Annotated in this window: 211 protein-coding genes and 5 tRNA genes (2 of these 216 running past the window's edge); 122 read left to right on the top strand and 94 right to left on the bottom strand. The window is 64.7% G+C overall.

All coding sequences use genetic code 11. The features are described 5' to 3' along the window. The 13 genes from cysS to D0T21_RS10650 form a co-directional block, all read left to right on the top strand. A protein-coding gene (cysS, locus tag D0T21_RS10710; protein WP_116989852.1) for a cysteine--tRNA ligase crosses the window boundary here: on the top strand, positions 1 to 527 show its final stretch. Its footprint begins 865 nt before the window's first position; 527 of the gene's 1,392 nt are visible here — the last part of the coding sequence; its start codon lies off the left edge, out of view; it ends in the stop codon at positions 525 to 527. Then, the gene (locus D0T21_RS10705) at positions 527 to 1,186 is read left to right on the top strand and encodes a DNA-3-methyladenine glycosylase (protein WP_116989853.1); all 660 of its coding nucleotides are present in this window, start codon (positions 527 to 529) and stop codon (positions 1,184 to 1,186) included. Before cysS ends, D0T21_RS10705 begins: the two co-directional genes overlap by 1 nt. Positions 1,187 to 1,250: 64 nt before the next feature. Next, entirely contained in the window at positions 1,251 to 2,225 is a 975-nt protein-coding gene (locus D0T21_RS10700) for an acetyl-CoA carboxylase carboxyltransferase subunit alpha (RefSeq protein WP_008447525.1), read from the top strand. A 63-nt stretch (positions 2,226 to 2,288) separates the two neighbouring features. After that, positions 2,289 to 3,698, top strand: a complete 1,410-nt coding sequence (tilS, locus tag D0T21_RS10695) for a tRNA lysidine(34) synthetase TilS (protein ID WP_116989854.1) — start codon at positions 2,289 to 2,291, stop codon at positions 3,696 to 3,698. Between the two features lie 143 nt (positions 3,699 to 3,841). Further along, a complete protein-coding gene (locus D0T21_RS10690) occupies positions 3,842 to 5,089 on the top strand; it encodes an aspartate kinase (RefSeq protein WP_116989855.1) in 1,248 nt (415 codons plus the stop codon). A gap of 114 nt (positions 5,090 to 5,203) precedes the next feature. Beyond that, positions 5,204 to 5,296: transfer RNA gene (locus D0T21_RS10685), tRNA-Ser, on the top strand. Between the two features lie 134 nt (positions 5,297 to 5,430). Then, on the top strand, positions 5,431 to 5,778 hold the full coding sequence (locus D0T21_RS10680; RefSeq protein WP_116989856.1) for a FlxA-like family protein: 348 nt from the start codon (positions 5,431 to 5,433) through the stop codon (positions 5,776 to 5,778). 241 nt (positions 5,779 to 6,019) lie between these two features. After that, entirely contained in the window at positions 6,020 to 6,850 is an 831-nt protein-coding gene (locus D0T21_RS10675) for a carboxylesterase (RefSeq protein ID WP_116989857.1), read from the top strand. A 25-nt stretch (positions 6,851 to 6,875) separates the two neighbouring features. Next, positions 6,876 to 7,121, top strand: coding sequence for a phosphopantetheine-binding protein (locus D0T21_RS10670; RefSeq protein WP_116989858.1), 246 nt, complete (start codon positions 6,876 to 6,878; stop codon positions 7,119 to 7,121). Further along, positions 7,118 to 8,353 (top strand): beta-ketoacyl synthase, encoded by a 1,236-nt coding sequence (locus tag D0T21_RS10665; RefSeq protein WP_116989859.1) that lies wholly within the window; start codon positions 7,118 to 7,120, stop codon positions 8,351 to 8,353. The genes D0T21_RS10670 and D0T21_RS10665 overlap by 4 nt, the downstream gene beginning before the upstream one ends. Then, positions 8,350 to 9,042, top strand: coding sequence for a MipA/OmpV family protein (locus D0T21_RS10660; RefSeq protein WP_116989860.1), 693 nt, complete (start codon positions 8,350 to 8,352; stop codon positions 9,040 to 9,042). The genes D0T21_RS10665 and D0T21_RS10660 overlap by 4 nt, the downstream gene beginning before the upstream one ends. 5 nt (positions 9,043 to 9,047) lie before the next feature. Next, positions 9,048 to 9,356, top strand: coding sequence for a hypothetical protein (locus D0T21_RS10655; RefSeq protein WP_147328089.1), 309 nt, complete (start codon positions 9,048 to 9,050; stop codon positions 9,354 to 9,356). Between the two features lie 75 nt (positions 9,357 to 9,431). Continuing rightward, complete coding sequence (locus D0T21_RS10650; RefSeq protein WP_116990064.1) at positions 9,432 to 10,340, top strand: sulfurtransferase; 909 nt, start codon at positions 9,432 to 9,434, stop codon at positions 10,338 to 10,340. On the opposite strand, the gene D0T21_RS10645 is transcribed toward D0T21_RS10650, so the two are convergent. From D0T21_RS10645 to D0T21_RS10635, 3 genes are read right to left on the bottom strand one after another with little or no spacing between them, the layout of a single operon-like run. Continuing rightward, positions 10,341 to 13,379 (bottom strand): efflux RND transporter permease subunit, encoded by a 3,039-nt coding sequence (locus tag D0T21_RS10645; protein WP_116989862.1) that lies wholly within the window; start codon positions 13,377 to 13,379, stop codon positions 10,341 to 10,343. Next, a complete protein-coding gene (locus D0T21_RS10640; protein ID WP_116989863.1) occupies positions 13,376 to 14,551 on the bottom strand; it encodes an efflux RND transporter periplasmic adaptor subunit in 1,176 nt (391 codons plus the stop codon). Before D0T21_RS10640 ends, D0T21_RS10645 begins: the two co-directional genes overlap by 4 nt. Positions 14,552 to 14,564: 13 nt before the next feature. Then, a complete protein-coding gene (locus tag D0T21_RS10635) occupies positions 14,565 to 15,980 on the bottom strand; it encodes an efflux transporter outer membrane subunit (protein ID WP_158567993.1) in 1,416 nt (471 codons plus the stop codon). An 87-nt stretch (positions 15,981 to 16,067) separates the two neighbouring features. On the opposite strand from D0T21_RS10635, the gene D0T21_RS10630 reads away from it, so the two are divergent. The 7 genes from D0T21_RS10630 to D0T21_RS10600 all read left to right on the top strand — a co-directional run bounded on the left by D0T21_RS10630 (position 16,068) and on the right by D0T21_RS10600 (position 24,909). Further along, positions 16,068 to 16,724 (top strand): response regulator transcription factor, encoded by a 657-nt coding sequence (locus tag D0T21_RS10630; RefSeq protein WP_116989865.1) that lies wholly within the window; start codon positions 16,068 to 16,070, stop codon positions 16,722 to 16,724. Beyond that, positions 16,721 to 18,109: a HAMP domain-containing sensor histidine kinase gene (locus D0T21_RS10625; protein ID WP_147328088.1), complete on the top strand. Its 1,389-nt coding sequence runs from the start codon at positions 16,721 to 16,723 to the stop codon at positions 18,107 to 18,109. Before D0T21_RS10630 ends, D0T21_RS10625 begins: the two co-directional genes overlap by 4 nt. Then, complete coding sequence (locus D0T21_RS10620; RefSeq protein WP_116989867.1) at positions 18,097 to 19,152, top strand: DUF5694 domain-containing protein; 1,056 nt, start codon at positions 18,097 to 18,099, stop codon at positions 19,150 to 19,152. The genes D0T21_RS10625 and D0T21_RS10620 overlap by 13 nt, the downstream gene beginning before the upstream one ends. A gap of 227 nt (positions 19,153 to 19,379) precedes the next feature. Then, complete coding sequence (locus D0T21_RS10615) at positions 19,380 to 20,651, top strand: dicarboxylate/amino acid:cation symporter (protein ID WP_116989868.1); 1,272 nt, start codon at positions 19,380 to 19,382, stop codon at positions 20,649 to 20,651. A 24-nt stretch (positions 20,652 to 20,675) separates the two neighbouring features. Next, positions 20,676 to 21,668, top strand: a complete 993-nt coding sequence (locus D0T21_RS10610; RefSeq protein ID WP_116989869.1) for a porin — start codon at positions 20,676 to 20,678, stop codon at positions 21,666 to 21,668. A 38-nt stretch (positions 21,669 to 21,706) separates the two neighbouring features. Beyond that, the gene (locus D0T21_RS10605; RefSeq protein ID WP_116989870.1) at positions 21,707 to 23,581 is read left to right on the top strand and encodes an ATP-binding protein; all 1,875 of its coding nucleotides are present in this window, start codon (positions 21,707 to 21,709) and stop codon (positions 23,579 to 23,581) included. Then, a complete protein-coding gene (locus tag D0T21_RS10600; RefSeq protein WP_116989871.1) occupies positions 23,578 to 24,909 on the top strand; it encodes a sigma-54 dependent transcriptional regulator in 1,332 nt (443 codons plus the stop codon). The genes D0T21_RS10605 and D0T21_RS10600 overlap by 4 nt, the downstream gene beginning before the upstream one ends. Before the next feature lie 3 nt (positions 24,910 to 24,912). On the opposite strand, the gene map is transcribed toward D0T21_RS10600, so the two are convergent. Then, the gene (gene map / locus D0T21_RS10595) at positions 24,913 to 25,680 is read right to left on the bottom strand and encodes a type I methionyl aminopeptidase (protein ID WP_116989872.1); all 768 of its coding nucleotides are present in this window, start codon (positions 25,678 to 25,680) and stop codon (positions 24,913 to 24,915) included. Then, positions 25,677 to 25,889: a ParD-like family protein gene (locus tag D0T21_RS10590; RefSeq protein WP_116989873.1), complete on the bottom strand. Its 213-nt coding sequence runs from the start codon at positions 25,887 to 25,889 to the stop codon at positions 25,677 to 25,679. Before D0T21_RS10590 ends, map begins: the two co-directional genes overlap by 4 nt. A gap of 159 nt (positions 25,890 to 26,048) precedes the next feature. Here D0T21_RS10590 and D0T21_RS10585 point away from each other — a divergent pair, with 159 nt between their 5' ends. Next, positions 26,049 to 26,996, top strand: coding sequence for a PD40 domain-containing protein (locus D0T21_RS10585; RefSeq protein ID WP_116994398.1), 948 nt, complete (start codon positions 26,049 to 26,051; stop codon positions 26,994 to 26,996). Positions 26,997 to 27,028: 32 nt separating this feature from the next. Here D0T21_RS10585 and D0T21_RS10580 read toward each other — a convergent pair whose 3' ends face one another. The 3 genes from D0T21_RS10580 to D0T21_RS10570 all read right to left on the bottom strand — a co-directional run bounded on the left by D0T21_RS10580 (position 27,029) and on the right by D0T21_RS10570 (position 33,532). Further along, the gene (locus D0T21_RS10580; protein ID WP_116989875.1) at positions 27,029 to 27,595 is read right to left on the bottom strand and encodes a carboxymuconolactone decarboxylase family protein; all 567 of its coding nucleotides are present in this window, start codon (positions 27,593 to 27,595) and stop codon (positions 27,029 to 27,031) included. Positions 27,596 to 27,662: 67 nt separating this feature from the next. Further along, the gene (locus D0T21_RS10575) at positions 27,663 to 29,075 is read right to left on the bottom strand and encodes an MFS transporter (RefSeq protein WP_116989876.1); all 1,413 of its coding nucleotides are present in this window, start codon (positions 29,073 to 29,075) and stop codon (positions 27,663 to 27,665) included. Next, positions 29,072 to 33,532 (bottom strand): DEAD/DEAH box helicase, encoded by a 4,461-nt coding sequence (locus tag D0T21_RS10570; protein WP_116989877.1) that lies wholly within the window; start codon positions 33,530 to 33,532, stop codon positions 29,072 to 29,074. Before D0T21_RS10570 ends, D0T21_RS10575 begins: the two co-directional genes overlap by 4 nt. 142 nt (positions 33,533 to 33,674) lie before the next feature. On the opposite strand from D0T21_RS10570, the gene D0T21_RS10565 reads away from it, so the two are divergent. Both D0T21_RS10565 and D0T21_RS10560 read left to right on the top strand, forming a co-directional pair. Continuing rightward, positions 33,675 to 36,026 carry an FdhF/YdeP family oxidoreductase gene (locus D0T21_RS10565; protein ID WP_116989878.1) on the top strand — a complete coding sequence of 784 codons (2,352 nt, stop codon included), beginning with the start codon at positions 33,675 to 33,677 and terminating at the stop codon, positions 36,024 to 36,026. A gap of 4 nt (positions 36,027 to 36,030) precedes the next feature. After that, complete coding sequence (locus tag D0T21_RS10560) at positions 36,031 to 36,951, top strand: bestrophin family protein (RefSeq protein ID WP_116989879.1); 921 nt, start codon at positions 36,031 to 36,033, stop codon at positions 36,949 to 36,951. Here D0T21_RS10560 and D0T21_RS10555 read toward each other — a convergent pair. The 4 genes from D0T21_RS10555 to D0T21_RS10540 form a co-directional block, all read right to left on the bottom strand. After that, positions 36,944 to 38,392 (bottom strand): PLP-dependent aminotransferase family protein, encoded by a 1,449-nt coding sequence (locus tag D0T21_RS10555; RefSeq protein WP_116989880.1) that lies wholly within the window; start codon positions 38,390 to 38,392, stop codon positions 36,944 to 36,946. The genes D0T21_RS10560 and D0T21_RS10555 overlap by 8 nt on opposite strands. A 68-nt stretch (positions 38,393 to 38,460) precedes the next feature. Beyond that, positions 38,461 to 39,558, bottom strand: coding sequence for a Gfo/Idh/MocA family protein (locus tag D0T21_RS10550; RefSeq protein ID WP_116989881.1), 1,098 nt, complete (start codon positions 39,556 to 39,558; stop codon positions 38,461 to 38,463). A 26-nt stretch (positions 39,559 to 39,584) separates the two neighbouring features. Beyond that, a complete protein-coding gene (locus D0T21_RS10545) occupies positions 39,585 to 40,802 on the bottom strand; it encodes an MFS transporter (RefSeq protein WP_116989882.1) in 1,218 nt (405 codons plus the stop codon). A 112-nt stretch (positions 40,803 to 40,914) separates the two neighbouring features. Continuing rightward, a complete protein-coding gene (locus D0T21_RS10540; protein ID WP_116989883.1) occupies positions 40,915 to 41,799 on the bottom strand; it encodes a LysR family transcriptional regulator in 885 nt (294 codons plus the stop codon). A 124-nt stretch (positions 41,800 to 41,923) separates the two neighbouring features. Between D0T21_RS10540 and D0T21_RS10535 the strand changes: the two genes are divergently transcribed. Both D0T21_RS10535 and D0T21_RS10530 read left to right on the top strand, forming a co-directional pair. Next, positions 41,924 to 43,033, top strand: a complete 1,110-nt coding sequence (locus tag D0T21_RS10535; RefSeq protein WP_116989884.1) for an alkene reductase — start codon at positions 41,924 to 41,926, stop codon at positions 43,031 to 43,033. Between the two features lie 48 nt (positions 43,034 to 43,081). Next, entirely contained in the window at positions 43,082 to 43,753 is a 672-nt protein-coding gene (locus D0T21_RS10530) for a FecR domain-containing protein (RefSeq protein ID WP_116989885.1), read from the top strand. Here D0T21_RS10530 and D0T21_RS10525 read toward each other — a convergent pair. Further along, positions 43,750 to 44,754, bottom strand: a complete 1,005-nt coding sequence (locus tag D0T21_RS10525; RefSeq protein ID WP_116989886.1) for a zinc-dependent alcohol dehydrogenase family protein — start codon at positions 44,752 to 44,754, stop codon at positions 43,750 to 43,752. The genes D0T21_RS10530 and D0T21_RS10525 overlap by 4 nt on opposite strands. A 125-nt stretch (positions 44,755 to 44,879) precedes the next feature. On the opposite strand from D0T21_RS10525, the gene D0T21_RS10520 reads away from it, so the two are divergent. Next, positions 44,880 to 45,797 carry a LysR family transcriptional regulator gene (locus D0T21_RS10520; RefSeq protein WP_116989887.1) on the top strand — a complete coding sequence of 306 codons (918 nt, stop codon included), beginning with the start codon at positions 44,880 to 44,882 and terminating at the stop codon, positions 45,795 to 45,797. Here D0T21_RS10520 and fur read toward each other — a convergent pair. Beyond that, complete coding sequence (gene fur, locus D0T21_RS10515; RefSeq protein WP_116989888.1) at positions 45,760 to 46,212, bottom strand: ferric iron uptake transcriptional regulator; 453 nt, start codon at positions 46,210 to 46,212, stop codon at positions 45,760 to 45,762. The genes D0T21_RS10520 and fur overlap by 38 nt on opposite strands. A gap of 416 nt (positions 46,213 to 46,628) precedes the next feature. On the opposite strand from fur, the gene D0T21_RS10510 reads away from it, so the two are divergent. Genes D0T21_RS10510 through D0T21_RS10500 form a run of 3 tightly spaced genes read left to right on the top strand, consistent with a single transcriptional unit; the run spans position 46,629 to position 50,960 of the window. Beyond that, positions 46,629 to 47,867, top strand: a complete 1,239-nt coding sequence (locus D0T21_RS10510) for a porin (RefSeq protein WP_116989889.1) — start codon at positions 46,629 to 46,631, stop codon at positions 47,865 to 47,867. A gap of 10 nt (positions 47,868 to 47,877) precedes the next feature. Further along, the gene (locus D0T21_RS10505; protein WP_116989890.1) at positions 47,878 to 48,303 is read left to right on the top strand and encodes a phosphate ABC transporter substrate-binding protein; all 426 of its coding nucleotides are present in this window, start codon (positions 47,878 to 47,880) and stop codon (positions 48,301 to 48,303) included. After that, positions 48,300 to 50,960 carry an EAL domain-containing protein gene (locus D0T21_RS10500; RefSeq protein WP_116989891.1) on the top strand — a complete coding sequence of 887 codons (2,661 nt, stop codon included), beginning with the start codon at positions 48,300 to 48,302 and terminating at the stop codon, positions 50,958 to 50,960. Before D0T21_RS10505 ends, D0T21_RS10500 begins: the two co-directional genes overlap by 4 nt. On the opposite strand, the gene D0T21_RS10495 is transcribed toward D0T21_RS10500, so the two are convergent. From D0T21_RS10495 to motA, 4 genes are all read right to left on the bottom strand, one after another. Beyond that, positions 50,947 to 51,567 (bottom strand): metalloregulator ArsR/SmtB family transcription factor, encoded by a 621-nt coding sequence (locus D0T21_RS10495; RefSeq protein ID WP_116989892.1) that lies wholly within the window; start codon positions 51,565 to 51,567, stop codon positions 50,947 to 50,949. The two genes, D0T21_RS10500 and D0T21_RS10495, sit on opposite strands and share 14 nt — an antisense overlap. Beyond that, entirely contained in the window at positions 51,564 to 52,790 is a 1,227-nt protein-coding gene (locus D0T21_RS10490; protein WP_116989893.1) for an MFS transporter, read from the bottom strand. Before D0T21_RS10490 ends, D0T21_RS10495 begins: the two co-directional genes overlap by 4 nt. 76 nt (positions 52,791 to 52,866) lie before the next feature. Further along, positions 52,867 to 53,085, bottom strand: coding sequence for a DUF6500 family protein (locus tag D0T21_RS10485; protein WP_116989894.1), 219 nt, complete (start codon positions 53,083 to 53,085; stop codon positions 52,867 to 52,869). Continuing rightward, positions 53,082 to 53,945 (bottom strand): flagellar motor stator protein MotA, encoded by an 864-nt coding sequence (motA, locus tag D0T21_RS10480; RefSeq protein WP_116989895.1) that lies wholly within the window; start codon positions 53,943 to 53,945, stop codon positions 53,082 to 53,084. Before motA ends, D0T21_RS10485 begins: the two co-directional genes overlap by 4 nt. Positions 53,946 to 54,075: 130 nt before the next feature. On the opposite strand from motA, the gene D0T21_RS10475 reads away from it, so the two are divergent. Next, positions 54,076 to 54,597 (top strand): hypothetical protein, encoded by a 522-nt coding sequence (locus D0T21_RS10475; RefSeq protein WP_116989896.1) that lies wholly within the window; start codon positions 54,076 to 54,078, stop codon positions 54,595 to 54,597. Here the strand turns inward: D0T21_RS10475 and D0T21_RS10470 are convergent. The 3 genes from D0T21_RS10470 to D0T21_RS10465 are packed head-to-tail and all read right to left on the bottom strand — an operon-like array spanning position 54,545 to position 57,061. Further along, positions 54,545 to 55,186 (bottom strand): Vat family streptogramin A O-acetyltransferase, encoded by a 642-nt coding sequence (locus D0T21_RS10470; RefSeq protein WP_116989897.1) that lies wholly within the window; start codon positions 55,184 to 55,186, stop codon positions 54,545 to 54,547. The genes D0T21_RS10475 and D0T21_RS10470 overlap by 53 nt on opposite strands. Next, complete coding sequence (locus D0T21_RS31675) at positions 55,164 to 56,036, bottom strand: hypothetical protein (RefSeq protein WP_147328087.1); 873 nt, start codon at positions 56,034 to 56,036, stop codon at positions 55,164 to 55,166. Before D0T21_RS31675 ends, D0T21_RS10470 begins: the two co-directional genes overlap by 23 nt. Further along, positions 56,036 to 57,061, bottom strand: a complete 1,026-nt coding sequence (locus D0T21_RS10465; RefSeq protein ID WP_116989898.1) for a transporter — start codon at positions 57,059 to 57,061, stop codon at positions 56,036 to 56,038. The genes D0T21_RS31675 and D0T21_RS10465 overlap by 1 nt, the downstream gene beginning before the upstream one ends. Positions 57,062 to 57,142: 81 nt before the next feature. Here D0T21_RS10465 and D0T21_RS10460 point away from each other — a divergent pair, with 81 nt between their 5' ends. Continuing rightward, complete coding sequence (locus tag D0T21_RS10460) at positions 57,143 to 57,706, top strand: cysteine dioxygenase (protein WP_199538455.1); 564 nt, start codon at positions 57,143 to 57,145, stop codon at positions 57,704 to 57,706. Positions 57,707 to 57,714: 8 nt separating this feature from the next. Here D0T21_RS10460 and D0T21_RS10455 read toward each other — a convergent pair whose 3' ends face one another. Next, positions 57,715 to 58,554: an HDOD domain-containing protein gene (locus D0T21_RS10455; RefSeq protein WP_116990065.1), complete on the bottom strand. Its 840-nt coding sequence runs from the start codon at positions 58,552 to 58,554 to the stop codon at positions 57,715 to 57,717. A 172-nt stretch (positions 58,555 to 58,726) separates the two neighbouring features. Next, the gene (locus D0T21_RS10450) at positions 58,727 to 60,010 is read right to left on the bottom strand and encodes a D-amino acid dehydrogenase (RefSeq protein ID WP_116989900.1); all 1,284 of its coding nucleotides are present in this window, start codon (positions 60,008 to 60,010) and stop codon (positions 58,727 to 58,729) included. A 101-nt stretch (positions 60,011 to 60,111) separates the two neighbouring features. On the opposite strand from D0T21_RS10450, the gene D0T21_RS10445 reads away from it, so the two are divergent. The 3 genes from D0T21_RS10445 to D0T21_RS10435 all read left to right on the top strand — a co-directional run bounded on the left by D0T21_RS10445 (position 60,112) and on the right by D0T21_RS10435 (position 62,551). Further along, the gene (locus tag D0T21_RS10445; protein ID WP_026335331.1) at positions 60,112 to 60,609 is read left to right on the top strand and encodes an Lrp/AsnC ligand binding domain-containing protein; all 498 of its coding nucleotides are present in this window, start codon (positions 60,112 to 60,114) and stop codon (positions 60,607 to 60,609) included. A gap of 54 nt (positions 60,610 to 60,663) precedes the next feature. Further along, complete coding sequence (locus D0T21_RS10440; RefSeq protein WP_116989901.1) at positions 60,664 to 60,912, top strand: hypothetical protein; 249 nt, start codon at positions 60,664 to 60,666, stop codon at positions 60,910 to 60,912. Positions 60,913 to 60,991: 79 nt separating this feature from the next. Next, entirely contained in the window at positions 60,992 to 62,551 is a 1,560-nt protein-coding gene (locus D0T21_RS10435) for a hypothetical protein (RefSeq protein WP_229211434.1), read from the top strand. On the opposite strand, the gene D0T21_RS10430 is transcribed toward D0T21_RS10435, so the two are convergent. Genes D0T21_RS10430 through D0T21_RS10415 form a run of 4 tightly spaced genes read right to left on the bottom strand, consistent with a single transcriptional unit; the run spans position 62,552 to position 67,118 of the window. Then, complete coding sequence (locus tag D0T21_RS10430; RefSeq protein ID WP_116989903.1) at positions 62,552 to 63,700, bottom strand: efflux RND transporter periplasmic adaptor subunit; 1,149 nt, start codon at positions 63,698 to 63,700, stop codon at positions 62,552 to 62,554. 15 nt (positions 63,701 to 63,715) lie between these two features. Then, entirely contained in the window at positions 63,716 to 65,143 is a 1,428-nt protein-coding gene (locus D0T21_RS10425) for an efflux transporter outer membrane subunit (protein WP_116990066.1), read from the bottom strand. Positions 65,144 to 65,169: 26 nt separating this feature from the next. After that, positions 65,170 to 66,687 (bottom strand): MDR family MFS transporter, encoded by a 1,518-nt coding sequence (locus tag D0T21_RS10420; RefSeq protein ID WP_116989904.1) that lies wholly within the window; start codon positions 66,685 to 66,687, stop codon positions 65,170 to 65,172. Beyond that, positions 66,684 to 67,118, bottom strand: coding sequence for a MarR family winged helix-turn-helix transcriptional regulator (locus D0T21_RS10415; protein ID WP_116989905.1), 435 nt, complete (start codon positions 67,116 to 67,118; stop codon positions 66,684 to 66,686). The genes D0T21_RS10420 and D0T21_RS10415 overlap by 4 nt, the downstream gene beginning before the upstream one ends. A 108-nt stretch (positions 67,119 to 67,226) precedes the next feature. Between D0T21_RS10415 and D0T21_RS10410 the strand changes: the two genes are divergently transcribed. From D0T21_RS10410 to D0T21_RS10400, 3 genes are all read left to right on the top strand, one after another. Continuing rightward, complete coding sequence (locus tag D0T21_RS10410) at positions 67,227 to 67,982, top strand: transporter (protein ID WP_116989906.1); 756 nt, start codon at positions 67,227 to 67,229, stop codon at positions 67,980 to 67,982. 110 nt (positions 67,983 to 68,092) lie between these two features. Beyond that, a complete protein-coding gene (locus D0T21_RS10405) occupies positions 68,093 to 68,560 on the top strand; it encodes a hypothetical protein (protein WP_116989907.1) in 468 nt (155 codons plus the stop codon). 36 nt (positions 68,561 to 68,596) lie between these two features. Next, positions 68,597 to 69,901, top strand: coding sequence for an NAD(P)/FAD-dependent oxidoreductase (locus D0T21_RS10400; RefSeq protein WP_116989908.1), 1,305 nt, complete (start codon positions 68,597 to 68,599; stop codon positions 69,899 to 69,901). On the opposite strand, the gene D0T21_RS10395 is transcribed toward D0T21_RS10400, so the two are convergent. Both D0T21_RS10395 and D0T21_RS10390 read right to left on the bottom strand, forming a co-directional pair. Next, a complete protein-coding gene (locus D0T21_RS10395; RefSeq protein WP_116989909.1) occupies positions 69,888 to 70,619 on the bottom strand; it encodes a sensor histidine kinase in 732 nt (243 codons plus the stop codon). The two genes, D0T21_RS10400 and D0T21_RS10395, sit on opposite strands and share 14 nt — an antisense overlap. Positions 70,620 to 70,696: 77 nt before the next feature. Continuing rightward, entirely contained in the window at positions 70,697 to 72,319 is a 1,623-nt protein-coding gene (locus D0T21_RS10390; RefSeq protein ID WP_116989910.1) for a response regulator, read from the bottom strand. A gap of 228 nt (positions 72,320 to 72,547) precedes the next feature. Between D0T21_RS10390 and D0T21_RS10385 the strand changes: the two genes are divergently transcribed. Beyond that, positions 72,548 to 72,946, top strand: coding sequence for a hypothetical protein (locus tag D0T21_RS10385; RefSeq protein ID WP_116989911.1), 399 nt, complete (start codon positions 72,548 to 72,550; stop codon positions 72,944 to 72,946). Positions 72,947 to 72,966: 20 nt separating this feature from the next. On the opposite strand, the gene D0T21_RS10380 is transcribed toward D0T21_RS10385, so the two are convergent. The 3 genes from D0T21_RS10380 to D0T21_RS10370 all read right to left on the bottom strand — a co-directional run bounded on the left by D0T21_RS10380 (position 72,967) and on the right by D0T21_RS10370 (position 77,345). Beyond that, complete coding sequence (locus D0T21_RS10380; protein ID WP_116989912.1) at positions 72,967 to 73,941, bottom strand: diguanylate cyclase domain-containing protein; 975 nt, start codon at positions 73,939 to 73,941, stop codon at positions 72,967 to 72,969. Between the two features lie 210 nt (positions 73,942 to 74,151). Next, the gene (locus D0T21_RS10375) at positions 74,152 to 76,383 is read right to left on the bottom strand and encodes an ATP-binding protein (RefSeq protein ID WP_116989913.1); all 2,232 of its coding nucleotides are present in this window, start codon (positions 76,381 to 76,383) and stop codon (positions 74,152 to 74,154) included. Positions 76,384 to 76,517: 134 nt separating this feature from the next. Next, on the bottom strand, positions 76,518 to 77,345 hold the full coding sequence (locus D0T21_RS10370) for a response regulator (protein WP_116989914.1): 828 nt from the start codon (positions 77,343 to 77,345) through the stop codon (positions 76,518 to 76,520). A gap of 317 nt (positions 77,346 to 77,662) precedes the next feature. Here D0T21_RS10370 and D0T21_RS10365 point away from each other — a divergent pair, with 317 nt between their 5' ends. The 3 genes from D0T21_RS10365 to D0T21_RS10355 all read left to right on the top strand — a co-directional run bounded on the left by D0T21_RS10365 (position 77,663) and on the right by D0T21_RS10355 (position 78,370). Continuing rightward, the gene (locus D0T21_RS10365) at positions 77,663 to 77,890 is read left to right on the top strand and encodes a hypothetical protein (protein WP_116989915.1); all 228 of its coding nucleotides are present in this window, start codon (positions 77,663 to 77,665) and stop codon (positions 77,888 to 77,890) included. 190 nt (positions 77,891 to 78,080) lie between these two features. Then, positions 78,081 to 78,157 (top strand) — tRNA-Arg (locus D0T21_RS10360). Between the two features lie 136 nt (positions 78,158 to 78,293). Next, a tRNA-Arg gene (locus D0T21_RS10355) sits at positions 78,294 to 78,370 on the top strand. Positions 78,371 to 78,545: 175 nt separating this feature from the next. Here the strand turns inward: D0T21_RS10355 and D0T21_RS31670 are convergent. Together D0T21_RS31670 and D0T21_RS31665 are read right to left on the bottom strand one after the other, a co-directional pair. Continuing rightward, a complete protein-coding gene (locus D0T21_RS31670) occupies positions 78,546 to 79,142 on the bottom strand; it encodes a hypothetical protein (protein WP_147328086.1) in 597 nt (198 codons plus the stop codon). Continuing rightward, entirely contained in the window at positions 79,129 to 79,848 is a 720-nt protein-coding gene (locus D0T21_RS31665; protein WP_147328085.1) for a hypothetical protein, read from the bottom strand. Before D0T21_RS31665 ends, D0T21_RS31670 begins: the two co-directional genes overlap by 14 nt. A gap of 341 nt (positions 79,849 to 80,189) precedes the next feature. On the opposite strand from D0T21_RS31665, the gene D0T21_RS10350 reads away from it, so the two are divergent. Then, positions 80,190 to 80,266: transfer RNA gene (locus D0T21_RS10350), tRNA-Arg, on the top strand. Between the two features lie 48 nt (positions 80,267 to 80,314). Here D0T21_RS10350 and D0T21_RS10345 read toward each other — a convergent pair. After that, a complete protein-coding gene (locus tag D0T21_RS10345; protein WP_116989916.1) occupies positions 80,315 to 80,515 on the bottom strand; it encodes an entry exclusion lipoprotein TrbK in 201 nt (66 codons plus the stop codon). A gap of 83 nt (positions 80,516 to 80,598) precedes the next feature. Between D0T21_RS10345 and D0T21_RS10340 the strand changes: the two genes are divergently transcribed. The 13 genes from D0T21_RS10340 (at position 80,599) to D0T21_RS10285 (ending at position 94,077) form a co-directional block, all read left to right on the top strand. After that, complete coding sequence (locus tag D0T21_RS10340) at positions 80,599 to 81,747, top strand: alpha-hydroxy acid oxidase (RefSeq protein WP_116989917.1); 1,149 nt, start codon at positions 80,599 to 80,601, stop codon at positions 81,745 to 81,747. Further along, the gene (locus tag D0T21_RS10335) at positions 81,744 to 82,622 is read left to right on the top strand and encodes a class I SAM-dependent methyltransferase (RefSeq protein ID WP_116989918.1); all 879 of its coding nucleotides are present in this window, start codon (positions 81,744 to 81,746) and stop codon (positions 82,620 to 82,622) included. Before D0T21_RS10340 ends, D0T21_RS10335 begins: the two co-directional genes overlap by 4 nt. Before the next feature lie 156 nt (positions 82,623 to 82,778). Beyond that, on the top strand, positions 82,779 to 82,916 hold the full coding sequence (locus D0T21_RS32045) for a hypothetical protein (RefSeq protein WP_158567992.1): 138 nt from the start codon (positions 82,779 to 82,781) through the stop codon (positions 82,914 to 82,916). 92 nt (positions 82,917 to 83,008) lie between these two features. Beyond that, complete coding sequence (locus tag D0T21_RS10330) at positions 83,009 to 83,992, top strand: TOMM precursor leader peptide-binding protein (RefSeq protein WP_116989919.1); 984 nt, start codon at positions 83,009 to 83,011, stop codon at positions 83,990 to 83,992. Between the two features lie 3 nt (positions 83,993 to 83,995). Further along, positions 83,996 to 85,327 carry a YcaO-like family protein gene (locus D0T21_RS10325; protein WP_116989920.1) on the top strand — a complete coding sequence of 444 codons (1,332 nt, stop codon included), beginning with the start codon at positions 83,996 to 83,998 and terminating at the stop codon, positions 85,325 to 85,327. 12 nt (positions 85,328 to 85,339) lie between these two features. Then, positions 85,340 to 86,188, top strand: coding sequence for a SagB/ThcOx family dehydrogenase (locus D0T21_RS10320; protein ID WP_116989921.1), 849 nt, complete (start codon positions 85,340 to 85,342; stop codon positions 86,186 to 86,188). Further along, a complete protein-coding gene (locus D0T21_RS10315; protein ID WP_116989922.1) occupies positions 86,185 to 88,545 on the top strand; it encodes an ATP-binding cassette domain-containing protein in 2,361 nt (786 codons plus the stop codon). Before D0T21_RS10320 ends, D0T21_RS10315 begins: the two co-directional genes overlap by 4 nt. Then, complete coding sequence (locus D0T21_RS10310) at positions 88,542 to 89,654, top strand: ABC transporter permease (RefSeq protein WP_116989923.1); 1,113 nt, start codon at positions 88,542 to 88,544, stop codon at positions 89,652 to 89,654. Before D0T21_RS10315 ends, D0T21_RS10310 begins: the two co-directional genes overlap by 4 nt. A 16-nt stretch (positions 89,655 to 89,670) precedes the next feature. Next, entirely contained in the window at positions 89,671 to 90,198 is a 528-nt protein-coding gene (locus D0T21_RS10305) for a DUF2141 domain-containing protein (protein WP_116989924.1), read from the top strand. Then, positions 90,198 to 90,872, top strand: a complete 675-nt coding sequence (locus tag D0T21_RS10300; protein WP_116989925.1) for an ABC transporter ATP-binding protein — start codon at positions 90,198 to 90,200, stop codon at positions 90,870 to 90,872. Before D0T21_RS10305 ends, D0T21_RS10300 begins: the two co-directional genes overlap by 1 nt. Beyond that, a complete protein-coding gene (locus D0T21_RS10295) occupies positions 90,869 to 92,101 on the top strand; it encodes an ABC transporter permease (RefSeq protein WP_116989926.1) in 1,233 nt (410 codons plus the stop codon). Before D0T21_RS10300 ends, D0T21_RS10295 begins: the two co-directional genes overlap by 4 nt. Positions 92,102 to 92,110: 9 nt before the next feature. Continuing rightward, positions 92,111 to 92,845 (top strand): outer membrane lipoprotein-sorting protein, encoded by a 735-nt coding sequence (locus tag D0T21_RS10290; RefSeq protein ID WP_116989927.1) that lies wholly within the window; start codon positions 92,111 to 92,113, stop codon positions 92,843 to 92,845. Continuing rightward, entirely contained in the window at positions 92,842 to 94,077 is a 1,236-nt protein-coding gene (locus D0T21_RS10285; protein WP_116989928.1) for a hypothetical protein, read from the top strand. The genes D0T21_RS10290 and D0T21_RS10285 overlap by 4 nt, the downstream gene beginning before the upstream one ends. 4 nt (positions 94,078 to 94,081) lie before the next feature. On the opposite strand, the gene D0T21_RS10280 is transcribed toward D0T21_RS10285, so the two are convergent. Beyond that, positions 94,082 to 94,669 carry a DUF4240 domain-containing protein gene (locus D0T21_RS10280; RefSeq protein WP_199538456.1) on the bottom strand — a complete coding sequence of 196 codons (588 nt, stop codon included), beginning with the start codon at positions 94,667 to 94,669 and terminating at the stop codon, positions 94,082 to 94,084. A gap of 102 nt (positions 94,670 to 94,771) precedes the next feature. Between D0T21_RS10280 and D0T21_RS10275 the strand changes: the two genes are divergently transcribed. Next, on the top strand, positions 94,772 to 95,458 hold the full coding sequence (locus D0T21_RS10275) for an SDR family NAD(P)-dependent oxidoreductase (RefSeq protein ID WP_116989930.1): 687 nt from the start codon (positions 94,772 to 94,774) through the stop codon (positions 95,456 to 95,458). Positions 95,459 to 95,480: 22 nt separating this feature from the next. Here the strand turns inward: D0T21_RS10275 and D0T21_RS10270 are convergent, their stop codons facing one another. After that, positions 95,481 to 96,452 (bottom strand): D-2-hydroxyacid dehydrogenase, encoded by a 972-nt coding sequence (locus D0T21_RS10270; protein WP_116989931.1) that lies wholly within the window; start codon positions 96,450 to 96,452, stop codon positions 95,481 to 95,483. Then, positions 96,449 to 97,405 carry a LysR family transcriptional regulator gene (locus D0T21_RS10265; RefSeq protein WP_116989932.1) on the bottom strand — a complete coding sequence of 319 codons (957 nt, stop codon included), beginning with the start codon at positions 97,403 to 97,405 and terminating at the stop codon, positions 96,449 to 96,451. The genes D0T21_RS10270 and D0T21_RS10265 overlap by 4 nt, the downstream gene beginning before the upstream one ends. Before the next feature lie 125 nt (positions 97,406 to 97,530). Here D0T21_RS10265 and D0T21_RS10260 point away from each other — a divergent pair, with 125 nt between their 5' ends. From D0T21_RS10260 to D0T21_RS10240, 5 genes are all read left to right on the top strand, one after another. After that, positions 97,531 to 97,740, top strand: a complete 210-nt coding sequence (locus D0T21_RS10260; RefSeq protein ID WP_116989933.1) for a hypothetical protein — start codon at positions 97,531 to 97,533, stop codon at positions 97,738 to 97,740. Continuing rightward, positions 97,737 to 98,603 (top strand): alpha/beta hydrolase, encoded by an 867-nt coding sequence (locus tag D0T21_RS10255; protein WP_116989934.1) that lies wholly within the window; start codon positions 97,737 to 97,739, stop codon positions 98,601 to 98,603. Before D0T21_RS10260 ends, D0T21_RS10255 begins: the two co-directional genes overlap by 4 nt. A gap of 144 nt (positions 98,604 to 98,747) precedes the next feature. After that, positions 98,748 to 99,992 (top strand): efflux RND transporter periplasmic adaptor subunit, encoded by a 1,245-nt coding sequence (locus tag D0T21_RS10250; RefSeq protein ID WP_116989935.1) that lies wholly within the window; start codon positions 98,748 to 98,750, stop codon positions 99,990 to 99,992. A 5-nt stretch (positions 99,993 to 99,997) separates the two neighbouring features. Beyond that, positions 99,998 to 103,186 carry an efflux RND transporter permease subunit gene (locus tag D0T21_RS10245; RefSeq protein WP_116989936.1) on the top strand — a complete coding sequence of 1,063 codons (3,189 nt, stop codon included), beginning with the start codon at positions 99,998 to 100,000 and terminating at the stop codon, positions 103,184 to 103,186. Between the two features lies 1 nt (position 103,187). Then, a complete protein-coding gene (locus tag D0T21_RS10240) occupies positions 103,188 to 104,681 on the top strand; it encodes an efflux transporter outer membrane subunit (RefSeq protein WP_116989937.1) in 1,494 nt (497 codons plus the stop codon). 111 nt (positions 104,682 to 104,792) lie between these two features. Here D0T21_RS10240 and D0T21_RS10235 read toward each other — a convergent pair whose 3' ends face one another. After that, positions 104,793 to 105,140, bottom strand: a complete 348-nt coding sequence (locus D0T21_RS10235) for a hypothetical protein (RefSeq protein ID WP_116989938.1) — start codon at positions 105,138 to 105,140, stop codon at positions 104,793 to 104,795. Between the two features lie 177 nt (positions 105,141 to 105,317). On the opposite strand from D0T21_RS10235, the gene ligD reads away from it, so the two are divergent. After that, on the top strand, positions 105,318 to 107,765 hold the full coding sequence (gene ligD / locus D0T21_RS10230) for a DNA ligase D (RefSeq protein WP_116989939.1): 2,448 nt from the start codon (positions 105,318 to 105,320) through the stop codon (positions 107,763 to 107,765). A 91-nt stretch (positions 107,766 to 107,856) separates the two neighbouring features. After that, a complete protein-coding gene (locus D0T21_RS10225) occupies positions 107,857 to 108,552 on the top strand; it encodes a PEP-CTERM sorting domain-containing protein (RefSeq protein ID WP_229211433.1) in 696 nt (231 codons plus the stop codon). On the opposite strand, the gene D0T21_RS10220 is transcribed toward D0T21_RS10225, so the two are convergent. After that, the gene (locus D0T21_RS10220; RefSeq protein WP_116989941.1) at positions 108,553 to 109,422 is read right to left on the bottom strand and encodes a Ku protein; all 870 of its coding nucleotides are present in this window, start codon (positions 109,420 to 109,422) and stop codon (positions 108,553 to 108,555) included. Between the two features lie 3 nt (positions 109,423 to 109,425). Then, on the bottom strand, positions 109,426 to 110,430 hold the full coding sequence (locus tag D0T21_RS10215) for an SDR family oxidoreductase (RefSeq protein WP_116990067.1): 1,005 nt from the start codon (positions 110,428 to 110,430) through the stop codon (positions 109,426 to 109,428). Positions 110,431 to 110,639: 209 nt separating this feature from the next. On the opposite strand from D0T21_RS10215, the gene D0T21_RS10210 reads away from it, so the two are divergent. After that, positions 110,640 to 112,109, top strand: coding sequence for a GGDEF domain-containing protein (locus D0T21_RS10210; protein ID WP_229211432.1), 1,470 nt, complete (start codon positions 110,640 to 110,642; stop codon positions 112,107 to 112,109). A 2-nt stretch (positions 112,110 to 112,111) separates the two neighbouring features. Here D0T21_RS10210 and D0T21_RS10205 read toward each other — a convergent pair whose 3' ends face one another. Both D0T21_RS10205 and D0T21_RS10200 read right to left on the bottom strand, forming a co-directional pair. After that, the gene (locus D0T21_RS10205) at positions 112,112 to 113,596 is read right to left on the bottom strand and encodes an FAD-dependent monooxygenase (protein WP_116989942.1); all 1,485 of its coding nucleotides are present in this window, start codon (positions 113,594 to 113,596) and stop codon (positions 112,112 to 112,114) included. Positions 113,597 to 113,819: 223 nt separating this feature from the next. Continuing rightward, positions 113,820 to 114,968, bottom strand: coding sequence for a thiolase family protein (locus D0T21_RS10200; protein ID WP_116989943.1), 1,149 nt, complete (start codon positions 114,966 to 114,968; stop codon positions 113,820 to 113,822). An 85-nt stretch (positions 114,969 to 115,053) separates the two neighbouring features. On the opposite strand from D0T21_RS10200, the gene D0T21_RS10195 reads away from it, so the two are divergent. Further along, positions 115,054 to 115,626 (top strand): TetR/AcrR family transcriptional regulator, encoded by a 573-nt coding sequence (locus D0T21_RS10195; protein ID WP_116989944.1) that lies wholly within the window; start codon positions 115,054 to 115,056, stop codon positions 115,624 to 115,626. 27 nt (positions 115,627 to 115,653) lie between these two features. On the opposite strand, the gene D0T21_RS10190 is transcribed toward D0T21_RS10195, so the two are convergent. Beyond that, on the bottom strand, positions 115,654 to 116,949 hold the full coding sequence (locus D0T21_RS10190) for a porin (RefSeq protein ID WP_229211431.1): 1,296 nt from the start codon (positions 116,947 to 116,949) through the stop codon (positions 115,654 to 115,656). Positions 116,950 to 117,227: 278 nt separating this feature from the next. On the opposite strand from D0T21_RS10190, the gene D0T21_RS10185 reads away from it, so the two are divergent. From D0T21_RS10185 to D0T21_RS10165, 5 genes are all read left to right on the top strand, one after another. Beyond that, positions 117,228 to 118,874 (top strand): SulP family inorganic anion transporter, encoded by a 1,647-nt coding sequence (locus D0T21_RS10185; RefSeq protein WP_116989946.1) that lies wholly within the window; start codon positions 117,228 to 117,230, stop codon positions 118,872 to 118,874. Between the two features lie 172 nt (positions 118,875 to 119,046). Further along, a complete protein-coding gene (locus D0T21_RS10180) occupies positions 119,047 to 121,581 on the top strand; it encodes an ATP-binding protein (RefSeq protein ID WP_229211430.1) in 2,535 nt (844 codons plus the stop codon). Between the two features lie 68 nt (positions 121,582 to 121,649). Further along, a complete protein-coding gene (locus D0T21_RS10175) occupies positions 121,650 to 123,854 on the top strand; it encodes an EAL domain-containing protein (protein ID WP_116989948.1) in 2,205 nt (734 codons plus the stop codon). 22 nt (positions 123,855 to 123,876) lie between these two features. Beyond that, positions 123,877 to 125,661 carry a DUF885 family protein gene (locus D0T21_RS10170; RefSeq protein ID WP_116989949.1) on the top strand — a complete coding sequence of 595 codons (1,785 nt, stop codon included), beginning with the start codon at positions 123,877 to 123,879 and terminating at the stop codon, positions 125,659 to 125,661. A gap of 93 nt (positions 125,662 to 125,754) precedes the next feature. Further along, on the top strand, positions 125,755 to 126,045 hold the full coding sequence (locus D0T21_RS10165) for a nucleotidyltransferase family protein (protein ID WP_116990069.1): 291 nt from the start codon (positions 125,755 to 125,757) through the stop codon (positions 126,043 to 126,045). 115 nt (positions 126,046 to 126,160) lie between these two features. On the opposite strand, the gene D0T21_RS10160 is transcribed toward D0T21_RS10165, so the two are convergent. Continuing rightward, complete coding sequence (locus D0T21_RS10160) at positions 126,161 to 127,531, bottom strand: reverse transcriptase family protein (protein ID WP_116989950.1); 1,371 nt, start codon at positions 127,529 to 127,531, stop codon at positions 126,161 to 126,163. Between the two features lie 326 nt (positions 127,532 to 127,857). Between D0T21_RS10160 and D0T21_RS10155 the strand changes: the two genes are divergently transcribed. Then, positions 127,858 to 129,219, top strand: coding sequence for a DUF945 family protein (locus D0T21_RS10155; protein ID WP_147328084.1), 1,362 nt, complete (start codon positions 127,858 to 127,860; stop codon positions 129,217 to 129,219). 3 nt (positions 129,220 to 129,222) lie between these two features. Here D0T21_RS10155 and D0T21_RS10150 read toward each other — a convergent pair whose 3' ends face one another. Both D0T21_RS10150 and D0T21_RS10145 read right to left on the bottom strand, forming a co-directional pair. After that, the gene (locus tag D0T21_RS10150) at positions 129,223 to 130,119 is read right to left on the bottom strand and encodes an NAD-dependent epimerase/dehydratase family protein (RefSeq protein ID WP_116989952.1); all 897 of its coding nucleotides are present in this window, start codon (positions 130,117 to 130,119) and stop codon (positions 129,223 to 129,225) included. Positions 130,120 to 130,221: 102 nt separating this feature from the next. After that, a complete protein-coding gene (locus D0T21_RS10145; protein ID WP_116989953.1) occupies positions 130,222 to 130,917 on the bottom strand; it encodes a PEP-CTERM sorting domain-containing protein in 696 nt (231 codons plus the stop codon). Between the two features lie 184 nt (positions 130,918 to 131,101). Here D0T21_RS10145 and D0T21_RS10140 point away from each other — a divergent pair, with 184 nt between their 5' ends. The 8 genes from D0T21_RS10140 to D0T21_RS10105 are packed head-to-tail and all read left to right on the top strand — an operon-like array spanning position 131,102 to position 136,721. After that, on the top strand, positions 131,102 to 131,959 hold the full coding sequence (locus D0T21_RS10140; protein ID WP_116989954.1) for an urease accessory protein UreD: 858 nt from the start codon (positions 131,102 to 131,104) through the stop codon (positions 131,957 to 131,959). A 20-nt stretch (positions 131,960 to 131,979) separates the two neighbouring features. Continuing rightward, positions 131,980 to 132,282 (top strand): urease subunit gamma, encoded by a 303-nt coding sequence (locus D0T21_RS10135; protein ID WP_116989955.1) that lies wholly within the window; start codon positions 131,980 to 131,982, stop codon positions 132,280 to 132,282. 11 nt (positions 132,283 to 132,293) lie between these two features. Continuing rightward, positions 132,294 to 132,620, top strand: a complete 327-nt coding sequence (locus D0T21_RS10130; RefSeq protein ID WP_116989956.1) for an urease subunit beta — start codon at positions 132,294 to 132,296, stop codon at positions 132,618 to 132,620. 1 nt (position 132,621) lies between these two features. Then, positions 132,622 to 134,322 carry an urease subunit alpha gene (gene ureC, locus D0T21_RS10125; protein WP_116989957.1) on the top strand — a complete coding sequence of 567 codons (1,701 nt, stop codon included), beginning with the start codon at positions 132,622 to 132,624 and terminating at the stop codon, positions 134,320 to 134,322. Between the two features lie 6 nt (positions 134,323 to 134,328). Next, positions 134,329 to 134,829: an urease accessory protein UreE gene (gene ureE / locus D0T21_RS10120; RefSeq protein WP_116989958.1), complete on the top strand. Its 501-nt coding sequence runs from the start codon at positions 134,329 to 134,331 to the stop codon at positions 134,827 to 134,829. Continuing rightward, entirely contained in the window at positions 134,829 to 135,509 is a 681-nt protein-coding gene (locus tag D0T21_RS10115; RefSeq protein WP_116990071.1) for an urease accessory protein UreF, read from the top strand. Before ureE ends, D0T21_RS10115 begins: the two co-directional genes overlap by 1 nt. Before the next feature lie 10 nt (positions 135,510 to 135,519). After that, a complete protein-coding gene (gene ureG / locus D0T21_RS10110; RefSeq protein ID WP_116990070.1) occupies positions 135,520 to 136,167 on the top strand; it encodes an urease accessory protein UreG in 648 nt (215 codons plus the stop codon). Beyond that, complete coding sequence (locus D0T21_RS10105) at positions 136,164 to 136,721, top strand: HupE/UreJ family protein (protein ID WP_116989959.1); 558 nt, start codon at positions 136,164 to 136,166, stop codon at positions 136,719 to 136,721. The genes ureG and D0T21_RS10105 overlap by 4 nt, the downstream gene beginning before the upstream one ends. A gap of 2 nt (positions 136,722 to 136,723) precedes the next feature. Here D0T21_RS10105 and D0T21_RS10100 read toward each other — a convergent pair whose 3' ends face one another. Beyond that, positions 136,724 to 137,344 carry a 1-acyl-sn-glycerol-3-phosphate acyltransferase gene (locus tag D0T21_RS10100; RefSeq protein WP_116989960.1) on the bottom strand — a complete coding sequence of 207 codons (621 nt, stop codon included), beginning with the start codon at positions 137,342 to 137,344 and terminating at the stop codon, positions 136,724 to 136,726. A 172-nt stretch (positions 137,345 to 137,516) separates the two neighbouring features. Between D0T21_RS10100 and D0T21_RS10095 the strand changes: the two genes are divergently transcribed. From D0T21_RS10095 to D0T21_RS10065, 7 genes are all read left to right on the top strand, one after another. Continuing rightward, the gene (locus tag D0T21_RS10095; protein ID WP_199538457.1) at positions 137,517 to 138,890 is read left to right on the top strand and encodes a sigma-54 dependent transcriptional regulator; all 1,374 of its coding nucleotides are present in this window, start codon (positions 137,517 to 137,519) and stop codon (positions 138,888 to 138,890) included. Positions 138,891 to 139,139: 249 nt separating this feature from the next. After that, the gene (locus tag D0T21_RS10090) at positions 139,140 to 140,858 is read left to right on the top strand and encodes a hypothetical protein (protein WP_116989962.1); all 1,719 of its coding nucleotides are present in this window, start codon (positions 139,140 to 139,142) and stop codon (positions 140,856 to 140,858) included. A gap of 64 nt (positions 140,859 to 140,922) precedes the next feature. Beyond that, complete coding sequence (locus D0T21_RS10085; RefSeq protein ID WP_116989963.1) at positions 140,923 to 141,324, top strand: hypothetical protein; 402 nt, start codon at positions 140,923 to 140,925, stop codon at positions 141,322 to 141,324. Then, a complete protein-coding gene (locus D0T21_RS10080; protein WP_116989964.1) occupies positions 141,321 to 141,998 on the top strand; it encodes a C39 family peptidase in 678 nt (225 codons plus the stop codon). Before D0T21_RS10085 ends, D0T21_RS10080 begins: the two co-directional genes overlap by 4 nt. 12 nt (positions 141,999 to 142,010) lie before the next feature. After that, positions 142,011 to 142,502 (top strand): hypothetical protein, encoded by a 492-nt coding sequence (locus D0T21_RS10075; protein WP_116989965.1) that lies wholly within the window; start codon positions 142,011 to 142,013, stop codon positions 142,500 to 142,502. A gap of 21 nt (positions 142,503 to 142,523) precedes the next feature. Beyond that, complete coding sequence (locus D0T21_RS10070) at positions 142,524 to 143,591, top strand: acetate kinase (RefSeq protein WP_116989966.1); 1,068 nt, start codon at positions 142,524 to 142,526, stop codon at positions 143,589 to 143,591. 68 nt (positions 143,592 to 143,659) lie between these two features. Further along, complete coding sequence (locus D0T21_RS10065; RefSeq protein WP_116989967.1) at positions 143,660 to 144,613, top strand: MBL fold metallo-hydrolase; 954 nt, start codon at positions 143,660 to 143,662, stop codon at positions 144,611 to 144,613. Between the two features lie 30 nt (positions 144,614 to 144,643). Here the strand turns inward: D0T21_RS10065 and D0T21_RS10060 are convergent, their stop codons facing one another. Together D0T21_RS10060 and D0T21_RS10055 are read right to left on the bottom strand one after the other, a co-directional pair. Beyond that, complete coding sequence (locus D0T21_RS10060) at positions 144,644 to 145,699, bottom strand: alkene reductase (protein ID WP_116989968.1); 1,056 nt, start codon at positions 145,697 to 145,699, stop codon at positions 144,644 to 144,646. A gap of 10 nt (positions 145,700 to 145,709) precedes the next feature. Continuing rightward, positions 145,710 to 146,006, bottom strand: coding sequence for a helix-turn-helix transcriptional regulator (locus tag D0T21_RS10055; RefSeq protein ID WP_116989969.1), 297 nt, complete (start codon positions 146,004 to 146,006; stop codon positions 145,710 to 145,712). A gap of 128 nt (positions 146,007 to 146,134) precedes the next feature. Between D0T21_RS10055 and D0T21_RS10050 the strand changes: the two genes are divergently transcribed. Next, positions 146,135 to 147,193, top strand: coding sequence for a hypothetical protein (locus D0T21_RS10050; RefSeq protein WP_116989970.1), 1,059 nt, complete (start codon positions 146,135 to 146,137; stop codon positions 147,191 to 147,193). A 4-nt stretch (positions 147,194 to 147,197) separates the two neighbouring features. Here D0T21_RS10050 and D0T21_RS10045 read toward each other — a convergent pair whose 3' ends face one another. After that, positions 147,198 to 147,554 carry a DUF1304 domain-containing protein gene (locus tag D0T21_RS10045; RefSeq protein ID WP_116989971.1) on the bottom strand — a complete coding sequence of 119 codons (357 nt, stop codon included), beginning with the start codon at positions 147,552 to 147,554 and terminating at the stop codon, positions 147,198 to 147,200. 115 nt (positions 147,555 to 147,669) lie between these two features. On the opposite strand from D0T21_RS10045, the gene sugE reads away from it, so the two are divergent. Next, on the top strand, positions 147,670 to 147,987 hold the full coding sequence (gene sugE, locus D0T21_RS10040) for a quaternary ammonium compound efflux SMR transporter SugE (protein WP_116989972.1): 318 nt from the start codon (positions 147,670 to 147,672) through the stop codon (positions 147,985 to 147,987). Here sugE and D0T21_RS10035 read toward each other — a convergent pair whose 3' ends face one another. From D0T21_RS10035 to D0T21_RS10025, 3 genes are all read right to left on the bottom strand, one after another. Continuing rightward, positions 147,988 to 148,947, bottom strand: coding sequence for a succinylglutamate desuccinylase/aspartoacylase family protein (locus D0T21_RS10035; RefSeq protein WP_116989973.1), 960 nt, complete (start codon positions 148,945 to 148,947; stop codon positions 147,988 to 147,990). A gap of 85 nt (positions 148,948 to 149,032) precedes the next feature. Further along, positions 149,033 to 149,398, bottom strand: a complete 366-nt coding sequence (locus D0T21_RS10030; RefSeq protein ID WP_147328083.1) for a hypothetical protein — start codon at positions 149,396 to 149,398, stop codon at positions 149,033 to 149,035. Further along, a complete protein-coding gene (locus tag D0T21_RS10025) occupies positions 149,395 to 152,670 on the bottom strand; it encodes a winged helix-turn-helix domain-containing protein (protein ID WP_116989975.1) in 3,276 nt (1,091 codons plus the stop codon). Before D0T21_RS10025 ends, D0T21_RS10030 begins: the two co-directional genes overlap by 4 nt. Before the next feature lie 171 nt (positions 152,671 to 152,841). Between D0T21_RS10025 and D0T21_RS10020 the strand changes: the two genes are divergently transcribed. From D0T21_RS10020 to D0T21_RS10010, 3 genes are read left to right on the top strand one after another with little or no spacing between them, the layout of a single operon-like run. Next, on the top strand, positions 152,842 to 153,480 hold the full coding sequence (locus D0T21_RS10020) for a DUF1906 domain-containing protein (RefSeq protein ID WP_116989976.1): 639 nt from the start codon (positions 152,842 to 152,844) through the stop codon (positions 153,478 to 153,480). Further along, a complete protein-coding gene (locus tag D0T21_RS10015; RefSeq protein ID WP_116989977.1) occupies positions 153,480 to 153,770 on the top strand; it encodes a hypothetical protein in 291 nt (96 codons plus the stop codon). The genes D0T21_RS10020 and D0T21_RS10015 overlap by 1 nt, the downstream gene beginning before the upstream one ends. Before the next feature lie 17 nt (positions 153,771 to 153,787). Then, entirely contained in the window at positions 153,788 to 154,951 is a 1,164-nt protein-coding gene (locus tag D0T21_RS10010; protein WP_116989978.1) for an acyltransferase, read from the top strand. A 48-nt stretch (positions 154,952 to 154,999) separates the two neighbouring features. Here D0T21_RS10010 and D0T21_RS31660 read toward each other — a convergent pair whose 3' ends face one another. The 3 genes from D0T21_RS31660 to D0T21_RS10005 form a co-directional block, all read right to left on the bottom strand. Beyond that, complete coding sequence (locus tag D0T21_RS31660; RefSeq protein WP_147328082.1) at positions 155,000 to 155,575, bottom strand: hypothetical protein; 576 nt, start codon at positions 155,573 to 155,575, stop codon at positions 155,000 to 155,002. 162 nt (positions 155,576 to 155,737) lie between these two features. Further along, positions 155,738 to 156,232, bottom strand: coding sequence for a hypothetical protein (locus tag D0T21_RS31655; protein WP_147328081.1), 495 nt, complete (start codon positions 156,230 to 156,232; stop codon positions 155,738 to 155,740). 257 nt (positions 156,233 to 156,489) lie between these two features. After that, positions 156,490 to 156,954, bottom strand: a complete 465-nt coding sequence (locus D0T21_RS10005) for a hypothetical protein (RefSeq protein ID WP_116989979.1) — start codon at positions 156,952 to 156,954, stop codon at positions 156,490 to 156,492. An 83-nt stretch (positions 156,955 to 157,037) separates the two neighbouring features. Here D0T21_RS10005 and D0T21_RS10000 point away from each other — a divergent pair, with 83 nt between their 5' ends. Continuing rightward, positions 157,038 to 157,298 carry a hypothetical protein gene (locus D0T21_RS10000; protein WP_116989980.1) on the top strand — a complete coding sequence of 87 codons (261 nt, stop codon included), beginning with the start codon at positions 157,038 to 157,040 and terminating at the stop codon, positions 157,296 to 157,298. Between the two features lie 55 nt (positions 157,299 to 157,353). Here D0T21_RS10000 and D0T21_RS09995 read toward each other — a convergent pair whose 3' ends face one another. Both D0T21_RS09995 and D0T21_RS09990 read right to left on the bottom strand, forming a co-directional pair. After that, positions 157,354 to 158,223, bottom strand: coding sequence for a pirin family protein (locus D0T21_RS09995; RefSeq protein ID WP_116989981.1), 870 nt, complete (start codon positions 158,221 to 158,223; stop codon positions 157,354 to 157,356). A gap of 29 nt (positions 158,224 to 158,252) precedes the next feature. Then, positions 158,253 to 158,852, bottom strand: coding sequence for an FMN-dependent NADH-azoreductase (locus D0T21_RS09990; protein WP_116989982.1), 600 nt, complete (start codon positions 158,850 to 158,852; stop codon positions 158,253 to 158,255). 123 nt (positions 158,853 to 158,975) lie between these two features. Between D0T21_RS09990 and D0T21_RS09985 the strand changes: the two genes are divergently transcribed. Continuing rightward, a complete protein-coding gene (locus D0T21_RS09985) occupies positions 158,976 to 159,887 on the top strand; it encodes a LysR family transcriptional regulator (RefSeq protein WP_116989983.1) in 912 nt (303 codons plus the stop codon). A gap of 3 nt (positions 159,888 to 159,890) precedes the next feature. On the opposite strand, the gene asd is transcribed toward D0T21_RS09985, so the two are convergent. Next, a complete protein-coding gene (asd, locus tag D0T21_RS09980; RefSeq protein ID WP_116989984.1) occupies positions 159,891 to 160,769 on the bottom strand; it encodes an archaetidylserine decarboxylase in 879 nt (292 codons plus the stop codon). Positions 160,770 to 160,894: 125 nt separating this feature from the next. Between asd and D0T21_RS09975 the strand changes: the two genes are divergently transcribed. From D0T21_RS09975 to D0T21_RS09935, 9 genes are all read left to right on the top strand, one after another. Further along, on the top strand, positions 160,895 to 163,150 hold the full coding sequence (locus D0T21_RS09975; RefSeq protein WP_116989985.1) for a TonB-dependent siderophore receptor: 2,256 nt from the start codon (positions 160,895 to 160,897) through the stop codon (positions 163,148 to 163,150). A gap of 20 nt (positions 163,151 to 163,170) precedes the next feature. Further along, positions 163,171 to 163,551: a hypothetical protein gene (locus tag D0T21_RS09970; protein ID WP_229211429.1), complete on the top strand. Its 381-nt coding sequence runs from the start codon at positions 163,171 to 163,173 to the stop codon at positions 163,549 to 163,551. Then, positions 163,548 to 165,887 carry a GAF domain-containing protein gene (locus D0T21_RS09965; protein WP_116989986.1) on the top strand — a complete coding sequence of 780 codons (2,340 nt, stop codon included), beginning with the start codon at positions 163,548 to 163,550 and terminating at the stop codon, positions 165,885 to 165,887. Before D0T21_RS09970 ends, D0T21_RS09965 begins: the two co-directional genes overlap by 4 nt. After that, positions 165,884 to 166,798, top strand: coding sequence for a LysR family transcriptional regulator (locus tag D0T21_RS09960; protein WP_116989987.1), 915 nt, complete (start codon positions 165,884 to 165,886; stop codon positions 166,796 to 166,798). Before D0T21_RS09965 ends, D0T21_RS09960 begins: the two co-directional genes overlap by 4 nt. 63 nt (positions 166,799 to 166,861) lie before the next feature. Beyond that, positions 166,862 to 168,043 carry a PepSY domain-containing protein gene (locus tag D0T21_RS09955; protein ID WP_229211428.1) on the top strand — a complete coding sequence of 394 codons (1,182 nt, stop codon included), beginning with the start codon at positions 166,862 to 166,864 and terminating at the stop codon, positions 168,041 to 168,043. A gap of 180 nt (positions 168,044 to 168,223) precedes the next feature. Continuing rightward, on the top strand, positions 168,224 to 168,514 hold the full coding sequence (locus D0T21_RS09950; protein WP_008447725.1) for an H-NS family nucleoid-associated regulatory protein: 291 nt from the start codon (positions 168,224 to 168,226) through the stop codon (positions 168,512 to 168,514). 93 nt (positions 168,515 to 168,607) lie between these two features. Beyond that, on the top strand, positions 168,608 to 169,885 hold the full coding sequence (locus D0T21_RS09945; protein ID WP_116989989.1) for an amidohydrolase family protein: 1,278 nt from the start codon (positions 168,608 to 168,610) through the stop codon (positions 169,883 to 169,885). Between the two features lie 65 nt (positions 169,886 to 169,950). Further along, the gene (locus D0T21_RS09940; protein ID WP_116989990.1) at positions 169,951 to 170,565 is read left to right on the top strand and encodes an LON peptidase substrate-binding domain-containing protein; all 615 of its coding nucleotides are present in this window, start codon (positions 169,951 to 169,953) and stop codon (positions 170,563 to 170,565) included. A gap of 2 nt (positions 170,566 to 170,567) precedes the next feature. Further along, entirely contained in the window at positions 170,568 to 171,287 is a 720-nt protein-coding gene (locus tag D0T21_RS09935) for an FMN-binding negative transcriptional regulator (RefSeq protein ID WP_307720712.1), read from the top strand. Between the two features lie 18 nt (positions 171,288 to 171,305). Here D0T21_RS09935 and D0T21_RS09930 read toward each other — a convergent pair whose 3' ends face one another. The 3 genes from D0T21_RS09930 to trpS are packed head-to-tail and all read right to left on the bottom strand — an operon-like array spanning position 171,306 to position 173,643. Further along, positions 171,306 to 172,265 (bottom strand): DMT family transporter, encoded by a 960-nt coding sequence (locus D0T21_RS09930; protein WP_116989992.1) that lies wholly within the window; start codon positions 172,263 to 172,265, stop codon positions 171,306 to 171,308. Between the two features lie 11 nt (positions 172,266 to 172,276). After that, the gene (locus tag D0T21_RS09925) at positions 172,277 to 172,585 is read right to left on the bottom strand and encodes a DUF1294 domain-containing protein (RefSeq protein WP_116989993.1); all 309 of its coding nucleotides are present in this window, start codon (positions 172,583 to 172,585) and stop codon (positions 172,277 to 172,279) included. A gap of 5 nt (positions 172,586 to 172,590) precedes the next feature. Further along, positions 172,591 to 173,643: a tryptophan--tRNA ligase gene (gene trpS, locus D0T21_RS09920; RefSeq protein WP_116989994.1), complete on the bottom strand. Its 1,053-nt coding sequence runs from the start codon at positions 173,641 to 173,643 to the stop codon at positions 172,591 to 172,593. A gap of 332 nt (positions 173,644 to 173,975) precedes the next feature. On the opposite strand from trpS, the gene D0T21_RS09915 reads away from it, so the two are divergent. Both D0T21_RS09915 and D0T21_RS09910 read left to right on the top strand, forming a co-directional pair. Continuing rightward, entirely contained in the window at positions 173,976 to 174,161 is a 186-nt protein-coding gene (locus tag D0T21_RS09915) for a hypothetical protein (RefSeq protein WP_147328080.1), read from the top strand. Positions 174,162 to 174,217: 56 nt separating this feature from the next. Further along, positions 174,218 to 176,131: a CocE/NonD family hydrolase gene (locus tag D0T21_RS09910; RefSeq protein WP_116989996.1), complete on the top strand. Its 1,914-nt coding sequence runs from the start codon at positions 174,218 to 174,220 to the stop codon at positions 176,129 to 176,131. 24 nt (positions 176,132 to 176,155) lie between these two features. Here D0T21_RS09910 and D0T21_RS09905 read toward each other — a convergent pair whose 3' ends face one another. From D0T21_RS09905 to D0T21_RS09895, 3 genes are read right to left on the bottom strand one after another with little or no spacing between them, the layout of a single operon-like run. Then, entirely contained in the window at positions 176,156 to 176,959 is an 804-nt protein-coding gene (locus tag D0T21_RS09905; protein ID WP_116989997.1) for an ABC transporter substrate-binding protein, read from the bottom strand. Beyond that, positions 176,956 to 178,215, bottom strand: a complete 1,260-nt coding sequence (locus tag D0T21_RS09900; protein WP_116989998.1) for a TCR/Tet family MFS transporter — start codon at positions 178,213 to 178,215, stop codon at positions 176,956 to 176,958. Before D0T21_RS09900 ends, D0T21_RS09905 begins: the two co-directional genes overlap by 4 nt. Positions 178,216 to 178,234: 19 nt before the next feature. Continuing rightward, positions 178,235 to 178,894 carry an HD domain-containing protein gene (locus D0T21_RS09895; RefSeq protein WP_116990073.1) on the bottom strand — a complete coding sequence of 220 codons (660 nt, stop codon included), beginning with the start codon at positions 178,892 to 178,894 and terminating at the stop codon, positions 178,235 to 178,237. Between the two features lie 158 nt (positions 178,895 to 179,052). On the opposite strand from D0T21_RS09895, the gene D0T21_RS09890 reads away from it, so the two are divergent. The 3 genes from D0T21_RS09890 to D0T21_RS09880 all read left to right on the top strand — a co-directional run bounded on the left by D0T21_RS09890 (position 179,053) and on the right by D0T21_RS09880 (position 181,575). Continuing rightward, on the top strand, positions 179,053 to 179,355 hold the full coding sequence (locus tag D0T21_RS09890) for a hypothetical protein (protein ID WP_147328079.1): 303 nt from the start codon (positions 179,053 to 179,055) through the stop codon (positions 179,353 to 179,355). Between the two features lie 94 nt (positions 179,356 to 179,449). Further along, a complete protein-coding gene (locus tag D0T21_RS09885; protein ID WP_116990000.1) occupies positions 179,450 to 179,944 on the top strand; it encodes a chemotaxis protein CheW in 495 nt (164 codons plus the stop codon). After that, on the top strand, positions 179,944 to 181,575 hold the full coding sequence (locus D0T21_RS09880) for a methyl-accepting chemotaxis protein (protein ID WP_116990001.1): 1,632 nt from the start codon (positions 179,944 to 179,946) through the stop codon (positions 181,573 to 181,575). Before D0T21_RS09885 ends, D0T21_RS09880 begins: the two co-directional genes overlap by 1 nt. Here D0T21_RS09880 and D0T21_RS09875 read toward each other — a convergent pair. The 3 genes from D0T21_RS09875 to D0T21_RS09860 all read right to left on the bottom strand — a co-directional run bounded on the left by D0T21_RS09875 (position 181,572) and on the right by D0T21_RS09860 (position 183,504). Then, a complete protein-coding gene (locus D0T21_RS09875; protein WP_116990002.1) occupies positions 181,572 to 182,270 on the bottom strand; it encodes a ribonuclease HI family protein in 699 nt (232 codons plus the stop codon). The two genes, D0T21_RS09880 and D0T21_RS09875, sit on opposite strands and share 4 nt — an antisense overlap. Next, positions 182,270 to 183,019 carry a hypothetical protein gene (locus D0T21_RS32850; RefSeq protein ID WP_373886667.1) on the bottom strand — a complete coding sequence of 250 codons (750 nt, stop codon included), beginning with the start codon at positions 183,017 to 183,019 and terminating at the stop codon, positions 182,270 to 182,272. The genes D0T21_RS09875 and D0T21_RS32850 overlap by 1 nt, the downstream gene beginning before the upstream one ends. A gap of 227 nt (positions 183,020 to 183,246) precedes the next feature. Then, entirely contained in the window at positions 183,247 to 183,504 is a 258-nt protein-coding gene (locus D0T21_RS09860) for a hypothetical protein (protein ID WP_116990003.1), read from the bottom strand. Between the two features lie 213 nt (positions 183,505 to 183,717). Here D0T21_RS09860 and D0T21_RS09855 point away from each other — a divergent pair, with 213 nt between their 5' ends. The 8 genes from D0T21_RS09855 to D0T21_RS09820 all read left to right on the top strand — a co-directional run bounded on the left by D0T21_RS09855 (position 183,718) and on the right by D0T21_RS09820 (position 196,422). After that, complete coding sequence (locus D0T21_RS09855; RefSeq protein ID WP_116990004.1) at positions 183,718 to 187,071, top strand: penicillin-binding transpeptidase domain-containing protein; 3,354 nt, start codon at positions 183,718 to 183,720, stop codon at positions 187,069 to 187,071. Positions 187,072 to 187,171: 100 nt separating this feature from the next. Then, complete coding sequence (locus D0T21_RS09850) at positions 187,172 to 188,500, top strand: hypothetical protein (RefSeq protein ID WP_116990005.1); 1,329 nt, start codon at positions 187,172 to 187,174, stop codon at positions 188,498 to 188,500. 11 nt (positions 188,501 to 188,511) lie between these two features. After that, a complete protein-coding gene (locus D0T21_RS09845) occupies positions 188,512 to 189,099 on the top strand; it encodes a hypothetical protein (RefSeq protein ID WP_307720711.1) in 588 nt (195 codons plus the stop codon). Between the two features lie 3 nt (positions 189,100 to 189,102). Continuing rightward, positions 189,103 to 190,260: a hypothetical protein gene (locus tag D0T21_RS09840; RefSeq protein ID WP_116990007.1), complete on the top strand. Its 1,158-nt coding sequence runs from the start codon at positions 189,103 to 189,105 to the stop codon at positions 190,258 to 190,260. After that, positions 190,257 to 191,378, top strand: a complete 1,122-nt coding sequence (locus tag D0T21_RS09835; RefSeq protein WP_116990008.1) for a hypothetical protein — start codon at positions 190,257 to 190,259, stop codon at positions 191,376 to 191,378. The genes D0T21_RS09840 and D0T21_RS09835 overlap by 4 nt, the downstream gene beginning before the upstream one ends. A 100-nt stretch (positions 191,379 to 191,478) precedes the next feature. Then, on the top strand, positions 191,479 to 193,698 hold the full coding sequence (locus tag D0T21_RS09830) for a hypothetical protein (RefSeq protein WP_116990009.1): 2,220 nt from the start codon (positions 191,479 to 191,481) through the stop codon (positions 193,696 to 193,698). Between the two features lie 34 nt (positions 193,699 to 193,732). Beyond that, positions 193,733 to 196,039 carry an SUMF1/EgtB/PvdO family nonheme iron enzyme gene (locus tag D0T21_RS09825; RefSeq protein WP_116990010.1) on the top strand — a complete coding sequence of 769 codons (2,307 nt, stop codon included), beginning with the start codon at positions 193,733 to 193,735 and terminating at the stop codon, positions 196,037 to 196,039. A gap of 38 nt (positions 196,040 to 196,077) precedes the next feature. Then, the gene (locus D0T21_RS09820) at positions 196,078 to 196,422 is read left to right on the top strand and encodes a zinc ribbon domain-containing protein YjdM (RefSeq protein ID WP_116990011.1); all 345 of its coding nucleotides are present in this window, start codon (positions 196,078 to 196,080) and stop codon (positions 196,420 to 196,422) included. On the opposite strand, the gene D0T21_RS09815 is transcribed toward D0T21_RS09820, so the two are convergent. Further along, positions 196,423 to 197,307 (bottom strand): LysR substrate-binding domain-containing protein, encoded by an 885-nt coding sequence (locus D0T21_RS09815; protein ID WP_116990012.1) that lies wholly within the window; start codon positions 197,305 to 197,307, stop codon positions 196,423 to 196,425. A gap of 100 nt (positions 197,308 to 197,407) precedes the next feature. Here D0T21_RS09815 and D0T21_RS09810 point away from each other — a divergent pair, with 100 nt between their 5' ends. The 3 genes from D0T21_RS09810 (at position 197,408) to D0T21_RS09800 (ending at position 199,056) form a co-directional block, all read left to right on the top strand. Then, positions 197,408 to 197,695, top strand: coding sequence for a DUF1330 domain-containing protein (locus D0T21_RS09810; protein WP_116990013.1), 288 nt, complete (start codon positions 197,408 to 197,410; stop codon positions 197,693 to 197,695). 76 nt (positions 197,696 to 197,771) lie between these two features. Further along, complete coding sequence (locus D0T21_RS09805) at positions 197,772 to 198,170, top strand: OsmC family protein (RefSeq protein ID WP_116990014.1); 399 nt, start codon at positions 197,772 to 197,774, stop codon at positions 198,168 to 198,170. A 4-nt stretch (positions 198,171 to 198,174) separates the two neighbouring features. Further along, positions 198,175 to 199,056: a pirin family protein gene (locus D0T21_RS09800; protein ID WP_116990015.1), complete on the top strand. Its 882-nt coding sequence runs from the start codon at positions 198,175 to 198,177 to the stop codon at positions 199,054 to 199,056. Positions 199,057 to 199,065: 9 nt separating this feature from the next. On the opposite strand, the gene D0T21_RS09795 is transcribed toward D0T21_RS09800, so the two are convergent. From D0T21_RS09795 to D0T21_RS09755, 9 genes are all read right to left on the bottom strand, one after another. Next, positions 199,066 to 200,640 carry an adenylate/guanylate cyclase domain-containing protein gene (locus D0T21_RS09795; protein WP_199538458.1) on the bottom strand — a complete coding sequence of 525 codons (1,575 nt, stop codon included), beginning with the start codon at positions 200,638 to 200,640 and terminating at the stop codon, positions 199,066 to 199,068. A 20-nt stretch (positions 200,641 to 200,660) separates the two neighbouring features. Next, the gene (locus D0T21_RS09790; RefSeq protein WP_116990016.1) at positions 200,661 to 202,196 is read right to left on the bottom strand and encodes an FHA domain-containing protein; all 1,536 of its coding nucleotides are present in this window, start codon (positions 202,194 to 202,196) and stop codon (positions 200,661 to 200,663) included. A gap of 116 nt (positions 202,197 to 202,312) precedes the next feature. Continuing rightward, the gene (locus D0T21_RS09785) at positions 202,313 to 203,323 is read right to left on the bottom strand and encodes a PP2C family serine/threonine-protein phosphatase (RefSeq protein WP_116990017.1); all 1,011 of its coding nucleotides are present in this window, start codon (positions 203,321 to 203,323) and stop codon (positions 202,313 to 202,315) included. Between the two features lie 89 nt (positions 203,324 to 203,412). Beyond that, the gene (locus tag D0T21_RS09780; RefSeq protein ID WP_116990018.1) at positions 203,413 to 203,958 is read right to left on the bottom strand and encodes an SH3 domain-containing protein; all 546 of its coding nucleotides are present in this window, start codon (positions 203,956 to 203,958) and stop codon (positions 203,413 to 203,415) included. 17 nt (positions 203,959 to 203,975) lie between these two features. Beyond that, on the bottom strand, positions 203,976 to 205,547 hold the full coding sequence (locus tag D0T21_RS09775; RefSeq protein WP_116990019.1) for a hypothetical protein: 1,572 nt from the start codon (positions 205,545 to 205,547) through the stop codon (positions 203,976 to 203,978). A gap of 3 nt (positions 205,548 to 205,550) precedes the next feature. Further along, a complete protein-coding gene (locus D0T21_RS09770) occupies positions 205,551 to 207,956 on the bottom strand; it encodes an FtsW/RodA/SpoVE family cell cycle protein (protein WP_116990020.1) in 2,406 nt (801 codons plus the stop codon). After that, complete coding sequence (locus D0T21_RS09765; protein WP_116990021.1) at positions 207,953 to 208,990, bottom strand: protein kinase; 1,038 nt, start codon at positions 208,988 to 208,990, stop codon at positions 207,953 to 207,955. The genes D0T21_RS09770 and D0T21_RS09765 overlap by 4 nt, the downstream gene beginning before the upstream one ends. A gap of 120 nt (positions 208,991 to 209,110) precedes the next feature. After that, positions 209,111 to 209,524: a glycine zipper 2TM domain-containing protein gene (locus D0T21_RS09760; RefSeq protein ID WP_373886668.1), complete on the bottom strand. Its 414-nt coding sequence runs from the start codon at positions 209,522 to 209,524 to the stop codon at positions 209,111 to 209,113. A 152-nt stretch (positions 209,525 to 209,676) separates the two neighbouring features. Beyond that, a complete protein-coding gene (locus D0T21_RS09755) occupies positions 209,677 to 210,207 on the bottom strand; it encodes a GNAT family N-acetyltransferase (protein WP_116990023.1) in 531 nt (176 codons plus the stop codon). A 135-nt stretch (positions 210,208 to 210,342) separates the two neighbouring features. Here D0T21_RS09755 and D0T21_RS09750 point away from each other — a divergent pair, with 135 nt between their 5' ends. Both D0T21_RS09750 and D0T21_RS09745 read left to right on the top strand, forming a co-directional pair. Beyond that, entirely contained in the window at positions 210,343 to 211,782 is a 1,440-nt protein-coding gene (locus D0T21_RS09750) for a M20/M25/M40 family metallo-hydrolase (RefSeq protein ID WP_116990024.1), read from the top strand. Positions 211,783 to 211,861: 79 nt separating this feature from the next. Further along, positions 211,862 to 212,101: a DUF6566 family protein gene (locus tag D0T21_RS09745; protein ID WP_008447763.1), complete on the top strand. Its 240-nt coding sequence runs from the start codon at positions 211,862 to 211,864 to the stop codon at positions 212,099 to 212,101. 8 nt (positions 212,102 to 212,109) lie between these two features. On the opposite strand, the gene D0T21_RS09740 is transcribed toward D0T21_RS09745, so the two are convergent. Next, positions 212,110 to 212,361, bottom strand: coding sequence for a hypothetical protein (locus D0T21_RS09740; RefSeq protein WP_116990025.1), 252 nt, complete (start codon positions 212,359 to 212,361; stop codon positions 212,110 to 212,112). A gap of 86 nt (positions 212,362 to 212,447) precedes the next feature. Here D0T21_RS09740 and D0T21_RS09735 point away from each other — a divergent pair, with 86 nt between their 5' ends. Then, positions 212,448 to 213,707 (top strand): voltage-gated chloride channel family protein, encoded by a 1,260-nt coding sequence (locus tag D0T21_RS09735; RefSeq protein WP_116990026.1) that lies wholly within the window; start codon positions 212,448 to 212,450, stop codon positions 213,705 to 213,707. Positions 213,708 to 213,714: 7 nt separating this feature from the next. On the opposite strand, the gene D0T21_RS09730 is transcribed toward D0T21_RS09735, so the two are convergent. After that, entirely contained in the window at positions 213,715 to 215,367 is a 1,653-nt protein-coding gene (locus D0T21_RS09730) for a mechanosensitive ion channel family protein (RefSeq protein WP_116990027.1), read from the bottom strand. 106 nt (positions 215,368 to 215,473) lie between these two features. Between D0T21_RS09730 and D0T21_RS09725 the strand changes: the two genes are divergently transcribed. Beyond that, a tRNA-Leu gene (locus D0T21_RS09725) sits at positions 215,474 to 215,558 on the top strand. A 110-nt stretch (positions 215,559 to 215,668) separates the two neighbouring features. Here D0T21_RS09725 and D0T21_RS09720 read toward each other — a convergent pair. The 13 genes from D0T21_RS09720 to D0T21_RS09665 all read right to left on the bottom strand — a co-directional run. Continuing rightward, entirely contained in the window at positions 215,669 to 216,778 is a 1,110-nt protein-coding gene (locus D0T21_RS09720) for a tyrosine-type recombinase/integrase (RefSeq protein WP_116994392.1), read from the bottom strand. Positions 216,779 to 216,781: 3 nt separating this feature from the next. Beyond that, positions 216,782 to 217,069: a DUF4224 domain-containing protein gene (locus D0T21_RS09715; protein ID WP_229211427.1), complete on the bottom strand. Its 288-nt coding sequence runs from the start codon at positions 217,067 to 217,069 to the stop codon at positions 216,782 to 216,784. Further along, positions 217,066 to 217,308 (bottom strand): hypothetical protein, encoded by a 243-nt coding sequence (locus D0T21_RS09710; RefSeq protein ID WP_147328078.1) that lies wholly within the window; start codon positions 217,306 to 217,308, stop codon positions 217,066 to 217,068. Before D0T21_RS09710 ends, D0T21_RS09715 begins: the two co-directional genes overlap by 4 nt. Next, a complete protein-coding gene (locus tag D0T21_RS09705) occupies positions 217,305 to 217,673 on the bottom strand; it encodes a hypothetical protein (protein ID WP_116994390.1) in 369 nt (122 codons plus the stop codon). The genes D0T21_RS09710 and D0T21_RS09705 overlap by 4 nt, the downstream gene beginning before the upstream one ends. Beyond that, positions 217,670 to 218,230, bottom strand: coding sequence for a hypothetical protein (locus D0T21_RS09700; RefSeq protein ID WP_116994389.1), 561 nt, complete (start codon positions 218,228 to 218,230; stop codon positions 217,670 to 217,672). Before D0T21_RS09700 ends, D0T21_RS09705 begins: the two co-directional genes overlap by 4 nt. Next, positions 218,227 to 219,504 carry a hypothetical protein gene (locus tag D0T21_RS09695; protein ID WP_147328077.1) on the bottom strand — a complete coding sequence of 426 codons (1,278 nt, stop codon included), beginning with the start codon at positions 219,502 to 219,504 and terminating at the stop codon, positions 218,227 to 218,229. Before D0T21_RS09695 ends, D0T21_RS09700 begins: the two co-directional genes overlap by 4 nt. Then, the gene (locus tag D0T21_RS09690; protein WP_116994387.1) at positions 219,501 to 219,746 is read right to left on the bottom strand and encodes a hypothetical protein; all 246 of its coding nucleotides are present in this window, start codon (positions 219,744 to 219,746) and stop codon (positions 219,501 to 219,503) included. The genes D0T21_RS09695 and D0T21_RS09690 overlap by 4 nt, the downstream gene beginning before the upstream one ends. Further along, positions 219,743 to 219,868, bottom strand: coding sequence for a hypothetical protein (locus D0T21_RS32725; RefSeq protein ID WP_301546333.1), 126 nt, complete (start codon positions 219,866 to 219,868; stop codon positions 219,743 to 219,745). Before D0T21_RS32725 ends, D0T21_RS09690 begins: the two co-directional genes overlap by 4 nt. Then, positions 219,865 to 220,767 (bottom strand): hypothetical protein, encoded by a 903-nt coding sequence (locus D0T21_RS09685; RefSeq protein ID WP_199539637.1) that lies wholly within the window; start codon positions 220,765 to 220,767, stop codon positions 219,865 to 219,867. The genes D0T21_RS32725 and D0T21_RS09685 overlap by 4 nt, the downstream gene beginning before the upstream one ends. Further along, entirely contained in the window at positions 220,764 to 221,750 is a 987-nt protein-coding gene (locus tag D0T21_RS09680) for a phage Gp37/Gp68 family protein (protein ID WP_116994386.1), read from the bottom strand. Before D0T21_RS09680 ends, D0T21_RS09685 begins: the two co-directional genes overlap by 4 nt. After that, positions 221,747 to 222,781, bottom strand: coding sequence for an RNA-directed DNA polymerase (locus D0T21_RS09675; protein ID WP_199539636.1), 1,035 nt, complete (start codon positions 222,779 to 222,781; stop codon positions 221,747 to 221,749). The genes D0T21_RS09680 and D0T21_RS09675 overlap by 4 nt, the downstream gene beginning before the upstream one ends. A gap of 260 nt (positions 222,782 to 223,041) precedes the next feature. Next, positions 223,042 to 223,896: a hypothetical protein gene (locus D0T21_RS09670; protein WP_116994384.1), complete on the bottom strand. Its 855-nt coding sequence runs from the start codon at positions 223,894 to 223,896 to the stop codon at positions 223,042 to 223,044. A 74-nt stretch (positions 223,897 to 223,970) separates the two neighbouring features. Then, positions 223,971 to 224,426, bottom strand: the 3' portion of a protein-coding gene (locus D0T21_RS09665; protein WP_116994383.1) for an SUMF1/EgtB/PvdO family nonheme iron enzyme. The gene runs 279 nt beyond the window's last position; 456 of the gene's 735 nt are visible here — the last part of the coding sequence; its start codon lies beyond the right edge, outside the window; it ends in the stop codon at positions 223,971 to 223,973.

Genomic DNA, 224,426 nt, shown 5'->3' with positions numbered 1-224,426 from the left:
ACGACGCCGAAGTGGTGCGCTTCTTCATCCTGCGCGCCCACTACCGCAGCCCGCTGAACTACTCGGACATGCACCTGGACGACGCCCGCGTCGCGCTGACCCGCCTGTACACCGCGCTGGACGGCGTGGAAGGCGACGGCCTGGCGCTGGACTGGAAAGAGGCACACGCGGTGCGCTTCGCCGAAGCGATGGACGACGACTTCAACACGCCGGTCGCATTGGCCGTGCTGTTCGACCTGGCGAGCGAGCTGAACAAGTCGAAATCGCCCGCCGTGGCGCGCCAGCTCAAGGCCCTGGCCGGCGTCATCGGCCTGCTGGCCCGCACGCCGCAGGAATTCCGCCAGGCGGCGGTCGGCGAGGCCGACGCCTCCGGCGACGCCGCCATCGCGGAACAGATCGCCAAACGCATCGAAGCCAAAAAGGCGCGCAACTTCGCCGAATCGGACAAGATCCGCGCCGATCTGCTGGCGGCCGGCGTCATCCTCGAAGACAAGCCTGACGGCACGACCAACTGGCGCCGCGCATAATGGTCACCGCCAAGGATAACGAGGGCGCAGCCGGCCCGGTATCGGCCGTGCCGCCGTACTGGGAAGAGGCCAAGATCGAGCTCATGAAGCGGGACCGCATCATGAAAAAGCTGATCCCGCAATTTGGCGACCTGCACCTGGTCGGCCACGACGACCCGTTTACCACCTTGGCGCGCTCCATCGTCGGCCAGCAAGTGACCACCAAGGCGGCCGACACCGCCTGGAAGAAGCTGCTGCTGGTCAGCCCGAAATGCACGCCGGCGCAGATCATCAAGGCCGGCGCCGAGCAATTGGCGGCCTGCGGCCTGTCCAAGCGCAAGACCGAATACATCCTCGACCTGGCCGACCACTTCAAGAACAAGCGCGTCCATACCAGCCAGTGGGACCAGATGGATGACGAGGCCGTCATTGCCGAACTGGTGCAGATCCGCGGCATCGGCCGCTGGACAGCCGAGATGTTTTTGATATTTAATCTGCTCCGGCCGAATGTTCTGCCGCTCGATGACCCCGGTTTGATCCAGGGCATCAGCCAGAACTATTTTTCCGGCGAACCTGTGTCCCGTAGCGATGCGCGCGAGGTTTCGGCCAACTGGGAGCCGTGGCGCACAGTGGCGACCTGGTACTTATGGCGTAGCCTGGACCCGGTTGCTGTAGAATAGATGCTCTAATCGCTGAGCGAGGCTTTTTTGTGCCCGCTTGGCTGAGAATAATCACGGAGGTACAATGACCAAAACGACTTTCCTCAACTTTGAGCAACCGATCGCCGAACTCGATGGCAAAATCGAAGAGCTGCGTTTCGTCCAGGACGATTCGGCTGTCGACATCTCTGAGGAGATCGACCGTCTGGCCAAAAAGAGCCAGCAACTGACCAAAGACATCTACGCCAAGCTGACCCCTTGGCAGGTTGCGCAGATCGCGCGCCATCCACAACGTCCATACACCATGGACTACGTGAACGAAATCTTCACCGACTTCCACGAACTGCACGGCGATCGCAGCTATGCGGACGACCTGTCCGTGGTGGGCGGCCTGGCGCGCTTCAACGGCCAGGCTTGCATGGTCATCGGCCATCAAAAGGGCCGCGACACCAAAGAACGCGCAATGCGCAACTTCGGCATGCCGAAGCCGGAAGGCTATCGCAAGGCCATGCGCCTGATGAAGCTGGCTGAGAAATTCGGCATTCCTATTTTCACCTTCGTCGACACGCCGGGCGCGTTCCCGGGCATCGACGCGGAAGAGCGCGGCCAGTCGGAAGCGATCGGCCACAACCTGTACGTGATGGCGGAACTGAAAGTGCCGCTGATCGCCACCATCATCGGCGAAGGCGGCTCCGGCGGCGCGCTGGCGATCGCGGTGGGCGACGCGGTGCTGATGCTGCAATACGCGACCTACTCGGTGATCTCGCCGGAAGGCTGCGCCTCGATCCTGTGGAAAACGTCCGAGCGCGCCGCCGATGCGGCCGAAGCGCTGGGCCTGACCGCACACCGCCTGAAGGCCATGGGCCTGATCGACAAGATCGTGACCGAGCCGCTGGGCGGCGCGCACCGCGATCCGAAGCAGATGGCCACGCTGCTGAAGCGCGCGCTGGCTGATTCGCTGCGCCAGTTCCACGGCATGAAGACCAAGGACCTGCTGGAAGCCCGTCACGAAAAGCTGATGAGCTACGGTAAGTTCAAAGAAACCACGCCGCAAGAGTAATCGCGCGCGGCATGACACAACGACCGGGGGCGCATGCCCCCGGTTTGCATTTTGGAGCAGCAATTGAAGAAGCAACAGATCCCGACCTTGTCCTCAACCTTCGAACAAGCCGTCGCCGCCGCGCTGGCGCAGCAAGGCGCCGCGCCGCGCATGGCGGTGGCCCTCAGCGGCGGCCTCGACTCGTCGGCGCTGCTCCACCTCGCGCATGCCTACGCGCAGGCGCATGGCGTGGCCTTGTACGCCTTCCACGTCCATCACGGCCTCAGCGCCAATGCGGACGCCTGGCTGGCGCACTGCGAGCAAGCCTGCGCCGCGCTGGGCGTCACCTTCGAAGCGCGCCGCGTGCAGTTGGCGAACCAGCAAAAGAGCGGCACCGAAGCCGCCGCCCGCAAAGTGCGCTACGCCGCGCTGGGCGCGCTGTGCGCCGAGTACAACGTCAAGCTGCTGCTGACCGCGCACCATCTGGACGACCAGGCCGAGACCGTGCTGCTGCAACTGCTGCGCGGCTCCGGCCCCGCCGGACTGTCCGGCATGGACGCCGCCAACGCCGCGCCCGAACTGCTGGCCAATCCCGACCTGGTGATGGCGCGTCCGCTGCTGCCGGCCTCGCGCAAGCAACTGGCTGCTTACGTGGCCGGGCACGGCATCACCTACATCAATGACGAATCCAACGACGACCCGCGCTTCGCCCGCAACGCGTTGCGCCACAAGGTGATGCCGGCGCTGGACGAAGCCTTCCCGGGCTTCCAGGAGCGCTTCGCGCGCAGCGCCCAGCACGCACAGTCGGCCCAGCGCCTGCTGACCGAGCTGGCGGAGCAGGACCTGGTCCTGTGCCTGGTCGACGACTGCATCGATATCGCCAAGCTGCGCCTGCTGAGCCTGGACCGCAGCTACAACATGCTGCGCCACTGGTTCGCCACCCGCAACCTGCGCATGCCGAGCGCGGCCTGGCTGTCCGAAATGCTGGCGCAACTGCTGGAAGCGCGCGACGGCGCGCAACCGCTGGTAACCCACCCCGATTGTCACGTAAGACGCCATCGCGACCGCCTCCACATCACGCCGAAACTGGAAGACCTGGAAGGCACGCGCGAAGATGAGTTCGATAAAACGCCGGGCGCCTCGTTCAGCTGGAACGGCGAAACCGAAATGGCGTTCCCGGCCTACGGCGGCGTGCTGCACTTCGAGCCGGCAGGCGAGGGCGAAGGCGGGCTGGATGCCGATTGGTTGCGCGCCCAGCCATTGCTGATTGAATTCCGCAAGGGAGGTGAACGCCTCAAGCCGGCCCACAACCGTCCGACGCGCGGACTCAAGTATCATTATCAGGCGTTGAACATCCCGGCCTGGGAGCGCTCGCGGCTGCCGGTGGTGAGTACCGGCCGGCAGGTGCTGTTCGCGGCCGGAGTCGGCATGGACTGCAATCACCTGGTGGGTGAGGGCATTTCACGCTGGCGCCTGCGTTGGCAGGCTGTATAGACAATAGGCCCTATCTGCCGAATTTTGTATGTAGATATGTCTATACGGTATGACTTTATGAGTTTTTTGACTTGTTATTTTGCAGTGCGGCATGTAGAGTTAAGGGTTCCATTTACCTTTATTTGAGCGGAAAACTCTCTGTTATGGCTTTAATCGTGCACAAATATGGCGGTACGTCGATGGGTTCGACGGACCGTATCAAGAACGTGGCGCGGCGTGTCGCCAAGTGGCATGACGCCGGGCACCGCATCGTCGTCGTCCCATCGGCCATGTCCGGCGAGACCAATCGCCTGATCGCCCTGGCCAAGGAAATTCAGGCCCAGCCCGACCCGCGCGAACTCGACATGATCGCCTCCACCGGCGAGCAAGTGTCGGTTGGCCTGCTGTCGATGGCGCTGCTGGCGATCGGCAAGAAAGCCGTGTCCTACGCCGGCTGGCAAGTCGCGATTAAAACCGATTCCGCTTTCACCAAGGCCCGCATCCAGTCGATCGACAATGAAAAAGTGAACCGCGACCTCGATGACGGCAAGATCGTCATCATCACCGGCTTCCAGGGCGTGGACGACGGCGGCAACATCTCGACGCTCGGCCGCGGCGGTTCGGACACTTCCGCCGTGGCGATCGCCGCCGCGATGAAGGCCGACGAATGCCTGATCTTCACCGACGTAGACGGCGTGTACACGACCGATCCACGCGTGGTGTCGGAAGCGCGCCGGCTCAAGGCGATCACGTTTGAAGAAATGCTGGAACTGGCGTCGCTGGGCTCGAAAGTGCTGCAAACCCGCTCGGTGGAATTTGCCGGCAACTATCGCGTGCCGACCCGCGTTCTGTCGTCGCTGACCGACCCGATGCTGGACCTGGAAGTAGAAGCCAACTCGGGCACCCTGATTTCGTTTGAGGAAGATACACACATGGAACAAGCAGTCATCTCCGGTATCGCGTTTAACCGCGATGAGGCCAAAATCACCGTGCTGGGCGTACCTGATCGTCCTGGCGTGGCGTACCACATCCTGGGCCCGGTGGCCGATGCCAACATCGAAGTCGACATGATCATCCAGAATCAGTCGGTGGACGGCAAGACGGACTTCACCTTCACCGTCTCGCGCAACGACTACCAGCGCGCCGTGGACGTGCTGAACGGCACCAAGGAAGAGCTGGGCGCTGCCAGCATCACCGGCGACGCCAAAGTGTCGAAGATCTCGGTGGTCGGCGTCGGCATGCGTTCGCATGTGGGCGTGGCGTCGCAGATGTTCCGCACGCTGTCGGAAGAGGGCATCAACATCATGATGATCTCGACCTCGGAAATTAAAATCTCCGTGCTGATCGACGAAAAATACATGGAACTGGCCGTTCGCGCGCTGCACAAAGCGTTCGAGTTGGAGAAGGCATAAAATTTTCAAAAAATATCGTCAGCTAGCCTTGACCAATCTGGTCTCGCTCTATACTATGACGGTCGTCTGCTCTAGCGCAGTTTGGTAGAAAAGACATAGTTGAGTAATCGACTAGGAGACGTGGCCGAGTGGCCGAAGGCACATCCCTGCTAAGGATGCATACGGCTTATACCTGTATCGTGGGTTCGAATCCCACCGTCTCCGCCAGTATTTTTAAAAACCCGCTTCGGCGGGTTTTTTCATTTCTGCGCTCCATATCGAACATCCGGTCGGATTGGTTATAATTACAATATTTAATTTGTAACAATGCTAAAGAGCCATGTGCCTCTCACCGATAATGGATGATATGGCATGAGGGGACGGCGATGATCAAGGCGGTGGGATCGAGTACCAGCACCGGTGGCGCTTCAAGCAGCAACAGCGCGATTGAAGTGCTGCAAGCGAAAGTGGGCGACCTGATGAAGAAGCTGCGGGAGGCGACCCAGGATACTTCCCCTGGCGCGAAAGAGCGCCTGAAGTTGTTGCAGATCCAAATACAGGCGCTGCAGACGCAGATCCAACAGCTGCAATCGGCCGCCGCGCAGAAGGTCGCGCTGGAACAGCTGAAGCACCAGCAAGAACTCGCCGCCACTGAAAAAAAGAAATCGCATGACGCCACCGTGGGCAGCATAGTCGATACGGTCGCCTGAGCACGCGCGCTGTGCCCGCTACGCTGCGGCATTTCCTATCCTATCTGTAATGTGGCGCTCATCCTCTGGTTAGACCAGACTCGCTAAAATGCCTGCCGCAAGTTGGCCCGTGGGCGCAGCCTGCACTGGAAATTCCTAGCGATTCGGGGTTATGATGTCCCCCTATTCTCATCTTCGCGCAACCGCGAATATAGATCGCACTGACGGTCAACAATAATAAGATTTTCTTGAACAGGGTAGTATGAAGACTATTGAATTGGCAGGCGGTCCGCATGCCGTGCTGGCATTGCACGGCCTGCTGGGCAACCCGCTGGAAATGCAGTATGTGGGCAAGCGCCTGCAACGTGCAGGCTACACCGTAGTCATCCCGCTGATCCCGGGTTATGGCTATTCGTCCGGCCAGGCCGACTCTTATCGCACCACGCGCAGCGAGCGCTGGTTCGAGGAAGTGTCGCGCCTGTTCGACCAGCTCAAGCAAACCCATGCCAGCGTATCGGTGGTGGGCCTGTGCATCGGCGCGGTGCTGGCCTTGCGCCTGGCGATCGAGCGCGGCGACCAGATCGCCTCCCTCGGCCTGCTGGCCACCACCCTGGCCTACGACGGCTGGAGCATCCCGAAATACCGCTTCCTGTTGCCGCTGGCGTACTACACCCCGGCGCGCCATTGGTACTCCTACCAGGAGCGTTATCCCTACGGCCTGAAAAACGAAAACCTGCGCCGCTGGATCGCCCGCGAAATGAAGGTCAGCGATTCGTCGGCGGCCGGCGCTTCGCGCTTGTCGGCCGAGGGCATCTTCCAGGCGCACCGCCTGATCAAGCAGGTACGCAGCCAGTTGTCCAAGGTGATCGCGCCGGCGCTGATCATCCACGCCGAGGAAGACGACGTCGCCAGCACCAAGAGTGCCGACCTGGTCGAGCGCAGCATCAGCTCGCCGAGCCGCCGCAAGATCATCTTGCACGACAGCTACCATATCATCACCCTCGACAATGAGAAGGAACTCGTTGCCGACGAAACGATCGCGTTTTTCAATCAGCACCTGCCGTCCGAGGACGCCGTGCTGAACCGCGCTTAACACATACCATACCGAGACTATTTTTATGAATTCCTTCCCAACCGTCGCCAAACTGCTCGCCAAAAGCCTTGATGTAGCCGAAGACACTATCCAGCCGCAAACCGAACTCGAAGCGCTGGGCGCCGATTCGCTGACCGTGATTGAACTGATTTTTGATCTGGAAGAGGAGTTCGGCATCGAGGTGGGCGATGAGCGTCCCAAGCTGGTCGTGGTGCAGGACATCGCCGACCAGATCGATACCTATCTGGCCGGCAAGGCCGCCAACGCATGACCGCGCAGCGCGTGGTGATCACCGGCCTGGGGGCGATTTCTTCCCTGGGCGTCGGCGCCGACCATAATTTCGAGCAAGCCCTGGCCGGTCACAGCGGCATCGGCCTGTTGCAGCTGGCCGGTGATCGCCAGCGGCCGGGCACGCCCGCCGCGCAGATCCGCGGGCCCTTGCCCGAGCTGGTCAAGACCTCGGAATTGCCGATCTTCGATCGCTTCGCGTTGCTGGGCTGGGCCGCAGCCAGCGAAGCGCTGGTCCAATCGGGCCTGGACGCCACCGTCGCTCCCGAGCGCAGCGGCGTGTTCTGGGGCAGCGGCATGGGCGGTGCGCTCACCGTCGAATCCGGCTATGTCGATTTGTTCGTCGATGGCAAGACCCGGGTACGGCCGATGTCGGTCGTGGCCGGCATGACCAATGCGGCGGCCGCGCAGATCGCGCTGCGCTGCGGCTTCAAGGGCAGCGTCAACAACTACAGCAGCGCCTGCGTATCGTCGGCGCAGGCCATCGGCGAAGCTTACCGTCACATCCGCCACGGTTACGCCGACCGCGTGCTGGCCGGCGGTTCCGAGGCCTTGCTGAGCTACGGCGTGGTCAGTGCCTGGGACGCGCTGCGCGTGCTGGCGCCGCTCGACGCCGAACACCCCGAGCGTTCGTGCCGGCCGTTTTCGGCCGGGCGTGGCGGCCTGGTGCTGGGCGAGGCGGGCGCTGCCGTCATGCTGGAATCGCTGGAGTCGGCACAGGCGCGCGGCGCCACCATCCTGGCCGAGCTGGTCGCCTACGGCACCAGCAACGACGCCACCCACATCACCAAACCCGACGCAGACGGCCAGGAACGGGCGATGCGGCAGGCGCTGGAGCAGTCCGGCTTGCCGCCATCGGCGATCGGCTACATCAACGCCCACGGCGCCGGCACGCCGGCCGGCGACGTGGCCGAGGCCACCTCGATCAAGCAAGCCTTCGGTCCGGCGGCGCGCGAGCTGCTGGTCAGCTCCACCAAGTCCATGCACGGCCATACGCTGGGCGCGGCCGGCGCGCTGGAATTCGTGCTGACCACCCAGGCCTTGCGCCATGGCGCGGTGCCGCCGACCGCCTTCCTGGACCGGCCCGACCCTGAATGCGATCTGGACTTCGTGCCGCGCGAGTGCCGGCGTGGATTGACGCTGCAAGCGGCGATGTCGAACTCGTTCGCCTTCGGCGGCAGCAATGTCGCGCTGATCGTCAGCGCGTTCCGATGAGCGCTACTTACCGGCAGTGGACCTTGCTGGCGCTGCTGTGCGCCGGCGGCGCGCAGGCGCAGGAGACGCATCTGGTGGGCGATATCGGCGTGGGCGTCAGCGTGGCGCCGACCGCAGTGCCGGCGCAGTCGCGCAACGGCAGCGCGGTCCCGTATGCCAACTTCGACTACGGCCCGGCGTTTGCGCGCATCGATACTTTCGGCGTCAAGCTGGCGCCGGTGGGCTACGGCAGTGTCGAACTGCTGACGCGCGTGCTGGAAGACGGCTATCGCAGCAGCGCGTCGCCGCAAACGCAGCAGCGCTCGTCGATACCGCTGGGCCTGGGCACTTTGCAGGTGACGCCGGTCGGCGCCTTCATGGCCAATCTGTATCGCGACCTCGGCAAATCGCACGGCGCGATGCTGGACCTGATGTACGCGGCGGAAATCGAGCATGGCCGCTTCGCCTTCTACCCGCAAGCTGGTATCGAGTACCGCTCGGCCAACTACGTCCGCTACTATGACGGCGTGGCGCGCTCGGCCAGCAATCCGTTTGCAGCGCTGCTGGTGGAGGCGCAGCTGAGCGGACACTGGTACCTGGTCGCCAACCTGCGCCGCACCTGGCTGGACGATTCCATCCGCAGCAATCCCGCCGTGCGCCGCCGTTCGCTCGATTCCGGGCTGGTGGCGGTCAGCTACCGTTTCGATTGAAACCTATGAAATCAACTTTTTTTGTGCCGCTATTGGCCGTGTTGTTGTCCGCGCCATGCTACGCAAGTAGTTCCAGCGAAAGTAACTCGTCGTCGATCAACGTCAGCGATGAACAAAGCGTGGCGACGATCAAAGGGCGCGCAGGCATTGCCGTCATTCAGGGCGACAAGGTGGAGCTGGATCGGCGTACCGTGTATGTGAACGGGCTATCCTACGGCAAGGTTCCCGACCTTTGCGAGATCCAATACATCGTCACCAAAACCGCGCGCACGCTCTACGTGGACGGCAAGCCGCGCAGCCCAGCGGCGAAGTGATCCGGCCTGATCGCCGGCCCCCGCCTGCGATCACGTAAAATAGCGGCCCCTACATACTTGCAGCGCCGCTCCGCCATGATTGCCTCCGATATCGCCACCGACTTCCGCCCGGACCTGGTCCGCTGGCGTCAGCTCGTCTCGCCGGCATGGCTGGCGGCGCTGACGGCCGGCGCCCAGGTTGACGCGGCGCCGTCGGCCGACTGGCGACTGTTCGACGTCGGCTGCGGCGGCGCCGCGCTGTTCGAGCAAGCCCATATTCCGGGCGCCGCCTACCTCGACACCTGCGACATCGAGCAGGAACCTCTATGGAACAAGGTCTCCGACCAGGCGCTGCTGACGTTGCTGCTGGCGCGCGGCGTGCGTCACGACACCACCGTCATCCTTTACGGCCGCAACAACCTGGCCGCCGCGCGGCTGGCGCATCTGCTGCTGTACGCCGGCGTCGCCGACGTGCGCCTGCTCGACGGCGGCTACGCGCGCTGGCTGGCCGGCGGCCACCCTTGCGCGCGCGGACCTGCGATGGCGTGTGTGGCCGCGCCTGACTTCGGCATTACCTTGCCCGCGCATCCCGAGTACCTGGCCTGCACCGCCCAGGTACAGGGCCTGCTGGCACGTGGCGACGGCGTGCTGGCCAGCATCCGCACCAGGGCCGAGTTCATGGGCCAGGTATCCGGCTACAGCTACATCGCCGCCGGCGACATCCCCGGCGCGCGCTGGGGCAGGGCCGGCGAGGATGGCGACGTCAACAGCATGAGCGCCTACCACCAGGCCGACGGCAGCATGAAGCCGGCGGCCGACATCGTCGCGCCGTGGGCCGAACACGGCATAGCGCACGGCACGCCGACCATCTTCTACTGCGGCACCGGCTGGCGCGCCTCGATGGCCTTCTTCTACGCCTGGCTGATGGGCTGGCCCGAGATCAGCGTCTACGACGGCGGCTGGTTCGAGTACTCGCAGACGAGCCCCGCAGCGCCGGCCGCCTGACTAGGCCGCGATCTCGGCCACCACGGTAGCGCGACGTCCGCCAGCAAAGCGGCGGCCACACCACTGCAGCAAATCGTCGACATAAGTGAACACCACCGGTATCACCAGCAGACTCAGGAAGGTCGAGGTGATCAGGCCGCCGATCACGGCGATCGCCATCGGCCCCCGGAAGCTGGCGTCGCCGCCCAGGCCCAGCGCGATCGGCAGCATGCCGGCGCCCATGGCGATGGTCGTCATGACGATCGGCCGGGCGCGCTTGTGGCAGGCATCCATCAACGCCGCGCCCCGTTCCATGCCATGGTCGCGCCGGGCGACGATGGCGTACTCCACCAGCAGGATGGAGTTCTTGACCGCGACGCCCATCAGCATCAACAAGCCGATCAGCGATGGCATCGAGAACGCGCTACGAGTCAGCAGCAGCGCCAGGAAGGCGCCGCCCACCGATAGCGGCAGCGCCGCCAGGATGGTAACGGGCTGCAAAAATCCATGGAACAGCAACACCAGCACCACGTAGACGCACAGCACGCCCGTCAGGATGGCCAGCCCGAAGCCGGTGAACAAATCCTGCATCGCCTCGGCATCGTCCAGTTGTCCGCGCGTGACGCCGGGCGGCAGTTTCTGCAGGCTGGGCAGCGCGTTGACGCGATCCAGTATCGCGCCCATCGGCTGACCGTTCAATTCCACGTGCACGATCACGCGGCGGTTGCGGTCCAGCCGGTCGATCCGGGCCGGACCGCTGCCCACTTGCAGCGTGGCCACGGAACCCAGCTGGACGTTGCCGTTCTTGCCCGGCACCGGCAGGCGCGCCAGCAGCTCCAGGTCCTGGCGCGCGCTGGCGGGAAAGCGGGTGCGGATGGCGATCTGGCGTTCGGGCAGATTGAGCTTGGCCAGCGCCTGGTCATAGTCGCCGGCCGTGGCGATCCGCATGGTTTCGCCGATGGCCGTGGTGGTCACTCCCAGGTCGGCCGCGCGCGCCACGTCCGGCGTGACGATCACTTCCGGCCGCACCAGGTTGATGCTGGAGCTGATGCCCCCCAGGCCGGGGATGGCGCGGATTTCACGCTGCAGTTGCTGCGTCAACGCGCCCAGCACGGCGGTGTCGTCGCCCGACAGCAGCAGCGCCAGTTCCGAACCGTTGCCGCCGCCACCTATCTTGACGCGCGCGCCGGGCAGCGCGCCCAGCGTCTCCCGCAAGCTCGCCTCGATCTCTCCCTGCTTGCGGCTGCGCGCGGCGCGCGGCGTCAGGGTGACGTTGAGGGTGGCGACGTTGCGTTCGATGTTGCTCATCACCTCGCGGGTATCGGGGTCGCGCCGCAGCAGCTGGCGGGCCTGCTCGGCCAGCGCGCGGGTGTCGGCCAGGGTGCTGCCGGGCGGCAGTTCCAGCGTGACCTGGGTGCGGGCACCGTTGGCGGCGGGGATGAAGTCCGTTTCCAGCAGCGGGATCAGCGCCAGCGACAGCAGGAAGAAGGCGCCCGACAAGCCACAGGTCAGCCGGCGATGGCGCAGGCACCAGGATGCCGCCGCCAGATAGCGGGTCATCATGCGGCTGTCCCGTGGCTGGGCGGCGATGGGTTTGAGAAGATAGGCCGCCATCATCGGCGTCAGCAGGCGCGCCACCATCAGCGACGCCAGCACGGCGACGGCCGCGGTCCAGCCGAACTGGCGGAAGAATTTGCCGACGATGCCGCGCATGAAGGCGGTCGGCAGGAATACCGCCACCAGTGTCAGCGTGGTGGCCACCACGGCCAGGCCGATTTCATTGGCCGCTTCCATCGCCGCCTGGTAGGGCGTCTTGCCCATGCGCAGATGGCGCACGATGTTTTCAATTTCGACGATGGCGTCGTCCACCAGGATGCCGATCACCAGCGTCAGCGACAGCAGCGTGATGCCGTTGAGCGTGAAGCCCAGCAGCCACATGACCAGGAAGGTGGGTATCACCGACAGCGGCAGCGCGGTGGCCGAGATCACGGTGGCGCGCCAGTCGCGCAGGAACAGCCAGACCACCAGCACGGCCAGCACCGCGCCCTCGTACAGCATGTCCATCGAGCTGGCGTAGTTTTCCTCGACTACGTCGACCGAGTTGCGCACCTCCTTGATGTCCACCTGGGTATCCCGTTCCCGCAGCGCGCGCACGGCCTGACGCACCGCCGCGGCCACTTCGACCTCGCCGGCGCCCTTGCTGCGGGTGATCTCGAAGCCCACCACTGGTTTTCCGTCCAGCAGGGAGATGGTTTCGCGTTCGGCGATGCCGTCGCTCACGCGCGCGAGCTGGTCGAGCCGGATCGCATGGCCGTTCGGCAGCGGCAGTTCCAGCGCGGCGATGCCGGCCGCGTTGGCGACCGTGCCGACGATGCGCACCGACTGCTGCGCGCCGCTGACGTCGGTGCGCCCGCCGGCCGCCTCGCGCTGCACCCGCTGCAACTGGCGCGAGACGTCGGCCGCCGAGACGTTCAGCGCCGACAGGCGGGCCGGATCCAGCTCCACCAGCACTTCGCGCGTGACGCCGCCCAGCCGTTCGACCTTGCCCACGCCTTTCACCGCCAGCAGTGCCTTCGACACCACGCTGTCGACATACCAGGACAGCGCTTCCTCGTCCAGCCGGGACGAGCTCAGTGCGTAGCCCAGGATGGCGCCGCCGGAGGTGCTGGCCTTGGTAAAGACCGGATCGCGCACTTCGGCCGGCAAGTCGCTGCGGACGCGGTTGACCGCGTCGCGCGCCTCGCTCATGGCCTGTTCGAGGTTTTTTTCAAGCCGGAATACGATGGTGATGTTGACGTTGCCGTCACTGACCGTGGTGTAGATGTGGCGCACGTCCTGGATGCCGGCGACCGCGCCTTCGACCTTGCGCGCCACCTCCGTTTCGAGCTGCGACGGCGAGGCGCCCGGCAGCCCGAGGTCGATGGCCACGAAGGGGAGTTCGATGTCCGGTCTATCCTGCACGGTCATGTTGTGAAAGCCGAACAGGCCGGCGATCGACAGCAGGATGAACAGCATGATGGCCGGCAGCGGGTGCTTGATCGAGAGGGTGGAAAAATTCATCGCGCCGCCTCCGCCTGGACCAGCAGTGCGGCGCCCGGCTTGGCCGCGACGGCCCGGCCAGAGGTGGCGGCCACCACGACGCGCACGGTGTCGCCGTCGCCCAGGAAATCGGCGCCGCCTTCCACCACCGTCATGCCGGCCTGGATGCCGTCCACCGCTTCGACGCGGGCGCCGACGCGGCGTCCCAGCGTGACGCGGGTCTGCACCACTTTGCCGCCGCCGGCGATCCGGTAGACGTAGCTATAGCCGTCGCGCATGACGACCGCGCTTTGCGGCAGCGTCAGCGCCTGGGCATGGCCCAACTCAAACTGGCCGGTGGCGAACATGCCGGCCCGCGCTTCGCCGCCGCCGGGCAGATCGACGTACACCATGGCGTTGCGGGTGGCCGCGTCCACCGTGGGGGCGGCGATGCGCACTTTGCCGTCCAGCGTCGCGCCGCTGGCAAGCCGCAGCCGCACGGGCTGGCCCGGCCGGATGCGGCGCAATTCGGCGGAGCCGACTTCGGCGCGCCATTCGAGCCGGTTATCGCGGATCAGGCGGAACATCTCCTGCCCCTGGCCGATGACGCCGCCGGCCGTGGCGCTGCGGGATGAAATGACGCCTTCGTCGGTGGCGACGATCTGGGTGTGGCGCAGACGAATCTGTTCCTGCAGCAGGCGCGCTTGCGCCAGCTGCACCCGCGCCGCCGTGCTGCGTTCGGCCGTCATGTATTGCGCCGTTTGTTGGGCGCTCAGCGCGCCGCTGTTGGCCAGCGTCCGTGCACGGTCGGCGTTGCCCTTGGCTTCGGCCTGCGCGGCGCTGGCTTCCTCCAGCTGCGCCTGCTGCTGCGCCAGATCGGCGCGCACGCTGTCGTCGGCGAAGCGGGCCAGCAACTGGCCGCGATGCACCACATCGCCGACGTTGACCTTGACTTCTTCCAGCCGCAGTCCACCCACTTCGGCGCCGACGATGGTTTCCTGCCAGGCGCTGATGCTGCCGTTGGCCGACAGGCCTTGCGGCCAGTCGGCGGTTTCCGGCCGCGTCGCCGTCACGGTCAGTGCGGGCTGGATGGCGTGGGCCGGTTTCTTGTCGGCGGGGGCGCGGGTCGAATACAGCCAGCCTCCCGCCAATGCCAGCAGCGCGGCGGCGACGGCGGCGGCAAGGCCGGCTTGTTTCAGGGTTGGTTTTTTCATGATGGGATCTGCTTCAGGTAGAGGAGGGGGACGTGGTGGCGGCATCGCTCCAGCCGCCACCGACCGCTTTGTAGAGCGCGATCCAGGCGGCCAGGCGTTCGCGCCGCAATGCGATCACGGTCTGGCGCGACGCCAGCGCGGTACGGCGCGCGTCTTCCAGTTCAAACAGGTCGCCGCTGCCGGCGTTGAATTTGTCGGCGCTCACGTGCAGATAGCGCTCGTAGCCGCGCGCGGCCGCATCGGCATCGGTTTCGCGACGGTCGGCTGCGTCGAGCCGCACCAAGGCTTCCTCGATTTCGCGCACGGCGCCGCGTACCTTGCTCCGATAGGTGGCGTCGGCCTCGTCAAAGCGCGCCCGCGCCTGCTCGACGCCAGCGCGGCGGCGGCCGCCGTCGAACAGAGGCAGACTGAGAGACGGGCCGAACGACCAGCCGACGGTCGTGCCGCTCACGCCATTCAGAGCCGTCGCGCCGATGTTGCCGGACAGGCTAAGGCGCGGATAGCGGTTGGCCTGGGCGACGTTGATGTCCGCGCTGGCGGCCGCCAGCTCACGTTCGGCGGCGGCGATGTCCGGACGCTGGGTCAGGGCGTTGGCCGGTACAGTGAAGGCGGCCGGCTTCGGCAAGGCGTGGCCAAGATGATCCGCGCCGGCGGCCAGGCGGCTGCGCAGCGGCGCCTCCGCGATACCGGTCAACGCCACCAGCGCCTTGATATTCAGGTCGCATTCGGCCCGCTGCGCCACCAGGCGCTGACGGCCATCCGCGCTGGAGGCGTCAATCAGCATGCCGTCGGCCTGCGAGCCCAGGCCAGCCTGGATTTTCTGCGCCGTCAGTCGCGCCGTCTGCTCACGCGATGCCGAATCCTGCGCCAGCACCAGTACAGTGGCCTCGCAGGCGCGTTGTCCGATGTAGGCGTTGGCCACCTCTGCCGCCAGCGACGCCTGTGCGCCATGCCAGTCGGCCACGCGCGCATCGAGCCGCGCCTGCGCCGCGTCTGCGCTCTTGCGCAATCCGCCGTACAGATCGATTTCCCAGCTGGCGTCCAAGCCCGCACTGCTGCTGGTGCTGAGCACGCTGATGCCCGGCGCCACGCCAGCCTTGCCGCGCAAGCTGCTGGCGTCCAGCGCCAACGACGGCATGGCGCCACCGCGCGCCGATGCCACCAGCGCGCGCGCCTGGGCGATGCGGGCCAGGGCCTGATCCAGTTCGGGGCTGCCGCGCCGGGCCTCGGCTATCAGCTCGGCCAGCAGCGGATCGTCGAAGCTGGCCCACCAGCCCATGTCGGCTGCGACGCCGGAGGACGCCAGGGGGAGCGGAGCGGCGTAGCGCTCTGGCGCGGCCGGCGACGGCGTCTGGTAGACCGGTCCCACCGTACAAGCGGTGAGGCCGCAGGCCAGGCAAAACGGCCGGAAAACAGCTGGTAGTCGCATACGTGTGAACATTCCTTAAAATAAAGAAACATTCTATGAAAGCTCACCTTTGGCTTAGCTTAAGATTTGTTTTGTTAAAATCAACACATGCACATACTCATCATTGAAGACGACCTGGACCTGGGCTTTTCGCTGCAGCAGGCACTCAAAGCGGACGGCATCAGCAGCCAATGGCTGCGCCGGGTGGCCGACGCGCCGCAAACGGCGGCCGACCTGGCTTACGACTGCGCGCTGCTCGATATCACCCTGCCGGACGGCTGCGGCCTGGATCTGCTGGCGCGCTGGCGCGCAGCCGGCGTGACGCTGCCGATTATCATGATCACGGCCCGCTCCGCGCTGGACGACCGCCTGGCGGGACTCGACGGCGGCGCCGACGACTTCATCATCAAGCCGTTCGCCATGGCCGAACTGGTATCGCGTCTGCGCGCCGTGTTGCGCCGCTATGCGAAGCAGGCCAGCCAGGTGTGGCAAATCGGCGAATTGCGCATCGAACCACGCAGCTATCAGGCATGGCTGGGTGGCGAGGCGCTGGAGCTGTCGCCGCGCGAATATCATTTGATGCTGGAACTGGCGCGCGAACCGGGTGTGGTGGTCCCCAAGGGCACGCTGGCGCAGCGGCTCGAACCGCTGGGCGATGCGGTCGATTTTGGCGCCATCGAAGTGCATGTCTCTAATTTGCGGCGCAAGATCGGCGCCGATCGCATCCGCACCGTGCGCGGCATCGGCTACATGATGGCGCCGTGATAGGGCGCTTGCGTGCGCTGCTGCGCCCCACCTTGATGCGGCGGGTGAGCCTGACCGTGCTGGCGGCTTTCGCCCTGGTCTGGCTGGTGCTGCTGGCGTTCCTGTATCGGGAGTCGACCAAGAATAGCGAGGTCGACGGATTCCAGCGCAACCGCGGCGAGATTCTGCTTTCGGTGATGGCGAAGATAGCCGACGCCGAACAGGCGCGTTTTGCCATCTCGCTGTATTCCGACCTGATACAGGAGAGCTACAAGCGAACCGGCGTGCCGGACCAGTTCTTCGTGCAGCTGAACGACAGACAAGGCCGCCGCCTGTATATCTCGCCCAATGCCGGCGACGCGAACCTGCGTGGCGATCCCAACCAACTGATCGATATCCCCTGGCATGGCGGCTTGTTGCATGTCTACCGAGGCGATACGCCACGCTGGACGGTGCTGATCGGCGAAAAGCAAAGGGAAAAGGCCATGATGCTGTCCCGTATCAGCGGCGAAATGGCGATCTACATCCTGATCGCCTGTCCATTGGTGCTGGTCCCGGTCTGGTTCGCCGTCACGCGGGGGCTGCGTCCCTTGCGCCATCTTTCGAACACCATCGCGGCGCGCGGCCCGGACGACCTGGAACCGCTGAATGTCGACGCCAAATACGGCGAACTGATACCGGTCACTACCGCCATCGACCGCTTGCTGATACAGCTGCGCACCAAGATGCAGCGGGAGCGCGCCTTCGTGCAGGATGCGGCGCACGAGATGCGCACGCCGATGGCCGTCATCGCGGCGCAGGCCCACGTGCTGGTGATGGCCGAAGGTCCGGAGCAGCAGCGCGCCGCCGGCGAACGGCTCGAACATGCGATCGCGCGCGCCTCGCATTTGGTGCAACAGCTGCTGGACCTGGCGCATATCGACAACGCCGCCCCGGCCGAAGAAAAGGTGCAGGACCTGGCGCAATTGCTGCGCAAGGAGTTGGCCGGTGTGGCGCCGGCGGCGATGGCACGCAATATCGAACTGTCGCTGGAGGCGCCGGACGCCTTGCCTCGCGCGCTGGATACGCATGCCTTCCAGTCCGTGGTGCAGAATCTGGTGTCCAACGCGCTGCGCTATGTGCACGAGGGCGGGGCGGTGGTGGTGGAGCTGTCGGCGCCTGCTGGTGCGCTGCTGCTGTCGGTTACGGACAACGGCCCCGGCATCGCCGAGGCGGAACGCGCGCTGGTGTTTGAACGTTTTTACCGCGTCGCCGGCAGCGACACCGTCGGCACGGGATTAGGACTGGCTATCGTCGCACGCGCCGTCGAACGGCTGCACGGCACGATACGGCTGGACGTGGGACTGGCTGGACGCGGCTGCCGCTTCACGGTCGCACTACCGCAGGGGAAAACGTGGGCAAATTGAAAACCTGGATCTGCGGCCTGGCTGCGGCGTTGCCCGTATTGGCGCAAGCGCAGATCGACTTGAAGGCACTTGATCGTGACATGGCAGGGCCACGGGCGCAGGTGCTCGTGCTGGGCACGGTGCATCTGCGTTTTATGCCGGATGATTTCAATCCGGCTTCATTGAACAGCTTGCTGGATCGGCTGGCGGCCTTCAAGCCGCAGATCATCACGATCGAGCAGGAATCGGGCCTCGCGTGCGATTTGATGGCACGCCACCCTGACAAACTCGGTTCTCCTTATAACTGCGACCCGACGGACAAGGCGAAAGCCGCCAACGGACTCGATCTGCCCACGGCCATCGCGCGAGTGGACCAGACGCTCAAGACCTGGCCAGCGCAACCGACAGCGGCGCAAAGGCGGCAACTGGCGGCCCTGTACCTGGCCGCTGGCAACCACGTCTCGGCCTATGTGCAATGGTTGCAGTTGCCAGATGCCGAGCGTCGCGCGGACGAGCACTTGAATGCTGCGCTGGTCGATATACTGCGACCGTTGGCTGCCCGCAAAGAAGAGAGTTTTCAAGTGGCCGCCCGCCTGGCCGCACGACTGGGATTGCCCGGAGTGGTTGCCATCGACGATCACACGGGCGACAACATTGATGTGGCGGATGGAAAAGCGTACGCCGGGTCTCTCAAGGCGGCCTGGGCGCAAAGGGGGCCGCAGTGGACAGCGTGGGAAAAGCAGGTGCAGGCGTTGAAGAAGGAACCGGACCTTTTGCCGCTGTATCGATACATCAACGACCCCCAACAGCTGCGTCTGGATGCCGACGCCAATGTGGGCATGCAATTGCGCGCCAGATCGCCGGAAGGCTACTCGCAAATGTGGGCGGCCGGCTGGGAAATCCGCAACTTGCGCATGATTGCCAACATCCGGGAGGCGTTCCGTGAGCGTCCTGGCGCCCGCGTGCTCGCCATCGTAGGGGAGTCGCACAAGCCCTGGTTCGACACCTGGCTGGGGCAACTGGCTGGCGTGGACATCGTCGATACGATCGGCGTGCTGAAGTAAACGGACGGGACCGCCGTCCAACTTTCCATACAAGCCCCTCTCGAAGCGTCTGGATTTCGGGATGTTTGCCGCGCCCCGTCAAATGTTTCCAAAATGAATTATATTTAGAATCAAGGACTTGCTTCCGAATTTTTGTTTGTTAAAGGCTGGCACAGCCATTGCTAAGTAGCCCACACCCGCCGGCGCATGCTCTGAGCGGTGATGACAACAAAAACTGGAGAAGCCAAGTGAAAAAGAAACGTCCATTAACACTCTACATCCTGATCGCCATGGTACTCGGCGTGCTGGTCGGCTATGCCTGCCACTACACCTTCCCCGACAAGGCGCTCAGTGCCGACATCGCCAGCCACATCTCGATCGTCACCGACGTGTTCCTCCGTCTGATCAAGATGATCATTTCGCTGCTGGTGTTCTCCACGCTGGCGGTCGGCATTGCCCACATGGGCGACGCCAAGGCGGCCGGCCGGGTCGGCATCAAGGCCATGGGCTGGTTCGTGATCGCTTCGCTGGTGTCGCTGACGCTGGGCATGGTGCTGTCGAACTTCATGCAGCTGGGTTCCCACCTGGGCCTGCCGTTGCCGGCGATCGACGCCGCCACCGGCCTGAAAACCTCGGCCTTCACGCTGAAGGACTTCGTCAGCCACATGGTGCCGAAGTCGCCGATCGAGGCGATGGCCAATAACGAGATCCTGCAAGTGCTGGTGTTCGCCATCTTCTTCGGCAGCGCGCTGAGCGCCATGGGCGAAGCCGGCGCCAAGCTGACCGCCGTGATCGACCAGCTGGCGCAGGTGATGTTGCGCATCACCGGCGCCATCATGAACCTGGCCCCGCTGGCCGTGTTCGCCGCGATGGCCTCGGTCATCACCACCAACGGCCTGGGCATCCTGGCCACCTTCGCCAAATTCATGGGCGGCTTCTATCTCGGCCTGGTATGCCTGTGGGCGCTGCTGATCCTGGGCGGCTTCGCCTTCATCGGCAAGCGCGTGTTCCGCCTGATGGCCCTGATCCGCGAACCTTTCCTGCTGGCTTTCTCGACCGCCAGTTCGGAAGCGGCGTATCCAAAACTGCTGGTGGCGCTGGACCAGTTCGGTGTGCAACGCAAGATTTCCAGTTTCGTGCTGCCGATGGGCTATTCCTTCAACCTGGACGGCTCGATGATGTACTGCACCTTCGCCGTGCTGTTCATCACCCAGGCTTACGGCATCGATCTGTCGCTGGGCACCCAGATCACCATGCTGCTGTTGCTGATGGTGACGTCCAAGGGCATCGCCGGCGTGCCGCGCGCCTCGCTGGTGGTGATCGCCGCCACGCTGAACCAGTTCCATATTCCGGAAGCGGGCCTGCTGCTGTTGATGGGCATCGACCAGTTCCTGGACATGGGCCGCTCCGCCACCAATGCGGTCGGCAACGCTGTCGCGACCGCCGTGGTCGCCAAGTGGGAAGGTGCTTTGGAAGAAGAAGTGGAACAACCTGTCGTCGCCACGATGCGCGCGGCTTGAAGAATAATTAGAGGAGATTGAAAGATGCAAAAGTATGTCATGAGCGCGCTGGCGCTGGGTTTGGTGTCGGCCGTCGCGCAAGCGCAATCGAGTGTGACCGTGTACGGCGTTGCTGACGCCGGCCTGGTGCTGGAACGCGGCGGCGCCGCCGGCAACACGCAGAACGTCAGCAGCGGCGTCGGCTCCGGCTCGCGCATCGGCTTCAAGGGCAAGGAAGACCTGGGCGGCGGCATGGCCGCCGGCTTCGTGCTGGAAAACGGCTACACCATCGACACCGGCGCCGCCGCGCAGGGCGGCCTGCTGTTCGGCCGCCAGGCTTATGTGTGCCTGTCCGGCAAGGCCGGCGCGGTCAGCATGGGACGCCAGTACATGCCGTACTACAAAGCCCTGCGCGATGTGGCCGATCCCTTCGTGACCGGCTTCGCGGGCAATGCGCAGAACGTGTTCTTCCCGAGCACCCGGGTCGACAACTCGGTCGAGTACATCACGCCGCGCTACAAAGGCTTCTCGGCCGACGTGATGTACGGCTTCGGCGAGACGGCCGGCGACAGCGCCAAGAACCGCAGCATCGGCGGCTCCGCCAGCTACGACGACGGCCCGCTGAGCCTGGTACTGGCGCACCATCAGCGCGACAACGCGCTGGCCACCGCCCACACCCGCTACACCATGCTGGCCGGACGCTACCGCGTCGACCACGTGACCGGCCACGCGGCCTACTCGCGCAACCAGGACCTGCTCGGCGTCACCAGCCGCGATGCGCTGCTGGGCGTGAGCGTGGCGGCGGGGGCGGGCAAGTTCCTGGCTTCCTACATCGATCATCGCGACGATTCGGCCGCGCACCAGCGCTCGCGCCAGGCGGCGATCGGCTATCTGCATCCGCTGTCGGTGCGTACCGACCTGTACACTGCGTATGGCCACATCATCAACCGCAACGGCGCCAATTTCCACGTCGGCACGGCGACCGACACCGGCACCGGCACAACCGGATTCAACCTCGGCGTGCGCCATGTGTTTTAATGTGAGCGGATGAAACTACAATAACAACAGGGGAGTTTATGGCAGCAGCAGCGCAGACCGACTTGCCGTCGCGGCCGGGCCGCCGGTTGCTGCGCCGGGTCGCGCCGTGGGTGCTGGTGCTGCTGTGCTGCCTCGCGGTGGCGGTGCTGGCCTGGCGCTGGACCGAAAACGCCGCCACCGAAAAACTGCGCCTGGCCGGTGCGCAGCGGCTCGACAGCTATGCCGTCAGCCTGGAGAACCTGCTGTCCAAATATGACTTCCTGCCCGGCACGCTGGAACTCAACAAGGACGTCATCGCCCTGCTGCAACGGCCGGGCGATGAAGCCGTGCGCGCCGAGGTCAACGCCTACCTGGAGCAGGTCAACCGCCTGTCCCGTTCCACCACCATCTACATCGTCAACCTGCAAGGCCTGACCCAGGCGTCCAGCAACTGGCGCGAGCCGGACAGCTTCGTCGGCGACAACGTGGCCTTCCGTCCCTACGTGCGCGATGCGTTGCGGCGCACGCCGGGCGGTTTCTACGGCGTCGGCACCACGCGCGGCGAGCCGGGTTATTTCTTCGCGCACGGCATTTACCACAACGGCCGCATGCTGGGCGTGGCCACCGTCAAGGTCAACATCGAGACGCTGGAAAACGGCTGGGTGCAGGGCGCCGACAAGGTGATGCTGACCGACGCGCACGGGGTCGTCTTCCTCAGCTCGGTGCAGGACTGGAAGTACCGCACGCTGGCGCCGCTGGCGCCGGAGGTGTTGCAGGAGCTGGAAGTATCGCGCCAGTATTTCTCGCACGCCTTGCTGCCGTTGGGCATGCGCGAACTGCGCAAGCTCGACAGCGGTGCCACCATCGTCGCCACGCCGTCGCCGGCCGAGCATGCGCGCATGCTGAGCCAGACCCGTTCGCTGGCCCCGCGCAAGTGGCAATTCGTCTACCTGTCCGACCTGGCGCCGGCCGAGGCCAGCGCCCGCAACGCCTTCATCTTCACCTGGCTGTCGGAAGCGCTGCTGCTGATGCTGGTGCTGTATGCCCGCCAGCGGCGCCGGCTGGGACGGCAACGCCAGCGTGCGCGCGTGGACTTGCAGCGCGCCTACGACCACCTGGAAACCATGGTGGCCGAGCGCACCGCCAGCCTGCAGCAGATGACGCACAACCTGAGCGAGGAAAACGTCGTGCGTCGCCAGGCCGAGCAGAAGCTGCGGCAGGCGCAGAGCGAGCTGGTCCAGGCGGGCAAGATGGCGGTGCTGGGGCAGATGTCGGCCGGCATCACGCACGAACTGAACCAGCCGCTGACGGCGCTGCGCACCATGTCCGACAACGCCCGCGTGCTGATCGAGCGCGGCCGCCTGGACGAAGCCAAGGACAACCTGACCACCATCTCGCAACTGGTCGGCCGCATGGGCGCGCTGACCGGGCAGCTGCGCCAGTTCGCCCGCAAGGCCGACGCCAGCCTCAAGCCGGTGCCGGTGGCGGCCGCGATCACCGCCGCGCTGTTTTTGGTGGAGCGGCGGGTGGAGCAGGAGCGGGTCAACTTCCGCATGTCGATGCTGAGCCAGGACGTGTACGCGCTGTGCGACAGCAACCGGCTGGAGCAGGTGCTGGTCAACCTGTTCACCAACGCGCTCGACGCGATGGCCGGCTGCGACGTGCGCCAGCTGGCCGTCAGCGTGACCCGCAGTTTCAACAAAGCGATGATCGCCGTCTCGGACACGGGGCCGGGCATACCGGAATCGGTCCGCAGTCATTTATTCGAACCATTTTTCACAACAAAACCGCAAGGGCAGGGCCTCGGCCTTGGACTGGCGATATCCGAGCAGATCATCCGCGAGTTTGGCGGCCAGCTACTGGCCGAATCCACTACCGCGGGCGGCGCCCGGTTTATCATTGAGTTGCCCATTGCGGAGCGGGAGACAGCATGAAAGTATTATTGATCGAAGACGACGCCACCGTGCGCGCCGGCAGCGCCCAGGCGCTGGACCTGGCGGGCATCGAGGTGCAAGCCTTCCACACCGCCGAACAGGCGCTGGCCCTGATCACGCCCGGCTTCGACGGCGTGGTGGTGAGCGACGTGCGCCTGCCCGGCATGAGCGGCCTGGAATTCATGGCCGCCGTCAAAGCCATCGACGCGCAGCTGCCAGTGGTGCTGGTGACGGGCCATGGCGACATCACCATGGCCGTCGGCGCCATGCGCGACGGCGCCTACGACTTCATCGCCAAGCCGTATTCGTCGGAGCAGCTGACCGACGTGGTGCAGCGCGCGATGGAAACCAGGCGGCTGGTGCTGGAAGTGGCCGCGCTGCGCCACCGCATCGCCCACGGCGAGGGCATCGAGGCGACGCTGCTGGGCGATTCGGCCGCGATGCGCGACCTGCGCCGCCTGATCCTGGACCTGGCCGACGAACCGGCCGATGTGCTGATCTACGGCGAGACCGGCACCGGCAAAGAGATGGTGGCGCGCTGCCTGCACCAGTTCAGCCGCCGCCACCAGCGCAATTTCGTCGCGCTCAATTGCGGCGCGATCCCCGAGACCATCTTCGAGAGTGAAGTGTTCGGCCACGAGTCGGGCTCCTTCACCGGCGCGGGCAAGCGCCAGATCGGCAAGATCGAGCACGCGGACGGCGGCTCGCTGTTCCTCGACGAGATCGAAAGCCTGCCGATGGCGCTGCAGGTGAAGATGCTGCGCGTGCTGCAGGAGCGTTATGTGGAGCGCCTGGGTTCCAACAGCCCGGTGCCGGTGGACGTGCGGGTGATCGCGGCGGCCAAGGTCGACCTGAAGGAATGGTCGGACCAGCAGAAGTTCCGCAGCGATTTGTACTACCGCCTGAACCTGATCGTGCTGAACCTGCCGCCGCTGCGCGAGCGGCGCGAGGACATCCCGCTGTTGTTCGAGCACTTCCTGCTGGGCGCAGCCGCGCGCTACAAGCGCAGCGCGCCGCCGGTGCCGGGGCCGCTGATGCAGGCGCTGATGGCGCACGACTGGCCGGGCAATGTGCGCGAACTGCGCAACATCGCCGAGCGCTTCGTGCTGGGATTGTCGAGCGGCGCCGACGGCCTGCTGTCGGCGCGCAGCATGGCGCCGCTGCCGCTGGCGGAACAGGTGGGCTGCTTCGAGCGCGCCGTCATCGAGCAGGAATTGCGCCGGGCCAGCGGCAGCGTCACCGAAGTGAGCACCGCGCTGGGCGTGCCGAAGCAAACGCTGTACTACAAAATGCAGAAGTACACGCTGACGCCGGACGATTACAAGTAGGCTTTAGTTCAACGATCTTTCGCCGGGGCGCAGCGTCAAGACCTGGACACCGTTACGTATCACGGCTACCGTATGTTCGAATTGCGCGGACAATTTTCCGTCCGTCGTAACGACTGTCCAGCCATCGTCTTCGGTATGCACGGCGCGGCCACCCTGGTTAAGCATAGGCTCGATGGTGAACACCATGCCTTCCTGTAGCACCAGGCCGGTTTTTGGTTTTCCCCAATGGAGCACTTGCGGAGGTTCGTGCATCTCGCGGCCTATGCCGTGCCCGCAGTATTCCCTGACGACCGAATAGCCGCTGCGCCGGGCATGCCGCTGGATCGCATGGCCGACATCACCCAGCCTGGCGCCGGGACGGACAGCGTTGATTCCCATCCACATGGCTTCATACGTCACTTGCACCAGCCGCTTGGCCTGGGACGACACATCGCCGACCAGATACGTTTTGCTGGAATCGGCGATGAAGCCGTTCTTCTCCAACGTGATATCGAAGTTCACGATATCTCCGCTCTGCAAGATATCGCCCTGGGATGGAACGCCGTGGCACACCACGCTGTTGGGGGAGGAGTTCAGCGCATAGGCGTAGCCATACTGCCCCTTGCTTGCAGGGCGCGCGTTCAGTTCATTGACGATGAAACGGTCGACAAGATCGTTGACCTGCATGGTGGACATGCCGATCAGGTTCAACTGATCCAACTGGCCGAATACGCTGGCCAGCAGCTTGCCCGATTCCGCCATCAGCGCGATTTCCTCCGGGCGTTTGGTCATGTCGCCACACTACGGCCAACCTGGGTCTCGACGCCTGCGGCCCGGAGTTCCCGCGCAATGATCTCGTTGAAAGTCAGCGTAGGATTCATTTCGCTCAACATGCCCATCTTGATCCAGAAGGCCGCCTGCGCGTTGATGGACCTGCACACGACCGCACTCGCTTTGCGGATCTGGTCGTGCAGGTCTTCGTCGATGTTCACAATGCCCATTTTTTCACCTTATATACGAAACGTATACGAAGTATATATTCATTTCGGCACGATGGTCAATTGGATAAATGAAGTCAGGTCGATCACGCCGAAGCAAACGCTGTACTATAAAATGCAAAAAGTACACGCTGACTCCGGACAACTACAAATAAGGCTTTGATGAAGACCTTGATGTACCTATCGCTGCTCGTCTTGCTCGGAGCAACAGGCGCTGCCGCGAATGCCGCCGCCGTTGCGGTCAAGCCCGGCGTGTTCGCGCCGGGCGTCATCTCGCGCGATGCGCACGAGACAGCGCCCGCCTTTAGCGTCGATGGCACGACCGTCTGGTTTAGCAGCAGTGACGGCACGAGTTCCACGATTCTGGTTTCTCACCTGGTTGAAGGCCGATGGACGACGCCGCAGGTGGCGCAGTTTTCCGGACGCTGGCGGGATATGGAGCCGAGTATCTCGCCTGCAGGCGATTTCCTGATCTTCGTCTCCAACCGCCCGCTTGAACACGGTGGCAAGCCCCTTGACGGTCTTTTCAACAACAAGGTGGCAGTCGAAGGGGGCGGCAATTTGTGGCGGGTTGCGCTCCACGGCGCCGAGTCCGGCGAAGCCGTGCGTCTGGAGGGCGATGTCAACGCCAGCGCCTCGACGTTCGCGCCCAGCATAGTCGCCGATGGCAGTCTCTACTTCATGCGCCCGTCCCGTGAGACTGGCCGCTTCCAGCTGTTCCGCTCTCAATTCAATGCTGGGCGCTACGAGGCGCCGCAAGCGCTTTCGTTTAGCAACGGGGAAGCCACCGACGTCGATCCGGCTGTCGCACCCGATGAATCGTTTATTGTTTTTGGGTCCGGCCGAGCTCCCGCGCGAGGTATCGACCTGTTCATCGCTTACCGCAATTGCGGGCAATGGAGCGCGCCACTGAACCTGGGCACAGACATCAACAGCGCCGGCTCGGACGCCGAACCGCGCCTGAGCCGCGATCATCGAACGCTATTTTTCTCGAGCGAGCGTCGCGCGGGCGTGGCTGGAGCCTCGTGGGACAACGGAAAATACAATATCTGGGAAGTGCCATTCGAGCGGTTTTTGCCGGCAACTCCTTCGACGCTTTGTGATCGATGAGCCGTGCCGGGTCGACAGCAGTCTTTTGCTTGTTACTCGCGTTCTGGCACCGGCACGTTGAAGCCGTTCAGCGTGACCGATACCAGCGCATACAGGCCGACCAGATAGATCAGCTCATTGGCGCCGTGCTGGCCGAAGGTGCTGACCGCCAGGCGGTACAAGGGTTCCGGCAGCGTGCCGCCGCGGCTCAGTGCATAGGCCATGTCATAGGCCACGCTTTCTTCCTTGCTCAGATCGACCGGCTTGACGTCGGCCACCAGCGTGGCCAGGCGTTCGGCCGACATGCCTTCGCGCTCGGCGACGGCGATGTGGGCGTAGATTTCGTAAGCCGCGTTGTAGCTGGCGCCCACCACCAGGATGGCGATCTGCCGCGCGTTGTCGGGTAGCGTGGCGTTGGCGGTCATGGCCAGCGTCAGGTCCCAGATCGCCTTGCCGATGCCCGGCTCGTGCAGCCACGGATTCCAGGGGCCCATCAAAGCGCCGTCTTCGCGCACGGCGATGAAGTCGTTGAAATTGCTGGTGATACCCTTGCGCATATTGTCGTACAGGGTTTTTTGTTCGGGAGTCAGGTCTTGCGGGGCAATCAGGGGCAGGCGCATGGCGGTTCTTTCGTTGGTTGAACGGTCAATCAAGAGAGTAGAAGGGAATCGTCGCGCGCTCTGTACGCTAACGCACCATGAGAAAGGCGCAAGCGGCGCTGGCCAGGGCCGTCATGGCGCACGCCAGTGCGGCAATGTGGAAGGACGCCAGTAACGCCGCGCCGTGCGAACCAAGCACCATGCCCAGCAGCGCGGTGGTGAACAGGCCGCCCGCGCGCGCCACCGCGCTGTTGAAGCCGGAGGCGACGCCGCTGTGGCCCGCGTCCACCGACGACAGCACTGCGGTGGTCAGCGGCGCCACCGCGATCGACATGCCGATGGCGATGACCAGCATCGCCGGCAGCGTGGTAGTCCAGTAGCTGCCGCCGCCGATGCGCATGGACAGCAGAAAACCGGCGGCGACGACGATGGGACCAACCGTCAGCGGCAGCCGCGCGCCGATCTTGCCGGCGATGCGGCCCATCGTCGACGAGGCCAGTGCGATCACCACCGGCAGCGGCAGCAGCGCGGCGCCGGCCATGCTGGCGGAATAGTGGTCGAATTCGATCAGCACGAACGGCACCAGCAACAGCAGGGCTCCCAGCGCGCCGTACAGCAGGAAGGTCATCAGATTGAGGCCGCTGAAACTGTGCGAGGAGAACAGCGACAGCGGCAGCATCGCCTGATCGCCGGCGCGCTGCTCGACCCGCAGGAACACGACCAAGGCCAGCACGCCGCCGGCGATGGTGAGCAGCGGCTGCCAGTCCAGGCTTTTGGCGCCGGAGGCCACCGTCAAACCCCACGTCAGGCCTGCAAGCCCCAGGCTGGCCAGCGCGGCTCCGGGCAGGTCCAGCGCGACCGGCGCCGCACCGTTTTCGTCGCGCAGGTAGCGCAGGCCCAGGTACAGCGCCGCCGCAGCCAGCGGCAGGTTGATGAAGAAGATCGCGCGCCAGCCGATGATGTCGATCAGCCAGCCGCCCAGCAGAGGGCCGAGCGCACCGGCCGCCGCGCCCACCGCCGCCCAGATGCCGATCGCCCGTCCGCGCGCCTCGCCTTCAAAGTGGGTGCCGAGGATGGCAAGGCTGTTGGGCATCAGCAGCGCCGCGCCCACGCCTTGCAGGATGCGCCCCGCCACCAGCAGCGGCAGCGACGGCGCAAAGGCGCACAGCAGTGACGCCAGCGCGAACACGGCCACGCCGATCAGGAGCAGCAGGCGCTTGCCGAATCGGTCGCCGGCCGCGCCGCCCAACAGCAGCAGGGCACTGAGCGGCAGCAGGTAACCGTTCACTACCCACGACAGCCCGGAGCCGTCCGTGCCCAGGCTGCGGCCGATGGCGGGCAGCCCGACATTGACCACCGAACCATCGATGAAGGCCAGGCTGGAGGCGAGGATGGTGGTGGCCAGCACCATGCGCGGATGGTCGACGGTTCGCGTTTGCGGGCATGGCGGGGCCGCCAGCGCGATGGCTTTGTCGCAGCCTGTCTGCGCGCTGGTGTTCATGTGTGCACCAGCGCGCTGTGCAGCGCTTCCCGCTCGCCGGCGGAAGGTTGGTACAGATAGTTGAATTTCCCGGCCACCATGGTCGCCACCGGCAGTCCGTCGCGGAACAGCAGGCGATTGCCGGCCAGCGCGGGTACTTTGTCGCCGGGCAGCAGTGTGCCGCACAGGTTGAGCGGGTCGATGCCTGAGACGCATACCAGGCCGCCATCGTGCTTGCGGCGACGCACGTCGCGCAGCAGCGGGATGGCTTCGGGCAGGGCGAACTGCTCGCCCGACAGGCCGGCGATGAAGCGGCCGCCGCGTATCTCGCCGCGCGCTTCGAGACGGTGGTAGACCGGCAGCAGCTCGCGCCATGAAGGCATCCATGCAGCCTCGCGTTCCAACAGTCGCCAGAACATCACGCCATAGCGGCGCAGCAGCGTCATGGCGATGTGCTCCAGCGTGTCGGGATCGGTGCGCGGTTTGCGAGCCGGCGGCGCGGCTCGGGTGGCGACGGCCTTGCCGATGGTTTTGTCGTCGGCGGGCGAGGGCGCGCTTGGCGTAGCGCGGTCGCCGCCGTTGATTCCTTCGATAGCTGCGGCGATCTCGCTGGCGCGCTCGCGGATCGTCACGCCGTCGCCGCGCCGCACCAGCGCCCAGCGTCCCGCTTCCTCCATGGACGGTGCGGCGCCTGCGCCACGGTGGCGGCGCTTGTCGTTGCTGGCGCGCTTGTTCGCGGGCAGCAGCATGGCGCGCAGGCCGGCAAAGCTGTCGGCGTTGACCAGCCCCGTCGCCACCAGTTCACCCAGCGTGTTTTCCAGTTCCACCGGCAGCAGGCGCGCATCGTGTGACAACTCGTCGAAGAACATGGCGCCGTCGCGCCGCAACGCTTCGAGTACACGGGCGGCGCGCGGCGATACTTCGATCTCGCCGGCCACTGCCGGCAGCGCGTGCCATAAGCCCAGTTGACGGCGCGGCAGCAGCACCAGCGGCGTGTTGCGCACCGGCCCTCCGGCGGCGCTGGGCGGTGCGCCGATGCGCGTCCAAACCAGTTTGCCGTTGCGGCACAGGTCATCGAGCCAGGATTTCGAGTAGTCCTGCATGCGCAGCGACAGCAGGTCGCTTTCCCACGCACCGGCGCCGGCTTCGTAGCCTTCCAGCTGGGCCAGCAGCAGCGGCAGCGATTCCTCGCCTTGCAGCTGGGTGTCCGGCGACAGGTGCTGCCAGTCGAACAGGAAGCGCATGAAGTCCTGGCGCTCCACCGGTTCGATCTCGCGCCGCAGGCTCTTGATGGTGTAGCGGTGGATGCGCGCCAGCAGATGCCGTTCGCACCATTCTTCCGTTTTGGCGCCGGGAGTGAAGCGGCCGCGCATCACATAGCCTTCGCCTTCCAGTTGGGTGAGGGCGATGGTGGCGCTGCTGACCGTCAGGCCCAGCGTGCCGGCGATGGCGGCCACCGGCTGCGGGCCGAAGCCGCTCAGCCGCGCGCGCAGGATTTCGACCAGCGCGGTGTCGGCGGTCCATTCGTTGTCGCTGTCTGCGGGCGGCGCGGACAACGGCGGCGTAGACAGGGCCTGCGGATAGGCCGCCTGCACGCAGGCCAGGCGTTCCAGCGGTACCCAGAAGTCGATGCCGCTTGCCGTCGTTGCATCGCCGCGCAGGCGCGTCGCGCGTCCGCCGGCGGCCAGCGCGTCCAGCCATCCTGTCCAGCCATCGTTGGAAGACGCCTCCGTTTGCGTGATGCAGGCCAGCGACATCAAGGCCTCGTGCATCTCGTCGGCATTGCGCACGCTCGGCCAGGCTTCTTCCGCCACGCTGGCGATGGCGCCGGAATCGAGCGCGCCCAGGTCGTCGGTGGAGGCGGGATCAGTCCAGCGCCGGTTGATGACGGCCTGCGTGCGGCGCTCCTCCAGCGGCGCGTCGTCGAGGAAGGTGTAGGGGCGGGCGTTGAGGATCTCCATCGCCAGCGGCGAAGGCGCCGGCAGGTCGCGCGCGATTAGCGTCACTTCGCCTGCTTCCATGCGGCGCAGCAGGGCCAGCCAACCTTCGCAGTCCATGGCCTCGTGCAGGCAGTCGTCCAGCGTCTGGTCGACCAGGGGATGGCTGGGCAGCTCACGTTCGCCGACGATGTTTTCCAGGCACGCCGCCTGGTCGGGGAAGACGGAGGCCAGCAGGTCATCGCTCTTCATGCGCTGCAGTTGCGGCGCGACTTTACGGCCGCCGGCATAGCGCGGCAGGGCCAGCGCGGTGGTGGCGTTCCAGCGCCACCGCACGTTGAATAGCGGCGCGTCGAGCAGCGCCTGGATTAGTATGTGCTCGGCGGTGGCCGAGCGCAGGTAGCGCCACACCTCGTCCAGCGGGAAGCTGTGCGCGGTCGACAGCGACAGCACGATGGCGTCCTCGGTGGCCGCTGCCTGCAATTCGAAGTTGAAGCTGCGGCAGAAGCGCTTGCGTAGCGCCAGCCCCCAGGCGCGGTTGATGCGGCTGCCGTAGGGCGAGTGCAGCACCAGCTGCATGCCGCCCGATTCGTCGAAGAAGCGCTCCATCACCAGCGTGTCGCGGGTGGGCAGGGCGCCCAGCGCGGCGCGCGAACGGGCCAGGTATTCGACGATCTGGCGCGCGGCGTCTTCGGCCAGGCCGAGATGCTCGAACAGCCAGTCGATGGCGCGTTCGATGGCGGCCGCGCCGTCCGGGGCCGCTGCCAGCTGCCGTTCGACCTCGCCGCGCAGGCGCGCCACGCCCATCGACAGCTCGTCGCTGCGGCCCGGCGCCTCGCCCAGCCAGAAGGGGATGTTGGGCGCCGCGCCATGCGCATCCTCGACCCGCACCTTGCCCGCTTCGACGCGCTGGATGCGGTACGACGTATTCCCGAGTTGGAAGACGTCGCCGGCCAGGCTTTCGACGGCGAAGTCTTCGTGCACCGTGCCGACCATCTGGCCCTGCGGTTCCAGCACCACCGTGTAGTCGGCGTTATCCGGTATGGTGCCGCCGGAGGTGACGGCGGTCAGCTTGCCGCCACGCCGTCCGCGCAGCGCGCCGGCCACCATGTCGCGGTGCAGGTAGGCGCCGCGCACGCCGTTACGGCCGGTGTAGCCTTCGGACAGCATGCGGATCACGGCGTCGTAGCTGCCGCGTTCCAGTTGAGCATATGGCGAGGCGCGGCGCACCATGTCGAACAACTCGTCCTCGCGCCATTCGCGGCAGGCCACTTCGGCGACGATCTGCTGCGCCAGCACGTCCAGCGGCGCGGATGGAATATGCAGCAGGTCCAGCTCATCGCGGCGCACGCAGTCCAGCAGCGCCGCGCATTCGATCAGGTCATCGCGCGAGTTGGGGAATAATCGGCCCTTGGGCAGGCCCCCTACCTGGTGGCCCGAGCGACCGACCCGTTGCAGCAACGAGGCGATATTCCTCGGTGAGCCGATCTGGCACACCAGATCGACGTCGCCGATATCGATGCCCAGCTCCAGCGAGGCGGTGGCGATCAGTATGCGCAGCTCGCCGCGCTTGAGGCGCTGTTCGGCATCGAGTCGGTATTCCTTGGCCAGGCTGCCGTGGTGCGCCGCCACCAGTTCCGCGCCGAGCCGCTCGCCCAGGTGGCGCGCCATGCGCTCGGCCATGCGCCGCGTGTTGACGAACACCAGCGTGGTCTTGTGCAGCACCGACAGCTCCGCCAGTCGGTCGTAGACGCGCTCCCATACCTCGTTGGCCATGACCGCCTCCAGCGGCACCGGCGGCAGTTCCAGGCCCAGGTCGCGCGCGCGCACGTGGCCGACATCGACTACCGCACAATCGCCGCCGGCGCCGACCAGGAACTGCGCCACCAGCGACAGTGGTTTCTGCGTGGCTGACAGGCCTACCCGCACCGGCGGCTGCGCGCACAAGGCGTCGAGTCGCTCCAGGCTTAGGGCCAGGTGGCTGCCACGCTTGCTGCCGGCCACCGCATGGATCTCATCGACGATCACCGTGCGCACGGTCGACAGCATGGCGCGGCCGCTGTCTGAACCGAGCAGCACGTACAGCGATTCAGGCGTCGACACCAGGATGTGCGGCGCGCGGCGGCGCATGGCGTTGCGTTCGGTCTGGGTCGTGTCGCCGGTGCGCACGGCGCTGCGGATGCCGTGGTCGGCCAGTCCCATGGCGGCCAGCTCGCGGCTGATGCCTTCCAGCGGTGCCAGCAAATTGAGGCGGATATCGTTGGACAGCGCCTTCAATGGCGACACGTACAGCACCCGCAGTTCGTCGGGCAGCGGAGCGCCGGCGCTTTCGGCCACCAGCGCGTCGATGGCGGCCAGGAAGGCGGTCAGGGTCTTGCCAGAGCCGGTGGGCGCGGCGACCAGCGTCGGCCGACCGCTCCGGATCAGCGGCCAGGCGCGCCGCTGCGCCTCCGTCTCAGAGGCGAAGGCCGAGCGAAACCATGCCGCCACGGCGGGGTGGAAGTCTTGCCACAGGTCGGCGGCGGTGGGCGGTTTGCGCATCCCGCTATAGTTGGGGATGTCGCGTTGGAAGTCAATCGCCGCCGGCGATGACTGTACTTCCCGGCGACGATGCGATCTGTACTCATATGGAAGGGGCGGCGGCAATTATGCTCTACCTGACGACTTTAGGAGCACCATCGCCATGGATGACAACAAACCAGCCGCCCCCGCGGGCAAGATCGAACCCTACACCCATCCGGCCGCCGGCTGGGGCGCCTTGAAGTATGTGGCGCTCAACCTGCTCAAGGAGCGCGTCAGCGGCGTCAATTACAAGTCGCTGTTCGCGCAGAACCAGCCGGACGGCTTCGATTGTCCGGGCTGCGCCTGGCCGGATCGCGAGCACGGATCCACCTTCGAGTTCTGCGAAAACGGCGTCAAGGCGGTGGCGGCGGAATCGACCAGCAAGCGTGTGACCGACGACTTCTTCGCCCGCCACGCCGTCGCCGAGCTGCTGGAACAATCCGACTATGAACTGGAGCAGCACGGCCGCCTCACCGCGCCGATGCGCTACGACGCGCCCAGCGACCGCTACGTGCCGGTATCGTGGCCGGAGGCGTTCGCGCTGGTGGCGCGCGAGCTCAATGCGCTGGATCACCCGGACCAGGCGGCGTTCTACACCTCGGGCCGGGCCAGCAACGAGGCGGCCTTCCTGTATCAGCTGTTCGCGCGCGCCTACGGCACCAACAACTTCCCCGATTGCTCCAATATGTGCCACGAGGCGACCAGTCGCGGCCTGCCAGGCACCGTCGGCATCGGCAAGGGCACGGTGACGCTGGACGATTTCGAACACGCGGATACGCTGCTGATCTTCGGCCAGAACCCCGCCACCAATCATCCGCGCATGCTGGGCGAGCTGCGCGAATGCGCGCGGCGCGGCGCCACCATCGTGTCGATCAATCCGCTGCGTGAACGGGGATTGGAACGCTTCACCAGTCCGCAGCACCCGGTCGAGATGCTGACCATGTCCAGTACCCCCATCAGTTCGATGTTCATCCAGCCGCGCCTGGGCGGCGACTTCGCGCTGATCAAGGCATTGGCCAAGCGCCTGCTGGAGTTGGATGACCACGCGCTGCTGCATGGCGCCAGGCGTTTGCTGGACGTGGACTTCATCGCCCAGCACACCGCAGGCTTCGACGAGTTCGCGCGGGATTTGCGCAAGGAGAGCTGGCCGCTGCTGATCGAGGAATCCGGCGTGCCGCGCGCGGAGATCGAAAAGCTGGCCCAGGTCTACATCCAAGGCGAACGGGTGATCGCCACTTGGGGCATGGGCCTGACGCAGCATAAGAACTCGGTGCCGACGATACAGATGCTGTCCAATCTGATGCTCATGCGCGGCAATATCGGCCGCCCTGGCGCCGGTCTATGCCCGGTGCGCGGCCACTCCAACGTACAGGGCGACCGCACGGTGGGCATCGAGGAACGGCCGACCGAGGCTTTCCTGGACCGCATGCGCGAGGTTTTCGACTTCGAGCCACCGCGTCATCACGGTTACGACGTGGTAGCCACCATCGCGGCGATGGCGGAAGGGAAGGTCAAGGTCTTCGTCGGCCTGGGTGGTAATTTCGCCGTCGCCACGCCGGATACGCCGCTGACCTTCAAGGCCCTGCGGTCCTGCGAGTTGACGGTGCATGTCGCCACCAAGCTCAATCGCAGTCACCTGATCCATGGCCGCCAGGCGTTGATCCTGCCGACGCTGGGCCGCACGGAGATCGACGTGCAGAACGGCGTGCCGCAAGGCGTCACTGTGGAGGATTCGATGAGCATGGTGCATATCTCGTATGGCATCAACAAGCCGGCGTCGGAGGCGTTGCTGTCGGAGATCGCCATTGTCTCGCATATGGCGGAGGCCACGCTGGGCAGCGGTGCGGGGCGTGGACGGCATGCGCTGGCATGGCCGGCCTACCGTGACGACTACGCGCGCATCCGCGACGATATCGAGCTGGTGTTCGACGATTTCTACGATTACAATGCGCGGATTGCGGTGCCGGGCGGCTTCCACCTGAAGGTGGCCTCGCGCGAGCGCGAATGGAACACCGCCAGCGGCAAGGCGCAGTTTGTGCCGCACCAGGTCGAGCGCGATACGCCGATCGCGCGCGCCCGCATCCGCCAAGGCCAGCGCCTGCTGGTGATGATGACCACCCGTTCGCACGACCAGTACAACACCACCATCTACGCGCTGGACGACCGTTATCGCGGCGTGTTCGGCATGCGCCGGGTGATCTTCATCAACCAGGCCGATATCGATATGCTGGGCATGAAGGCCGGCGACTGGGTCGACGTGCAGAGCGTGTGGGACGACGATGTCGAGCGTCGCGCCGACGGTTTCATGCTGGTGGCCTACGACATCCCGCGCGGCTGCATCGGCGCCTACTATCCGGAGACCAATCCGTTGGTGCCGCTGTCCAGCGTGGCCGACGGCGCCGGCACGCCGACCTCGAAATCGATCCCGGTGCTGCTGTCGCCGGGCGCCATGCCGGCCAACGGCGGGAGGTGAGGTCATGATCGTTCGTCCAACCGGTAGCTGGCTGCGCATGCTGTTCGTCTGGGATGGCTCGGTGCTCAAGTCCATCATCCCGCAGTTGCTGCTGATGCTGGCGATCAGCTCATTGGCGGTGGCGACCGGCGGCCGCATCGACGGCGTCAAGATTCCGCTGGATACGGCGCCGTTTCCGCTGGTCGGCGTCAGCCTGGCGATCTTCCTCGGCTTTCGCAATAACGCCGCCTACGCGCGCTTTGTCGAGGCGCGGCAGATCTGGGGTCACATCCTGATCGCGGCGCGTTCGTTGACATCGCAGGCGCTCAGCTACCTTCCGCAAGAGGACGAGGGCTTCGCCCGCGAGCTGTTCGTGCGGCGCCTGATCGCCTTCGTCTACGCGTTGACGCATCAGCTGCGCGGCACCGATCCCAAGCCGGACCTGGCGCGCTATCTGAACGAGGAGGATATGGTGCAGCTGGGCGGCTTGGACTACATCCCCGTGGCGCTGCTGGACCGCCTGCGCCTGATGCTGGCGAGCGCCGCCCGCCGGGGGCAGGGGCCGGAACAGATGCTGTGGATGCTGGACGCGCAAGTTGGCGAACTGGCGGCGGCAGTCGGCGGCTGCGAACGTATCCGCAATACGCCGATACCCTATCCCTACGGCGTGCTGGTGCACCGCACCGTCTACCTGTACTGCTTCCTGCTGCCTTTCGGCCTGGTGGACGCCATCGGCCTCGCCACGCCGCTGATTTCCGTGTTTGTCGCCTACACGCTGTTCGCGCTGGAGGCGATCGCCCAGGAGATTTCCGAACCCTTCGGCACGGCCCCGAACTGTCTGGCGCTGCACGCGATGACGCGCAATATCGAACGATCGTTGCTGGAGCAGTGCGGCCTGGCCAAGCCCGAGCAGTTGGCGCCCTGCGCGCGCTACAACATCAACTGAGGCGCGGTGCGGTCAGTTCGGCGGCCAGTTGGCCCAGCATCCGTACCGCCGCCTCCACCTCGGCATTCCAGGGATAGCTGTAGTTCAGGCGGATGCAATGCTGGTAGGCGTCGCCGGTGGCGAACATATTACCGGCGCCGACGCTGATGCCGCGCTCCTGCGCCCTGGCATACAGCTCCAGCGCGCGTACCGCGGGCGGCATGGTCACCCACAGCAGATAGCCGCCGGCTGGTTGCGATACGCTGGTCTCCGGCGGGAAAAAACGCAGCACGGCGGCGGACATGATGCTGGCCTGCTGCGCGTAGGCCTTGCGCAGTTTGCGCAGATGGTAGTCGTAGCCGTCGTTCTTCAGGTATTCGGCGATGGCCAGTTGCGGCAGCGCGGCGGTGTTGAGCGAGTTGAGGAACTTGAGCTTTTCGACCTGCGCGCGGTAGCGGCCGGGCAGCGTCCAGCCGATGCGGTGGCCGGTGTCCAGGCTCTTGGAGAACGAATTGCAGTGCAGGACCAGGCCGCGCGTGTCGTACTGCTTCAGGGAGCTGGGATGGCTGTCGCCGTAATACAGCTCGTGATAGACATCGTTCTCGATCGCCGGCACGTTGTGCCGCGCCAGCATCTCCACCAGCGCGCGCTTGCGCTCATCGTTCATCAGGAAGCCCAGCGGGTTCTGGAAGTTCGGCATCAGGATGCAGGCCTTGACGCCTTGCTCGACGATGGCGCGTTCCAGCGCCTCGACGTCGATGCCGTGTACAGCATCGGTGACGATCTCCAGCACCCGCATGCCCATGCGTTCCAGCGCCTGCAGCAGCGCGTAGTAGGTCGGCGACTCCACCGCCACCAGGTCGCCCGGCTGGGCCACCGCTTGCAGGCACAGGTTGATCGCCTCGGTAGCGCCGGTGGTGATGATGATTTCGGCCGCGTCCACGGTCAGGCCGTTCTCGAGATGGCGGCGGGCGATCTGGCGTATCAGTTCGGGATTCCCGGGCGGCAGGTCGGACAGCAGTTGATTCTGGCCGCCGCGCCGGGAGATGACGCCGGCGTGGTAGTTCAGCCGCGCCCACGGGAAGGGTGTCGGGTCGGGGAAGGGCGAGCCGAGCGGAATGCTGCCTTGGTCGATGGAGCGCAGCGTCGTCAGCACCAGCGTGCTGGTATCGAGCGCCGGCGCGCGCGCCAGGTCGGACGGCGACAAGGGACCTGGCGAGGCGTTGACCCGCGCGGCGCCATCGGGCCGGCGGCGCACAAAATAGCCGGACTGCGGCCGCGCTTCAATGACGCCACGGCTCTCCAGCAGCAGGAAGGCGCGGATCACCGTTGAGATGCTCAACTGGTGGTGCTGGGCGGTCTGGCGCACCGACGGTATGCGTTCGCCTTCGCGCAGCACGCCTTGTGCGACCTGGCCGGCGATGGCGTCGGCCAGCGTTTCGTAGAGTTTCGCGGTTTTCATAGGTGGCAGCGTAACGGAATCCGCGCGCGGCTGCCACTTTACCTCGACCTGACGGTGCGCGGGTGTGGCTATTTGAGCTGTACCCGTTGGCCGCTGCTGCTGGATGCTTCGATCTTGTCGATCAGGTCGTGCATCACCAGCGCATCGGCAAAGGTGGGCGCCAGCCGGGTGCCGTCCTGCACGTCGCGCGCGTAGGCCGCGTACAGATTGGTCAGTTCCAGCTGGCTGCCGCCCAGCTCATTGGCAGGCAGCCAGTTGTACAGGTCGGGGATCGGCAGCACGCGCAGCGGCTGGGCATCGCCTTGCGCGCCTTCGATAACGTTGAAGGCGTTGCCGAAGCTGGTGTGGTTGGAGATTTTCAGGTCACCTGTGGAGCCGGTCAGGTCCAGCTGCCAGCCGAAATTATTGCGCTTGCCCGCTTCCAGATGGGCCGTCAGCACGGCGCCGTTGGCGAAGCTGCCGCTCACCACCACCTGGTCGGCCAGCGTGTGCGGCAGGATTTCGCCGGATTCGATCAGCGTCACTTCCTTGAACTGGTTGACGGCCAGCGCGTGGATGCTGTCCGGATGGCCCGTCATGGCGAAGACGGCGTCGAAGAAGTGGCCGCCGTAGATCGACAACAGACTGGAAAAATTCTCGCCCGGGACGGTGAAGTACAGCGATTGCAGGCGCTGCTTCTGGAAGTACTCGACGCTGACGTGCAGCCGCACCGAGCGCAGCTCGCCGATGTAGCCGTCGCGCAGCAGGTCGCGTACGTAGCGGTAGTCCGGGCCGAGGCGGCGTTGCAGGCCGACGATGTGACGCACGCCCGCGCGCTCGGCCAGCGCCATCAATTCCTGCGACACCGCCTTGCTCGGCGTGAGCGGCCATTCGCTGTAGACGTCCTTGCCGGCGGCGATGGCGGCACGTATCGCCTGCTCGTGGCTCGGTGCTGGATTGAGCACCAGTACCAGGTCGACTTCGGGATGAGTGACCAGCGCCTCCAGCGAGTTCACAGCGTACTTGATGCCGTGCTGCGCGGCGACCGCGTCGGCCTTTTCCTGGCTGCGGCTGAAGATCGCGCTGATCTCGTACTGCGGCAGCAGCTTGAGCGACGGGATATGGCCATACTCGGCCCAGGTGCCGGCACCGACGATGCCGACGCGGATTTTTTGAGTGCTGTTCACTGTGACTCCTTTGATGATGGCCCGAATCAGGCCGGGTTGAGTTTTGAGTTAAGGGCGCGGCGACCGTTGGCCATGGTTAGCGCCAGTGCCGCCAGCATGCTCAAGGCGCTGACGTAACCCAGGTCGGCGACGCCGCTGCAGGTGATCGTCAACGAGCCCAGGCCGGCGCCCAGCGAGAAGCCCAGGTACATAAAGGAGGCGTTCAACGACAGCACGACAGGCGCGGACTTCACGCCGGCCAGGCCGACCAGCGTGGTTTGCTGGGCGGGGTAGTAAGCCCAGTGCGCGATGCCCCAGGCGATGACCGCGACCACCACCGGCACAATCTCCCAACTGCGCGGCAGCAGGTGGGCGCTGGCCGAGAGCAGGGCGAAGCTGATCGCCGCCGCCGTCAACGCCGGCAGGATCACGGCGCGCGGGCCGTGGCGGTCGATCGCCTTGCCGCTGATCGCCAGTCCCAGCGCTGCGGACACGCCCCAGGCGAACAGGATGTAGCCGATCTGCGCGCCGTGCAGCGTGGTGGCGCTGGCGACGAACAGCGCCAGATAGGTATAAGTCGTGTAGCTGGCCATGGCCCACAGCGTGGTGGCCATCAGCGTCAGGAGGATTGCCGGTTGGGCGGCAGTCTGTACGCGCTCCTTCAACGTGGCCGTGGCGAGGCCCGCGCCTATGCCGCGTGGAAGGCCGAACGCCAGGCCGGCCGTCGCCAACGCGGACAAGGCGGCGACCGCGCCGAAGGTGATGCGCCAGCCCATGCCGTCTCCGATCATCGCGCCCAGCGGCACGCCGAAGGCGATGGCCAGCGACAGGCCGCCGTTGACGATGGCAATGGCGGTGCCGCGCCGCTCCGGCGCGACCACGGCGCTGGCCAGCGCGTTGGCGCCGGGGACGTACAGTCCGGCGGCAAACGCCAGCAGTACCCGTGCCGTCATCAGCTGCCAGTAGTCCTGTGCGGACCAGGCGGCGACGTTGGCGAGTGCGAAGGCGCCCATCGCGACGATCAGCAGGGTGCGCCGGCTGACATAGCTGGTCAGCGCGGTGAGGATGGGGGAACTGAGGGCGTAGGCGAGGGCGAACACGGTGACCAGTTGGCCGGCTGTGGCGACGCTGACCGCCAGGTCGGCCGCCATGCCCGGCAGCAGGCCGGCGATCATGAAGCTTTCAGTGCCGACGGCAAAGGTGCCCAATGCCAGCCAGATGAGAGGGCCGTTGCCGGCTATGTGCTGCGGTGATTGCGGTGCCATGATGTACTCCGAATAGTGCGATGAACCCAGTGTGGGGCCATACCATTCAGAGATAAACAGGCTGAAGTTCCTAAGATATCGGACAAATTGTTCCGATATCGGGCGTGCGTCGCTAGATGCGCATGTTCTGCACTACGTAATCGATGAACACCCGCAGCTTGGGCGAGGCGTAGCGGCTGGCCGGCCACAGCATCGAAAACGTCACCGTCTGCTCCATGTAGTCGGCCAGGATGATCTGCAGGCGGCCGTCCTTCAGTTCATCCTCGACGATGAAGGTGGGCAGGAAGGCGATGCCTTCGCCCTGTAGCAGCGCGTAGGTGATCGCTTCGATGGTGCTGCACGTCATGCGCTCCTTCAGCTGCGGTTCCTGCTCGTCCGCCGCCAGCTTGAACGGCCAGCGTTCGATGCGGCCGGTGGCGGGGAACTTGTGCAGCAGGCAGTGGTGTTGCGCCAGTTCGCGCGGATGCGACGGTGTTCCGTGCCGGGCCAGATAGGAGGGCGAGGCCACCACCACCTGCGGGCAGGCGCCGATGCGGCGCGAGGCCAGGCGCGAATCGTGATGGGTGCCGGTGCGGATCACGGCGTCGTAGCCTTCTTCTATGATGTCGACCATGCGCTCGGATAGGTCGATTTCCAGCGCGATGTCGGGATAGCGGCGCATAAAGCCGGTCAGCGTCGGCATCACCAGGCCGGTGAGCTGCGGGGTGCTGACGCGCAGGCGGCCGCTGGGCGTGCCGGACAACTCGGACAGTTCGGCCTCCGCCGCCTCCACTTCGCTGAGGATGCGCCGGCAGCGTTCCAGGAACAACGTGCCCTCGGCGGTCAGCGTGATGCTGCGGGTGCTGCGATGGAACAGCCGCACCGCCAGCCGCTCCTCCATGCGTGCGATGCCCTTGCCGACGGCCGAGGAGGACACGCCCAGCTGCGCGCCGGCCTTGGTGAAGCTGCGCGTCTCGGCGACGGTGACGAACATCGAAATGCCGCTCAGGCTGTCCATAGGGGGACTCTCGTTGAATAGGCTATTGCGGAAGTATCTGTCCGATATCTTGGGAATTGCAAGCTATTTTTCTTTCGATGGCCATCCCTTACATTGGCTGTATTCCTAACCAAGTGAGCGAATCATGAAAAACCTGATGTCCCCTGTAGCAGTTGGCCCTTACACCTTCAACCACCGCGTGGTGCTGGCGCCGCTGACCCGCATGCGTGCCGAAGCCGGCGCAAAACCCGGCCCGCTGATGGCGCAATACTATGCGCAGCGTGCCTCGCAAGGCGGCCTGCTGATCGGCGAGGCCACCATCGCCGCTGAAAACGGCAACGGCTATCTCGGTGCCCCCGGCCTGTACGACGACAGCCAGATCGCCGGCTGGAAGCAGGTCACGGACGCCGTGCACGCCAAGGGCGGCAAGATCTTCCTCCAGCTTTATCACGCAGGCCGTCAGTCCAACAAGGACGTGCAGCCGGCCGGCAGCATTCCGGTCGGACCATCAGAAGTGCCGCACGGCGGCGTGGCCTACACCACCGAAGGCTGGGTGCCGAACACGCCCAATCGCGCCTTGACGATCGCTGAAATCGAAGGCCTGGTCGAGAGCTTCCGCCTGGCCGCCATCCGTGGCCGGGAAGCTGGCTTCGACGGCGTCGAGCTGCATGCCGCCAACGGCTACCTGTTCGACCAGTTCCTGCAAGATGGCAGCAACAAGCGCACCGACATCTACGGCGGCTCGTTTGAAAACCGCGCCCGCTTCCTGATCGACGCCACCAAGGCGGTGATCTCGGTATGGGGCAGCGACAAGGTGGCCGTGCGCATCGGCCCAAGCGGCAGCTGGGGAGATATGTCGGACACGGATCCAGAAGGCTTGTTCACCTACGTGGCGGAACAGCTGTCGACACTGAAGCTGGCTTACCTGCACCTGATCGAGCCCCGCATCGCCGGCAATATCGAGGACGAGACCCGCAGCCAGGCGCCGCTGGCCGCGCAGCTGATCCGCAAGCACTACGCCGGCACCATCATCGCCGCCGGTGGCTTCGACCGCCAATCGGCCGACGCCATCCTCGCCGCAGGCGACGCCGACCTGGTAGCCTTCGGCCGTCACTTCATCGCCAATCCGGATTTGCCGGAACGCTTCCGCAACGGCTGGCCGCTGAACGACTACGACCGTCCGAGCTTCTTCGGTGGCACCGAAGCAGGCTACATCGACTATCCGTTCTATCAGGGGCAGGCGCTGGCGGCCTGAGTTCCGGGCATGGTATAAAGACCTGTTCAAATTCTGGATGGGTGATTCATGTCGATCAAGGGTGCATTGGCGGCGTTGCTGTTGTGGAGTTGCGCGGCGCTGGCTGTTGCGGCGCAGGTGGCGGGTGTCGTGGTGCAGGCCAGCGGCCCGATGACGGCGCGATCGCCTTCAGGTGCGGTCAAGCCGCTCAAGGCGCAATCGGAAGTGGAGAGCGGCGACACGCTGTCCACCGCCGCCGGCGCCTGGGCCATGGTGCGCTTCATCGACAACAGCGAATTGACCCTGAAGCCCGGCACCACCGTCGTCGTCGACCAATTCACGTTCGACGGCGACAAGCCGGAAGGCGACCGTGCCGCCTTCATGCTGGTTAAAGGCGGGCTGCGTTCGCTAACCGGCATCCTCGGCAAGCGTAACAAGGACAGGTTCGCGATGAAGACGCCCAGCGCCACCATCGGCATACGCGGCACCACCTTCTTTCTCGAATACCTGACCGGCAAAGGCGATGCCGACCCTTCGCCAGGACTGGAGCCGGGCCTGCATGTACACGTCAGCGACGGCGGCATCTCCGTCGTCAACGAAGCAGGGCAGTTCCAGTATGACCCCGGCCAGTTCGGCTTCATCAAGAACAACAGCACCCGGCCTGTGAAAATGTTCGTCAATCCGGGCATGCAGTTCGCACCGCCGGCCTCGTTTGGCGAGGCCGACACGCTCAAGCCTTAAATGTCGGCGACCTGCACCACCACCTTGCCGCGCGCCGTGCCTTCGGCCAGCGCGGTGTGGGCGGCGGTGACGCTGGCCGCGTCCAGCGTGTAGACGCCGGCATCCAGCGCCACTTTCAATTTTCCGGCTGCGACCAGCGAGCCGGCTTCCTTCATGATCGCACCGTGATTGGCGCGGCCCTTGCCGGACAACAGCGGCAGCAGCGTGAACACGCCGGAATAGGTCGCGGCGCGGAACGACAGCGGCGCCAGCGCATGCGTGCCCCAGCCCAGGCAGCTCACCACATGGCCGCCGTACTGGCGCGCTGCGCGGAACGAGGCGTCCAGCGTGGCGCCCCCCACGGTGTCGTAGACCACGTCGAAACCTTCGCCGTCGGTGTACTGCTGGACGTATTGTTCGACGCTGGTGCTTCGATAGTCGATGAAGGTCGCGCCCATTTTTTCGATGGCCTCGCGCTGGTCGGCGCTGCCTGTGGCGTAGACCTGCGCACCGCGCGCCGCCGCCAGCTGCACCGCCATGTGGCCGACGCCGCCGGCGCCGCCGTGCACCAGCACTGTCATTCCCTCGCCGACGCGCGCTCGGTCGACCAGGCCTTCCCATGCCGTGATGAAGATCAGCGGCAGGGCGGCCGCTTCGCGCATCGTCAACTGCGGCGGCATGTGCGCCAGCAGCCGGGCATCCACCGCCGCGTACTGCGCCAGCGAGCCTTGCACCTTGCCTATGCCGCCCGTCATGCCGAAGACGCGGTCGCCGGCGGCAAAGCCCTGCACGTCGGCGCCGACGCTGTCGACCACGCCGGCGATGTCGATGCCCAGCACGGCGGGCAGCTGGATCTGGGCGTGGTCTGCCTTGCCGGCGGCGATCTTGGTGTCGAGCGGATTGACGCCGCTGGCGATCACGCGCACCAGCACCTGGCCAGCGGCGGGCACGGGGCGGGCGATCCGCTGGTCCGACAAGGGGGTATCAAAGGCGTTCAGTACGACGGCTTGCATGGTGTTCATGGTGCTGCTCCTTGGTGATGGGTTGATGGAGCTATTCTGCGGCCGGGCGACGGCGGGAAAAAGTGGGCCGCGCCGCATTCAGTATCCCGGAATCGTGGATAATCAGGCTAGAACAAGGAGAAAACGTGGACCGTCTGGATGCCCTCAAGGTTTTTTGCGCCGTCGTCGATGCCGGAGGCTTCAGCCGGGCGGCCGCCAAGCTGGGGATTTCGACATCGTCGGTGACCCACCAGATCGGCGTGCTGGAGACGCATTTCGGCGTCAAGCTGCTGAACCGCACCACGCGCAGCATGTCGCTGACCGACGAAGGCCGCCGCTGCGTCGAGCAGGCGCGCCGGCTGCTGGAGGAAATGGAGGAACTGGAAAGCAGCATGAACGACGCTCACCAGGCGCCGCGCGGCAGCCTGCGGGTCGACATGCCGGGCATCCTGGCGCGCCAGTTCGTGGCGCCGGCGCTGCCGGGCTTCCTGGCTGCGTATCCCGAGCTGAGTGTGCGCCTGACCGCCAACGACCGCCTGATCGACATGGTGGACGAGGGCGTGGACGTGATGCTCCGCATCGGCGAGCTGCCCGATTCCGGCCTGGTGGCGCGCAGCGTTTTCAAGAACCGCTACATCTGCTGCGCCTCGCCGGAGTTCATCGCGCGCCACGGCCGGCCGCAGCATCCCGATGACCTGAACGACATCCCCTGCCTGAACTTCGTCTATCCCAAGGCCCGCCAGCTGCGGCCGTGGACCTTCCAGCAGGACGGCCAGCCCTTCACCAGCACCCCGCGCGGCGCGGTGGCGATGGACCATGTGGAATCGCTGATCGAGATGGCGGTGAGCGGCGGGGGCGTGGTGCAGCATCTGTCGGTATCGCTGATCGAGCCGCTGCGCAGCGGCGCGCTGGTGCCGCTGCTGGCGCAATGGCAGGCGCCGGGGCCTGATGTATCGGTGCTGTATCCGCAGCGGCACCAGCGCGCCGCCCGTATCAAGGTGTTCGTCGACTTTGTCGACGCCTTGTTCAAGAACGCCGCAGCTTCCTGCCCGCCAGCGGGTTGATGGTGCTGGCGCATTCGCCGCAGAATCCGTACAGCGACAGCGAATGCTCGTGCAGCACGAAGTTGCGTTCGCGCGCGACGACTTCCTGGCGCTGTTCGATTTCGGCGTCGAGGAATTCTTCCATGCGGCCGCAGTTGGTGCAGATCAGGTGGTCGTGGTGGCCGCCTTCATTCAGCTCGAACACCGAGGCCACGCCTTCGAAGTGGCGGCGTATCAAAATGCGCGCATCGGCAAACTGCATCAGCACCCGGTAGACCGTGGCCAGGCCCATGTCGATATGCTCTTCATGCAGCAGGCGGTAGACGTCGTCGGCGTTCAGGTGTTTGCTTTTCGATTCCTGGAACAGCTGCAAAATGCGCAGGCGGGGCAGGGTGGCTTTCAGTCCGAGCTTGCGCAGCTCCTGGGGGATATCCATGTGGCTCCGTGATGATAATGATTCTTATTATCATGGTAACCGCATTTTATTTTATTGGCAATGTCCGTTCGCAAGCGCGCGTGGTCGCATCTGCAAGGTGGTTGGCGATGCAAGATATTCGGTAGTTAAATGCTATTTCTATTGGTGTTTAATTATCCAAATACGTGGTATTTCGATAGATTTTTTGGTGTTGTACTCTAATGCATCGACAGTTGCCACACGGCAGTATAAAGTGCTTACATCCGAATCAGTTCTTCGGAACGGCGCCCTAGCCAGGCGCCACGCGCCTTAGTTGCGACCTTCCCACCCTGTTGAGCATGACCGCCCGCGCTTGCGGACGGCGTCCGCGTCTTCGCGCGTCCTGAACACGGTGCACTTGGCAGAACGCCGTATGTAACGATAGACAGGAACCACGAATGACCGTTGATTTTTCACCGCTGGCCTTTACTTTGACGATGCTCGCTTGCGCTGCGGCGCAGGCCGACGATGGTGTCGCCGCGCCGCGCTGGACCTTTGGCGGCTACGGCACGCTGGGTTTTGTGCATAGTAACGACAGCCAGTCCGACTTCACCGCCAACGTCCTCAATCCCGGCAACGCCGGCGCCAGCCACGAATGGAGCGCCACGGTGGACAGCCGCGTGGGCATGCAACTGGGCGTGAACCTGGACAGCCGCTGGTCGGCGGTGCTGCAAGTGGTGTCCGAGCGCACGCTGCAAAGCGGTTATGCGCCGATGGTCGAATGGGCCAACGTCAAATACCAGGCCACGCCGGACCTGAGCCTGCGCGTGGGACGCATCGCGCTGCCGCTGTTCCTGGCCGGCGACTATCGCAAGGCCGGCTATGCCTTGCCGTGGGTGCGGCCGCCGGTCGAGGTGTACGGCGCCATCCCGATCAGCAATAGCGACGGCGTCGATACCAGCTATCGCTGGAGCGCGGCCGGCATCAACAACGTCACCCAGGTCTTCTTCGGCCACACCGATGTCACCGTCACGCCGCAGGCGCATGCCACGGCGCGCGCGATGACGGGCTTGTCCAATACCACCACCAGCGGCGCGCTGACCGTGCGCGCCAGCGCGATGAGCACCGAGTTGACGCTCAAGCTGGCGCGCGAACTGTTTGCCGGCTTGAGCCAGTTCGGGCCGCAGGGCGCGGCGCTGGTGGCGCGCTACGACGTCGACGCCAAACGGGCCGACGTGGTCTCGCTGGGCGCCAGCTACGATCCGGGCGCCTGGTTCCTGATGGGCGAAGTGGGGCGCATGAACGCCCGCTCCTACCTGGGCGACAAGACCGCCGCCTACATCAGCGGCGGCTATCGCTACGGCGACCTGACGCCGTATGTCTCTTACGCCGTCTCGCGCGCCAATATGCCGACCCGCATTGCAGGCCTGGACCTGGGTGGACTGCCGCCGCAACTGGCCGCCGCCGGCGCTCAATTGAACCTCGGCTTGAACCAGATGCTGGACACGATACCGCAGCAGCGCAGCATCACCGCCGGTGTCCGCTGGGACCTGCGCGCCAACTACGCGCTCAAGCTGCAATACGATCGCCTGACGCCGCAGCGCGGCTCGAACGGCACCTTCATCAATGTGCAGCCGGGCTTCCAGTCCGGCCACCCGATCGGCGTGATGAGCGCTTCGGTCGATTTTGTGTTCTGAAGGGGATGACATGTCTATCCTCCGCTTGATCTCCCTGGTGCTGCTGGTGCTGGCATGCACCGGCGCCGGCGCGGCCGAACTGGTTGTCATCGTCTCGGCCCGCAATCCCCTGGCGGCGCTGAGGCCCGACCAAGTGGCCGACATCTTCCTGGCGCAGACCGGCCGCTTCCCCGGCGGCGACGAAGCCATGGCGCTGGACCTGCCGCTCGGCAGCCCGCTGCGCGATGAGTTCTACAGCAAAGTGGCGGCCAAGTCGCCGGCGCTGATGAAGGCTTACTGGACCAAGATGGTGTTCACCGGCCGCGGCCAACCGCCGCGCGAGCTGGCCAACAGCATCGCCGTGCGCAAGATGGTGGCCGAGAATCCATCGTTGATCGGCTATATCGACCGCGCGTCGCTGGATGCCAGCGTCAAGGCCGTGCTGGTGACGCGATGACAGCGCGCACCCGTGCCGACACCTTGCGCAAGCGCTGGCTGCGGCGCGGGCTGGACACGCACTTCTCGCTGCCCCTGTTCGCGTTGCTGCTGCTGGTGGCGATCTGGGTGGTGACTTTTCACGAGGTCGACGCCGAGCGAGCGCACGCTCGCGAAGCCGCCACCGATTCGCTGCGCGAGTTGATGGGGACCTACGAGGCGCAGGTGGCGCGTAGCTTGGACGGCATCGACCAGACGCTGCGCGTGCTCAAATATGCGGTCGAACGCAAGGGCGCGCTGGGCGCGCTGCCGGAGCTGGGCCGCGAAGGCCTGCTGCCGCCGGGCGTGGTGTTCGCGGTCAGCATCGTCGACCGCAACGGCCTCACCGTCGACAGCAACCCCAAGGCGTTGCCGATTTCGGTGGCCGATCAAAACTACTTCAAATTCCACCAGGAGCGCGACAGCGGCGTCACCTTCGTCAGCCACGCCACGCGCGACGCCGCCAACACCGAATGGCATTTGCATTTCACGCGCCGGCTGGACGACGACATGGGCAACTTCGCCGGCATCGTCATCGTCGAAACCGATCCCGCCTACTTCACCAGCAGCTATGAGCGCAGCCGGCTCGGCGAGCACGGCATGCTGGGCCTGGTGGGCAGCGACGGCGTGGTGCGCTCGCTGCGCATCGGCGAAAAGCTGTCCTTCGGCCAGCACATGGAACAATCGGCGGAGCAGATCAGCACCGTGGACGGCGTGCGCCGCTACAGCGGCATGCGCGAGCTGCACGGCATCGCGCTGAACGTGGTGGTCGGCCTGTCGGAGCGCGAGCAGATGGCTGGCTTCGAACGCCAGCGCCGCGAGAAAACCTGGGCGGCGTCGGTCGCCAGCGTGGTGCTGGTACTGAGCACCGCCTTGCTGTGGTTGTGGTCCTGGCAGGGCGCGCGCAACCGCGCCCGCGTGCGCCGCGCGCAGGAGACCTATGCGGCGGCATCGGCGGCCAGCCTGGATGCCTTCTTCGTCCTGCGCGAAGTGCGCAACATCGGCGGCGAGATCATCGACTTCGTCTTCGTCGACGCCAACTCGCGGGCCGAGAAGATGACCGGTTACAGCAAGGAAAAACTGCGGCTGATGACGCTGTGCGGCCTGATGCCGCAAGCACGCAGCAACGGCATGTTCGACCACCTGGTGCACGTGACGCAGGTGGGCGGCGTGCATGAACAGGAATGGGAGAGCAATATCCCGCAACTGCGGGCGCGCTGGCTGCATCAGCAGGTGGTGCCGGTGGAAGGCGGGCTGGTGGCCATCGTGCGCGACATCAGCGAACGCAAACTGGCCGAGGAGCGCATGCTGCACCTGGCGCATCACGATACGCTGACCGGGCTGCCGAACCGCAGCCTGATCGCCAGCCGGCTTGACCTGACCATCGCCCAGGCCAGCCGCAACGGCGGCTCGGTGCTGGTGGCCTTCATCGATCTTGACGGCTTCAAGCTGGTCAACGACGGACTGGGACACAACGCCGGCGACGAGCTGTTGAAAGTGGTGGCCGCGCGCATGAGCGCCTGCCTGCGCGCGGGCGATACGGTCGGGCGTTTCGGCGGCGACGAATTCGTGCTGGTGCTGAACGAGCCGCGTCACAGCGAGCTCGCCGCGCCGGTGCTGGAACGGGTGCGCGAGGCGGTGCTCAAGTCGATCACGCTGAGCGGACAGGAAGTCCAGGTCAGTTGCAGCATCGGCGTGGCGGTCTACCCCAGCGATGGCGCCGACGCCGAAACGCTGCTGATGCACGCCGACGCCGCCATGTACCGCGCCAAGGACCTGGGCAAGAACAACTGCCAGTTCTACACCCGTGAAATGAACGCCTGCATCGAAGAGAAGCTGGTGCTGCTGGAAGGCTTGCGCGGCGCGCTGGACGACGGCCAGTTCCGCCTGGTGTACCAGCCCAAGGTGGACCTGCATACGGGCCGCATCTTCGGCGTGGAGGCGCTGGTGCGCTGGGAGCATCCGGAGCAGGGCTGCATCGGGCCGGACCGCTTCATCCCGCTGGCCGAGGAAAGCGGCATGATCATCGCGTTGGGCGAGTGGGTGTTGCAGACCGCCTGCCGCCAGAACCGCGCCTGGCAGGACGCCGGCCTGCCGCCGCTGCGGGTCGCCGTCAACGTCTCGCCGCGCCAGTTCGAGGAGCAGGGCCTGGTGCAGCGGGTGGCGCTGGCGCTGGCCGACAGCGGCCTGGCCGCAGAATGGCTGGAGCTGGAAGTGACCGAAGGCGTCATCATGCGCGACTTGCAGCAGGCCGTGGACAAGATGGCGGAGGTGCGGGCGATGGGCGTGTCGCTGGCGATCGACGATTTCGGTACCGGCTACTCAAGCTTGTCGGCGCTGAAGTCGTTCCCGATCAGCACCCTGAAAATTGACAAATCGTTTGTTCGCGACCTGGGCGTGAGCGAGGGCGACGAAGCCATCGCCAGCTCCATCATCGACCTGGCGCACCGCCTGCACCTGCGCGTGATCGCCGAGGGCGTGGAGACCGAGCAGCAGCAAGCCTTCCTGCGCCGGAACGGCTGCGACGAGATGCAGGGCTATCTGTTCAGCCGTCCGCTACCGCCGGAGCAGTTGCGACAACTGTTGCTGAACCATGCTCCAGCGCGACACGTGGCCGCGCTGGAGACTACAGCGGCTTGATCACGTAGACGCAGCGCCGCGCGCCGTTGAGCATGTGCTCGACGCGGCCCACCGAACACTCGGGGCCCAGCACACGCTGGAACACCTCCAGCTCCGAGCGGCAGAACTTCTGGCACTGGCGCGCGGCCGCGCAGATCGGACAGTGGTTCTCGATCAGCAGCATGCTGCCGTCGTCGTGGGTTTCGACTTCGGCCATATAGCCCTCGGCGCTGCGCGCCTGCACCAGCGCTTCCACCCGTTGCGGCAATGTGCTCGATGCTTGCAGATGCTGGCGATACTGCTGCTCGCTGGCCGCCTCGCGCGCGCCGATCAGCTTATCGAGGCCGGCTTCGCCGAACAGGCCGCGTACCTGGTCGATCAGTTGCAGCGTCAGGTCGGCGTGGCGGTCGGGGAAGCGCGCGTGGCCGGCCTCGGTCAGCAGCCAGCGGCGCGACGGACGGCCCGGCTTGTCGGCCACTTCTTCATACGTCACCATGCCTTTTTCCTGCCACGATTCGAGTTGCTTGCGCGCGCCCATCGAGGTCAGATTGAGCAGGCCGCCCAGTTGCTGCGCGGTTTGCGGGCCGCGCGTCTTCAGCAGGAACAGCGTGTGTTCGGAGGTGTTCATGGCAGCGCGCCTTCCAGCTTGTCGCGGTCATTGCGCGCCATGCTGGCGTGCCAGGTTTGCATGCGCCAGGCCGACCACGCCGTCAGCGCGGCGCCCAGCACCAGGATCAGGCGCGTGTCGATCAGCGTCAGCACCGCGCCGATCAAGGCCATGATGATATTGGCCAGGCAGAAGGTGGTGGAGATCAGGCCCATGACGGCGCCTTGTCCGTGCGCGCCGAAGCGCTCGGCGCACCAGTTGGGGACGATGGCGTTGTAGATCGAATGCGGTATGCCGTACAGGATGATGGCGGCGATGCCGATCCACGCGTTACTGGCCGCGAGCAGTGCGATCAGCGAGGCCGTGACCAGCGCGAAGCGGCGCGCCCGCAGCAGCGGCTCGCCCTTGAACGGACGGCCGGCGAACATGGTGGTGGTGGTCATCACCGCGCACATGGCGGCGGTGGTCCAGGCGATGCCGCGCGCGCCGAAGCCGGGCACTTCGACCAGCCACAATGGATAGAATTCGTAGAACGCGGTCACGCCGCAGGTGTAGGCCAGCGTGACGATGAACAGGTTGCGCAGGTCCGGTTCGCGCAGCAGGTTGAGCGAGTGGCGGTCGCGCGCCACCTGCCACCACGAGGTGGTCGCCAGCGACGGCGTCTCTTGCGGCAGCACCACGGCCACCAGCAGCGCCACCAGCAGCAGCGCCGCCACGGCGATCCAGAACGGCACCGTGATGCCCCACACCAGCGTCATGCCGGCCAGCAGCGGCCCGGCCAGCCAGCCCATGTAGAAGGCGCCGTTCAGCCACGACAGGGCTTTGCGGCGCAGGTCGCCGTCGAGGCGGTCGGCCAGCATGGCGCGCGCCACGGAGCCGTTACCTTCGAGCAGGCCGGTGACGAAGCGGGCGACGATGAACAGCGGGTAGGATTCCAGCAGCAGCGCGCAGGCGGTGGCGGCGTGGCCGATGGCGGCGCCGACGGCGGTGATCAGCAGCACCGGGCGGCGGCCGTAGCGGTCGGACATCGGCCCCAGCAGCGCGGAGCCGATCAGCAGGCCGAGAGGATTGATGGTCAGCGCCAGGCCGAACAGCAGCTTGGGCGGCAGGCCCAGGAATTGGTTCAAGCCGTTGCTGACGCCGGCGGCGAACAGCGGCGGCAGGATGGGATAGGGCAGCGATGCGCCTATCGTCGAGAGCAGGGCCAGCAGGCAGGCGGCGCCTATCAGCAGAGGTGTTTTCATCAGCGGCAGTCAAAGGTAGCGAGTACCGACACTGTAAGCGGCCTCTACTAATAAGTAAACAAAAATGTTTATAAACTTATTGCCGTTGCTCGACCATTGTGCGGATCTTGACGGCCTTCTCGAAGTGATCGAGTTCGTGGGTGCGTATCCACCATTCGGCCGCTTCCATCAGCAGCGCCGGGTCGTCGTTCTTGTTGGCGAAGAAGGCGTAGAAGGACAGGCCGACGGTCTCGCCCTTTTGCGCGATCTTGTCGTTACAGACGCGGATGATTTTTTCTCTCAGTTGATCTCTCATGCCCTGGCTTTGTTTTGCTTGAAGTGCGCTTCAAGTTCGTTGAACGACGGCCGCTCGGTGGCGGAAATGACCTTGCGGCCGAATTCTACCGCCAACACCGGCGAATAGCCGTTCATGCTGGCGATCAGCGTGACCTTGATGCATTGGTACATCTTGGACGACTCGTTCAATTTGCGTTGCAGCAGCGCGGCCAGCGGGCCGACCACGCCATACGACAGCAGGATGCCGAGGAAGGTGCCGACCAGCGCGGCGGCGATCAGCTTGCCCAGTTCCGCCGGCGGCAGTCCGACCGACCCCATGGTATGCACCACGCCCATCACGGCGGCGATGATGCCGAATGCCGGCATGCCATCCGCCAGTTTGGTGATGGCGTGGATCGGCAGGTCGCCGTCCTGGTGATGGGTTTCGATTTCGTTGTCCATCAGGTTCTCGATCTGGAACGGATCCATATTCCCGGAGACCATCAGGCGCAGATAGTCGGTGATGAATTCCACCAGGTGATGGTCGCCGAGGATGTTGGGGAACTTGGCGAACAGCGCGCTTTGATGCGGGGCGTCGATGTCCGCCTCCAGCGCCATCAAGCCTTCCTTGCGTACCTTGGCGAGAATCTCGTACAGCAGCGACATCAGCTCCAGGTACAGCTCGCGCGTGTATTTGGATGTGTGGAACAGCGTCGGCAGCGCCTTGAGCGTGGCCTTGATGGACTTCCTGTCATTGGCGATGACGAAGGCGCCTAGTGCGCCGCCGCCGATCATCAGCAGTTCGTAGGGCTGGTACAGCGCGGCCAGGTGGCCGTCATCCAGCGCGAAACCTCCGAAGACCGCGCCCAGCACGATCAGGAATCCAAGTATCACCAGCATCGCCACTCCTCGCATGAAAAACAGTTGCTTACTATACAGCGTTGCTCCATGAAAATATACGTGGATTGTCACTGTCACGGCGGCGGGCCGCGCATGTATGATGGCGGCATTGCATCTACCGTGAAACACGATGAAGAATTGGTTTGCCAGCCAGCGCGGCGCGTACTTTTTTCTGCTGCTCGGCATCGGCCTGATGCTGGTGTTCGTGGCGCTGGAGCGCAACTTCCCCAATGCCGATCAGCTGGAAGCGGCGAGCGGCCGTGTGGCCTCGTCGCAGGCGGCACAGGGCGGCCTGTATTTCACGCTGGACGGCGAGCAGCGCCAGTTCGTGTTGTTCGACAAAGGCGACTCGGACCAGCGCCTGCGCGCGGCGATCCGTGACGCCGAGGCCTATCCGATCAAGGTGCGCTTTCATCCGGGGCAGGTCAGCAGTCCGAGTTTTTTGCCGGGCCGATTCTACGCGGTCTATGGCGTGACGGTCGGCGGCAAGGAGGTCTCCAGCCTGGCCACGGTGCGGGGCAGCTACCGCCGCGACAACCTGATCGCGCTGGCGATGGGCGTGCTGTTCGCGGCCTACGGCGGGACCCGCGTCTGGAACTTCAGGAGCGTGGCTGTAGACGCGCCAGCAGTTCGACATCGCCGGCCACGATAAAGGGCAGGTTGGCGGTGATATGTTCGACCGGCCAGTCCCACCAAGCGATCGCCTGCAAGCGCGCCGCCACTTCGGGCGCAAAGCGCTCCTTTATTTGCCTGGCTGGATTGCCGCCGACTACCGCGTATGGTGCGACGTCGCTCGTCACCACCGAGCGCGATGAGATGATGGCGCCATCGCCGATGGTCACGCCGGGCATGATCAGCACGTCGTAGCCTATCCACACATCGTTGCCAATCACCGTGTCGCCCTTGTACGGCAGCTCGCCCGGCGCCGGCATCACTTGCTCCCAGCCGTTGCCGAAGATCTGGAACGGGTAGGTCGAGATGCCGGACAGCTTGTGGTTGGCGCCGTTCATGATGAACTTGACGCCGCGCGCCAGCGCGCAGAATTTGCCGATCACCAGTTTGTCGCCGATGAAGGGGAAGTGATACAGCACGTTGCGCTCGAAGTTTTCCGAGTCGTCGGGATCGTCGTAGTAGGTGTAGTCGCCGATGACGATGTTCGGATTGTCGACCGTGTTCTTGATGTAGCAGATTTGCGGGAAGCCTGCCATTGGATGCGGGTTATTGGGGGATGGTCCGTTCATTCACTCTCCTGAGATATTGAGAAAACTCTTTACGCAGGACATCAATATTTTTTCCATATGAGACTTCCAGTGCTTGGGAAAATTCAGCTCCGGATAGCAGCAGCTGCGTCAGCTTTTCGAAGTGTTCAGGTTGAGAGTCGTGCATGTAATGTACAAACGATGCACCAATTCTGTATATAAGCCAGTTTGCGACCCCATTCTTTGTAACGGCATCAGCGGGATTTTTACTTGCGAACCAAAAATCAACATTTCCAGACAAGTAGGCTTCTTTTTCCGCAATGCTCATTAATTCCGAAACAGCTTTTTCTTTGGTGTAGTCCGGGCCACCGTCTGCGACAAAAACAGCGATTCCTTCTCTGAACCAAATAGGAATATTCTTAATATGTGCTTCTTCTCCAAGATGCGTATTGAAAAGATAGTGCGTGAGCTCATGCGTAGTTAGCTCGACGAGAGATTCTTCACCACGGTCGAAAGCGCCTGGAGATAAAAATAATTTCCCCCAATACACAGCACCTCTGACGTTTTTTGATAAGAATACATATTCATTGAACGAGTCCTGAGACGCGCAAACATAAGTTTCTATCGGCTTTACAAAGCGTGAATTCAGAGTGACTTCCACCTTGCGCTGACTGGCATCCAGGATTTCCTTCAATGAAAGTGCATTTCCCTTCGCGTTTTTTTCGTATCTTATCCGCGGATCTTCCGCCAGCGTTATAAAGTTGTCTGTCGACTTGTACTTGGCTATTAATGCCTTTAAAAATAGAGGCTTATTTAAAAAAATGCCAATGGCAAGCAAGAATATGACGGAGCCTATTGGAATTATAAATTTCCAACGATTTGATTTAATCATTACGACACGTCGCGTTGGCGGCGGAAGGCCAGCCAGCCGGCGATCACCGTGAAGCTGGCGACGATCACCACCACCAGCCAGAAGCCTTCCGGGTCCTGCGCCAGCGGGATGCCGCCGACGTTCATGCCCAGCAGGCCGGCGATGATGTTGATCGGCAGGGCCAGCACCGTGACGATGGTCAGCACGAACAGGCTGTGGTTATTGCCTTCGTTGACCAGCGCCGCAATCTCCTCCTGTATCAGCTTGATGCGCTCCTGCAGCGAGGCCATGTCCGCCAGCACCATCGAGAATTCCTCGGTCGACTCGCGCAGTTCCTGGGCATCGAGTTCGGCCACCCAGGCCGGCGGCCGTTGCAGCAACCGGAACAGCGCCGCCGGTTCCGGCGCCAGCAGGCGCTGCAAGCGCACCAGCACGCGTCGCAGCGCGCCCAGGCTGGCGCGCTTGGTCTTCAGTTTACCGGCCAGCAGATTGTCCTCGATCTCGTCGACGGTGCTGATGGCGTTGCGGACGATCTTGATCAGCGCGTCGGCCTGGTCGCGCAGCAGGTGGATCAACAGCTCCACCGACGAGCGTATCGGCTCGCCGTTGCGCACCGCGTTGCGCAAGCCGTCGACCGCCTTCAACGGCTTGCGCCGCGCGCTGATGACGATCTGCTGGTCGACGCTCAGCCACAGCGTCGAGATGTCGGACGGCTCGAACGAAAAATCGTGCAGCACATCGTTGACCACGGCGATCAGCGTGTTGTCGGCCATCTCGATGCGGGTCGAGCGCGGGCCTTCGTGCAGGCTTTCGTAGAATTCCTCCGGCAGCGCGGTGTGCTCGTGCAGCCATTTTTCGCTGGCGGTGTTGGCCAGGTTGTAGTGCAGCCAGATGAATTCCTGCGGATGCTGTTCGCGCGCGGCCAGCCAGCGGCAGGCGGCGTCGGCGTCCAGCGGCAGGCCCTTGCTGTCCGGGGCGCGGCCGAACAGGTAGCCGCAGACCAGACCCGATGAGTCGGAACCGTAGGACAGTGGCGCATTCTGCATTCAAATTCTCCGTGATGGTCGCGGGCATCAGGATAGCAAATTACGCTAAGATGAGGTGATATATCCTCGGTGGGAGAGAGCATGCAGCAACCGGATCTGCCGCCGCGACTGCGGCGCTTTGTCGATGGCATGGACGCGCTGCTGGCGCGCGGTGCGGCCGAAGCCGACATCGTCGCGCACGGCGGCACGCTGCTGCGCGCCTTGCTGGCGCACGACGACTGGCTGCCCGACGCGCTGGCGCAGCCGCATCCGCAGTTCTACCGACAGTACCTGCTGTATCTCGATCCCGCGTCGCGTTATTCGGTGGCCAGCTTTGTATGGGGACCGGGCCAGCGCACGCCGCTGCACGATCACACGGTGTGGGGACTGGTCGGCATATTGCGCGGCGCGGAAGTGGCGCAGCCATGGCGCTACCACGACAGCGGGGCGCTGGTGGTGGACGGCGAGCCCTTGCTGTTGCGGGCGGGAGAGGTGAGTGCGGTGTCGCCCACCTTGGGCGACATCCATGAAGTGCGCAACGCTTATGACGACCGGGTATCGGTCGGCGTGCATGTGTATGGCGCGGATATCGGCGCCGTCGACCGCTTTGTGTACGCGCCCGACGGCAGCCGCAAGCCGTTCCGCTCCGGCTACGCGAATCGATGAGCTGAAGGTCAGACCAGCAGCGCGTTGTTCATCTCGATGGCGTCGATCTTGGCTTCGGCCAGCATGGCTTCCAGTTTCTGCTCGTCGATGAACAGGTCGATGGCCGAATCGGAGTGCGGCGGCAGGTCGCGCTGGGCTTCCTGCAACGGCGACTTCACCGGCGTCAGGTGGTTGGCCAGCAGCAGGGTGTCGAGCAGCGTGTCCGGCGGGATTGACATGAAGCTGTCGCGCAGGCCTTCGATGGCTTCGGCCACCGGCTCCGGGATGCACAGCTTGCGCATCACTTCGCGGGTGATGATTTCCTCGCTGGCCGAGTGCCAGTTCTCGGGGTCTTCCTCCAGCAGGCCGGGGAATTCGTCGGCGCGCGACAGCAGGTAGAAGCCGCCCACTTCGTGCACGATGGCGGCGAACAGCGCGGTGTCCGGATTGACGCCGGTGACCTGGCGCGCGATGATGCGCGACAGTGCCGCCACGGCGATGGTGTGGTCCCACAGCTTTTCCGCCTTGTAGCGCAGGTCGGGGTCGGCGATCTTGGCGCCGAACTGGCGCACCACCATGGCGGCGGCCAGCGCGAACAGGTTCTGGTAGCCGATGCGCATGATGGCGCCGCGCACGTTGGTGATCACCGGCGCACCGGAGCGGTTGAACATCGCGGAATTGGCGATGGCCACGGTGCGCGCGGCGAGGATAGGCTCCGCCAGCACCAGGCTGATGGCCTTGTCGACCGGGCATTCCGGATCGTCGAGCGCAAGTTGAACGCGGAGTGCCGCATTGACACTGGTCGGGAAGACCAGTTCACCACGGATGGCCAACGCCGCGATATGGCCGAATGCTTCTAGTTTATTCATGATCAAAATTATACGCATGCGCGGCCCCAATCTCAACGCCATCGTGGCTTGAGGATGGCTTCTTGGTGCTGGAGGAGGCGTCGATGCGACAGTATGGCCGGCGTGGAGCGGCAGGGGAGCCGTGCGCGGCGCCGTTGCAGGCGCCGCGCACGGGGTAAAGCTGAAATCAGTTTCAGGCGTTGGCGAACTGCGGACGGCGGGTGGCGCTGTCGCGATTGTAGCGGCTGACCGACAGGTCGTCCGACAGGATGGCCGGGCGGCGGGCCGAGATCAGGTCGGACAACAGCTGAGCCGAGCCGCAGGACATGGTCCAGCCCAGCGTGCCGTGGCCGGTGTTGATGAACAGGTTGCGCAGGCCGGTGCGGCCGACCACCGGCGTGCCGTCCGGCGTCATCGGACGCAGGCCGGTCCAGAACGTGGCCGAGGCGGTGTCGCCGGCGCCGGGGAACAGGTCGTTGACCACCATCTCCAGCGTTTCGCGGCGGCGCGGGTTCAGCGCCAGGTTGAAGCCGGCGAGCTCTGCCATACCGCCGACGCGGATGCGGTCGTCGAAGCGGGTCACGGCGATCTTGTAGGTTTCGTCCAGGATGGTCGAGACCGGCGCGGAGGCGGCGTTCACGATCGGCACGGTGATCGAATAGCCCTTCATCGGATAGACCGGAATCTTGACCAGGTCCTTCAGCAGCGTGGTCGAGTAGGCGCCCAGCGCGACCACGTAGGAGTCGGCCGTCACCAGCTCGGCGCCGCACTGCACGCCTTTGATTTCTTCGCCGGCCGTGACCAGGCCGGTGATGTCGACGCCGTAGCGGAACTTCACGCCCAGCTGTTCGGCCATCGCGGTCAGGCGGGTGGTGAACAGTTGGCAGTCGCCGGTTTCATCGTTGGGCAGGCGCAGGCCGCCGACCAGCTTGTTCTGGTCCAGGCCGGGTTCGGCGGCGACCAGTTGTTCGCGGCTCAGCAGCTCGTAGGGTACGCCGGTTTCCTGCAATACCTGGATATCCTTGGCGGCGTCGTCCAGCTGTTTCTGGGTGCGGAACAGCTGGGTCGTACCTTGCTGACGGCCTTCGTATTCGATGCCGGTGGCGGCGCGCAGGGCTTTGAAGCAGTCGCGGCTGTATTCGGCCAGGCGCACCATGCGTTCCTTGTTGACGGCGTAGCGCTCGGCATTGCAGTTCTGCAGCATCTGCCACATCCATTGCAGCTGGAACAGCGTGCCGTCCGGGGTGATCGACAGCGGGGCGTGGCGTTGCAGCATCCACTTCATCGCCTTGAGCGGGATGCCGGGCGCGGCCCACGGGGAGGCGTAGCCGGGGGAGATCTGGCCGGCGTTGGCGAAGCTGGTTTCCAGCGCGGGACCGGGCTGACGGTCGAGCACGGTCACGTCGTGGCCGGCTTGCGCCAGATAGTAGGCGCTGGTGACGCCGATAACACCGCTACCCAAGATCACAACCCGCATTTCAGTCTCCCGATTATTTAGCTATACCAGATATTCCGCTATAGTATGCTTGTATCACTAGTATTTGTTACTGTATAACTTCACATATTCAGTGGATTTTCATGCGAATTCAAAAAGAATCGGTCCGTAGCCTCGACAAACTGGACAGAAAGATATTGCGCATCCTGCAGGAGGATGGGCGGATCTCGATGAAGGACTTGAGCGAGCAGGTCGGCCTGTCGATCACGCCGGCCATCGAGCGGGTCAAGCGCATGGAGCGGGACGGGGTGATCACCGGCTACCACGCACGCATCGATCCGCCGGCGCTGGGGGCGAAGTTGCTGGTGTTCGTGGAGATCACGCTGAACCAGAAGTCGGGGCCGGTGTTCGAGCAATTCCGGCGCGAGGTGCTGCGCATACCGGAGGTGCAGGAGTGCCATCTGGTGTCGGGCGATTTCGATTACCTGATCAAGGCGCGCATTCATGAAATGGCCGAGTACCGCAAGCTGCTGGGCGACATGCTGCTCAGCTTGCCTGGCGCGGCGCAGTCGAAGAGTTATGTCGTGATGGAGGAGATCAAGGAGACGTTGATCTTGTCGACCGAGGTGGTGCCGGGTTGAGCCGGATCAAAGTGTGGTGCTTGCGTGGCGCGGGCAGAGGCGCACAATGTGGAGATGAACGGTACATTCGACACCCTCAGTTATACCCTGCGCCTGGAAGTGGCTGGCGTACCCCCGGAGCAAGCCGAGGCGCACGCGGCTGCGCTCAGCGCGGTGCTGCGTACGCAGTCGATCAAAGAGCAAAACGATCGTATTCACGACGCCTTCCTGCAGTTGACGAACGACTTGAAGGTCTGGACCCTGGCGCTCAGTATTTCGCAGGCTGCCATTATGGTCGCCGCGCTGGCCTACTTCCGTACCTAGCCGTTCGCCAGCTAACGCAGTGATCGCGCCGCTTCAGTTAAAATGCAATAACAGCATTATTTAACGAAGCGGAGCAAGTGTGAACAATCAGCACGGTACTCCCGGCGATACCCATGTGGTCAGCGTGCGCTCGCTGGACGAGCACATGTCCACCGACCAGAGTTTCAGTTCGGCCTACGCGCGCGCCGTGGGCGCCATCGCGGGCAACGAGGGCAGCCTGACGCTGGCGCAGTTCGCCGCCGTCACCGACATCGCCGGCGACGGCAAATCCTCCGCCGTCTTCACCGCACTGGTATTGAACGCCATCGAATCGGGCGTCGACGTCGACTGGGCGTTCAATGCCCTGAGCCGCAGCAGCGCCGGCATCGACCAGGCCGCCCGCGAAAACGCCCTCAGCATGACCATCCCGCTGCTGGCGCTGCACGGCGCCGACGCCCGCGTACTGGCGCAGCGCCTGGCCAAAGCCTTGTCGGCCCGGCTCTCGCCCGAAGACCTGAACCGCCTGCCACAGGCCGAAGAACGCGGCATCCTCGCCAACCTGGGCGAACAGGCGCGCCGGCTGGTGCGCGGCCGCTCGCTGGCCGACGCCGTGGCCGATTTCGGCCGCCATGCTGGGCAGCCGGTGCTGGTCGAACATGCGCGCAATTTCCAATCCGGCGACATCGATCATGGTCAACTGCGGGAGCTGGTGGGCAGCACCACCGCCGCCATCGCGCAGGACATCAGCGTCTACCTGGAGCAGGCGCGCATGCTGTCGGTGGGCGAGGCGATGGCCGCCACGCTGGTCAGCGCCGCCAACGACCTGAAAAACCAGGTGCTGCAACGCCTGACGCTGGTGGACCAGCGTATCGCCTACGAACGCCGCCTGCTGCTGGAGGAAATCGACGACGCCGTGCACGATGCCGGCAACGCCATCGAACTGGCGATCACCGACCGCCTCAACACCGATCAGTGGAAAGACGAGGACGTGTGGGCCAGCATGGGACGCCAGCAGTTCGGCCAGGAGATGGAGCGGCGGCTGGACCGCATCGTGCGCCGCAAGGAGCAGTCGCTGCACCTGTTGCAGGAAGACTTGCGGCTGTTCCAGCAGGCGATGCGGTTGAATCAATCGTCGGTGTTCCAGCGTCAGCACCACTCGACGCTGGCCAAGCTGATGCCGCGGCTGCGGGTTGGCACGCGCATCGTCAACAGCGTCGACACGGCGGCCAATGTCACCTTGATGAGCGGGGCGGTGGTGGCGGCCGGCACCGGCACGGCGGCTTATCTGATCGGCGCGGCGGTGGTGTTGCCGGTGGTGGCGCCGGCGGCGCCGTTTGTCGGCGGCGCGGTGCTGCTGGCGGGCGCGTTCAAATGGTTCACCGACGGCGGCAAACGCAAACGCACCGAAATCCGCGACAAGCGCGCCGCCTTCGAGGCGGAACTGCGCAAGCAGTTGCAAGCGGCTGAGCTGAGCTTCAACACCCAGCTGGACCTGGTGGCCCAGGGCTTCCACGACTCCGCGCTGCAACTGCTGACGCCTTTGCTGCTCGAGGCCGAAGCGGCCGGCCGCGTGCCCGGCATGCGCCAGCGCATTGCCGACCGCGTGATCACCCAGGCCCAGACGGCGATCCGCCAGCTCGACGCCGAACTGCGCAAATAATCAGAGGTTGCGGGCGATGATGGCGTCGGCGGCGGTGGCGGCTTGCTGCAGCGGCTGCGCCAGCGTCTGCGTGCTGTAGACCGGCGTTTGCGGCATCGCCGCGCCCAGCACCGGACCGTCGGTCTTGCTGATGTCCACCGTCACCGTGGTCGACAAACCGATGCGCAGCGGATGTTCGGCCAGTTCCTTCGGATCCAGCGCGATGCGCACCGGCAGCCGCTGCACCACCTTGATCCAGTTGCCGCTGGCGTTCTGCGCCGGCAGCAGCGAGAACGCGCTGCCCGTGCCGGCCGACAGTCCCACCACCTTGCCGTGGAATTCCACTTTGCCGCCATACATATCGGCTTCGATCTTCGCGCTCTGGCCGACGCGGATATTGCGCAATTCCGATTCCTTGAAGTTGGCGTCCACCCACAGCTGGTCGAGCGGCACGATCGCCATCAGCGAGGTGCCCGGCGCGGCGCGCGCGCCGATCTGCACGCTGCGCTTGGCCACATAGCCCGACACCGGCGCGACGATGGTGTTACGGCGCGCCGCCAGCCAGGCCTGCACGTAGTCCGCCTTGGCCGCCTGCACCGCCGGATGCTGGGCCACCGAAACGCCGGCCACGCCGGCCTGCGCGGCCTCGGCCTGCCGGCTCGCCACGGCGATCGCGGCACGCGCGTTGTCGACCGCCTGGCGCGCGTGGTCGACTTCTTCTCCCGATACCGTGTGATCGGCCGCCAGCGGCTTGCGGCGCGCCAGGTCGTCTTCGGCGGTTTTCAGTTGCAGCTTGCGCAGCGCGACGGTGGCGTCGTACTGGGCGACGTCGGCGTAGCGCTGGCGTTGCTGGCGCACGGCGGCGCCGAGGCGGGCGTCGGCCTGGCTCAGCGCGATGTCGGCATCGGCCGTATCGAGTTTGATCAGTGTGGCGCCGGCTTGCACCATCTGCGTTTCGTCGGCGCGGATTTCGGTGACGTTGCCGGTCACCTGCGACGACAGGTTGACCAGGTTGCCGCCCACGTAGGCGTTGTCGGTTTCCTGCTCCTTCGACAGCACGGCCTTGTAGTAGACCGCGTAGGCCACGCCGGCGGCGATGAACAGCAGCGTGATCGCGGCCAGCACGGTCTTGCGCTTGTTGTCGTTGGGTTTGGTGATGTCAGTGCTCATGATAGGGTTCCCGTTTTATTTGGAGGCGGTGGCGGTGGGCGCTTCTTCGCGATAGCCGCCACCCAGCGCGTTCGTCAAAGCCACTTCGGCCAGTCGCTGGACTTGTTGCAGATAGAGGTCGGCGTCCTGCTGCTTGAACAGCGCCAGTTGCGCGGACAGCACGCTGGCGCGGTCGGCGAGGCCGCGCTCCAGCCGCGCCTGCGCCGACGCCATCTGCGCGCGCGCCGAAGCGGTGGCGGCCGACTGCTGTACGATCTGCTGCTCGATGCCTTGCAGCTGCACGCCGTCCTGCGCGACGTCGCGCACTGCGGCTATCACTGCCTGGTTGTATTCGGCGATGCGTTCGTTGCGGCCGGTGCGGGCGCTGTCCAGTTGCGCGTCGAGGCGGCGGCTGTCGAACAGCGGCAGCGTCAGCGTCGGCCCGATGTAGAGCGTGCGGCTGGCCGTTTGCAGCAGGTTCTCCAGCTTGACCGTGTCCAGGCCGATGGAGCCGGTCAGGTTCACGTCGGGATAGAACGCCGCCTTGGCCGCGTCGATCTTGCTGAGCGAGGCTTCCAGCTTCCAGCGCGCCGCCTGCAGGTCCGGGCGCCGCGCCAGCAGTTCCATGCCGAGACGGGCGGGCAGGGCGTGCGCCGCGTTGCCCGGCGCCTGCGGCCTGAGGTCGGCCAGCGCGCCGCCGTCGGCGCCGATCAGGGCGCGCAGGGCTTCGCGTTCGCGGCCGATGTCGGCGTTGAGTTGCGCCTGTTGCTTGCGGATCAGGCTCAGCTCCGATTCGGCGGTGCGCTGCTCGTCGCCGACGGCCAGGCCGCCGGCGATGCGCTTGGCCTTGTCCTGCACCAGCGCCGTTTGCGCGGCCGCCAGTTGTTCGGTGTTGGCCAGGCGTGCCCACGCGCCTTGCAAACGGAAGTAGCTTTGCGCGATGGCGGCGGCCAGCGCGCGCTCCGCTTCGGCGTAGGCGGCGCGGCCGGCGTTCAGCTCACCGACGGCGGCAGCGACCTGCGCGCGGTTCTTGCCCCACCAGTCGAAGTTGTAGCGGGCGTCGAGGCGCAGCGTCTCGGCGCTGAACCAGGCGCCGCCGATCGGCGCCGGGAACAGGCCGGTGCCGGAGTAGCGCTGGCGGTTGGCGCCGGCGTAGCCGTCGACATCCAGCCCCAGGTCGGCCGCGCTGCGCGACAGCGCCGAACGCGCGCTGCCGATCTGCGCCGCCGCCACTTCCAGCGTCGGGCCGGCGGCCAGCGCCTGTTTGATCAGCGCATTCAGTTGTTCGTCATGGTAGGCGGTCCACCATTGCGCGTCCGGCCAGCCTTCCTTGGCCAGCTTGATGCTGGACGAGAGCTCCGCGTTGGCGACGTCGCGCCGGGCCAGCGGATGCAGGTCCGGCGTGATGTGGGCGCAGCCGGCCAGCGCCAGGGCCGCAGCCAGTAGCACAGCAGTTTTTTTCACTTGAGGTTCCAATCGTTTCATCATCATCACTCCATGGCGGCGTGGTCGATCGCCGGCGCGGCCTGTTTGGCGGGCGGACGTATCAACAGCAGCAGCGGTATCACGCACAAGGTCAGGATCATCATCAGCCAGAAGTCGTCCACGTACGAGATCATCGAGGCCTGGCGGGTGATCTCGCCATTCAGCGCGGCCGCTGCTTCCGGCGTGGCCAGGTTGTCCAGCAGCGACGGATTGACGGTGGTGATTTTCTCGGTCAGCGTGGCGTGCATGGCTTGCGTGTTCCGCACCAGCAGCGTCTGCACCATCGCGATGCCGATCGAGCTGCCGATATTGCGTATCAGGCTGTAGATGGCCGTACCCTCGGCGCGCATCTCAGGCGACAGCGTGGCGAAGGTCGCGGCGCTCAGCGGCACGAACACCAGGCCCAGGCCCAGGCCCTGGATCACGCCCGGCCAGACGATGTCGCTGCGCGACAGCACCAGCGTGTAGCCCGTCATCTGCCACAGCGAGAAGGCGGTGATGGCGAAGCCCAATCCCAGCAGCAGGCGCAGGTCGAACTTGCCCACCAGCCGGCCCACCACCATCATCGCGACCATGGTGCCGATGCCGCTTGGTGCGGTCACCAGGCCGGCGACGGCGGCCGGATAGCCCATCAGGCTTTGCAGCATCGACGGCGTCAGCGCGCGCGAGGCGTACAGCACCAGGCCGACGATGAAGATGAACAGCAGGCCGCTGACGTAGTTCGCATTCTTCAGCAGCCGGTAGTCGAAGAACGATTTGCCGGCCGGCCGCAGCGCGGTGTGCGCCACGAAATAGGCGAAGCTGAGCGCCAGCACGATGGCCTCCACCCAGGTCTCCCTGGCGGCGAACCAGTCATTCTGTTCGCCGCGGTCGAGCAGCATCTGCAGCGCGCCGATCGACAGGCTGAGGGTGGCGAAGCCGAAGGCGTCGAACGTCATCTTGCGCGCGCCGGGCACCGGGCGGATGTAGCGCCAGATGCCGTAGAACGCCAGCGCGCCGACCGGCACGTTGATGAAGAACACCCAGCGCCAGTTGTAGCTGTCGGTCAGCCAGCCGCCCAGGGTGGGGCCGAGGATGGGGCCTATCATCACGCCCATGCCCCACACGGCCATGGCCGAGCCGTGCTTTTCGCGCGGATTGATGTCGAGCAGCGTGGCCTGCGACAGCGGCACCAGCGCCGCGCCGAACACGCCTTGCAGCAGGCGCGCGGCGACGATTTCAGCCAGCGAGCCGGATAGCCCACACAGCACCGAGGCCACCGTGAAGCCGGCCACCGCCGTCAGGAAGATGTTCTTCTGGCCGAACCGGTCGCACAGCCAGCCGGTGAGCGGCGTGGCGATGGCGGCGGCCACGATGAAGGAAGTCAGCACCCAGGTGATCTGGTCCTGCGAGGCCGACAGGCTGCCCTGCATGTGCGGCAGCGCGACGTTGGCGATGGTGCCGTCCAGCGCCTGGATGATGGTCGCCAGCATGATCGAGATGGTGATCATGCGGCGGTTGATTGCGCCTGCGGCCGGGGTCATATGCGGGTTTCGAGATCGGCCTGCATCGTCTCCAGGAACTCGGTGACGATGCGCAGCAGCGCCGGATCGGCGCTGCCCAGCAGTTCCAGCCGCACGGTCGAGGCTTCGGCCCAGACGGTTTGATAGATTTGCTTGCCGGCCTCGGTCAGGCTGACCAGCTTGACGCGGCGGTCGGTCTCCGACGGCGTGCGCAGCATGTAGCCGGCTTTGACCAGGCGGTCGATGGTGGCGACCATGGTCGGGTCCTCGACGCCGACACGCGCGGCCAGCCGGGTCTGCGACGGCGGTTCTGTTTCCTTGGCGGTGTAGGCGATCGCCATCCAGCTGGCCTGGCTGATGCCCAGGTGCTTGAGGCGGCGGTCGATGGCCAGGCGCCAGGCGCGGGCGGTGCCGTGCAGCGCGGCGGAGAAGCGCTCTTCGATAGAAGACATACAATTCACCCACTAATGGTTAGTACTCGAACTATTATTCTAGCATGGGTGTTTTCTCTTCAGCAAGCTACGTGCTACGCTGGCGCTATAGTCCAACAAGGAAATGCCATGAAAATACCTCTCGCCGCCGCGCTCTGCCTGCTGCCGCTGCTTTGCCTGGCCGAAGATGGGCCGCCGATCACGCCTTATCGCCCGTCCGTTTCCAGTCCGGCGCAGCTACCGGCCGCCGGCCAGCTGGAGCTGGAGCTGGGCGGTCTGAGCAGCAAGTCCGATGATGGCCGCCGCAACAGCCTGCCGTACGCCCTCAAGCTGGGCTTCAACGAGCAGTGGGGCGTGGTGCTCGGCGGCGAAGCCTATGTGTCGGCGCCGGATGGCGACGGCGGCCGCGCGCGCGGCATCGGCGATACGCTGTTCGTGCTGAAGCGCGCCTTCGTGCTGGACGAGGGCAGTGCGCTGGGCCTGGAGCTGGGCGCGAAAGCGCCGACCGCCAAGGACAGCATCGGCAGCGGCCGCGCCGACTACAGCCTGAACGGCATCTACAGCAAGGACATCGGCAGCGTCCACATGGACGCCAACCTCAACGCCACCCGCCTGGGCGCCTACGACGCCGGCACGGGCCGGGTCCAGACCGGCTTGTCGGCCTCGTTCTCGACTCCGGTGAACGAGCAGTGGGGCGTGACCGGCGAATGGTCCGGCACCCGCCGCAGCGGGGCGGCCAGTACCGCGCAGGTGCTGGTGGCGTTCAGCTACAGTCCGACAAAGCGGTTGACCATGGACTTCGGCGCGGCGCATGGCTTGAATAGCGCCACGCCGAACTGGGCTTTCTTCAGCGGGGTGGTGTTGCCGCTGGCGCAACTTTGGTAAGGTATTGTGGTTTTTTGTGTACGCTAGCGTACGGATAGGCAGGCCTGCCTTTGCTACTATTCCAGTTGAGCAAGTTCGCTCAGCCACGATTACAAGAAAAGAAGGCCATCATGAAAGCCAAGATCCTTGCCGCCAGCCTGCTGGCGTTGTCCTCCGCAGCCTTCGCCAGCGACGTCGGTGTATCCATCAATATCGGCCAGCCTGGTTTTTATGGCCGCATCGACATCGGCGATTATCCGCAGCCTCAGGTGATCTACCGTGAGCCGATGATCGTCCAGCGTCCGGTACGTTATGTGGAGAGCGCACCGATCTACCTGCGCGTGCCGCCTGGCCATGCCAAGCATTGGGACAAGCATTGCGGCGCCTACAACGCCTGCGGCCAGCGCGTGTATTTCGTGCAGGATGGCTGGTACCAGAATCAATACGTGCCGCGTTACCGCGACCGTCATGGCGACGGCCGCCACGAAGAGCGCCACGACGACCGCCACGATGACCGACGTGATGACCGCCATGACGACCGCCGCGATGACGACCACGGCAAGGGCCATGGCCACGGCAACGGTCACAACAAGGACTGATCACGCGGCGCCGGCCGCCGCCCACAGGAGAAACGTTTGCACAGTCAAATCTTGATCGTAGGTGGCGGGGCAGGCGGGCTGGAGCTCGCTTGCAAACTGGGCCGCAAACTGGGGCCGCAGGCGGTGACGCTGGTCGACAGCCGCCTGTTTCATATCTGGAAGCCGTCGCTGCATGAGGTGGCGGCCGGCACGCTGGATGTGCATCAGGAAGGCCTGTCCTACCAGATGCTGGCGCACGACAACGGCTTCACCTTTGTCTACGGACCGATGCAGGCGCTGGACGCCGCGCAATGGCAACTGACCGTCGGCGCCATCTACAGCGGCGACGACGGCCAGCACGAAGAAGTGCTGCCGCAACGCCGCATCGGCTACGATTCGCTGGTGCTGGCGATCGGCAGCACCTCCAATTATTTCGGCGTGCCCGGCGCGGCCGAACACACCATCTCCCTGAACGCCACCGAAGACGCCGAACGCTTCCGCCTGACCCTGCTCAAGCTGCTGACCCGGGCCGAGCTGCAGAAAAGCACCCGGCCCGAGGCCGGCGTCGACATCGTCATCATCGGCGGCGGCGCCACCGGCGTCGAGCTGGCGGCCGAACTGCGCGAGGCCAGCGGCGTGTATGCCGTCTACGGCTTCCGCCAATTGCTCGCCGAGCGCGACGTGCGCATCACGCTGCTCGAAGGCGCGCCGCGCATCCTCGAACCCTTGCCGGAAAAAGTATCGGCGGCCGCGCTGGCGCTGTTGCAGCAACGCGCCATTCAGGTCGTGACCGACACCCGCGTGACCGCCATCGCCGCCGATGCCGTGACGGCCGGCGACGTGGTCTACCCGGCGCAGCTGGTGGTGTGGGCGGCCGGCATCAAGGCGCCGGACATCCTAAGCCAGCTGGGCCTGCCGACCACCAAGTCGGGGCAGATCGAAGTCGACGCCCACCTGGCCGTTCAAGGCCATGCGGGCATTTATGCGTTGGGCGATTGCGCCGCCTGCGCCGGGCCGGACGGCAAGCTGGTACCGCCGCGCGCGCAGGCCGCGCACCAGCAGGCCGACTACCTGGTCGAGACCTTCATGCGGCGGCAGCGCGGCAAGCCGCCGCAGCTGCAGCCGTATGTGTATCGCGATTATGGTTCGCTGGTGTCGGTCGGCCAGAGCACGTCGGTGGGTAGTTTGATGGGATCGCTGAAGGGCTTAAGCTGGTTTGTCGACGGCTTGGTGGCGCGGCTGATGTATGTCAGCCTGCACCTGATGCATCACCGCGCCGTGCTCGGTACGCTGCGTACCGCCGTGCTGGCGCTGGCGCGCTTCCTGATCAAGCGCAGCACGCCGCTGGTCAAGCTGCATTGACCGGCTTGGGCAGGATCATGGTCAGCGTCACGCCGCGCTCGGCGCCGCTCGACAGGGTCAGCGTGCCGCCCAGGTAGGCGGCCCGTTCGCGTGCGGTGCGCAGGCCGAACTTGCCGCCGACCTGGCCCAGCAGCGCAGTCACCGGCCGGTCCAGGCCGACACCGTTATCCTTCACCGTCAACATCACTTCGTCCTCATTGTCGTCGACGATGACGTCCACCTCGGACGCCCGCGCATGGGCGACGATGTTGCGCAACGCTTCCTCCAGCGTGTGCAGCAGCACGATGCCGTGGCTGCGCGGGCAATCCAGTTCCTCCTCCGGCAGGCTGCAGCGCGCGGTCAGCTGTTGCTGCTGGCCGAACTGCTCGACCGCCTCGCCCAGCGCCACCCGCACGCCGAGGAATTCCAGCTTGTCGTTCCACAGCTTGATCTGCATCTGGCGGTTGGTTTCGACGATCTGCATCAGCAGCTGCTTCATGTGGGTGGCGCGGTCTTGCAGCGCCGGTTCCTGCGGCATCTTCTGCATCAGCAGGCCCAGGTGCATGGTCAGCGCCGTCAGCGATGAACCGAGGCTGTCGTGCAGCTGGCGCGACAGCGAGCGGCGCTCGTTGTCCCAGCAGGTGTGGACGTGGCCGAGCAGGTCGCTCAGGTCGGCGCTGCGCAGGGCGTCTGGCTGGCCGGGCGTTTGTTGCTGTTGTTGTGGTGCCGGGACGGACATGGTTTTCTCTGTTAGGACGTACTTTGTGGGGCGATCATACCCGAGCTTTACAAGTCGTGGCGCACTCTGGCTAATGCTCACTGTTTGACGGCCAGCGGCACGCAGCCGCCGATCACGTCGGCCAGTTGGTCGATGTCCACCGGCTTGACCAGATGGCGGTCGAAACCGGCGTCCAGCACGCGCCGCAGGTCTTCGGCCAGGCCGTAGCCGGTTAGCGCGATCAGGCGGATGGCGCGGGTGGCCGGATCGGCGCGCAGGCGGCGCGCCACCTCGTAGCCGTCGATGCCGGGCAGGCCGATGTCGATCAGCGCCACGTCCGGCTGCCGGCTGGCGGCGGCCGCCACGCCTTCGTTGCCGTCGGCCGCCGCGTGCACTTCATAGCCGTAGCAGCTGAGCATCATGGTCATCATTTCGCGGCCGTCGTCGTTGTCCTCGATCAGCAGGATGCTGGGCATGCCGTGCTCGCTGATGGGCTCGGCCGGCGCCGGCGCCGCCACTGGCTGGTGTTCGATGCGCGGCAGGCGCAGCGTGAAGGTGCTGCCGCCGCCCGGCCCCTTGCTCTCGGCGGCGACGGCGCCGCCGTGCAGGTCGGCCAGCCGCCGCACCAGCGACAGGCCGATGCCCAGGCCGCCCTGCGAGCGGTCCAGCGTGCTCGAGCCCTGCACGAACACGTCGAACACATGCGGCAGCAGGTCGGCGGCGATGCCGACGCCGGTGTCGCGCACGCTGAGCACGACGTCGTCGTTCTCGGTCCAGGTGCGCACTTCGATGCGGCCGCCGGCCGGCGTGTACTTGAGGGCGTTGTCGATCAGGTTGCTAGTGATCTGTTCCAGCCGGGTGGCGTCGCCGTCGACCCAGCCCTGGTCGAGGTCATGGAGCAGCTGGTAGTCGGCGCTGCGGCCGGTGGCGCGATAGGTTTCCAGCGATGCCGCCACCAGCGCCGCCAGGTCCAGCGGCGCGCGGTTGAGCAGGATCTTGCCCGACATCGCGCGCGACAGGTCGAGCAGGTCGTCGACGATGCGGCCCAGGTGCTGGCTCTGGCGCTGGATGATTTTCTTGGCGCGCGTCACGCCCTCGGCCGACACGCCGGGCAGGCCGATCAGCGAAGCGGCGCTGCTGATGGCCGACAGCGGATTGCGCAGCTCGTGGCCCAGCATGGCGAGGAACTCGTCCTTGGCGTGGTTTTGCCGTTCCGCCGATTGCCGCTCCTCGATCTCGCGCGTCAGCCGCAGGTTGGTGGCGGTCAGCTCGGTGGTGCGCTGGCTCAGCTGGCGCGCCTGCTGCTTCAATTCCTCGTTCTTGGTGGCCAGCGCGACAAACACCGACACCTTGGCGTGCAGGATTTGCGGGATCACCGGCGTGAACAGGAAGTCGACCGCGCCGCGCTGGTAAGCCTTCAAACGGTCGAGCTCGTCCGCGAGGAAGGCGGTGATGAAGATGATGGGAATGTCGGCAGAGCGGGTGCGCTGGTGGATCGCTTCGGCCGTTTCAAAGCCGTCCATGCCGGGCATGTTCACGTCGAGCAGGATCACGGCGAAGTCGTGCATCAGCACCTGGCGCAGCGCCTCCTGGCCCGAGCGTGCCGCCAGTACCTCGTAGGACTCCTGTTCCGCCCACTGGGTGAGCAGGCTGGTCAACGCGAACAGGCTGTTGGCATCGTCGTTGACAACCAGGATTTTAGGTTTTTCTGTTTTAGGCACGGGGTCTCTGCACACTGCTGGAACTGCGAAATCTTCGCGGCCTTGAAGCTGCCAGAGAAGCAAGAAATACACGCTAAATCATCATATCAATTGCATATATGAATGTCAAAAACGCCCGGTCAATCGAACGCGGCAGAGGGAGCGCTGGCCACAGTGTTCGATTCCGTACAGACTCCGCCAGCCCGGACTGGGACAGTGGGGGCCTACCTCCAACCGAAAGGATGCATCATGAATATCGACACTATCGTGGATAAAGAGTACCTGGGCCTGAGCTTCCGCGCGCTGGCCGACGCGCCCACCAGCGCGCTGCGCGGCATCAGCGCCAAGGACGCCAAGGCGCTGGCGCAGGCCTTCAATGTGCACACGGTGCGCGAGCTGGCCAGCCTGGAGTTCGTCAAATGGGCGGCCGCGATCACCACGCTGGCCGAACATGAGCAGGCCACGCCGGAAGAGCAGGCCAAGGAAACCCTGCTGGACGGCGGCCTGGAGATGACTTTCCCGGCCAGCGATCCGGTGTCGGTCGACGCCGGCATCACCCGCATCGAAGTGGCGCCGGAAAAGGTCGATGCGCATGACGATCACCAGCACGCCGGCAAGATGGAAGAAGACGCCGCACACCCGGTGTGAGGCCAGCCGACCTTGGCCGCTCAGGCCGGGGTCGGCGACATGATGTGTTGCGGCGCCGGCGTGCGCATGGTTTGCGCGGTGCAGCAGCGGTTCTTGCCGGAGCGCTTGGCCTGGTACAGCGCGCTGTCGGCCGCGGCGATCACCGAGGCCACCTGGTCGGCGTCGTCGGGATAGATGCCGATGCCGATGCTGGTCGACAGCTGCAGGGTCAGGCCGCCGACGATGTAGGGCTCGGAGACCGCCTCGATCAGTTTGCTGGCCGGCTCATGGGTATCGCCCAGCTGCGCGATATTGCCCATGACGATGACGAACTCGTCGCCGCCGACGCGGGCCACGGTGTCTTCCTTGCGGGCGCAGCCGACCAGCCGCTGCGCCACCATCTTCAGGATCTCGTCGCCGGCCGCGTGGCCGTGGGTGTCGTTGATCGCCTTGAAGCCGTCCAGGTCCAGGTACATCACGGCCGCCTTGTTTTGCTGGCGGGTGGCGTGTTGCAGCACGGTGGAGATGCGGTCTTCCAGCAGGCGGCGGTTGGGCAGGCCGGTCAGCGGATCGTGCAGCGCCAGTTCCTGCTGCTGGCGGCTGTACTGGGCCAGCTCCTTGTACAGCAGGCGCACTTCCAGCATGTTGTGGATGCGCTTGTGCACTTCCAGCAGGTCGAACGGTTTGCTGATGAAGTCGCGCGCGCCCGCTTCCAGCGCGGCGATCTTGAAGCTCGGCTGGGCGGTCAGCGCCAGCACCGGCAGGTAGCCGCCTTGCTCGATTTCCTTCAGGCCCTTCATGACCTGGAAGCCGTTCAGGCCCGGCATCTGCAAGTCCAGCAGGATCAGGTCGTAGCAGTGCTGGCGGTGCAGCGGGCAGACCTGCTCCGGCAGCATGGTGGAGGCGACATCGGTATAGCCAGCTTCGCGCAGGATCTCCAACATCAATTCGACGTTGTCGGCGCTGTCATCCACCACCAGGATCTTGGCGTTCAGGATTTCGTCTCGGCTCGGCATAATAGTCTCTGTCTGTCTCAAGTTGGCCATTCTGGCCGGAAAATTTATAGTCTCACGATCTTAGCGCATGCATCTGTGCTGCGGCGCACACCTGCGCGTTGTATTTCCGCACGGCAATTAATTGTACCTGCTTTTTAGAATTTTTGTAGTTTATCAACTGAACTTCAGATTGCTTGTAGGACATTGCCGCGTCTGCAAGTAGGTCGCCGGTCAGGCGTGGCGGTGGGCCGCCCCCATCGCCGCCACCTTGGCGATCAGTTCGTTGGGCTCAACCGGCTTGGAAATATGCGCCAGGAAGCCGCTCGACAGCGCCCGGATGCGGTCCTCGGAACGGGCGAAGGCGGTCAGCGCGATGGCCGGCAGGTCGCCGCCGCGCGCCGGCCCCAGCGCCCGGATCCGGTCCAGCAGGCCGTAGCCGTCCACCTCCGGCATGCCGAGGTCGCTGAGCATCAGGTCCGGCCGCGCGTGTTGCAGCAGCGTCAGCGCCTCGCCGGCGGTGGCGGCGGTCAGCACGTCGGCGTTGCAATCGTTGAGGATGCGCTTGATCAGTTCGCGGGCGTCGTCCTCGTCGTCGACCACCAGCACCTGCAGGCCGGACAAGTCGTGGGCGGTGGCGCGGTGCGGCGCGCCGTCGCTGCCGGCGCCCAGCGGTTCGTTGCCGCCGTGGCGGCGCGGCAGGCGCACGGTGAAGCAGGCGCCGCGACCTTCGCCCTCGCTGGCGGCGCTGACGGTGCCGCCGTGCTGCTCCACCAGGTGCTTGACGATCGCCAGTCCCAGCCCCAGCCCGCCGTGCTTGCGGGTGGTGGTGGCGTCGGCCTGGCGGAAGCGCTCGAACACATGCCCGATGAAGGCGGGGGCGATGCCGACGCCGTTGTCGCGCACATCGACGGCGATCTGGTCGCCCTCGCGGTGGATGCCGACCTGGATGCGGCCGCCGGCCGGCGTGAACTTGAGGGCGTTGGTCAGCAGGTTCCAGACGATTTGCTGCAGGCGGTTGGCGTCGCCGGCCACCATGCCCGGCGCGGCCTCGAAGTCGCGGTCGATGCGGATCTGCTTGGCCTCGGCGGCCGGGCGCACGGTGTCGATGGCGGCGGCGACGATGGCGGCCGGCGACAGCGACAGCATCTCCAGCCGCACCTTGCCGGAGGCGATGCTGCTCATGTCGAGCAAGTCCTCGATCAGCTGGGCCTGGGCGCGGGCGTTGCGCTCGATGGTTTGCAGGCCGCGGTGCAGGTCGGCCTGGTCGCGGCTGCCGCGCCGCAGCACCTGGGCCCAGCCGAGGATGGCCGTCAGCGGCGTGCGCAGCTCGTGCGACAGCGTGGCCAGGAATTCATCCTTCATCTGGCTGGTGCGTTCGACGTCGGCGCGCGCCTGGCGTTCGCTGTCGAGCAGGATCTTGCGCTCCTCGGCGGCCTGCTGCGAGGCTTCGTACAGGCGCGCGTTGTCGATCGCGACGGCGGCCTGGGCGGCGATGCCGCCGATGATGCGCTCGGTGCGCTCGCTGAACATGAACGGTTCCGGGTGGCCGAAGAACAGGCAGCCGATCACCACGCCCGAGCGCAGCGCCACCGGCACCGCCAGGTAGCTGCGCACCGGCGGCTGGCCGGGCGGCAGCCGGTGGCAGGGCGAGTCGCGGCCGTAGCGGGCGTCGGCCGGCCAGTCGTTGCTGCGCACCGTGCCGTGCGTGCACAGTTCGGCGCTGGACAGGGCGCCGTCGCGCGGGCGGCCGAAGTCGGCGCAGCTGGCCGGGGCGCCGCTCGAGACCATGTGCAGCTCGCGCGCGCGGCCGTGGCCGTCGGCGCCGCGGTAGAAGAAGGCGCCGAAGCGGGCGCCGCTGATGCTGGTGGCGGCGTCGGTCACTTCCTGCAGCAGCGGATGCAGGTCGCGGGTCGAGGCCAGCGCGTTGCCGGTGCGGTTGACCAGCTCCAGCACGGCGGTCTCGTCGCGCAGCGCTTCCTGCACCCGCTTGACCTGGTCGACGTCGGTGCTGGTGCCGAACCAGCGCAGCACGCGGCCGGCGGCGTCGTGCACCGGATTGGCGCGCGTCAGGAACCAGCGGAATTCGCCGTTGGCGCTGCGGATCGGCACTTCCAGTTCATACGGCAGGCCGGTGGCGCGCGAATGCTGCCAGCGCTCCAGCATCGGGGCGATGCAGTCGGGCGCGTAGACCTGGCGCCAGCCATCGCCGCTCATTTGTTCGGGGGTGGTGCCGGTGTAGGCGTACCACGGCTGGTTGTACCAGATCATGGTGCCGTCCTGCTCGGCGATCCAGGCCAGCTGCGGCATGGAATCGGCCAGTGCGCGCAGTTCCAGTTGGCTCTGGCGCAGCGCTTCCCGGGCGCTCAGCAAATCCTGCTGGGCGTTGCTCGATGCAGGGAGCGCGGCGTCGTCCGTCGGGGGCTCGGGCGTTACGGCGTCGGTGGGCTCGTGAGGAAGAATCATGTGGGGCTTCGGGCTGCCGCGATGCCTGCGGCCGCCGGACGGCGACCGTCTGCTCGCCAGGCTAACGCTCGACGTTTACGGTGACTTCATTGTAGCCCGATCTCCCCCCGTGGCTCCGCACGGTTGGCAGCGGTTCAGGCCGGGCGGGCGGCCATGCGCTGGGCGATCTGGTCCAGCGCGGCTTGCAGCTGTTCGATGTCGTAGGGCTTTTGCAGCGACTGGGCGGGGAATTCCAGGTGGCGGGTCAGTTCGTCGCCGTAGCCGGAGGCGAACAGCAATTGCAGCGCGGGCGCCTGCTTGAGCGCCTGGCGCGCCAGCTCGACGCCGGACATGCCGGGCAGGCTGACGTCGGTGAACAGGACGTCGAAGGACAGTCGCGCCAGCTCGGGCAGGGCGTCCTCGCCGGTGGCGGCGGCGTGCACCTCGTGGCCGAGCGCGCGCAGGGTTTCGCAGACCAGGTAGCGGGCGTCGGCGTTGTCCTCGACCACCAGCAGATGCAGCGGGCGCGCGACCTCGGCCGGCGGCGCGGCCTGGGCCGGCGCCAGCGCGCACAGCACGCCGCCGACCTGGCCGGCGTCGTTGCGCACCGGGGTGTAATACAGGTCCAGCGGCAACTGGGCGGCGCCGTTGTTGCGCCACGCCGGCAGGCTGACGCCGCGATAACTGGCGCTGTCGCCGGCCCAGGCCTGGCGCACCGCGGCGCTGTTCCAGCTCCATGCTGCAGGCTGGATCGACGGCACGCTGCCGCCGGGCGCGCGCAGGCTCGACAAGCCGATCAGCGCCGCGTAGGCGTCGTTGTAGACCATGATTTGTTCGTGCCCCCACATCAGCAGCATGGCGGTGGGGGAATTGAGCAGGATGTCCACCGTCAGCCGCAGCGGCAGCGGCCAGCCGGCCGGTTCGCCGAGGGCGGTGCGCGACCAGTCAGGGGAGGGCGGCGCGACGGCGGTGGGTGGTGTCATGCTGGGGCAACCTGTCTGTATTTGTCTTGGAAGGCAAAGCTGACCGCATCGTACACTAAAAAAAAAGCCCGCTACAGGAGCGGGCTAAATCTATTTCCTTGGAGGAGAATAGAGGAGACAGGTGAATGATGCTGCAACGCGGAAACGAAAGCAAATTTTTTCTGATGATGAGCGAGATCACTGGCATGAATGAAGCTGCCCGCAAGCCTTGAAAAGCCTGGGTTTGTGAGCGGAATGACCATGTTTTTTCCCGCATTCCGGCGCGCTGCATATACACTGCTGGTTGAGGCGGCGCAGTGCCGCAATTTGGAGGCGCTATGGCGACTGTGGTGAAGCACAGAAAGATCAACATCGTTGTATTGGAGCAAAACGAACAGATAGCGGACCAGTGCCGGCAGGGCGACATCGCCATCGTCGCCGACCCTGCGGGCTGGTGGATCAAGTTTGTCGGCGAGGGCGGCCATGTCGATTGCTACGGCGTGCCCTATGCCTCCTACAATGAAGCATTGTGGTCGGCCAAGGCGGCGGCCGAATTCGGCACCTGACAGAGAGTGCTGGACAAGCCGGGGGAGTGTCCCTATAATGCTGCTTCTTTCGAACGGCATGCCGGTTGAAGGAGATGCAGCAAAGCAGTTTGTGGAGTGGTTGATTCGGTGTTTCGTACGCCTGACCAACTAAACGATAGAAAATATCGAACTTTGCAAAACGAAATTAATGCTTTATAATGTTGCTTAAGCGGCTGTAGCTCAGCTGGATAGAGTACTTGGCTACGAACCAAGGGGTCGTGGGTTCGATTCCTGCCAGCCGCACCAAAATTCGTAAGTAGAGGGGCCTGAAGAGCAATCTTCGGGCCCTTTTGCTATTAGTGTAAGACCTTGAAACGGATTGCAAAATTTCTTCAAGGAATTCTTCGCAAAACAAGAAAACGCTGTTATACTCTTGTTTTTCGCGGCTGTAGCTCAGCTGGATAGAGTACTTGGCTACGAACCAAGGGGTCGTGGGTTCGATTCCTGCCAGCCGCACCAAAATTCGTAAGACGAAAGGCCTGAAGAGCAATCTTCAGGCCTTTTTTCTTTGTGCGCTCATTTATTCTGATGCCCCGGACCGTCAGCTCTACCATACTTCTCATCGCCAGCGGCGATGTGACCGATAATCTTGGGGGGAGCGCCTATTTTGTTTTTTCGTATAGCTGATAACAGTTTAGTCTTGGATTGCTTGGGCCTGAACGGCTTCGATGAATGAATTGAGCTTTCCTGCTACTCCCGTTACGCTGCGATCAAACGCGAAAATTTGTCTACCTCTGGAGTTTGATGCAAAGAACCATTGGCCAGATCCTCGGGTAGGTTCTATAAAATAGAGTACATCGGCGTTCTTTGCTGGCGCCAAGTTTCCGTTCATGGAGTCGAGCTCGATTAGTTGCACACTTGAATAAATTCCTCGCTTTACCACCGCGTCATAAAAAGCCACTCCGCCACGATGATTTGCTTTGTTGAGGTTGTCCAGAATTTCTTTTCCGATCCCTATTGGGGCGTGACCTTGTTGCTCAGTGAAGATTTTTAGGCTAGCCGCGTTCATTGCGCTAAGTGAAGGAAATCCGATTAAGAGACTCTTCTGTGAGGCTGGTGTGGGAAGTACTCCGATGTTTCGAATAGATGACGTATAGGTATTCTCTACCGCTGTTTGGAAGGATTCCTGCGAGTTGTACTTCGCGCCTTCAAAGGTATAGTTTGCGGCGCAGCCAGCGAGTGATAAGGCCGCGGTAATAATTGCGACTACGCGCAAGTTACTTATTTTCATGGTCTGGGGTTCCTCCTATCAATAGACATTTACTCTCGGACGCGTAAACGGCAGGCAAATTCTTCAGGGTGCATTTCACTTTCATTATCGGTTTGTCTGTCGGGCCTTCTTGCCCTGTTGCCGCCAATGTCGGAGGTTTTGTATTTTTCATTTCGTCCCAACGGGCAGTTCCGATATACCTTGACCGAACGGATTCGGTGGTTTGGGTGCAAATAGACTGTTCGATAATATGAATATTTGGAACTGATACGCATACTCCAATGGGATGTCGAAATGCATCATTTTGAATAATGTCAAAATACTTTATTTCGCCATTTGAATGGCGCACCGCATATCGAAAGTGAAATTTGGAATTTGCTTGACGATCCAAGGTTGAGCCCAAAATGGCGCCAATCAAAGTGGCGCCCAACTGATTCCTCGCAGAGTAGTTGCCATTCTTTATCGCGCGATCCACATATGTTGCATTTCCAACTGCGCCGCCTAGTGCGGAGCCAGCGGTTGTGCCTGGTGTCGATTCGTCGATTCCTTGATTGTCAATTATTATTCCGAACGACAAGGTAGGGAGTAAATTGACGATATGGAGTTCTTGAATGGAGTCCTGTTCCGACTGGTTCAGGCCAATCCAGGCTAATTCGTGCACGACGATCTGCTGCTGCGCCTGTGCGTAGCCGGATATAAAACAGGCAATTGCAACGACCTTCCGCATATCTATTCCTAGCGAATTAAGTTACGAGTGTATTACTTATTGTTGACTGGAAATCTATTCAATTGTTGCACTGTGCTCCGCAGCAGCGAAGTTCATACCCGCGCGCGATGATCTTGGAATGCCGTAAGCATCCCGTCTCAAGTAGCCAAGGGATCACACAACAACCAGCTTTCGCCTTCATGAAAAGCCAGATCGCAACCTCCATCCACGGCACGCGGCGGTGGCGGTTGTTCGGAGGCTACATGCTGACGTCCCCCTGCGTGCCGCACTGAAAAAATACGTAAAAAATCTCTTTTCGCCACTTCTTGATTTGAGTTTCCCCTGCTATAATGTTGTCTTTCGCGGCTGTAGCTCAGCTGGATAGAGTACTTGGCTACGAACCAAGGGGTCGTGGGTTCGATTCCTGCCAGCCGCACCAAAATTCGTAAGACGAAAGGCCTGAAGAGTGATCTTCAGGCCTTTTTTCTTATTTGCGCGCGGCTTTAGCGCACTGGGCGGCGAGGATAGCGCGCTCCATCGCATCGCCGACGCCGCGGATATATTCCGGCGTGCAGGTCGCGGCGCTGACCGCCACCGGCTGCACCTGCCGCGTGAAGCCGCGATAGCCGAACACGCCGAGCAGAGTGGCGGCGGCCAGCGTGACGAGGACGTTGGTTTTGGATTTCAAAAATCATTCCTTATTTGATAGTACTTCCATGATACACGGGCCCCGTGCGATGATTGTCGGATCATCGTCCCTGAGGAGCGTGCATGACCATCATCACCACTGTCGAAGACCTGCGTGTCTTGGCCCAGAAGCGCGTGCCGCGCATGTTCTACGATTATGCTGATGCCGGTTCGTGGACCGAATCGACCTACCGCGCCAACGTCGACGATTTCCAGACCATCAAATTCCGCCAGCGCGTGGCCGTCAACCTGGAAAACCGCACGCTGAAAAGCACCATGGTCGGCCAGGAAGTGGCGATGCCGGTGGCGCTGGCGCCGACCGGCCTGACCGGCATGCAGCACGCCGACGGCGAGATCCTCGCCGCCAAGGCCGCGGAAAAGTTCGGCGTGCCGTTCACCTTGTCCACCATGAGCATCTGCTCGATCGAAGACATCGCCGCCAACACCAGCAAGCCGTTCTGGTTCCAGCTGTATGTGATGAAGGACCGCGAATTCATCAACCGCCTGATCGACCGCGCCAAGGCCGCGCGCTGCTCGGCGCTGGTGCTGACGCTGGACTTGCAGGTGCTGGGCCAGCGCCACAAGGACTTGCGCAACGGCCTGTCGGCGCCGCCCAAGCTGACCATCGCCAACATGATCGACATGGCGACCAAGCCGCGCTGGGTGCTGGGCATGCTGGGCACCAGGCGCCGCAGCTTCGGCAACATCGTCGGCCATGCGTCGTCGGTGTCGGACATGTCGTCGCTGTCGGCGTGGACCAGCCAGCAGTTCGACCTGAGCCTGTCGTGGAAAGACGTCGAGTGGATCAAGCAGCGCTGGGGCGGCAAGCTGATTATCAAGGGCATCATGGACGCGGAAGATGCGCGGCTGGCGGTGGAGAGCGGCGCCGATGCGCTGATCGTCTCCAACCACGGCGGCCGCCAACTGGACGGCGCGCAGTCGTCGATCGGCGCGCTGCCGGCCATCGTCGACGCGGTCGGCCAGCAGATCGAGATCCACATGGACGGCGGCGTGCGCTCCGGCCAGGACGTGATCAAGGCGCTGGCGCTGGGCGCCAAGGGCGTCTACATCGGCCGCCCGTTCCTGTACGGCCTTGGAGCGATGGGCGAGCAGGGCGTCAGCAAATGCCTGGACATCATCCGCAACGAGCTGGATCTGACCATGGCCTTCTGCGGCCTGCGCGACGTCACCAAAGTCGATAAAAACATCCTGCTGCCGGGTAGCTTCAAATGAAGCAGGCCAGCGACGGCAAGGGTTTGTTGCAGCAGGGCGTAGCCAGCCGCAGCGCGTTGATGGTGGCCATGCTGCGCGCCGCCCACCAGTTGATCGATACGCCGCTGGTGTTCGACGATCCGCTGGCCTTGTCCGTCATCGGCCCTGACCACGAGGCGACGGTGCGCGCCGCGCCGGAAAAATTCGACACCGGCGTGGTGCGCGTGCTGCGCGCCGCGATGGCCGTGCGCAGCCGCTTCGCCGAGGATGAACTGGCGCAAGCGCTGCGCCACGGCGTGCGCCAGTACGTGCTGCTGGGCGCAGGCCTCGATACCTACGCCTACCGCAATCCGGTGGCCGACCTGCGCGTGTTCGAGGTCGATCATCCCGCCACCCAGCGCTGGAAGCGCGGCTTGCTGGAGCAGGCCGGCGTCGCCGCGCCGGCGTCGATGAGCTACGTGCCGGTCGATTTCGAACGCGACGACCTGGCCGAGGCGCTGACCGCCGCCGGCTGCCGCCTGGATCAGCCGGTATTCTTTTCCTGGCTGGGCGTGACCCTGTACCTGAGCAGCGACGCCGTGTTCGACACGCTGGCCTTCGTCGCCGGCCTGCCGCCCGGCAGCGGCATCGTGTTCGACTACGGCGTGGTGCCCGAGTTGCTCAATCCAATGGAGCGCATGGGCATGGCCTACTTCGCCAAGAAGTACGAGGCCGAGGGCGAACCCTGGATTTCCTTCTTCGCGCCCGAGGTGCTGGCCTGCGAACTGCGCGCGCTCGGCTTCGGCGACGTGTCCGACCATGGCGCCGACCAACTGCGCCTACGCTATCTTGCAAGCCGCAACGACGGCCTGCGGCTGGGCGGCGGCACGCGCCTGATGCGCGCCTATGTCAAATGAATTTGCTTGAATTAGAGTTAATGTTCTAGTACTGTTGTATTTAAAGTCATTCCTTTCTGTGCGGCAATCGTCGCGTGCTAATCTCGATTTTGGCGACTCCTTATGCGCAAAACGCATGAGGGGAGTGCCTTTCATTCACTTCATGAGGAAAAAGAAATGGAAATCCTGATCGACACGACCTTCATCTCGATTACCGATTCGACCGAATCGGAATATCTGCACGACGACATGAGCGGCGCGCTGGCTGACGTCAGCGTCTCTTGCTGCACCTGCTCCTGCTCCTGCTGCTGCTAATTGCCAGCTGGTGGGCGGGATGGCGATGCCTGTGGCGCCGCCGTCCCGCCTTTCAGGAGGTTGGATGAATGTTCTGACGATAGGTCTTCACAATGAATGAGTCACTTTACGTATCGCCGCTGGCGGAAATCACCACGCTGGGCGAGGACAAGATAGCCATGTCCGTGGTCGGCCGCCGCTTCACGGTCGAGGACAAGGTTGGCATGCTCAAGAGCATCCTCGACCAGGCCGCGCAGGGCGTGCAACTGGCAGCGCTGACCGAAGCGATGGCCGACAGCTTCCCGCCCGAGGCGGTCGAAGCGGCCGTCACGGCGCTGGTCAACGCCCGGGTGCTGGTGCGCGACGACGCCCGTGCCGGCGGCGACGCCACCCACCAGCATCTGCAGCACCGCCGCGAACTCGATGCGCTGATCCCGCGCGACCAACTGGCCGCCTACGACCGCGCCAACTGGCTGCTGGTGCTGGCCGGCGAGGGCGCCTGCGCCGACGCGCTGGCCGAGGCACTGGCCGAGATGAGCGTGCCGCTGCAGCGCATCGGCCGCGATGGCGAGCTGCCATCGGCCGATATCGTCGGCGACAAACGCGCGCTGCTGCTGGTCTGCTCCGATTTCGAGGACTTCGCGTCCTTCCGCGCGATGAACGCCAAAGCGGTCGAACGCGGCCTGGCCAGCCTGTACCTGGGCATAGACTGGAGCACGGTGCAGTGCGGCCCGCTGGTGATGCCGAAGGCGACCGCCTGCTACGAATGCTATTTCCACCGGGTGCGCAGTACGCGCAAGTTCGTCGCCGAATTCGACGTGCGCAGCAAGCCGGAAAACATCCTGTACCACGCGCTGCCGAGCAAGCTGGCGATCCAGTTCGGCGTGGCCGAAGCTTCGCGCCTGGCGCTGCAATACCTGAGCGGCACGCTGGACGACCTGCATCACAGCGTCTTCAGCGAGATCGATAGCCTGAGCGGCGAGACCCATCGCAGCCGCATCCTGCGCTTGCCGCGTTGCGCGTGTTGCGGCAACGCCAGCACGGCGCGTCCGGTCGGCACCGTGTTCCAGCAATCGCTGCTGCGTCGCCGGGCCTAAGCCATGGAACGATTATCCGATGCAGCGCGCCTGGCGCTGATCCACGAAGCCCTGGTGCACCGCCGTCACGGCATCATCACCACGCTGCTGGAAGAGACCGAGCATCCCGATGCGCGCGGCCTGTTCGTCTTCAACGCGCTGATGGTCGACGTCAAGGCGATGATGATCGATCCGTCGCGCGCCAAACCGAACAACCCGACCAGCGACCGCGCCAGCCTGGCAGGTTCCGGCGCCGCGTTCGACCGCACCTCGGCGCTGTGGGCGGCGTTCGGCGAGGCGATCGAGCGCTACTCGGCGGCCGTGCATTTCGACGACCAGCTGCATTACGCCAGCCAGGCCGAATTGGGCGCGGCGGCGGTGGGGCTGGAGCAGTTTGTGTTGTTCTCGCCGGAGCAGTACGCGGCCGAGGGCTTTGAATTCTCCGCGCCCGATGCGGACGTCACCCGCGCCTGGGCGCGCGCGACCGATCTGTGCGACCCGGAGCGCGAATGCTATGTTCCGGCGCAGATGGTCTACCTCGGCATGCAGGTGAAGAATCAGCGCGAGATCGTATTCCAATCGTCATCGACCGGCCTGGCGTGCGGCATGGACGAACAACGCGCCATCCTGAGCGGCTTGTGCGAAGTGATCGAACGCGACGCCTTCGCGGCGATGTGGCAGATGCGTTACGCGCCGCGCCGGCTGGAAGTCGGCCCTGAGGCACGGGCGGCTTTGCTGCCCGGCGTGCAGCGCGCGCTTGAACATCCGTCGCTGGACGTGCGGCTGTGGGACATCACCACCGATGTCGGCCTGCCGGTGGTGCTGTGCCTTGCGCGCAGCCGCAACGACGGCACCATGTCGCTGGGCGCCAGCGCACAATTGGGTGTAGGGCAGGCGATCAACAAGGCGGTGATCGAAGCGCTGCACGGCTATTGCTGGGCGAGTTCCATCCTCGGCGCAGGTACGCCACTGCCGGAGCGCGCCGCTATCCGCAATCCGGGCGATCATTTTGCCTACTTCCTGGAGCCGTCGCGCCAGCCGGCGATGGATTTCCTGTTCGCGAATGCCGCGACCATCGACAGCGGCGACGCCTCCCTGCATCAACTGGCCACGCTGGACGATTTGCTGGCGCGCCTGCGCGCGATGGGTTTGCCGGCGCTGGCGGTTGACGTCACCTCGGAGGATATCGCCAGCCTGGGTTTCTGCGTGGTGCGCTCGCTGGTCCCCGGCCTGCATCCGCTGCTGTTCGGCGATGGCATGTTGAGCCGCGACGAGCGCCGCCTGCGCCAGATCGCCCGCCACTGGGGGCTGGCCGAGGTGCCGCCGCCGAATACCGATCCTCATCCTTTCCCATAATGCGGACCTCACATGAACCATAGTTTGCAAGAACTGCTGCCGCCGCAGGCCATGGCGGGCGATTTCGACATCGACGACCCGGCCGAGATCCTGCACGAGCAGACCAAGTTCCATCGCGCCACGCTGGCGGGGCAGGTCAAGAACATCGTCCGCTACCTGCGGCATCCGGCCTTCATCGCGCGCGGCGCGGCGGGCTACAACGTGTTTGCCTCCTGTCCGAAAATAGACTTGCCGGAGCCTGACCTAGCGCTGGGCGAACTGGCGGCGGCAATGGCGGGACGCACCAGCGCGCGCGGCTTCGCGCCGGCGCTCAGCCTGCGCGAGGTTTCGAGCCTGCTGCACCATGCGGTGCGCGTGAACCGGTACCGCAGCAGCGACGCCGCGCCGCACGTCAAGCTGGCGTTCCGCGCCTATCCATCGCCGGGCGGCCTGTATCCGACCGAGTTTTACTTTTTCCTGAACCAGGTCGAGGGCGTTGAACCGTGCATCGCCCACTACGACGCGCGCGAGCACTGCCTGCGCGTGTTGAAGCCTCAGGACGGCGACGCCTTCGGCAGCGCCGAAGTGCGCGGCGGCGAGCAGTCGATCAAGGCGCCGCTGGTGTGCGTGATGACCAGCGTACCACAGCGCGCCACCGCCAAATACGGCGCCCGTGGCTATCGCATGGCGTTGCTCGAAGCGGGTCATGCATCGCAGAACCTGTGCCTGGCGGCGCAGGGGCTGGGTATGGGATCGCTAGTCTACGGCGCCTACTATGACGATGAACTGGCGGCGCTGCTCGATATCGACGGCGTGACCGAGACCGTAGTGTCGGTCATGCTGCTGGGACGCGAGGCACCGCAGGAGAGCGCGAAGCCATGAACGACAACGCCATCCGTGTGCTGGGCGACGCAGTGACTGTAGGGCCTGCGGCAGGAGCCAGCCTGCGGCAGGGCGCGTTCGCGCTGCTGCGTCACGCGGCGGCGGGCGAGCGCGATGCCGCGCTGGCGGAACTGGACCAGCTGTTTGCGCTGCGCGGCCGTTTCCATGCCTATCCGCTGCTGCTCGATATGGTGGTGGGCAAGCAGGCTTGGCATCCGAGCGGATCGCTGTTCGTGCTGGACGCCGCGCCGCTGCCGCCGGCATTGCAGTCTCACTTTGAAGAGGCGATCGCTTGCTGCGCCGGCTTCCTGGAGCTGCCCGTCCCCTGCATCTTGCTGCAATGCCGCGCCGAGAGCCGCGACCTGCACCTGACCATGGAGAGCTTCCCCGGACTGGCGGTGTTGCGCCTGTCCACGCTGTCACCAGGATATCCCGACGATCTGCGCGCGGTGCAGTTTCACGAGGTGGCGCATTGCTTCCTGACTTGCGGTGTGCGTTTGCTGGACGAGGGACTGGCGCATTTCTTCGCCAGCCGCCACGCGGGCGCCACGTTGCCGGCGGCGGACATGGATCTGCTGCCGCCGATGCGCACGCTGCTGAGCCGCAGCGCCGACAGCATGTTCGGCGAAAGCGTGGACAGCGATCTGGCCGTGTACAAGTCGGCCTGCCGCGTCGGCGCCGATTTGTTGGAAGCGATCTACGCGTTGGGCGGGGCGGGACGTATCACGCGCCTGTTCGCGGCCGTGGCGCGGGCTGGTTCGGAAGCCCAGATTGTGCGTCTGGTGGAAGAGGCCTGCGGACAGAGTTTTCCCGCTGCCGCCCGCAACGGCGGGCCAAGCGCCGAACAGGCAGTGCTGATCGAACGTGCGCGCCAGGCCGTGTTCACCGCTTGGATCAACAAGAATCCGAAGGATATCGACGAGGCCATCGCCGCGCTGGAAGCGGATGAAATCCATGCCGAGCCTGCACTGCTCGACAGCCTGCTCGGCGCGCGCATCAACCGCGCGCTATTGCAGGTTAATTTCACGACCGCGCCGACGGCCGATGAACTGGCGCAGCTGGAGATGCTGCTCAAGGCCGGGGAATGCCTGCCACAAGGACGCCTGTGGCTGTGGCGCGGCACGCACGCGATCCTGATGATTTTGCTGGCCCGGCCCAACATCATCAAGGTCGCCAGCGCCGGCCAGCAGGCGATCAATGCCTTCAACAAGGCCGTGCAGCTGATACCGAACGATCCCGATCTGCTGGTGCAGCACGCGTCGCTGCTGTTGCACGCGCCGCCCGCATATGGCGGCGACCGTGACCTGGGTGTAAGCAAGTTGCGACAGGCGATGCAGGACCCGGTCTACCGCGAGCATGCGCGGCAGGTCTTGCTGGAATACGGTGTCGAGATGCCAGTGGAGGAGGCCGTTGCCGTCGCTGCGGCGCGCGCGCCGGACGCGCCACCAACTGCCCCCGCACCTGCGCTACTGGAACTGAGCGGCGTGGAGCTGCGGCTCTCATCCTCGTTCACGCTGCGTCCCGGCGCGCTGACGGTGCGTCGCGGCGAGCGCGTGGCCTTCATTGGCCGCAACGGCAGCGGCAAGTCGATGTTGATGGAAACCCTGCTGGGATTGCGCCAGCCCGACCGCGGCACCGTCTCGCTGCACCTGGGCGATCCACGCGATGCGGCCACGCGCCAGCGCATCGGCGGCCTGTTGCAAGGCTACGACCTGCCAGGTCAGACCAAGGTGCGCGAGATGATGGCGCTGCACCAGGCCATGTACCAGCGCACCGACGCCGCAGTCACCCGCGCGCTGGGAATGGACGAACTGCGCGACCGGTTCTGGCAGCAGCTGTCGCGCGGCCAGAAACAGCGCGTGATGCTGTGGATGGCCTTGGCCCATGTGCCGGAGTTGGCCATTCTCGACGAACCATCGCTGGGACTGGACGAATGGTTCGCCCGTGCGCTGCGCGAATTGCTGGCCGCTTTGCCGATGGCGCTGCTGGTGATTTCGCACGCGCCGTCCGACTTGCTCGGCATGGACCGCATCTGCTGCCTCGACGATGGCCGTATCGTGGCAGAGGGCACGCTGGCATCGCTGATGGAAAAACGAGTCGGCCAATTCAAGGGCGTGCTGCGGCAAGCCCTGTCGGAAGCGGCGTTGCAGGCCTTGCGCGCGCTGCCTGCACTGGTGCAAGCGCCGCGTGAACGCGACGGCGCCTGGGAGCTGTTCGGCGGCGCCGGTTTCGACCAGGGCTTCCGTCAGTTCATCGAACAACAGCGCATCGGTGCATTCAGCCTGGAGCCAGTGTCGGTCGAGGACTTCCTTGCTGACGTCACTCAAATCGTGCCCACAACGGGGCAGTCATCATGAAAATACTTCTGCATCTGGTCAAAGCCGATCTGGCCATGTTCTTGCGCGGGAAACTGGCGCTGTTCTGGACCTTTGCCTTCCCCTTGCTGATGCTGGTCATGCAGATGGCCTTGTTCGGCCAGGACGTCAAACTCGGTCCCGTATCGCTGGCGATCGTTGATCTCGATCGCAGCACCGAGAGCAGCTCTTACCTGCGGCAATTGCAGGCCGGCCTGCGTCAGCAGCACAGCGTGGACTTCGCTCCCGTGACGACACCCGCCGACGGCACGGCGGCGCAAGCCGACTTCGTGCTGACGATACCGGCCGGTTTCGCCGCCAACATCGCCGCCGGCCGCACCACCGACATCGCGCTGCGCGGCGGCCATGGCGCGGGCGCCGCGTTCGACGCCGCCTACGGCCTGCTGCGCGGCTACAGCGACGTCTACAACCTGAACGGCCTGAATGCGCCGCCGCGTGTGACTTTGCCACCGCCACCTCCAGTCGCCGAACAGACGCTGGACTATCGCCTGTTCCTCGTCACCGGCCTGGCCGGCATGGTGATACTGTCCACCAGTTTGATGGGCTTTGCCGGCCCTCTGGTGGCCGCGCGCGAGGGTGGCATGTTCCGCATGTACCAGCTGTTCCCGATGCCGACCGGCGTCGTGGTGGCCGCGTGGTGCGTGTCGCGGCTGTTGATCGTGTTGGCGGCCAGCCTGGTGATGTTCCTTGCCGCCTGGGCGATCTACGGTGTGCGCATCAGCGCCGACGGCATGCAGGTGGCTGCCGCCATCGCCATGCTGGCGCTGGGTGCCGGCGCGTTCCTGGCATTGGGATTGCTGATCGCCGCCATGATCAACAGCGTGGCCGCCGCCACCATGTTCTGCAACCTGCTGTATTTCCCGCTGCTGTTTTCGGGTAATCTCATGGTCCCGTTGGGCGGCCTGCCCAAGCTGGCCCGCGAGGCACTGGACTGTCTGCCGCTGAACGCGATGATGTCGAGCATACGCCGCGGCCTGACCGGCGGCATGGGATGGAGCACGGATATTTACAGCGTGGCCTTGCTGTCGGTGATGCTGATAGCCTGCCTGGCGCTGTCGGCGCGGCGTTTTACGTGGATGCCGCGTTCCTGAAAAAAAGAGACATGACATGAACGAACAAAATCTATCGAAAGTGCAGGGGAGCGAAGACACGCGCAGCAAATTGCGCCGCCTTCCGCTGATCGCCACCATGAGCATCGTCGCCTGCGTGGGCGTGGTGCTGGCAGCGTTGTTGTCGCGGGCGCCGCAGGCGGCTTCGGTGCAAGCGCCGTCGCCCTCGGCCGGCGCCAGTGTTACCATCAAATTGACTGGTGTCGCCGGCAGCAAAGGCATGGTCATGGCGGCCTTGTGCGACAAGGCGACCTTCCTCAAACGCTGCCCTTATATGCAGACCGTGGCCGCATCACCGGTCGTCAATCTGAAGTTTGAAGGCGTTAAACCTGGCGTGTATGCGGCCATGCTGTTCCACGACGAGAATGGCAACGGTGAATTCGATCGCTCGCCCAACGGCATGCCGCTGGAGGGTTATGCCTTTTCTCGCAACGCCAAGGGCAATTACGGGCCACCGTCCTTCGAGGATGCGGCGGTTGAAGTCAAGGCCGGTAAAGCGGTTCTCGATATCGACATGGTCTACTGATGGCGGCCATTCTGGAAGTTGACGCGGTATCGAAGCACTATCTGCGCGGCGATGAGCGCATCGTGGCGCTGGACCGGGTATCGTTCCGCATCGATCAACCCAGCGTGACGGCCATCGCGGGGCCGTCGGGCAGCGGCAAGAGCACCTTGCTCGGCATGCTGGCGCGTTTCGACCGGCCGGACAGCGGCAGCATCAGCGTTGATGGTGAGCGCCTGGACCGGATCGCGGAACCGCAGCTGGACCAGTACCGCAACCGCAAGCTCGGTTTCGTTTTCCAGCAATTCAATCTGGTTGGCACGCTGACGGCGCAGGAAAATGTGGAGCTGGCGCTGGCGCCGCAAAAGCTGTCGCCGGCTGAGCGCAGCCGCCGCGCCGTTGAAGCGCTGCAGATGGTCGGCATGGATCATCGCCTCAAGCACGAGCCGTCCGAACTGTCGGGCGGGCAGCAGCAGCGCGTTGCCATCGCGCGGGCACTGGTCAATCGTCCCAGCCTGGTGATCGCCGACGAACCGACCGGTAACCTGGATGGCAAGACCGCGCAGCAGTTGCTGGAGCTGATCGGCAACCTGAATCGCCAGGTTGGCACCACCTTCGTCATCGCCACCCACGACCAGCGGGTGATGGACATGGCGCACAGCGTGGTGCGGCTGGCGGACGGCAGGCAGGTCGCATGAAGCAATGGCTGATACTCGCGTTGCGCAACGTGCGCCGCAATGGACGGCGCTCCCTTCTGCTGGGCGGTACGATAGGCGTGGGTACTTTGGCGTTGTTGCTGTTTGTGGCGTACATCGCGGCCTCGCTGGATGGCCTGCGCGAGAGCACCATCCGCAGCGGTCTGGGACACGCGCAGCTGGCCGGCGCAGGACAGTTTGACGGCTACGCCGAACAGCAGCTGCAATATGGACTGGACCGGCCGGCGCTGGCGCAGGTGGAAACGCTACTGGCGCAGGAACCGCAAGTGCGCCGCGTGGTCCCGCGCCTGCTGTTTGCTGGATTGGTATCGAACGGCGCGCGCACGCTCAATTTCGAGGGCAGCGGCGTGATGCCGGACCGCGAGCGCCAGGCGTTCGGCGCCTTCCAGACTTTGGCTGCCGGCGTCCCGCTGAGCGCGAAGCCGGCCGGCCGCTATCAAGTCCTGATCGGCAAGGAGATGGCGCGGCGGCTGGCGGTCAAGCCCGGCGAATCGATCACGTTGATGACGACCACCGTCAGTGGCAGCGTCAACGCGATGGATCTGGAAGTAGTGGGTCTGGTGGCGACCGGTGTTCCGCAGACCGATTTGTACCTGCTGCAAATGCCGCTTGAAACCGCGCAGGAACTGCTGCGCACGACCAAAGTGTCCAGCGTCGCGGTGCTGTACCAGGACACGGCGCAGGCCGAAGCCGTATCGACGCGCTTGCGTGCGGCCATGAGCGACGCGCATGTCGAGCTGCGCACCTGGCAGGCGCTGGCGCCACTGTATTCGCAGGTGCTGGCGTTGTACCGCAATCAGTTCCTGGTGTTCGGCGTTGTTATCTGCATCATCGTCTTCCTCGGCGTGGCGGCGATGACGCTGACCACCATCTATGAACGGGGCAGGGAGATCGGCACCATGCGCGCGATGGGCATAGGTCACGCACAGGTGCGGCGCCTGTTCGTCATGGAGGGCATGCTGCAAGGCGTGTTTGGCGCATGCGCCGGCGCGCTGCTGGCTTTCGCCGCCATCCTGCTGATCAACGCCGCGCATATCGAGCTGGCGCCGCCGCCCGGCCGCAACGCCGGCGTGCTGCTGCAAATGCTGTGGGTGCCGTCGTACAGCGCCGCCATCGTCTGCGCCTTGCCGCTGGTGGCGATGCTGGCCGCTTGGACGATCAGCCGCCGCATCGGCCGCATGCCGATCATGTCATCCCTTTCCATACAGTGAGCCAGCTTCATGCCATTTCAATTTGACCGCATCCGCTGGCTTGCAAGTTGTATCATCCTGATCGCCGGTCCGGCGATGGCCGCGCCGCCGGCGCCGGAGATTCTGCGGCAGGTGGACCGCTACCGCATGCCGTTCGACAGTTTCGAGGCGGCGGTGCGCATCGTGCCGGTGCAGGGTGGCCAGGAGCAGGAGCCCGGCACCTACGTGATACGTGGCGCGAATCACAATCAGGTGCTGGTGGAGGCGACCAGCATCGACCAGCGCGGTCAGAAATTCCTGACCACCGATACCGGCATCTTCTTCTACGCGCCCCGCACCCGCCGCGCTATCCGATTGACTCCGCTGCAAACGCTGCGCGGCAAGGCGTCGATCGGCGACCTGGCGCGGATCAGTTTCACGAACGATTATGACGCCGTGACGATGGAAACGCCTCCCGCGTCCTGCACGGGCGACTGCATCGCGCTGGCGCTAAGCAGCAAGAACGAAGCGGCGACCTATACGCGCATTACGCTGTTGGTGACGAAGCAGCGCGGCCAGTACGTGCCGCAGAAGGCGATGCTGTATGTCGCCAGCGGCAAGCTGCTGAAGATTGCGGAGTTCGACGCGGCTACGGGCGGCCTGCCGCCGGTGACTCGCTATTTCGATCCACAGCTGCCTGCCGAGCAAACGCGCGTGGTGTACGAGAAAATCAAGGCGGTGGAGTTCTCGGCCAGCACCTTCAATCCGCGCAGCCTGGAACAATGAACGTGCGTTGGCCGGCATTGATGGCGGGGTTCATGCTGTGCGGCGGCGCGCAGGCGGACGACGATTGGCTCGGCGGTTTCGCGTTGGCCAGCCAGGAATCCACGCGCTTGCAAGCGACACCGCTCAACGTCGATAATTTTCTGGCGATACCAACAAATAAATCGACGCTGGCGGGTCTGCTCGAAGGCCGTTTCCATGACCTGACCTGGCGCGCGCGTTTCGAAGCCCGGCGCAGCGACATCGATGGACAGCGTGGCGCTTCGTCAGCGACGCTTCAGGAACTGAATCGCGTATTTCAATTGACTCCGGCGGTAACGCTATCGTTTGGAAAACGCTTGTATGCGCTCGATCCATCCTTCGTCAACCAGCCGCTGGGCTTCCTGCAAAAACGCACGGACCTGAGCGATCCGCTGGATGAACTGGGACAGTCCGAAGGCTTGCCGATGGCGGTGCTGGGATGGACCGGTTCCCAGGCCAGCCTGACGGCGATCTACAGCAAGGACGCGGCGCGGCACGCGGATGGCTATAACCGCGGCGTCGAACAAACCATCCTCAAAATTGGTTACGAGTTCGAGCGCCTGAGCGCCAGCGTGCTGCTACGTCGCGCCAGCGGGGAATCCAACGGCATTGGCGCAACGCTGAGCGGGGCAATGGGAGAGCAGCTGTCGTGGTATGGGTCGGCTTACAGCGCACGCGGTACGCAGCGTCCCATCGCGGGCGCGGTGCTGTCCGGCGGCGGTGACGCCACACCAGCCTTCCTGCGCAGCGACGACGGCCGGCGCTACCAGCGGGCGACGGTCGGCCTGACCTGCACCTTGCCGGACCTGCCCAAACTCCAACTTGAATATGCCTATGATGGACGCGGCATGTCCGACAGCCAGTTTGACCGCTGGCTGGCGCTAATCGACCGCAATCTATCCTTGCCGCTACCGGACGCCGCGCGCAAAGGCTTGCAGGCGCAGGCCGCGCAGATGCTGGTCAGCCAGGGCGCCCGCCAGCGCTATCTTAGCGTCACGTTAGGTCAAACGGTGGGCGATTGGGAATTAGGCGGCGGCGTCTATGCCGGCCGGGACGACCGCAGCGCCGTCTGGCACGGCACGGCCGACTATCACTACTCGTCGCGCACTACACTGATGTTGTCGGCGCTACGCCAGACAGGCGACGCCCACTCCGAGCGTGGCCTGTCGCCATTGGGCAGTACATTCGCATTCCGGGTGCGCCTGGTGTTTTAGAACGCTAGCGTCTTGGATACTTCGCGGCCAGCGCGGGGAATAGCTGGGGTAAATCAGCTTCCTGCCATTCGATGCCTTCGGTGACGGCATACTCTACTTTGAAGTCGCGCTCCAACTCCCCAGCGCCTTTTGCGGCGTAGGCCTTGAGGGCGGCATACCCAAATAACTCAAGCTCAAAAAAATCGCGACGCGGGAACGATGCAAGCGAATCTGGTTTGGCAAGCGGCTCCTTGAAAGTCTTCTCTCCTTCGGAAATGAGCCAATCACGGAAGTATTTAAATCCATCGTCGGAGCAGCCGCCGTTCATCAGGGATGCCGCGCCCCAAAGACTCCAACGGTTGGCCTTGAGCAGGAGCGCTTCGTATCGTTGCTGGAAACTTTGAATTGCCTCGGGATCGAGAAATGAAAGGTGTTTTTGTAAAACTGCCGGTCTGGACTCGATACGAGTACCGGCCTCATTTTTTACCGCGTCTATGAGTTGCCAAAACTGTTGTTCATTCATTGGCGCCGAAGCTGAAAAAACTGGTGGCGAGGTAGCGCATATTGCAAGGCAACCTACGACAAGAAGGATGGAACGGCGTTGAATAAGCATACATGGTGTTCCTAGACTACTGCTCTAGGCGAGGCAGGGTTGTGTTAAATAGACATTTATTATACTCTATTGTTTTTAACAACCAACTGCCTACGCATAAAAATGAAAGCAATCATCACTGGCGGTAACCGGGGCATCGGACTCGAAATATCGAAGAAGCTGTTGAGCAAGGGATTCGAAGTGCATGTGCTGTCTCGATCGGGCGTCCAGGCTGCGGTGAGCGGATTGACCTCATGGACAGCCGACATTGGCGAATACGAACAGGTTGCGCGGATTGTCGAGGAGATCGGGACGCCTGATGTACTCATCAACAATGCCGGGATCATGAATGCGAAGACGGCAAGCGACTACGACAGCGAAGCGATACTCCACATGCTGCACGTGAACCTGATCTCAACGGTGCGCCTGAGTGTGCATGTGGCCGAGCGGATGGCGAGCAAGGGCGGCGGCCGCATTGTCAGCATGGGTTCCATCGCCGGCGAAATCGGCCATCCGGATATCTGGTACGGCGTTTCAAAGGCAGGCCTCATGAATGCGATGCGTTCACTGGCGCGTACCTATGGCCCCAAAGGCGTGATCGCCAACTCGGTTGCGCCGGGGCCCGTGGAAACTGAAATGATGAAAAACATTCCGCAAGAGAGAAAGAACCGTTTGATGGCCGCGACCATCAGCCAGCGATTCTGCCTTGCCGAAGAGGTTGCGGAGACGGTCAGCTGGCTGGCAACCGACGCGCCGCCGTTCATCAACGGCGAGGTGATCGACATGAACAACGGCACCAATTACCGGTAGTTTTCTGCTGCGGCCGCGCCTGTCAGCCAAGCACGTTCTTGGGCGCGCCCACTGCCCACGCCTCGACGTTGTCGATCAGCTGATCCACCAGCACCTGCATGGCCTGCGAGCTGGCCCAGGCCGAATGCGGCGTCAGGATGAAGTTGGGCAGCCGCAGGTTGAGCAGCACGTTGTCCTCCGGCGGCGGTTCCTTCACCAGCACGTCGAAGCCGGCGCCGGCGATCACGCCGCTGCGCAGTGCATCGGCCAGCGCGGTCTCGTCCACCAGCCCACCGCGCGCGGTGTTGATCAGCAGGGCGTTGCGCTTCATGCGGATCAGCTCTTTCGCGCTGATCATATTGCGCGTCTTGTCGTTCAGCGGCAGGTGCAGGCTGATGATGTCCGAGGTTTCGAGTACTTCGTCGAAGCCTGCTTCGCGCACGCCGTCGGCCGTGGCGTCCGGCAGCGGCGAGCGCGTATGCACGATCACCTCCATGCCGAACGCGCGCGCGATCTGCGCCACCGAGCGCCCCAGCGCGCCGTAGCCAAACAGGCCCAGACGGCTGCCCGCCAGGTCGGCGATCGGATGGCCGAACAGGCAGAATCGGTCGGACTTCTGCCACAAGCCGGCCTCGATGTCGGCGCGGTAGGCCACCAGCTGGCGGCGCAGCGCCAATATCAATGCGAAGGTGTGCTCGGGCAGCGTGTGCACCGCGTAGTTGCGGATGTTGGAGACGACGATGCCGCGCTCGCGGCAGGCCGCCAGGTCGACGATGTCGGTGCCGGTGGCGGCCACCGCGATCATCTTCAGGTCCGGCAGCTGCGCCAGGTCGGCCGCGCGCAACGGCACCTTGTTGGTGATGGCGATGGTGGCGCGCGCATCGCGCAGGCGCTGCATGGCGTCGGCCGCCGTAGTGGCCGGGTACTCGGTCCACTCGTGCGCGAACGCAGGCTTGCGGATGTTGGCGATCACGCTGTCGCGGTCGAGGAAAACGATGCGGTGAATATCAGTCATAGTGCAACCTCAAATGGAATCGGGCGCGCCGGCGGCGGGGCTTTCGGCAGGCGCATGCCCGGATGGTTGGAAAACAGTTCGGCGACCCATTCGACAAACACGCGCACCTTGGCCGACAGGTGGCGGTTCTGCGGATAGACCACGTGCACCGGCAGCGGATCGGTGCTCCAGTCGGCCAGCAGCTGTTCGAAGCGGCCGTCCTTGAGCATGGGCTCCATCATAAAGTTCGGCATCTGCAGGATGCCCAGTCCCGCCAGGCCGGCCGCAATGTAGGCGTTGGTGTCGTTGACGGCGATGTGGCCGGGCAGGGCGACCTGTATCCGGTGGCCGTCGCGGGAGAAGTCCCAGTCGAACAGCTTGCCGGTGCGGGATGAAAAATAGTTCACGCAGCGGTGGCGCATCAGTTCATCGGGATGCGCCGGCCGACCGTAGCGGTCCAGGTAGCCCGGCGTGGCGCAGGTGACGAATTGCAGGATGCCCACGCGCCGCGCGATCAGGTTGGAGTCGCCCAATACGCCGCCGCGCACCGCGCAGTCCACGCCTTCCTCGATCAAATCGATGGTGCGGTCGCTGCAGCCCAGTTCCAGCTGGATGTCCGGGTAGCGCGTGAAGAAGTCGGGCAGGGCGGGGATCAGCACGTCGCTGGCCAGGCCGGTGGGCGCGTCCACCCGCAGCCGTCCGCTGGGGCTCAGGCGCGTGCGCGACAGCGATTCCTCGGCCTCGCGCACGTCCGACAGGATGCGCAGGCAGCGCTCATAATAGGCGGCGCCGTCGGCCGTCACGCTGACCTGGCGCGTGGTCCGGTGCAGCAGCTTGACCGACAGCGTGGCCTCCAGCGACTGGATCAGCGTGGAGACGGTGGCCTTGGGCAGCTGCATATTGTCGGCCGCGCGCGTGAAGCCGCCGGCATCGACTACCTGGACGAAGACTTCCATTGCTTGCAGTTTATTCATCTATTCATCCCATTGTTCGGAATCCTGAACAATCAATTCGACATTGCACTATTTATCAGATTGTAGATCAAGTTTAAGATTGCTGTACTGCACCAAGAAAGTACATCGAAGGAAAGGGGTTCAACATGAAATATCGGAATGGAATTTTTGCAACGATCGCACTGGCGCTGACTTCGGTCGCCCTGGCGAGCGTGGTCTATACCGATGCCTACTCGCAGGCGGCCAAGGCCGAAGCGACCGGCGTTCGTGCCCTGACCGAGGCGGCCGCCGGCGAGACCTTCGCCTGCGCCGACACCGCCATGCTGTCCAGCCCATCGGATACGGTGCAAAGATGAGCGCAGCCGTCGAGCCATTGCCGCAGCTGTCGGAGCTGATCAAGGTCCGCTCCCTGGAAGTGCGCGGCGCGGAAGGCCCGTTGGCCGCCCGCCTGTACACCAGCGGCGAGGCCGGCATCAAGCGCGATACCTTGATCGTGTTCTTCCACGCCGGCGGCTTCAATGGCGGCGACCTGGAAGACGCCGACATCTTCCTGCGCCACATGGCCGACGACAACCAGGGCAGCACCGTGCTGGCCACGGCCTACACGCTGGCGACGGTGCAGCCTTTCCCGGCCGCCGTTGAAGACGCCCACGCGGTGCTGATCTGGGCTAAGAAGAACAAGGCCAAGCTGGGCTGGACCGGCAAGCGCCTGGTGGTGGCCGGCATTGAAGCCGGCGCCAACCTGGCGGCCGTCTGCGCGCTGATGTCGCGCGACCGCGGCGGCCCCGCGCTGGCTGGCCAGGTGCTGGTGATGCCGATGCTCGATCCTGGCCTGAGCACCTGGTCGATGCGCGAGATGCAGAACGCGCCGGAATTGCTGGACGTGGCCGACGCCTGCGCGGCGGCCTACCGTGGCTACCTGCCGAACGCCGCCGACCGTACCCATCCATACGCCTCGCCCTTGCAGTCGAGTCGTTTGAAGAACCTGCCGCCGGCACTGATCCTGTCGGCCGAAGACGACCCGCTGCGGGACGAAGCGGAACAATACGGTGCCAAATTGATCGCCTGCGGCGTCAAGACCACCGTCAATCGAATGCCACCGTCGCCCCTGAACGAAGCTGGGGCGCGCAACGAATGCGCGTGCAAGTGTTACGCGCTGGGAGAAATCGCCGGTTTCATCGCCGGCCTGGAACGGTCCGAGACGCCGCCAGCCGAATAGGGTTCCCCAACCTTTAAGCAGTATCTGCAATCACGTCCCCACTGGCTTGCCGGCGGGGCGCTAGTACCGTGTTTTCTCGCAATTCGTTGAGGGCAACCGGTGCCGCCATTTCTATTAATTATTTTCATATAAAAGGGAATAAACATGAAAACCATTAAACAACTCACCGTCGTAGCCCGGCCGCTGGCCGCCGCTATGGCGCTGGCGGGACTGGCCGCTTTCGGCCTCTCCGGTTGCGAAGACGCTACCGGCAAGACGGCTGAAGCACCGGCGGCAGCCGGCGGTCCTCCGATTTCGGCGGCAGTGGTCGTCGAGAAAACCATCACCGAAACCCAGGAGTTCTCGGGCCGCCTGGAAGCGATCGAGCAAGTGCAGATCCGTCCGCGCGTCGGCGGTTTCATCACCGCGATCAACTTCAAGCCGGGCAGCGAAGTGAAGAAGGGCGAAGTGTTGTTCGTCATCGATCCACGTCCGTTCCAGGCAGAAGCCAACCGCGCCGAAGCGGCAGCCGGCTCGGCCCGCGCCAAGGCCGACCTGGCCAAGGTGGAACTGGTCCGCGCTGAAAAACTGCTGGCCGACAAAGCCATCGCCCAACGCGAATACGACGCCTCGGCATCGAGCCTGAAACAGCTGGACGCCGATGCCCGCGCCGCGCAAGCGCTGTACGAAGCGGCCAAACTAAACCTGAGCTATACCCAGGTGACGTCGCCGATCAACGGCCGCGTATCGAAAGCGGAAATCACGCTGGGCAACCTGGTCGACGCTTCGGCGGTGCTGACTTCGGTGGTTTCGCTGGAGCGCATCTACGCTTCCTTCGACGGCGACGAAGACACCTATCTGCGCGTCGGCGCCGCAGCCCACCAGGGCAAGCCGGCCACCGTCAAGATCGGCCTGGCCAACGAAACCGGCTTCCCGCACGAGGGCAAGCTGGAATTCGTCGACAACCAGCTCGATCCACGCAGCGGTTCGGTGCGCATGCGCGCCACGCTCAACAACACCGACGGCATGCTGGTGCCTGGCCTGTTCGCCCGCGTGCAGCTGGCCGGCTCCACCGGCGCCAAGTCGGCGTTGATGATCAACGACCGCGCCATCAGCACGGACCAGAACCGCAAGTACGTGTTCGTGGTCGACAAGGACAACAAGGCCGAGTACCGCCCTGTGACCCTGGGACCTGCGATCGATGGCCTGCGCGTGGTGCGCGACGGTTTGAAGGCGGGCGAGAAGATCGTCGTCAACGGCTTGCAGCGGGTACGTCCGGGCGCGCCGATCACGCCGACCGTGGTCGCCATGGATTCCGATCCGCTGGCCGCCAACGTGCCGAAAACCGAAGTTAAAAAAGATGAAAAAGTAGCTGCGGTCGTTGCGAAGACCGACACTTCCAAGGAATAAAAACTATGAACATCTCTCGATTTTTTGTCGACAAGCCGATTTTTGCGGCGGTACTGTCGATCATCATTTTCGTCGCCGGCTTGATATCGATCTTCAAGCTGCCGATCTCGGAGTACCCGGACGTGGTGCCGCCATCGGTGGTGGTGCGCGCGCAGTATCCTGGTGCAAATCCGAAGATCATCGCCGAAACCGTGGCCGCGCCGCTTGAGGAACAGATCAACGGCGTCGAGAACATGCTCTACATGTCCTCGCAAAACACCTCGGACGGCGCACTGGCGCTGACCGTCACCTTCAAGATCGGCACCAACGTCGAGCAGGCTGAAACCCAGGTGCAGAACCGCGTCCAGCGCGCGCTTCCGCGCCTGCCGGAAGAGGTGCGCCAGATCGGTGTGACGACCGTGAAGTCGTCGCCCAACCTGACCATGGTGGTCCACCTGCAATCGCCGAACGGCCGTTACAACGACCTGTATCTGCGTAACTATGCAGTGTTGAACATCAAGGACCAACTGGCCCGCCTGCCCGGCATGGGTGAGGTGCAGCTGTTCGGTTCCGGCGACTACGCGATGCGTATCTGGCTGGATCCGCAGAAGGTGGCGCAGCGCGGCCTGACCGCCAGCGATGTCGTTGCCGCGATCCGCGAGCAGAACGTGCAGGTTGCCGCCGGTGTGATCGGCCAGGGTCCGACCAAGGGCGCTGACTTCCAGCTGACCGTCAACACGCAAGGCCGCCTGCAAAGCGAAGAAGAATTCGGCAACATCATCCTGAAGACCAACGGCGACGGCGCGGTGACGCTGCTGAAAGACGTGGCCCGCATGGAGATGGGTTCGAACTCCTACGCACTGCGCTCCCTGCTGAACAACAATTCGGCGGTGGCGATCCCTATTTTCGAAGCACCTAACGCCAACGCGCTGCAATTGTCGGCCGACGTGCGTGCGACGATGGCTCGCCTGTCGAAGGATTTCCCGGAAGGCGTCACGTACAGCGTTGTATATGACCCGACCCAATTCGTGCGTGAATCGATCCGCGCCGTGATCCACACCTTGGTCGAAGCGATCATTCTGGTGGCTCTGGTGGTGATCGTGTTCCTGCAAACCTGGCGCGCATCGGTGATCCCGCTGCTGGCCGTTCCCGTGTCGGTGGTGGGTACCTTCGCCGTCATGCTGGGCTTTGGCTTCTCGATCAACACGCTGTCGCTGTTCGGCCTTGTGCTGGCTATCGGTATCGTGGTCGATGATGCGATCGTGGTGGTGGAAAACGTCGAGCGGAATATCCAGAACGGCTTGTCGCCGCATGACGCGACCATCCAGGCGATGAAAGAGGTGAGTGGCCCGATCATCGCCATCGCGCTGGTGCTGTGCGCCGTGTTCGTGCCGATCGCTTTCGTATCGGGCCTGTCCGGCCAGTTCTACAAGCAGTTCGCGCTGACCATCGCCATCTCGACCGTGATCTCGGCATTCAGCTCGCTGACCCTGGCTCCGGCCCTGGCCGCGGTGCTGCTGCGTCCACACGATGCACCGAAAGATGCGCTGACGCGTGTGATGGACAAGATCTTCGGCCGCTTCTTCGGCTGGTTCAACCGCGTCTTCGGCCGCGCATCGCACGGCTATGAAACCGGCGTGACCGGCGTGTTGAAACGCAAGGGCGGTTCGCTGGTGGTGTACGCCGTGCTGGCTGTCGCTGCGGGCTTCATGTTCAAGATCGTGCCGCCGGGCTTCGTTCCTGCGCAGGACAAGCAGTACCTGATCGGCTTCGCCCAACTGCCGGACGCCGCTTCGCTGGACCGCACCGACGCCGTGATCCGCAAGATGTCGGACATCGCCAAGGACATCCCCGGCGTGGCTGATTCGGTGGCTTTCCCTGGCCTGTCGATCAACGGTTTCACCAATGCGCCCAACGCCGGTATCGTGTTCACTCCACTGAAACCGTTCGACGAGCGCACCAAGAAGAGCGAATCGGCTGAAGCCATCGCCGCTGAAATCAACAAGCGCATGGGCGCCATCGAAGGTGCGTTCGTGATGGTGCTGCCACCGCCGCCAGTCAATGGCCTGGGCACCACCGGTGGTTTCAAGGTGATGGTCGAAGACCGCGACAACCTGGGCTACGACGCGCTGTACAAGGCGATCCAGGCGGTGCAGATGAAGGCATGGCAGAACCCGAAACTGGCCGGCGTCTTCTCGAGCTACCAGATCAACGTGCCGCAGCTGTTCGCCGACATCGACCGCGCCAAGGCCAAGCAACTGGGCGTGCCGCTGCAGACGATCTACCAGACCTTGCAGATCAATCTGGGTTCGCTGTATGTGAACGACTTCAATCAGTTCGGCCGTACCTATCAGGTGCGCGTCCAGGCTGACCAGCAGTTCCGTTCGCACGCTGAAGATATCGCCCAGCTCAAAGTCCGCAACGACAAGGGCGAGATGATTCCACTGTCGTCGCTGATGCGCGTCAAGGACAGCTATGGCCCGGACCGCGTACAGCGCTACAACGCTTACGTGGCTGCTGAGATCAACGGTGGCGCCGCTCCTGGCGTGTCGTCGGGTGAAGCGCAGGCTGAAATGACCAAGATCCTCAATGAGGTTCTGCCTAAGGGTATCGGCTACGAATGGACGGAACTGGTGTATCAGGACATCCTGTCCGGTAACACGATGATGTATGTGTTCCCGCTGTGCGTACTGCTGGTGTTCCTGGTGCTGGCCGCTCAGTATGAAAGCTGGACCCTGCCGCTGGCGGTGATCCTGATCGTGCCGATGTCGATCTTCTGCGCGCTGGTTGGCGTGAAGCTGACCCACGGAGATAACAACGTCTTTACGCAGATTGCCTTGTTCGTGCTGGTTGGACTGGCGTCGAAGAATGCGATTCTGATCGTGGAGTTTGCACGCGAACTGGAACATCATGGCCGTACCATCGTCGAAGCCGCGCTGGAAGCTTGCCGCCTGCGTCTGCGTCCGATTCTGATGACGTCGATCGCATTCATCATGGGCGTGCTGCCACTGGTGTTCTCGCACGGCGCCGGTTCGGAAATGCGTCATGCAATGGGTGTGGCGGTGTTTGCCGGCATGCTGGGCGTGACCTTCTTCGGCCTGTTCCTGACGCCGGTGTTCTATGTCCTGCTGCGCAAGCTGGCCGTACGCCTGGAGAAGAAAAAACCTGCCGTGGCCGGCGACGCCGCTGCGGTAAAACTGGAAGGGACCCATTAATATGAACAAGCTGCATATGATCGCTAAAGGTGTGGCGCCTGTATTGGCAGCCTTGCTGATGACCGCATGCGCTGCGCCGGAATTCAAGCAGCCTGCGATGGACGTGCCGGTCGCGTTCAAGGAATCGCAGCTGCCTGCGCCGGTGAAGGTTGCCGCCGACGGCAGCACCTGGAAACAGGCGCAAGCCGCCGAAGCGCAACCGCGTGGCGAGTGGTGGCTGGCTTTCAACGATACGGCTCTCAATGAGCTGATCGCCGAAGCCACCAAGGCCAACGCCAACCTGGCAGTGGCCGCAGCCCGCGTCAAGCAGGCCCGCGCCATCGCCGGCATCGCCGAGGCGGACCGCATTCCGCAGGTCGGCGTCAACGTTGGCGCACAGCGTCAGCGCCAGTCCGACGTGGCGCTTGGCCTGCCGGCCGGCACGCCGGTCGCTCCGGGCAACGCGTTCAGCGCCAACCTGACGGCCAGCTACGAGGTCGACCTGTTCGGCCGCGTATCGTCCAACGTCAGCGCCGCCCGCAACGACGCCGCTTCCGTGGAAGCGACCTATCGTTCGGTGCTGCTGTCGGTGCAGGCCGATGTGGCGCAGACTTACTTCCGTCTGCGCGCCACCGACGCCGAACTGGAAACGCTGAACCGCACGGTGCAAACCCGCGAGGAAAACGTCAAGGTCAACCAGCGTCGTTTCGACCTGGGCGACATCGGCGAATTCGACCTGTCGCGCGCCAAAACCGAGCTGGCCACCTCGCGTGCCGAAGCCATCGGCCTGCAACGCCAGCGCGTGACGACCGAGCATGCATTGGCGGTCCTGCTGGGCAAATCGGCGGCCAGCTACACGGCCGGCGCCAGCCCGCTGCTCGATACTTCGCTGCTGCCGGTGATCCCGGCGGGCTTGCCGTCGTCGCTGCTGGAGCGTCGTCCCGACATCGCTTCGGCGCAGCGTACGATGGAAGCGGCTAATGCCCGCATCGGCGTCGCCAAGTCGGCGATGTTCCCGGCGCTGACCTTGAACGCCAACGCCGGCGGCATTTCGAGCAATACCGTTGCCGATGTGTTCAAGTGGAGCAGCCGTTCGTGGGTGCTGGGCGCGCTGATGTCGATGCCGCTGATCGATGGTGGCCGCAACAAGGCCAATATCACGCGCAGCGAAGCGGCGCTTGAGGAATCGGTTGGCACGTATCGCCAGAGCGTGCTGGTGGCTTTCGCGGAAGTGGAAGACAACCTGGCGGGCCTGCGCATCCTGGCTGGCCAGACCGCGCAGATCGAAGATGCCGTGGTGTCGGCACGCCGTTCCGCCGACCTGGCGCAGAAGCTGTATTCGGCCGGCCGTTCGAGCTACCTCGATCTGCTGGACGCGCAGCGCAACCTGGCGACTGTCGAACGCACCGCAGTGCAGTTGCGTGGCAATCGCGCAGTCACCACCGTGGCGCTGATCCGCGCCCTGGGCGGCGGCTGGGACGGCGCCAACGCGGCACAGAAGGTCGCGCAGCGATAAGCTGAACGGCCAATGAAAAACCCGCCGGCACTGAGCGCGATCTTGATCGCGTTCAGGCCGGCGGGTTTTTTTTCGTCAGCGGTGGGCTGGGGGCCACCGCGTACTACGAAATTACTTGGTGACGACAGGTGCTGGTGCAGCTGCTGCTTCGGCTTTCTCGGCCTTGGCGTGAGCCTTGGCTTTGGTTTTGGTCGCCTTGGCGTGGGCATCAGCCTTGTCTGCTTTTTCGTCAGCCTTGGCGACGGCGACATCTTTCTTGGCTTCGGCTTCTACCTTGGCGGTCTTGGCTTCGGCTTTGACGGCGGTCTTGGTTTCTTTAGCGGTGGCTTTGGCGTCGGTCTTGACTTCCTTGGCTTCGGCTTTCACGGCTGCCGGAGCGGCTGGCGCGGTGGCTGGGGTCTGTGCAAAAGCTGCGGTAGCGAACAGGCCGGCGATCAGGGTAGCGATAAGTTTGTTCATGATGAAATCCTCATTCAGGTTGATTTTAGAGCCGGGACAATTCCCGTGTCACTGAGCAAAAAACGCGGCCCGGATCGCCGTCGTTGACGGGCTTTACATTCGCTTACAAGCTCTCCAGATTGCTTACATGTTGGCTAGCGCACGGAGTCTGGAGCCAGGCGGGCATAATCTGCTCGAATGGGAGACGCTCTTAAAACCTACAAGTCGAAGCGTAATTTTGCGATCACGCCCGAGCCGCCCGAAGGAGGCGAGGAGGGCGGCGACGCGCTGGCCTTCGTCATTCAAAAGCACTGGGCCAGTCGTCTGCATTACGATTTCCGGTTGGAGCTCGATGGCGTGATGCTGAGTTGGGCCGTGCCCAAAGGCCCCAGCTACGACACGCACGACAAGCGCATGGCCGTGCATGTGGAAGACCATCCGATTTCCTACAACGACTTCGAGGGCACGATCCCGCCCAGGCAGTACGGCGCGGGCAAGGTGATCATCTGGGACCGCGGCGTGTGGCGGCCGCTGGGCGACCCGCGCAAGGCGCTGGCGGAAGGCAGCCTGAAGTTCGAACTGGCCGGGCATAAGATGCATGGCCGCTGGGCGCTGGTGCGCATGAAGGGCAAGGGCGAAAAGCAGGAGCCGTGGCTGCTCATCAAGGAGAAGGACGACTACGCGCGGCCCGCCGATGAGTTCAGCGTGGTGGATGAGATGCCGGACAGCGTCAAAGCGCTGCCGACGGCCGCGCCCAAGGCCGCCATGCCGGAAACGCTGTCGCCGCAACTGGCCACGCTGGTGGATGCGCCGCCGTCCTCGCCCGAAGACTGGCTATTCGAAATCAAGTTCGATGGCTACCGCCTGCTGGCGCGTGTCGACGGCAAGGACATCCGCCTGGTCACGCGCAACGGCAACGACTGGACGCATCACCTGCAAGCCCTGCGCGACGCCATCGTAAAAATGAGACTGCCGGCCGGCTGGTACGACGGCGAGATCGTCGTCCACGATGACAACGGCCGCCCGGACTTCGGCCTGCTGCAAAACGCCTTCGACGAAAACGATCCCGCCGACATCGTCTATTTCCTGTTTGATATCCCGTTCCACGACGGCCGCGATCTGCGCCAGGTGCCGCTGGAACAGCGTCGCGCCCGACTGCAAGCGCTGCTCGACAAAAAACCGTCCGACACCATCCGCTTCAGCGCCGCGCTGGACGCAACGCCGCAGGATATGATCGCGGCCGCATGCAGCATGGGCCTGGAGGGCATCATCGGCAAGCGGCGCGACAGCGCTTACACCTCGCGCCGCAGCGGCAGCTGGATCAAGCTCAAATGCGGCCAGCGGCAGGAGTTCGTCATCGGCGGCTACACCGATCCGCAAGGTTCGCGCAGCGGTTTCGGTTCCCTTCTGCTGGGCACCTACGACAAGGACGGCAAGCTGCAATATGCGGGCAACGTCGGCTGCGGCTTCAACGCCGGCACGCTGCACGACATCAAAAAAAAAATGGACAAACTGGCGGCGGACAAAAGCCCGTTCGCGCCCAATCGCGAGATCGACAAGAAAGCCCACTGGCTCAAGCCATCGTTGGTGGCGGAAGTCAGCTTTGGCGCATGGACGCATTCGGGTTCGATCCGCCACGCCGTCTTCAAAGGTCTACGCAAAGACAAGAAGGCCGACGCCATCGTCCGCGAAGTGCCGGCCCATCTCAAGGAGCAAGCAGACATGCAGCCAGCAAGCACAGTGCAGGGCAAGCTGCCCGCCACACTCAAGATCAGCAACCCCGATCGCGTGATCGACCAGCAAAGCGGCGCCACCAAGATCACGCTGGTGCGCTACTACGCGCTGGTCGGCGCGCTGATACTGCCGCACCTGAAGGGCCGCCCGGTATCGCTGGTGCGCGCGCCGGCCGGCGTCGGCGGCGAGTTGTTCTTCCAGAAGCACGCCGAGACCGGCAAGCTGCCCGGAGTTAAACATCTCAATCCCGCGCTCGATCCCGACCACCCGCCGATGCTGGAAATCGCCACCGAACGAGGCCTGCTGTCGGCGGCGCAGTGGAACGTGGTGGAACTGCACACGCAAAACGCCAACGCGTCCTGCTACGAAAAGCCCAATCGCATGGTGTTCGACCTCGATCCCGGCAAGGGCGTCACCTGGCCGCAGGTGCAGGAGGCGGCGCAGCTGATGCGTGCTTTCCTCGATCATCTGGGTCTGCCGGCCTTCCTGAAAACCAGCGGCGGCAAAGGGCTGCATGTGGTGGTGCCGGTGCGGCCGGGTTATGGCTGGGATGACGTCAAGGCGTTTTCACAGGCCATCGTGGCCCACATGGCGGAGCATATCCCCGAGCGTTTCGTCTTGAAGAGCGGGCCGCGCAACCGGGTCGGCAAGATCTTCATCGATTATCTGCGCAATAGCCGCGGCGCCACCACGGTGGCTGCTTGGTCGGCGCGCAGCCGGCCCGGCCTGGGCATCTCCGTGCCGCTGGCGTGGGAGGAGCTGGACGGCTTGCATGGGGCCGACCAATGGACCGTCGCCAACGTGCACACGCGGCTCGATGTCGGCAATGCGCCGTGGACCGCCTACGAGCAATCCGCCAAGGGACTGGCTTCGGCGATGAAAGTCTTGGGGTTCAAGCCCGGCGCTTCCTGAATGTTTTTATGGTGAAATTATTATTTTATATTGACAACAGGTGTTGTGAATGTTTTAATGACGGCTTGACACATAATTCAGGACCCTCCAGATGAAAAAGCTGCCCATTTTGTTAGCCGGTATGACCTTGTTCGGCTCGGCCCAAGCGACCGTCTATCAATTTGATTTCACAGCCAAAATCCAGGAAATGGTCGAGTTTTCGCCGTTGACGTTCAGCGGCGGCCCGGTTGCATCCAGCAGCCTGTCGGGCAGCACCGTGTCGGTCGGCGACCAGCTCACCGGCCATTTCAGCTACGACACGGCGACCGGCGTGTTCAGCCACTTCGGCGGCGGCACCATGTATGCCGCGCCTGCGGCCCAGAACAGCCTGGACGTCAGCATCGGCGGCGCCAGCATCGCCCTCGGCGGCGCGAGCTACAGCAGCACCAATGTGCAGGTCGCCAATAACGCCGCCGCCTTGGGTGGCGCGGACAGTTTCGGCATCGCCAACGTCTCTGCCAATGCCTACGCATCGCAGATGATGGCGGTGAGCTTCTTCGATAAATCCGGCTTGGCCCTGAGCGCGTCGACCATGCCGGGCCAGCTGGACTTCGCTAACTTTAGCCAGTCGAGCTTTTACTACACCTATTCCTCCAACGCGACCCACGCGATGATGGGCGCGAACGGCGCCTTGACGTCGGTGACGATCACGCAGGAGTCGATTCCGGTTCCGGTTCCCGAGCCGGAAACCTACGCCATGCTGCTGGTTGGCCTGGCAGCATTGACCTGGAAAGCGCGGCGCCGTTAATCAGGCACTGCGCGCCGCAGGGCGCCTGGCCGTCGTTTTCGTTTTCGGGGCGCGGCTTGACGATTTAGCCGGCCGCTTGCCCAGGCTGTCCTGCAGCAGCGCCACCAGATCCACCACGTTCGACGACCTGGCCGCCTTGGCCTCCGGCTCGGCGGTGGTGATGGTCTTGGTCTGGCCGGCCTTCACCTTCTTCTTCACCAGTGCCAGCACGTCATCCTTGTAGGTGTCGTGATACTGCTCCGGTTTCCATGCCTCGCTCATGCCCTCGACCAGCGACAGCGCCATCTGCAGCTCCTTGTCGCTGATGCCGGCCGCCTTCATGGTGGCGGGCGGCAGCTTCAATTCTTCCGCGCTGCGGATCTCGGCCGCATAGCGCAGCGTATTCAGCACGATCTTGTCCTCCACGCAGACCAAGGCGCACAAGTGCTGCTTGGTGCGGATCACCACCGTGGCGATGCCGATCTTGCCAGCCTTGCGCAGCGTCTCGCGCAGCAGCGCATACACCTTGGCGCCGCCGCGCGCCGGCGCCAGATAGTAGGGCTGCTGGTAGTAGGTCAGCGGCACCTCGGCGGCGTCGACGAAGGCCTGGATGTCGATGGTCTGCGTGGCCTCGACGTTCGCGCGCTTAAGGTCCTCGTCGGACAGCACCACGTATTCGTGGTCCTCGTACTCATAGCCTTTGACGATGTCGTCCCAAGTCACTTCCTTGCCGGTGTTCTTGTTGTAGCGCTTGTAGCCGACCGGCGAGAAGTCGCGCCGGTCCAGCATCGTCAGATCCAGCTCGTGCTCCTGCACCGCCGAATACATCTCGACCGGAATGTGCACCAGCCCGAAGCTGATGGCGCCTTTCCATAACGCGCGCGCCGCCATGGCCTACTCGCCGACGCTGCCGGTCACCGGCAGCACGATCCCGGTGATGTAGCTGGAGCAGCAGGGCGCCGCCAGGAACACATAGGCCGGGGACAGCTCTTGCGGTTGCGCGGGTCGCTGCATGTCGGTGTCGGCGCCGAACTGCGCCACCTTGTCGGCCGGCGCATCGGCCGGATTCAGCGGCGTCCACACCGGTCCGGGCGCGATGGCGTTGACCCGTATGCCATGCTCCAGCAGGTTGGACGCCAGCGACATCGTGAATGCATGGATCGCGCCCTTGGTGGTCGAATAGTCCAGCAGGTGCTTCGAGCCTTTCAGGCCCGTGACCGAGCCGGTATTGATGATGGCGGCGCCGCGCTTCAGGTAAGGCAGCACCGCCTTGGCCATGTGGAAGTAGCCGTAGACGTTGGTCTTCATGGTCAGGTCGAAGCGCTCTTCGGTCAGGTCGGCCAGTTTTTCGGCATGCTCCTGGAAGGCGGCGTTGTTGACCAGGATGTCGAGCCGGCCGAAGCGCTCATGCACCTGTTCGACGGCGCCGCGGCAGAAGGCGGCGTCGCGCACATCGCCCGGCAGCAGCATGCAGCTCTGGCCTTCCGCCTCCACATAGCGCTTGGTGTCGTTGGCGTCTTCATGCTCGCTCAGGTAGATGATGGCCACGTCGGCCCCTTCACGCGCATACAGCACCGCGACCGCGCGGCCGATGCCGGAGTCGCCGCCGGTGACGATGGCCACCATGCCGGCCAGCTTGCCGCTGCCGCAGTAATCGGGCGCGAGGAATTCTGGCTTGAGCTGCATCTCGGCCTCCAACCCCGGCTTTTCCAGGTGCTGGGCCGGCAGCGGCGTGCCGGGGTAGTCGTGCTGGGTAGTTTGCACCGGACCCTGGCGGTCGCCGAGCTGGCTGGAGCGCGCTTCCTGCTTGCTGCGCTCATCCGACTGGTCCTGGCGTTGCTGGATCTCGCGCTGCATGCTGGCCGCGTCGGGATCCGATTGATTCTTGGTGTTTGCCATGGCATCCTCCTTGAAGTCCACAGTATTTGCGGCTATGTGTCCTATGACGGTGCGCTCGTTCACACATATGCGGCAAAACCGCGACGCCAATTAGTTACCTTGGGGAATAGTCTAGTCTTTAATGCAAAAAATATTGCTAATTATGAACTTTATGGCACACTAGCGCGGGGATACATTTTTTTACATTAAAAAGCATGCGTAGGAGCAATATGATGGCGGACCGGAGCACTAGCGTAGGTGTCTTTTTCAACGCCACTGGCGAGCGGCGCGCGGAGTTTCAGGCCTGCTGCGGAGAGTTGTTCTCCCAGCTGACCATGACGGAGCACGTCGACGCCACGGCTACGGCCCTTGGCAAACGCCACGTGGACCTGCTGGTGCTGGACCTGAACGGCTACGAGCAGCTGAGCGAGCTGGCCGGCGTCGGCGCGCTGATACGAGGCCGCGCCGGCGCGCCGGTGCTGGTGCTGTGCGCCTACGAGCACAGCGCCTGGTTGCCGGAGCTGATGACCTACGGCCAGTTCGACTACCGCATCTGTCCGGTGCTCAGCGACGAGTTGCAGCAGGCGGTGCAGCAGGCGCTGGCGGTGCCGGCTGATGCGGCCGCCGCCTTGCAGCAAACCCTGCTGGACAAGGAAAAGGAACTGCGCGACCTGCTGGGCGTGCAGCGCAGCCTGCAACGCGCGCTGAGCGGCATCGACACCATCGAATCGATGTCTGCGCAGATCTGCCTGGCGCTGTGCAATTTCCCCGGCGTGCGCCATACCGCCGTGCTGCACATGAAGGAGCGGGGCGACCTGCAACTGGTGGCGCAGGAATCGCGCAACCACCTGGACCTGGCGCGCCTGCTGCAACGGCGCGACCGCCTGCTGCAATCGCCGCTGCGCGACGTGTTCCCGCCGCTGCTGGCGGTATCGCGTGGCGAGATGGTGCTGCTCGATGCGCCGGAAAAAGCCGGCGACCCGGAACTGGCCATGATGCTGCACGACCGCTGCGTGCGCATGGTGCTGGCGCTGCCGCTGCGCGCCGAGCCGGGCAGCGCTGAACTGGGCGCGATCTGCCTGATGTTCGACCGTCACATCACCTTCTCGCGCGAGCAGTTCGCCTGCTTCGCCAGCCTGGCGCAGTTTGTCAGCTTCGGCCTGGGCATGAGCGAATTGAAGCACCGGAATGAAGAATTGTCCGGCCAGATTACGCTGATGAGCACCGTCGACAGCGTCACCGGCGCCGCCAACCGCCGCGCCGGCGAGGACATGCTGGACAACGAAATCCGCCGCGCGCGCCGCTATGGCCTGCCGCTGGCGGTGCTGTCGTTCGACGTCGCCAGCTTCCACTCGGAAAACGATTTATACGGTTCCCCGGTCGGCGCGCAGACCTTGCGCGCGGTGGCGGACGTGGTCAATGGCAGGCTGCGCACCTCGGACCTGCTGGCGCGCATGCGCGGCGAGGAGTTCCTGATCATCGCCACCCACACCACTGCGGCCGACGCCATGCGGCTGGCGGAAAAACTGCGCGGCGCGATCGCCGAAGCGGACCTGCCGGGCAATGGCGCGGTGGTGATCAGCCTGGGCGTGGCCCAGGTTGGGGCGGACGAGAGCGGCGCCACTGTCCTCGACCGCCTGGATGCGTCGCTGCACCGCGCCAAGCGCGCCGGCCGCAACTGCATCGACGCCGCGCAATAAGGTTAGCGCAGCGGTACGCCGAACCATCGTGCTGCGGCCTGGGAGGCTTCCGCTTCGACCGGGGAAGCCCCGCCGGCCCAGGCGACAAAGCCGTCCGGGCGCACCAGGATGGCGCTCACGCCCAAGCTGTCCTTGACCTGGGCCGCGACGTAGGAAACACGCTCGTTCCAGCGGCTGGCCCATGCCTGCCAAGGCTGGCGGACGTCGAAGTCCAGCAGCAGGCCACGGCCCTTGCTCAGCAGTTCTCCCAGCCTCCTGCCGTCGACTAACTCGAAATCGGGAGCGCTGCGGCCCACCAGCGGATGGCCGCCGCCCAAATCGTAGCGCAGGGAGACGCCCCACACGCGCTCTGCAAAATAGGTCGCACCATCGCGTGTGCCGATCAGATCCCGGACGATGGCCTCGAGCGCGCGTGCGTGCCGGCTTGGCCGCATCAGCGCCACCTGCGCGCGCGACCAGTCAAGCACCTGCGCGCCGACCGGATGCCGCTCGCTGGTATAGCTGTCGAGCAGGCCGGCCGGCGCATCGCCGCGTATGGTGGCTGCAAGTTTCCATCCCAGGTTCATCGCGTCGCCCAGTCCCAGGTTGAGTCCCTGGCCGCCCAGTGGCGAGTGGATGTGTGCGGCGTCGCCGGCCAGCAGTACCCGTCCTTTGCGGTAGGTGGCCGCCTGGCAGGCGCGGTCGGTCCAGGTGGTGGCCAGCCCCAGCGCCGTCAGCGTGACGTCGGTACAGCTGACGCGACGCAGGACCGCCTGCACCTGTTCCAGAGTGATCGGCTGCGTGCGGTGAAAGGCGCCGCCGTCGAATTCGACCATCGCAATCGTGCCTGGCCGTGACTGAAAATACATGCCCGTTGGCGTGTAGTGGCGGCCTGCCTGCAACTGTTCTGGATCGGCCATGTCGACTTGCACCGAATAGCCGGTGAACTCGGGATCGGTGCCGGTGAACTCGAAGCCCAGCGCTTTGCGCACCGTGCTGCGGCCGCCATCGCAAGCGACCATCCAGCGTGCGCGGATGGTTTCGCCGCCGGCCCGGATGGTCACCACATCGTCTGACTGCCCGACTTCGTCGACGCCGATGCCGCGCCGGATCTCGACTCCCAGCATGGCGGCGCGTGCGGCCAGGGACGTTTCGATGTGCTCCATGTCGGCCGCCATATTGGTGTCGGCGGGACTGGACAGGCGATATGGCCATTGCGACGTATCGATATCGGCGTCGTCGAACGGGATGCCGGCGAAATGACCGGCCTGGCGGCGCGGCGGCGCACCGGGCGCCGCCGCCGCGATGTCCGCCAGCAGGCCGCGGCGATAGAAAGCTTCGACGCTCGTCACCGACAGGCCGCGCATGCCGAATGGGAGCCGCTTCAATGGACTGCGCGGGTCTTCGCTCCGCTCCAGCACCAGCACCGGGATGCCCGCGAGCCCAAGCTCGCTGGCGAGAAACAGGCCGACAGGACCTGCGCCGGCAATGACGACGTCATAAATCATGGGAACTCCTTCAGCGCAAAGGCGCCTAAATGGTCAGACAAAAAAGGGGGGAGCACTGGCGATCAGTGTCAATCAACCCGCCGGACACAAGACGGCTTGCCGCCTTTGCGGCAGCGTTGTGTCAGACGGGTAGGCTCAAGATGTGAGCAGTGGGGGAGGGCAACCTCAATTGGTGGCGGTGCTGATTGCACCAGCGTGATAGTGGTTAAGAAACCGCCAGGTGTCAAGCCGCCGGCGTGAATTTTTCCAGCACCGTCGCGATACCCTGGCCGCCGCCGATGCACTGGGCGGCCAGTGCGTAGCGGCCGCCGGTGCGCGCCAGCAGCGCCGCCGCCTTGCCGGTGATGCGCGCGCCGGTGGCGCCCAGCGGATGGCCGATCGCCATGCCGCCGCCGTCGATATTCAAGACCTCCGGCCGGATTCCCAGCTCGCGCACGCAGGCCAGCGCCTGCGAGGCGAAGGCCTCGTTAATCTCCGCCACATCGATATCGCTCGCCTGCAGGCCGGCCAGCTTCAGCGCCTTTTGCGTGGCCGGAATCGGACCGATGCCCATCAGCGCCGGATCGCAACCCACCGCCGCCATCGAGACGATGCGCGCGGTTGGCTTCAGGCCGTGCTTGCGGGCGAATTCCTCGCTGGTGACCAGCACCGCCGAGGCGCCGTCGGTCAGCGGCGACGAGGTGCCGGCCGTGACCACGCCATGCTCGGGATCGAACACCGGCTTCAATGCTGCCAGCGCTTCGACCGTGGTGGCGGGGCGGATGCAGCCGTCTTCCGCCACCACCTCGCCGGCGCCAGTGGTGATCGACACGATTTCATCCTTCAGCAAACCGGCCGCGCGGGCGGCAGCCGCCTTCTGGTGCGACTGGAAGGCCAGCACTTCCTGGTCGGCGCGCGACACCTCGTATTTACGGGCGACGTTTTCGGCGGTGTCGCCCATGCTGATGTAGGCGTCGGTTTCCGCCAGCAGCTGCGGGTTGGGCGAGAAGTTGTAGCCGCCCTGCGGCACCATCGTCATCGATTCGACGCCGACGCACAGATAGGCCTCGCCCAGGCCGGCCTCGATCTGCGCGGCGGCGATGTGGATGGCCGACATCGACGAGCCGCAGAAGCGGTTGATCGTCATGCCCGGCACCGCGTGCGGAAAGCCGGCCAGCAGCGAGACGATGCGCGCCAGGTTGTTGCCCTGCGAGGATTCCGGGTAGGCGCAGCCGAGGATCACATCGTCCAGCAGCGCCGGGTCGAGGCCGGTGCGCTGCATCAGGCCTCGCACCACCTGGGCGCCCAATTCGTCGGGACGGACTTCGGCCAGCTTGCCTTTGCGGGAGAAATGGAAGGGGGAACGGGCATAGGCGCTGATCACTGCTTTCATGGTGGAACTCCTTTAAATGATGATCGTAATGATTGATATATTACGCTCGTCATGTATGATGTCAATAGCTTAGTGGGAGAACGACATGAAAGTCAGCAGGGAACAAGTGGCGCTCAACCGCGAGCGCATCGTTGAAACGGCGGCGCGGCTATTCCGCGAAAAAGGCTACGACGGCATCGGCGTGGCCGATCTGATGAAGAGCGCCGGCCTGACGCACGGCGGCTTCTACGGTCATTTCGCCTCCAAGGAAGACTTGCTGGCCGAAGCAGCCGCCCATGCGCTGAAAAAATCGGTGCAGCGCTGGGAAGGATATCTGGCCGAAGGGCGCGACACGGCGCTGGAGAAAATCAGCGACGGCTACCTGACCAGGCAGCATTGCGAGCATCCGGAGAAGGGCTGCTCGGTCACCGCGCTGGGCGCCGACATCGCGCGCCTCGGGCCCAAGGCGCGCCACGCGCTGACCGAGGGCGCAATCGGGCAGATGGCGGTGCTGGAAGAGCTGATGCCGGGCGCGGATCCGGCGGCGCGGCGCAGGCAGGCGCTGGCCAGTTATGCCTCGATGGTCGGCGCCATCGTGCTGGCGCGCGCCGTCGACGACGAACAGCTGTCCGCGGAAATCCTGCAGGCAGTGCAGCAATCGCTGCCTGCAGGATCGTAGCTTACGGGCTGTTGCCGCTGACCGCCGTCAGAAGCGGTGGCGCATGCCGACCTGGATCCCTTTGCTGGCCTCGCCCGGCTTGGAGGTAAATCCGCCCGAGGCGCTGGCGGCGCCGATCGCATACTGGCCATCGCCCTGATTCCTGATGTAGGCCGCCACCATGTACAAATCGGTGCGCTTGGACAGGTTGTGGTCGTAGCCCAGGGCGAACTGGGTGGCGTCGCTACCGGACGCGGTCTTGTCTTGCTGGCGCGCCACCGAAGCCATGATGCGCCCGGCGCCGACCTGATAGTGGAAGCCGACCTGGGTGCTGGCGGCGTTCAGGTAGAAGGTGCGCGCGAGCGTGCTGTGCAGCTGACCCGCCAGCACCGGGCCGAGGGCCGGGCCGAAGGCGGCGAAGGTCGGGGCCAGGGCGGCGTCGGCGTACAGGATGATCACCGAGTTGTCGTTGCGCTGCCGGTGGTAACCGGCGAACAGTTTCCAGTTGTCGATCTTGTAGGAACCGCCCAGCGTGGTGGTGATCAGGCCGGGATTGCCGAGTTGATCGGTGCCACGGTTGTGACCGAGGCCGACTTCCACCCCGTTCGCCTTGTAGAACAGGTTGGCGCCCCAGGAGCGTTTGTCCATGCCGATATAGCCCGAGTTCTCGGTGCCGTACATCAGCGCGGCACTGATGCCGTTCGGCGATTGCACGCGGTATTGTATCGATTTGTCGGAACGGATCGCCACGCCCGCAGTCAACAAGCCGCCGGTGCCGCCGACGATGCCGCCCCAGCCGCCAGCTGTGCCGGTTTCGAACACGTCGGCGTTGGCCAGCACTTCATAATCGGGGGTGTACATCCGTCCAAGCAGGACGGCGCCCACCGGCGTCACCAGGCCCACCATCGACGTGCGGTCGAACAGGGCGCCGTTGATGTTGACGTTGATCGGGGGCTGTAGCGCGCTTTGCACGCCAGCCAGCAGTTTGGCCGCGGTGGCTGCGCCGCCGGCGGCGGCCGGCACGGTGAAGTTCAAGCCTTTGGTCAGGGCGTAACCCTGGTTGCTGGATAAATTGCCCGCCTGATTGCTGCCATTGTCGAGCTGGACGCGCATCTCAAGGTTGAAGACAGCCTTGTAGCCGCCGCCCATGTCTTCCGTACCCTTGAATCCCAGGCGGGAACCGTCGGCGATGCCGCTGACCAGTTTGGTCCGGGCGTCGTTGCCGCCATTGTTGACGTACATCAGGCCGGCATCGGCAATCCCGTAGATCGCGACAGATGACTGGGCCAGGACGGGGGCGGCGCAACATGCGGCGATCATGCCAGCAAGTAATTTTGTTTTCATATGTCTCCAGTAGTTGTTTATTTTTTTTCGATTTTAAACCGAACGTTCGTACTATTTAGAACGTTTCCTCAATATGCCAGTGCCGTCGGCACTTGTACAGAACGCCGCGCATGGCGGGAAATTTGGAGTTGCAAAAGAGACACAAGCGCGGTTTTCCATCGCGACAGCACTTGGTCTTATGTGAATTTCGTATATGTAAGAATAAAAAACGTCTAAGGCTGGGCCGCTCGAGCCCGATCGCGTAGACTGGCGGTATTTTCAAGCACCACGGACTGACAATGCTGCATTGGTTGAAGCACTACCGGCGCGAACTACTGGCCGGCGACATCTCCGCCGGCCTGGTGGTGGCGATGATGATGATCCCGCAGGGCACCGCCTACGCACTGGTGGCGGGCCTGCCGCCGGTGGTCGGGATTTACGCCAGCATCCTGCCGCCGATTATCTACGCGCTGTTCGGCAGCAGCATGACGCAATCGGTGGGGCCGATGGCCATCATCTCGCTGATGACGGCCACCGTCATCGGTCCGCTGGCGCCTGCCGGCTCATCGCTGGCCGCGGTGCTGGCGGCGCAACTGGCGCTGATCTCCGGCGCGGCGCTGCTGCTGTGCGGCGTGCTGCGCATGGGCTTCCTGGCCAACTTCTTTTCCCGTCCCGTGATGAGCGGCTTTACCGTCGGCTCGGCGCTGGTGATCGCCTACGACCAGCTGCATACCTTGCTCGGCGCCGAACTGCCGCATGTGCATCTGCCAAGCGCCGTGCTGGGAGTCGGATCGCTGCTGCTGCTGGTGCTGTCGAAACAATACCTGGCCGGCCTGCTGAAACGCTGCGGCATGCGCCCGGCGGCGGCGGATATCGCCGCCAAGCTGGCGCCGATGGTGGTGGTATTGGCCGGCATCGTGCTGATGGCCACCACCGGCCTGGTCGGGATGGGCGTGCGCACCACCGGCGCCATCCCCGGCGGCCTGCCGCAGCTGAACCTGGCCAGCTCCAGCGCGCACTGGAAGCCGCTGCTGCAACCGGGGCTGCTGATCGGCTTTATCATTTTCCTGATGTCGATGTCGGCGGCGCAGTCGCTGGCGCTCAAGCGCAACGAAAAGCTGGTCAGCAACCATGAGCTGATCGGCCTGGGCGCGGCCAATGTCGCCAGCGCGCTGACCGGCGGCTTCCCCGTCACCGGCAGCCTGTCGCGCTCCGCCGTCAATTTCGCCGCCGGCGCCAACACGCCGCTGGCCAGCCTGATCACCGCCGCGCTGCTGGCCTGCGCGCTGCTGGCGCCCACCGGCTGGCTGGCGCTGCTGCCGCTGCCGGTGCTGGCCGCGACCATCATCGTCGCCGTGCTCGGCCTGTTGGAACTGGACATCGTGCGCACCGCCTGGCAGTACGACCGCGGCGACGTGCTGGCCTGGGGCGCGACCTGCCTGGGCGTGTTGGTGCTGGGCGTGGAGGCGGGCGTGGTGATCGGCGTGGCGCTGTCGATGGGCACCCTGATCTGGCGCGCCAGCCGGCCGCATATCGCGGTGCTGGGCCGCATCGCCGGCACCGAACATTTCCGCAATATCGAACGCTATCCGGCCGAAACCCAGCCGGAGCTGCTGGTGCTGCGCATCGACGCCAATCTGTTCTTCGGCAATATGGAGGCGGTGGCCGAGCGCATCGAATGCGAACTGGCCACCCACGCCAGCGCGCGCCACCTGGTGCTGGTGATGACGGCGGTCAGCTCGATCGACACCACCGCGCTGTACGCGCTGTGCGAACTGAACCAGAGCCTGAAGCGGCGCGCCATCGGCCTGCACCTGGCCGAAGTGAAGGGGCCGGTGCTGGACCGCCTGCGCAACAGCGCGCTGCTGCGCGAGCTGAACGGACAGCTGTTCCTGAGCACGGCCATCGCCTGCGACCATTTGCATACTGTCAAGGATGTTGCTTGAATGTGTAAAAACTTGCTGATCCTGTAATTAAATCCTTTTGGGCAATTAAATGCATGGACTTCAGGTCGGTTTACTCCTATGATTTAAGTCGAAGATACATAGATTAACCCCAAAGAATGGTTTTCCGATGTTGGATCGACTTGCTCGCCGTGCAGGAAGAGTATCAATTGCCGTGTTCGTCAGCGTTACGCTGACCGCCGTGGTAACGCTGGTATTGACTACTTTTGCGCTGTACTTCTACCAGGTCGAACGCGCCCAGCGCTGGGAACAACTGCACAAGACGCTGGCCAATAGCGCCGAAGAGTTGGCCGCCGCCGTGGCGCTGCCGGCCTGGAACTTCGACGAGACCCAGATCGTCACCATCATGAAGAGCGGCTTGAGCAACCGCGACCTGTATGCCAGCGCCGTCGCGCCGGTGGCCAGCAACCATCCCTTCATCATCACCCGCAACGACCAGGCGCAGCTGATCACCACCAGCAGCATGCCGGACAATCCCGAGCTGCTGTCCGAGCGGCGCGCCATCGTCGCCGGTGGGCAGAACATCGGCGTCATCACCGTGTACGCCTCGCCGGCCGGCTTGATCGAGCAGCTGCGCCAGCGCCTGTACACCATCGGCGGCATGATCTTCGTGCTGGATGTGACGCTGGTGCTGAGCCTTTACCTGCTGCTGTGGCAGCTGATCCTCAAGCCGCTGACCACCATCGAACGTTACGCCGCCAACGTCAAGGCCGGCCAGAACCCCGGCGCCTTGCCGCCTAGCGACTGGTTCTTCGGCGAGCTGAAAACCCTGAACGGCTCGATCCGCGAGATGGTGCGCCTGATGGACAGCCGCTACGTCGCCATGCACGCCAGCGAGGAGCGGCTGCAGATCGCCAGTAGCGCGGCGGCGATCGGCATCTGGGACTGGAACATCCCCAGCGACGAAGTGGTGTGGGACGAGCAGATGTACCGCCTGCACGGCATCGAGGGCCGCAAGGTGGAACGGCCGTTCGAGCTGTGGCGCAGCATGATGCATCCCGACGACGCCATTCCCACCGAGGCGCTGCTGCGCCAGGCGCTGAACGGCCATGCGGAATTTGACGTCGAGTTCCGCGTGGTCTGGGCCGACGGCTCGGTGCACCACATCAAGGGCGATGCCATGATCTTCCGCGACGCCGACGGCCAGCCGGCGCGCATGGTCGGCGTCAACTACGACGTCACCGCCAGCCGCGTGGCCGAGCAGGAGCTGCGCCGCCACCGCATCCACCTGGAAGACCTGGTGGCCGAGCGCACCAACGCGCTGTCGGTCGCGGTGCTGCAGGCGCAGGCCGCCAACCAGGCCAAGAGCATCTTCCTGGCCAATATGAGCCACGAGCTGCGCACGCCGCTCAATTCCGTGATCGGCTTCTCGCGCCTGATGGCGGACTCCAAGAACATGCTGCCGGAAGAGAAGCGCAACCTGGCCATCATCCACCGCTCCGGCCAGCACCTGCTCACGCTGATCAACGACATCCTGGAGCTGTCCAAGATTGAAGCCGGCCGCGCCGTCCTGCAAACCGAGGTGGTGGGCCTGGACGACATGCTGCAGGAAGTGATGGACATGGTCAGCATGCGCGCCGGCCAGACCGGCGTCGAGCTGGAACTGGACGCCGCCGGCCTGCCCGCCGGCGCCCGCGTGGACGGCACCAAGCTGCGCCAGGTGCTGCTCAACCTGATGTCGAACGCGGTCAAGTTCACGGGGCAGGGCAAGGTCACGCTGCGGGTGCGCGGCGCCATGCGCAATGTGCTCAACGGCGGCCGCTGCGAGCTGGAATTCGCCGTCATCGACACCGGTCCCGGCATCTCGCCGGCTGACCAGGCGCGGATTTTTGAACCCTTCATCCAGGCCGAGGGACCGGGCGCGCATGAAGGCACGGGCCTGGGCCTGACCATTTCGCGCGAATTCGTGCAGCTGATGGGCGGCGAGCTGACGGTGCAATCGGCGCCCGGCGCCGGCGCCACCTTCCGTTTCGCCATCGCGGTGCAGGTGGCCGACGGCGTGCCGCTCGACGGCGAAGACGATGAAGTGACGGCGCTGGCGCCGCCGCAGCGCGGCCGCCGCATCCTGGTGGCCGATGACAACGCCGACGGCTGCGCGCTGCTGGAAAGCCTGCTGCAGCCGCTGGGTTTCGAAGTGGCGGTGGTGGGCGACGGCGCCCAGGCGCTGGCGATGGTCGACGTCTGGCGGCCGGACCTGGTGTTCATGGACTGGCGCATGCCGGCGCTCGATGGCCTGAGCGCGACGCGCCAGATCCGCGCCAACGCCGCCGGCCCGCAGCCAAAAGTGGTGATGCTGACCGCGTCCGCCTTTGCCGAGGAACGGGAAGAGGCGCTGGGCGCGGGCGCCGATGAATTCATGCGCAAGCCGGTCGAACAGGACCAGTTGTACGCGGTGCTGGAGCAGCAGCTGGGCGTGCAGTTCCAGCGCCGCCACCACAGCGCGCGCCTGCCTTTGCCGCCGCCGCTGTCGCGCGACGATTTGGGCTTGCTGGAGCCGGTGCTGCGCCAGCAGCTGAAAACCGCCTTGCAGGAGCTGAACCTGGCGCGGGTGGCGCTGTTGTTGGCGCCCTTGCCGCTGGAGCTGGGCGAGGTGGTCGAACGCATCGAGCACATGATACGGCTGCACCAGTATCCGCAGCTGTGCGGTTTGCTGGACGAAGCGGGGAATGAGTTGGAAGCGCAGGCCTGACGGGTATATGATAGTGGCAGCCAATATGGCGGCAAAACGTGGCAGCAAACCAGGCGAAAGAGCATTACATGCATCGGGATTTGTCGGAACAACACACCAAGGGCGAAGTGCTGATCGTGGAGGACACGCCGGCCTCGCTCAAACTGCTGAGCGACCTGCTGACCGAAGCGGGCTACTACGTGCGCCAGGCGCCCAACGGCGAGCTGGCCCTGTGGACCGCGCAGTCACGTCCGCCGGAACTGATACTGCTGGATGTGCGCATGCCCGGCATCGACGGCTTCGAAGTGTGCCGCCGCCTGAAGGCGTCGCCGGAGCTGAGCCAGGTGCCGGTGATCTTCCTGTCGGCCCAGCATGACACCGACGACAAGGTGCGCGGCTTTGCGCTGGGCGCCGTCGACTTCATCGCCAAGCCGTTCCAGGCCGAGGAAATCCTGGCCCGCACCGACGCCCACGTGCGGCTGGGCCGCGCCCAGCAGGCGCTGGCGGCCGAACGCGCCTTGCTGGAGGAGCGCGTGATCGAGCGCACCACCGAGCTGGCCGCGCTGGCCGCGTCGCTGGAAAAGGAAGTCGAGCAGCGCCGCGCCAACGAAGAATTCATGCGTCTTTCCAGCCAGGTGTTCGAGGCCACCCAGGACGCCATCGTCGTCACCGACCGCGACGCGCGCATCGTCGCCACCAATCCCGCCTTCACCCAGATCTCCGGCTACAGCGCTGAGGAGGTGGTGGGGCAGAGCGTGGCGCTGCTGCACGCCGGCGAGCCGGACGCCAAGTCCTTCGAGCTGATGGCGCAGTCCATCGTCAAGACCGGCCACTGGTCGGGCGAGATCCTGGCGCGTCGCAAGAACGGCGACACCTATCCCGGCCTGCTGAGCGCCTCGGTGGTCAAGGACGAGCAGGGCCACGTGATCAACCACGTGGCGGTGTTCATGGACCTTACCGAGCGCAAGGCCGAGCAGCACCTGATCGATTTCCTGTCCAACCACGACGCGCTGACCGGCCTGCCGAACCGCCTGCTGGCGCGCCAGCGCTTCGAGCAGACGCTGGCCACGGCCAAGCGCGAGCACCGCTGTGTGGCCGTCATGTGCCTGGACCTGGACCGCTTCAAGAGCATCAACGACTCCTACGGCCACGACGTCGGCGACAAGGCGCTGCAGGTGGTGTCGAAGTTCCTGTCCGAGACCGTGCGCGAAGGCGACATCGTCACCCGCCAGGGCGGCGACGAATTCCAGATCATCGTGCCGGACGACGCCCAGCTGGGCGCGACGATGGCGCTGGCGCAGAAGATCCTGGGCGGCCTGCGCAAGGAACTGATGATCGACGGCCAACAGATCACCGTCACCTCCAGCATCGGCATCGCCGTCAGCCTGACCGACGGCGACAGCTTCGATGAGCTGGTGCGCAACGGCGACACGGCGCTGTTCCGGGCCAAGGAAATCGGCCGCGACAACTACGCCTTCTTCACCGAGCGCATGGACGCGGAAATCCGCGACAAGCTGGCGATCCAGGGCCAGCTGCGCGGCGCCATCGCGCGCGACGAATTCGAGGTGCACTACCAGCCGCAAATGTGTTTGAAGACCGGCGCCATGCTGGGCGCGGAAGCGCTGCTGCGCTGGGATAACGCGGTGCTGGGCAAGGTGCCGCCGAACCGCTTCATCCCGCTGGCCGAGGAGTACGGGCTGGTGAACTCGATCGGCGAATGGGTGCTGGAGAGCGTGTGCGCGCAGATCAAGGTGTGGCACGACCAGGGGCTGGGCGACATCAAGGTGTCGGTCAACCTGGCGGCCGGCCAGTTCGCCAACGACGCCACGGTGCCGTATGTGGAAAGCACGCTGCGCAAGTTCGGCGTCGCGCCCGAGTACCTGGGCCTGGAAATCACCGAAGGCACGGTGATGGGCGATCCGGACAAGGCGGTGGCGGCGTTGCGCCGCCTGAAGGCCATCGGCGTCAGCGTCTCGCTGGACGACTTCGGCACCGGCTATTCCAGCTTGAGCTACCTGAAGCGCTTCCCGATCGACGTGCTGAAGATCGATAAATCCTTTGTCGACGACGTCACCACCAACGCCAACGACGCCGCCATCGCGCTGTCGGTGATCTCGCTGGCGCACAACCTGAACATGCGTGTGATCGCCGAGGGTGTGGAGACCCGCGAGCAGGTGCAGTTCCTGACCGAACGCGGTTGCGACGAGATGCAGGGCTACTTCTTCAGCCGCCCCGTCAGCGCCGATGCCTTCACCGCGCTGCTGCGCGAACGCCGCAACCTGTTGGACATGTAATCAACCCTTCCCCTGGAGTGTTATGGAAAAGAAGTTCAGCGCCGCCATCGCCGGCGCATGCATGTTGTTAGCCGCCACAGTCACCGTTGCCGCCCATGCCGATCCGGCGCCGGCCATCAAGCCCGGCCCCGCCGACGCGCAGTTCAAAGCCATCTACACCCAGGAGTGGAAGTGGCGCATCAGCCAGAAACAGGAAGAGGATGAAGACGACGACAACGGCGTCTCGCCGTCGCTGCCGCGCATCGATGCCGTCACCCAGGCCAAGCGGCTGGCGTACTGGCAGGGCGTGATGAAGAAGCTGGACGGCATCTCGCAGGACAAGCTGTCGGCGCCGGAGCGCATCAATTACCAGGTGTACAAGGCGCAGATCGCCGCGCTGATCGCCGGCCAGGTGTTCCGCGAATACGAGAAACCGCTGAACGCCGATTCGGCCTTCTGGTCCAATATGGCATCCGGCGCGCGCAAGCCGCTGACCAATGAAAAGCAGTTCCAGGACTATCTGAAGCAACTGGCGGAGACGCCGCGCTACTTCAACGAGGAGATGGACAATATGCGCGCCGGCCTGGCGCGCGGCTTCACGCCGCCCAAGGTCACGCTGATCGGCCGCGATTCGTCGATCACCTCCGTCACCGACGCCAAGACGCCGCAGGACACGGTGTTCTACTTCCCGTTCAAGAGCATGCCGGCCACCATGCCGGCGGCGCAGCAGGAAGCGCTGCGCGCGGAAGGCGTGAAGGCGATCCAGGCCTACGTGGTGCCGTCGTATGCCAAGCTGCTCAAGTTCATGCGCGAGGAGTATGTGCCGAAGGCGCGCGAGGCGCTGGCGGCCGAGAGCCTGCCGGACGGTAAAGCCTACTACCAGTCGAAGATCGTCGAGTTCACCACCACCACGATGAGCGCGGACCAGATCCACCAGATCGGCCTGAGCGAAATGGCCAAGATCCGCGCCGAGATGCACGACGTGATCAAGCAGACCGGCTTCGAAGGCGACCTGCCGGCCTTCCTGCAATTCCTGCGCACCGATCCGCGCTTCTACGCCAAGACGCCGGAAGAGCTCTTGATGCGCTCCGCCTGGGTGGCCAAGAAGTTCGACGCCAAGGTCGGCCAGTACTTCGGCTACCTGCCGCGCCGCCGCTTCGCGGTGATCCCGGTGCCGGACGACCAGGCGCCGTTCTACACCTCGGGCCGTGGCGGTCCGGGCGTCTACCTGGTCAACACCTACAATCTGCCGGCGCGCGCGCTGTATTCGATGCCGGCGTTGACGCTGCACGAATCGGCGCCGGGCCACGCCTTCCAGATGCCGGTGGCGATGGAGCAGAAGGGCCGTCCGCCGTTCCGCAACGCCTATATCTCGGCGTATGGCGAAGGCTGGGCGCTGTACTCGGAGCGCTTGGGCGTGGAGATGGGCATGTACGAAACGCCGTATGAGGTGTTCGGCATGTTGAGCTACCAGGCCTGGCGCGCGTCGCGGCTGGTGGTCGACACGGGCATCCACAGCAAGGGCTGGACCCGCAAGCAGGCGCAGGACTACCTGCACGACAACACCGCGCTGTCCGATCATGAGATCGAGACGGAAGTGGACCGCTATATTTCGTGGCCGGGCCAGGCGCTGTCCTACTACCTGGGCGAGATGAGCATCATCAACGCGCGCAAGAAGGCCGAGGCGGCGCTGGGCACCAAGTTCGACATCCGCGCCTTCCACGACACGGTGCTGCAACTGGGCTCCGTGCCGCTGCCGGTGCTGGAGGCGCGCATCGACCTGTTCATCGCGGAAGGCGGCAAGAGCCCGTATCCGAACCTGGACTAGGCCGGTAGTTGCAGTGAAAATGTGTTGGCGGAGAGGGCAATGCCTCACGATGCTACAATTCCGCCAACTGCATTCATGCTGCACGTTGACCTCATGAAGCCATCTATTGCATTCCATGCACATCGCGAAGCAATCCGGAGGATTGTGTTGGGTCATCGCGCCAGCAATCCCCGCGTGTTCGGATCTGCGCTGCAGGGGTGCGATAAGGAAGATAGTGACCTGGACATCCTTATTGATCCAACCCCTGATACCACGTTATTCGATATAGGCGCCATCCGCCATGAACTCTCCTCGTTACTGGGCGTGCCGGTAGACGTGCTGACTCCAAAGGCGTTACCAGAAAAATTCCGCGCGGCTGTGTTGGCGGAGGCAGTTCCGATATGAGTAAGGATCAGCAGCGTCTAATCGATTGTCTGGAACACATGCTTCAGGCGATCGAATCGTTGCAGATGTGATGCGAGTCGGGTGATCATCTGACAAGGACAGGTCCGGGCTTTGTTCAGACTGTCCATGCAATGGCTTCCAGAAGCCGTTGCAGTTTGACTGCGCGATTCGCGTTGACCATCTTTACGTGCGAAATCCTGCCTGCCAGATGGGCGTGGAAGTCGGGATGGCGATCTCGGTTCTGGGACGCAGGCCCATGCCGCACGCAGTTCGTCAGCGTGGCTTTCAGTCTGTCGTATTCGTCGCGCGCGATGTTGGGGTGGGCGTTGACCACAACGCCGGTCAACCGCTGGCGGGTTCCTTCGCGCATCAGGCGTGTCTTGCGGGTGTTGATGCGGAAGCCCTCCTCAAGCGCAATGGCGGCGACCTGGATATTGAAGCGTTCCGCGGCGCGCGCAAAATCACGATCGCCGGAAAATGCCAGGTCATCCGCGTAGCGGCTGTACGTCGCGCCCAGCGACTGCGCCAGCGCTTCCAGGCGCATGTCGAGACGGTAGGCGCACAGATTGGCCAGCGCGGGCGAGCAGGGAGAACCTTGCGGCAGGTGGGGTGACCTCAAGACCTGGCGCTCGGCCCATGGGAGCGAACCGGCTTCCTTAAAAACGCCTTGTGGTGCGCGGTTCACGCAAATGCGTGCCAGCGTTCCGGCCACTGCCGGCGGGTAGTCCAGTTTTTCGAACAGCGCATGGATGCGCGCGAGTTGTATGCTCGGGAAAAAATCCTTCAGGTCCATGCGGACGACGACAGGTCGACCGGCGTGCAGCGCTGCGTGGGTGACGCAGGAATGTCCGCGCCGGAAGCCATGGGCGGCGGGGTGCGGCGGCAGCCGATCGAGCAGGTGGCGCAGTATCTTTTGCTGCAAGACGCGCAGGCGCGCCTTGGGGATTTCGATCAGGCGCTGGCCGCCGTTGCGTTTTGGAACCCATCGGTAGTGGTAGTGCTGCAGGCGCGATTGCGCGTCGCTCGCCAGGCGCCATTGGTCGGCGAACCAGGCGAGCGCGCCGACCGGTTCGTCCAGCCAGGCTGCCAGGGCGCCGACCGAGGGCAGTTGCGGCAGCGCGAGCGCGGCGACCCATGCGGTCTGCGGCGGGCGGATAGGCGGCTCGATGCAGTAGCGCCGCACTTCCGGCAATTCCAGGCGCTCCGCTACTTCCGTGTATTCCTCGGGATTGTCTTCATCCTCGTCGTCATGGACGTCGTCGCTTCCGCGGCCGAGGAGATGCAGCAGGATGTCGGCGAGTTCGTGCCGGCTGAAGTGATAGAAGTTTTCGCCGGTCCGTTCGATGAGCGCCGCGCAGATGCTGGGCGCCCATAACGGCGACATACCGAAAACACTGCCACATGCCGAGATCAGGCTGCCCAGGCTGCGGTCGGAGGCCAGCATCGTGTCGGCCAACGCCAACACGGTAAGTTTTTCGATATTCATGCTGAGTGAAAGGAGCGGAGAGCCTTCAACGAGTCTCGTGATGCGTGAGCTAACTTGCGTGGTAACGCAACGCGGCTCATGCGGCGAAGTGCTGAACATTAAACATCCCACGGGGTAGCCCCGTAGAGGCTGTCCCTGCACGCGGCAAAGACAGGCCGGCTTGAAGGATCCGCCCCGCCCACACGGTAGCGGAGTTTTAATTAAAAATCAACAGCAGACGCGAGCTAACCAATCTGTAATCCGAAGGTGACAATGCGTGTATTTCCGCACGACATCGAGTGTGTAGAATCGCGGCCCTACAATCACCACCTTCTTCGGGCAGCACGTTGAAAAAATCGATACTCGCAGTAGCCGTCGCCGGCGCCTTGCTGGCGCATACGTCCATCCAGGCCATCGAGCAGGCGCCGCCTTCCCAGGCGCAGTCGCCGGCGCCGGCCGCGCCGGTCAAATCCTCCTTCATCACGACCATCGCTGCAGCAGCCACTGAATTGACCGAAGCGATCGGCCGGCAGCACGACATGGCGAAGCAGTTGGAGATTTATTCGAAGTTTGAATTCTCGCCTGCGCTGCAGCTCAAGCTGAAAGACGTCTTTGGCAGCGAACGCCCGTTCCTGGTTCAGCGCACCAACGGCCCCAAGGGCCAGATCACCTATGCGTCGAAACTGAAGGCTCACAGCTACCTCGATGAAAACGCTACGGCGTTTTCGTGGGCCGAGCTTAACGCCAAGAGTGTTGTCAGCAAAGGCGGAACCGTGGTCGATACCAGCGCGACTTGGCCTTCGTTGTCCGTCATCGGCACCACGGTCGGCAGCACGATTGAAAAAATCAGCGTGGACTTCAAGCACTCGCGCGCGAAGAGCGGTCTTTGGTACGGCGCCGGTGGAATCAAGATCGGTTCCATGGTGATGCGCTCGGTCACGACTGGTGCGTCGGAAGGAAAGCAACTCTTCCGAGTCGAAGGTTTCTCCACCGCCGCCAGCTCCACGCCGCGCGGCAAGCTGGTCGACATGTCTTCCGGCTTCTCGATCAAGGCTATCATTTTTGGCGATGACCGTGTCGAGCGCGTCAACTTCGGCGTGCGCATGGTGAACATGCCGGCGCAAGCGATGGCAGATCTGGATCGCGATTTGCGGCAGGCGCAGGGCAGCGGCCTGGCGCCGGACGCACAGGCCGACGTGATGTTGAGGACCATGAAGTCGTTCGGCAAGAACGCACTGGCGGCCGGCGCCAGCGTGGTGATCGACGATATCAGCGCCGGTTATCACGGGAATACGGCGTCGATCAAGGGCCGCGTCGATTTCGACAAGGTGGTGGAGGCCGATTTCGACGCGCCGATTGAGCTGGGCAAGAAGATCATCGGGCGCTTCGACGTGCGCCTGCCGGTGGCGATGGTGAACGATGTCTCGCGCCTGATGGCGAGCAAACAGGTGGATGCCGCAGCGCCCAACAGCGCCGAGCAGATCGACCTGGCGGCAAAGAACATCGCCGGCCTGGTGATCGGCAAACTGGTGAACGAGGGTTTCGCCGTGATGGAGAAAGGCGAACTGCGTTCGACGATCGAAATCAAGAACGGCAAGGTCACCTTCAACGGCAAGATCATTCCGATTCCGGGCATGCCGAACGGTGACCTGGTGCAGGTCTATCACAATGTGAAGGCGGCGCCTGCTCCGGTTCCGGCCAAGCAGTAAGCCTTAGCCGCGCAGCATGTCGCCCGCGATCCAGTCCAGCACTGGCGGGCGATGCGGCTTCCAGCCCAGTTGCGTGCGCGCCCGTTGTCCGCGCACGCGGCTGTTGGAGCCCAGGCCATACGAGGCCATTTCGTAACCCCATTCCTCCTTGGCCTGCTCCAGCGGCCAGTCCTGCGGCGCGCCCAGGTGCAGCGCGCGGGCGATGGCCGTGCTCATGTCGCGGAACGACGCCTCGCCGTTCTCGACGAAGTAGAACGCGCCCGCTTCGGTCTTTTCCAACGCCAGCAGATACAGGTCGACCACGTCGTCGATGTGGACGTTGGACCAGATATTCAGACCGCGTCCCACATGGCGCACGATGCCGCTCTTGCGGGCTTGCTTGAGCAGGCGTGGCAGCTGCACGCTGTCGCGCGGCAGCGCGCCGTGGCCGTAGATCAGCGTATTGCACAGCACCGCCGAGCGTACGCCCTGGCCGGCGGCGGCCAGCACCAGGTCGTCGATGGCCACGCGCGCGGCCTTGTCGGCGGCAGGTGGGGGCAGTTGGTCTTCGAAGTAGATGCGGTCCGTGGCTTCGCCGCCGGAGGCGTCGCCGACGATGCTGGACCCGCTGGTGTGCAGGAACACCTTGCCGGAACCGGCCAGCGCGTCGACGAAGGCTTCGACGGCAACGCGGTTGTCGCTGCTGGCGGCGTTGATGACGGCGTCGGCCGCCTGCGCCTGGGCGATCAGCAGATCGCGGTCGTTCAAGGTGCCGACCACGCCGGTCACGCCGATCCTGGCCAGCTCCTCCAGCTGTTCCGGCTTGCGTACCAGGCCTGTTACCTGATGGCCCGCGCGGACCAGGCCCGCCGCGATCGAACCGCCGATGAATCCTGCTGCGCCGGTGACGAATACTTTCATGCTGTGCTCACTTAATCAAATCGAGAAGCGAACAGTATGGGCATGAAAGCCGCGCGCAAACAGCCCGCGCGGCGCAAAGTACTCTTGATTGCGGCGCAAGGATCAGGATTGAACCTTGCGCTGCTTGCGCTTGGCGACCACCCCCAGCAAGGCCAGGCCACCGAGCAGCATGGCGTAGGCGTCCGCTTCCGGCACTGGCGCGGCGGCCACGGCGAAGGACAGGTTGTCGGCGTAGCCGTCGTTGTAGGAGCCGGCTTCGCGGGTCATGACCAGCGTGATGTCGACGGTGAGCGCGCCGACCGGGATGTAGCCTTGCGCGTCGCGCAGCAGCAGGCCGGTCTGGTTGGCGCGGTCGGTATTGGAGACCGGACCGATGCTGGCGCTGGGCAGCGCCGCACCGCCGCTGCCGAAGAAGGTGGCGGTCAGCTTGGCGTTGTCGTTCTGCGATGCATAGCCGCCCAGCCAGGCAGACAGGTCGTAGCGCGAGGCGCCGGTGTTGATCGCGGCGCTCAACGACGTCAGGTCGATGGTCTGGCTGGCAGTCGACAAAGCGTTGCTGTCGCCGCCGGCGAAGAAGTAGGTGCCGCGGTTGGACGGGCCCGGATCGGCAGGGAAGGGGAAGCCGCCGCTGGCGCCGTACTGGACGACGCTGAACGCCGACGTGGTGTTCCAGCCCGAGGTGTTGCCGGATTCGGCATTGCCATTGGCGATCAGGTTGGCGCCGAACGTGGTGGCGTGTGCGGCAGGAACCAGTGCCAGGGCAACCGCCGCAGCGGCTGCAAAAGTCGAGAAGCGCATAGCGTGTCCTTAAACGAAAACAGGGAAAGGTGCTTATTTTACAAGTAAAATTAGCAAAAGTAAAACACTGCGCCGGCGACTGGTGCACCATCGTGGTGCGGGAGATGCGCTTTGGTGCGAAAAATGTGCTTACGGCGGATGTAGCCCGTGATTCAGCTGGCACGACGCTTGCATTACATCAGGCATGCCCGATACCACCGCATCCAGAGAACTCGCCGCCAGCCACAGCGCATGGCAGGCCAGCCTCGCCCTCGGTTTTGCCGACGATGGCGGCATCACGCGGCTGTTCGACAATCGTCACTACGGCCCGCTGCGCGTGCAGAAGGCGTTGTACCCGGAGGACGCCAAGGTGTGCCACGCCATCGTGGTCCATCCGCCGGGCGGCGTGGTGGGCGGCGACCAGCTGGCGATCACCGTCGGCGTCGGCGCGCAGGCGCATGCCTTCCTCACCACGCCGGGCGCCGCCAAGTGGTACAAGGCCAACGGCAAGGTGTCGCGCCAGAGCGTGCGCCTGACCGTGGGCGCAGGCGCCGCACTCGAATGGCTGCCGCAAGAAGCCATCTTTTTTGATACCGCTAACGTGGTGCTGGAGCAGCACGTCGAACTGGCGGCCGGCGCCACCTACATCGGCTGCGAGATCCTCTGCATGGGCCGGCGCGGCTCCGGCGAAACCTTCGACACCGGCACCGTCACCCAGCGCAGCAGCATCCGCCGCGACGGTCGGTTGATCTGGTGGGAGCAGGGCGCGATGCTGGGCGGTCGCCTCGACAGCCCGCTGGCGCTGAACGGCAAAACCGTCTGCGCCACGCTGATCGCCGCCGGCAAGCCGCTCAGCGCCGCCGTGCTGAGCGAGATCCGCGCCGATATTGCCGCCGACGGCGAGCACGTTTTCGGCGTCACACAAACCAAGGGCGTGCTGGTCGCGCGCCACCTGGGCGACGACAGCGAAACCGCGCGCCGCCTGATGCTGACCGTATGGCGCCGTTTGCGCCCGCACCTGCTGGAGCGCGCGGCCGTCACGCCGCGCATCTGGCAAACCTGAAGGTAAACCCGAGAAACACCATGGACCTGACACCAAGAGAAAAAGACAAGCTGCTGATTTTCACCGCCGGCATCGTGGCGGAACGCCGCCTCGCGCGCGGCCTGAAGCTGAACTATCCGGAAGCGGTGGCGCTGATCACCTGCGCCATCATGGAAGGTGCGCGCGACGGCAAGACCGTGGCGCAGCTGATGTCCGAGGGCACCCGCATCCTCACGCGCGCCGACGTCATGGAAGGCATCGCCGAAATGATCCCCGACATCCAGGTCGAAGCCACGTTCCCCGACGGGAGCAAGCTGGTGACCGTCCATAACCCCATCCCCTAAAGGAGGTCATCATGATCCCAGGCGAATACATACTCGAAGAGGGCGAGATCGGCCTCAATGAAGGCCGCGCCACCGCGACCGTCGTGGTGACCAACCAGGGCGACCGGCCGGTGCAGGTCGGGTCGCATTTCCATTTTTTCGAAGTCAACACGGAGCTCAAGTTCGAGCGCTGGAAGGCCTACGGCATGCGCCTGAATATCGCCGCCGGCACCGCCGTGCGTTTCGAGCCGGGCCAGCAGCGCACGGTGGAGCTGGTGAAGCTGGGCGGCGATCAAAAGGTCTACGGCTTCAATGGCAAAGTCATGGGCAAGCTCGATCCCAATCCACCGAAGGGCTGACATGGCTACAATCTCGCGCCGCGCCTACTCGGAAATGTTCGGCCCCACCAAGGGGGACCGCATCCGCCTGGCTGACACCGAACTGTTTATCGAAATCGAACACGATTACGCCACCTACGGCGAAGAAGTCAAATTTGGCGGCGGCAAAGTGATCCGCGACGGCATGGGCCAGTCGCAGCGCGTGGCCGCCGACGTGATGGACACGGTGATCACCAACGCGGTGATCGTCGACCACTGGGGCATCGTCAAGGCCGACATCGGCTTGAAAAGCGGCATGATCGCCGCCATCGGCAAGGCCGGCAACCCGGACATCCAGCCGAATGTGACGATGGCCATCGGCGGCGCCACCGAGATCATCGCCGGCGAAGGCATGATCGTCACCGTCGGCGGGGTCGACACGCACATCCACTTCATCTGCCCGCAGCAGATCGAGGAAGCGCTGATGAGCGGCGTCACCACCATGATAGGCGGCGGCACCGGCCCCTCGGCCGGCACCTCGGCCACCACCTGCACGCCGGGTCCGTGGCACCTGCATTCGATGCTGGGTGCGGCCGACGCCTTCCCGATGAACCTGGGTTTCCTCGGCAAGGGCAACGTCTCGCTGCCGGAGCCGCTGGAAGAGCAGGTGCGCGCAGGCGCCATCGGCCTGAAGCTGCATGAGGACTGGGGCAGCACCCCGGCCGCCATCGACAACTGCCTGTCCGTGGCCGATCGCATGGACGTGCAGGTCGCCATCCACAGCGACACCCTCAACGAAGGCGGCTACCTGGCCGACACGCTGGCCGCGTTCAAGGACCGCACCATCCACACCTTCCACACCGAAGGCGCGGGCGGCGGCCACGCGCCGGACATCATCGCGGCGGTGGGCGAATCGAATGTGCTGCCGTCATCGACCAATCCCACGCGCCCGTTCACCGTCAATACGCTGGACGAGCACCTGGACATGCTGATGGTGTGCCACCACCTCGACGCGGCCATCGCCGAGGACGTGGCCTTCGCCGAATCGCGCATCCGCCGCGAGACCATCGCGGCCGAGGACATCCTGCACGACATCGGCGCGATCTCGATGATGTCGTCCGATTCGCAGGCCATGGGCCGGGTCGGCGAAGTGGTGATGCGCACCTGGCAGACCGCGCACAAGATGAAGGTGCAGCGCGGGCCGCTGGCGCCGGATTCGTCGCGCAACGATAACTTCCGCGTCAAGCGCTACATCGCCAAGTACACGATCAACCCGGCCATCACGCACGGCATCGCGCACGCGGTGGGTTCGCTGGAAGTAGGCAAGATCGCCGACCTGGTGCTGTGGAAGCCGGCCTTCTTCGGCGTCAAGCCGCAGACGATTTTAAAGGGCGGCATGATCGCCGCCGCGCAGATGGGCGATCCGAACGCTTCGATCCCGACGCCACAGCCGGTGCATTACCGGATGATGTTCGGCGCCTTTGGCGGCGGCTTGAAGAAGTCGTTCACCTTTGTCTCGCAGGCGGCGTTCGACGCCGGCATCGGCGACCAGCTCAAGTTGAACAAGACGCTGATCGTCGCCAAAGATATGCGCTCGCTGCGCAAGTCCGACATGATCCATAACGGCGCCACGCCGAAGATGAGTGTCGATCCCGAAACCTATGAAGTGCGCGCCGATGGCGAGTTGTTGGTCTGCGAGGCCGCGGCCACGCTGCCGATGGCGCAGCGCTACTTCTTGTTCTGAACAATCATGCTGACACTGCACACTAAAATCCCGAGCGCCGACAACATCGCGGCCCAACTGGTGCTGCCTTACGAACTGCGCGAGAAGTGCCGCCTGCGGGCTACGCTCGACACCGGCGAGGACGTCGCCGTGTTCACCGTGCGCGGCACCGTGCTGCGCGACGGCGACCTGCTGACCGGCGAGGACAAGCGCGTGGTCAAGGTGGTGGCCGCGCCGGAGCCGACCTACAAAATCACCTGCGCCGATGCGCACACCTTGCTGCGCTGCGCTTTCCACCTCGGTAACCGCCATACGCAGGCGCAGGTCGGCGACGGCTTCCTGCGCATCCGCGCGGACGCGGTGCTGAAGGAAATGCTGGCCGGTCTGGGCGCGACGGTGGTGGAGGAGAAGGCCGCCTTCGAGCCGGAGTCCGGCGCGTATGGCGGCGGGCACGGGCACCACCACGAAGGTCCGCTGGCGCCGATTCCGCTGCGCCAAAAGATCCACCGGCCCGGCGATCCGAAATGATGCAAGCCTCGGCGCTGCTCAATCTCCTGCAATTCGCCAGTCCGGCCCTGCCGATCGGCGCGTACAGCTATTCGCAGGGGCTGGAGGCGGCGCTGGAAACCGGCATCGTCCACAACGCCGACACCGCGCGCGCCTGGATACTGCGCCATCTGCATGAAGTGGTCGCGCAGTGGGAGGCGCCGGTGTGCTGGCGCCTGATGCAAGCCTGGTCGCGGCGCGACTGGCAGGCCGCCTCCGAATGGAGCGAGCGCTTCATCGCCTCGCGCGACAGCGCCGAGTTCCGCGCCGAGACCATCCAGATGGGTTACTCGCTGACCAAGCTGGTGGCGGAACTGGGCTTCGTCGACGCCGAAATGCTGGCGCAGCTGCAGGGCCAAACGGAAGTCGCATTGCCGATCGCCTTTGCCTGCGCCGTCGCCGCGCTGGACATCCCGCACGACGCCGCATTGCTGGCGATGCTGTTCGCGTGGGCCGAGAACCAGGTGCTGGTCTGCGTCAAATCCGTGCCGCTGGGGCAGGTGGCGGGCCAGCGCATCTTGCTGTCGCTGCGTGCAGACATCGAAGCCGCCGCCCGCCATGCGCAAACCGTCGCCGACGACGACATGAGCAACTGGGCGCCCGGCCTGTCGCTGCTGTCGATGCAGCATGAAGTGCAGTACAGCCGTTTATACCGATCCTGAAAGAGAACCAATCATGACACCAACTTCCAACCCCCTGCGCGTCGGCATCGGCGGCCCGGTCGGCTCCGGCAAGACCGCCTTGTGCGAGATGCTGTGCAAAGGCATGCGCGATCAGTTCGACATGGCCGTCATCACCAACGACATCTACACCAAGGAAGACATGGAGATCCTGCTGCGCGCCGACGCGCTGCCGGCCGAGCGCCTGATGGGCGTGGAGACCGGCGGCTGTCCGCACACGGCGATCCGCGAAGACGCATCGATCAACCTTGAAGCCATCGCCCGCATGCAGGCCGACTTCCCCAGTCTTGACCTGATCCTGGTGGAATCGGGCGGCGACAACCTGGCCGCGACCTTCAGCCCGGAGCTGTCGGACCTGACGATCTACGTGATCGACGTGGCCGGCGGCGAGAAGATCCCGCGCAAGGGTGGCCCCGGCATCACTCGTTCAGATCTGCTGATCATCAACAAGACCGACCTGGCGCCGCACGTCGGCGCCGATCTCGATGTGATGGCGCGCGACGCCAAGCAGCAGCGCGGCGCGCGGCCGTTCGTGTTCACCAATCTGCGCAGCGGCGACGGCGTGGCCGCCGTCATCGATTTCATCCGCGAGCAAGGCCTGCTCGGACAAACTTCACACTTCGCAAAGGAAATCCAATGAAGACGCAACGCATCGCGGCGGCAGCCGTACTGGTACTGGCCTGTGCCGCCGCATCGGCCCACCCGCAAACGGGCGGCGCGCACACGCACGGATTCTTCGACGGTTTCGTCCATCCGTTTACCGGCCTCGATCACTTGCTGGCGATGCTGGCTGTGGGGATCTGGAGCGCGCGCCAGTCCAACGCGCAGTGGCTGCCGGCGACCTTCCTCGGCATGATGCTGTTCGGCGTGCTGACCGGCGTGGCGGGGCTGGCGATACCCGGACTGGAAACCGGCATCGCGCTGACGGTGGCCTTGATGGGCGTGATGATCGCGGTGGCGGCGCGCCTGCCGGCGGCGCTGGGCGCGCTGATGGTCGGCGCGTTCGCGCTCTTGCACGGCAACGCGCACGGCCATGAACTGCCGGAGGCGGCCAGCGCCATGGGCTTGCTGGCTGCCAGCGCGCTGCTGGTCTACGGAGGAAGGATGCTGGGCCGCGTGAGCCCGGCGCTGGCGCTGAAGCTTGCCGGCGCCGCGATTGCCGCCACCGGCGTGATGCTGGTGGCGACGGTCTAGCGTTAGTCGCGCGTTTCGGTGCGGCGTTCCTGCAGCACGATGGGCGCCGCGTTGGCCGGATACAGGCCCTGGTGGCCGTCGAAGCCGGCGCGGATGGCGGCCAGGTCGGCCTCCTGGTCGCCGGTCAGGAACACATGGTCGACCAGGCCCAGCGTCTTGTTCGGATAGTCGATATACACCAGCACCAGCGGCACCTTGGCCTCCAGCGCCAGATGGTAGAAGCCGCTCTTCCAGTTAGGGCGATAGCCGCGCGTGCCTTCCGGCGTGATGCCGACCCAGTACCAGTCGGCCGCGTTCATGCGCTGCGCCTGCAGCTTGATGGTGCCGCTCGGCGTGCCGCGTTCGACCGGCTCGCCGCCCATCGCGCGGAACCATTTGCCCAGCACCGGCAATTTGAACAGCGAATCCTTGGCCAGCCAGCGGAACGGCAGGTTGAGCGCCCACTTGCCGAACAGGCCGATCATGAAATCCCAGTTGGACGTATGGGGATAGATCACGGCGATGCCGCGCGGACCGGGCAGGGTGCGAAACAGCATGCGCCAGCCGAACAGGCCCAGGATGCGCAAGGCCGTGCGCTGGCCCCAGCTCGGCAGGTCCGCCGGCTTCAGTTGAAAATCGCTCATGTAGTTGATCCCGTCGTTATTTTTAACTTATTTTCACTATTGACAGGCTGGCATATCCCTCGTCAAAAAAACTGCGCAGGCATTCTATCTGGACGCCGGGGGCGCGGCAAGCTACTTGTGTTTGCTGAAATTGAAAGATTGAACTTTTTCCACTCATTGCCGTCCAACGGTAATGACGAAAAAGACCATACTCTGCCTGGCACTCGGGAGTCCCGCTTTACCGGACACGCTCAACGCCGCAGTAGAGGGATGGGAAGTATACAGCGCGGTGACGCTGGTCGAGGCGCGCCGCCAGCTGAAGGCGCGTCCCATGCTGGTGGGCGTGCTGCTGGTGGAGGCGCATGACGAGCAGTCGTGCGCCGCGATGGATGGCTTCCTGCATGAGCATTGGGATGTGCACTGGGTGGTGGTGCTGGATGCGCCGGCACTGGAGTCGCCGGCCTGGCGCCAGCTGGTGCACGACCACTGCGGCGACTTTCACACCTGGCCGCTGGATGCCCAGCGGCTGCGCCATACGCTGGGCCACGCGCACGGCCTGGCCGCGCTGCGTCGTCCGCATGCGGGGCGCAGCCCCGCGCAGCAAGAGCCTGCGCTGACGGGACAATCGGCCGCCATCACCAGGCTGAGGCGGCAGATCGTCAAGGTGGCGGGCGCCAGCGCGCCGGTGCTGATCGGCGGCGAAAGCGGCAGCGGCAAGGAGCTGGCGGCGCAGGCTGTGCACGCGCACTCGCCGCGCCGCGATGGCCCGTTCGTGCCCATCAATTGCGGCGCGATCCCGGCCTCGCTGATCCAGTCCGAGCTGTTCGGCTACGAGCGCGGCGCCTTTACCGGCGCCGCGCGCGAGAAGCGCGGGCTGATCGAGACGGCGCAGGGCGGCTCCATTTTTCTCGACGAGATCGGCGATTTGCCGATGGAGCTGCAAGCCAACCTGCTGCGCTTCCTGCAGGAGAAGACCATCTACCGGCTCGGTTCCACCCGCAGCATCGCGGTCGATGTTCGGGTGATCGCGGCCTCGCACGTCAACCTGGCGCAGGCGGTGGCGCGCGGCGCCTTCCGCGAGGACCTGTACTACCGGCTCAACGTGCTGGCGCTGGATGTGCCGCCGCTGCGCGAGCGGCGCGAGGACCTGCTGCTGCTGGCCGAACAATTCTTCCACACGTATTCCAGCGAGCGGGCGCCGCGCGTCAGGGGCTTCAGCGGGCGGGCGGCGCAGGCGATCCGCGACTATGACTGGCCCGGCAATGTGCGCGAGCTGCTCAACCGCGTGCGGCGGGCGATGGTGATGGCCGAGGGACGGCTGATCCTGCCGCACGACCTGGGCCTGAGCGCCGAGCCGGCGTCGCGCATCGCCGCGCCGCTGGACGACGCCCGCATCCGCGCCGAGCGCGACGCCATCGACGCCAGCCTGCAACGGGCCGGCCGCAACATCACGCTGGCCGCGCGCGACCTCGGTGTCTCGCGCATGACGCTCTATCGCCTGCTGGCCAAGCACGGCATCGCGGCGCCGTCGCGTGCCTGTTACACCGCCGCGCCGCCGTCGAAATAGAGGCTGGCGCTGGGGCGGGCGGCGCGGCGTTGCTGTCGCGCTGTCACATCGGTGTGACGCGCAGCGCCAATCAGTGCGTGCCGGCCCCGGTGGCGGATAGCCTGCGGTGTCGAATTGTCCCGTGTTTTCAACGGTTTGCGCGTGCGGCGCCGGTGCTGGCATCAAGTTTGCGAAAGAGGGGAGGGCCGGGAGATCGGTCCCCTGGCACCCATTCAATCAACCGTACAACTTGTTAGGTAGGGAGCAGCTATGAAGAAAACATTGATCAGCGCGGCCATCGCGCTGGCGTTTGGCACAAGTGCAGCATTTGCGCAAACCACTACGCCTCCGACGACGGCAACGACGCAATCCGGCGCCGGCGCCCACGCGAACGACAACGCTTCTGCGATCCAGGACAGCAGCAGCAACAAGAACAACAGCACCGGCGGCGCGGCCGCCAGCCAGATCGGCGCCGTGGCGGCCAACAACGGCGGCACGGCCTCCTCTTCGCTTGCCAATTCGTACAACCAGTCGTCGGCCAACGCCACCAGCACCCTGACTGGCACCGTCAGCAACAACACCGTGCATGACATCGGCAATACTGCCGACAACCACGGCAGCACCACCGGCGGCGCCGGCGGCGCGGGCACCGGCGGTGCGGCCACGGGCGGCGCGGCCGCCGGTACTGGCGGCCTGGGCGGTAACAGCACCGGCGGCAATGGTGCGGCTGGCGGCTTGGGTGGCAACGCCACCAACGGCAGCGCCACCAATGGCTCGCCAACGGTGGGCGCCGTCAGCGGCGGCACCGGCGGTGCGGGCGGCGGCGCCACTAACGCCGCCAGCGGCGCTGGCGGTGCAGGCGGCGCAGGCGGCGCCGGTGGCGCAGGTGGCGGTGGCCAGGCTGCGACCGGCGGTGCCGGCGGCCTGGGTGGCGCCACCGGCGCGGCGACGGGTGGCGCCGGCGGCGGCAATGGCGGTTCGACCGGCGGTAACGGCGGCCTGAGCGGCGCGGCCACCGGCAGCAATGGCGGCAACGGCGGCAATACCGGCAACGCCGGCAGTGCCACCGGCGGCGCCGGCGGCTTGACGGGGGCTGGCGGCGCGGGCGCGGCCGGCGGCGGTGCCGGCAGCGGCTCGGGCGCGGCCCACACCACCGGCACCGGCGGCGGCGCCAGCACCGGGCCGGCATCGTCGGCCAACACCACCGGCGTGCCGAGCGGCTCCGAAACCACGGCCACGCCCCCCCCCAGCCAGACCTCGACCGGCAGCAGCGGCGCAGGTACGGGCGGGGCCGGCACCTCGGGTAATGCGACCAGCAGCACCGGCACCGCCACCGGCGGCGCAGGCGGCGCCGGCGCGGCAGGCGGCGCCAGTGGTGCAGGCGCGTCCGGCACCGGCGGCAGCAACACGGCGGGCAATGGCGCGGCAGGCGGCGCAGCCACCAGCGGCGCCGGCGGCGCCGGCGCGGGCGTGACGCAAACCGGCGGCGCCGGCGCGAGCGCCACCACGGGCGGCGGCGGCACGGGCGGCGCCGGTGGCGCGGCCACCAGCACCGGTGCGGCGGGCGGCGCGGGTGCGGCCGGCGGCAACGGCGGCAATAGCGGCGCGGCCAGCAACACGGGCGGCAATGGCGCGGCAGGCGGCGCGGCCACCGGCGGCACGGCCAGCAACGGCAATCCCACCAACGGCAGTTCGACCGGCGGCGCCGGCGGCGCCGGTGGCGCGGGTGGCGGCGGCAACACCGGTGGTGCGGGCGGCAGTGGCGGCACCATCACCGGCGGCGCGGCCACCGGTGGCGCCGGCTCGGGTGCCGCGGGCGGCGCCGGCGGCGACATCTCGGTGAATGCGGGCACGTTCAATATGTCCAACACCATGAGCAATGTCGGCCAGTCGGCGGCCGGCATCATGGTCACGGCGCAGAACAGCGGCATCTCTTCGCTGGTGCAGCAGAGCGTCAACGTCCAGGCCAACCTGGCGGTCGGCAAGTAAGGCGCAGCGGGATGCGGGCGCGGCGGTACGGCGCGCGCACCCCGCCATCTACAGGGGGTACGGTATGCAGATACCAGTCATCAGTTTTTGTACGGCGCTGGCGCTGGCAGCACAGGTGGCGGCGGCGCCGGTGATACCACCGCTGGCGGAGCCGGTCGCGCAATCCCGCCCGGCGTTGCTGCCGGACGCCATTGTCATCACGGCGGCCGATCCCGCCGGCTTTGACGGCTCCTCGGTGCCGGCCGCCAAACTGGCCGGCAAGCGCGCGGGCGCGGATGCGGTCAACAACGACATGCAGTTGAATGGCGCCGTCAACGGCAACACGGCGGTCAATGTCTACACCGGCGCCAACGCCATCAGCAGCGGTTCGTTCAGCAACGCTTCCGGCCTGCCGGTGGCGATACAGAACTCCGGCGCCAATGTGCTGATCCAGAACGCCACCATCATCAACATCCAAATGAAATGAAAAACCTGGCACGCATCATAGTACTGGCCGCCATCGCGTGCGGCCAGGCCGGCGCGGTGGACTTGCCCGCCGTGGCGGGCGGCAGTTATGCGCTGCACGTCACCAGCCTGAAGGAGGCGCGCTTCCGCTCGACCGTGCGCCAGCAATTCGACTTCAGTTGCGGCTCGGCGGCGGTGGCGACGCTGCTCAGCTACCACTACGATACGCCGGTCAGCGAACGGCAGGTGTTCGACGCCATGTACGCGCACGGCGACCAGCAGAAGATACAGCGCGAGGGCTTTTCGCTGCTGGACATGAAGCGCTACCTGGCCACGCTGGGCTTTATCGCAGACGGCTACCAGCAACCGCTGCACAAGCTGGCCGAGGCGGCGTTTCCGGCCATTGTGCGGATCCGTGAAAACGGTTATGAACATTTCGTCGTCATCAAGGGCATGGACGAGGGCCGGGTGTTGCTGGGCGATCCGGCCGGCGGCACGCGCGCCGTGCGGCGCGCCGATTTCGAGGCGCTCTGGCAAGACCAGTTGCTGTTCGTGATACACAACTGGCAGGGCAAGCCGCACTTCAACCAGGCGGCGGAGTGGCGCGTCGCGCCGCGCGCGCCGCTGGGCGAGGGCATCAGCCGCGCCAGCCTGACCGACATCACCCTGCCCAAGAACGGCAGCGGCAATTACTGAACGGAGGCGCGCATGCGCACTAGCATCCTGACCGTGCTGCTGGCCTGCGGGGCGGTGGCACACGCCGGCGATATGCCGGACCCGACCGACGGCTGGACCGCCGTCGATGATGCGCGGCTGGAACAGGCGCGCGGCGGCTACGACCTGGGCAACGGGCTGGTGGTCTCGCTAGGTGTCGAACGTTTGGTTTCGATCAATGGCAGTGTTGTAGCGAATAGTCGTTTTGCGATCGCCGATGTGACAAAGTTGAGCGCTGCGGAAGCACAGATGGCCAGCGATGCGCTGGCCAATGTGGTGGTGCAGAACGGCGCCGGCAATGCGGTCGATCCGCTGCCGGCCGCGGCGGGACTGGGCGCCTTGCTGATACAGAACAGCATCAACGACCAGGCCATCCGCAGCCAGACCACGATCAGCACCAGCGTCAGCAATCTGGCGTTGCTCAAGGCCGTCAACTTTGAAACCATGTTGCGCGATGCCCTGAGCGGTGCGGTGGGACCGAAATGAACACAACTCAGGAGGGCAGCGATGCGAGGTGCAAGATGGCAGGGCGGCGCGGTGGCGCTGTGGGCGCTGGCGGCGTGCGCGGCGGCGCAGGCGCAGGGCGGCGGGACGCCGCCGCCGGGCGGCGATGGGCAGCCGCCGGCGGTGGCGCCCTTGTTCGAGCAGCCCGGCGTGTTGACGCCGCGCGGCAAGCTGGTGTTTGAGCCGTCGGCGCAGTTCGGCTACTCGTCGAGCAACCGGGTGGTGCTGGTCGGCTACACCATCATTCCGGCCTTGCTGATCGGCCTGGTCGATGTGCGCGAGGTCAAGCGCAACACGCTGACCGGCGCCGTCAGCCTGCGCTACGGCCTGACCAATCGTACCGAGCTGGAGGTGAAGCTGCCGTATGTCTACCGTTCCGATTCCACCGTCAGCCGCGAGATCTTCACCGGCACCGGCGTCGACAATGTGTTCGAAACCAGCGGCAAGGGCGTGGGCGACGCCGAGCTGGCGCTGCGCTACCAGCTCAACCAGGGGGCGCCGGACCGGCCGTATTACGTGGCCGGGCTGCGCGTCAAATCGCGCACCGGCACCGATCCCTTCAGCGTGGTCACCGATTGCAGCAAGCGCTGCGTGGGCCCCAACGCCACCGGCACCGGCCTGCCGCTGGACTTGCCGACCGGCTCGGGCTTTTACGCGGTGCAGCCCAGCGTGACTTGGCTGTACGCCAGCGATCCGGCCATCCTGTTCGGCAGCGTCAACTACCTGTACAACTTCAAGCGCAGCAACGTCAACCGCAAGGTCTTGAACGGCGACTGGGAGCCGCTGGGCACGGTGGCGCCGGGCGATGTGGTGGGCTTTAATTTCGGCGTCGGCCTGGCGCTGAACGACAAGGCGCTGATCAGCTTTGGCTACGACCACAGCTCGATCGCGCGCACGCGCCAGAACGGCGCGCCGGTGCCGGGCTCGGTGCGCACCCAGCTGGGCACGCTGCTGATGGGCTTGTCGTTCCGGCTCAACGACAAGCGCACCATCAACGTCTCGGTCGGCGCCGGGCTGACGCGCGACACGCCGGACGTGCAACTATCGTTCCGCATGCCGATGACGTTCTAGCCGAGTTACCAACAATTTGATTTTGCGGTATCGTAGCGTCTCTTGATAGTCAACATAATAAGGACGCCATGACCACGACCACCTTGACCCGATCCGCCGCCGTGCTGGCGGTGGCTGCCGCCTGTTCGATGGCGCAGGCCGCTGCGCCGATGGCCAAGTTCCAGGCGCCGGGCTTCTACCGCGCCACGCTGGGCGATTTCGAGGTCACCGTGCTCAACGACGGCAGCATCGATTTGCCGGTCGACCAGTTGCTCAAGCAGCCGCCGGCCAAGACCAATGCGGCGCTGGCCAAGTCGTTCCTGAAGAGTCCGGTGGAAACCTCGGTCAACGCCTTCCTGATCAACACCGGCAGCAAGCTGGTGCTGATCGACGCCGGCGCCGCCAGCCTGTTCGGCCCGACGGCCGGCAAGCTGCTGGCCAACTTCAAGGCCTCGGGCTACAAGCCGGAGCAGGTCGACGAGATCTACATCAGCCACATGCACGGCGACCACGTCGGCGGGCTGGCGGCCAACGAGCAGCGGGTGTTTCCGAACGCGGTGGTGCGGGCTGGCAAGCTGGACGCGGACTACTACCTGAACCAGAGCAACCTGGACAAGGCGACCGGCGAAGAGAAGGAAGACTTCCAGGGCGCGATGATGTCGCTCAATCCCTACGTCAAGGCGGGCAAGTTCCAGCCCATCATCGCCAACAGCGAGCTGGTGCCGGGCATCAAATCGTATTTCAACGGCGGGCATACGCCGGGCCACATCACCTATGTGGTCGAGAGCGCGGGGCAGAAGCTGGTGTTGCTGGGGGATTTGCTGCACGTGCAGGCGGTGCAGTTTGAAAATCCTGGCGTCGGTGTCAATTTCGACAGCGACAGCAAGGTGGCCATCGCCGAGCGCAAGGAAGCGTTCGCGGCGGCGGCCAAGGGCGGCTACCTGATCGGCGCGTCGCACCTGTCGTTCCCGGCGCTGGGCCATGTGCGTGCCAACGGCAAGGGTTATGACTTCGTGCCGGTGAACTACTCGCTGCCGCGATAAAAAAATGGGGGGCAATTTGCCCCCCAGGTATTACGCCAGCGCCGGGTAGTCGGTGTAGCCTTCTTCCGCAGGGGCATAGAAGGTTTCTGCTTTCCACTCGTTCAGCGGTGCGTCCAGTTGCAGGCGGCGCGGCAGGTCCGGGTTGGCGATGAAGGCCTTGCCGAAGGCGATGGCGTCGGCGGTGCCGGCGTCCAGCACTTGCTGCGCGGTCTGCTTGTCCATCTTTTCATTGGCGATGTACACGCCGCCGAATTCCTTCTTCAGCAACGGCCCCAGGCTGTCTTCTCCCACCGCTTCGCGCGCGCAGATGAAGGCGATCTTGCGCTTGCCCAGCTCGCGCGCCACGTAGCCGAAGGTGGCGGCTGGGTTGGAGTCGCCCATGTCGTGCGCGTCGCGGCGCGGCGCCAGGTGCATGCCGACGCGGCCGGCGCCCCAGACGGCGATGCAGGCGTCGGTCACTTCCAGCATCAGGCGGGCGCGGTTTTCAATCGAACCGCCGTAGTTGTCGCTGCGCTGGTTGGTTTTGTCCTGCAGGAACTGGTCGAGCAGATAGCCGTTGGCGCCGTGGATTTCCACGCCGTCGAAACCGGCCTTCTTGGCGTTTTCCGCGCCCAGCTTGTAGGCGGCGACGATGCCTGCCAACTCCTCGGTGTCGAGCGCGCGCGGCACCGGATAGGCGCGCTGCGGACGCAGCAGGCTGACGTGGCCGTCGGCGGCGATGGCGCTGGCCGACACCGGCGCGTCGCCGTTCAGGAAGCTCGGGTCCGACACGCGGCCCACATGCCACAGCTGCGCGAAGATCACGCCGCCGGCTTGATGCACGGCCTCGGTCACCAGCTTCCAGCCTTCGACCTGCTCATCGGACCACAAGCCCGGCGTGTCGGCATAGCCCACGCCCTGCGGCGTGACGGCGGTCGCTTCGCTCAGGATCAGGCCGGCGCTGGCGCGCTGCACATAGTACTTGGCCATCAGTGCGTTCGGCACGCGGGCGCCGCCGATGGCGCGGGCGCGGGTCAGTGGCGCCATGACGATGCGGTTTTTCAGGGTGATGTCGCCGATGGTGAGCGGGTCGAAAAGATTTGCCATGATGAGTTTCCTATAGTGTCATTTGATCGATGAAGGCCTGGATGGTCGCTTCGTCGCGTTTAAAATAATTCCATTGCCCCACGCGGTGCGACGTGATCAGGCCCGCCTTGAGCAGCGTGGCCAGATGCGCCGATACCGTCGATTGCGACAATGCACAACGCCGGTCGATGAGGCCGGCGCACACCCCCAGGCTCAGCGGATGCTGCTGCTCTGAGAAATACACCTCGGGCTCCTTCAACCACGCCAGGATCTGGCGTCGCATCGGGTTGGCGAGGGCTTTGTGGATAGCGTCTATGTCCATTTGCATGTAACGATATATGGATCGTCTTTTTCCGATTTCAATATCGGAATCTTACGATATAAAAGAAAAACGTGCTGGCGGCCAGAAAATCATTTATGTTATGGGAACATTGTTCGAAGTTTAATGAGGGCCGTATGTCGAGTCATTACCTGGATGTGGCCATCGGGCTGTCCTACACCTTCCTGGCCGTGAGCCTGCTGTGCAGTGCCACGCGCGAAGCGATCGCCTCGCTGTTCCAGACCCGCGCCAAGGTGCTGCTGGACGGCGTGCTGACCATGCTGCACGAGCCGGCCGGCAAGTCCCGCCTGCGCGGCATCGTCCCGTCGATCAAGCGCTTCCTGCGCATGGACAACGGTTTCAATCTGGCCAAGCTGGGACCGCATTCGCTGTCGGCCGCCGTCATGACCCATCCGCTGATCACCGGACTGGCGCAGCAGGGCCGCATGCCGTCCTACATCCCGTCGGCGATCTTCGCGCGGGCGTTTGTGTCGACCTTGACGGCAAAATATGGCAAGGGGCAAACGGCGGCGCTGTTGCTGGCCAACGTAGGCAATGATGGCCTGAGCCGCACGCTGCTGGCGCTGATGGGCGAAGGCCCGGACGACCTGGCCGCGCTGGAAAGCGCCGTGCGCATCTGGTACGACACGGTGATGGACCGCATCACCGGCTGGTACAAGCGGCGTTCGCAGCTGGTACTGTTTTGCGTCGGCCTGTTCTATGCGGGGGCGATGAATATCGATGCGCTGCAACTGAGCCAGCGACTGTGGAGCGACAACGCTGCGGCGGCAACGCTGGCGCAGCAGGGCGCCGACGCCATGGCGGCCGGCCGCATGAAGCCGGTCGCAGCCGCACCGGCCGGCACGCCGGCTGCCACGCCGATGAGCCAGGTGGTCGAAGCGAAAAAAGACTGGCAAGCGGTGCAGGCGCTGCCGATAGGCTGGCCGTCGCCGAGGTTTGACGCCGCCGGCGGCAAAGGCGTGGGCGCCTTCATGGCGGCGCTGGCGTTCGCGCTGATAGGCTGGATCATCACGGCCTTCGCCTCGTCGCTGGGCGCGCCGTTCTGGTTCGACGGCATCGGCTGGCTGCTGGCCCTGCGCGGCAGCGGCGCCAAGCCGGCGGCCGAGCCGGCGCCGGTGGTGGTCGAGACCATCACCTTGCCGAGCCTGAATGGTGCCAAGCCTGCCGGCAGCTAAGACGTCAGGCGAAGTGCAATGCCAGCGCGATCAGCGCCGGCAGGGTCTGGATCAGCAGGATCGAACGCTTGACCGTGATACCGCCCCATACGCCGGCCACCGCCACGCAGGCCAGGCCGAACACCGTGAAGGCCGAGCCGATGGCCGGATTCGGATGCACAAAGCCGACCACCAGCGCCGCCACCAGGAAGCCGTTGTAGCAACCCTGGTTGGACATCGCCGGCTGGACGATGTCGGCCTTTTCCTGCGTCAGCCCGAACACGCGGCGGCCGCGCGATTGGAACAGCACCGTTTCCAGCAGAACGATGTAGACATGTATCAGCGCCACCAGGCCGGTGACGATCTGCGCCAGTAATTGCATGGATGCTCCTCCTTGTTATTGATGAAGCATTATGGCCTGTGGCGGGCGCGGCGGGAAGCCGCCAGCAGAGATTTGCCGCAGCTGATATAGTTTCCGGCAATTTTGGAGACACTTGATGACCTGGATAATTCTCATCCTGGCCGGCCTGCTGGAAGTGGCGTGGGCGGTCGGACTCAAATACACCGACGGCTTCAGCAAGCCGCTGCCGACGGTCTTGACACTGGGCGCCATGGCCGGCAGCGTCGCCTTGCTGGGCCTGGCGCTGCGCACTCTGCCGCTGGGCACCGCCTACGCCATCTGGACCGGCATCGGCACCGTCGGCACGGTGATCTTCGGCATCGTCGTGCTCAACGAGCCGGCCAGCGCGCTGCGCGTCGGCTGCATCGCCATGATCATCGGCGGCATCGTCGGCCTGAAGCTGTCGACCGTCTGATCAGAAGCCGGGATTGGCGCGCGTGAGGTAATACCATTCGCTGTTGGCGCCGGCCGCGGCGTCGGGGAACAGGATGCGGCCGTCGAACTCGGCCAGCACCGGCGTGCCGTCGGCGCGCGTGCCGATCAATTCGCCTTGCCGCACCGGATCGAAGCTGGACCAGGCGCGGCTGAAGCTGTCGCCGGCGTGCTGCTTGTCGTAGACCGCGACCATGCTGAGCGCTTCCATCGCCTCGTCGGCGATGGGCTGCGGCGACGGCGCATCGATCAGGCCGAGGAAGGCGAGGGTGTTGACGATGGCGCGATAGCCGACCTCGGGCGCTTGCGGATCGGCGTGCTGGCCACATTCGAGCGTCAGCGCATAGCCGCCGGTGCTGCGCATGTATTCGGTGGTGCCCATGCCGTAACGCAGCACGGTTTCCAGCTGGCTGTCGTCACGCAGGCGACGCTGCACGCCGGCGCCGTAGGTGCGCAGCCAACCGTCGACAAAGCGCCGCACGCCGAGCCGGCGCGCCATCGCGCGCTCCTGCTGCTCGTGCTTGAACGGCTCCAGCGGACCGTCGTTGTTGCGCGGCCCGACCATGACGAAGGGCTCGCTGGCGGCATTGAACGAGTGCAGGTCCAGCAGCACGTCATGCTGCGCCAGCAGCGGGCACAGCCAGTTGGCGACGCGGTCTTCGAAGTCTTGCGGGTTCGGATTGGGGAACAGGTTGCGGTTCAGGTTGCGTTCGCCGGAGCGCTCGCCCTTGGCGTAGGCCAGCGGATTGGCGACCGGGACGAAGGTGACGCTGCCCTTGCGTATCGTCAGCGCGCCGCTGTCGAGTTGCTGCATCACGCGCGTGATGGCCTTGGTGCCGCAGGTTTCGTTGCCGTGCACGGCGCCGGTGACGATCAGCCGCGTGCCGGGGTGTTGGCCGCTGTACTGGTGGGATTTGAATTGCAGTGCATCGATGGCGGTCATGCGCAGTGGTCCGGCTGGTCAAAAACAGAGTGTATCGCAAGCGCCGCCAAGTCGCCGTGCGTGCAGGCCTGGCGGCGAGGGCCGATCAGGACTGCGGATCGTTTTCCACTTGCGGATCGTGCATGAACTCGATACCGTCGGCATCTTTGAAGTTGAGCATGAAGCTGATGGTGACCTTGGACGAGTTGGCATCGCTGAAGGTCATCTGCTTGCCGCTGATGCTGACGCTGGCCGCGCTTAACTGATCGTTCCCCAACGTCATGACGGTCATGCCGGTGAAGACGATGCCCTGGCCGTCGTCATCGTAGATCTGGTAGTTGATGACCGTGTCCTTTTGCGTCACATAGGGCATCTCCGGGGCGGTGTGGACGTCATATTTGCCTGGAACGAGGCCTGCTTTGACTTTCACCATGACGTTAATGAACGGTGTAGAGGCGTGGATTTTGCTCATGAGTTCGCTTTCTTGGCTTGGTGGGTAGAGAGGTATTGCAGATAGGTGGCGTCGCGATACGGCATCGCGTCCAATTGCTTCTTGATGTGACCTACTTGCTCGCTTTGATCCATGCAGGCGTGGGCCTTCACCCATGGCACCAGCAGATGGAAATCGGAACTGTCGTTGACCAGCGGACGCAGCAGCGTGCGCACGGCGTCGCAGTGACTCGCTGCGGAGGCGTCGGCGCGCAGTGCGGCGAGTTCGGCGTTAAGCAATAGCGCATCGCTGAGCGTGGTGAGTATCAGCTGGTCGGCTGGCACGGCGGCGTGTAGCTGCTGCAATTTATCCAGCGACGGTTGCAGTTCTTTTGCAGCGGCATCCGCTTTGCGCTGCGCGATCAGCATGCCAACCTTGCGCTGCTGCACGATCGCCATCATCGCCTGCAAGTTCAGCCGCTTCGGTTCGAGGCTGCTGAGCTCGGCGAAATGTCCCTGCAATTGATCGAGTCGCGCCAGCGTCTGGGCGGGCGGTTGTGGCTGGGTGTCGGTATCGAGCACGCGCAGTTGGGCGATGTACAGGTTGCGCTGCCAGTTGCGGTTGCTCGGATCCTTCTCGACGATGGTTTGCAGCAGCGCTTGCGCTTGCCGGGCATCGTCGTAGGCGCCGGCCAGTTGCCCGCGCGCCTGTTTCAGGTCCGATTGGTGCGACCACGTCGCCGCCAGTTTGTTGACCCACGAGACTTCCTTGGGATAGGTTTCGTGCAGGGTTTGTAGCAGCGTCAGGGCCCGCGCGTACAGCGTTTCGGCCTGCGCCAGCTTACCTTGCTGCATCTGGGCGCTGGCCAGCCAGGACAAGCTGTCGGCCAGATCGGCGGTGATCTGTTTGTCCTTGGGTTTTTGTGCATAGGCGCGGCTCTTCAGATCCACCGACAGCGCAAATTCGCTGGCGGCGTTGGCGATGGCGCCACGCCGCAGGGCCACGGTGCCCAGGCTGTTGTGGGCGAACGATTGCTCGATCCAACTATCGACGTCGGCCGGCGCTGCTGCTGCCAACTGGTCGCTGTGGTCGCGGTACTCACGGAAGTAACGCTCGGCCTGGTCCCATTCTTTCTGGTCAAGGTGGATCTGCCCCAGCCAGAAGGCGTTTTCGCCGGCGCTCTTGCGCAGCGCCAGATCCGCAGGATGGGCCAGCAATTGCCGCTGCAAGATGCTGCGGCCGGCCAGCAATGCGTCGTTGGCGCCTGTCGGGTCGGCGCGCGCGATCCTGACTTCGGAAATCAGTTGCAGCGACTTGGCGCGTTGTGCTTGTGCGGTATCGCCATCGTCGCTACGCGCCGGATCGGACAAGTATTTCAGTGCGCGGTTGCTGACGCTGTCGAGCAGGTCCAGCTTGCCCAGTGGGCGCAGTTTGTCGGCGAAGTCGCCCAGCATGTAGCCCATCAACTCCTCGGCCTCGGTGCGGTGCTGCTCGGCCGCTTGCTGCGCCGAGCGCGCCATCAGGAACAGGCCGCCGGCCAGCAGCGCTAGTCCGGCCATGACGATGGTGATCGTCAACCGCAACCGTTCGCCGCGCCGCACGCCTTGCAGCGAGGCCTGGACAAAGGCTTGCTCCTGCGGCGTAAAGCTGAAACCGCTAGTCCTGAGCAGCTGGCGCGCCTGATTCGCCTGGGTGCCGGACGGCAGCAGCATATCGGGCTTGCGGCCGCTGTCTTGCCAGCGTTTGGCTTGCGCGCTGATGCGGCTGCGCACCTGCAAGGCCTGGCGATGTTCCTCGATCCACGCCACCACGCGCGGCCAGCGCCGCAGCAGCGCTTCGTGCGCGATGCAGAACGCCGGCGCGCCGCCATGCAGATCGCTGACAAACAGATGGGCATCGACCAGCGCCTGCACCAGCGCATGATCGGCCTCGTTGCGCAGCGCCGACCATGGCACGCGGCGCGAGGTGACGGTCGATTCATCCTCGGCCACCAGCACCAGTTGCGACAGCACATGCGGCAACGCCGCGATCTGCGCGCTGCCCAGCGCCGAGATGACTTGCTCCGCGCGTGCGCCGATCGCGCCTTCCAGCCCGCCCAGCGCGTGGAAGCTGGCGTGGCTCAACTCGCCATCTGGACTGCGCAGGCGGTACAGCTCTTGCAGGCAGTATTGCAGCAGCGGCAGCGTATCCGGGCCGGCCTTGGCGGCGTCGATTAGCACCTGGTCCAGCGATTCGCCGGTGGCGGCATCGACCGTGTAGCGCAGCTGCGCCACCTGCACCGGATGGCGGATGATCTGGGCGATGTCGGCCGCGCCGGGCGGCGCCAGGTCGAAATGGCCGCCGCGCAGCTTCATGCTCATCAGCGCCGGGTAGGCCGTCAGGTGAGGGTAGAAGTCGTTGCGGCAGGCCAGCACTAACAAGATGCAGCCGGAGCGCGCCAGCTGGTCGAGCACGTGGATGAACACGGCCCGTTCCTGCTCGCCGACATGCGGCAGCCGGAAGATGGCTTCGAAACGGTCGATGAACAGCATCAGCCGGATCGCCGGCAGCTGCGCTTGCAGCTGGGCGATCAGGCCCGGCAGGTCCTGCGCCAGGCGCTGGGCCAAGGTCGCAGCACTGATATTTTCAAACAGCAGGCGGTCGTCCAGTTCGGCATCGAGCAGCACGCTGGCCAGCGTGTCGAGCAGGCCGGCCTGGCCCATGTCGGCGCAGTCCAGTTGCAGATGGCTGGCGATCGCCAGGCCGGACTCGGCCGGCGCAGCGCCCGCTTTCAGGGCCGGGATCAGGCCGGCTTGCACCAGCGAGGTCTTGCCGGCGCCGGACGGTCCCAGCACCAGCACCATCGCACAGGCGGCCTGCACCTGGCTGACCACCACCTGCACCAGTTGATCGACGCCGAGCTTGCGGCCGAAGAAGATCGCGGCGTGCTGTTCTTCGAACGCTTCCAGGCCGCGGAACGGCGATGCGTGCAGCCAGCTGCCGTTGCTGACGTCGTCGTCGTAGCTCAACTCGGCCAGCAGGCGATAGCCGCGCTTGCGGATGGTTTCGATATAGCGCGGTTCGACCGCTGAATCGTCGAGCGCCCGGCGCAGCTGGGTGATGATTTTATGGATCGCATTGTCGCTGGGCGAGACGTCTCCCCAGCACGCATCGAGCAAGGTTTCGGCCGAGACCACTACATGCGGATGTTTGCACAAGTGCAATAAAACATCCATGGCGCGCGGCTCCAGTTGGCGGTTCAGCTCGCCGAAACTGAGTGTATTAGTGGCGGGATCGACCCGCCACTGCCCGAAACGAAAGCTTTTGTGGTTCACACGGACCTTCTTTGTTCAGAAATAAAGGCTTTGTAATCAATGGTTTGGACTTCGGAAGGTTTTCGGAAGGCCAAATTTGGACTGAATGACTACAGTTGTTTCATATCTACATCTTTTGCAAATACTAACATTAACACGGGGAAACCACATCCCCCATCTACCGGAGATGTCATGATTGTTTTGACTGGCCTGAAAGCGCCATTTGAATTGACGCAGCACGCGATTGCCATCAAGCAACAAGGGATCGATTTCGCGATCCGTTATTACAGCCACCAGGCGGGCAAGAGCCTGTCGCTGGCCGAGGCCCGTTCGCTGACCGACGCCAGCATCCAGATCGGCGCGCTGTGGCAGGCCGGCGGCGACCACCTGAACTATTTCAGCCGGGCGCAAGGTTGCGCGGACGGCGCTGCCGCTTATTTGATGGCGCAGCAGGTCATCACGCAGCCGTCCGGCTCGGCGATCTACTTTGCGGTGGACTTCAATCCGTCGATGGAGACCATCGCCGGCCCGGTCAGCGCGTATTTCGATGGCGTCAACCAGGCGTTCCGCGCGGCCGGGCCGGGGGAGCCCAAGTATCAGGTTGGCGTGTATGGTTCCGGCGCCTGCTGCGAGGAGATGTTGCTCCGGGGGCTGGCGGGGTTGAGCTGGTTGTCGCCGTCGCCGGAATACCACGGCTCGCGCGACTATGTCGGCTTCAACCTCAAGCAGCTGGCCGCCGCCAGCCTGCCGGTCGATGACGGCAAACACATCAGCGTCGACCTGACGCGCACCAACGACGGCTATCCGGCGGGCCTGTTCTGGGTGCTGTGATGCAGACGATACAGTTCACCGAAGCCGTCACACTGAAGACAGTCAAGCCGGCCAAGACGATTTTTCTTAACAATACGGGGCAGGATGTGGTGCTGAAGTTCGTGACGGCGCCGGACATGCTGCTGTCGGCCTACACCATCAGCAACAGCGTCAGCGCGGCGATCGACAGCATCCGGCTCGGCACCATCGATTACTACTCCGGCCACAGCCACAACTTCGCGATCGCGGCCGGCAGCACGGCGGTGCTGAGCGTGGCCGACAAGGTCCTCAATATGGTGATCTCGCCCTGATTTGTTAAGATGCGGGCATGAATCCATCTTTGCAGGGCCGTAATTCCGGCCTCGACACCTTGCGCACGCTGGCCATCTTGCTGGTGTTTGCCAACCATTACATGCTGTTTGTCAGCGGTAGCTCGACCTTTGGCTGGTTCAGCGAAATCGGTTGGACGGGTGTCGACCTGTTTTTCGCGCTCAGCGGCTATTTGATCGGCAACCAGATCCTCGGCGGCATCCGCCGTTCGCTGCAGTCCGAGAACGGCGAGCGCTTTTCGCTGGCGCGCTTTTATGCGCGCCGCCTGCTGCGCACCCTGCCGAATTTTTACTTCGTGCTGGCGCTGTACGCCTTGTGGCCGACTTTTCGGGGCACCAGCGTGCTGCCTCCGCTGTGGAAGTTCCTGACTTTTACCCAAAATATCCAGCTGATGCCGGGCACGGCTTTTTCGCACGCATGGTCGCTGTGCGTCGAGGAGCAGTTTTATTTCCTGTTGCCGGCCGTGGCGCTGGCGATCGCGGCTTGCCGCAAGCCGCTGCTGCTGGCCTGGCTGGCGGTGATCGGCACGCTGCTGGCCGGCATGGCTATCCGCAGCCATCTGTGGACCCAGTATGTCGGACCGGAGGAGCAGGGCGGTTTTCATTACTACACGTTGATTTATTACTCGTCGCTGTGCCGCTTCGATGAGCTGGTGGCCGGCGTCGCGCTGGCGCTGCTGAAAAACCATCACGCCGGCGCCTGGGCTCGGCTGACCTCGCGCGGCAACTGGGCCTTGGCGGCCGGCGCGGCGCTGCTGGCGCTGACCTGGTCGCTTTTCATCGAAGACCACTACAGCTATACGATGACGGTGATCGGCTATCCGATGTTGGGCCTGAGTTTTACGCTGCTGTTGATTGCGGCCTTGAGTCCCGGCTCGCTGCTGCAAAGGCTGCGGGTGCCGGGTGCGGCCAGCATCGCGCTATGGTCGTATGCGATCTACCTGACGCACAAGACGCTGTGCGTGCTGCTGCGCGCACCGCTCCAGACCGAAGGCTGGAGGGCAAACAGCTGGCAGGCCATTGTGTTGATGAGTGCGGCCAGCCTGTTGGCCGGATGGTTGTTGCATCTGCTGGTGGAGACGCCGTTCATGAAACTGCGCGACCGCTACGTGCCGGGCAATTTCTCCCGGACGGTCGCTCCGGCTGGCGCCGTCGCTCAATAGGCGCCCCCGTTTTTGGTCGTCCTAAGTGACGAACGCGAAACAACGACACTATGGATTCGCCAAACAAGCTTTGATGAAAATCAAACCAGAATCTGGCTCCTCCGCACTGCATGATGCGGGATCAGCGCTAAGCCCAATTTTTGCCATCTTCATATCTCGCAAATAATAGACATCCTTTTCTGGCGGAAAAGTAAATTTATCAAGATCTCGTGGCGCTCTGACATCACCAAGAAGCATCCTCTTACCTTCTTTTTTCAACCGCTGAGCACCGACTGGTTCAAAGGGGAATACAGGTGAGTAATCAGAACTGGCTGGACTTCCTCCATCTATGAGGAGATCTACGGACGCGCTTTTTACGACTCCTTGAACAGCATATTGCTCCAGAAACTTATTCGGCGCTCCACTTCTAAAAAGGCACCCACAGACACGTGTTCCTGTTTGAAATAGGTGATATGTATATTGCACCGGGTACTTCTTATTTCCCAAATCGAAAAATCCACGGTACTCCCAAACCCCGGAGAAATTTTCAGTTGCTACACCTTTGGAGATATTTTCCTGAGCGAAAGAGTTAAAACACAAAGAAAATAAAAATAAAAATGAAATTGGCTTGATAAAGGAATACATACCAAAAATAAGTGACGTTAAAAATCCAGGTGATAGCGGATACCCGTTCGAACGGTGGCATCTGGCCGAACTCGGCCGACGGGAGGCGCAGGATAGCAGCTTGCTAGTCTACCGAACTCACAATTTTTCACGTCAATGTGAAGCCGTCCCAAAAGTGCCTGGTTACTCTCTACCTTCGAAGCTCAGGTTTCCATCAAGGTCAACGCTATAGTGGCCAAGCGGGGTTCCGAACGAATAGCAAACTTCGTAGTTCTTTCCGATGGCACTGCAATGGATGACGAGTGAGTACCTGTTTTCGAAATTGAGACGCAGATCAAAAGCAGGGCTGGAATAAGTCACTCCTGTAATTCGTTGTTGACAGATGGATTGGCTGCCTACCACCATTGGGCCATCGTTGGCATTTGGCATATGGCTGCCTGCTATGACTTTCGATTCGGAGTCAATGCGCCATGGGCACCAGATCAACATTGAATAGGCACAGTCGTATCGCCGCACCAGTTCACTCAAATGAGGATTGTTCACAGGCTTCTGTTTAGGTGTCCGGGCACCAATATTAAGTCCAAGAACAGACCCTGAGCCTTCACCGCAAACGACACCCCAACATTCTTCGCCACTCAGAGTTGAAAGGTCGCGCAGAAATGCATCTCGTAAGGACATACTGAGTACCAAGTTAGTTATCAATGTGTTGCATCGAGGGGTTGAATCCGCAGCCGATCTCGGCCGGTGCCCACGGAGGATAACATCTTGCTCATTCGAAAAATACGCGAAATCTCACAACCTTGAATACGCCACATCTGGCTGTGCTGCGTGAGAACGAGTGGCGGCGCTTTACGTGAGTGGGCGGCGGTGACCTACGTGAGCTGGTGGCTACAACCTATGCGAATAGGTGGTGGCCTGAGGGGAGCGAGCTTCCTTTAGTTCAGCTCGATCACATCGAACGGCGACTGCATCGAACCCAGGAATACCATGACGCTGCGCGCGCGCTCGGCCATGTCGTCGTGGCGGGTGGCGGCGATGGCGGCGCGCAGGCCGGGGACCACTTCGGTAATGTGCGGGCTGTCGTAGGCAGCCACCAGCAGCGCCGCCAATTCGCTGGCGCGGCCGCGGTTGTTGCGCATCCGTTCCTCCAGCATCGCCAGCAGCGCGCGTTGCATGCGCGGCGTCGGGTTGGTGATGTAGCCGAACACCAGCGGCGTATTGCCGATCGCTTCGCACAGGCGGCTCTCGATCTGGTCCGGCTTGACGTCGGAAGCGATGTCGAAATAGGCGCCATTCCAGCGCGTCCGTTCATACGGATGGCCGGGAGGGAAGGAGTCGGCTGTCTCAAAGCCGAGAACGTGGCTCAGGTAACGCAGCCATTTGAGAATAGTGGGCATCATGCCGGCATTTTATCCTGAGTCGGGACGCTCTACCGGGCCGGGTGTAAAATCGTCCAACATCGACAACGTGCCTGGAGCCTCCTATGCTCGACCGCTTTGCTTTGCTTATCGTCGGGGTTGTTTGCGCGGTGCTGGCTTCAGTCAGTTGGCGCTACGCAGGCACATGGGCGCTGGACGCCTTCGCCATTGCCGCGCTGGTCGCATATGCCATTGGGAACTTCCGGCAGCGACGTAAATTGCGCGTCGAAGGGATTGAACGTGCAAGGATCGATGGCCTCAAACGCTTGATGCGCGGCTTGCTCGCCATGCGTGACAATCGCAAGGAAACTCCTCCGGCGCCGTAGCGTAGGAATAAGGCAGCCGCCGGACAGTGTATCTGTCCGGCGGCTGTTGCTACTGTTAGGCGTGTGCTTCCTCGCCCAGCTTGCCGGCGCGGAAATCTTCAACGGCGGCGAAGATCTCGGCCTGCGTGTTCATCACGAACGGACCATATTGCGCGATCGGCTCGTTCAACGGCTGGCCGGCCACCAAGATCAGACGGCTGGCTTCCGCCGCCCGCACCGTCACGCCATCGGCGCCTGCTGTGTTCGCCAGGATCGCCATCCGGCCCGACGCCACCGCCTTGTCGCCGACACTCACCTCACCGCGATACGTGAAGATGAAAGCGTTGTGACCTTCCGGCAGCGCCTGGCTGAAGCTGGCCCCGGCCGGCACATGGATGTCGAGATAAATCGGCTCCGTCACCTCACGCTGCACCGCGCCAGCCACGCCGTGGCTGCTGCCGGCGATGACTTTCACCGCCACGCCATCGGCCGTGGTAAAGGCCGGCACGTCGGCGCCATTGAAATCGCGATACCACGGCGCTTGCATCTTGTCCTTGGCGGGCAAGTTCAGCCACAGCTGGAAGCCTTCCATCACGCCTTCTTCCTGCTCCGGCATTTCCGAGTGGATCACGCCGCGGCCCGCGGTCATCCATTGCACGCCGCCGTTGGTCAGCAAGCCTTCGTTGCCGGCGCTGTCCTTGTGACGCATGCGGCCTTCCAGCATGTAAGTCACGGTTTCAAAGCCGCGGTGCGGATGGCTGGGGAAGCCGGCGATGTAGTCGTTGGCCTGGTCGCTGCCGAAATTATCCAGCATCAAAAACGGATCCAGTCGACGCTGCAAGGGCTGGGTCAGGACGCGATTGATCTTGACGCCTGCGCCGTCCATCACGGCCTGGCCGCTGATAACGCGCTCTACGCTGCGAGGGGTGTTTACTTGATCGGTCATGACTATGCTCCTTGGTTTGTTGAGTTGCTTTACACCAGTACTGCGTTGATCTCTGCTTCTGCCGCCGCCTGTGCCTTGGCCACCGCTTCGGGACCCATGCCCAGGCCTTCGGCGAAGATGTATTGCACATCGCTCAGGCCCACGAAGTTCAGGAACATCTTGATGTGGGCCAGCTGCGTGTCGGTCGGGCCATCGCGGTGCATGCCGCCACGCGACAGCGCTACATACACTTTTTTACCGCTCAGCAGGCCGACCGGGCCGGTCGGGCCGTACTTGAAGGTCACACCGGCGCGGGCAATCGCGTCGAACCAGCTTTTCAGCTGCGCGGTGATGCCGAAGTTGTAGGTCGGCGCACCGATGACGATCACGTCGGCAGCTTGCACCTGGGCGATCAGCGCATCGTCCAGCGCCACGCGGGCGGCCTGGGCTTCGGTACGTTGGTCGGCCGGCGTGAACAGGGCTTGCAGGGTCGGCTCGTCAATGACCGGATGCGGATCGGCTGCCAGGTCGCGGCGCAGCAGCGTTGCGGCTGGATTGGCGGCGCGGACCTTGGCGACGATGGCGTCGGCCAGGCGGGTGGATTCGGAACCGGTGCTGCGGGCGCTGGAGTTGATTTGCAAGATGTTCATGGTGTTGCTCCTGTTGTCTGGTTTGTGCTGCGATGTAGTCACTTTAATCGTTTCATATTCGTTCCGGAAGCCGTTAAAATGGATAACATTAATCCATTGATGGAACAATGAAGGAGTAAATGCGTGGAAATCGACCCTGGCGACCTGCTGTTATTCGCCCGCATTGTCGAATGCGGCAGCTTCAGCCTGGCGGCGCAGCGGGTGCAACTGCCGAAATCGACGGTGTCGCGCCGGATTTCGCTGCTGGAGGCGCATCTGGGCGAACGCCTGCTCCAGCGCACCACGCGCAAGCTGGTGCTGACTGAATTCGGCGCCAGCCTGCTGGAGCACGCGCGCCGCGTGGCCGATGAAACCGAGCAGGCCGGCGCGCTGGCGCAGCACCGGCAAGGCGCGCCCAGCGGCCTGCTGCGGATCTCGATGCCGGCCGACTTCGCCAACGTGGCGATGGGTGCGATGATGACGCGCTTCATGAACCAGTACCCGGCCATCGCGCTGGAGCTGGACTTGTCGCCGCGCCGGGTCGACCTGGTGGCGGAAAATTTCGACCTGGCCATCCGCATGGGCAACCTGCCGGACGACGCCTCGCTGGCCGCGCGCCGCGTCACTTTGAGCAAGATCGCCCTGTACGCCTCGCCGCTGTACACCTCGCTGCGCGGTCTGCCCGAACACCCCGACGACCTGTTCAAGCACGACTTGCTCAGCCTGCCGCCACGGGTGAATGGGCTGATACGCTGGAAGCTCTTGCGCGGCAAGACGGAATGGGAGCGCGAGTTGCCGGTGCGGCTGCTGGCCAACTCGCCGGAACTGCTGGTGCGCATGGCTGCCACGGGCGTGGGTATTGCCGCCTCGACCGAGCTGATCGCGCGCGAGCATTTGCAAACGGGGGCGTTGGTGAGGGTGTTGCCGGAGTGGTCATTCCCGATCGTCACCGGGTGGGCGGTCTTCCCCGGCCGCCGGCTGATGCCGGCCAAGACCAGGGTGTTCCTCGACATGCTGGAGGCCGCCTTCGAGGAAGGCAGGCCGGTCGGAGTGTAGGGCTTACTTCTTCAGCTGGGCCATGACCTGGCCCAGCTGGACGGCGCCGGCCGGTTGCCACGCCGGATTGAAGCTCAGCACATCCTTCGGGAACAGCATGACGACGGTCGAACCCAGCAGGAAACGGCCCAGCTCTTCGCCTTTTTTCAGCACGATGTTCTGGTCGTCGTACTGCCACTCGCACACATGCGGCATGCGCGGCGGATTGACCACGCCATGCCACACGGTGGCCATGCTGCCGACGATGGTGGCGCCGACCAGCGTCATCACGAACGGGCCGTTGGCGGTATCGAACACGCACACCACGCGCTCGTTGCGGGCGAACAGGCCGGGGATGCCGCGCGCGGCGGCCGGGCTGACCGAGAACAGCTCGCCCGGCACGTAGATCATGCGGGTCAGCTTGCCGTCGCAAGGCATGTGGATGCGGTGGTAGTCGCGCGGGCTCAGGTACAGGTTGGCGAAGCTGCCGTTCTGGAACTTGGCGGCCAGCTCGGCGTCGCCGCCGACCAGCGCGGTGGTGCTGAAATTGTGGCCCTTGGCCTGGAAGATCTGGTCTTCCTTGATGTCGCCGAACTGGCTGATGCGGCCGTCGATCGGGCAGATGAAGCCGGCGTCGGCGATCGGGCGGGCGTCGGGACGTAGCGCGCGGGTGAAGAATTCGTTGAAACTGGTGTAGTTGGCGATATCCGGATCGAGCGCCTCGTCCATGTTGACGTTGTACTTGCCGACGAACCAGCGTATCAGCCAGGTGGTCTTGCCGCCCCATTTGGCGCCGGCCACGCGGCCGGCAAAATTGGTCAACGCTCCCTTGGGAAGCAGGTAGTGTGGCAGGACGGCAAGACGAGACACGATAGGGTATCCATACAATAAACGATCGCGCATTATAGCGCCGGGGTTTAGGAATACGTACTAAACAATCTGAGCGTCTTGTTAATTGCTGAACATTTTGAATAAATCAAGGCATAATGCAGGCTCGCCACTTGTCCGACCACTTGCCCTTAAGAATCATGCCTGCTCGCCAACTTCGCCTGACGCAGATCGCTGCCGCTGTCCTGTTCATTTATTTCGCCACCGGCGCCGCCCATGCCGAGGCCGAGGCGCCACAAGCGCCCGCCAAGCAGCAGGCCAAGCCGGCCGAAGCGGCCCCGATGCAGAAGGTGGAGATCAAGGGCGCCGCCGCCAGCTATGACCCGCGCCGCGATGATACCGCTAGCAAGACCGTCGTCACCAGCGAGGAAATCCAGAAATACGGCGACACCTCGGTCAACGACGTGCTCAAGCGCGTGCCCGGCATCACCGTCAGCGGCGCGGCCGGCCGCAGCGGCGGCGAGATCCGCATGCGCGGCCTGGGCAACGGCTACACCCAGATCCTGATCAACGGCGAGCGCGCCCCGGCCGGCTTCGCCATCGACAGCCTGTCGCCCGACGTGATCGAGCGCATCGAGGTCCTGCGCGCCGCCAGCGCCGAGTTCAGCACGCAATCGATCGCCGGCACCATCAACATCGTGCTGAAGAAGGCGCTCAAGGCGGCCCAGCGCGAAGTGAAGTTCAGCGAGGCCAAGGGCAGCAAGTTCAGCTCGCCAGCGGTCAGCCTGCAGATGTCGGACAAGCTCGGCAGCACCTCCTACTCGCTCGGCGCCAACGCTTGGCGCTATATGTACAACCGCGTAACGCCGTCGTTCGACACCGGGACCGACGCCGCCGGCATTCCCAACTTGGATCGCGCCGCCACCTTGCACGACCAGGGCCGCGCCGACGGCATGAACCTGTCGCCGCGCATCAATTGGACGCTGGGCAACGGCGACACGCTGACCTCGCAAACCTTCGTCAACCTGAACCAGTTCGTCAGCAACAGCCACGGCCGCACCACCACCATGCTCGGCAAAGGCCCGGACTACGACCGCATCGACAGCACCTTCAGCAGCCACAACGGCTTTGGCCGCACCGACCTGAACTGGGTGCACAAGCTGGAGGAGGGCGCCAAGCTCGACCTGAAGGCCGCCGTCAGCGACAACCGCAACACCGCCGATTCCCTGCAGTTCGGCGGCAACAACGGCCTGCCGGCGACCCTGGTGCGCACCGTGGTATCGTCCAGCAGCGAGCAGGGCTTCAGCACCCAGGGCAAGTATTCGCGGCCGCTGACCTTAGTCGCGGCGCCGGCCGACGGCAAGGGCGAGGCGCCGACCGAGCATGCCTTGGCTATGGGCTGGGACGCCGGCATCACCCAGCGCGATGACACCCGCAGCCAGCGCGAAGCGACGTTGCCGGGTGGCCTCCCGCCGGACAACAGCGACGAAGGTTTCTCGGCCAAGGTCGCGCGGCTGGCGCTGTTCGGCCAGGACGAGTGGAACCTGACGCCGCAATGGTCGCTGTACACAGGCGTGCGCTGGGAAGGCCTGGACACCCGCAGCGACGGCAATAACTTCGACGCCGTGCAGCAGCGCTCCAGCGTGTTCAGCCCGCTGATGCAAACGCTGTTCAAGTTCCCCAACAAAAAAGACCAGTTGCGCGTGGCACTGACCCGAACCTACAAGGCGCCATCCACCTCCAGCCTGATTCCCCGCAAGTTCACCTCGACCAACAACAGCCCGACCGAGCCCGACCGTCGCGGCAATCCGCACCTGAAGCCGGAACTGGCGCTGGGCCTGGACGCCTCGTTCGAACATTATTGGGGCGAGGGCGGCCTGCTGAGCGCCAGCGCCTCGATGCGCCGCATCGACAACTACACCCACCAGGGCTTGCTGTACGAAGACCAGCGCTGGGTCTCGACCTCGATCAACGACGGCCGCGCCGAAACCCGCGGCATCGAATTGGAGGCCAAGTTCCCGGTGCGCGCGTTGATCGAGCATGCGCCGGCGCTGGATGTGCGCGCCAGCGTCAGCCGCAACTGGTCGCGCGTGGAAAGCGTGCCTGGCCCCGACAACCGCCTCGACCAGCAGACCCCGCTCAGCGCCACCTTGGGCGTCGACTACAAGAGCCCGAACGGCATGCTCAGCACCGGCAGCAGCTTCAGCTTCCGCAACGGTGGCCTGGCCCGTTTGAGCGGCACCCAGGGCGGCTACACCAGCGTGCGGCGCGACCTGGACGTGTACGCGTTGTGGAAAATCGACACCCAGAACAATCTGCGCGTCGCCGTGTCCAACCTGCTGGGGCAGGACTACGTGACGGAAAGCCTGTACAGCGACGCCAGCGGCACGCAGAACCGGCTGACGGTGGCCAGTGGCGAAACCCAGCTGCGGGTCACCCTCGAAAAGCGGTTTTGAAGGCGTGATTCCGAGGTGATATGATGCTGCAGTGTACTTCTTGCAGCGGGCCTCCCCTGAAAAAGCCTAAAGTTACCGAGACGATCCAGCCCGAGGACGACAGCCTGCGTCTGGCGCTGGCCGAGGTGCGTGATTTGCAGCGCACCGTGGTCGTGCTGCGCTCGGAATTGGAGTTGTCCCACAACGAGCGCCAGCACGCCGTGCAGGACGCCTTGTCCTTCGCCCACAGCGAGATCAGCCAATTGCGCGACACCGTCGCCGCCCTGCGCACCAGCCTGGAAAAGCTGACGCAGGAAAAAATCGACGCGCTGCAACAGGCCAACACCGTCCGCCACGCCGAAATCGCCCAGCTGCACGAGACCATCCGCGCCTTGCGTGATGCACTGGAGGCGCGCGCATGAGAGATCCCGTATCAAGCTCGAAGCCCGCGATCCGCAGCGTGCCGGCCAAGCCGGTCGTCAAGAGCGAAGCCGCCTCGGCGCAGGCGGTGGCCGGCGCCCAGCGCAAGCGGCTGCGCCAGGTCGAACTGTTGCTGGAAGTGTCGCGCCGCATGGCCGCCTACGATACGCTGGACGAAATCCTGACCGCGCTGATCGACGTCACCACCGAGGAACTCGACGCCGAACGCGGCACGCTATTCCTCAACGACGCCGAGACCGGCGAACTGTTTTCGCGCGTCGCGCAGGGCAATATCCAGCGCGAGATCCGCTTCCTCAACCATACCGGCATCGCCGGCCACGTGTTCACCACCGGCGAGGCGGTCAGCATCGCCGATGCCTACGCCGATGCGCGCTTTAACCGTTCCATCGACGAGCAGACCGGCTTCGTCACCCGCAACATCCTGTGCGTGCCGATCAAGACTTTCAAGGGCGAGATCATCGGCGTATCGCAAACGCTGAACAAGCGCCGCGGCAAGTTCACCCGCGCCGACCTGCAATTGCTGGAAGCGTTGACCACGCAAGGCACGCTGGCGCTGCAAAGCGCGCGCTTCCTTGAAAGCATGAAGAAGATCCGGCGCCAGGAGATGGAATTTATCGATGTGGTGTCCGAGGTCACCGCCGATATCAAGCTCGGCTCGCTGCTGCAGAAAGTGATGGGCGAGGCCACGCGCCTGCTCAACGCCGAGCGCTCGACCCTGTTCCTCAACGACGAGAAAACCGGCGAGCTGTGGTCGGAAGTGGGGCAGGGCCTGGAGTCGCTGCAAATCCGCCTGCCCAACACGGCCGGTATCGCCGGCGCCGTCTTCACGTCCGGCAAGACCATCAACATCCCGTACGCCTACGCCGACCTGCGCTTCAATCCGGCGTTCGACAAGCGCACCGGCTACTTCACCCGCTCCATCCTGTGCGTACCGATCGTCAACAAGGCCGGCAAGATCATCGGCGTGACGCAGGTGCTCAACAAGCGCGGCGGCCCGTTCACCCACGAGGACGAATCGCGGCTGCGCGCCTTCACCGCGCAGATCTCGATCGCGCTGGAAAACGCCAAGCTGTTCGCCGACGTCCAGCAGATCAAGAACTACAACGAAGCCATGCTGGAGTCGATGTCGAACGGCGTCATCACGCTGGACAGCCAGGAGAAGATCGTCACCTGCAATGCCGCCGGCCTGCGCATCCTGCGCACCGCGGCGGATGGGATCGTCGGCCGCTCGGCGGCGGAGTTCTTCGGCGCCGCCAACACCTGGGTGATGGACAAGCTGCGCCACGTCGAGGAAAAGCAGACCGCCGAACACCTGATGGACGCCGAGTTGGTGCTGGACGACGTCACGCTGTCGGTCAACTTCAGCGTGCAGCCGCTGCTGTCGATGGAGAAGAAGCGCATCGGCTGGATGCTGATGCTCGAAGACATCTCCAGCGAGAAGCGCTTGCGCTCGACCATGTCGCGCTACATGGACCCCGGCATCGCCGACCAGATGGTGGCCAACGGCGCCGAAATGCTGGGCGGTAAAAACGTGCCGGCCACGGTGCTGTTCTCGGACATCCGCAGCTTCACCACCATCACCGAGCAGCTCGGCGCGCAGGGCACGGTGACGCTGCTCAACGAATACTTCACGATGATGGTCGACTGCATCCAGCGCGAAGAGGGCATGCTCGACAAGTTCATCGGCGACGCCATCATGGCCGCCTTCGGCATCCCGGTCGGCCACGACGACGACGCCGACCGCGCGCTGCGCACCGCCATCGCCATGATGAACGAGCTGAGCGCCTGGAACCAGCTGCGCGCGCGCGAGGGCAAGCCGCCGGTGGAGATCGGCATCGGCCTCAACACCGACCAGGTCGTGTCCGGCAACATCGGCTCCAAGAAGCGCATGGACTACACCATCATCGGTGACGGCGTGAACCTGGCGGCGCGGCTGGAATCGGCCTGCAAGCAGTACGGCGCGCGCATCCTCATCAGCGAGTTCACCTACCGGGCGCTGCGCGGCACCTACCGCCTGCGCGAAGTGGACATCGTGGTAGTCAAGGGCAAGACCCAGCCGGTGTCGATCTACGAGGTGATGGACTTCCACAGCGAGGACAGCTACCCGAACCTGGTCGAGGCCATGGGCCTGTTCCGCAACGGCGTGCAAAGCTACCGCAAGCGCAACTGGGCCGCCGCCGGCAAGCTGTTCGGCGAGGTGCTGGCGCTCAATCCGCACGACAAGGTGGCCGCGCTGTACATCGAGCGCTGCGACCACATGGCGGCCACTCCGCCGCCCGACGACTGGGACGGCACTTTTGTCATGGAATCGAAGTGAAGATACCCCGCAGCACGCTGGAACAATGGAAGGTCTTGCAGGCGATCGTGGAATGCGGCGGTTATGCGCAGGCGGCCGAGGCGCTGCACCGCAGCCAATCCTCGGTCAGCTACATGGTGGCCAAGTTGCAGGAGCAACTGGGCGTGGAGCTGCTGGAAATCGACGGCCGCCGCGCGCGCCTGACCAAGAACGGCGAGGCCCTGCTGGCCAAGGCGCGCGAGCTGCTGGGCGCGGCCTTCCAGCTGGAGCAGTTGGCCGGCAGCCTGGCCGAAGGCTGGGAGCCGCAGGTCGGCATCGCCGTCGACAGCCTGTTCCCGGTCGAACTGCTGGTGCAGGTGCTGCGCGATTTCGAGCCCTGGGCCCAGCACACCCGCGTCAACCTGGAGGAGACCATCCTGTCCGGCTCCGAGGATGCGCTGGTGGAGCAGCGGGTCGATATCGCCATCGCCAGCCGCATCCCGCCCGGCTTCCTGGGCGACGCGCTGATGGATATCGAATTCGTCGCCGTGGCCCATCCCTGCCACCCGCTGCACGCGCTGGGCCGCGAGCTGGAAGTGGACGATCTGAGCCGCAACCTGCACATCGTGGTGCGCGATTCCGGCACGCTGAATCCGCGCGACCATGGCTGGCTCAGCAGCAATCAGCGTTGGAGCGTCACCAATCCCTACACGCGGCTGGAGATGCTGTGCAACGGCCTGGGCTTCGGCTGGGTGCCCGAACACAAGATCCAGTCCCAGCTGGAGCAGGGCTTGCTCAAGCCGCTGCCGCTGCGGGTGGGGCAGCGCCGCAAACTGTCGCTGTCGCTGATCGTTGCCAACCCGGAAGTGGCCGGCCCCGCGACCTGCCGCCTGGCCAACCTGATACGCAAGGTCGTCAAGGATGGCATCGAGCTCCGACCGCTCTGCGAATAAGCGGTAATTGAGAATTGTTCGCATCCTCAATGAAACTTTTAGTATAATCGGCGTCCTCTTTTGATGCCGAGTCCAATGTTCACCGCCCACCACCCAGCTCACCGACCGTCGCGCAGCCTGCGCCAGGCCATCCGTCCCGGCGTGTTGTGGCTGCACCGCTGGCTGGGTTTGACGCTGGGCCTGGCGCTGGTGCTGGCCGGCCTGAGCGGCAGCCTGCTGGTGTTCCACCACGAGATCGACGCCGAACTCAATCCCCAGTTGGTCCACAACGCCGTGCCCTGCGTCGCGCCGCTGGATGTGGCCAGCGCGGTTGCCAGCTTGCAGCGCGTGTGGCCGCAGGCCAAGGTCAGCTCGGTGTACCTGCCCAGCCATGCCGGCGCCAGCTACGGCCTGTATTTCAAGTCGCCCGGCGTAGCCGACAACGAGGCCATGCTGGACTCGTGCAGCGGTGCCTTGCTCGGCAGCCGCAACCGCGAAGAAGTGGGTTTCGACGCCCCGCATCTGGTGCCGACCCTGCTGCGCTGGCACAACAGCCTGCTGCAAGGCAAGCCCGGCCGCGTCGCGCTGGGCTGGCTGGCGCTGGCCTGGGTGGCCTTGCTGATCGCCGGCCTGCTGCTGGCCTGGCCGACCCCGAATTCCACGCCGGGCTGGAAGCGGGCCTTGCGCGTCAACCTGCGCCAGAACGCCTACCGCAGCCATTTCGACCTGCACCGCTCGGCCGGCCTGCTGGCGATCGTGCTGATGCTGGTGGTTGCCGTCACCGGTTTTTATAACGGCCTGCCGGAGCTGGGGCGTGCGCTGGTGGGGCAGGTGGCGGCAGTCAGCGCCGAACACCGCGGCATCGCCATGCCGGCGGTGAAACAGGGCGAAACCACGATTTCCTGGAACGACGCCAAGGCCATCGCCGAACAGCACCTGAGCGACGGCGCCGTGCTGCTGGCGCTGCAACGCCAGCCGGATCGCGGCCTGTATCAGGTGCGCCTGCGCCGCGCCGACGACTGGCAGCGCACCGGCACCTTGCGCCTGTTGATCGATATCCGCAGCGGCGCCGTGATTGAAACAGTTAATCCGCTGGCCGGCACTGGCGGCGACCGCTTCCTGGCGTCTTTATTTCCGCTGCATTCAGGCCAATTCGGCGGTGCCACAGGCCGTTGGCTTATGGTGATTGCTGGTTTGTTGCCGGCCTTATTCTTTATAACGGGGCTTTCCACCTGGGTATTACGGCGCCGCCGTAAAAGCGTCTGATACGCGCTTCATTTGAACAACAGTAGTGGAAATTATTCGTTTTTATCGCTATATTGGTATTTGTCACATATATCTCTGGAGAATCAGCGCAAAGTTATGGTAAATTGCGCTAATCAATTCTCACACATTGTCACCAGTGGTTTTTTTTAATATTTAACCCGCCGATAAGAAGGAAATACGATGACGACTTACCAGGAATACAAAGCAAAGATCGCCGAACTGGAAAACCTGGCCGAAAGCGCCCGCAAGAATGAAATCGCGCAGGCCAAAGAGAAAGTCACGGCTATCATGCGTGAATACGGCCTGACCGTGGCGGATCTGGGCGGCGTAGCCAAGGTGAAGACGGTCAAAACCCGCGCACCGGTGCCAACCAAATACCGTGACGACGCTACCGGCCAGACCTGGACCGGCCGTGGCCGCGCGCCGAAATGGCTGGAAGGCAAGGACAAAGAGCAGTATCTGATTAAGTAAGCTTAGTCGGCAAGCTCGCTGCAAGGCCGGGGTGTGCGGGTTTATATTTCTTATAAACCCCGGCCCCGGCTTTTCTCTTTTGGGACGCGATCCATGATGCGCCGTGCCGCAGTATTATTCTCCGCTTTAATTTCCCTCGTTACTCCCGCCGCGCAGGCAGCCGACAGCTTATTAAGCCCGGACCGCGTCTGGACCGGCGACGGCCCCGCGCATGACGATTGGTCGGTGCTTATCGTGCAGGGCAAGATCGCCGCCGTCGGCCCCAGCGATAAAATGAATGTCCCCGCCGGCGTCGAGCGTATCCGCCTGCCCGGCGCCACGCTGATCCCTGGATTAATGGATCTGCATTCCCATGTGCTGCTGCATCCATATAACGAAACCTCGTGGGATGACCAGGTCTTAAAGGAGTCGGTGGAATACCGCACTTTGCTGGCGGGACGCCACGCCGCCGCCACATTGCAAGCCGGCTTTACCACGCTGCGCGATCTGGGCACCGAAGGCGCTTTGTATGCCGATGTCGCGATTAAAAAAGCGATAGAAGACGGGGTTATTCCCGGTCCGCGTTTATTCATCGCCACCCGCGCGATTGTCGCCACCGGCACTTATGGTCCGTCGCCGCGCAGCTATCGCGCCGACGTCGACCTGCCCAAGGGCGCGCAGGAAGCCAGCGGCGTCGACGAGGTCACGCGCGCGGTGCGCGAGCAGGGCGCGCGCGGCGCCGACTGGATCAAGGTCTACGCCGACTACCGCACCGGCGCCGACGGCGGCGCCCACGCCACCTTCTCGCAGGCCGAACTGAATGCGCTGGTGGCCGCCGCCCACGAATCGGGGCGCAAGGTTTCCGCGCATGCAAGCACGGACGAAGGCATGCGCCGCGCCACGCTGGCCGGCGTCGACAGCGTCGAGCATGGCTACGGCGGCAGCGAGGCCACCTTCCGCCTGATGGCCGAGCGCCGCATCGCCTATTTTCCGACCCTGACGGCGCCCGAGGCGACCAGCGAATACTTCCAGAAATATCAGCGCGGCGGGCCGCCGACGCCATCCATGCAGGCCGCCGCGCGCGCCTTCCAGCTGGCGCGCAAGCTGGGCGTCATCATTGGCAACGGCAGCGACGTCGGCGTGTTTGCGCACGGCGACAACGCGCGCGAGCTGGAATGGATGGTCAGGCTGGGCATGACGCCGACCGAGGCGTTGCAAGCGGCCACCGTGGTCAACGCGTCGGTGCTGGACCGCGCCGCCTCGCTGGGCCAGATCCGCGTCGGCTACCTGGCCGACCTGGTGGCGGTGCAGGGCGACCCGACCAAGGATATCGGCGTGCTGCGCAGCGTTGCTTTTGTGATGAAAGGCGGCCTGATTTTTCGCCGACCTTAAGGAAGCCGTAAGGTTAGTGCGGTCTGTCTAAACCGAGCACAGCGATTTCATGCGATGATAGCGGAATGGCATCAATTCCTCTTTTTCCGCTTAATACCATCCTGTTCCCGGACGGGCATTTGCCGTTGCAGGTGTTTGAAGTGCGCTACCTCGACCTGGTCAAGCGCTGCATCGCCCGCGGCGAAGAATTCGGCGTCGTGCCGCTGCTCGAAGGCAGCGAAACCCGCGTGCCCGACAAACATGAAACCCTATCCGACGCCGGCACCATGGCGCGCATCCTCGACTGGACCGCGCCGCTGCCGGGCCTGCTGCAAATCTCCTGCATCGGCACCACGCGCTTCCAGATCAAATCCGCGGAGCAGCTCAAGCATGGCTTGTGGATGGCCGAGGTCGAGGAAGTGGCCGAAGACATGGTGGTGCCGATTCCCAGCGAGCAGCAGGACGTCGCCAACGCGCTGGGCTCCCTGATCCGCTCCTTGCAGAAGAAGCAGATCTCCACCGCCAACATGCCGCTGGCGCCGCCGTACCGGCTGGACGAAGCCGGCTGGGTGGCGAACCGCTGGTGCGAGCTGCTGCGGCTGGACGTGGAAGAGAAGCAGCGCCTGCTGCTGCAGGAAAACCCGGTGCTGCGGCTGGAACTGATCCAGGACGTGCTGAGCGAGAACGGCCTGCTCGACTGAGCATGGCCCCATCGCGGGGCGCCGCGCTGGCTCTGTCGTCCGGCAGGCGCCGCTGCTACACTGGTCCCATCATCCACGCCACCCGCCCAGCCATGTACCTGCAGCCCGCTTTCGCCGAAGACCGTCTTGAAGTCCGCCATGGCCTGATGCACGCTTATCCGCTGGCCACGCTGATCGTCGTCGATGCCGACGGCGTCACCGCCGACCTGATTCCCTTCATGCTGTACGCCGACGAGGGCAGCTCCGGACTGGGCGTGCTGCGCGCCCACGTGGCGCGCGCCAATCCGCTGTGGCGCAGGCTGGAGGCTGCGACGCAATGCCTGGTGGTGTTCCAGGGGCCGGAGGCCTACATCAGCCCGAGCTGGTATGAAACCAAGCGCACCACGCACAAGGTGGTGCCGACCTGGAACTACGCGATGGTGCAGGCGCGCGGCGTGGCAAAGGCGGTGGACGATCCGCTCTGGCTGCGCCGCCTGCTGGACCACCTGACCGCCAGGCACGAAAGCGGCCTGCCGCAGCCGTGGGAGCTGGACGACGCGCCAGCCGACTTCATGGCCGCGACGATGAAAGGCATCGTCGGCATCGAGATTCCGATCGACAGCCTGGTGGGCAAATGGAAGGTCAGCCAGAACCGCAGCGCCGCCGACCAGCGCGGCGTGGTGGAGGGCTTGCAGGATGGCGCGATGGCCGGGTTGGTGGCGGAACGGATCAAGCCCGAATAACCGGCCGGGCTAGCCGGACTAGCCGGCGTGCGCCTCGCTGGCGTCGTCCAGCGCGTGCACGCGCATCGACCACATCACGCCGGCCACCAGCAGCAGCATGGCGGCGATCTCCAGCCCGCGCGGCAGCTGCTGCTTGTAGATGCAACCATACAGCAGCGCGAACAGGGTCTCGAACAGGATCAGCTGGCCGGACAAGGTCAGCGGCACCTTGCGGCTGGCGATATTCCACAGGTGGTTGCCGATCACCGAAGCGCCCAAGGCCAACAGCGCATTGACGATCCAGAACAGCGTCCAATCGCGGCCGCTGGCCACGGCGCCGGCGCCGGTCACGTCGGCATGGAACAGCGCCAGCCCCGCCAGCGCGATCGCCAGCGCGATCAAGCCGCTCGACAGGCCGTACAAAGCCGACCACTCGCCGCTGCTGAAATGCGGATTGCGCTTCAGGTAGCGCGCATTGTCCACCGAATACCAGGTCCAGCACAGCAGCGCGCCGGCCGCGCACAGCACGCCGAGAATTTTGTCGGCCAGCGGCGCGCCGTTGCCCGCATCGTGGGTGAAGACGTCGATATTGATGCAGGCGATGCCGGCCGCCACCAGCAGCAGCGGCAGCATCAGCTGCTTGAGCGGCACCGAGCCGTGGTCCTTCTGGCCGACCAGCGTGACGGAAATCGGCAGCACGCCGATGATCAGCGAAGTGGCCGCCACGCCGGCGAACTTGACGCCCAGCGCAAGCAGCATGTAGTAGACGATGTTACCGGCCAGCGCATGCTTGACCATCGCTACCACGTCGGCGCGGTCGAGGCGGCGCAGCAGCGCGGGCAGGCGGCGCGCCATCAGGGCGCCGGCGATCAGGCCGTAGGCGATGTAGCGCCCGCAGGCCATTTCCAGCGGCGTGAACGCCGTCAGCAATTCCGGCACGATGAACACCATGCCCCACATGGCGCCCGCCAGCAAACCGCACATCACGCCATGCCACATGGTTGAATTCCTCAGTAGTTTTTGCACAGCCACCACACGGCGGCCAGCGCGGACAGGTTCAGCGCCACGCTGCACCAGTAGGCGACCTGGAATGAAGTCTTGACCGTCTTGTGGCGCAGCCAGCGCTGCGCCAGCAGGCCGCCGGGCCAGCCACAGGCCAGGCCCCACAACAGCAGCGTGCTTTCCGGCGTGCGCTGGCGGCCCTTGATGGCGGCCGATTTGTCGGCCGCGTAGGCGATGAAGCAGATGATGCTGGCGACGCCGTACACCGCCGCCAGCCATAGCAGCGCAAGCTGCGAGGGCAGGGCGTCCGGCGTCACCGGGTTCAGAAGTAGCTCAGGCCGAGGGCGGCCTTGACTTCGTCGGCGGTGCGCGCCGCCACTTCGCGCGCGTGCAGCGTGCCTTCCTTCAGCATCTGCATGATGTAGCCCTTGTCCTGAGCCAGCGCTTCGCGGCGGGCGCGGATCGGCGCCAGCATCTCTTGCAGCACCACTTCCAGGCGCTTCTTGACGATCGAGTCGCCCAGGCCGCCGCGCACGTAATGCGCCTTCATTTCAGCCAGCTTGTCCTGCTCAGGATCGAAGGCGTCCAGGTAGATGAAGGCGACGTTGCCCTCCAGGTGGCCCGGGTCTTCCACGCGCAGGTGCAGCGGATCGGTATAAACCTTTTTCACGGCGGCGGTGATCTCGGCCGCGGTGGCGCCCAGGTTGATCGTATTGCCCAGCGATTTGCTCATCTTGGCCTTGCCGTCGGTGCCCGGCAGGCGGCCGATTTCCGGCACCAGCGCCTTGCACTCGACCAGGATGTCCTGGTTGACCAGGCGGTTGAAGCGGCGCACGATCTCGTTGGTCTGCTCGATCATCGGGATCTGGTCCTCGCCGACCGGCACGATGGAAGCCTTGAACGCCGAGATGTCGGCCGCCTGGGAGGCCGGGTAGGTCAGGAAGCCGGCCGGGATGTCGCGCTCGAAGCCGCGCAGCGCGATCTCGGTCTTGACGGTCGGGTTGCGCTCCAGGCGCGCCACGGTCACCAGGTTCAGGTAGTAGAAGGTCAGTTCGGCCAGTTCCGGGATCTGCGACTGGATCAGGATGGTCGACTTGGCCGGATCGATGCCGACCGCCAGATAGTCCAGCGCCACTTCGACCACGTTGCGGTGCACCTTGTTGGTGTCGTCCATATTGTCGGTCAACGCCTGGGCGTCGGCCAGCATGATGAACTGCTTGTACTGGTGCTGATAGGCGACGCGGTTGCGCAGGCTGCCGACGAAGTGGCCGAGGTGCAGCGGGCCGGTCGGGCGGTCACCGGTCAGGATCACGGTGGGACCTTTGGACGCGGCCGGCGCGGTGGCGATTACTTCGGACTGTTCGGTCAAGCTCATCAGGGGTTCCTTTACGTTGCCCCGTTCTGGCGCGACGAATATAAAAAACGCCACCAGATAAAGGGCGGCGTTGATAAAAATATCACATCACTATGGGTAGACAGTGGCCGCGCGCTAGGAGCGGCGCCAAATCAGGCAGGCGTGAAGTGTAGTAAAAAATTTCATGCGCGTATGGTTGCAGCTCAGCGCCGGTCTGTCAAGGTGTGAGGCGCCGCAAGGCCCGGCGAGGGATTCGGAACTAGATTGAGTGCTCGCGGCCTAAATCAAAGGGGACTAAAATGCCTGATAACTTCGATTCCGTCGCATTTATGGATACTCTGATTGAAGGCGGCATGCCAGAGAAACAGGCCAAGGCGCTGGCCTCGGCCATGTTTCAGCTTGTCGACAGCCACCTGGTGACCAAGAACTACCTCGACATGCGCCTGGCGCAGCTCAAGTCCGAGTTGATACAGTGGATGGTCGGCGTGATCGTCGTGCAAACCGGCCTGACTGCCGTACTCTTCAAGCTCATGCATTAATTCTAACGATAAGGTAGTATTGCCGATCTTGAGCAATACCCTTTACCGGAGCCGATATGCGTGACCTTGCAGTTGCAGTGCTTTCCACCCTGATGGTCTCCGCCGCAACGGCGCAAACGCCCACGCCGCCGATGGCGCCCGATATCCCCGCCAAGTTCGACACCGCCGTCCCCAACGCCGACTACGTCAAGCGCGACGTCATGATCCCGATGCGCGACGGCGTCAAGCTGCACACCGTGATCGTCATCCCCAAGGGCGCCGTCCACGCGCCGATGGTATTGAGCCGCACCCCCTACAACGCCAGCGGCCGCGCTCAGCGCAACGTCAGCCCCAGCGTGCTGGCCACCGTCGGCCAGGGCGACGAAGTGATGATGGAGAACGGCTACATCCGCGTCTACCAGGACGTGCGCGGCAAATACGGCTCCGAAGGCGAGTACGTGATGACCCGCCCGGTCAAGGGCGCGCTCAACGACACCCGCACCGACCACTCCACCGACGCCTGGGACACCATCGACTGGCTGGTCAAGAACACCCCGGAAAGCAACGGCAACGTCGGCATGATAGGCTCGTCCTACGAAGGCTTCACCGTGCTGATGGCGCTGGTCGATCCGCATCCGGCGCTCAAGGTCGCGGTGCCGATGAGCCCCATGGTCGACGGCTGGCGCGGCGACGACTGGTTCCACAACGGCGCCTTCCGCTTGCCCAACCTGAGCTACATCGCCGGCCAGACCGCCGCCAAAGGCAGTGGCAAGACCTTGGCCACCGGCGTCTACGACGACTACGAAGGCGCGCTACGCGGCGGCTCGACCGCCGATTACGCCAAGCAGTTTGGCCTCGACCAGCTCAACTTCACCCGCAAGCTGTTCGAGCACCCGGCCTACGACGGCTACTGGCAGCAGCAGGCGCTGGACAAGATCCTGGCCAAGCGCCAGATGAAGGTGCCGACCATGACCGTGGTCGGCTACTGGGACCAGGAAGACATCTACGGCGCCTACGCCTTCTACTCGGCGGTCGAACCGCAGGACACCGCCAACAACAAGAATTTCCTGGTGGTGGGGCCGTGGCGCCACAGCGGCGTCAATTACGAGGGTTCCAGTCTGGGCGCGTTCAAGTTCACCGGCGACACCGCGCTGGAATTCCGCCGCGACGTGATGCAGCCTTTCCTCGACCAGTACCTGAAGGACGGCGCGCCGGTGGCCGACACGCCGCCGGTGCTGTTCTACCAGACCGGCGTCAATCGCTGGCAGCGTTTGCCGCGCTGGCCGCTGGCCTGCGAGACCGGCTGCCCGGCGCCGCTCAAGCCGATGTATTTACAGTCGGACTTCAAGCTGGACTTCGATGCGCCGAAAGACGGCGCCGCCTACGATGAATACGTGTCCGACCCGGCCAAGCCGGTGCCGTTCGTGCCGCGCCCGGTGCACATGAACGATGCGAACGTGTGGCGTCCGTGGCTGGTGAGCGACCAGCGCGGCGTCTCCGACCGCACCGATGTGCTGAGCTACGTCACCGAGCCGTTGAAGGCGCGGCTGCAGATCTCCGGCGCCGCCATGGTCAACCTGTACGCCTCGACCACCGGCACCGACACCGACTGGGTGGTCAAGCTGATCGACGTCTACCCGGACGAAGTGCCGTCGCAGCCGGAGCTGGGCGGCTACCAGTTGGGCATCGCGATGGACATCTTCCGCGGCCGCTACCGCAACAGCCTGGAACACCCGTCGCCGATCACGCCCAACGCGGTGGAAAAGTACCGCTTCGCGCTGCCGAACGCCAACCACGTATTCCTGCCGGGCCACCGGGTGATGGTGCAGATCCAGTCCAGCTGGTTCCCGCTGTACGACCGCAATCCGCAGACCTACGTGCCGAACATCTTCTACGCCAAGCCGGCCGACTACAAGAAAGCGACGCTGCGCGTGTACCACGCCGGCGCCGAGAGCAGTGCGCTGGAGCTGCCGGTGGTGGAAGGGAAATAAGCTAAACGGAATAAACCGTTTAGCCTAGCGGGGACGGACGCTGTCGTTCAACACGTCCGAGTGGAAGTAGCGGCGGTAGCCGTCCATCACTTGGTTCGACCTGCCTATCTTTTCCAGCATGTCGACCAGCACCCGCTGGTCTTCCGGCTTGAGCGCGCGCGACACATAGGCGCCGCTCTCGTGCCACGGCAATTCCGGAATGGCCTCCATGCGCAGCTTTTCCTGCATGCCGTTGACGCGCTGGTCGCGCCGGATCGCGCCGGCCATCAGCGTCGGTCCCATGATGGTGAGGTCGGCCGAGCCGGCGTTCAGCAGGCGCGCCACCGCCACCACATCGACCTCGGTGAACAGGCGGCCTTGTTTGGCCAGCTCGTTGACCAGCGCCGTGTATTGCTCGCCATAGTCGAAGCCTCGCACCACGGCCACGCGCAGATCGCGCCGTTCCAGCAAATTCTTCGCGCTGGTGATCGGCGCCCGCTGGCCGGCGACGGAAATCAGCATGGCGCGATGGCCTATCATCGGCACGAAGGTGCCGAGCAGGTCGCGCGCCGGCGTGCGTGAAGCCGGCACCAGCAGCTCCGCCTTGCCGTCCTTGTACATCGCCACCTGGCGCGCGCGCGGCACCAGCGTGAAGACGAAGTTGCAGCCGTTTTTGGCGCCCATGCTGCGCAACAGGTCGGGGTAGATGCCGCCGATGTGCGTGCCTTCGACCTGGACGCTGGCGCCGCTGGCCGATACCGGCACCGCGATATCGTGCGAGCACTCGGCGGCGGCGCCGGCCTGCATCACGCCTGCCGCCAGCAGCGTGGCGATACCGCGCCAGCTCATGGTTTGGCGGCCTGCATGTGGTGCTGGCGGAAGTAGCGCTGCGCCACCAGGATGGCCAGCGCCTGCATCACGGCGCACAGGTAGAAGGTGCTGCCGATGCGCCAGTCGTTGGTGGGCAGGTGACCCACTTCAGCCAGGATGGCGGTGCCCAGCAGTGGCATGAAGATCACACCCAGGCTGCTGATCGATTGCAAAGAGCCCATCAATTCTCCCTGTTCATTGGGCGGTGTGGATTTCGAGATGATGCCCTGCAGCGCGGGACCGACGGCGAACGACAGCACGTTGCAGATGATGAGCACATACATCATCCAGCCCTGCGTGGCCAGGCCGTACAGCAGGTAGGTGATGCCGCCCGAGCACATCCCGATCAGCGACAGGCGTACTTCGCCGAAGCGCTTGATCAGGATGCCCAACAGGCCGGCCTGCACCACGGCCGCCATCAGGCCGACGCAGAACATCGCCGCGCCGTTTTGCCCTGGCGTCCAGTCGAAGCGGAAGCTGGTGTACAGCACCCAGGTCGTTTGCAGCATCATCTGCGCGCAGGTGACCAGCGCGAAGGTCACCACCAGGCCGCGGATGTCGGTGCGGCGCGCCAGCTTGGACAAGGCCGTCAGCGGATTGATCTTGGCCAGGCTGAACGCCGAACGGCGCTCGGCCGGCAGCGATTCCGGCACCACGAAATAGCCGTAGACGAAATTGGCGGCCGACAGCGCGCCCGCCACATAGAACGGCAGGTGCAGATTGACGTTGCCCAGCAGGCCGCCCAGCATGGGGCCGCAGATGAAGCCCAGGCCGAACGCCGCGCCCACCTTGCCGAAGCTCTTGGCGCGGTTCTCCGGCGTCGACACGTCGGACGCGTAGGCCGAGGCCACCGACATGCTGGCCGACGACATGCCGCCCACCACGCGGCCGATGAACAGGCAGGCCAGGTTGGGCGCCCACGCCGTCGACAGGAAGTTGATGCACATGCCGGCCATCGAATACAACAGCACCGGCCGGCGGCCGATACGGTCGCTGACGGCGCCCAGCATCGGCATGAAGATGAACTGCATCAGGCCGAACACCGCGCTCATGATGCCGAACCAGTGGGTCTGGTTTTCGCGCGAGCCGGCGAACTCGCCGATCAGCATCGGCAGCACCGGCACGATCAGGCCGATGCCCAGCATGTCGATGAATACGCAGATCAGGATGAAGTTCAGGTTGCCCGCCGGCGCGGCGGCCGGCATGGCGGTGGTTGCGGTATCGGGCGTGGTCATGTGGTCTGCGTGAAGAGGGTCAGGGCGCCGCCGGGCTGGCGGCCCACTCGGCGATGAAGCTGTCGCGGAAGGCGGTCAGCTCGTTGAGGCGGTTTTGCGCCAGGCGGCGGCCGGCGGCCGTTTGCATTTTGCCGGGCAGGGTGGCCAGCTTGGTGTCGATATGGTCGAGCGCATAGGCTTTTTCATCGAGCTCGCGGTGCAGCGCCATCGGATCGTCGGCATGCGCCAGCGCGGTGCCCATGCGGCCGGCCGTGTAGAACAGCCGCGCCAGTCCCACCGCGCCGAGCGCGTCGAGCCGGTCGGCATCCTGGACGATCTTGGCCTCGATGGTTTCGGCGCGGATGCCGGCGGAAAAACTGTGGCTCTCGATCGCATGCGCGACGGCGGCCAGTTTATTGGGCGGGAAATCGAGTTCGGCCAACTGGCGGCTGGCCAGCAGCGCCGCCTTGCGCGAGGCCAGGTGGCGTTCGGGATCGTTCTTGGGCAGGTTGACCAGGTCGTGCAGATAGCAGCCTGCCAGCACGACCAGCGCGTCGGCCTCGGGATAATCGTCCAGCAGCAGGGTGGCGTTGCGCCAGACCCGGTGCAGGTGGTTGGTATCGTGTGCTCCATCGACTCCGGCGGCGGCACTGGCCAGGCGAACCAGGCGCGGGTGCCAGCTGTTCAGCAAGCTGTTCATCATTCTCCAGTGATGTCTTGGACGATCAGTTTTTCAGATCATACAGCCTGATTCAGCCCTTGTGCAGGGTAACTGGGTGACGATTAAAAATTGTGTGCTTGCCAAGTACGATGAGATTGTGCAAAATGCAACCATATTTGATAATGACAGGCACTTTGATGCGTAACCTCCCGGCGCTTGCACCGATATTGTTGGCCTTGGTCTGCGGTCATGCGTTGGCGCTGGACGACACGCCGACCGTGGCGCCCCATTTCCAGCTGAAGGGGGAGGATTTCCGTCCGTCCGGCGCGCGCTCGAACCCCGTCACTCCATTGTCGGCCAAGCGCGTCGCAGTGGACGCCGAGCCGGCCAAGCCGGAACCCCAGGCGCCGAATCCGCGCGCCGTCGCCACCACCGTGCTGCGCGCGTTGCCCGCCCCGGCCTCCCAGCTGGTGGAAAAACCAAGGTGGAAATTGCGGTAAGCCTATTTGTTTCTCTGGTGCATTTATTTGCTGCGTCTTTATTTGACTTGAGGTAACATTGCTGTCAGTCACTTTAGCAATGAAGGAAAACCCCATGTCTGGTAATGTAAGCGAACTGCACGCAACGACCCCCGCCGGCGAGTATTTGGCCTTCACCCTGGGCCAGGAAGAGTACGGCATTGATATCCAAAAAGTAGCCGAGATCCGCAGCTACGAAACCCCGACCCGCATCGCCAACGCGCCCGATTTCGTCAAGGGCGTGGTCAATCTGCGCGGCCTGATCGTGCCGATCGTCGACATGCGCATCAAGTTCAACCTGGGCACGCCGACGTACGACCAGTTCACCGTGGTCATCATCCTCAACATCGGCCACCGCGTGGTCGGCATGGTGGTGGACCGCGTCTCCGACGTCACCACGCTGATGCCCGAACAAGTCAAGCCGGCGCCGGAAATCGGCTCGGCCATCAACACCGACCATATCGTCGGCCTGGGCACGCTGGACGAGCGCATGCTGATCCTGGTCGATATCGACAAGCTGATGTCCAGCGCCGATATGGGCCTGGTCGAAAACACCGCGCTGGCGGCGTGATGACGATGCTGGCCAATATCAGCATCGGCAAACGCCTGGCACTTGGCTTCAGCATCATCCTGGCGTTTGCGATGTTGATCACCGCGATCAGCGTCTGGCGCCTGCAGGGCGTGGCCACGGCCACGCGCGAAATGATGCAGGTGCCGCTGGCCAAGGAGCGTATGATCTCCGACTGGTCAAGCAAGATTGATAGCGCTATCCGACGCACCACCGCCATCGCCCGCAGCAGCGATCCATCGCTGGGCGCCTTCTTCGCCGAGGAAGCGAAAGCCTCGTCGGCCATCTCGGCGGAATACCAAAAGAAAGTGGAAGTCCTGATCGTCGACGCCGACGAGAAGGAGCTGTTCGGCCGCGTCGGCGAGCAGCGCAAGATCTACCTGTCGTCGCGCGACCAGGTGGCCAAGCTGAAAGGCGCCGGCGAACTGGAAGAGGCCGAGAAGGTCTTCGCCAACGTATTCCGTCCGGGCTCCACCAGCTACCAGGCGCTGATGCAGGAACTGCTGAAAATGCAGCGCGCGAAAATCGACGCCACCGCCGTCCACATCGACGAAGTGGCGGCCAGCAGCCGCAACCTGCTGTACCTGCTGGCGGTGCTGGTGCTGGCCTTCGGCGCCGTCAGTTCCTGGCTGCTGACCACCGGCATCACCGGCCCGTTGCAAGTGGCGGTGACGGCCGCGCGCCGCGTCGCCGGCGGCGACCTGACCGGCCATATCGACGACAGCGCGCGCGATGAAACCGGCCAGCTGCTGTCCGCGCTGAAGGAGATGAACGCCAGCCTGCTGGGCATCGTCACCGAAGTGCGCAGCGGCACCGACCATATCACCACCTCGTCGAGCGAAATCGCGGCGGGCAACCAGGATCTGTCGCGCCGCACCGAGCAGCAGGCCGGCGCGCTGGAGGAAACCGCATCGTCGATGGAAGAGCTGACGTCGACCGTCAAGCACAACGCCGACAACGCGCGCCAGGCCAACCAGCTGGCGGCATCTGCCGCGCAGGTGGCGGTCAAGGGCGGCATGGTGGTGTCGCAGGTGGTGGATACGATGGATTCGATCAACCAGTCGTCGCGCAAGATCGTCGACATCATCGCGGTCATCGATGGCATCGCGTTCCAGACCAATATCCTGGCGCTGAACGCCGCCGTGGAAGCGGCGCGCGCGGGTGAGCAGGGACGCGGCTTCGCGGTCGTGGCGACGGAAGTGCGCAACCTGGCGCAGCGTTCGGCGTCGGCGGCCAAGGAGATCAAGACGCTGATCGGTGATTCGGTCGACAAGGTCAACCAGGGCAGCAAGCTGGTGGCCGATGCCGGGTTGACGATGGATGAAATTGTCAGCAGCGTGCATCGCGTCAGCGACATCATCACCGAGATCACGGCGGCCAGCACCGAGCAGAGCGCCGGCATCAACGAGGTGTATCAGGCCATCGGTGCGATGGACGGCGTGACGCAGCAGAACGCCGCGCTGGTCGAACAGGCCGCCGCAGCGGCGGAATCGATGCAGCAGCAGGCAGCGGCGCTGGCGCAGGCGGTCAGCGTGTTCAAGGTGGATGGTTTGGCGTCGTCGTCGCGTTCGCGCGGTACGTCGCCACGCACCGCCGCATCGCGCCCGGCGCTGCGCCTGACCAGCCGCGCCTAAACTTCGCTATTGTCGCCGGGCGATCTGTCGATCGCCTGTTGCGACAAGCGGTCCGCGTCGCCGTTGCGGTGGCGCGGCACCCAGTGCAGGCTCACGGCGCCCAGCGGCGCCATCAAGTCCGTCACGCGTCGGCGATGTTCTTCCAGTCCCTTGGCGCCACGGCCGGCGGCCACCGCCTGCGCACTCAGGTTCACATCGTTGACTACCACCTGGCTGTCGCCGTGCACCACCAGCCCGGTCGCACCCACGCTGACGGCCGCTTCGAGCAAGGCCGTCAGCGCCAGGTATTCTGCCTCACCGCTGTTGCCATAGCCGGCGCGGCGGCTGATTTCCACCCGCTCGCCACCCGGTCCGCACAGCAGCGCACCAATGCCTATCTGCCCCGGATTCGGATGCGCCGAACCGTCGAACCATCCACGCCAACCATCGGTGGCAGGCCGCATGCGCGCCGCGCGCTGTTCCAATTGCAGCGCCTTTTCCGCTAACTTTGCCGAGCGCAGCTCCTCGTCGCGCAGGCGCAAGGCGCTGCGTTCAGCCAGCAGCAGCGCCAAACCCTGCACGCCCGCCACCTGCGTCAGCACTTGGTGCAAGGCCTGCGCCTCGCTCACCGCCGAACGCGCCGCCAGACGACGAGCGGCCACGCGCTCGCCCTTGTAGGCGGCCGTGGCCAGTACGTCGAAATCAGCGTCGTTCATCAATCGCGACGCGGGTTGTCGGGATGCCGGTCGACGCGGTTAGGCACGCCGTCGCCGTCGCGATCGCGGTCGTAGCGGTTCGGTACACCATCGTGGTCCTTGTCGCCACGGCCGTTACCATGGTCCCGGTTGTCGTGACGGTCGTAGCGATTCGGGATGCCGTCATGATCGCGGTCGCCGTTCGGGCCGCGATCCCAGCGCGCCTCCTCGCGCAGCCAGCGGCCATCGCGTTGCACCCAGCGCGGCTGGGCATAAATGTAGCCCGGACGCTCGGCGACCCAGCTGCCGCCTACCCATTCGTGGCGGTGGCCACGCCAGTCCCAGTAGCCCGGCGCCCAGATGTAGCCGTAGCGCGGCGGCGGAATCCGCTCATAACGCGGTGGCGGCGGGGCGACGGTCACATAGTCCACCTGCACCGGTGCCGGGCCGACGGTCACCCAGCCGCCCGGATCCAGGCGCCAGTTGCCGCCGTCGCGTATCCATTCGGCGCGGCGATACTGCGCGCCGCTGCGTTCCGGTTCCCAGCGGCCGGCCAGCCATACGTGGCGATAGCCGTCCCAGTTCCAATAGCCTGGCGCCCAGACGTAGCCGTGGCGCGGCGCCGGCAGGCTTTCAAAACGTGGAGGCGGCGGTGCGTTGCCGATCACGACGCTGACGCCGACCTGCGCGGACGCGATGGCTGGAGCGAATGCAGCGGCGCTCAACGCGAGCATGGCGGCAGCGTAAATGGTGTGCGAGCGTTTGATCATGATGTGTTCTCCGTTTGCGCGTCGTCGTGCAACGCTTGAACGAACTATAGCAAGCAGCGTCAGGGATGGCTCCCGATGATGCAACTTTTTACATCTGACACAAAGGTGTGGGGGTGTGTGCGGTGGCGCACAGAGGAGACTAAGGCGGGAGTGGAGCGAGACTGCGAAAGGCTTCGCCTGTTACGCGGCGTTTCGGTGGCGCGTACAGGCGAAGGAGTTACGGGCCTTCAAATTTTGCTCGCTGCGGTGGTGTCTGCGGCCAGCACGGATTTGCTCTCGTCGATCAGCGACTGTTTTTTCTGTTCGGCGGTCAGGCGTTTGGCGCTGACGACGATCACTTGCATGTCCTTGGCGGCGGCTGGCGCGGTGTAGCTGGCCTGTACTGGCGTTGGGGCTGCGGTGGTTTCGTCGAGTACGTAGTTGGCGGCGCAGGCCAGGCCCAGGGTCACGACAAACAGGGCTTCGAAGTTTTTCAGGACGTTCATTTTGCTTCCTTTCGGTGGTTAAAAGTGTGTTTCGATGTGCTCACTTTATGCAAAGGCCTGTCCAGCCGCCACGGGATTGCGACGAGCCGCGCTTTTTGCGTCCCGAAATGCAGATAGGCGCGATGAGGTGTTGGCTTTTCGGCCACGGAATGCGCGTTTTCGCGGCCCCTCCGCTAAGGCTGGGCAGATACCGTCCACCAGCGCGAGGGGCATATGCCGCGATTCATCACCACCATCCTGCAAGCCTGGACCGAGCGCCGCCGCGCACGGCGCCGGCAGGCCAACTTGCGCGCCGGAGCCAGCGGCCGCCCGTCGATGCGGCTGATGCCGCCGGCCCGTGCCGGACGCCAGCCGGCGGCCACCGGGGCGCAGGTGCTCGGGCGGCAGCGCGCCATGTGGATCGCCGTTGTCGGCGTGTGCGTGGTGGCGGGCGGCGGCGCCCTGATCGCCGGCCATGCGCGCCACCTGGCCGCCGCGACGATCAGCACCCCTCAGGCGGTCAACAGCGTGCGCGCCGCGTATGCCTATCAATCCGTGCTGCCCGGCGCCGCATTCACCGTGCCGGCGCAGGCGGGCCTGAGCACCAGCATCCAACCCGGCGGCGCCTTGCTGGTGGCGTCCGGCATGCAAGCCGCACCGGCGGTGCGCGTGGACCTGTGCAGTCAGATGCGCAGCCCCACCGACCCGCGCCTGCTGCCGCTGCGGCTGGGCTACCGTTTCGACGACGTCAAGCGCTGGGTCAAGCGCAATGAAGAATCGAACGTCCAGGTCTCGCTGCGCAACGTGCTGCTGGTGGCCGATAATGGCGGCGGCGCCGGCGCGATCCCGGAGATCCAGATCGAAGGCACGGCCCGCGCGGACTTCACCGATCCGCTGAGCGAGCCGCTGCAACTGAGCTGGCGCAGCGCGCAGGCCGGCGCGCGCTGGATCAGCGACGCCAGTTTCGGCCAGGTCGAGCAGGGCGCCAGCGGCCAGGTTGCGCTGCGCCAGCAGGGATGGCTGTTGTGGGGCGCCGCCTCGGCGCTGCGCATCGAACGGCGCGCCAACGCCATGTGTCCGCAAGCGGGAGAACTGGTGGTGCAGAAGTATCGCCTGGCGCCGCAAGACGCAGCTGCCACCGGTGTGCCGGCCAGCGCGCTGGTGGTCGCCTTCCCCGCGCGCGGCGGGGCGGTGAGCACCAATCTGGCGGCAGGTGCGTATCAAGTGCCGGCCGCCGCGCCGATGACATTGGAAGACCAATTGCTGTTCAACGCGCTGCAAGACCAGGGCTTGGTGCGCCTGACCGCCGCCGGCGCCATCGAACTGGCGCCGCGCGACCTGCCGCAATGGCAGGCCGCCAACGCCGCCGAACGCGTCGCCGAATTGGACAACTGGAAGCAGGTCAAGCCCGGCGCCGCCACGCATAAACTGTTCAAGCGCTTGTACTACCAGGCCGATGGCGCCTACGTTCGCCAGCAGATCGACATCTACAACAGCGAACGCCGGCTGCTGGCCTGGCGCGTCAAAGCGCCGGCCGGCATGGTGCTGGACTGGAGCGCCAGCGCCGGCGGCGCCGGCAGCAACTCGGCATCGGGCAGCGCGCCGACGATGGTCGCGACCACCAGCCAGATGCCAGTCGCCGCCTCGCGCCTGTTCGCGTCGCTGCCGCAGGGATGGCAGCCGTGGACCCGCGTGGCGCGCTGGCCGCAAGCTGTTGAAGGGCAGGGCGTTCGCCCTGTCGTGAGGCTCAACCTCGCACTGCCGCGCGCTGCCGCCGGCGGCGAAGTGATGCAGATACTGCTGGCCGGCCGCGTCACAGGCGCCGTCGGCGCCAGCGTGCAGCTGGCGCCCGCCTGCACCGGCCGCGCCTGCGCCAGCAGCGCGGATGTCCAGCAGGTCACGCTGACGCTGCAAGCGGGCGCACACAACGTGCAGCTGACGGCGCAACCGCTGGACTTCAGCGCGCCGGAGGATCAAAAATACCGCCACCTGCGCGTCGCCGGCGGCCGTCTGGTATGGCAGGCGCTGTCGCCCCTCTCCGGGGACGCCGCGCCAGGCCTGCCACGACCGGCCGCGCCGTCGCCGGTGCAGCTGGAAGACCGCAACGGCACGCTGCTGTGGGCCGATGGCGCGCCGACGCCGTCCGCCGTCGACGCCGGCCTCGCGCCGCTGCTGGGCGTCAGCGGCGACCATGCCAACAGCGTGGCCGGCATGCTGGCCCGCCTGCCGGTATCGGCCACCACGGTCTCGCGCGCATCCGGCGCGGCGGTCGGCGCGCGCCTCACGCTGGATCTGCCCTTGCAGGCCCTGAGCCAGCGAGTGCTGGACTGCGTCGGTATGCATCGTGGCCGCTGGGACGGCAAGGCCTGCACCGGCGGCCAGGCTGCGGCGGAAGGCCGCCACGCCGGCCTGGTCATCCTCGATACCGAAACCGGCGACGTGCTGGCCGCCGCCGGCGCGGGCGCGGGCGCAGTCAGCGCCGCCAACTGGGCCGAGGTGCGCGACTTCGACCGCACCAGCCCCGCGCGCAGCCCCCTGCGCCTGCCGGCCTTGCAGCACGACGGCGGCGCACACCAGAGCCCCGGCTCGACGTTCAAGGTGATCAGCGCGCTGGGCCTGGAGCTGGCGGCGCAGAACGATCCGCAGATCGACGCGCTGTTGGGCGGCATGCCGCTGCCCGCCATCAACCGGCTGGCGCAGCAGCGCGGCTTCGGCTTCCAGACCGACGCCGCCAGCTACCCGCTCAATCCGCGCCTGGCCCACATCACCAACTACCACGAGCAAAGCCTGGACCGCCGCGCGCAGGAAGGCCGCCTGGGACTGGCGCAGGCGCTGACTTACAGCCTCAATACCTGGTTCGCCTGGTCCAGCGAATTGAGCGACCATAGCCTGTTCGGTCGCGCCGACGGCGGCGCCCCCGACTTGCAGGCGCTGGACGCCAACGCGCTCGATGCGGTGCGCCCCATCGTCGCCGCCGCGCACCGGCTGGGCTTCGAGCAAACGCTACGCCTGGACGGCGGCCTGCTGCCGGCCGATTTCAACTGGCGCAGCTGGGATGCGCTGCAAGCGACGCCGGCGCATATCGATCCTATCCACACCCGCCACGAGCTGCGCCAGATGGCGATCGGCTTGCGCATGCAGGTCACGCCGCTGCAAATGGCGCTGGCGGCGGCGGCGGTCGGGCAGGGCAAAGTCGTGGCGCCGCGCATGCTGCTCACCCTGGGCAGCGCCGCCAGCACCGTGCCGGAGATGAAGCCGGTCGGCATCCGCCTCGACCGCATCCGGGCCGGCATGAAAGGCGTAGTCGACGTCGGCACCGGCGCCGGCGCGTTCGGCGGGATCGCTTTGGCCGGTGTGCGGCCAGGCCTGTACGGCAAGACCGGCACCGCGCCCACCGGCGACGACACGGCCACCGTCTGGTTCACAGGCTGGCTGGAACCGGGCAGCCTGCCCGGCCAGACGCACCGGCTGGCGATGGCGGCCTTTGTCAGCCACTCCAACGCCACCGGCGGCGAGCATGCGGCGCCGGTGCTGGCGGCGGTGCTGTCCACGCTGGCGGCGCAGAACCGCGAACAGAAGGGGAAATAGGCTTGTAAACGGGATAATGAAATCGCCGCTTTTGTGGCATGATTTCGAGGCGTCCGCCATAGCGCGCTCATTTTCGTTTTTCTCTTATTGACAGGACTGTATGCGCTTGCCAGGAACCCGGTATCAGGAGCACGGCTGGGAACAAGTGCGCAAGCTGTTGGGACACTGCTCGTTGCAGGCGTTCCGCCGGCTTGAGATGCACCAGCTGCTCGACCCCGGGCAGCACGCAACGCTGCTCGACAGCTATACCGATGCGGTAGCCGCAGCCCTGCGCGCGGGCGCCCGTTCGGCGCGCGCCGAGGCCGAGGGCAACAGCTACGGCGACAGCGTCTACGAGCTGTCGCTTAGCCTGATGTTCGAATTGCAGGCGCAGCCGGCGTTCTGGCAGGCGTTTGCCGCCGCCGTCGCCGCCGAGCATGGCCGCAGCGGCGCCTTCTGGCTCGATGCCGCCGCCGAAGGCGTGATGCGCAAAAAGGTCAACGATATGTACGCCGGCCTGCGCGACAAGGTCGACGCCGACAACTACATCGTTACCACGGGCCGCGACTGTTCGCCCAACAAAATCTACACCTATCGCATGCTCGATACCGCCTATCGCGAGATCGCCGGCCTGTTCGCGGACTGGCGGCAGCATGCGGCGCAGGTGGGCGACATCCTGGGACGTCCGCTGGACGGCAGCCCGATCGAGGTGCGGCAGATGAAGTCCATCGGCGGCTGCAAGGCCGAGTGGATCATCCGCTGGAGCGAGTCGCAGGAGCGCCATGCCGGCTCGCCGGGACCACTGCACACCAAATCCAAGCGTTTCGCCAGCCTGAAAAACAGCCCGGAGAAGATCGCCGCGATGCTGGCGGAAATCGGCGACTATGAAGAGCTGTCGGCCAATATGGACCGCGCCGACGACTGGCAGGGCGACGCCGGCGAAGCGGCGCTGTGGCTGGAAGACTACTGGCGCGTGCTCGGCGAGTCCGAGCAGAACGAGGCGGCGGGCGAGGACCGCATCCTGCCCGAGCCGGAGGCGGACGACGACTCCGTCGCTGCGGACGACGCGGAGGAAGAGGGCAGCGACGACGGCGCCGGACCGCCGGATGAATTCAAAGCGCACGACCTGGCGGCCGAACAGGCGCTGGCCGGCACGCTTTCCCTGCCCCCCCGCTATCTGGAATTGGCGCGGGCGGCGCAGGAAGCCGGCAGCTGGGCGTTGCGCGTCCTGAGCGACGAGTCGCTGCCGATCCGCCTCGCCGTGTACCAGAAACTGCTGGGCGCCGCCGACGATACCTACCCGGACGCCTGGCTGGACCCGGCCACCGGCGAGCTGCCGACCTTGCAGCAGTTGGCGGCGCTGGACCAGATTTCGATGCCGACGCTGCGCAAGCGCCGCAACGAAGCGATCGACAAGCTGTACGCGGTCAACACCGCGCCGGCGAAATGAAGGAGAACGAGTTGAAATCCGCACAAGATGAGCAAGACGCACGGCTGCGAGAGCGCGCGTTGCTGGCGCGCGCCGTGCCGGGCGACCGCCTGATGCTGGCCGACGCCACGCTGCTGGCGGCGCTGGAGGGCAGCCGGGCGTTGACGCCGAACGAGCGGCAGGCGCTGTCGGCGTCGCCGCTGACGCTGCGGCGTTTCCGCCAGTTGTCGCTGGAGCGGCATGCGGCTGCGCAGGCGCCGCAGGCCGCCAACGACCCAATATGGGCCGGCAGCAGCGGCATGCTGCGCGCCGCCGCCAGCGCAACGATGCTGGAATCGCTGGCCACGGACGACAACTGCTGGACGCTGCACTTCCTGCCGGCCGGTGAGGGCGAAGGCTGGCAGGTGATCCTGAGTTTGTCGGCGGAAGCGCCGTTCGCCGCACGCCTGCTGCGCGAGCGCGTGATGGTGCGCGTGATCGACGGCGGCGGGGCGATCGTCTTGCAAGGCCGCCTGGACGCGGACGGCGAATACGAATGCAGCTGGCCGTTCGCCACCGCGCCGGCGCACCACTTCCAGATGTACGGCGCGGGTTTCGCCGTCGAACCGGTGGCGCCTTAGACCATGGGCATATTTTCCCGGCGCAGCAAGCCAGCCGTCGATAGCGACGGACTGGGAGTCGACCTGATCGCGCTGAGGCTCGATGCGGGGGACGCTGCGCCGGCTCATAGCACGGTCGTGGTCTTCAACGCCGGCGGCCACGCGCGCCGCGCTGTCGCCGGCAAAGTGGCCTGCGAGCCGGGCGAGTTGGCGCTGTGCTTTCATCCGGGACCGTACACGGTGCACCTGGCGCCGTTCGCGGCGGCGCCGGAGTGGGGCCTGCGGCTGCGCTTTGTCGTCGATGTCGCCAATCCGCGTGTGACACAGCAGCGTTTCGATTTGTATTTGTACAGCGAGATGACGGAGCGGCTGGAGCTGGATGCGTTCCGCGCCTCGGCGCAAGCGGCGCTGCAAACGGAATTGGCGCAAGGGGCGCTGGATCTGCCACCGTGCACCACACTGGAAGAGTGGCACGCCTTCCGTGCCGGTCTCAATCAGCTGCTGTACACACGCTTCGGCGTAACGGTGGACGACTGCGTGCCGGTGGACCTGGGCGATCAGGTCAACTACGCCGATGCATTGAAGGCCCGTGCCACCGCCGCCGCCGCCGTGGCCGATGCCCATACCTTGGCCGATACGCCGCACGTGGCCGAGCGCAATCCGGCCGCCAACGCCGAACCAGCGCCGCACACGCTGTCCGCCGCTTCGCCCGGCGGCGTGGCTGTGCAACGGCAGCTCGCGACAGTGCCTTCCACCGCTGCGGCGCCCGTTGCCTGGCAAGATGCGTTCGGCCTGCGCCGTCTGTTCCTCGAACTGCCAGGCCTGAGCCGCGAACTGCGCCTGCTCGTTCTGCCTGAGGGCGCGCTGATGTTCCAGCAGCACCAGGCCCTGTTGCTACGCCTCGGCATGGCCGCGCTGAACGTGAACACCATGCCGTCGCTGGCGTGGGCCGCACCGGACCAGCCATTGGCGTATGCAGAACAAGTTCGCCGCACCGGCCAGACCCAGCTCGCCGTGCAGGCGCTGGATGAAGCCTGGGCATTGCTGGCCCGCTTCCAGCGCGCCGATCACGCACAATGGCCGGTGCTGCTGGAGGAGGCGGACCGCATCTGCGCCAATCTGGAAACCGGCCTGGCCTTCCGCCGCGCCCCGCATGCGCCCCGCACGGAACCATCGCTATGACCACGCTATCCGCCACCACCGTGCCGACCAACGCCGAATGCCGCAGCATACTGGCGGACGGCCGCGTACTGACGATCACCGCCAGCCGTCGCCCGCGCGCCAACCGCGCCGACGTCAAATGCAGCGTCGCCGGAGCACCGACGATCGCTGAACGGATGCAGGAAGTGGTCCGCCTTGCCCGCCACACCGAAGTGCGGCTCGACAGCCGCGACCAGGTCGTCCTCAGCATGGACATCACGCCCGGCGCCGCAGACCGCGACTGGGAACTGGCCGCAGTGCTGGCGGACCGCATGGTGCGCGGCCTGCTCCAACCCGCGCAAGCCGGCCGCCAATACGCGCAAGGCTGGTCGGATGCGTGGCACCTCGGCCGCGTCCAGGGCGCCGCATTGGTCGCGGCGACGCTGGACCATCCGCAGCTCGGCCCCGGCGACGGCATCATCGCCGGCGGCGCAGCCGGCGACGGCCCGACGCGCGCGCTGCACATCACCCACCTTGGCGCCCTGAGCGGCCATGCCGATCCGTCGGCCGGCGTCTCCACCGTGCGCGCCTGGTTCCCGCTGCACAGCGGCGGCATCAATGACAGCCTGGCGTGGGTGGAGGTCAGCGTCTTCGCCATCGACAGCGATGCCGCGGCGGAGGGTGTATCGGCCGGCGCCACCCACAATCCGGCGGCGGCGACCGAGGAGGACACCATCGCGGCGCCGGGCCTGGACCTGAGCGCGCAGCTGGAAGTGCGCCAGACGCTGGCCGCCGCCCGCCACTTCGACGGCAAGGGGCTGGGGCGCTGGCGCAGCGTGGTGCGTTTCGGCCAGCCGCGCTTCCAGGGCGGATCGTATCAACTGGCGCTGGTGATGGCCGACCGCCTCGCGCGCGGGCGCGAGTTCCTGCCGCGCGGCCGCATCATCGCCACCGGCTGCTCCAGCGCCTGGCATGCCGGCCGGGTCGACACCGTCGAAGGCCGCGAGCCCAAGCTGGAATTGATACTTATGCAAGCGGGCGCGGGCGACCGGGTGCTGCTGCCCAAGGCCTGGCAGGATGAATTGCCGGCCGGGTTTGCGGCCGAACTGCGTCAAAAGGGGGCCAGCCTGGCCTGTATCGACCGGATCGGCATGATTTGAGGCGGCACAGTATCGTGCGCAGAATGAAAAATGGGCGTGCCCTGCTAAAATCGGCAGATGCCAGGGCGGCCCGGAAGATGAATCGAAGAAGGAGTCTGACATGTTCCAAATGTTTGGTTTTGGCGGCGTAAAATGCCCGCGTTGCGAGCACAAAAACGACGACCAGTCGGGCTACTGCAAGCACTGCGGTTTGACCTTGGGCGCGCCGCGCAGCGAGCCTGTACTGCGCGATAACCGCTGGATCCCTGGCGACGACGAACTGGCCGTGTACTTCGGCGTCAGCGCCTTGTCCGGTATCTTTACTAAAACGCTGCGCGTGCCGGCCACCTCGCGTGCCTACATCCTGCAAGCCGACAAGGCCACCGAGGTGCCGCAGGGCGAATACGAAATCGAAGGCTTCTTCACCCGCCTGAACCACCTGCTGCGCAACCAGAACGCGGAAATCCTGATCACCCGCAGCGCAGCGCTGCCGGTGGAGTTCTCGTTCAGCGACCTGCAGACGGCGGAGCACCTGAAGGTGGCGGCCCGCTTCACGGTCGCCATCCGTATCGAGAACGTGCCGGCCTTCGCCCAGCACTTCATGACCGTGCCGGGCACGGTCAGCACGCAGCACCTGCACGATCTGCTTGGGCCTTCGGTGCGTCAGGTGGTGGCTGAGTTTATCGGCAGCCGCTCGATGCGCGATATGGCGCACAACGCGGACCTGCGCCTGCAACTGGATGAGCGCCTGCAAGCCGCATTGAAGCTGCGTGTAGCCGGCTACGGGCTGGCCGTCGACCGCGTTGAAACCGCAGCGCTGCGTCACGATAAATTCGATCACAACCGCGAGCGCATCGGCACCCTGTGGCTGGTGGCGGACGAGCGCCATGTGCAGCTGGAGCACGTCAAGCAGCTGGACCAGATCTACGACGAAGAGGAATGGCAGGCCATCTGGCGCGAAGAGCAGAAGATGCGCTCCGACCTGCGCCGCGCCGAGCTGCGCCAGGACGCCGGCGTCAACAAGGCCGAGCTGACGTTCAAGGAGTCCGAGCGCATGCAGGCGCTGCGCGCGCGCGAAGTGGACTTGTACAGCCGCGTGATGGAATCGAAAACCCGCAAGGTCGCCGTCGATAAAGGCGCCGGCACGATACTGGCCGATCTGGAGCACGAGCTGGCGAAGAACAAATCGCACCGCGCCGGCGAGCAGGCGGACTGGGAGCATGTGCGCCATCTGGCCCAGATCAAGATGCGCACCGAGCTCGAAGTGCTGCAACAGACCGCTGCCGAACAACGCCAGTTGGCGCAGCAGCGCCTGTCGCACCAGCTGCGTCAGCAAGCCATCGAAAACCAGATGGCGCAGGCATTGTTGATCGAGGACGAATCGCACCGCCGCAGTGAACTGGCCACGCTGCGCCAACGCGAGAAGGCAGAGAAAGAGCGCGAGCTGCACATCGAGGCCGAAGGCCACAATGAGCGCATCCAGGGGCTGACCCTGGCCAGCGCCGCGCGCCGCCGCGAGGCCGAGCGTGTGCAGGAGTGGGAAGACCAGCTGCAACTGGCCCGCCAGCGCGAGCTGCTGCGCGGCGACGCCGTCAAGGACGCGGCCAACGCCGTGCAGGTGGCCGAGATCAACCAGAAAATCGAGGAACTGAAACGCATCGGCGCGCAGGCCGATTCGGTGGCCCAGTATGAAAAGCTGCTGCGCACCATCGAGGCGGACGGCGTGCATCAGCGCCAGAACCTCGCCGTCAACAAGCAGGCGATGCTGGACCAGCTGGAGGTGGACGAGCAGCGCCAGATCCTCAAGCAGAAGGAACAGGAAGCTCAGTGGCAGCGCGAGTTGAAAAAACTGGATCATGACCGCGACGAGAAGTTCGCGCGCTGGAAGGGCGAGTACGACGTGCTGCTGGCGCAGCAGTCGCATGAGCTGACGCGCATCGAAACCATCGGCCGCCTGAGCGACACCGGCAAGGTGGCCACCGCCGCCGCGCCGAACGCCGAGGCGTTGAAGCAGATCATGAAGATGCAGATCCAGGGTGGCATGACGGCCGATCAGATACAGGCGTTGTCGCTGGTGGTGGCGGCCGAACACGGCGTCACCCCGGCCGAGGCGGCGCAGCTGGCGCATGAACGGGTGCTGGAAGAGAGCGCGCGCCGCGACAGGGAAATGGACAAGGACCGTCGCCACCAGCTCGATCTGCTGAACGTGCAGATCGCGGCCGGCGGCGCGGCTCCGGCGCCCGCGCCCGCGCCGGTGCGCTACTGCGCCAACGGCCATCCGACGCGGGCCGGCCACCCTTTGGATAAATTCTGCGCCCAATGCGGCGTGCCTTTAGCTTAAACAGTTTGATGCAGGAACGGTTACACTTCGCTTAATGATGCAAACAGCAAGAGACAAGATCCGCGAACTGCGGGCCTTACATGATGACGGTCTACTGAGCTTGCAGGAGTTCGACCGCCGCAAGAACGCCATCCTGGATGCGGAATACGCGCCGCCGGGAGGCAGCGTCACGGCTGCGCCTCCGGTGCGGCAAGGCACGGAGCTGGGGCTGATGTCGGGCCAGGAGATCGGCCCGCAGAACCGTCGCTACCGGCTGGAGCGCCTGATCGGCATGGGCGGCATGGGCCAGGTGTGGCAGGCGACCGACCTGGCCACCCACGCGGAGCTGGGTCACAGCGACATGGTGGCCCTGAAGATCCTGCCGCCGCAGCTGACCCAAAGCGCCACCCACGCCAAGCTGCTGATCGAGGAAGCGACGCAGGCGCGCAAGCTGGCGCACGAAAACATCGTCCGCGTCTATGAATGGGCGCAGGATCCGGCCACCTCCAGCTATTTCATCATCATGGAATACCTGGAGGGCCAGGACCTCGACGCCTATCTGGCCGAGCAAGGCCCGTTGCCGCTGGAAGCCATCTATCGCCTGCTGACGCCTGTCGGCGACGCCTTGCAATACGCATGGGACAAGCACAAGCTGGTCCACCGCGACATCAAGCCCGGCAACGTGTTCCTGACCCAGCGCGGCGAGATCAAGCTGCTGGACTTCGGCATCGCTTCGCGCGCGCGCAGCGCCGGCAGCAGTCTCGGTTTGCAAACGCCGAACGCCGGCACCGTCGGCTACCGCGCACCGGAGGCGGGCACGCATCAACGCCAGCCTTCGCCCAAGCTGGACGTCTATGCCGTCGCCGTGATGATCTACCAGCTGCTCGAAGGCCGCATGCCGTTTGACGATATGCGTCCGGCCGACTTCCATCCGTCGCCGCCGCAGGGGCTCAATCCGGCGCAGTGGAAAGTGCTGCAAAACGGCTTCGCCTATGCGCAGGAGCGCCGTCCGGCCTCGGTCAGCGAACTGCTGACGGAGCTGCGCCGCGCCGATGGTCCGAGCGAAGAAGAGTTGGCGACTCAGGCGCGGCAGGCGCAGGAACGCGAGCGGCAGCGCCAGTCCGAGCAAACGGCGCACGCCGAGGCCAAGGCCGCGCAGGCGGAACAGGCCCGCGCCGCCGAACAAAAACGCCAGGCCCTGGCGGCGGAACTGGCCGCCCGGCGCCAGGCCGAATCCCAGGCAGCGGCGGCCGAGAAAGTGAAGCTGGACCAGCAGCGCCGCGCGCTGGAGGCAAAGCAGCGCGCCGAGGCCGAAACTGCGGCGCTGGCCCGCAAACAGGCCTTGCGCGAGCAATTGCAGGCGCGCCGCGACGCCGACGCCAAACAGGCGCGCGAGGAACGCGAGGAGCAGCAGCGCAAAGCCGCGCAGCTGAAGGCCGAGGCGGCGTATCGCTCCGAACAGGAACGCCACCGCAAGCAGCAGGCCGAGCGCAACGCCGCCGAACTGGCCGCGCTGATGCCGACGGCGGGCAGCCCGGTCGCCGACGCCAACGGTGTGCTGCGCGACCGCTTTGTCGACGGCACCGGTGTCGGCCCCGATCTGGTGCTGATACCTACCGGTCGTTTCCAGATGGGCTCACACGAGCATGAGCAGGCGGCGGCGATCAAGGCCGGCGCGCAGAAAAACTGGCTGGAGCGCGAAACGCCGCAGCATTGGGTCGGCATCGAGCATTCGTTTGCGATGGGGCGTTCTCCCGTCACGGTCGGGCAGTGGCGGCAGTTCGTGCGCGCCACCGGCTGGGAATCGCAATCGGATACCGACTGGCGCGCGCCCGGCTTCGCGCAGACCGACGAACATCCCGTGGTGGGCGTCAGCTGGGTCGACGCGCAGTTGTATGTGCGCTGGCTGTCGGAGCAAACCGGCCAGACCTACCGCCTGCCGAGCGAGGCGGAGTGGGAATACGCCTGCCGCGCCGGCACCAAGACCGCTTTCAGCTTCGGCGACGCCATCTCCACCGAGCAGGCCAACTACGACGGCCACTACACCTACAACGGCAGCCCGCGCGGCGCCTATCTGCAAGGGACCAACAAGGCCGGAACTTTCCAGCCCAACCCGTGGGGTCTGTTCGACATGCATGGCAATGTGTGGGAGTGGACGCAGGACGTGGTGCACGATAACTACATTGGCGCGCCGGCCGACGGCAGCGCATGGGAAGAGGGCGGCGACCAGGTGCGGCGCGTGCTGCGCGGCGGCTCGTGGTTGTACAACCCCCGCTATCTGCGCGCCTCGGTGCGCAACGGTTTTTCGGCGGTGCTGGCCAACGATATCGTCGGCTTCCGGGTCGCGCGGAAATTGGTTTAGAGTATACTGCTGCCTTCTTCAAAATACTGGACCGTATCATGAGCACTCTGCCACCCTGCCCGAAATGTAATTCCGAATTCACCTATGAAGACGGCGCCCAGCTGGTGTGCCCGGAATGCGCTCACGAGTGGAGCGCCACCGCTGCGGAAGCGGCCGAAGAAGGCGCCAAGGTGTATCGCGACTCCGTCGGTAACATCCTGCAGGACGGCGATACTGTGACCGTGATCAAGGATTTGAAATTGAAGGGCGGCGGCGGCACCGTCAAAGTAGGCACCAAGGTCAAGAATATTCGCTTGGTCGACAGCGACCACGATATCGATTGCAAGATCGACGGCTTCGGCGCCATGAGCCTGAAAACCGAGTTCGTTAAAAAAGTCGTGTAATTACCCCAGCCGCTCCAGCGCAAAGTCGACGAAGCTGCGGACTTTGGCGCTGGGGCGCGCCTCCGGCCGGCGCAGTATGTGCATGGGGCGCGACGGCAGTTCCCACTTCGGCAGCAGCCGTACCAACTTACCCGCCGCCAGCGCGGGTTCCAGCAGCAGGTCCGCCTGCATCGCGACCCCCATGCCCGCGATCGCGGCCGACACCAGCGACGTTCCCGTATTGCTGACGAAGGAGCTGCGCACCGGCACCTCGATCTGTTCCTCGCCCTTGCGGAAGCGCCAGGACGCGTGTGGACGCCAGTCGGAAAACACCAGGCAGTCATGCTTTTCCAGGTCCGATGGATGGCGCGGCGTGCCGCGCCGCTTCAGGTAGTCCGGGCTGGCGGCGACCAGCACGCGGCCAGGCCGCAAAGGCCGCGCGATCAAGCCGCTGTCCACCAGCGCGCCGGAGCGGATGGCGACGTCGACGCCTTCCTCGGCCATGTCGATCACGCGGTTGGTCAGCATCAGGTCAATTTTCACTTGCGGGTATAGCGCGGCGTAGGCGCCGATGACAGGCATCAGCCGGTGTTCGCCATACGTGGCGGGCGCGGAGACGCGCAGGCTGCCTTGCGGCTCCGCGCGCAGATGCTCGGCCACGCGGTCGGCCGCTTCCACGCCGGCCAGCACGTCGCGGCAGCGCTCCAGGTAGACCGCGCCGATTTCGGTCAGCGATTGTTTGCGTGTGGTGCGCTCGATCAGGCGCGCGCCCAGTTCCTGCTCCAGCGCCTGCACGTGTTTGCCGACCATGACCGGGGATATGTCCAGCGTCTGCGCGGCGGCGGCGAAGCTGCGCGCGGTGGCGGCGGCCACGAATACCTGCATGCTGCGGAGTTTATCGCTCATATTCGGAAGTATTGGTTAGGAGTCTATGAAATTCTAGCTCATTTATGCTGCGGATGAATCGAATAATAATGGAGCCTCATTCAACAGCAAGGAGTTCATCATGGCAGCATACGCAATCGGTTATCTGACCTTACGCAACACGGACTGGCTGGAGGAGTACGGCGCGCACATGCCCGCGCTGGCAAAAAAACACGGCGGCAAGCCGCTGGCGAAAGTGGCGCCTGTCGTCATGGAAGGTTCGCCGCTGCTGTCGGAAACGCAGATCATCGTCGAATTCCCGTCGATGGAACATGCGCAGGCCTGGTACGACGATCCGGCCCATGTGCCGCTGAAGAAGCTGCGCGAAGGCGGCGCCGATTTTTCGATGGTTCTGCTGAACGGCCTCTGAACGTTTAGGAGAGGCGCAACCAGGTCAAACGGTGTAGAGTGACGGTTTTGATAATGCCGTTTTCAAGGGACACCGTATGACTATCAAAGTACTGCGCGACCAGTCGCTGCCAATGCGTCACATTGTCCATGTGCGCAACCATATCCTGTCCACGGACGGATCGGTGGAGGAGGGCGGCAACGATGCCGGCCCTTCGCCCCACGACCTTTACGACGCGGCGCTGAGCGCATGCAAGGCGCTGACCGTGGTGTGGTACGCCAAGCGCAAGAACATCCCGCTCGAGCATGTGGAAGTGAGCATGGAGCGCGACGCCAGCGAAGAGCGCCAGGGCACCTACCGCCTGGCCGCCACGCTGCACCTGACCGGCAACCTGACCGAGACCCAGCGCACCGAATTGCTGGCCGCCGCGCAGAAATGCCCGATCCACAAACTGATGACCTCCGTGACCACCGAAGTCACCACCGTGCTGGGATAAGATCATGACGATTTCGAATCTGCTTAAAGGCCACGAGAAAGACCTGGGCGGCGGCTTTGTCGTGCGCCGCTATTTGCCGTCCGCGATCAAGCAGGCGGTGGGCCCGTTCATCTTCTTCGACCATTTCGGTCCGGTCGATGTGCCGCTGGACGCCGACCATGACGTGCGTCCGCATCCGCATATCGGCCTGGCCACCGCGACCTATCTGTTTGAAGGCGCGATGGACCACCGTGACAGCATCGGCAGCGTGCAGCGCATCGAGCCTGGTGCGATCAACTGGATGACATCCGGCCGTGGCATCGTCCACTCCGAACGCACTCCCAAGGATTTGGTCGGCAAGCCGCACCGCACGCACGGCCTGCAACTGTGGGCCGCGCTGCCGGTCGCGCATGAAGAGGATGAGCCGAGCTTCAGCCACACTCCGTCCGACGATATTCCCGAGCTGGATGTCGACGGTGCGCGCGTGCGCGTGCTGGTCGGCTCTGCCTTCGGCCAGACCTCGCCGGTGAAGACCTACAGCCAGACGCTGTATCTGGACGTGACCTTGAAGGCAGGGCATGAGCTGGCGCTGAGCGGCCTGCCGGCGGAAGCGGCGATCTATCCGATCACTGGCGAGCTGCATATCGACGGCGCGCCGCTGGCGCTACACACGATGGCGCTGCTGGATACGACGACGGCGCAGCTGATCAAGGCGGATGCGGACGCGCAGTTCGTGGTGATCGGCGGTGAGCCGCTCGATGGCCACCGCTTCATGTCGTGGAACTTCGTCTCGTCGCGCAAGGAGCGCATCGTCCAGGCCAGCGAGGATTGGGAGGCGCAGCGTTTCGACAAGGTGCCGGGTGAGACCGAGTTCATTCCGCTGCCGGCGAAAAAACCTGCGGCCTGAGTCCGCCCTCTAAGTTTGCTCCTGCCGGTCCAGCGCCGTTATCGCCTGGTGCAGCACGCCGCGCAGGTTCTTGGCGGCGTCCGCATCGATACGGCCCATGTCGAGATAGAGATCGAGGCCGTCGCTATGCTCGCTGAATACCTGTAGCGTGGCGCCGTCGCCGTCGAGCATGCCGTCGATCAGATACGGCACCACTTCGCGAGCGATGCCCTTCATGCTGACCGGCGCCAGCGCGTGGCCGGCGACGATGTCGCGCACCAGCGCATAGGTTTCGTAGCTGACGACGATGCCGCCGGCCGGCGCGATCGATTGCAGCCGCGCCGCCAGGTTGGCTTCCGCGCCGAGGATTGTGTAGTCCATGCGGTCGTTGCTGCCGAAATTGCCCACGTTGCAGAAGCCCGTGTTGACGCCCATGCGCACACGGAACGGCGCCTCCACGCCCAGCATGCGCCACTGGACGTTCAGCTTGGCCAGCGCGTGCTGCATCTCGATGGCCATGCGCAGGCAGTTGCGCGCGTCTTCCGCCGTTCCCTTGCTCTCGGGGTCACCGAAAAACACCAGGATGGCGTCGCCGATGAACTTGTCGATGGTGCCGCCGTGGCGGATGGCGATCACCGACATGGCGGTGAAGTATTCGTTGATCAGTTCTGTCAGCGCCTCGGGCTGGAGCGACTCGGTCAGCTCCGTGAAGTCCTTGATATCCGAGAAGAAGATGGTCAACTTCTTGCGCTGCGTACTGAGCGCCACGTCCATCTCGCCGCTGAAGATGCTCTTGTAGATCTGCGGCGACAGGTAGTGCGAGATTTTGATCGACACTGCGGCCAGGAAGTCGTTGGCGCCGGTCAGGTCGGTGTTCATGCGGCGGATGACGGCGTTCTGGTTCCGTTGCAGCAGGATGAAGCCCAGCCCCGTGGCAGCCGCGAACAGGAAGTAGGCCACGCTGTATTTGAAGGACCACAGGCTGGTGCTGATTTCGTCATGGATCGCCACCTCCTGCAGGCCGCGCACATCGCCGACCTTCCAGTCTTTCTTCATGCTGTCCGGGTGGCTGTTGTGGCACTGCACGCAGGCGGCGCCCATCAGCACCGGCGCCACCAGGCGCACGCGCGTGTCGCCGCCGCCGCTGGTGGCCAGGATGATGGGCGGCTGGTCCGGGTGCGCACGCAGCGCCGCCAGCGCGCTGTTTTCGAATTCGTCGAGCGCGTGCGGCGCGCGGCCACGGAACGGATAGTCCGACACGAAGCGGTAGCTGACGTTGGACTGGCGGTCGGCGATGACGCGGCCCAGTTCCAGCGACAGCGTGGCCGGGATCGGAATCGCGCCCGGTACCGTCTCATAGTTGTGGATGACTTGCGTGTCCTTGCCATGGTTGCCGAGGACCCGGCCGACCACTGCGCTGGCGTAGTAGCCGCGGATGCTGGCGATCATGGAGTTCAGGTCGACCGCCTGGGCTTGCAGGCGCGCGGCGGCGATGTTCTGCATGTCGAGCCAGACCGCCAGCGGCAGGCCGGCCAGCAGCAATAGCAGCACCGCCAGGGAGATGCGCTCCCAACGACGGCTGTGGAGGGAGCTAGGCAGGGGCACTGGAGCCTGTGGGCCGCGTGTTACGCGGTCGACATGGCGTTGGCGGCCACGGTGCTATACAGATCGGTGGCGCCGGTGCGGATGATCCAGTGTTCCGGATACGGGTCGCTGGCGAAGCGGTTGTGGCGTGCGATGCGGCTCAGTTTATCGAGCGGCACGGTTGGCGCCAGCGCGGTTTCCTTGCCGGTCAGCTGGTCCAGGTGCCAGAAGCCGCCGTCGCGGTGCAGCAGCAGCGGCAGCGCGGCCGCATGCGGCGCGGCGGCAAACGCCTTGACCGGATAGCCCGGATGCGTTTCCGGCATCAGCAGGTAGAAGCATTCGGCATTGGCGCCCTGGTCGATGCGGTGCAGGATCACGCCGTGCGGCATGATGGCCGACACCGACAGCACCACGATGCCCTTGATACTCGCGCTTAGTTCGATGCGCATGCCCAGGCGCAGCGCGGTCGGCTTGTGCTTGCCCGGCCAGACGCCGTCCAGCAGCAGGCCGTAGCGCGACACGTCTTCAATTTCAAAGCCCTGGCCCGAGCGGCGTATCACCGCGTGGCGGCCGGACAGGCGGCGCGTGAGGCCGTTGGTGTCCTGGCCGTCGGCGCCATAGTGGGTCAGCAGCAGGTGCGATTCCGGATCGACCAGTTCAAAGCGTCCCAGCACGCATTCTTCCATCGCGAACAGGCGGATCTGGCGCTGCGCGCCGGCTTCCGGCGCGGCGTTGACCAGGCAGGCCGCGCGGCTTGGGTGCGGATGCATGGCGGCGGCCAGCGGCATGTCGATCTCGATCAGGTCCTCGTCCCAGGCGATGGTCGTGAAGCCCAGGTCGACCTTGCCGGCCGGTGCGTTCAGGTCCAGGTGGGCGATGCCGGCGTTGCGCGCGGTGACATCGATATCGAGGCTGTCGCCGCCCTGCGCGCTGACGCGGGCGATGGAGGCGTCGTCCGCCATCACGCGCACGTTCTTGTGCGTGCTGAGGAAGATGCGGTGGATTTCGGTCAGCGTGGCGTCCAGGCGCGGCACCAGGATGACGAAGGTGCACACCCATTTGCGCGAGGCCATCTCGGCGTGTTGGCTCAGCAGCTCGATGCTGATCTGGTACTGGCCGTGCTCCTTGCCGCGCGAGGAGAACTCGACAAACACGGGCCGCCATTCGCCGCTGGTGGCGCGCACGAATTGCTGGCGCGCGGCGCCGTTGGGGATCAGGTCGGACTGCACTTGCAGCGTCAGTTGCGGCGCGCAGGCTTCCGGCATGCCGCGCAATTCCATCTTCAGGGTCTGGCGGCCGCCGGCGGCGCGCGGGTCGAAGCCGCTGATGTGCAGCTGCGGGCGCTCGGACTGGGCGCGTTGCAGGGGGCGGGCGTAGGTGGCGGGTGCGTGGGCGGCGGTAGAGGCAGGGGCGGCATCCAGCATCGTGCCGGGGGCGCCGGAACGGGGGCTGCGCACGGCACTCAGCAGGTCAAAGCTGGAGGGCTCTGCTTGGGCGTGGCCGCCTTCGCAAGCTTGCGCTCCTGGCATGACCCAGTAGGTGCAATGCGGGTGCTGGGCATTACTGCATTTTTTCATGGTGAACCGACCGATGGGATACCCGTCAGTTTATGCGGTTTACACTCTGTTTGGCAATCGATGTGGCGATCTCGGGGCCATTCAACCCGGCGGCGCAACACCTGCGCCGCCAGTTGTCAAAAATGCGACGGTATTGATGCGTGCGGCAGTGCCGTTTCGTCAACGTTTTCGCTGTGCGCGGGATCGCGGGCCGGCGCGAAGCGCAGCACGATGGCGCTCAGGTTGTCGATGTGGAGCTCGGGCGGCGGGTGGTCGGCGTAGTCGTTGAACAGGGCGTCGAGCGCGGCGCCGGCCGAGTGGCCCGGCTGGGCCAGCAACGCCGGCCAGCGCGCGGTCCATTGCAGCGGCCGGCCGCAGGACCAGAAGCCGTCGGTGGCTAGCAGATAGGTAGCGTCCGCGCGCACGGTCAGCAGGCGGCGGTCGGCCAGTTGGTGCAGGAAGGGCGGCAGGTTGGCCGCGCTCAGCGCCAGCAGGCCGTCGTCCAGCACCTGCGGATTGGTGAAGGCGTTGCCGAGGATGTAGGCCTGCGCGATTTGCGCTCGGTGTTCGCCGTGCACCTGCTGCCACCATTCGCGCTCGCCCAGCAGGCCGTGCATGGCGAACGAGGTGGCGGGCACGTGGTCCACCGTCAGCGGCCGGGCGCCCTGGGCGGTGATTTCGTAGAGGCGCGAATCGCCGACGTGATACAGCATCGGCGCGGCGCCGGGCGGCATCTCGAGCAGCGTCAGCGTGGTGCCGGGACGGCGGAAGCTGTCGTCGTCGCCCTCGCTGCGGAACTGTTGCTGCAAGCGGGCGTGCAGGGCGTCGAGGCGGGCGCCGAGTTCTTCTTGCGTGGCGCAGGCCGGGATCAACAGCAGGCCGGTGGCCACGGCTTCGGCGGCTTCGCGGCCGTTGCCATGGCCGCCCATGCCATCCAATACCGCCAGCCGCACGTGGCCGCGCGGCCAGTCGGGCAGCGTGACGCCATGTGGGGATTGGTCGCGCAGGAAGACGGCGTGACCGGTGGCGTCGATGATGAGCAGGTTGTCCTGGTTCTCCGGCACTTGCAGTTTGCTGATGCTGGCGCTGCTGCGGGCGGCGATGTCCAGGCCGGGGCCGAAGTCCTGCATGTCGGTGATTCGTGTCATCGGGGCGGGCGCCGTGGCGCGGGAGGCGAAAGGCCACAGCTTAGCCGAAAAAATGCTGGCGTGGGATGGCGTGCCTGAACGTTCGGGCCTCATTCGCCGCTCCGGCGCAGCCACAGGCTGTTGACCCAGCCGGTGTTCTCATGTCCGGCGACGCTGGCCTTGATCTGCCACCAGTCGCCGTTGCGCGCACCGGTCGGCGTGACGGTGGCGCCGGCTGGCACGGTGACCAGGCGCGCCGAGTGCACGCCGGCTGCCGTGCGCAGGTTCAGGTCGCGGTGGACGGCGAACGACTGGCCTGCTATCAGAGCCGACGCCGACGCCGACGACGCCCGCGCCATCGATGCTGGCGCCGCGCGGGCGGCAGCCTCCCGTGCCGCCACTGCCGCCGTGAGCGTACGCGCTTCCGCGTTGCGGTCCGTCGTCGAGTCGATGGCGACGTCGTTCTCTGTCTGGCGGCCGTGCACCGCGTACAGTATCAGGCTGCCGAAGCCCCACGCGCCGACCACCATGATGAGCAGCGCGCGCGCGTTCGGACGGCGCCACCACTGGCGCGGGGTCAGGTAGGCGGCCAGGAACAGCGTGATCACCAGCCCCGCCGCGAAGGCGCCGGCAGCGTAGAGTTTGGCCGTTTCCATGCAATCTCCTTGTGGTCTCAGGCGTCAAAGCGCAGCACATAATGGCCCGCCACCAGGTGATGACCGCTGGGCAGCAGGTAGGGCGTGCCGGTATCGGCGTCGCCGATGCTGGCGACGAATTCCAGCTTGTCATCCAGGTGGTACAAGGCCTGCGAGGCGCTGAGGCGGCCGATCTTGTAGCCCTGCGCCGTCGCCTCGAAGCTGAAGGCATCGCGCGACAGGCCGATGCGGTCGGCGCTGGCGGTGTTGGCGCCGTTGGCGCGCTTGAGGAAGCGCGGCGAATCGAGCAGGCGCAGCGCCGCCAGCATCGGCGAGTTGCGGCCGAAGCTGAAACGCGCGCCGCTCGCCACCGAAGCGCCGACCGGCTGCGCGAGGCAGATCATGGCGCGGTAACGGTCCGCCATCTGCGGCGCGGCCGCCAGCACGCGGATCGCCTGCGTATCGACAGGCGTGAAAGTGGCCGGCGCGGTGATGCGCTGACGTCCTTCGGCGGTGCAGGCGTACAGCTCATCGGCGGCATCGACCACGAAGCTGATGGCAGCCGGCCCGTCGCCTGACAAGGCCAGCGCGCGGTTGAACGGCAGCTCCATCGCTTGCGCGCCAGTGTCGCGGTAGCGGCTCAGGCGCGGCATGGCCAGCGCCACCAGGCTGACGCGCTGCTGCGAGATCGGCGCGTAGGTGGCGTCGCTTTCGCCGGCGTTGTTGGCCGGTTTGTGGCTGACAGGGATCGCCGTCATCTCGGGTGCGGCGCCGCCGTTGGCGCGGCTTTGCCATACCGCCGGCTTGCTGGCGACAGTGGCCGCCACCGGGTTGATGCTGATGGCGTCGACGGCCGCACTGGCCTGGGGACGCGGCGCGGCGGCGCCGGTGCGGCCGATCTTGAGCATCAGGCGCGGGCTGCCGCCCGGCGCTTCGCGCAGGGATTTGATGGTGTAGTAGCCGCTGCGCGGATCGAAGCTACATTCGAAAGCGTCCTTGGGCCGCATCTGCACGACGGGCGGCGCATCCGGGCCGTCGTTGATGATGAGGATCGCGCCATCCGGGCCGAACGGCCAGCCGCTGGCGATGAAGCTCGCTTCGCCGCCTTCGCCACCGATCAGCGCCAGGCGCTGGTTGGGGTAGATCGGACAGACGGGGTGCCAGATCGCGCTGTCGCGCGAGACGCTGACGTTGTAGAGGATCTTCTCGTCCGCCGCCGGCAGGTACACGGCGTGGCCGAACTTGACCTCGATCTCGCCCGGCGCCAGCTGCGATGTGCCGATCACGTCGTAGCGCACCTGATCGCCGCCCAGCAGGTCGCCGAAGTCTTTCTGGTGCAGCGCCGTCAGCGTCTGCGCCAGGTCGCGCGCGCGGGCGCCACGGGTCAGGTGGTAGTCGTCGTCGACTTCTTCTTGCGGCAGCATCAGCGTCACGTGGGAGAAGCAGCGCGTGGCGGCGCGGCCTTTGTGCTCGCGCGGGCTGCGTTCCAGCAGGTCGCGCAGCAGTGGGCGGCGCGAGAACAGCGCCAGGCCGGGCGCCTGCCAGATCGCTTCGGCGTTGAAGACGTCGGGGATGCGGCCCAGGACTTCGTGTTGTACGTAGATCGGCATGATTCATTCTCCTTCTAAAGATTGCGCGCTGATGGCACTAAACGCTAGCAGGGGGCAAAGGAAAAACAGCAGGTGGCTGCCGCCGGCCGAGAGAAAGCTCATGGGCTGGCCCATGATGGGGAAGATCGCCAGGTTGGTGCCCCAGGACAGCAGGAAGTGGCCCAGCACGAAGGCGCCGCCGCCGCACAGCATGAAGTAGCGGAAGCGGCCGGACCAGGCGTTTCGGAAATCGCGCGCCATGGCGCCGGCCTGGTAGGCGCGGGCTGCGGTGAAGGCGATACCGGCCAGGAAAGCGGCTTGCGCCACCCACAGCAGCAGGCCGCCGACCAGGCCATGGCGATTGAGGAAGAAGGACGCGGCGAAATCGTCCTGCACGGCGGGGATCTGCACTGCGCCGCCAGCCGCCATGCCGAGCGAGCGCAGGCCGAGCCAGTGGTCGGCGCCCAGCCAGCCGCCGTCGCTGATAGCGCGCGCACCCAGCAGCAGCTGTTGTCCGGTGTGCGGGTGTTCGGCGGGATTGAGCCAGACCAGGAAGCGGTCGGCGTAGAAGCCCCAGCGTATCAGGTCGTCCGTGCCGACGCAGCGCAGGTAGACGATGGCGCCGGCGGCCGTCAGCGTCAACGCGATCAGTCCACTGGCCAGCTTGCGGTTGCGCGCGGCCAGCGCGTAGGCAAAGGCCATGACGGTGCTCCAGACGAGCAGCAGGATTAGCGGCGAGAAGTCGTCGACCTGCACCAGCGAGAGGCCCAGCAGCGCCAGGAACAGCAGCGCGGGCGCGATCAGCTGCAGCCAGCGGGCGCCGTGCTCGGACAGCTTGTGTGGACCGGCGTGCCAGTTGAAGCGCAGCGCCAGGCAGTGTGCGGTGAGGGCGGTGAGGGCGAGTTTTGCCAGTTCCACCGGTTGCAGATCGAAGACGCCTTGCTCGTCGCCCCACAACACTTGGGCGGCCAGCGCGGCCAGCGCCACGGCGGCGAACAGGGCGAGCAGCCATTCGATGCTGCGCTGCTGCATATGGGCGTCGCGCGCGGCCTGGCGTTGCGCCCACAGGCGCAGCAGGCCGCCAAGGCCGGCGCCTATCGCCAGCATGGCGGCGCTTTTCTGGTAGTAGCGCAGCCAGGAGGATTCAGGTGCGCCCAGGCCCAGCTCCAGCTGCGACAACAGGCCGACGGCCAGCAGCACCACGCCGGCTGCGGTCAGCAGCGTGAGGCGGCCGGGCAGCGCGAGCCACAGCAGCAGCGCGCCGGCGGCCAGCAGCATCGAAGTGGCGGCGCTTGGCGCGTAGCCCGCGCGCTGGGCGATCAATGCGACAACGCCGCAGATCAGCACACCGCCCGTGGCCAGCAGCATGGCGATGCCTTGAGCGCGGTCGTGCCGGCGCGCGGCCAGTGCGACGCTCGCCGCCATGCAAGCCAGGCTGGCGGCGAGGCCGGCCCAGATGGCATGCGATTGGCCGACATCCCACAGCGCGCGCTGCTGCCATTGCCACGTGACGTGTTCCGGCAGTTTCAGGTCCGGCGCGTTGAACAGGCTGACGTGGCGGCTGGGGTGCAGCGTGAGCTGGCCGCCGTCGGTGTTCAGCTGGAAGCGCGTATGGCCGACCACTATCGCTTTCACGCCATTCAGCGACGCTTCCTGCTTGCGCAAGTCGGTCTGCACGCCGGCGCTGTGGACCAGCACCGCCGCACGGTCGCCGTCGGGACTGCCGGCCGAGAGCTGGAGCCCGCCGTTGCCGCGCGCGATTTGCGCCGCGCCGGGAGTTACTTGCGCCAGTCCGAGGCGGTTGTCGCAATACAGATTGCCGCCGAAGGACAGCGGACGCGAAATCGTCAGCACTCCCGGCATGGCGCGGTTCCACAGCGACAGCAGTTTGGAAGCTACATGCGATTCAGGGCAATTGGCTTGCTGATGACCGTCGCGATACAGCACCGCGCCATCGTAGCGCCATTCGTGGCCGTCGCGGGCGAAGGTGACGCTGCCGGCATCTGCGCCACGCACGTCGAACAGCGCGCCATCGATCTGGAAGCTCTGGCCGGCAAGCAGCGGAGTGCTGCCCATGCGTTGCTCGCTGCCTTCGCGCAGCAGTATCACTTGCCGGGTTGCGCTGAGGTTGCGCAGCTTCCAGCCATCCTGCGTGTCTCGCTGCAGGGATAAATGGTTGCGGTCCGACTGCGGCGCAGCCAATTCATGCTGGCCCAGCGCGATGGTTTCGCCTGGCGCCAGCTTGACCGTGATGGCGGCCGGCAGCCATGCGGCCGGCGCGCGCAGCAAGGCCAGCGCCTGCATGCTGCACAGGGCCGCCAGCATGGCGAGCGTGAGGACCATGCCGGTATGCCGCCCCGCAGCGCGCGCGGTGGATGTCCGGGTGGCCGGCGGGGCGGTGAAAGTACGACGCAGCGAGATAGCCATCATGCCCCCTGAATGTGGTGCCAGTGGTTGTCGGCGGTGGGACGACTCATGCCGTGGACGGGATCTGCGGGGTCGAACATGCCGCGTTGCGGCTTGACGCCCTGGATGGCGTGCAGCATGCGGCTGATCTGGATCGCGTGGCGCGGACGCTGTGCCGGATCGAGATGCAGCAGCGCCCGCAGCAGCTCCAGTGCCGCATCGCGCACCGGCGCGGGTATCGCAGCGGCGAAGCGCGCCTCTTCCTCGGCGTGCAGCGCCGCCGGAATCGCGCCGCCGTTCAAGCTGCGCAGCAGGTCGGCGCCCCTGGTGTGGTGCTCGCGATAGGCCTGCCCGCAATCGCTGCAAAAGCGCAGCGGCAGGCCGCCGGTGACCAGGAAGTAGAACATCGCGCCCAGCGAAAAATAGTCGCTGCGCGGGCCGGTGGCGTAGCCGCCGCCGTCGGCCGGGAAAAACTGTTCCGGCGCCTGCCAATTGGCGGTGCCGGCATACGAGTGAACTTGCAGGCTGCGCAATTGGCGGTTGGTGCCGAAATCGGCCAGCTTGACGGTGCCCAGGTCCCGGTCCAGCAGCACGTTGGCCGGTTTCAGGTCCAGGTAACGCCAGCCGTATTGGTGCACCTTGGCCAGTGCCTGATTGATCTGGCCTATCCAGTTGAGTATCCGTGGCAGCGGGACGGCTTCGCCACGGCCCTTCAGCGCGATCATGTGCTTGCCCAGGTCCGTCGCCATCAGTTCCAGCGCCAGCACCGGCAGGCCTTCGTGCCAGCCGCTGTCGAGCAGGCGTACGATGTGGCGCTCGTCCCACGGCTCCAGCGATTGCAGGAAGCCGATTTCATTGTTCGCGCTGGCGATCCAGCGGTCGCGCTGGGCGGGCAGGGCGCGCGCCATCTGCTCGCGGTTGATCAACTTGATGGCGACATCGCGCGTGGCCGGCGGCCCGTTGGCGCGCCAGATGATGCCGTAGGCCGATCCGCCGATCTGCTCGCGCAGCCGGTAGTGGCCCAGTTCCAAAGCGATGATTGCGTCTGTAGTCGTCATGATTCCCCCTCGGCCCGCGCCGTTACGCAGGGTTAGCTGGGGGAAGACGAAAAAAAACCGCCAGCACTGAGCGCGATCTTGAGCGCGTTCAGGCTGGCGGCCTTGATGCTAGCGGGGAGCTTAACGGTCCCAGCGATCGCGATAGTGGTGGTGATGTTCCCAGCGCTCTTCGCGATATTCGCGGTAGTAAGGGCGGGCCGGCTCAACGTACACCACGCGTGGAGGCGGAGCGTAGTAGCGTGGCGCTGGCTCATAGTAGACAGGAGCCGGCTCGTAGTAGACCGGTGCCGGCTGCGTGTAGACACGCGTCTCGACGTAGCGGCCACCGCGACCGCCACCGTAGTAGCGGTCATTGGTGTTGATGCTGTTGCCCACCGCCGCGCCAACCAGGCCGCCGACGATGGCGCCATCGCGGCCGCCGGCATTGTGGCCAATGGCGGCGCCTACCACAGCACCGGCTACCGTGTTGAAATCACGGTCGCCTGCGTAGGCCGACGACGATACTGCTGCTGCGGCCAGTAACGCTACACCCATAAATTTTTTGCTCAACATGGTATTTCCCCTTGCTGTGGCCCGGATCGGAATGATACGTCGGCCAGTGACTCCACTATATAGCCTGGAAGGGAATACACCACGTCTTATACACATGCTTACAAACTGGCCAATCCGGTAATGGCTTGTAACATTTAGCCCCGGAGAGCCTCCCATTCGGGGCGCAGCAGGCTGAAAACCTGCACATCCTGGTAGCGGCCATTGATGAAAAAGCTCTGGCGCAGCGTGCCTTCGGCGCTGAAGCCGCATTTTTGCGCCACGCGGATCGAGGCCACGTTCTCCGGCGCGGTCAGCAGCTCCAGGCGGTGGAACTGGTGGACCTTGAACAGGTAATCGACCAGCATTCGGCATGCCTCGGTCACGTAACCGCGTCCGGCCAGCTTGGGGTCGAACAGGCGGTAGCCGATTTCGCGCGTGACCGGCGTGCGGCTTTTGAAATGCGTGATGACGCCGACGATGTGGTGCAGGCTGTCCTCGATGACAAACAGCTCGCTGTCGTCGCTGACGAAACCGTTTTGCACGAACTCCTTGCGCATCGTCTCCGGCGACTTGAAGTGGGCGGAGAAGTGGTCGCCGCGCGACGGCAGGTCGTTGACCAGCGCGATGAAGGTGTTCAGGTCGGCGGTCAGCAGGTGGCGCACGGTGCAGAGTGAACCCTTGAGCATAGGCGCTTTCTTCGCATGGTTGAAGGTTCATGGTAGTGCAACGGCCATAACAAATCAACATTGATGACAAGAGCTCCACGATAGGTTATCGTTTAGATCGTTCTTGCAACTCACACCCACATCCATAGGAAACGCATGAAATCCGTCTTCAAGTCCCCGTTGTCCCTGACCGTCCTTGCCAGCTGCTTGTTGAGCGTTGGCGCCATTGCCGCTCCAGCCAACGATCCGGCCACGCTGGCCCAGATCCGCGATAGCGCGATGAAGAGCGACTGGGCCTACGAGCGCCTGGCCGATCTGACCGACCTGATTGGACCGCGCCTGTCCGGATCCGCGGGCGCCGCGGCGTCGGTGGAGCAGGTGGCGGCCGCCATGCGCAAGCTGGGCGCGAAGGTCACGCTGCAACCGGTCAAGGTGCCGCATTGGGTGCGCGGCGTGGAGACGGCGGAATTGGTCGACTACAACGGCCGTCCGGCCGGCATCACGCAAAAAGTCGTGCTGACGGCGCTGGGCGGTTCGGGCGCCACGCCCGCCGCCGGCCTGACCGCGCCGGTGCTGGTGGTGCGCAGCCTGGAGGAATTGAAGGCCAAGGCGGCCCAGGTAAAGGGCAGCATCGTGCTGATGGACGTGCCGTTCGACCAGGAACTGGCCGATCGCGGCCACGCCGGCGCGGCCTACGGCCCGGGCGCGGGCTTCCGCTATGTCGGTCCGAAAATGGCGGCGGAGCTGGGCGCGGCGGCGGCGCTGGTGCGCTCGGTCGGCGGCGCCAACTTCCGCATTCCGCATACCGGCGTGACCGGCCTGGTCGACGGCGCGCGCATTCCCGCCGCCGCCATCACCACCGAGGACGTGCTGTTGCTGGATCGCCTGCTGGCGCGCGGCCCGGTCAAGATGCACCTGACGCTGACCCCGCAAAACCTGCCCGACGCCGACAGCTTCAACGTCATCGCCGACTGGCCGGGCAGCGACAAGGCCGATGAAGTGGTGGTCGTCTCCGGCCACCTCGATTCGTGGGACCTGGCCACCGGCGCCAACGACGACGGCACCGGCGTAGCCGGCGCGATGGGCGTGATCGAGACGCTGAAGAAGCTGGACCTGCACCCGCGCCGCACCATCCGCGTGATCGCGTGGATGAACGAGGAAAACGGCACCCGTGGCGGCAAGGCTTACTTCGACGCGAACAAGGACAAACTGGATAAACAGTTTGCCGCCATCGAGTCGGATAGTGGCGGTGGCCGTCCGTTCGGCTTCATCGGCAGCGTGACCGCGCCGATGGTGAAGTACTTCGCGCCGCTGAAGGATGCGTTGGCGCCGATCGGCGCCGGCCAGTTCGAGCGCCGCGACATCGCCGGCGCGGCCGACACCGGCCCGATGGAGCGCGCCGGCGTGCCGGTGTTCGAGCCGATGGTCGATTCGTCGGCCTACTTCAACTACCACCACACGCCGGCCGACACGCTGGACAAGGTCAGCCCGCTGGAGTTGAAGCGCCATGTGGCGGTGATGACCTCGCTGAGCTGGTTCCTGGCGAATATGGAGCAGCCGATCGGCCGCACCGCGCACCAGGACAGCGAGGACTGATCAGGCAGGCGCGCAGCGCATCCGTGCGCGGCGCGCCCGGCGCTTCGTGATAGTCTGTTTGCTTATCGAGGAGAGCGTCATGGACAAGATTCACTACAAGGGCTGGGAGATCGTGCCGACCGCGTTGCCGACCACCGACCGCCGCTGGACCGCCAGCTGCGACATCGAGCGCGCCGGCGCGGACGGGGTGGAAGTGTTCGAAGGCGCCACCATGCAGTTCATGCGCGACACCGAGGACGAAGCCATCGCCGCCGCCTGCGACGAGGCGATCCGCCAGATCGACAACATCATCGCCAATCCGTTGGTGCGGCTGGCCTGAGCCGGTGTTCAAGGTTGCAGAAGAATCTTGGCGGCCAAGCCAAGCATAAATAGTGCAATGGTGACCTGAGTACCGATGATCCAGCGGGTCACGATGCGGAATTCTGACCGGAGTTCCTTGATCTGTTCGCTTTGTTCCTGAAAGCGTCGATTTACTTCTGTGAATCGCAGGTCTATGTATTGCCGTAAGTCGGCTATCTGATTTCCTTGCGTATCCAGTTTCCCGGATATGGCCTCAAGTTTTGCGATGCGCTCTTCCATAGGTATTGGACCTGTTGGGTTTGGATTTGGTTCCATTCTGGAGTCTGATTGCCGCCATCTGGCGAATTTGCTAGTATGCAAGTCAGATGAAATTACGCCGCTACCCAGAACAAATCGCCCTGTTGCCGTATATCGGTAAATGGACCGCCATCGCTGGCCTGATCGCGCTGCTGAGCGGCACCGCTTCGGCCTTCTTCCTGTTCGCGCTGGACCGCGCCACCGCCTGGCGCGAAGCGCACGTCTGGATCATCTGGCTGTTGCCGCTGGCCGGCTTCGCGGTCGGCTGGGTGTACCTCAAACTGGGCAGCAGCGTCGAAGCGGGTAACAACCTGCTGATCGACGAAATCCACGATCCCAAGAAGGTCGTCCCGCTGCGTATGGCGCCGCTGGTGTTGATCGGCACCGTGATCTCGCATTTGTTCGGCGCCTCGGTCGGCCGCGAAGGCACGGCCGTGCAGATGGGCGGCACGCTGGCCGACCAGCTCACCCACGTGTTCCGCCTGCGCCACGCGGAACGCCGCATCCTGCTCATGGCCGGCATCAGCGCCGGTTTCGCTTCCGTGTTCGGCACACCGCTGGCCGGCGCCATCTTCGGACTGGAAGTGCTGGCCATCGGCCGCCTGCGCTACGACGCCATCTTCCCCTGCATGGTGGCCGCCATCGTCGCCGACCAGGTGGGCACGGCCTGGGGCGTGCATCACACCCACTACGCGATGAGCGGTGTGGTGGCGATCGGCTTCTGGAGCATGGCCGCCGTGCTGGTGGCCGGCATCGTATTCGGCTTGACCGGCATGTTGTTCGCCAAATCCACGCACGCCGCATCGGCCTTCATGAAGCGCCATGTGGCGTATGGGCCGCTGCGTCCCCTGATCGGCGGCGCGCTGGTGGCGCTGGCGGTGTGGGTGGTTGGCACGCGCTACATCGGCTTGGGCATTCCGGTGATGGTCGAAGCGTTCCAGCAGCCGCTGGCGCCTTGGGATTTCTTCGGCAAGTTCGCGTTCACGGTGGCTTCGTTGGGTAGCGGATTCAAAGGCGGCGAAGTCACGCCGCTGTTCTACATCGGCGCGACGCTGGGCAACGCGCTGGCGCCGCTGCTGCATCTGCCGTTCGCCATGCTGGCCGGGATAGGTTTCGTCGCGGTGTTCGCGGGCGCGGCCAACACCCCGCTGGCGTCGACCATCATGGCGATCGAATTATTCGGTCCGCAGATCGGGCCTTATGCGGCGTTGGCATGCGTGGTGGCGTATCTGTTCTCCGGCCACACCGGCATCTACCGCGCGCAAAAGGTCGGCACCCTCAAGCACCGCCTGCCGCCGGTGGCGCGCGATCGCGAACCACCAGCCTAGATCCTGCCTACTGCGGCTGGTCCTGTGCCAGGTCGATAGGCGCGACGGCCGGCGCCGGATGCCAGTTCTCTTTCGGGATCACGTGCGGCGTGGCCGGCTCCTGAGTGAAGTGCGGCGACGTGATCGCCACGCCGTATTCATTGAACACGTCCATGATCTGCTGGTGCAGTTGATTCAGGACGTCGGCGCGGCGGCGCGGCGTTTCCACTGTCGCGTAGGCCACCAGCCGGTACTCCGGATAAAAATCCGATAGCCCGATCTGCATCACGTAGGGCTTGGGCGTGGCGGCGATGTCCTCTATCCTGGCGGCCGCCAGTTCCAGCATCGCGTGCACCTGGCGCCATGGCGTGTCGTAGCCGATGGTGACGGTGGTGTCGAGCACAAAGCCGGTGCCGGCGTGCGCGCGCGAATAGTTCTTGGTGGTGTTGGACAGCACCCAGGCGTTGGGCATGGTGATCTCTTCACCCAGGCCGGTGCGCAGGCGCGTTTCGAACATGCCCAGTTCGACCACCGTGCCTTCCGACTCGCCGATGCGCACGTATTCGCCTTTGCGCAGTGAGCGCGCGTACATCAGGATCAAGCCGCTGGCGCCTTGGCCGACGATGCTGGAAGCGCCGATCGACACCATCAAACCCACCAGCACCGACACGCCCTGGAACGCCGCCGTGTGCGCGCCGGGTAGGTAAGGGTAGGCCATCGCCAGCGCGAACAGCCAGATCACCACGTTCAGGATGCGGCGCGTGGGCGTGGCGGTGTCGCGATCGAGCCAGGCCATTTGCAGCTCGCCGCTTTCCACGCGCTGGAACACCGAGCCTGCGGTCAGCATCACCAGTCGCGCGATGGCGGCGATGACGGCCACCAGCACCAGGCCAGGCAGCGCTTCGATGATGCCTTGGGCGACGCTGGTGGCGACGTCGATCAGATAGTCCTGCAGGCGCTCGCCCCAGCTGCGCGAGTAGGGGATTTTACCCATCACGAAGGCCAGCCACAGATAGGTCGCCATCAAGCGCAGGCCCCAGATCAGCAGGTTGACCAGTTGGCGCATGAAAGCCACATAGTGCTCGGCGTCGAGGATGCGCACGTTCTTGAGTTTGACCTGGCCGAGGCGGCGGCTGATGGCCTGGGTCGAACGCTTGCCCACCCAGCGGTGCATCAGCCGCAAGCCGTGCAGTATCAGGGCGTATGCAAGCGTCGCTGCAGCGCACAGGGCCGCTGCGATGAGCAGGTAGCGCGGGCTGGCTTGTTCGCGGCGTTCCAGCAGGGCCTTGCCGAGGGTTGCCGCGCTTTCGCTGGCGACGCTGTCGGTGGTGTCGCCGGCCAGCGGGTTGATGTCGGCCGGCGTGACCAGGAACAGCAGGGCGCCGTCCAGCATCACCTGCGTGCCTTCGGCGATCGGGCGGGTGCCGGGCTGCTGGGCGCCATTGCGGGCCAGCGCGGCGTCCAGGCGCTTGCGCGCGCCGTCGGCGCGTTCCTCCGGCGGGTAGCCGGTCAGCACGGAGCGGAAGACGAAGATGGTGCGGTTGGCGAAGACCAGTTTGGCCGGGGCTGGCGCTGTGGCCGGGGTGCCTGGTTGCGGGGCGGGGAGGATGTCGGCGGCGGTTGCGAAGCAGTGGAGCATCAGCAGCAGCGTCGCAACGAGCAGGCGGCGTAAAACGGTCATGGCTATCCTTGGGACGTAGATATTAGCAATGATGCCATGTTATCGGATCTGACAGTTGCCGGTATGGCAGTTATGCCCGGTTCGTGGCATAATCACGGGCTCTGTCGCTCCGATGGTGAAATTGGTAGACACTGGAGACTTAAAATCTCCCGCCGCAGGGCGTGCCGGTTCGATTCCGGCTCGGAGCACCATCATAAACACAGGGCTACACGGTTAGCGCCTGCTCACATTGCCGACTGGCCAGTTCCGCAAACGGCCCACAGTTCCGCAAAAATACACCAGTCGGCCGGTTGCTCAAGCGCTATTTTGTCGGCTTGACGAGCTTACCGCGTCTGTTGCGCACGTAGTGCGCGGTCATCGTCGTGGTGGTATGGCCGAGCTGGTCTTGCGCTGCGATCATGCCGGAGCGCTCCTCCTTGTCCGTCGCCGCCTTGGCCCGTAGATCGCGGAACTGGAAGGCGCGAATAGCCTCTGCCAGCTCAGGTCGGGCCGTCGCTGCAGCTTCACGGGCCCGGTCAAATGCCCCGCGCAGCATGAATTCTGTCATCCGCTCACCTTTCTCATTGCAAACCAAGGCGAGGCCGGTCACCTTCCTGCGATTGATGCGTTCGACAACGGCCGCCAGTTGCCCCTCGACTGAGACGCGCAACCGCTTCCCCGTTTTGTTCTGCACCACGGTCAGCTGATCATCCTTCAAGTCAGTTCGGTCGAACTTCAGCACGTCGGCCTTTCTTTGAGCTGAGAGGTAGGCGATATCCATCGCATCTTGCAAGCCCTGGTCAGCAACCCACCACACCGCGTCGTAGACTGCGTCATCGGTGTAGGCGTCGCGCCCCAGCTCGCGGAAGCCACGAATGCCGGCGCACGGGTTGGGCAGGGTGGTCAGGCCGGCGTTGCGCGCATAGTTCCAGATGTGTGAAAACAGCGCCTTCTCGCGGTTGGCCGGCACCTGCCCTTCCTTGCCAGTGACCTCCACTTCCGCGCGCCCCAAGCGCAAACGTTCGGCATTGTCCGCCGCCTTCTGCTCGATCGACGATTTCCAGCGCCAGTCTAGATATTGCCTGACGTTCACCGGCTCGATTTCGTTGAGTTCTACCGGCGGCTCCCCGAAGAACTTTAGCAGGTTGGCCAGCTCGCCCAGATTCTTGCGCTGCGTGCCGGGTGCCTTCGTCGGCAGCACGTCGCGCATGTATTTGTCGGCCACGTGCTTGAACGTGATTCGCGCGCCGGCCGGCGCTGTCATCGACGTCCGGCGCGCCCATTCCTGCACGGCGAGCACGTAATCCTTCCCGAGCGGAACTTCGACTCGCGGCCGGCCACCGGTGTCCATGTAGTAGTGGACACCGCTCGGCCGGCGGCGCGCGCGCATGCCTTTCGGCAGTTGTTTATTGGTGGTCGGGCTGCGGCCCATTTTCTATCCTTTTTGCAAAACTTTCGGCACCCATTTCGCCTTCGGTGCTGCCGGCGCCAAGGATTTCCCACCCTCGACGGCCGACCGTGCCACGACAGCGTGGCCGATGCCGTTGATGAAGAATGGTACGCCCATTGCGCGCAGGGCTTCAATCTGCCGCGATTTACTCTTGCGCCCCGACAGCACTGAGATTTCTTCCGGCGTCAGGAACGTGCTTGGCGCCGACTCCAGGCGCTCAACTTTGCGCGCCAGTTCGGCGACGATGTCGTACTCGGTCTCGTTGGTCATCATGGCGGCGTCTCCCCGGTGCCGGCATCAAACGCCTCAACCAGCGCCTTGTAGCCCTGCTCGGTGTGGTAGCGACCCTTGGCTTTGATGAAGGCTGCCACGGCGGTACGCAGTGCGTCGGCGCGCTCCACGCGATCCGCCGCCTGTTGAATCACTTGATAGAACTGCAGCCGGCTGATCTCGTCACCCATTGCCAGGTCGTAAGGCATGCGCAGCACGCCATAGAACATCACGTCACTCATAGCAAGCCTTTCCCACGTACGTCGACGACGGTGATCTTGTCGGCGCTTCGCTTGATCTGCGCCTTTAGGCGCTTCTCTTCCTTCTTCAGCTCGGTGATGCGGTCCTGAATGTCGCTGATCTCGCGCTTCACGTAGCCATGGTCCTGCCATGCGCGGTTAATGGTAGCCGCGTTGGTAAGCAAATAATCGAATGGGTCGAGCACTTGGCCGCATTCCGCGCAAGCGATGCTGCGCTCATGCGGGTCAATTCGGAGCCCTCCGTGCTGGCAGTACATCTTTTTTCCTGCTGGCGGCTTCTCGATGGTCAGCGTCTGCGCCGGCAGTTCAGCTGGCTTGAAGGCATGGATTACGTTGTCCGAGCTCATGCGACACCTCCGGTCAGGACTGCGCTGACCACTTCCCACAGGCGACTTGGCGCCCACTGGAAGCGGTCAAAGTCTGCATCGGGCTCTACATCCACCGCGCAGCTGGAATGCGCGCCGTAGTAGCCTGCATGTATTTTCGTCAGCAGCGTGGCAACCTGACCATTACCGCCGGCGGCGGTCCTATGGTAATCGTACGGCCGCACGTGGTAATGCCGCCCAGCCATGATGGAATCAGGGACGTGCTCTACCAGGTCGACCCTGCCGTCTGGAACCCATGGCCGCCCGCCGTTCGCCGTGCGCGCGCCCTCGTGCAGGTAGAGTATGTGTGAGCCTGCTTCGTTCGGGATGACTTCGACCGGGATGTTGATCTGCTCGCCGACCAGCACGATGGACCGGAAGCCGAACCGGTGATTGTGGATTGCCGAGTGCTCGAAGCAACTCCGGCGCGGAAGGTCAGGGTGCCAGACGTGGATGCGCTGATTTCCTGGCAGCTGCACCTGCACGAAGCCCAGGCCATGTAGCGTGATCTTGTCGGTCATGATGTCGTCGATAATCACAGGGCACCGCCTTTCTCGCCCTGCTGCGCGGCCATGACGGCGATAGCATCTTTCAGCGATACATACTTCCATCCGGACTGATGTCCGGCCCATGCCTTGTCTCGCCCACAGAAACGGCCGTCCTCGTCAATGCGCCAACATGGATTTCGGTGCATAGCAAACTGATGGAAATCCATTTGTTCAAGTGCTTTGAGAAACTTACCCAGCGCCGCATCGCGCCCGTTGTCCTGCGCTACCTGACTACCAAATTCTGCGATCATCTCATCCGACAGCGCGTGATGGCTTGCCCTGCAAGATTCGGCATAAGCTGCCAGTGCGGGCCCTGCATGCATGTCGTGATCCATGTCCAGCACGAAGTAGCGGCAACCGTGGTGCTTACCGCCGGGCGCATCGCTACCATCCACCCGCCGTACATCGAACTTGCGAAACATGCCTTGCTGTTCGGCTGGCTTTGTCAGGTCGCGCTCCGGGAATCCCTGCGCTACCTTAGCGGCAGCGGGAGGTACGGTAAAGCCGATGCGCTCCAGTGTGCCGCGCTCTTCCGGCGTGATGTTGACGCCCTCCTTGAAAGCCGCATCCCTGATTGCCTTCAGGTCGATATTCCGGTTGATACCATTGGCGGCGATAAAGTACGCCAGTTCACAGGCATGTCGCACTGCCCATTTCGAATTGGCATTGCCTTGCGTGAGGCGCGCAAACCACCAGACCAGTTCATGCACGCGGTCATGTTGCACATCGTCGGCGCCCGATATCTCTTCGGGCTTCAGGCCGCCGTCCAACAACTGCTGCAACTGCTCAGTGCTCAAGCCGTAATGATTGAATGGCTCAGGCACCGCCTCTACGCTGGCTGCGTGCTGGACGAGTTGATTGCGGGCAGCGTCGCGCTCGGCGGTGATCTCCTCGACCAACTTTGCGCCGTCGCCAAAGCCATCGCGGTAGCGCGCATCGGACTTCGCTGCCAAAGCAGCGCGGAACTGGTCGATATATTCCCTTTCCGTCGATCCCCAGCTATTGACCAAGCATTCGTCTTGCGGCTCCTCGTCTGGGTAGTCTTCATCTGGCTCGCCGTGCACCATGAAGAACTCGCGCTCGATGGCGGTCAGCAGTTCAAAGAAATGCATGCAGTTGCGGACGTTGGTCAGCAGAACACCGATGCTGCGCGCATCCTTCCCGATGCTGAAAATGTCGTACACGCGTTGAAGATCAGCTTCAGCATCCACCATAACCACTGATACAGCAGGTGCTGGCGCATCCAATTTATTAATATCATTCATTTTGGCAACTCCTGCAAAGTTAGTTCCTCGGCCGGGACTAGGTCCGTACGGCCTTTCAAATAAACGCTTGTGACCAAGGCGCTGCTGGTAGGGTCTTCATCGCGCCGGAACGACTGGATGAAGTAGGGCATGCCGCGCCAGATCACCGGGTGGGCGAACTCCTGCGCTTTCAGCAACAGCCGCGCCTGCCGGTATTCGGCTTCGGCTGGCGTCTCGACCGGAAGCGGGTCGCGGGCACTCACAGCAACCACCAGAGGTTTGCCAGCGCAGCCAGGCCGTAGAGCAGGGCGATCAGCTGGAACGCGCGCCGGCGGGCATCGTCATTGCTGAGCATTGGGGCTTGCAGGTCTTGGTCCAAATTCATAGGGCCTCCGGGTCATCGGTGCCGATTAGGCACGCCTGTTGTTGCGGCACGCCAGCGCTGAGTGCCGGAAGTGGTTTCAGTCCATCCGCCAGTGCTCGCTGTGCCAACTCCAGGGAGCGCCGCACTCGCTTCAGCTCTTCATCCACGTTAAGGCGATCCACTATTTCGGTGGCGGCGCGAGATATCAGGTATGCCGCAGCATCGTCTGGCAAACCAAGCAACTGGCAGATCTCATGCTTTGCCGTTCGCGCCTCGGCCAGCTCCCGCTCGATAACCTGGCGTGCATGCTTCGCCCGCTCACGTTCTGCCTCGCGCAGCTGCTCGGTCGTTTGCGTAGTCTTCACCAGTTCCATCTGAAGCCGAAGCTCCGCGTCATTAAGGTCACGCAGGGCACCACCGATCTTGTCGCCATACTTCTTCCTGATCGCTGCTTCCGCCTGCCATGGCGAGGCACTGCGCGGCTGCGGCTCCCGGTTCTGGCGGTCCAGCCCATCGATCATCAGCTTCATCCACGCCTCATGTGGCAGCGACTCGAATGCGCGTAGTGTCGGCCCCTTCAAAGTGCGCCAGACCTCATCGTGGCGCACGATTAGGCCGCAGCCATTCGGCACGTCCTCCTTCTTGATCAGCCCAGCCGGCGCCGCAAAGATCACGCCGGATGCGTACTTCAGGTAGCTCTGCCACTTTCCGCTGGTGACATCGCGGCGAAAGTCAGCGGTGCTGATCTTGCATTCGTAGGCTATCGGCCGGAACTTGCTATAGCTCTTCGGTACCGTGAAAACATCTGGGCGCGGCGATCCTGATGGACCGAGCTGCATGTTCGTCCAGACGATTCGATCACGGCTTCCGCGTAGGTGGGCGGCAAGGTCCTCCTGCAGCTGGTCGTGGCCCCAGGTCATGAGGCCTCCGGGAAACCGTTGTGCTCGACGCCGTCCAACAGACGGCCGGCAGCGCGCTTGCCGGCCCGGTACAGCGTCGGCTCATCATCGATGTGGAACTCGCTACTTCCCGGTATGGCGTCAAATTTCCAGTCATCGACGAACCAGTCGGCCACCTGCACGGTGCGCATGTCGAGCGTATTCGTCGCGCATTCGCCCGGCGCCCATTCGCCCCATTGCTTGAACAGGAACGGTGTACCTGCCGCTTCGCACTGGTCGAGCAAGTCGCGCACCCAGTCGGGATGCATCGGCCGTGCACCGGCGCCACTCTCGCCGCCGACGATCACCCAGTCGATACCGCCGAGAATAGGGCGGTTCCTCCACGGCATGTAGCCAGCCGCGCTCCAGGTGGCGGAGGACTGATAGAAGTCGACCGGGCCGAGCAGCGGCTCCATGCTCAGGAAGCGGCGCGCCGCCGGCACTGCGAGCAGTTTCGGTATGTCGCGGTCGGTTTCCTCCTGGTTGACGACGGTGACGCCGATCCAGACGTTCGGCCATGGAACTTCAGCCCACTCGGTCAAGCCGTGCGACATCACTTCTAACGCCGCATCCAGCATGGCGTGCGCATTGCCGATGCGCTTCGTCAGCAAGAGCCAGTCGAGGTGCGGCGTCTTTGCGATAAGCTCGAGCAAGTCAACGCGCCACTGTGGGTCGACTGCGTTGTCGAACACGTCAGCCAGGCTGGCGCAGAACACGCGTTGGCGACGACCATGTGCGACCATAAAGTCGGTGGCTGCTGCATTCCAGGCGATCGGCTTCTTCCAGTTCGCAGCGCTGGTGCGGCGGCGCTGCGCGCCCGGGCCCCAGTTGACGGACTTGCCGCCGGCGAAGCGCGCGTTGCGCGCCTCGGCGTAGCAGTGGTCGCAGCCTGGGCCGACCTTTTGGCAGCCTTCCCATGGGTTAAACGTATGGTCCGCCCATTCGATCTTGGTGTTCTCGCTCATGCTGCGACCCTCGGTTTAATGGTGATGCCTGTGTGGCTGAGCAGTGCTTTATAGGACATCAGTGCCTCGGTTCGGTCGCGCCCGCCGACCTCATGCTGGCGGAGACGTTGGTGATATCGGCGCCGTCCGTACGCGCCGACCGAGACGTGGTTCGGCCAGACCACGTAGCCCAGATATGGGATGCCGGCGGCGGCCGGCGCCAGGCGGACCTTGAACGGGTGAATGGTCAGGCCCATGGCGGCGAGGTACTCGACGACGGCCGCGCTGATCGCCAGCAGTTCCTCCTTCGTCTCGGCCATAAAGGTGAGATCATCTACGTAGCGCAGGTAGGCTTTGACGCGGAGGGTCTGTTTCACCCAGTGGTCGAAGGCGCAGAGGAATATGTTCGCGAACAGCTGCGACGTCAGCGAACCGATGGGCATGCCCTTGGCGGCAGTGCGGCGGTACATGGTGTCGGCCGCGAACAGGCCGTCGTACTCATCGCCAGTGCGGAAGGAATCGACCAGGTTGACGAGCAGGGCGCGGACGTCCTGGTCGCCGATGTAGCGCAGGATCATCCCCTTGAGCAGCGAGTGATTCACGCTGTAGAAGTATTTGCTGATGTCGAGCTGCAGCACCCACTTCGAACTGGCGCCGCGCGCGAACTCGGCCAGGCGGCGCACGGCCGCATGCGTGCCGCGCCCGGGAAGATTGCCGAAGGTGTCAGCGATGAAGCGCGGTTGCCAGATCGGCAGCAGGTACTCGTAGAGCAGCCAGTGCACAACGCGGTCCTTCATCGGAGCGTCGACCACATGGCGGTGTTTCTTCTCGCGCACGACGAAGGTCTTGTACGGCCCGAACTCGAAGGCGCGGGCGCGCAGCCGGGCCTGAATCGCCAACAGGTGGCGCAGCGGGTCGTTGCCGAAGCGCTGCACTCGCAGGCTGGCCGATTTGTTCTTCTTCGCGCTGGTCCAGTAGCCGAAGAGGCTGGATAGCGACGTCATGCCGTGGAACGGCGCCGGCGCGCGGCCGCATCCCGTTGCAGCACCCATGGGCCCTGCAACGGTTTCCGGTTTGGCTTCGCGCCGTGCTTTCGGGATTGCCCCAGGAGCTGATCGACCAAAGATATGCTTTCCGTGAGCATGCTCGACGTGTAAGCGTGTGATTTTTGGGTCAGCGGAAGCCGACGTTGTCGTTCGAGTTGCGCGGGTTCGTGTAGCTGAGATTGAACACGCCGGCGTTGTCGCCGTCGTTCCAGTAGCCGCCACGGATGAGCGCATTGCCAGACCTTCCAGACCACCCCCTTCGTTGATCATGATGCAGCCCTTCCGGCGCGAAGCAGGCCGCCGACCAGCCGCCCAAGCTCAACGGCTAAGCCAGCGCGATGATCGAACGCGAATTTGAGCTTGCTTAAACGTGGAGCCTGGGTGAGGTAGAACTTGAGCAGGTCAATATCGGCGGACAGCGCATGCAGGACGCCGGTCTTGTCGAAGGCCTGCCCGTAGGCGAACACATTGCGCATCACGCGCGCCATGCACGCGCGCAGATTCTCGCCGAACGTGGCGCGCAGGTCGCGAGGCATCTTGATGACGTCCTGCAGCAGGTGGGTGTCCAGTTCTTGCGCCTGGGTCTTGAGCTTGAAGCCTGAGCTGTCCGGATTGGTCAACAACTCCTTGGTGGCGGCCTGGTTGACCTCGCCGCGCGCGACCAGATCGGCAATGACCTGATGCACTATCTTTTCAGAAACCGACAGCAGCACCGACGTGTTGGCGCCGGCCTGGTCGGAAACGTACAGGGTGTAGCCATCCGTCCGGTTGCCGAGGTAGACCACGTACGGAATCTGGAACTCGCGCACCATGCTCCACAGGCGCTGCTTGAAGTTCCCTGCGGGGAAGCCGACCCGCAGATGCGGCGCGCCGCTGGTGTTGACCAGCTGCAGCTGGTAATTCTTCAGCGTGTTGAGCGCGTGCGCGGTCCGGTCGTAGCCGTGTAAGAAGCGACCGGCCTGCACCAGCACCAGGTGTCCGGGGTGCTTCGCTTCGATTTTGGCAGAGACGTCGGCCATCGGGTCGGCCGTGCCCAGCCCGACCTCGATGCCGCGGAACGCCGTGAGCGAGAACTCGGCGCGCTCGCCAGCAGTCGGAACTTGTGATTCAACTTTTTTCATTATTTATCTCGTTGTTTGGGAGACACGGTCACCGCTTCGCAGTGACCGGGGACCGGGAACCCGTGACCAGAGGCCTATACGGGTTTGGTGCAGCGGAAGCCGACGAAGTCGTCCGAGTCGCGCGGGCGCGTGCAGCGGAGACGGAACACGCCGGCGACGTCGCCGTCGAACCAGTAGCCGCCACGGACGAGCGCAAAGCCAGACCAAGCGGCTCCGCCGCGCGGGCGCCAGCCCATGCCGCGCTCCAGGGACGGGAATGGCGCGGTGGTGATCGACAGTGAGTCGGCCTGGAACTCGCCAGCTATCAGCCCTTGGGCGTCTCCCTGCACGTTGTCGAAGACCCAGCTGTAGGCGTTGCCGGCGGCATCGCAGATGCGCTCGCCGTTCGACAGGGTGAACCAGCGGTCTTCGTCAGTGGACTCGGGTATGACGTCGCCGGCCTGAGCTTCGTCGAAGTCGCCATTGCGCAAGCCTTGCTTCAGGTCGCCTTCTCCGACGGCGCCGCCGGTCCAGTTCGCCGCCACACTGGC

This window comes from Duganella sp. BJB476, assembly GCF_003416895.1.
Classification (GTDB): domain Bacteria; phylum Pseudomonadota; class Gammaproteobacteria; order Burkholderiales; family Burkholderiaceae_D; genus Rugamonas.
This window is presented reverse-complemented; position numbering and strand designations above follow the sequence as displayed.

What these genes read in the sequence shown, in the direction of transcription:
- D0T21_RS31670 (WP_147328086.1), bottom strand. Translation starts at nt 79,142, where the DNA reads ATGAAAATAAGTAACTTGCGCGTAGTCGCAATTATTACCGCGGCCTTA.
- ligD (WP_116989939.1), top strand. Translation starts at nt 105,318, where the DNA reads ATGGGAGACGCTCTTAAAACCTACAAGTCGAAGCGTAATTTTGCGATC.
- D0T21_RS10285 (WP_116989928.1), top strand. Translation starts at nt 92,842, where the DNA reads ATGAACGTGCGTTGGCCGGCATTGATGGCGGGGTTCATGCTGTGCGGC.
- D0T21_RS10105 (WP_116989959.1), top strand. Translation starts at nt 136,164, where the DNA reads ATGAAGACGCAACGCATCGCGGCGGCAGCCGTACTGGTACTGGCCTGT.
- D0T21_RS10140 (WP_116989954.1), top strand. Translation starts at nt 131,102, where the DNA reads ATGCCCGATACCACCGCATCCAGAGAACTCGCCGCCAGCCACAGCGCA.
- D0T21_RS10330 (WP_116989919.1), top strand. Translation starts at nt 83,009, where the DNA reads ATGAATGAGTCACTTTACGTATCGCCGCTGGCGGAAATCACCACGCTG.
- D0T21_RS10565 (WP_116989878.1), top strand. Translation starts at nt 33,675, where the DNA reads ATGGATGACAACAAACCAGCCGCCCCCGCGGGCAAGATCGAACCCTAC.
- D0T21_RS09840 (WP_116990007.1), top strand. Translation starts at nt 189,103, where the DNA reads ATGGGCATATTTTCCCGGCGCAGCAAGCCAGCCGTCGATAGCGACGGA.
- D0T21_RS10545 (WP_116989882.1), bottom strand. Translation starts at nt 40,802, where the DNA reads ATGGCACCGCAATCACCGCAGCACATAGCCGGCAACGGCCCTCTCATC.
- D0T21_RS10700 (WP_008447525.1), top strand. Translation starts at nt 1,251, where the DNA reads ATGACCAAAACGACTTTCCTCAACTTTGAGCAACCGATCGCCGAACTC.
- D0T21_RS10200 (WP_116989943.1), bottom strand. Translation starts at nt 114,968, where the DNA reads ATGAAAGCAGTGATCAGCGCCTATGCCCGTTCCCCCTTCCATTTCTCC.
- D0T21_RS09855 (WP_116990004.1), top strand. Translation starts at nt 183,718, where the DNA reads ATGCCGCGATTCATCACCACCATCCTGCAAGCCTGGACCGAGCGCCGC.
- D0T21_RS10675 (WP_116989857.1), top strand. Translation starts at nt 6,020, where the DNA reads ATGAAGACTATTGAATTGGCAGGCGGTCCGCATGCCGTGCTGGCATTG.
- D0T21_RS10015 (WP_116989977.1), top strand. Translation starts at nt 153,480, where the DNA reads ATGCAGACGATACAGTTCACCGAAGCCGTCACACTGAAGACAGTCAAG.
- D0T21_RS09785 (WP_116990017.1), bottom strand. Translation starts at nt 203,323, where the DNA reads ATGACACGAATCACCGACATGCAGGACTTCGGCCCCGGCCTGGACATC.
- D0T21_RS10175 (WP_116989948.1), top strand. Translation starts at nt 121,650, where the DNA reads ATGCATCGGGATTTGTCGGAACAACACACCAAGGGCGAAGTGCTGATC.
- D0T21_RS10290 (WP_116989927.1), top strand. Translation starts at nt 92,111, where the DNA reads ATGCCATTTCAATTTGACCGCATCCGCTGGCTTGCAAGTTGTATCATC.
- D0T21_RS10190 (WP_229211431.1), bottom strand. Translation starts at nt 116,949, where the DNA reads ATGAAAACAAAATTACTTGCTGGCATGATCGCCGCATGTTGCGCCGCC.
- D0T21_RS10185 (WP_116989946.1), top strand. Translation starts at nt 117,228, where the DNA reads ATGCTGCATTGGTTGAAGCACTACCGGCGCGAACTACTGGCCGGCGAC.
- D0T21_RS10635 (WP_158567993.1), bottom strand. Translation starts at nt 15,980, where the DNA reads ATGCGACTACCAGCTGTTTTCCGGCCGTTTTGCCTGGCCTGCGGCCTC.
- D0T21_RS09755 (WP_116990023.1), bottom strand. Translation starts at nt 210,207, where the DNA reads ATGCTCAAGGGTTCACTCTGCACCGTGCGCCACCTGCTGACCGCCGAC.
- D0T21_RS10255 (WP_116989934.1), top strand. Translation starts at nt 97,737, where the DNA reads ATGAGCGCAGCCGTCGAGCCATTGCCGCAGCTGTCGGAGCTGATCAAG.
- D0T21_RS10445 (WP_026335331.1), top strand. Translation starts at nt 60,112, where the DNA reads ATGCGAATTCAAAAAGAATCGGTCCGTAGCCTCGACAAACTGGACAGA.
- D0T21_RS10135 (WP_116989955.1), top strand. Translation starts at nt 131,980, where the DNA reads ATGGACCTGACACCAAGAGAAAAAGACAAGCTGCTGATTTTCACCGCC.
- D0T21_RS10680 (WP_116989856.1), top strand. Translation starts at nt 5,431, where the DNA reads ATGATATGGCATGAGGGGACGGCGATGATCAAGGCGGTGGGATCGAGT.
- D0T21_RS10130 (WP_116989956.1), top strand. Translation starts at nt 132,294, where the DNA reads ATGATCCCAGGCGAATACATACTCGAAGAGGGCGAGATCGGCCTCAAT.
- D0T21_RS10415 (WP_116989905.1), bottom strand. Translation starts at nt 67,118, where the DNA reads ATGTCTTCTATCGAAGAGCGCTTCTCCGCCGCGCTGCACGGCACCGCC.
- D0T21_RS10165 (WP_116990069.1), top strand. Translation starts at nt 125,755, where the DNA reads ATGAAGCCATCTATTGCATTCCATGCACATCGCGAAGCAATCCGGAGG.
- D0T21_RS09825 (WP_116990010.1), top strand. Translation starts at nt 193,733, where the DNA reads ATGATGCAAACAGCAAGAGACAAGATCCGCGAACTGCGGGCCTTACAT.
- D0T21_RS10225 (WP_229211433.1), top strand. Translation starts at nt 107,857, where the DNA reads ATGAAAAAGCTGCCCATTTTGTTAGCCGGTATGACCTTGTTCGGCTCG.
- D0T21_RS09715 (WP_229211427.1), bottom strand. Translation starts at nt 217,069, where the DNA reads ATGATGACCAACGAGACCGAGTACGACATCGTCGCCGAACTGGCGCGC.
- D0T21_RS09945 (WP_116989989.1), top strand. Translation starts at nt 168,608, where the DNA reads ATGATGCGCCGTGCCGCAGTATTATTCTCCGCTTTAATTTCCCTCGTT.
- D0T21_RS09775 (WP_116990019.1), bottom strand. Translation starts at nt 205,547, where the DNA reads ATGCCGATCTACGTACAACACGAAGTCCTGGGCCGCATCCCCGACGTC.
- D0T21_RS09940 (WP_116989990.1), top strand. Translation starts at nt 169,951, where the DNA reads ATGGCATCAATTCCTCTTTTTCCGCTTAATACCATCCTGTTCCCGGAC.
- D0T21_RS10385 (WP_116989911.1), top strand. Translation starts at nt 72,548, where the DNA reads ATGAATATCGACACTATCGTGGATAAAGAGTACCTGGGCCTGAGCTTC.
- D0T21_RS10010 (WP_116989978.1), top strand. Translation starts at nt 153,788, where the DNA reads ATGAATCCATCTTTGCAGGGCCGTAATTCCGGCCTCGACACCTTGCGC.
- D0T21_RS10005 (WP_116989979.1), bottom strand. Translation starts at nt 156,954, where the DNA reads ATGATGCCCACTATTCTCAAATGGCTGCGTTACCTGAGCCACGTTCTC.
- D0T21_RS10670 (WP_116989858.1), top strand. Translation starts at nt 6,876, where the DNA reads ATGAATTCCTTCCCAACCGTCGCCAAACTGCTCGCCAAAAGCCTTGAT.
- D0T21_RS10280 (WP_199538456.1), bottom strand. Translation starts at nt 94,669, where the DNA reads ATGCTTATTCAACGCCGTTCCATCCTTCTTGTCGTAGGTTGCCTTGCA.
- D0T21_RS09695 (WP_147328077.1), bottom strand. Translation starts at nt 219,504, where the DNA reads ATGAATGATATTAATAAATTGGATGCGCCAGCACCTGCTGTATCAGTG.
- D0T21_RS10365 (WP_116989915.1), top strand. Translation starts at nt 77,663, where the DNA reads ATGGCGACTGTGGTGAAGCACAGAAAGATCAACATCGTTGTATTGGAG.
- D0T21_RS10460 (WP_199538455.1), top strand. Translation starts at nt 57,143, where the DNA reads ATGCAGCAACCGGATCTGCCGCCGCGACTGCGGCGCTTTGTCGATGGC.
- D0T21_RS09780 (WP_116990018.1), bottom strand. Translation starts at nt 203,958, where the DNA reads ATGGAAACGGCCAAACTCTACGCTGCCGGCGCCTTCGCGGCGGGGCTG.
- D0T21_RS09860 (WP_116990003.1), bottom strand. Translation starts at nt 183,504, where the DNA reads ATGAACGTCCTGAAAAACTTCGAAGCCCTGTTTGTCGTGACCCTGGGC.
- D0T21_RS10410 (WP_116989906.1), top strand. Translation starts at nt 67,227, where the DNA reads ATGAAAATACCTCTCGCCGCCGCGCTCTGCCTGCTGCCGCTGCTTTGC.
- fur (WP_116989888.1), bottom strand. Translation starts at nt 46,212, where the DNA reads ATGGATATCCCCCAGGAGCTGCGCAAGCTCGGACTGAAAGCCACCCTG.
- D0T21_RS10055 (WP_116989969.1), bottom strand. Translation starts at nt 146,006, where the DNA reads ATGCAAATGGACATAGACGCTATCCACAAAGCCCTCGCCAACCCGATG.
- D0T21_RS10485 (WP_116989894.1), bottom strand. Translation starts at nt 53,085, where the DNA reads ATGAGAGATCAACTGAGAGAAAAAATCATCCGCGTCTGTAACGACAAG.
- D0T21_RS10590 (WP_116989873.1), bottom strand. Translation starts at nt 25,889, where the DNA reads ATGGGCATTGTGAACATCGACGAAGACCTGCACGACCAGATCCGCAAA.
- D0T21_RS09915 (WP_147328080.1), top strand. Translation starts at nt 173,976, where the DNA reads ATGCCAGAGAAACAGGCCAAGGCGCTGGCCTCGGCCATGTTTCAGCTT.
- D0T21_RS10035 (WP_116989973.1), bottom strand. Translation starts at nt 148,947, where the DNA reads ATGACCGCCATCGATGCACTGCAATTCAAATCCCACCAGTACAGCGGC.
- D0T21_RS10540 (WP_116989883.1), bottom strand. Translation starts at nt 41,799, where the DNA reads ATGGACAGCCTGAGCGGCATTTCGATGTTCGTCACCGTCGCCGAGACG.
- D0T21_RS10090 (WP_116989962.1), top strand. Translation starts at nt 139,140, where the DNA reads ATGAAGAAAACATTGATCAGCGCGGCCATCGCGCTGGCGTTTGGCACA.
- D0T21_RS09760 (WP_373886668.1), bottom strand. Translation starts at nt 209,524, where the DNA reads ATGGGTGTAGCGTTACTGGCCGCAGCAGCAGTATCGTCGTCGGCCTAC.
- D0T21_RS10060 (WP_116989968.1), bottom strand. Translation starts at nt 145,699, where the DNA reads ATGGCAAATCTTTTCGACCCGCTCACCATCGGCGACATCACCCTGAAA.
- D0T21_RS10370 (WP_116989914.1), bottom strand. Translation starts at nt 77,345, where the DNA reads ATGACACCACCCACCGCCGTCGCGCCGCCCTCCCCTGACTGGTCGCGC.
- D0T21_RS09745 (WP_008447763.1), top strand. Translation starts at nt 211,862, where the DNA reads ATGGACAAGATTCACTACAAGGGCTGGGAGATCGTGCCGACCGCGTTG.
- D0T21_RS10315 (WP_116989922.1), top strand. Translation starts at nt 86,185, where the DNA reads ATGAACGACAACGCCATCCGTGTGCTGGGCGACGCAGTGACTGTAGGG.
- D0T21_RS10340 (WP_116989917.1), top strand. Translation starts at nt 80,599, where the DNA reads ATGACCATCATCACCACTGTCGAAGACCTGCGTGTCTTGGCCCAGAAG.
- D0T21_RS10065 (WP_116989967.1), top strand. Translation starts at nt 143,660, where the DNA reads ATGACCACGACCACCTTGACCCGATCCGCCGCCGTGCTGGCGGTGGCT.
- D0T21_RS10405 (WP_116989907.1), top strand. Translation starts at nt 68,093, where the DNA reads ATGAAAGCCAAGATCCTTGCCGCCAGCCTGCTGGCGTTGTCCTCCGCA.
- D0T21_RS09895 (WP_116990073.1), bottom strand. Translation starts at nt 178,894, where the DNA reads ATGAACAGCTTGCTGAACAGCTGGCACCCGCGCCTGGTTCGCCTGGCC.
- D0T21_RS10375 (WP_116989913.1), bottom strand. Translation starts at nt 76,383, where the DNA reads ATGATTCTTCCTCACGAGCCCACCGACGCCGTAACGCCCGAGCCCCCG.
- D0T21_RS31655 (WP_147328081.1), bottom strand. Translation starts at nt 156,232, where the DNA reads ATGTCCTTACGAGATGCATTTCTGCGCGACCTTTCAACTCTGAGTGGC.
- D0T21_RS31675 (WP_147328087.1), bottom strand. Translation starts at nt 56,036, where the DNA reads ATGATTAAATCAAATCGTTGGAAATTTATAATTCCAATAGGCTCCGTC.
- D0T21_RS10295 (WP_116989926.1), top strand. Translation starts at nt 90,869, where the DNA reads ATGAAGCAATGGCTGATACTCGCGTTGCGCAACGTGCGCCGCAATGGA.
- D0T21_RS10325 (WP_116989920.1), top strand. Translation starts at nt 83,996, where the DNA reads ATGGAACGATTATCCGATGCAGCGCGCCTGGCGCTGATCCACGAAGCC.
- D0T21_RS10475 (WP_116989896.1), top strand. Translation starts at nt 54,076, where the DNA reads ATGAAGAATTGGTTTGCCAGCCAGCGCGGCGCGTACTTTTTTCTGCTG.
- D0T21_RS10575 (WP_116989876.1), bottom strand. Translation starts at nt 29,075, where the DNA reads ATGAACACCAGCGCGCAGACAGGCTGCGACAAAGCCATCGCGCTGGCG.
- D0T21_RS10265 (WP_116989932.1), bottom strand. Translation starts at nt 97,405, where the DNA reads ATGAATAAACTGCAAGCAATGGAAGTCTTCGTCCAGGTAGTCGATGCC.
- D0T21_RS10250 (WP_116989935.1), top strand. Translation starts at nt 98,748, where the DNA reads ATGAAAACCATTAAACAACTCACCGTCGTAGCCCGGCCGCTGGCCGCC.
- D0T21_RS10470 (WP_116989897.1), bottom strand. Translation starts at nt 55,186, where the DNA reads ATGAACGGACCATCCCCCAATAACCCGCATCCAATGGCAGGCTTCCCG.
- D0T21_RS10205 (WP_116989942.1), bottom strand. Translation starts at nt 113,596, where the DNA reads ATGATTTATGACGTCGTCATTGCCGGCGCAGGTCCTGTCGGCCTGTTT.
- D0T21_RS09675 (WP_199539636.1), bottom strand. Translation starts at nt 222,781, where the DNA reads ATGGGTGCTGCAACGGGATGCGGCCGCGCGCCGGCGCCGTTCCACGGC.
- D0T21_RS10030 (WP_147328083.1), bottom strand. Translation starts at nt 149,398, where the DNA reads ATGAGCAAAATCCACGCCTCTACACCGTTCATTAACGTCATGGTGAAA.
- D0T21_RS10080 (WP_116989964.1), top strand. Translation starts at nt 141,321, where the DNA reads ATGAAAAACCTGGCACGCATCATAGTACTGGCCGCCATCGCGTGCGGC.
- D0T21_RS10320 (WP_116989921.1), top strand. Translation starts at nt 85,340, where the DNA reads ATGAACCATAGTTTGCAAGAACTGCTGCCGCCGCAGGCCATGGCGGGC.
- D0T21_RS09710 (WP_147328078.1), bottom strand. Translation starts at nt 217,308, where the DNA reads ATGAGTGACGTGATGTTCTATGGCGTGCTGCGCATGCCTTACGACCTG.
- D0T21_RS10600 (WP_116989871.1), top strand. Translation starts at nt 23,578, where the DNA reads ATGAAAGTATTATTGATCGAAGACGACGCCACCGTGCGCGCCGGCAGC.
- D0T21_RS09875 (WP_116990002.1), bottom strand. Translation starts at nt 182,270, where the DNA reads ATGAACGACGCTGATTTCGACGTACTGGCCACGGCCGCCTACAAGGGC.
- D0T21_RS10335 (WP_116989918.1), top strand. Translation starts at nt 81,744, where the DNA reads ATGAAGCAGGCCAGCGACGGCAAGGGTTTGTTGCAGCAGGGCGTAGCC.
- D0T21_RS10220 (WP_116989941.1), bottom strand. Translation starts at nt 109,422, where the DNA reads ATGGCGGCGCGCGCGTTATGGAAAGGCGCCATCAGCTTCGGGCTGGTG.
- D0T21_RS10530 (WP_116989885.1), top strand. Translation starts at nt 43,082, where the DNA reads ATGTCGATCAAGGGTGCATTGGCGGCGTTGCTGTTGTGGAGTTGCGCG.
- D0T21_RS09935 (WP_307720712.1), top strand. Translation starts at nt 170,568, where the DNA reads ATGGCCCCATCGCGGGGCGCCGCGCTGGCTCTGTCGTCCGGCAGGCGC.
- D0T21_RS09685 (WP_199539637.1), bottom strand. Translation starts at nt 220,767, where the DNA reads ATGACCTGGGGCCACGACCAGCTGCAGGAGGACCTTGCCGCCCACCTA.
- D0T21_RS10235 (WP_116989938.1), bottom strand. Translation starts at nt 105,140, where the DNA reads ATGAACAAACTTATCGCTACCCTGATCGCCGGCCTGTTCGCTACCGCA.
- D0T21_RS10145 (WP_116989953.1), bottom strand. Translation starts at nt 130,917, where the DNA reads ATGCGCTTCTCGACTTTTGCAGCCGCTGCGGCGGTTGCCCTGGCACTG.
- D0T21_RS09910 (WP_116989996.1), top strand. Translation starts at nt 174,218, where the DNA reads ATGCGTGACCTTGCAGTTGCAGTGCTTTCCACCCTGATGGTCTCCGCC.
- D0T21_RS10440 (WP_116989901.1), top strand. Translation starts at nt 60,664, where the DNA reads ATGAACGGTACATTCGACACCCTCAGTTATACCCTGCGCCTGGAAGTG.
- D0T21_RS10610 (WP_116989869.1), top strand. Translation starts at nt 20,676, where the DNA reads ATGCAAAAGTATGTCATGAGCGCGCTGGCGCTGGGTTTGGTGTCGGCC.
- trpS (WP_116989994.1), bottom strand. Translation starts at nt 173,643, where the DNA reads ATGAGCTTGACCGAACAGTCCGAAGTAATCGCCACCGCGCCGGCCGCG.
- D0T21_RS09705 (WP_116994390.1), bottom strand. Translation starts at nt 217,673, where the DNA reads ATGAGCTCGGACAACGTAATCCATGCCTTCAAGCCAGCTGAACTGCCG.
- map (WP_116989872.1), bottom strand. Translation starts at nt 25,680, where the DNA reads ATGACCAAACGCCCGGAGGAAATCGCGCTGATGGCGGAATCGGGCAAG.
- D0T21_RS10045 (WP_116989971.1), bottom strand. Translation starts at nt 147,554, where the DNA reads ATGCAATTACTGGCGCAGATCGTCACCGGCCTGGTGGCGCTGATACAT.
- D0T21_RS09800 (WP_116990015.1), top strand. Translation starts at nt 198,175, where the DNA reads ATGACGATTTCGAATCTGCTTAAAGGCCACGAGAAAGACCTGGGCGGC.
- D0T21_RS09735 (WP_116990026.1), top strand. Translation starts at nt 212,448, where the DNA reads ATGAAATTACGCCGCTACCCAGAACAAATCGCCCTGTTGCCGTATATC.
- D0T21_RS09750 (WP_116990024.1), top strand. Translation starts at nt 210,343, where the DNA reads ATGAAATCCGTCTTCAAGTCCCCGTTGTCCCTGACCGTCCTTGCCAGC.
- D0T21_RS10070 (WP_116989966.1), top strand. Translation starts at nt 142,524, where the DNA reads ATGCGAGGTGCAAGATGGCAGGGCGGCGCGGTGGCGCTGTGGGCGCTG.
- D0T21_RS32850 (WP_373886667.1), bottom strand. Translation starts at nt 183,019, where the DNA reads ATGATCAAACGCTCGCACACCATTTACGCTGCCGCCATGCTCGCGTTG.
- D0T21_RS10075 (WP_116989965.1), top strand. Translation starts at nt 142,011, where the DNA reads ATGCGCACTAGCATCCTGACCGTGCTGCTGGCCTGCGGGGCGGTGGCA.
- D0T21_RS09740 (WP_116990025.1), bottom strand. Translation starts at nt 212,361, where the DNA reads ATGGAAGAGCGCATCGCAAAACTTGAGGCCATATCCGGGAAACTGGAT.
- D0T21_RS10450 (WP_116989900.1), bottom strand. Translation starts at nt 60,010, where the DNA reads ATGCGGGTTGTGATCTTGGGTAGCGGTGTTATCGGCGTCACCAGCGCC.
- D0T21_RS10650 (WP_116990064.1), top strand. Translation starts at nt 9,432, where the DNA reads ATGATTGCCTCCGATATCGCCACCGACTTCCGCCCGGACCTGGTCCGC.
- D0T21_RS10490 (WP_116989893.1), bottom strand. Translation starts at nt 52,790, where the DNA reads ATGAAAACACCTCTGCTGATAGGCGCCGCCTGCCTGCTGGCCCTGCTC.
- D0T21_RS10645 (WP_116989862.1), bottom strand. Translation starts at nt 13,379, where the DNA reads ATGAATTTTTCCACCCTCTCGATCAAGCACCCGCTGCCGGCCATCATG.
- D0T21_RS09830 (WP_116990009.1), top strand. Translation starts at nt 191,479, where the DNA reads ATGTTCCAAATGTTTGGTTTTGGCGGCGTAAAATGCCCGCGTTGCGAG.
- D0T21_RS09770 (WP_116990020.1), bottom strand. Translation starts at nt 207,956, where the DNA reads ATGATGGCTATCTCGCTGCGTCGTACTTTCACCGCCCCGCCGGCCACC.
- D0T21_RS10665 (WP_116989859.1), top strand. Translation starts at nt 7,118, where the DNA reads ATGACCGCGCAGCGCGTGGTGATCACCGGCCTGGGGGCGATTTCTTCC.
- D0T21_RS10245 (WP_116989936.1), top strand. Translation starts at nt 99,998, where the DNA reads ATGAACATCTCTCGATTTTTTGTCGACAAGCCGATTTTTGCGGCGGTA.
- D0T21_RS10170 (WP_116989949.1), top strand. Translation starts at nt 123,877, where the DNA reads ATGGAAAAGAAGTTCAGCGCCGCCATCGCCGGCGCATGCATGTTGTTA.
- D0T21_RS10095 (WP_199538457.1), top strand. Translation starts at nt 137,517, where the DNA reads ATGACGAAAAAGACCATACTCTGCCTGGCACTCGGGAGTCCCGCTTTA.
- D0T21_RS09790 (WP_116990016.1), bottom strand. Translation starts at nt 202,196, where the DNA reads ATGAAAAAATGCAGTAATGCCCAGCACCCGCATTGCACCTACTGGGTC.
- D0T21_RS09815 (WP_116990012.1), bottom strand. Translation starts at nt 197,307, where the DNA reads ATGAGCGATAAACTCCGCAGCATGCAGGTATTCGTGGCCGCCGCCACC.
- D0T21_RS10655 (WP_147328089.1), top strand. Translation starts at nt 9,048, where the DNA reads ATGAAATCAACTTTTTTTGTGCCGCTATTGGCCGTGTTGTTGTCCGCG.
- D0T21_RS10115 (WP_116990071.1), top strand. Translation starts at nt 134,829, where the DNA reads ATGCAAGCCTCGGCGCTGCTCAATCTCCTGCAATTCGCCAGTCCGGCC.
- D0T21_RS09880 (WP_116990001.1), top strand. Translation starts at nt 179,944, where the DNA reads ATGACGATGCTGGCCAATATCAGCATCGGCAAACGCCTGGCACTTGGC.
- motA (WP_116989895.1), bottom strand. Translation starts at nt 53,945, where the DNA reads ATGCTGGTGATACTTGGATTCCTGATCGTGCTGGGCGCGGTCTTCGGA.
- D0T21_RS10020 (WP_116989976.1), top strand. Translation starts at nt 152,842, where the DNA reads ATGATTGTTTTGACTGGCCTGAAAGCGCCATTTGAATTGACGCAGCAC.
- D0T21_RS10395 (WP_116989909.1), bottom strand. Translation starts at nt 70,619, where the DNA reads ATGTCCGTCCCGGCACCACAACAACAGCAACAAACGCCCGGCCAGCCA.
- ureC (WP_116989957.1), top strand. Translation starts at nt 132,622, where the DNA reads ATGGCTACAATCTCGCGCCGCGCCTACTCGGAAATGTTCGGCCCCACC.
- D0T21_RS09805 (WP_116990014.1), top strand. Translation starts at nt 197,772, where the DNA reads ATGACTATCAAAGTACTGCGCGACCAGTCGCTGCCAATGCGTCACATT.
- D0T21_RS10000 (WP_116989980.1), top strand. Translation starts at nt 157,038, where the DNA reads ATGCTCGACCGCTTTGCTTTGCTTATCGTCGGGGTTGTTTGCGCGGTG.
- D0T21_RS10160 (WP_116989950.1), bottom strand. Translation starts at nt 127,531, where the DNA reads ATGAATATCGAAAAACTTACCGTGTTGGCGTTGGCCGACACGATGCTG.
- D0T21_RS10660 (WP_116989860.1), top strand. Translation starts at nt 8,350, where the DNA reads ATGAGCGCTACTTACCGGCAGTGGACCTTGCTGGCGCTGCTGTGCGCC.
- D0T21_RS10495 (WP_116989892.1), bottom strand. Translation starts at nt 51,567, where the DNA reads ATGAACACCTCCGAACACACGCTGTTCCTGCTGAAGACGCGCGGCCCG.
- D0T21_RS10705 (WP_116989853.1), top strand. Translation starts at nt 527, where the DNA reads ATGGTCACCGCCAAGGATAACGAGGGCGCAGCCGGCCCGGTATCGGCC.
- D0T21_RS10085 (WP_116989963.1), top strand. Translation starts at nt 140,923, where the DNA reads ATGCAGATACCAGTCATCAGTTTTTGTACGGCGCTGGCGCTGGCAGCA.
- D0T21_RS10570 (WP_116989877.1), bottom strand. Translation starts at nt 33,532, where the DNA reads ATGCGCAAACCGCCCACCGCCGCCGACCTGTGGCAAGACTTCCACCCC.
- D0T21_RS10300 (WP_116989925.1), top strand. Translation starts at nt 90,198, where the DNA reads ATGGCGGCCATTCTGGAAGTTGACGCGGTATCGAAGCACTATCTGCGC.
- D0T21_RS09680 (WP_116994386.1), bottom strand. Translation starts at nt 221,750, where the DNA reads ATGAGCGAGAACACCAAGATCGAATGGGCGGACCATACGTTTAACCCA.
- D0T21_RS10430 (WP_116989903.1), bottom strand. Translation starts at nt 63,700, where the DNA reads ATGAGCACTGACATCACCAAACCCAACGACAACAAGCGCAAGACCGTG.
- D0T21_RS09965 (WP_116989986.1), top strand. Translation starts at nt 163,548, where the DNA reads ATGAGAGATCCCGTATCAAGCTCGAAGCCCGCGATCCGCAGCGTGCCG.
- D0T21_RS09820 (WP_116990011.1), top strand. Translation starts at nt 196,078, where the DNA reads ATGAGCACTCTGCCACCCTGCCCGAAATGTAATTCCGAATTCACCTAT.
- D0T21_RS10100 (WP_116989960.1), bottom strand. Translation starts at nt 137,344, where the DNA reads ATGAGCGATTTTCAACTGAAGCCGGCGGACCTGCCGAGCTGGGGCCAG.
- D0T21_RS10510 (WP_116989889.1), top strand. Translation starts at nt 46,629, where the DNA reads ATGACCGTTGATTTTTCACCGCTGGCCTTTACTTTGACGATGCTCGCT.
- D0T21_RS31665 (WP_147328085.1), bottom strand. Translation starts at nt 79,848, where the DNA reads ATGCGGAAGGTCGTTGCAATTGCCTGTTTTATATCCGGCTACGCACAG.
- sugE (WP_116989972.1), top strand. Translation starts at nt 147,670, where the DNA reads ATGACCTGGATAATTCTCATCCTGGCCGGCCTGCTGGAAGTGGCGTGG.
- D0T21_RS10555 (WP_116989880.1), bottom strand. Translation starts at nt 38,392, where the DNA reads ATGAAAACCGCGAAACTCTACGAAACGCTGGCCGACGCCATCGCCGGC.
- D0T21_RS10050 (WP_116989970.1), top strand. Translation starts at nt 146,135, where the DNA reads ATGTCGAGTCATTACCTGGATGTGGCCATCGGGCTGTCCTACACCTTC.
- D0T21_RS10210 (WP_229211432.1), top strand. Translation starts at nt 110,640, where the DNA reads ATGATGGCGGACCGGAGCACTAGCGTAGGTGTCTTTTTCAACGCCACT.
- D0T21_RS09885 (WP_116990000.1), top strand. Translation starts at nt 179,450, where the DNA reads ATGTCTGGTAATGTAAGCGAACTGCACGCAACGACCCCCGCCGGCGAG.
- D0T21_RS10535 (WP_116989884.1), top strand. Translation starts at nt 41,924, where the DNA reads ATGAAAAACCTGATGTCCCCTGTAGCAGTTGGCCCTTACACCTTCAAC.
- D0T21_RS09670 (WP_116994384.1), bottom strand. Translation starts at nt 223,896, where the DNA reads ATGAAAAAAGTTGAATCACAAGTTCCGACTGCTGGCGAGCGCGCCGAG.
- D0T21_RS32725 (WP_301546333.1), bottom strand. Translation starts at nt 219,868, where the DNA reads ATGAATTTGGACCAAGACCTGCAAGCCCCAATGCTCAGCAATGACGAT.
- D0T21_RS09765 (WP_116990021.1), bottom strand. Translation starts at nt 208,990, where the DNA reads ATGACGACTACAGACGCAATCATCGCTTTGGAACTGGGCCACTACCGG.
- D0T21_RS09930 (WP_116989992.1), bottom strand. Translation starts at nt 172,265, where the DNA reads ATGTGGCATGGCGTGATGTGCGGTTTGCTGGCGGGCGCCATGTGGGGC.
- D0T21_RS10580 (WP_116989875.1), bottom strand. Translation starts at nt 27,595, where the DNA reads ATGCGCCTGCCCCTGATTGCCCCGCAAGACCTGACTCCCGAACAAAAA.
- D0T21_RS10310 (WP_116989923.1), top strand. Translation starts at nt 88,542, where the DNA reads ATGAAAATACTTCTGCATCTGGTCAAAGCCGATCTGGCCATGTTCTTG.
- D0T21_RS09720 (WP_116994392.1), bottom strand. Translation starts at nt 216,778, where the DNA reads ATGGGCCGCAGCCCGACCACCAATAAACAACTGCCGAAAGGCATGCGC.
- D0T21_RS09955 (WP_229211428.1), top strand. Translation starts at nt 166,862, where the DNA reads ATGCCGAGTCCAATGTTCACCGCCCACCACCCAGCTCACCGACCGTCG.
- D0T21_RS10420 (WP_116989904.1), bottom strand. Translation starts at nt 66,687, where the DNA reads ATGACCCCGGCCGCAGGCGCAATCAACCGCCGCATGATCACCATCTCG.
- D0T21_RS10240 (WP_116989937.1), top strand. Translation starts at nt 103,188, where the DNA reads ATGAACAAGCTGCATATGATCGCTAAAGGTGTGGCGCCTGTATTGGCA.
- D0T21_RS10275 (WP_116989930.1), top strand. Translation starts at nt 94,772, where the DNA reads ATGAAAGCAATCATCACTGGCGGTAACCGGGGCATCGGACTCGAAATA.
- D0T21_RS10690 (WP_116989855.1), top strand. Translation starts at nt 3,842, where the DNA reads ATGGCTTTAATCGTGCACAAATATGGCGGTACGTCGATGGGTTCGACG.
- D0T21_RS09835 (WP_116990008.1), top strand. Translation starts at nt 190,257, where the DNA reads ATGACCACGCTATCCGCCACCACCGTGCCGACCAACGCCGAATGCCGC.
- ureE (WP_116989958.1), top strand. Translation starts at nt 134,329, where the DNA reads ATGCTGACACTGCACACTAAAATCCCGAGCGCCGACAACATCGCGGCC.
- D0T21_RS09950 (WP_008447725.1), top strand. Translation starts at nt 168,224, where the DNA reads ATGACGACTTACCAGGAATACAAAGCAAAGATCGCCGAACTGGAAAAC.
- D0T21_RS10500 (WP_116989891.1), top strand. Translation starts at nt 48,300, where the DNA reads ATGACAGCGCGCACCCGTGCCGACACCTTGCGCAAGCGCTGGCTGCGG.
- D0T21_RS10150 (WP_116989952.1), bottom strand. Translation starts at nt 130,119, where the DNA reads ATGAAAGTATTCGTCACCGGCGCAGCAGGATTCATCGGCGGTTCGATC.
- D0T21_RS10270 (WP_116989931.1), bottom strand. Translation starts at nt 96,452, where the DNA reads ATGACTGATATTCACCGCATCGTTTTCCTCGACCGCGACAGCGTGATC.
- D0T21_RS09995 (WP_116989981.1), bottom strand. Translation starts at nt 158,223, where the DNA reads ATGACCGATCAAGTAAACACCCCTCGCAGCGTAGAGCGCGTTATCAGC.
- D0T21_RS09810 (WP_116990013.1), top strand. Translation starts at nt 197,408, where the DNA reads ATGGCAGCATACGCAATCGGTTATCTGACCTTACGCAACACGGACTGG.
- D0T21_RS10260 (WP_116989933.1), top strand. Translation starts at nt 97,531, where the DNA reads ATGAAATATCGGAATGGAATTTTTGCAACGATCGCACTGGCGCTGACT.
- D0T21_RS09890 (WP_147328079.1), top strand. Translation starts at nt 179,053, where the DNA reads ATGCGTAACCTCCCGGCGCTTGCACCGATATTGTTGGCCTTGGTCTGC.
- D0T21_RS10465 (WP_116989898.1), bottom strand. Translation starts at nt 57,061, where the DNA reads ATGCAGAATGCGCCACTGTCCTACGGTTCCGACTCATCGGGTCTGGTC.
- D0T21_RS10640 (WP_116989863.1), bottom strand. Translation starts at nt 14,551, where the DNA reads ATGAAAAAACCAACCCTGAAACAAGCCGGCCTTGCCGCCGCCGTCGCC.
- D0T21_RS32045 (WP_158567992.1), top strand. Translation starts at nt 82,779, where the DNA reads ATGGAAATCCTGATCGACACGACCTTCATCTCGATTACCGATTCGACC.
- D0T21_RS09970 (WP_229211429.1), top strand. Translation starts at nt 163,171, where the DNA reads ATGATGCTGCAGTGTACTTCTTGCAGCGGGCCTCCCCTGAAAAAGCCT.
- D0T21_RS10585 (WP_116994398.1), top strand. Translation starts at nt 26,049, where the DNA reads ATGAAGACCTTGATGTACCTATCGCTGCTCGTCTTGCTCGGAGCAACA.
- D0T21_RS10380 (WP_116989912.1), bottom strand. Translation starts at nt 73,941, where the DNA reads ATGCCGAGCCGAGACGAAATCCTGAACGCCAAGATCCTGGTGGTGGAT.
- D0T21_RS10305 (WP_116989924.1), top strand. Translation starts at nt 89,671, where the DNA reads ATGAACGAACAAAATCTATCGAAAGTGCAGGGGAGCGAAGACACGCGC.
- D0T21_RS09905 (WP_116989997.1), bottom strand. Translation starts at nt 176,959, where the DNA reads ATGAGCTGGCGCGGTATCGCCACGCTGCTGGCGGCAGGCGTGATGCAG.
- D0T21_RS10195 (WP_116989944.1), top strand. Translation starts at nt 115,054, where the DNA reads ATGAAAGTCAGCAGGGAACAAGTGGCGCTCAACCGCGAGCGCATCGTT.
- D0T21_RS10630 (WP_116989865.1), top strand. Translation starts at nt 16,068, where the DNA reads ATGCACATACTCATCATTGAAGACGACCTGGACCTGGGCTTTTCGCTG.
- D0T21_RS10525 (WP_116989886.1), bottom strand. Translation starts at nt 44,754, where the DNA reads ATGAACACCATGCAAGCCGTCGTACTGAACGCCTTTGATACCCCCTTG.
- asd (WP_116989984.1), bottom strand. Translation starts at nt 160,769, where the DNA reads ATGCGCGATCGTTTATTGTATGGATACCCTATCGTGTCTCGTCTTGCC.
- D0T21_RS10605 (WP_116989870.1), top strand. Translation starts at nt 21,707, where the DNA reads ATGGCAGCAGCAGCGCAGACCGACTTGCCGTCGCGGCCGGGCCGCCGG.
- D0T21_RS10560 (WP_116989879.1), top strand. Translation starts at nt 36,031, where the DNA reads ATGATCGTTCGTCCAACCGGTAGCTGGCTGCGCATGCTGTTCGTCTGG.
- D0T21_RS09850 (WP_116990005.1), top strand. Translation starts at nt 187,172, where the DNA reads ATGCGCTTGCCAGGAACCCGGTATCAGGAGCACGGCTGGGAACAAGTG.
- D0T21_RS09990 (WP_116989982.1), bottom strand. Translation starts at nt 158,852, where the DNA reads ATGAACATCTTGCAAATCAACTCCAGCGCCCGCAGCACCGGTTCCGAA.
- D0T21_RS09730 (WP_116990027.1), bottom strand. Translation starts at nt 215,367, where the DNA reads ATGACCGTTTTACGCCGCCTGCTCGTTGCGACGCTGCTGCTGATGCTC.
- D0T21_RS09975 (WP_116989985.1), top strand. Translation starts at nt 160,895, where the DNA reads ATGCCTGCTCGCCAACTTCGCCTGACGCAGATCGCTGCCGCTGTCCTG.
- D0T21_RS31660 (WP_147328082.1), bottom strand. Translation starts at nt 155,575, where the DNA reads ATGTATTCCTTTATCAAGCCAATTTCATTTTTATTTTTATTTTCTTTG.
- D0T21_RS10455 (WP_116990065.1), bottom strand. Translation starts at nt 58,554, where the DNA reads ATGAATAAACTAGAAGCATTCGGCCATATCGCGGCGTTGGCCATCCGT.
- D0T21_RS10505 (WP_116989890.1), top strand. Translation starts at nt 47,878, where the DNA reads ATGTCTATCCTCCGCTTGATCTCCCTGGTGCTGCTGGTGCTGGCATGC.
- D0T21_RS10215 (WP_116990067.1), bottom strand. Translation starts at nt 110,430, where the DNA reads ATGGCAAACACCAAGAATCAATCGGATCCCGACGCGGCCAGCATGCAG.
- D0T21_RS09900 (WP_116989998.1), bottom strand. Translation starts at nt 178,215, where the DNA reads ATGACCACGCCCGATACCGCAACCACCGCCATGCCGGCCGCCGCGCCG.